The following is a 230,686-nucleotide window of genomic DNA, read 5'->3' on the forward strand; positions in this document are numbered from 1 at the left end:
GCAAGGGCAGTAATCAGTGCATCAACGTCAATGCCGTCTTTTGCAATTTGTTCCGCGATCGCTGCTAATTTAGCTTCTTGCGCTTCGCGTTCTGCGCGCTCTTCTTCTTCAGATTCTTTACGTTCTTGAACAACGATTGTTAATTTATCCAGAGCTTCTTCTAGCTGCTCCAGAGTCAATTCGCGAGCATAAGCACGTAGGCTGCGAATATTCAACAGAGTTTTCGTAACTTCCGACATTACCGTTTCCTATAAAATAGAATAATTAACAGTTCAATACTAAACCCAGTAATTTATTCTGGCAACATTGAAAGTGAAATAATATTGAAAATATTCAATATAAGCGAATTAAATGACATTGGTTATTATTGTGTGACGAATTCATCCATAAGTTAATTATGGTTTTATTGGCCGTTTGGTTAAATTGATGCACGTTTGGTGTGTCTTTATATATGTTGTTCGTGATATTTATTGCATAGTTATATGAAATGAGTATCAATGCCTGCCTCTTCAGTGTGACCTTGTGTCGGCGAATTAAAGTAACAGGATATGTTGCATTGACAATCTCGATAAGTACAATAGCTCGCACCTAATGCGAAGTACGACGTGGGCATCAGCTGATTGCAGTCAGCCGTAGCGTATTGTCCTACTTTCGATGTAGAGGCGCGGTATCGAATAGTATTCATGGTTGGGGTGATGCCAATGAACCATGAAGAAAGGCTATATCGCCGAAGTCAGTTTGCACATCAAAGCGGCTGGCTGGGGTTGTTCGCGAATAGCGCCAACACTGCCATAGTCTATATTTTGTTAAACTATGGAGCGCTACTGTAGGGTTGGGTGAAGTGTTCGCTTCCCTTTCGCTTAGTTCAACATAAATTGCGTACTGCGTTGCGTGGTTTGTCTGCAGTAGATCTCTAGCCATTTATTACTGGTTTTTGAAGATCATGAATTTAATTGATTTTGCTTCCTCTCCTTTGTCTATCTTGCCGCCGTTGGTGGCTCTTAGCCTAGCGATTATTACCCGCAAAGTATTGGTATCCTTGGGTGTCGGTATTTTACTTGGTGCATTACTTCTTGCCGATTACTCCGTGGGTGGCGCATTAAGCTACGTCGGTACCAAAGTGTCGAATGTCTTTATTGAAGACGGTGGCCTGAACACGTGGAACATGAGTATCGTTGGCTTCCTGTTGCTCTTGGGCATGATGACCGCGCTGCTGACGCTATCAGGCGGTACGCGTGCTTTTGCCGAATGGGCGCAAGTTCGCGTGAAGAGCAAACGTGGCTCGAAGCTGCTGGCTGCTTTCCTTGGCGTATTCATCTTTGTTGACGATTACTTTAATAGCCTCGCCGTGGGTTCGATTGCCCGTCCTGTGACGGATCGCTTCTATGTCTCCCGTGCGAAACTGGCTTACATTCTGGATTCAACGGCTGCGCCAATGTGCGTGGTGATGCCAGCGTCTAGCTGGGGTGCCTACATTATGACCATTATCGGTGGCATTTTGGTGTCACACGGTATTACGGATTACTCGCCACTGGGCGCGTACCTGCGTTTGGTTCCGATGAACTTCTACGCTATTTTCGCTTTGTTGATGGTGTTTGCGGTTGTGTGGTTCCAAATGGACATTGGTCCAATGCGTCAACATGAAATCAACGCGTCTCAAGGCCGTGGCTTTGATGGCGACAACGATTCAGAAGTGGCTCACGATCTCAATGAAGAGTTGGATATTCGCGAAAGCGAGCACGGCAAAGTGTCGGACTTGATCCTGCCGATCGTCTTGTTGATTGTCGCAACCATTGGCGCGATGCTCTACACCGGTGGTCAATCGCTGGCTGATGATGGCATTGCGTTTAACCTGCTGGGTGCATTTGAAAATACCGACGTGGGTACATCCCTGATTTACGGTGGTCTGGTTGGCTTGGCGGTGGCGCTTTATACCGTACTGAAACAACGCATTGCGATGACAGAAATTGCAAAAACATTGTGGGTTGGCGCAAAATCCATGTTTGGCGCGATTCTGATTCTGGTCTTTGCGTGGACGATCGGTGCCGTGATTGGTGACATGAAAACGGGCGCATACCTTTCGTCGTTGGTGCAGGGCAGTATTAACCCGCACTGGTTACCTGTCATCCTCTTTGCACTGTCAGGGATTATGGCGTTCTCAACCGGTACCTCTTGGGGCACCTTCGGCATCATGCTGCCAATCGCTGGTGACATGGCCGGTGCGACTGATATCGCGCTGATGTTACCCATGCTGAGTGCTGTACTGGCGGGTTCTGTATTCGGCGACCACTGTTCACCTATCTCAGACACAACGATCCTGTCTTCTACTGGTGCGCGTTGTTGCCACATTGATCACGTATCGACACAGCTGCCATACTCTTTGGCGGTTGCGGGTGTATCTGCGATTGGTTTCGTGGTCCTAGGTATGACGGATTCTCTGGCGCTGTCATTCGCAGCGGCTACGGCGGCCTTTATTGCGGTATGTTTTGCTTTCATCAGCTTGTCAAAAGCGAAGATGTCAAAGTGCGAAACTGCTTAACGCCTTGATTGATTGACAAAGCTCCGCTTCGGCGGGGCTTTTTTATTTCTGCAAATCGTACTTTTTGAGCAATCGATATAAGGTGGTACGGGAAATACCCAAATAACGGGCTGCCGCACTCATGTTATGTTTATGCTCGCCAATCACCTGCAACAAATAATCTGAATCGATGGTGTCAAAGGCGGGAAGCATTTGCCGATCCGCCAGCTCCAACCCGAGGTCGGCAATGGCTATATTTTTGTCGCCACACATAATGATGGCTCGCTGAATCACGTTGCGCAGCTCACGTACGTTACCGGGCCATGAGTGGCGACTGAGATAATCCAACACCGGTTTGGTTAAGTGTTTCCTTTTACCGTCACTTAACACGTTGAGAAAGTAGTGAGCATACCCCGGAATATCGGTTTTTCGTTCGCGAAGCGGGGGAATAAATAGCGGTAAAATATTGAGGCGATAATACAAATCTTCCCGAAATCCGCCCTGAATAATGTCTTGTTTTAAGTCGACGTGGCTGGCTGCAATAATTCGGCAGTTGACGCTGACGCTGCTGTCGGAGCCCAAACGCTGCATCTTTTTCGATTCGAGAAAGTGCAACAGATGAATTTGCAGGTCGGTGGGCATATCACCAATTTCGTCGAGAAACAGCGTCCCCTGATTCGAGCGCTGAATATAACCGATGTGATCGGCGATTGCGCCCGTGAAGGCGCCTTTTTGGTGGCCGAATAATTCCGAGGCAATCAGGCCGCTGGCAATCGAGCCACAGTTGACTTCAATAAAGGGGGATTCTCGTCGTGAGGAGAGCTGATGAATCAGTTTGGCGCATAGCCCTTTGCCGACCCCGGTTTCTCCTTGAATGAGCACTTCAGCGTCGCTGCTTGCGTATTTGACTATCTTGTGACGGACGTCGGCCATGCTGGAACTTTCGCCAATTAACTCCAGCGTGTGGAAGGCCGAGGTGTCAACAGAATCGGCTTGAGGGTTCACGAGGTATACCAAGGCAACAGAATGACTCTTTAACCGTAGCGGTTCACAAACCCGTTGGGGGAATTGAGTTGTCTTATTTTTAAGAATGTCATCCGGATGGCGCATTTTTATGTGAAATTCATCACTGTGCATGTTGGTTTTTTAGCGTTCGCCGCGGATATCAACACGATGTATGAGGGGAGATCAGCAGGCAAAACAGAGGTCGGATTGGCGCGCTGAGTCATGATTGTGAATGCCCGAATACACGGGCGTTGGGCCACGAAAACAAAAGGTGAAAAAAAATTAAATTAGCGGTTGCAAATTTTCGTCAGCTTCGTTAGTGTTGAAAGCAATCCAGTTAACCAACGAAAAGTTGTTAAGTATGCGTAATTTTGTCATGAACATTCATCATCACCATCATCCCTAAGTTGTCTTTCGGGAGATGTACGCATACCCGGGAGGCAGGACTCTCCCGGTGGTTACATGAAAAGTATTTTAAGATTTCAGACCCTCGGGAGACCAATCTCTCGAGGGTTTTTTACTATTTGGTTTTCATAAATCTGAAATAAATTCAATAATTTGCAAAGGAAGAATGTAATGCAGACACAACGCCTAAGAATCGCAGTTCAAAAGAAAGGTCGCCTGAGTAAAGAGTGTCAGGAGCTTTTGAAAAAATGTGGTGTGAAATTCAATATCATGGGTGAACGATTGGTGGTTCATTCACTAAATATGCCAATTGACCTGTTGCTGGTTCGTGATGATGACATTCCAGGTTTGATCATGGATGGCGTTGTTGATTTAGGCTTTGTCGGCGAGAACGTGTTGGAAGAAGCACGTCTTGACCGTGTGGCGCTGAACCAAGCCAGTGAGTTTGTGTCGCTGCGTCGTATGGACTTTGGCGGATGCCGTCTCTCCATCGCGATCGATAAAGAAGAACGTTACAACGGCCCTCAAGATTTGCGCGGTAAGCGCATCGCAACCACGTATCCCCAACTGCTAAAAGCCTACATGGACGAACAAGGCATTGATTTCACCACCTGTATGCTCACCGGTTCGGTAGAAGTGGCGCCGCGCGCGGGCTTGGCGGATGCGATTGCTGACTTAGTTTCTACCGGCGCAACGCTAGAGGCCAATGGCCTGAAAGAAGTTGAAGTGATTTATCAATCAAAAGCGGTTTTGATTCAGCGTGGCGGCGATTTTGCAGCGGATAAAGTGGCCCTGATTGGCAAACTACTGGCACGTATGCAAGGTGTCCAACAAGCAAAAGAATCTAAATACATCATGCTGCACGCACCAGTGGATAAATTGGCACAAGTGAAGTCACTACTGCCGGGCGCTGAAGACCCAACGGTTCTGCCGCTTTCTGCGGATAAAACCAAAGTGGCCGTGCACATGGTGAGCTCAGAAAACTTGTTCTGGGAAACCATGGAACAACTGAAAGCATTGGGCGCGAGTTCTATTCTTGTTCTACCGATCGAAAAGATTATGGAGTAATCGCCATGAGAACTGTTGTTTGGCAATCATTGAGTGAGACACAGCAGGACTCCATTCTGGAACGTCCAGCGATTGCAGAGGGTGCCAATATTACTGCGGCGGTCTCGGAAGTGATTGCGAAAGTCCGTGCTGAAGGCGATGCCGCGTTATTGGCATTAACGGCGAAGTTTGACCGCGTGACGCCAGAATCGATTCGTGTCACTCAAGACGAAATTGATGCGGCGTCTGCACGGTTGAGCGACGAGATGAAGCAAGCGCTAGAGCAGGCTTACACCAACATCGCAAAATTCCACAAAGCGCAGAAACCGCAGCCGATCAAAGTTGAAACGATGCCGGGTGTGGTGTGTGAGCAAGTCACGCGCGCGATCAATAAAGTGGGCCTTTATATTCCCGGTGGCAGTGCGCCACTGCCATCGACGGTGTTGATGTTGGGTGTTCCTGCGCAAATTGCGGGCTGTCGCCAAGTGGTGTTGTGCTCGCCGCCACCGATTGCTGATGAAATTCTGTATGTGGCGAAGCTGTGTAAGATTGATGAAGTGTATAACGTTGGCGGTGGTCAGGCGATTGCTGCGATGGCGTACGGCACGGAAACCGTGGCGAAAGTGGATAAAATTTTCGGCCCGGGTAACGCTTACGTCACCGAAGCTAAACGTCAGGTGAGCAACGACTTTCGTGGCGCTGCGATTGATATGCCAGCTGGCCCATCAGAAGTGCTGGTCATTGCTGACGACACTGCGGACCCAGATTTTATTGCCGCAGATTTGCTCAGCCAAGCAGAACACGGCCCGGATTCTCAAGTAGTGTTAGTGACACCATCGCCGGTGATTGCAGACCAAGTCACCGACGCAGTGCAAAAACAGCTGAAAGCGCTGTCACGCGCGGGGATCGCTGAAAAAGCGTTGGCGTCGAGCCTGATTATTATTTCGGAATCGTTAACGCAGGCTGTCGCGATTTCGAACTATTACGGCCCTGAGCACCTGATTGTGCAAACCAAAAATCCACGTGAATTAGTGCCACTGCTCGATAATGCAGGATCCATCTTTTTGGGCGACTGGTCGCCAGAATCGGTGGGGGATTACGCGTCCGGCACCAACCACGTGCTGCCGACGTATGGGTACACCCGTACCTATTCCAGCTTAGGATTAGCAGATTTTAGCAAGCGAATGACGGTGCAAGAGTTGAGCGCAGAAGGGCTGCAAACCTTGGCGCCAACCGTTGTGGCAATGGCGAACGCCGAAGGTCTGGATGCGCATAAACGTGCGGTGACCATTCGGGTTGAAAAGTTACAGAAGGCTTAATCATCATGGAAAAACTCGCACGTAAACAAGTTCAAGGACTGACGCCTTATCTGTCTGCCCGCCGTATCGGTGGCAGTGGTGATGTGTGGTTGAATGCCAATGAATCACCGTTTGATAATGAATACAAAACGGACTTTACTCGCCTAAATCGTTACAGCGATTGCCAGCCCAAAGCGCTGATTCAAGCGTATGCTAGCTATGCCGGTGTGCAACCGGAGCAAGTGTTGACTTCACGTGGTGCGGACGAAGGGATTGAACTCTTAATTCGCGCTTTCTGTGAGCCGAATGAAGATGCGATTCTGTTCTGCCCGCCGACGTATGGCATGTACGCCATCAGTGCGGAAACCTTTGGGGTCGAACGCAAAAAAGTGCCACTCACCCAAGATTGGCAATTGGATCTACCAAGCATCGAAGCCAATCTCGACAACGTGAAATTGGTGTTTGTGTGCAGTCCAAACAACCCGACCGGAAATCTGGTGAAACGCGAAGATATCATCGCGTTATTGGAGATGACCAAAGACCGCGCCATTGTGGTGATGGATGAAGCGTACATCGACTTCTGCCCAGAGGCGTCCACCGTTGACTTACTGGCCAAATATTCGAACTTGGCGATTTTGCGCACACTGTCGAAAGCGTTTGCGCTGGCAGGATTGCGCTGTGGTTTCACGCTGGCAAACGACGATCTCATCAACGTTTTGCTGAAAGTGATTGCCCCTTATCCCGTGCCGGTGCCGGTGGCAGACATTGCGGTACAAGCGTTGTCTGAAGCCGGTTTGGCGCGAGCGAAATTCCAAGTGTTGGATCTCAATGCCAACCGCGCCTATCTGCAAGTCGGTTTGCAGATGATTGAAGGTCTGCAAGTGTTTGAAGGTTGGGGCAACTACTTATTGGTGAAATTCCCAGATGGCGATGCGTTGTTCAAAGCGGCGTGGGAACACGGCATTATTTTGCGTAATTCACCGATTGAAAACTGCGTACGAGTTTCTGTGGGCAACCGCGAAGAGTGCGAGAAAACCGTCGCGTTTATTCGTAACTATTACCAGTAATTACTGTGATGACAGGCAGCGCGAGCCGCTGCCTTAAGAAAAGGACATTCCCGTGAGCAACCAACAGAAAATTCTTTTTATCGACCGTGATGGCACCTTAATTGTTGAGCCGCCCGTCGATTTTCAAGTTGACCGTTTAGACAAACTCAAACTTGAACCGTATGTGATTCCGAGTCTTTTGACGCTGCAGGATGCGGGCTACCGTTTGGTCATGGTGACCAATCAAGACGGTTTGGGGACCGACAGCTACCCACAAGAAGACTTCGATGCGCCCCACAACATGATGATGGAGATTTTCGAATCTCAGGGCGTGAAATTTGATGACGTGCTGATCTGCCCACACTTTGAAAAAGACAACTGTTCATGCCGCAAACCTAAATTGGGCATGGTGAAAGCGTATCTGCAAGGCGGCAAAGTCGATTTCAAACACTCCGTGGTGATTGGCGATCGCATGACCGATCTGCAACTGGCCGAAAATATGGCGATTCGCGGCATTCAATATCATCCGCAAACCATGGGCTGGCGCGAGATTGTGAAAGATCTGACCGTCAAAGCGCGCACAGCAGAAGTAGTTCGTAAAACCAAAGAGACCGATATTCTGGTCGCGGTGAATTTGGATGAAACTGGTGGCAATCAAATCGAGACAGGTTTGGGCTTCTTTGACCACATGCTGGATCAAATCGCAACCCATGGCGGTTTCCAACTCAAACTGAAAGTCGTGGGCGATTTGCACATCGACGACCACCACACGGTAGAAGATACCGCATTGGCGCTGGGTCAAGCTCTGAAAGAAGCACTGGGTGACAAACGCGGCATCGGTCGCTTTGGCTTCACCCTGCCAATGGATGAATGTTTGGCGCAATGCGCGCTGGACTTATCGGGTCGCCCGTATCTGAAGTTCGACGCAGATTTCAGCCGCCCGCAAGTTGGCGATCTGTCGACGGAAATGGTGTATCACTTCTTCCGCTCTTTAACCGACACGCTGGCATGTACGCTGCACCTGTCGTCAGCGGGCGAGAACGATCACCACATCATCGAAAGCTTGTTTAAAGCCTTTGGCCGCACGCTGCGCCAAGCCATTCAGGTGCAGGGCAATGAACTGCCGAGCAGTAAAGGGGTGCTGTAATGAACCAGAAAGTTGTCATTATTGATACCGGTTGTGCCAATGTCTCTTCAGTGAAGTTTGCCATTGAACGTTTGGGCTACGACGTGTCGATTTCGAAAGACCCAGAAGTGGTACTCGCGGCAGACAAACTGTTCCTTCCCGGCGTCGGTACGGCCAGCGAAGCGATGAAAAACCTTGAGCAGCGCAACCTGATTGAGCTGGTCAAGAAAGTTGAAAAACCGATGCTGGGGATTTGTCTTGGCATGCAGCTGATGGGCAAACTGTCGGAAGAAAAAGGCCAGAAAGCCGATGAGATTGTCGACTGTCTTGGTCTTGTCAGTGGCGAAGTACGTCTGATGCAAACCGGTGACTTGCCGCTGCCGCACATGGGGTGGAATACCGTGTCGGCCAACGCTGGCAATCCGCTGTTCAAAGGCATCGAAGAGGGAGAGTATTTTTACTTTGTTCACAGCTTTGCCATGCCGGTTGGCGATTACACCATTGCGCAATGTGAATACGGTCAGCCCTTCAGCGCTGCGATTCAAAACGGCAACTACTACGGTGTGCAGTTTCACCCAGAGCGCTCTTCAAAAGCGGGCTCTCAACTGATTCGAAACTTTTTGGAACTGTAAGGATTGGCACCTGGCGACCTTGTCGTCAGGCCGGCATAAGGATTTAGAATGATCATTCCCGCATTAGATTTAATTGAAGGTCAGGTCGTCCGCCTTTATCAAGGCGATTATGGCCAAGTGACCGAATACAAAGTAGACCCGGCAGCGCAGTTCAACCTGTATCACCAAGCGGGGGCGAACTGGCTGCACTTGGTGGATTTAACGGGTGCGAAAGACACCTCTGCGCGCCAGCTGGACTTAATTGCCAAGCTCTTGGCGAGTACGCCAGCCAATATTCAAATTGGCGGCGGTGTGCGCAGCGAACAAGATGTGATTGACCTGCTGGAAGCAGGTGCGCAACGGGTGGTTGTCGGCTCCACAGCGGTTAAGCAGCCGGAGCTGGTGAAAGGCTGGATGAGCAAATACGGCGCGGAGAAAATCGTGCTCGCACTCGACATCAACATCGATGACAGCGGTGTCCGCAGAGTCGCTATCTCCGGTTGGCAGGAAGATTCAGGCGTGACCATTGAAGCGCTGATTGAGGACTACCTGACCGTTGGGCTCAAACACGTTCTGTGTACCGATATTTCACGCGACGGCACGTTGGCCGGTTCCAACGTGGACTTGTATGTCGACTTGTGCAAGCAGTACCCACAAGTGCAATTCCAGTCATCCGGTGGCATTGGCAGCTTAGCGGATATCGAAGCGTTAAAAGACACTGGCGTGGCAGGCGTTATTGTTGGCCGCGCGTTGCTGGATGGCAAATTCACTGCTGAGGAGGCATTCGCATGTTGGCAAAACGCATAATTCCGTGTCTTGATGTCCGTGATGGACAGGTGGTGAAGGGCGTTCAGTTTCGTAACCACGAAATCATCGGTGACATCGTACCGCTGGCAAAACGTTACGCAGAAGAAGGTGCTGATGAGCTGGTGTTTTACGATATCACCGCATCAAGCGATGGCCGAGTGGTGGATAAGAGCTGGGTGGCTCGCGTTGCAGAAGTGATCGATATTCCGTTCTGCGTGGCGGGTGGTATTAAATCCGCGGATGACGCGGCGCGCATTCTGGAGTTTGGTGCTGACAAAGTCTCCATCAACTCTCCCGCGCTGGCCAATCCGCAGCTCATTACTGATTTAGCGGATAAATTTGGTGTTCAATGTATTGTCGTCGGCATCGATTCCTATTACGACAAAGAGACGGGCAAATATCAGGTTTACCAGTTTACCGGTGATGAAGCGCGCACCAAAGCCACTCAATGGGAAACCAAAGATTGGGTGCAAGAAGTGCAAAAGCGTGGTGCAGGTGAAATCGTGCTAAATATGATGAACCAAGATGGCGTGCGAAATGGCTACGACTTAGAGCAGCTCAATATGGTGCGTGCAGTCTGTAAAGTGCCGCTGATTGCTTCGGGCGGTGCAGGCGCGATGGAACACTTTGCGGATGCGTTCAAGTTGGCGAATGTCGACGGCGCGCTAGCGGCATCGGTATTTCACAAGCAAATCATCAATATCGGTGAACTCAAACACTATCTAAAACAACAACAGATCGAGGTAAGAGGATGAGCCAAGCAGTAATGACAGCGCTCTCAGACCGCATTAATTGGGACAAGGTCGATGGTCTGGTACCGGCGATCGTTCAAGATTTCTCATCCAGCCAAGTGTTGATGATGGGCTACATGAACCAAGATGCGCTGGCGAAAACGATAGCAACCAATCAAGTGACGTTTTTCTCGCGCACCAAACAGCGCCTTTGGACCAAAGGCGAGACATCGGGCAATGTGCTTGAACTGAAAAACATCGCGCTTGATTGCGACCAAGATACGTTGCTGGTCAAAGTGAATCCAATTGGCCCAACGTGCCACACGGGGACAACGACGTGCTGGGATGGTGACGCACAAGAGGAGTCGCAAATGGTGTGGCTTCATCAACTTGAGCAGCTACTGGCTGCCCGCAAGAGTGCCGACCCAGAATCCTCTTACACCGCTAGCCTTTATGCGCGTGGCACCAAACGCATTTCGCAGAAAGTGGGCGAAGAAGGCGTTGAAGTCGCGCTTGCGGCGACGTCGGGCGATAAGGCGGAGTTGATTTGCGAATCGGCGGATTTGATCTATCACCTGTTGGTTTTACTACAAGACCAAGGGTTATCGATGAGCGATGTGATTGATAAGCTCAAAGAACGTCACAAGTAAACACAAAAAAACGCCCCGAATTGGGGCGTTTTTTATGAGACGTCGGACATTAAATCTCAATGTGTTTCCATTCTCCGGGCTGTAGATCGCCCAAAACAATGTCACCCATTGAATAACGAATCAGACGCAGGGTCGGGAAGCCGATATTGGCCGTCATACGGCGTACTTGGCGGTTGCGCCCTTCGATAATGGTAATGGCGAGCCAGGTGGTCGGAATAGCGGCGCGAAAGCGCACCGGTGGATGACGTTCCCACACCTCGGGTTCCGGCATGATTTCAACGATGGCAGGTAATGTTGGGCCGTCTTTCAATTCCACCCCGTTTCTGAGCTTGTCGAGATCGGCTTCCTGAGGCGCGCCTTCCACTTGCACCCAATAGGTTTTGGGTGATTTGGACTGCGGCTGGGTCAGCTTGGCTTGCAGAATGCCATCGTTGGTCAACACCATCAGGCCTTCACTGTCGCGATCGAGGCGGCCGGCGGCATACACCTCTTTGACTGGAATGAAGTCGGCCAGCGTTTTACGTCCATCCCCGTCGGTAAACTGACTCAGCGTGTCGAAGGGCTTGTTAAAAATCACCACTTGACGTTCTTGAGGTGACACTCTCGGTTTGTCAGTCCGTGAACGCGACGCGGATGTAGGCTGAGTTGAGTGTGCAGAACTTGGGCGTTTTGCCCGTTTAAAATGAGGTTTGCCTGCTGGACGAGGAGAAGAGGATGCAGCTCGCGGTGAGCGGGATGACATGTTAAGTACCTTGCAAAAATGTGAATGAGTTGTGTTTGAAAGTTTTCTGGCGAACGATTTTGGGCTATCATTTGCGCGCCCGAAAACAGGATTAACGAACAAGATGATAGACTATTATCTTGCTTTTGTTTAATTATAACTACCTTCACTCACGGACTAAACCGAACACAATGAATGTCGTTCGACCTGAGACTTGAAAGAGTGGGATTATCGTGCGCAAGTTTGAGGATGTAATACTTACTTGAGTACGGACATTCACACAGTGCCGTTTCATCCAATGGTGCTGTTAGAACACATAGGGAAAGTTCATGCCTACAGAAAAACCTACAATTATCTACACTATTACTGACGAAGCACCGGCACTGGCTACGTATTCATTGCTGCCAATCATTCAGTCTTTCACGGCATCGTCAGGCATCAACGTTGACACGCGTGACATTTCACTAGCAGGCCGCATTCTGGCCAACTTCCCTGAGCATTTGAAAGAAGAACAACGCATTGGTGACGCACTGGCTGAACTGGGCGAATTGGCTCAGACGCCAGAAGCAAACATCATCAAACTGCCAAACATTTCTGCCTCGATTCCTCAGCTGAAAGCTGCGATCAAAGAGCTGCAAGAGAAAGGCTACGCGCTACCTAACTACCCTGAAGAACCAAGTACGTACGAAGAAGAAGCGATCAAAGCAACGTACGACAAAATTAAAGGTAGCGCCGTAAACCCCGTGCTGCGTGAAGGGAACTCTGACCGTCGCGCGCCAGCATCAGTGAAGAACTATGCGAAGAAAAACCCGCACTCAATGGGTGCATGGTCCAAAGACTCTCAATCACATGTTTCAAGCATGGAAGATAAAGACTTCTTTGGCAGCGAAAAATCGGTGACGCTGAGCGGTGCAACGCAAGTTTCAATTGAGTTTGTTGGCAACGATGGCTCAACCAAAGTGCTGAAGAAACCATTTGCCCTGCAAGACAAAGAAATCATCGATACCAGCGTGCTCAGCAAAAAAGCACTGGTTGAATTCTTTGAAAAAGAAATCGCGGATGCGAAAGCGCAGAACGTTCTGCTGTCGCTGCACATGAAAGCGACCATGATGAAAGTGTCTGATCCAGTGATTTTTGGTCACGCGGTGAAGGTGTACTACAAAGACGTGTTTGCGAAATACGGTAAAGTATTTGAAGAGCTGGGCGTTGACGTGAACAACGGCTTGGGCGATGTGTACGCGAAAATTCAGACTCTGCCAGAAGCGCAGCGCACTGAAATTGAAGCGGCGATTCAAGCGGTTTACAACACTCAACCACCACTGGCGATGGTTGATTCTGACCGTGGCATCACCAACCTGCATGTCCCAAGTGACATTATCGTTGATGCGTCTATGCCTGCGATGATTCGTTCTTCTGGTCAAATGTGGGGCCCAGACGGTAAACAGAAAGATACGAAAGCGATGATCCCAGATCGTTGTTATTCAGGTGTTTACCAAGCGGTGATCGAATTCTGTAAAGAGAACGGCGCGTTTGACCCAACCACCATGGGCAGCGTACCGAACGTGGGTCTGATGGCTCAGAAAGCGGAAGAGTACGGCTCACACGATAAAACGTTCATCCTTGATGCAGACGGCGCTGTGCGTGTTGTCGATGCTGAAGGCAATGTTCTGCTTGAGCAAGCTGTGGAAGCAGGCGACATCTTCCGTATGTGTCAGGTGAAAGATGCGCCAATCCAAGATTGGGTGAAATTGGCGGTGACTCGCGCTCGCGCATCTGGCGCGCCAGCGGTATTCTGGCTGGACGAAGCTCGCGCGCACGATGCAGAGCTGATCAAGAAAGTGAACCAGTACCTGCCTGAGCACGACACAGCTGGTTTGGACATCAAGATCCTGTCTCCGGTTGAAGCGACGAAGTTCTCACTGGTTCGTATCAAGCAAGGTCTGGACACGATCTCCGTAACGGGTAACGTACTGCGTGACTACCTGACTGACTTGTTCCCAATTCTGGAACTGGGTACGTCAGCGAAAATGCTGTCTATCGTGCCACTGATGAATGGTGGTGGTCTGTTTGAGACTGGCGCAGGCGGCTCGGCTCCAAAACACGTTCAACAAGTTCAGAAAGAAAACCACCTGCGTTGGGACTCACTGGGTGAATTCCTGGCTCTGGCTGCTTCTCTGGAGCACCTGAGCGTGGTGACTGGCAATGCGAAAGCACAGGTTCTGGCGGACGCATTGGACAAAGCAACGGGCAAATTCCTTGATACCAACAAGTCACCATCACGTAAAGTGGGTGAACTGGACAACCGTGGCAGTCACTTCTATCTCGCGATGTATTGGGCGGAAGCTCTGGCAGAGCAGACGGCAGATGCGGATCTGGCTGCGGAATTTGCCCCAATCGCACAACAGCTGAAAACCAACGAAGCGACAATCGTTGCTGAATTGAATAGCGCGCAAGGCGTTGCGGGTGATTTGGGTGGGTATTACCTGCCAGTCTTTGAGAAAGTGGCGCCACTGATGCGCCCGAGTACTACGCTAAACCACATCGTGGATCGCGCGTAAGTCTCGTTTCTCGTCGACTCGAGCGAGCAATAAAAACGGCCCTGAGATGGGCCGTTTTTTTATGTCAGTTTTTGCGCAAAGGAGAGGGCGCGGAAGCGCGTGTTTTCGGCGCTATTTCATCTTCATCATCTTCATTACCCTCATCGTCTCCATCTTAGTTTTCATCGGCGGATTGCGGCGCTGGGGTTGAATCGCAATACCCGATGACTTTATTAAGCCATTCGAGGGTCATCTCTTCGCGCATAATAGCGTTTTCCAGAATGATGAAGTCACCAAATCGATCGCTGTCGAGAGCCGGAACATCCGGGTATTGCTCCAAGGTTTTTTTCAACGCATTGAGGCGCTTGGTGTGTTGCATCTTTTGGCTTTCGAGCAATTTAACGCGGCTAGTCAAATCGATGTTATTGGAAAAATACATCCGGACGCGAAACACATCCTTCGCGGTTTTCCCCATCATTTCATCTTTGTGTAACCAGCGAATGAGCTGATCCCGACCTTCTTCAGTAATGGTGTAGGACTTTTTCTCTAAAATATCGCCGCTGATCTCAATATCAAACGTCACCAATTTTTCCTGATGCAGCTTCTTCAGCTCGGTATAAATCTGGCTGTGGTTGGCGTGCCAAAACTCCGCTAATTCGTAATTGAACTCTTTTGCGATGTCATATCCGGTCATCGAATGACGGTTTAATAACCCCAGAATGGCATATTTGAGTAGTCTCATTCGTACGTTCTCGTCGATCAATTTTCATCAAATCATATCAAAGCGCCCAAAATCGAACAATAAACCTGATTTCGAACAAAGAATGAGTCAATACAAACATGTCAATATTTACATGTTTTCGAATAAATATGAATTTGAAGAGAGATTGGAGGGGTGAATGAACATGTACCGAGGCGACAGGATTCAGGGGAAGGCGTTATGACCGAAGCCTATACTCAAAAACGTTGGGCTATTTTAGTGGCCTGCTGTTTTATTAATTTATGCGTTGGATCGATGTACGCATGGAGCGTGTTTTCAACGCCCATGGCGCAATACTTGGGGGCGCTCAATGGCATCACGTTAACCGGGACAGACTTAGCCATTGTGTTTATTGTGTGTAACTCTGTCGGCCCCATTACCATGATTTCTGGCGGCAAAATTAACGACACATTTGGCCCGAAACTGGTGATTTTCATCGGTGGGTTGTTGTTTGGCGGCGGCATGTTCCTATCGGGTTATGCCACACAACTCAATCATTTGGTGTGGAGTTATGGCATTGTCACCGGGTTAGGACTCGGCATGGTGTACGGGGCAACCATCAGCACCAGCATCAAATTCTTCCCTGATCATCGTGGTCTTGTGGGCGGTTTAACCACCGCGTTGTTTGGCGTCAGTTCCGTCATCATTCCACCCATTGCCGCGGTCATCATTTCTTCGTTCGGCGTCATTGCCGCATTCAAAATCATTGGTGCCGTATTTACGGTGATTGTCTGCGCCAGCGGGTTAGTGATCACCAAATGTCCCGATGGATTCAAACCGGCGGGTTGGGCGCCAAAACACACAGCGAGTGCCCCTGCGATTGTCAACAAAGATTGGAAAGAGATGCTGGCCTCGCCAACTTTCTACGTGCTGATCTGCTTATTGATGTCTGGCGCAGTTGCCGGATTGATGTGCATACCGCTGGCTTACCCCATGGCACAAAACATGATTGGGATGGATGTTGCAGCCGCGACTGGCGCGGTCTCGACCTTGGCGTTTTTCAACGTGTCTGGTCGCGTGCTGGCTGGCGTGTTGTCTGACCGCATTGGCCGACTCAATACCTTAGCGTTGACCTGTTTACTCTCCATCATTGGCCTGTATCTGCTGTACATCGCCGGCCAAGGTGATGTGACAGAGTTCTACATCGGATTATCGATCGTGGGAATCTGTTTTGGCTCTTTTATGGGCGTTTTCCCTGGCCTGACTGCCGATCAATTTGGGCCCAAAAACAACAGCGTGAACTTTGGGATTATGTTTACCGGGTTTGCTGTCGCAGGTTTCTGTGGCCCAACCATTATGCGTAGCGTCTTTAACGCCACCCGCAGCTTTGACCACGCCTTCTTAATTGGTATCGCATTTAGTGTTCTTGGTCTGATTCTATCTTTCGTGTTTCGCATGGTGAACCAAGCTTCAAATCAAAAGCTTACTGTGCAAGCGCATCCAAAAAATTTGTAACGGGCATATCGCTATGAAAAGAAAATTTCCACACCTCAGCAAACCCATCAAAATTGGTAACGTGTACTTTAGAAACCGCATGTTTGGTGCGCCAATGGGCGGCACCGACATCACTGCAGATTGCACCATTGGCCCGGCATCAACCAAGTTTTATGAAAACCGAGCCAAAGGTGGCGTGTCGAGTGTCACCGTGAGTGAATTGGTGGTTCACCCAGAGACCGAAGGCTCGCACATGTACCACCTAGATTTACAAACACCGGGATCGCTTGCCAGCTTTACATACACAGCGGATGCGATTCGTCGCCATGGCGCGATTGCCAGCGTGGAGCTGTCTCACTCCGGCCAATACGCAGGGACGTACCTCACCGACAAGAGCAAAAAAGAAGGCTTGTGCCAATGGGGGCCAAGTAACACCACACGTCCTGATGGTCGTGAAGTGCGAGAGCTGACACAAGCGCTGATTGACGACATCGTTGCGGCCTACGGCGAAAAAGCTGCGCTCGCCAAACGCGCAGGTTTTGAAATGGTGATGGTGCATGGTGGCCATGGTTGGTTGATCAACCAGTTCCTGTCGCCTTACTTTAACAAACGTACCGACAAATACGGCGGTAGCATCGAAAACCGCGTGCGTTTTGCACAAGAAGTGTTAGACAGCGTGCGTAAGGCGGTTGGTCCGGGTTTCCCTATTGAGTTTCGCTTAAGTGGTTCAGAGCTATTTGAGGGGGGCTACGACTTAGCGGAAGGGATCGAAATTGCCAAGCTGATTGAAAGTCGTATCGATTTGCTACACGTGTCTGCAGGCACGTATCAACGTGGCTTTGGCGTGACTCACCCATCCATGTTCTTGCCACACGGCAGCAACGTGTATCTGGCGGAAGCCATCAAACAACAGGTGTCTGTGCCTGTGGCAACAATTGGTGGTTTGAACGATCCAGCACAAATGGAAGAGATCATCGCTTCCGGCAAAGCGGATATCGTAGAAATGGCGCGAGCGCTGTTGGCGGACCCAGAATTGCCGAAGAAAGTGATCACTAACCAAGATGACCGCATTGTGCGCTGTCTGCGTTGTTTCACTTGCATGGCCGAGCGCGCGCAAACCGCGACGCGTCGTTGTACCGTGAACCCAATTATCGGTCGTGAGTTGGATGGATTGGAAATTGTTCCAGCGGCAACGAAGAAAAAAGTGCTGGTGGTTGGTGGTGGTCCTGCGGGTCTGCAAGCCGCGCTAACCGCTGCGAAACGCGGTCATGACGTTATTTTGTGTGAAAAGGGCGATGAAGTGGGCGGCATCTTGATTGGTGAACAGGCCATTTCTTTCAAATACGAGATGTACCAGCTGGGTGTCACGTTGGGCAAACTGTGTGAAGACGCTGGCGTCGACATTCGTTTGAACACTATGGTGGATAAAGCCTATGCTGATGCGATTCAACCCGATCACATTATTCTGGCGGTCGGCTCCGCACCGTTTATGCCACCGATCAGTGGATTGAAAGAGAACGCTGTGTTGATTAATGACTACCATCATCACGTCAACGACATCAGTCACGACGTGATCGTGCTCGGTGGTGGCTTGGCGGGGTGTGAAGCTGCAATTCACTTAGCGCGTGAACACAAAAACGTGACATTGATTGAAATGAACAGCGAGTTGTCACCTGATGCGAATATCCGTCATCGTCCGTTGTTGCTGGCTGAAATTGAAAAATCTGGCATTACTGTGTTGAAAAATCACAAAGCCGTTGAAGTGCGTGCTGATGGTGTGGTGTGTGAAAATGCGGATGGCGAAACCGTGCATATCGATGGGTCCAGCGTGATCTGCGCGCTAGGTCAGCGTTCTCGCCGTGCGAGTGTGGATGAATTGTGGGATTGCGCACCGCTGGTAGCGCAAGTGGGCGACTGCGTGAAAGTCTCGACCATTACTACCGCGATTTACCAAGGGCATCATGCTGCGTTAGATATTTAACGCACGATCGCCTCGCGTTTCATTCAAAAACAAAGAGCCAACACCCAATTGACGAAAAGTGACCACTTGACGAATGGGGGTTGGCTCATGTTACTCCGGTACAAATACCGTTTTTTATTTACAACAATTGGCAGCGATTATTTTGCTAATTGACCTTCAATCGGTACGACGCTGCTTGCGTGGTAGCCTTTCGGTCCTTGTTCAACCTCATACGACACTTGCTGACCCGCCTTCAACGTGCGGTAGCCATCCATTTTGATCGTTGAGTAGTGCGCAAAAATGTCTCCATCTTCACCTTCCGGACAAATAAACCCAAATCCTTTGGCGTTGTTGAACCATTTTACTGTACCTGTAGCCATGCTATACATCCCTCATGCATTTATTTACTGATGTTGTTGAAGAAAACCCTCACTATTTTCCATCTTGGCGTTTTCTCAATCGTGAATAGCCATTCAGCCGCTGCCAAATTTTTAGTCACTAATTGACCAATGTAGTCAATGATTGAACACAGTCAATAGGAAAAACGTATAAAGGTACGGAGTTTTATAAGTAAATCACTATTGTTGTCTCTCTAACTGACGTTCCCATCGTTTAATTGCAACTTCGTTAACTTTCGCGTTGCTATCGTCGCATTTTGATAAAGATGACATTTGCAAATAGCGATGCATATTGTGAATGGGTTTGCATAATGATGGCGGATTTTTAAACGTTCGCTTGTGTGATGAGCCTGGATAGCAATGTTTTATTTGCAGCGATACAATTGCTGCATTAGTCTCTTAGTAAGGGTTGTTTTTCACCTGAACTGACAGCATGTTAGGTTATGAAACCGTGCTGATAGAAGAGACTGAAATGTCTAATTTGTATGAGAAACAGTCTGAAACACGGCCGTCATGAGTAGAAACTTTGAATGGGTGACTCCAGGCTCAGATTTACTGGAGCGAGAAGAAACAGCAATTAAGCCACCGGCGATGTATAACGTGGTGTTAAACAACGATGATTACACACCGATGGACTTTGTTATCGAAATCCTGGAGCGTTTTTTCTCGATGGATATAGAACGAGCGACTCAAGTGATGCTGAAGGTGCATTACGAAGGGAAAGCAATTTGTGGCACATTTACTGCAGAGGTTGCAGAGACGAAAGTCGCACAGGTGACAATGTACTCAAGGGAAAATGAGCATCCACTTCTGTGTACCATGGAGCGAGCTTAATAACTTGCGACGACAATGTGGTTGTTCCTTAAGGAGGCCTTATGCTTAACAAAGAACTAGAGTCGAGTCTAAACGGCGCGTTCGCTCGAGCGCGAGACAAAAGACATGAATTTATGACCGTCGAGCACCTCCTACTTGCATTGCTGGAAAACGATGCAGCGAAGGAAGCATTACTGGCCTGTCAAGCAGACATCGACATACTCCGTCGTGAACTTGACACGTTTATCGATCAAACAACCCCCCTGATTCCTGAAAACGATGAAACACGTGAAACCCAACCAACGTTGAGTTTTCAGCGTGTGCTTCAGCGTGCGGTGTTCCATGTTCAGTCTTCTGGCCGCAGTGAAGTGACTGGTGCAAACGTGCTGGTGGCGATTTTCAGTGAGCAGGAATCTCACGCAGCATATTTGCTGAAGAAAAACGATATCAGTCGTTTGGATATCGTGAACTACATTTCACACGGCATCACCAAAGCATCGAGCTCTGGCGATGAATCGTCACCGGATTCATTCGGTACGGAGAGCGGTGAAGAGATCAGTGCTGACGAACGTTTGGAAAGCTTTGCGACTAACTTGAACAATTTGGCGAAACAAGGTCAGATTGACCCGCTGATTGGTCGTGATAAAGAGCTGGAACGAACCATTCAGGTGCTGTGTCGCCGCCGTAAAAATAACCCGCTGTTAGTGGGTGAGGCGGGGGTCGGTAAAACGGCCATCGCGGAAGGCCTTGCATGGCGAATCGTGGAAGGCCAAGTGCCGGAAGTGATTCAAGACAGCGTGATTTACTCGCTGGACATCGGTTCGCTGCTGGCAGGCACCAAGTACCGTGGTGATTTTGAAAAACGTTTCAAATCGATTTTGAAACAGCTTGAAAAAGAAAAAGACGCCATTCTGTTCATTGATGAAATCCACACCATCATTGGTGCGGGTGCCGCTTCTGGCGGGCAAGTCGATGCGGCGAACCTCATCAAACCGTTGCTGAGCAGTGGTAAGTTGCGCTGTATTGGGTCGACCACCTATCAGGAATACAGCAACATTTTTGAAAAAGAGCGTGCGCTATCTCGCCGCTTCCAAAAAATCGACATTGTGGAACCATCACTTGATGACACCACGAAGATTCTGATGGGGCTGAAACCGAAATACGAAGCGCACCATGATGTGCGTTACACCAAAGAAGCACTGCGTGCTGCGGTGGAATTATCGGCGAAATACATCAACGAACGTCATCTGCCTGATAAAGCGATTGACGTGATTGACGAAGCGGGCGCGCGAGTTCGCTTGCTGCCAGCGAGTCGCCGTAAGAAAACCGTTGGTGTGGCGGATATCGAAGCCATGGTGGCTAAAATGGCGCGTATTCCCGAAAAATCAGTCTCTTCTTCGGATAAAGATATTCTGAAAAATCTTGATCAGAAAATGAAGATGCTGGTGTTCGGACAAGACAATGCTATTGATGTGCTGTCTGAATCCATCAAACTGACTCGTGCAGGATTGGGCTCGGATAATCGTCCGGTGGGGTCATTCTTGTTTGCTGGTCCAACGGGTGTGGGTAAAACCGAAGTCACTGTGCAGCTGTCGAAACTGCTGGGCATCGAACTGCTGCGCTTTGACATGTCGGAATACGGTGAACGTCATTCGGTCAGCCGTTTGATTGGTGCGCCTCCGGGCTACGTAGGTTTCGACCAAGGCGGCCTGTTGACCGATGCGGTGATCAAGCATCCTCATTCGGTGGTATTGCTAGATGAGATTGAGAAAGCGCACCCGGATATCTTCAACTTGCTATTGCAGGTCATGGATAACGGCACGCTAACGGATAACAACGGTCGTAAAGCCGACTTCCGTAATGTCATTTTGGTGATGACCACCAACGCGGGTGTGGCGGAAACTGTGAAGAAATCCATTGGTATGATTCAGCAGGACCACAGCCATGATGCGATGGCGGAAATCAAGAAAGTGTTCACTCCTGAGTTCCGTAACCGCCTTGACCACATCATCTGGTTTAACGCGCTGGACGAACGTGTGATTCATCAGGTGGTCGACAAGTTCATCGTCGAGCTGCAGGTCCAGTTGGATGCGCGCGGCGTGTCTCTGGAAGTTTCGGAAGACGCTCGTCACTGGTTGGCGGTCAGAGGTTATGACCGTGACATGGGCGCCCGTCCAATGGGACGTGTGATTCAGGAACAACTGAAGAAACCGTTGGCGAATGAGCTGCTGTTTGGCTCACTGGTTGATGGGGGCACGGTGAAGGTGGATCTGAACGATGACCAACTGACCTTTGAGTACATGGGAACCAAAGAAGAAGTGGTTCACTGATGGTGCGAAAGCATTTCGCTTAGGTTCATTCATCATCCATAAAAAAGCGCACTCTTTGTAGTGCGCTTTTTCTTTGTCGTTCTGTCTCTTAGGCAACAAAAACGGAGCTTATAGCTCCGTTTTTGTTGCATTCGAAAATCAGTGATTAACGAGCACGGAAGACGATGCGGCCTTTAGTCAGGTCGTACGGAGTCATCTCAACAGTCACTTTGTCACCAGTAAGGATACGGATGTAGTTCTTACGCATTTTACCAGAGATGTGAGCTGTCACTGTGTGACCGTTTTCTAGCTCAACACGGAACATTGTGTTTGGAAGAGTATCAAGGACAGTACCTTGCATCTCAATTACGTCTTCTTTAGCCATTTAATCCTCTTTAGAAATAGGCAAAAATTAACGGTCGCATTCTGCCGTTAATCGATCAATAAGTAAAGTTGGGGCGTATTCTACCCTTGCCAACGCTGATTTACTAGCCTTTGATGAGGTTGGAAGCGCACTTTGTAGTTCATGGCAGGGCATTCATCGATTTGATATCCCAAATAAAGCCACTGTTTGTTCATCTGGCGACACAGTTCCAACTGAATGAGGACCCCCAAGGTCCCGATGGACAAGGTCAGATCAGGATCAAAGAAAGTATAGAACGCGCTGGCGCAATGGGGCATAAAGTCGGTAATGGCAACGGCAATTAACTTATCGTTCTGATAAATATGAAGATAACGGGTTTCTAACCACAGCGAATGGGCAAATTTATCAAACTCATCTTTACGAGGCGGGTACATACTGCCGTCGCGATGACGGGCTTTGATATAACGGGCGTAGAGTGCGAACCACTCGCTATCCATGGTCTCTTTGAGCTCCCAACGCACATCATCCCGCGTCTTATTCAGCAGGCGTTTTTGACTTTTTGAGGGCGTAAAGTCAGCCACGGAAACGCGGAGCGCTTCACATGCGCTGCACGTATCGCAATGGGGTTTATAGATGGTGTCGCCGCTACGACGAAACCCGTTCGCCAGTAAAATTTCATAGTTCTCGGGGGTTTGCATCTGAGTGTCGATGGCCACTGCCACGCGCTCCATGCGGTCTTTAAGGTAGCTGCACGGGTGGTTGTTGGTGAGACCAATACGAATCTGTTGCAGATCGGAACTCATAATTACTCCTCAGCAGATGTTTCAACGGGGCACGAGAGCCACTGGGGTTGAAAACAACGTTCTGTGACATGCTGTTCTTTTAAAGATAGCAACGATTGCATAAAGTTGTCGCGGGATAATTCCTTAGCGCCCAATGATTTAAGGTGTGGGTTCATCACTTGGCAGTCAATCAGTTTGCCCTGATGAGTGCTGAAATGGTGGCAAAAATACCACAGGGCGATTTTAGAGGCGTTGGTCGCGGTGCTAAACATCGATTCGCCACAAAATAACTGACCCACTTCAATGCCATACAGCCCACCCACCAAGGTGTCGTGTTGCCACACCTCCACGGAATGGCATTTGCCTTCGCGAGCCAATTGCCCGTAAGCCTGGCGCATCGGTTCATTTAACCATGTCTCTTGTGGGGAGCGCACCGCGGCGCACATTTCGATGACATCCGTCGTGGCATGATTAATACTGACGGTATATTGATGCTTGCGCTGAAATTTTTTCACACTTTTTGCCGGTATGAAGGTCTTAGGATCAAACACGGCTCTTGGCGACGGGCTCCACCATAAAATGGGTTCACCGGGGCCAAACCACGGGAAGATGCCCTGCTGGTAACCCTGGTAAATACGCGTTGGATTCAGGTCCCCGCCAAAGGCCAGTAAACCATTGGGTTCTTTGAGTGCGGAATAGGGCGACGGAAAATCAAAATGTTCCAACGCCAGTTCGGTGAGATATATCGCCATTGCGTGATCGGTTTCCTAGTCGCTCAACATTGTCCCAATAACAGTCATCCCTCAAAGGAGATAAACATGAAACGCTGGTTATGGATCTTATTGATTTTTCCTCTGTTTGCCAATGCTGCCTATCAGCGAAATCAAGCACGCCCGGTGAACGACGTGGTGTTTGGTCAAATTGAAACCGTTCGCTACATCTCTCAGCAAGACATGGTGCACTCCAAAGCAAACGGCTGGGAAACTTTACTTGGTGCCGTTGTCGGCGGCTTGATTGGCAACCAGTTTGGCGATGGTCATGGCAGAGAGGTGGCCACTGCCATTGGCGCGGTGGCTGGCGCAGGTGTGGCGCGTGCCAACGCCAATCAAAGTTATCAGGTCGAATATCGCTTGGTGGAAGTTCTGATTAAAACCGCCGACGGCAAGTTAATCGATGTGATTCAAGATGTCGATCGTCATATGTTATTTAGCCCAGGCGATCGCGTTCGTATTCTCTATTTTAATGATGGCGTCCGCGTTGATAAGGAATTATAACCCTTACAACATGCAATTTTGCTGGCTGCGTGGGCCTTGCAAGAATTTCATTTTAAACCGCAGATTAGCACTGGCGCTCCTTTGGGAATTTGGTTAGTCTGCGGTTACGAAGAATTTTCACTGCCCTAAATAAAAACAGGAATAGTGGCGGTGCAAGGAACACAACTTTAATGGAAAGCCTCACGTTACAACCCATTTCAAAAATTGACGGAGAAGTGAACCTTCCGGGTTCTAAAAGTGTATCAAACCGCGCTTTATTACTTGCGGCACTCGCCAAAGGTACGACTCGTCTGACCAATCTACTCGACAGTGACGATATTCGCCACATGTTGAATGCGCTGAGCAAGCTGGGCGTGGTGTATCGCCTGTCAGAAGATAAAACTGAATGTGAAGTGGAAGGACTGGGTAAGCCGTTTACCGTGTCTGAACTTCAAGAGCTGTTCCTCGGCAATGCAGGCACCGCGATGCGCCCACTGGCGGCGGCGCTCTGTTTAGGCGAAGGCGAGTTCATCTTAACCGGTGAACCACGTATGAAAGAGCGCCCGATTGGCCATTTGGTCGACGCGCTGCGTCAAGCTGGCGCGCAAATCGAATATCTCGAAAATGAAAACTATCCACCATTACGCATCACCGGGACTGGGCTTGAATCAGGCACCGTGACGATCGATGGGTCGATTTCTAGCCAATTCTTAACGGCATTTTTGATGTCGGCGCCACTGGCCAAAGGTAAAGTGACCATTCAAATTGATGGTGAATTGGTTTCCAAACCGTACATTGATATCACATTGCACATCATGGAACAGTTCGGCGTTCAGGTGATCAACAACGATTACCAAGAATTTGTGATTCCGGCGGGTCAGTCTTATGTATCGCCTGGCAACTTTCTGGTTGAAGGGGATGCCTCTTCGGCGTCTTATTTCCTCGCCGCAGCGGCCATCAAAGGCGGTCAGGTGAAAGTGACCGGTATTGGGAAAAACAGCATTCAAGGTGACATTCAGTTTGCAGAAGCACTGGAAAAAATGGGCGCGCACATTGAGTGGGGCGAAGATTACGTCATTGCTCGCCGCGGCGAACTCAATGCGGTTGATTTGGATTTCAACCACATTCCGGATGCGGCGATGACCATTGCCACGGCCGCGCTGTTTGCCAACGGCACCACCGCCATTCGCAATGTGTATAACTGGCGTGTGAAAGAGACGGATCGTTTGGCGGCGATGGCAACTGAGCTACGAAAAGTGGGGGCGACGGTAGAAGAGGGTGAGGATTACATCATCATCACGCCACCTCAAAAGTTGATTCACGCAGCGATTGATACGTATGACGATCACCGCATGGCCATGTGCTTCTCGCTCGTTGCGTTGAGCGATACCCCCGTGACCATCAATGATCCGAAGTGTACATCAAAAACGTTCCCAGATTACTTTGATAAGTTTGCACAACTGAGTCATTAAAGTGATTGAAATAAAAGCCTCATAAAGAGGCTTTTATTATTTTTGCAGCGTAAACTCTTTTGAAAGCTGATGGGCGAGATATTTGAACATATTGAACACCGCCGTGGTTTTTGGCGTTGGTAGCCCTTTTTCATCGAGAAAGTAGTTGCCTTTAAACACCAGGACGCCGTCTTTCTCTTCCACACTGTCTGCACGCATGCCGTCCATGTAGTTTTCATGCTCCTGAATCAGTTGGTTGGCGATCAGCAGTAAATCAAATTCGCTGATGCTTGTCTTATCGCTCATAGTAGATCTCCTCAGGGTTGAACTGCCCACAGTTTAGGACTGTGACACGCAAAAACCATGATCAAAAACAGATAAAGTCACATTCTTGTTGATGATCAAACTGTGATTTGTTCCATATTTCACTCGTTTGCAGTCGCGCCTTCCGCAATGTCACTTTAGTATGTGCGGGTTTTCGATGCACCAATACGCTTTCGTCCAATTGTCGAGCAAATAAATGGTTTTTTAAAAAAACAAGTTGATCTTCTCTTTGTTCGGCTCGATAGTAAAAAAAGAAGCAATATTTTAGAACGTCAATGCGACGACTGTTCGCATAGTGATTAAGGACATTTGAGTCAAATTATGGGTAAATCACTCGTTATAGTGGAGTCGCCAGCCAAGGCCAAAACAATCAACAAATATCTTGGCAAAGACTTTATTGTGAAGTCTAGTGTCGGTCACGTCCGCGATCTGCCTACTGCCGGTCAGAGCAGTACGACTACGAAAAAAGCAGCACCTACGTCAACTAAGAATTTAAGTGTGGAAGAAAAAGCGCGCTTAAAGAAAGAGAAAGACAAGGCTGCACTGATCAAAAAAATGGGTGTCGACCCTTATCACGGTTGGGAAGCGAATTATCAAATCCTACCGGGGAAAGAAAAGGTCGTTGCCGAACTACAGAAACTAGCGAAAGACGCAGACAGCGTTTATCTCGCAACCGACTTGGACCGCGAGGGAGAAGCCATCGCTTGGCACCTTCGTGAGATCATCGGCGGCGATGAAGAGCGATATAAACGTGTTGTGTTTAACGAAATTACCAAAAACGCGATCCAACAAGCTTTCCAACAACCTGGTGAGCTGAACATGGATGGCGTGAATGCTCAGCAAGCGCGTCGTTTCATGGACCGCGTGGTGGGCTTTATGGTGTCGCCACTGTTGTGGAAAAAAGTGGCTCGTGGTCTGTCGGCTGGCCGTGTTCAGTCGGTTGCCGTGAAACTGCTGGTGGAACGTGAGCGCGAAATCAAAGCGTTTGTGCCGGAAGAGTTCTGGGATATTCACGCAGACACCAAAACACCGAGCAAAGAAGATTTCCGCCTGCTGGTGGCACAGAAAGATGGCGTTGCATTCAAACCTTCGAATGAAGCAGAAGCAATGGCTGCCATGTCTGTGCTGCAAAAAGCGGCTTATGAAGTGTGCAAACGCGAAGATAAGCCAACCAGCAGCAAGCCTTCGGCACCATTTATTACCTCGACACTGCAACAAGCGGCAAGTACCCGCTTAGGTTACGGTGTGAAGAAAACCATGATGTTGGCGCAACGTCTGTACGAAGCCGGTTACATTACCTACATGCGTACCGACTCGACCAACCTCAGTTCTGAAGCCGTTGATGCGGTTCGTCAGTACATTACGAGCGAATTCGGTGAGGCTTACCTGCCAGGTAAACCAAACGTGTACGGCAGCAAAGAAGGGGCGCAAGAGGCGCACGAAGCGATTCGTCCATCTGATGTGGCGGTGAAAGCCGATGCCTTGGAAGGTATGGAAGCTGACGCGCACAAACTGTATGCCCTGATTTGGAATCAATTTGTGTCGTGTCAAATGACGCCTGCAAAATACGATTCAACCACGGTGAGCGTGAAAGCGGCGGAATACACCCTGAAAGCAAAAGGTCGTATCCTGAAGTTTGATGGTTGGACACGTGTTCAGCGCCCACTGGGTAAGAACGAAGATCAGATCCTGCCAGCAGTTGAAGTGGGTGAGACACTGTCACTTGAGAAGTTGGATCCAAAACAGCACTTTACCAAGCCGCCCGCACGTTACACGGAAGCAGCACTGGTCAAAGAACTGGAAAAACGCGGTATCGGTCGTCCGTCGACTTACGCGTCCATCATTTCCACCATTCAAGACCGCGGTTATGTGAAAGTGGATCAGCGTCGTTTCTACGCTGAAAAGATGGGCGAGATCGTGACAGACCGTCTTGATGACAGCTTCGAAGATCTCATGAACTACGACTTCACCGCGCGTATGGAACAGAAACTGGACCAAATTGCCGAAGGTGAAACCAGCTGGAAAGGCGTGCTGGATAACTTCTTTGAAGACTTCAGCCACAACCTTGAAACAGCTGAGCAAGATGAAGATCACGGCGGTATGAAACCGAATCATATCGTGATGACCAATATTTTGTGTCCGACGTGCTCACGCCCAATGGGAATTCGCACGGCTTCAACTGGTGTGTTCCTTGGCTGTTCAGGGTATGCGTTGCCACCGAAAGAGCGTTGTAAAACCACCATCAACTTGGGTGATGAAGATGGCATTATCAACGTGCTGGAAGAGGACGTTGAAACCGCAGCGCTGCGCGCGAAGAAACGTTGTCCAATCTGTGAAACGGCAATGGACGCGTATCTGATTGACGATAAGCGTAAACTGCACGTTTGCGGTAACAACCCGAACTGCGAAGGCTACATCGTTGAGCAAGGCGAGTTCAAAGTAAAAGGCTACGATGGTCCGGTTGTCGAGTGTGACAAATGTGGTTCAGACATGGTGCTGAAAAACGGTCGCTTCGGTAAATACATGGACTGTACTAGCGAAACCTGTAAGAACACACGTAAGATTCTTCGTAACGGCGAAGTTGCGCCACCAAAAGAAGATCCCGTGCATTTCCCTGAATTGCCGTGTGAAAACTCAGATGCGTACTTTGTACTGCGTGACGGTGCTTCGGGTTTGTTCCTTGCTGCGAGCAACTTCCCTAAATCGCGTGAAACTCGCGCGCCATTGGTGGAAGAGTTGGCGAAATACAAAGATCGCCTGCCAGAAAAATACCAATATTTGGCCGATGCGCCTGCGCAAGATCCTGATGGTCTGAAAGCGGTGGTTCGCTTTAGCCGTAAGAGTAAAGAGCACTACGTTCGTACGGAAACGGATGGCAAACCATCCGGTTGGACGGCGCTTTACAACGATGGTCACTGGGACATCACAGACAAACGCAAAAAAGCGAAGTAAACCTCGTTTTCGCATTAAAGGCAGCCGAAGGGCTGCCTTTTTTATCGCCTCAAAACCATGATCCAGCTCTCTCTCTGATCAAAACGCAACTTTTAAGTGATATTTCTCATTTTAATTTTTTGAGAAAGTACCAACAGCTGTCTTTCTGAATCATCAATAAGCATGAATGGCTGGGTATGAAACTAAGGATGCGTATTTATTCCATCAACCTTATGTTGGCGTTGTGTATCAGCGTAGTGGGAACGTGCGCCGCGCGTTATCTTTTGCATCAGGTTGAAAGTGAATGGCTCGGACAAGCGGCGGGCATGCTGGCTCGTTACGACAGCCAGAAAGCGCTTCAGCCCATTTTGCACCAAGTCATGTTGACGCGGCGCTTGTCAAACGAACCCACGTTGCACATGTGGATACAGAACAGTGCCGATATGTCGTTGCAGCACCGTGTCTCAGACATCTTGCGTCGCTACCGCACGACGATGGGCGAAACGCGCCTGCATTTGGTCCTGGATGTGAACGCCCCCATTGAGACCGCATCCGTCAGCGATGTGATCGACTTTCAGTACGCGGCCTTGGCACCCACGGTCAATGGACAGCGCCAATTTGATGAGACAACCTCGGTCTCTATTCTGCACCCCGATGATGGTCATGAACCTTGGTTACAAGTGCGTACGCTCATGATCGCCAATCAGCAAATCTTAGGGTTTGTCGAAACCGAGACGAATCTTCGTGATTTGCCTTTGCCGCCCGCTGAGTCACAGACACAAGGCGTGTTGACGTTGCTGCTGAATGCCGATGGACAACCGTTGCTGACGCCGCATGCAGATGACGCATCTTCACCAGCCTCATTGAAGATGTCACAGCCGAGTGAATTGGACTGGAATCAGGTCAACGTGATGATGCAGCGGCAGCGAGCAGGGCAGGAGCCGTTATCCATTTTGATGCATCATGATGACGCATCATCGTTGGTTGCACTCAATTACCTGCCTGAGCTGGATTGGTTCGAACTCAATATTCTGCAGGCGAAGCACATGCCCGTTCTTCAGCACTTGAATGCGTTTTATTGGTTGTTGATGGCCATTATTTGGGGCATGAGTTTCCTGTGGGCGTTCACCATGGATACGGTGTTTATACACCCCATTCGGCGAATTCATCGAAAAATGTTCGGCTTTGTCCAATCACAAGCTTCCAGCCAGTTACCGCTGGTTTCCTGCCAGTCGACGAGCGAAATTAGGCAAATCATGACCATGACGGAGCATTGTCATCGCATGGTGTTTGAAGCGAAGCAACAGGTGGAAACGCAGGTTGCGGAGCGGACGTTAGCCTTGAACCGATTGTCCACCGTGGATCCGCTTACACAACTGTTGAACCGACGAGGCATGGATACCGAATTGCGGGCGGAATTGGCTCGTTGTCGACGAGAGTGTCGCGTATTTGGCTTGTTGTGGGTGGAAGTTGGCCAGTTTCAATCCATCCAAAGTTCGCTCGGGCGCGAAGCCGCAGAGTCTGTTCTGCATCATGTGGTTAACATCATTCAACTCAATATTCGGGAATATGACGCCGCGTGCCGGTGGGGAGACAACGAGTTTCAAATTTTGGTGCGAAACGACAGTGCGCAAAGTTTGCAATCGCTCGCGGAACGGCTGTGCAAGCAGTGTGAGGTTCCGGTGCATATTCCCGCGATCAACACATCCCTCATTGTACCGCTATCGGTTGGTGGCACATTGGTTTCGAATGAAAACGACATCAATGACGTACTCGCTAAAGCTGACAGTGCACTCTATTTTGCCAAGCAAGATGCACGACAAAATATTCACATTTGGCGCTCGGAAAGTACAGGCGCCGCATAAAATGCAACATCAGCCATTTTTTGTCACATTCAGTTACTACTATGTTGATGGTTTTCTCAATTTTTTGAGCAAAAACCGTGAAGGAATTGTTGGGATTTATGTGCAACGAAATCCTTGTTTTGTGAGCGGGATTAGGAGTTGGAAAGGTAATGCGCAATTCCATTAGAGAATGCTGATTCTGAAATTGTATTCCTACACGGTTTGGATAAAGTAATAGCCAACTGGTTGCACTTTCGGTACGAACTTTGTGCTTGCTGCATGCATGCTGCAACCAGCGACTTAGGATAAGTATTGCCACTCCCCCCAACCCTCACTGTGGCGAATGAAATAACACATAATGGAGAACAATAATGACTGGTGTATTAGGAATGATTTTGGCTGGCGGCGAAGGCTCTAGACTGATGCCACTGACAGCATCCAGAACCAAGCCGGCTGTTCCTTTTGGCGGAAGCTATCGACTGATCGATTTCGCGCTGAATAACTTTGTGAATGCTGATCTAATGCGTATTTATGTGTTGACTCAGTTTAAATCCCAGTCCCTATATATCCACATGAAAAAAGGTTGGAATGTCTCTGGCATTCGTGACCGTTTCATTGATTCTATTCCTGCTCAAATGCGTGACGGTAAACGTTGGTATGAAGGCACCGCAGATGCCATCTACCAGAACCTGAGATTTATCGAGACGTCTGAATCGGACCAAGTGTGTATTTTTGGTTCGGATCATATCTACAAGATGGATATTCGTCAGATGCTTGATTATCACCGTCAGAAAGAGGCGCGTTTAACCGTATCTGTATTGCGTATGCCTTTGTCACAGGCATCTCAATTCGGCGTCATCGAAGTGGACGATGAAGGCCGTATGATCGGCTTTGAAGAGAAACCGAAGAACCCGAAATCGATTCCGGGCGACCCAGAATGGGCGTTGGTCTCGATGGGGAACTACATCTTTGAAACCGAGACCCTGTGTGATGAACTGCGCGCGGATGCGGCCAAAGAAGGTTCCAGCCACGATTTCGGTAAGGACATCATTCCAAAGATGTTCCCCGAAGGTGGCGTGTACGTTTATGACTTTTCGACCAACAAGATCAAGGGAGAGAAAGACTCTTGCTACTGGCGTGATGTCGGTACGATTGAATCGTACTGGTCCGCGCACATGGACTTGTTGGAAAAAGAGCCGCCATTTTCTTTGTATAACCGCAGTTGGCCGCTGCACACCTACTACCCACCATTGCCACCCGCGACATTTATCGATGTCGAAGACAAAAAAGTCACGGTGACAGATAGCCTGATCTCGGGTGGTAGCTACATTCAGGGCGCAAAAATTTATAAGTCTGTTCTCGGATACCGCAGTAACATTGCTGCTGGCACTTACATTAGTGAATCTGTTATCTTGGGTGATGTGAAAATTGGTGCAGGATGCACAATTAAACGCGCTATTATCGACAAGAATGTTGAAATCGCCGCGGGTACCATCATCGGCGAAGATCTAGAACTAGACAGACAACGATTCCATGTGTCCGACGAAGGCATCGTTGTCATAGCAAAAGGAACAAAAGTTGGATTCTAACATTGAACATCTTAATGTTTGGTTTGTCGTTTCAGAAGCTGAAGGACTAGTAAAAAGCGGGGGCTTGGCGGATGTCGCCAAGGCTCTGCCCAAAGCGCTAGTTGAACTTGGTCATCAGGTAGCCCTTGTGCTACCTGGTTATCGTTCCATTGCAGATAAAGATGCTGCTCCTGTGATTCTGGAAACGGAACTGACTCACTGGCCCCATATTCGTTATCAAGTTCGTCAGCGCGACTTAGATGGCGTTCCAGTCTATTTGATTGACTGTGATCCGTATTTTGATCGTCCCGAACTGTACGCAGAAAGTAACCAAGCGTACCCAGACAACGGTGAACGTTTTGGTTTCTTCTCGGCCGCTTGCCTTGATGTGTTGCCAAAATTAAACATCAAGCCGGACATCATTCATGCCAACGACTGGCACACGGGCTTAGTCCCATTTCTGCTCAAAACACGTTACCGCGAAGATCCTTACTTTGATGGTGTGAAGAGCGTGATCACTATCCATAATGCTATGTTCAAAGGGATTTTCTCGTACCACCAGTTGGATGTGATCCCAGAACTCAACTTGTCTGGGATGGAGTTTCTGCAGTATGGCCACGATCACATTAGCATGCTGCGCGCCGGTATCGCGTTCGCCGATAAAATCAACGCGGTGAGCCCGAACTATGCCTCGGAACTATTAACGCCATTGGGCTCTCATGGGTTGGTGGACGATTTTGTTCGACGAGCGCGCGATCTGCACGGCATCATCAATGGATGTGACTACACCGAGTGGAATCCGAAAACGGACCGTTACTTGCCGGCAACTTACTCTGACGATGCAGCGTCGCTCAAGCAGGGAAAGATGGCGAGCAAAACGGCCTTGCAAGACGAGTTACAACTGCCTAAACGCGATGTCCCGCTGTTTGGCATGGTGTGTCGCCTGACCCATCAAAAAGGCTTCCATTACATTCTGCCGATTTTAGAACACTTCTTGCGCAATGACGTGCAACTGGTGATCGTCGGCACTGGCGAGCCAGAAGTGGCAGCGAAACTGCACAAGATCGCTGCGGCGCATGCTGACAAGTTTGCTTTCGTTGAAGCATACAGCAATCGCTTTGCACACTTAGTCGAAGCGGGTTCTGATTTCTTCCTCATGCCTTCCGAGTTTGAAGCGTGTGGTTTGAATCAGATCTATAGCATGGCCTATGGCACGTTGCCGATTGTGCGTGAAGTGGGGGGATTAAAAGATACGGTGCTGGATTACGATAAGTATCCCAACGAAGCCACCGGATTCGGTTTCCAAGAACCATCCCCTGAAGCGCTGCTTATCACCATGCAACGCGCTTTGCTGTTTTATCTGCAACATCCCGATGAAATGGTAAAAGTGCAGCAGCGCGCGATGCAGAAAGATTTCAGTTGGAAAGAATCGGCCCTTGATTATATCAAGATGTATCGGCTGGCGATTTTTGACTAACGACACACAACAGAGCGCCTTGGCGCTCTGTTTTTTTAGCGACGTAAACGATCCACCAAACAGATTTTTACATCTCCTGTGCAATTGAGGAGGCGCTTTGTGGTAGTCTTTGCGCCGTTAACAACTCGCATCTTCAGTGGTGTTCATGACTCACAGTTTGCTGTTTCACAAAACGTTCTTGCATCCGACCAGCCCAGAATGGGTGGTGTTTGTGCATGGCGCCGGAGGGAGTTCCTCCATCTGGTTCAAGCAGATCAAAGCGTATCGTCAGCATTTTAATTTGCTGTTGATTGACCTGCGCGGGCACGGACGTTCGGGTGAGTTATTCAAAGATCTGATGGCCAATCGCTACACCTTCCAAACGGTCACTCTTGATGTATTGCGCGTGCTGGATCATCTTAAGATTCAATCGGCGCATTTTGTCGGCATGTCGCTGGGCACCATCATCGTGCGCAATGTGGCCGAAATGGCGGCGGGGCGCGTGCGTTCTATGGTTTTGGGTGGGGCAGTGACTCGGCTCAATGTGCGCTCTCAGATGCTGGTGAAACTCGGCCATCTGAGTAAACACATCATTCCTTATATGTGGCTCTACCGATTATTCGCTTACATTGTGATGCCACAGCGTAGCCAAAAAGAATCGCGACACCTGTTTATTCGTGAAGCGAAGAACCTGTGTCAGAAAGAGTTTAAACGCTGGTTCACACTCACGGCTGAAGTGAACCCGTTGATGCGCTATTTCAAAGACCGCGAGCTGGCAATCCCAACGTTGTATTTGATGGGGGAGCGGGACTACATGTTTATTCAACCGGTCAAAGAGATGGTCGCGGCGCATCGCCAAAGTGAACTACATGAAATTCCGAACTGCGGCCACGTGTGCAACGTGGAACAGCCAGAGCTTTTTAATCAGGTGTCGATTCAGTTTATTCAGCAACAAGCTCGCCCGTCTGCGCATTGACACGGCTTTGCCGCGAGTTTTTCATACCGCGTCGTCATTGCTCATTCCGCGGGATCGTCGATATGGCCACATTGCCAGCAGATAGCAAACTGGCCTTCGTTGACCTCTCCGCAGTACGTGCAGCGCCAAGGCTGCGTGTCTTGCGCACTAAGTGGGCGTTGATAATCCGCAATGATGGCTTGCGCTTTGGCATATTGGGCTTCATCCAGCAGCCAGATATATGGCTCGGTATCCTCACTCAGGGGCAATTCTCCCCGCAGACCAAATAATCCTTCACCCCGCACTTCACACTGAATGTGCGCCTGTTTGAGCAGTTCACACAACAGATGCGCGTCAGTGGGATTGTGAGCAATGTAAATCTTCATCTCAGGCTACGTCATTTGTTGAGTGGCGCGTGATGCGGTTCATCACACATTTCATGAGCAATGGAAACAGCCCGAGCAACGCAAATGAGAGCAAAACGGCTGGTGAAATGATGCCAGAGAGTGAGTCGATCTGCGCTAGTTGTGTGCCAGCATTGATGTAGACCGCCGTGCCCGGCAACATGCCCAACTGACTGACCCAATAGTAGCGCGTTAGCGCAATCGGGCTTAATCCCATCAGCAGGTTGATCAGGAAAAATGGAAACACCGGGATAAGGCGCAGGGAGAGTAAGTAAAAGGCGCCGTCTCGAGCCATGCCTTGATTGACGGCATGGAGTTTGTCGCCAAATCGAGTTTGTACCCACTCTTTTAACAGATAGCGACTGCTCAGAAACGCCAGTGTGGCACCGATGGTGCTGGCAAATGAGACCAGTAACAAGCTGAGCCAAAAGCCGAATAATGCTGCGCCAAGCAAGGTCACAACGGCTGCACCGGGAATGGAGAACGCGGTGATGAAGACGTAACTGAGAAAGTAGATCAGCGCGGCAGTGACCACATGCTGATCAATATAGTCGGCCAGTAGTGCCTGCTGGGCTTTGGCATTGTCGAGTGTCAGGTATTGGCCAAACGTGGTTGCCAGCGCGACGATCACGGCGATTAAGATGAGGCCTAAAATCAGCTTTTTACTCATTGAAGATTCCCACGAGATGATGGTAATAGGTATACGTAACCAGACAGGGAAAAGCGATCTTTTCTTTCAAAGAAAAAGCATCCGCGAACGGATGCTTTTAGTGAAGTTGCTCTCAAAAAGGTTTACGACAAACGTTGTAACAACTCGTCGCGGCGAGTTTGAGGGATAACCGACCAGTGTTTCCCCTCAATTGCGCCTTCCAATGCCCATAGTAGTTCTAAGCCGACATCTGAAGAATGTGATTGTCGAACGGCTTTGTATGCTTCTACGGCACCTTTCTCCTGCAGCGCTTCCACCGTTTCGATGCCAGCTTTTTTCAGCATCCGTTCGGTCGCAAGGCGCAGGTTAGGGAGATCTTTCAAACGATCGGGTTTCGCCTGGGCTTGAGTCTCTCGCTCAGATTTTGCCACAGTGAGTGCCGATTTAGCGTCATCGAGAATACGGCCCGTGTCTGACCAGCAGTCTTCCGGCAAAGCGAAATACTTGGTCACTACGGGAAATCCGCGTTTTTTATAAACATAAGGCTCGTAGCCTTGTTGCTTGAATTTTGCGGTTGAAGCGTCGTCGGCGCGAATGTGGAGTCTGTCATTGACCACCAATGCGAACATTGTGTCATCGACAAAAATCCCAAAGCCACCAAACATTGAACGAGATTTAACGCGTCCAAGTTGCTCAAAGAGCCGCATCGAATCTTTTAGTATTGGTTTATCCATGCTGTAAGTCTCGGTGTATTAATTAATACGCCACCAAAGTCAGGTCCGAGAAAGTAGCAAAAGAATGCAATGAGTGTGTCAGTTAGGAGTCAACTTCTTAATATATGCATTTTTGCCATCGGTAACCCCGCTACCTACCCGAAATTGGGTTTAGGCCGGAGGCTTTGCGTCCCACCTTTTCAGATGGTTTGCCCTGTGCGTGACATTTCCTTTAGAAAAGGATAATCAAAAGTTTGAATAAGCATCACATTTACTTGATGTAAATGTGATGTCATTCAAATATATGTCTCTAACTATTGCAACTGAATTCACACGTTTTTTGTATGAGTATGCAACATTAGATAGACAGATTTTCGGCAAAGTTATTGTTTTGTCAAGTCTTTTACGGTGTCGCGTTCAACAATCTCAGGGTGCATCTCGAATATACGGCGTTCGTGCTCTTTATCCTTGATGCGTTCCAGCAAAATTTCGAAGGCGTTTTTACCCACACGGCGTTTCGGCTGGTGGATGGTGGTCAGCGGTGGTGAGAAGTATTCAGCCAGTTCAATGTTGTCGTAACCAATCACCGACATGTCATCCGGAACGCGAATACCACGTTGTTGCAAGCGGCTGATTAGGCCCAGCGCCATGGTGTCATTGAAACAGAATACTGCGGTCGGACGTTTGTCCATCGCGATGATTTTATCCGCTGCCAGGACAGCGGTATCACATTCAAAGTTGCCTTCCAAAATCCAGTCTTCACGCACGGGCAGATTTGCTTCTGCCATGGCACGGCGGAAACCGGCAATGCGTTCCTGACATGCAGCTTTCACGAAGTGGCCGCTTAGGCAGGCGATATCCGTATGACCGCGATCGGTCAGGTATTTCGTCGCCAGGTAACCCCCTTCTTCGGAGTTATCAATGATTTTGTCGGCTTGTGAGGTTTCTGGGCCCCAGTCCATGATCACTTTTGGAATGTCTGAGTGACTTTCCAGCATTTCCAACAGTTCTTCGGTCAGGTCAGAACACATCACCAGAATACCGTCCACACGCTTTTCTGCCAGCATGCGGATATAGTCGCGTTGCTTTTCGTAGATGCCGCCGGTGTTACATAGAATCAAGGTGTAGCCCTGACGGTAGCAGTAGCTTTCCACGCCATCGATCACTTCTGAGAAGAAGAGGTTGGTCGATTGTGTTACGAGCATGCCGATAGTGCGAGTGGTGTTGCATTTTAAGCTGCGAGCGACCGCGCTTGGCGCGTAGTTCAGCTCTTTTACCGCTTCCATCACTTTTTCTTGTGTGGTTTCTGCAACAAAACGAGTCTTGTTGATTACGTGAGATACGGTTGTTGTTGATACGCCAGCAAGGCGTGCAACGTCTTTAATCGTAGCCATAGGTTAGTCCTGTCGATGACTGCTGAATGCGAAAAAACTTCGCGCGATCAAGTCCAGCAGCGATTAGGCGGTACACAAAGTGAAGCCTATAAGTAGTAAAAACACAAAAACCGCTTCTAAACAGCGGTTTGCATCTTCAATTCATATTTTTATCGTTTGCGGTCAAGATTCTAGACTGCTACGCGTGAACTCGCAATGAAATTCATCGGATGAGATCAAATGATCATCACAAAGTTCACTGTATATTCGTCAATTTGTGAGCACGATAGCGAACTATTCGTCGGCTAAATAAGCCAAGTCGAGTTCGAGGAATGCCACCAACAGTTCGGTCACCGCAGCATAGAAACCGAATTGATCCAGTGACTGGCAGCGCGTGGCAAATTGGGGCACCCACCGCATTAAATGGGTTTGAATGAATGCGGCTTGTTCGGCGAATGCGCGCTCCATATGCGCCTCTTTTTCCAGCTCATTGCTGCGAATGATGAGGTGGCCTAAAAAGTCGAGTTCAATCGCCAAATGGTCGGCAGGCTCATTCAATGTTTCATGCGTGGTGACGCCGTGTTTCTTCAGCAGTTCAGCCATCGCTTGCGCTGGCGTGTCGTTGAGTAATCCAGTTTGGCCGATGTACACCGAGGCGTAAGGCAGCGCGGAATCTTTGTCTGACTTTAAAAACAGATCGCAAAAGTCAGCGGCAAGTTCGAGGCGTGCATCTTCACGGTCCATCAATCGGTTGAGGGCATCCACCAAATGTGTGACGGCAGCGTGCAGCCCGGCGTTTTCGCCCAGCCCGCCGAGGAAGGCGCGAATTTGAGGGGAATGATATTGTTCAATTTCTTTGTCACTGAGCTCTTTACTAAATAAGCTCGATAGCCACCAATAAATTTCGGCACGCTTTTCGTTAAAGACTTTGATTTCCTGCATGGGTCGACTCCGAATACTCTCTTCCTCTAAGTCTAAACAATAATTGTGAATAGCAATAACGCAATGCGTGAAAAAATATGAACAAATAAGTCGGTAAATTAACGGTTTGTCAGGAGATTGCTTTGAATCAATAAACTCTGATGTTTTTGGTTGAGATGCTAGAATTATGACTGTTTATGAATAGAATGACGGGTATTCATAGTGGACATAAAGTGGTGTCAATGAGCTATCACATTTTAGTTGTTGAAGACGACCTCGTGACCCGCAGCAAACTGGCTGGATACTTTCAAAAAGAAGGGTATCAAGTGACAGAAGCTGAGAATGGGGTGGCGATGCGTCAGGCGCTCAGTGAGCATGACATCGACCTGGTGATGTTAGACATCAACTTGCCGGGTGAAGATGGATTGCTGCTGACGCGAGAACTTCGCAGTCAATCAGATATAGGAATTATTCTGGTCACTGGACGCACGGATAGCATTGATCGAATCATTGGCCTCGAAATGGGTGCCGATGATTATGTCACCAAACCTCTTGAACTGCGTGAACTGTTGGTTCGCGTAAAAAATTTGCTGTGGCGCATCGCAATCGCGGGTCGCACATTGCCAGAACCGGAACCGGACAACGATAAATTGGTGCGTTTCGGGGAGTGGACGTTTGATATTCAGCGCCGCTCATTAACGCGCAATGGCGAGCCGGTTCGACTCACCAAAGCTGAGTATGAGCTATTGGTTGCGTTGTCGGCGTATCCCAATCAGGTGCTCAGTCGCGAGCGCATTTTGAATATGATCAGTCATCGAGTGGATGCGCCGAATGATCGCACTATTGATGTGTTGATCCGTCGCATGCGTGCGAAGATGGAATTTGATCCGAAGAACCCACAGATCTTTGTGACAGTTCACGGTGAAGGTTATATGTTCGCTGGCGACTAATGCCTGCGAAAAGTCGCCACCGATGCGCGTAAAGATGTACATAAAAAAGACCAGCAATTGCTGGTCTTTTTTTGTCGCTTGGCAGCATGCCAAAGTTAGGGCAGTGTGGTTTCTGCGTTGTTGATTGGCGCGGTTTGTTCATGACCGGCAACCCAATCACGCAGCGATTGCCAGAGCATGCCCATGCTTTCGTACCAGTAATGTTCCGTCTGTTCTAAGTACAGCGCTTTTGGCGTGTACTTATCCCACGGCTGGCTAATGCTGGCCTGCGCCAAGTAGTTGGTTGGCGCTGGGATCGGCTGTAAACCGGCGGAATGGAATTCATTTAGTGCGCGCTGCATGTGACTTGCTGACGTCACGAGCACCAAACGACGTTGTTGCACAAATGCTGCCGCTTGACGCGCCTCTTCCCACGTATCTTTGGCTGTTTCCAGCAAGATGATATCGGATTTGGCAACGCCCAGCGCCAATGCGACACGCGCTAACATGCGAGCATGACTGAACTCACTGCCACCGGCGTAGCCTGAGAGAATCAGTTTGGAACCTGGATACATGCGCATGACACGAATGCCTTCGGCAAGGCGCATTAACGCGGCACGACTTAACTCTGACGTGGGGGGGATCTGGTCATCGACGACATGACCATTGCCCAGCACCATGACGTAATCAATTGTGCCGTCAACCGGCAAAAAGGCGGAATACTGACGTTCTAACGGCATCAGCAAACGACTTGAGACGGGTTGGAATGAAATAAGGAAGATGCCAAACAGGGAAAACAAAACAACAAGGCATCCGGTTTTGCGTTTGGCCGTGAACATGATCAGCATCAGGCCCACAAAACCAATAATCAACAACGCCGGAAGAGGCATCAGTAAAGAAGAAACAATTTTTTTCAGCTCAAACATAAACAAATAGTCCGAAAAAACAGCACTTGATAATAAAAAGGGCTAAAGCCTCTTTATTCCTGCCATTCCTATGACAGAATAGCAGCACGATTGATTATCATAACTCAAGCCACTGTGACAGAAGATCGCAATTTCGACGATATTGCCCACAAATTTGCAAAAAATATATACGGCTCTGACAAAGGCGAGATCCGCCAAGTCATTGTTTGGGAAGATTTACTGCAATTGCTATCGCATTTTGACAAAGCTAGCGCCCCTTTGCACGTATTAGATGCAGGCGGGGGGCTTGCGCAAATGTCACAAAAACTCGCCAAGCTAGGCCACCGGGTCACCTTGTGTGATCTGTCTTCTGAAATGCTGCAACTGGCAGAGAAGGATATTGCAAATCACGGACTGCTTGCGCAGTATCGCTTGGTTCATTCACCGGTTCAGTCCATTCAGGACCACCTATCCGACCCGGTGGATATTGTCATGTTCCACGCCGTGATGGAATGGTTAGCGGAGCCAAAACCCGCGCTGGAGAATTTGCTGACGCAAGTCCGACCGGGCGGCATGGTGTCGGTGATGTTCTATAACTATCACGGTCTGGTTTATAAGAATGCGGTTTGCGGTAACATTCCTCACGTTTTGGAAGGCATGCCTCACCGCAAACGTTTTAAACTTCAACCGCAGAAAGGCTTAATCCCGACGGACGTCTATCAATGGATAGAAGACGCCGGTTTTGAAATTTGCGGTAAGTCCGGTATTCGTTGTTTCAGTGATTACATCGGTAACATGAAAAACATGGGCGAATACCAATATGAAGATGTACTGGCTTTAGAACGCAAGTTCTGTCGCCAAGAGCCGTACCGCTCATTAGGTCGCTACATTCATGTATGGGCCAAGAAGAAACAAGAACAGGAATAACAATGAGTGAGTTAACTCAGAACGCTGCAGAGCAGCCAATCGATGAATTGGTCAGCTGGGTCAAGCAGCATGATTTCTCATTGAACCTGACGCCTGAGCGACTTGCGTTTCTTATCGCTATCGCAGTGCTGAGCAACGAACGGTTCGATGAAGAGCTAGGTGAAGGAGAGTTGCACGATGCGTTTATCATCGTGACTCGTATGTTTGAAGACACGGGTGACGCGTCTGCATTCCGTGCCAATAACGCGATTAATGAACTGGTGAAACAGCGCTTGATTAGCCGCTTTACCAGTGAAGTGACCGACGGCGCCAGCATTTACCGCATGTCGCCGTTGGCAGTCGGTATTACCGATTACTACGTGCGTCATCGCGAATTTTCTAAGCTCAAGCTTTCTATTCAGCTCTCGATGGTCGCCGATGAAATGGCTAAAGCCGTGGAATCGGCGCAGCAGGGCGGCACCCCAGGCCATTGGAAGAAAAACGTCTATGGCGTTTTGAAATATTCCGTGGGCGAGATCTTTGATCGCATCGACCTCAACCAGCGGGTGATGGATGAGCAGCAACAGTCGGTGAAACAACAGATCGCGGATCTGCTGAACAAAGACTGGCGCGATGCAATCCACAACTGTGAAGATTTGCTGTCTGAAACGTCATCGACCTTACGTGAGCTGCAAGATACCTTGCAAGCGGCAGGGGATGAGCTGCAAACACAGATCCTCGATATTCAAGAAATTGTGTATGGCGATGTCGAACTGGACTTCATCGAAGAGACGCTGTTTGCGTTGCAGATGAAGCTCGACCGCATTACCAGTTGGGGCCAACAGGCGATTGACCTGTGGATTGGCTACGACCGCCACGTGCACAAATTTATTCGTACCGCCATCGACATGGACCAGAACCGCGCGTTCAGTCAGCGCCTGCGTCAATCGGTGAACGATTACTTCGAGCAACCTTGGTACCTGACCTTTGCCGATGCAGAACGCCTGAGCGATTTGCGCGACGAAGCCTTGGTGCTGCGTGATGATGAAGTGACGGGCCATGTGCCAGCCGAAGTCGAGTACGAAGAGTTTCAACAGGTCAATGATGAGCTGGCCGAGCGCATTGGTGACATGCTTAAACAGCATAAAGAGCAAGGACAAGCGATTGACCTTGGCGTTGTGCTGCGTGATTACCTCGCCATCCACCCACGAACTCATCATTTCGATTTAGCCCGAATCGTTGTCGACCAGGCCGTACGTCTGGGTTACTCCGACTCAGATTACCGAGCCATTCAGCCAGATTGGCAAGCAATTAACGATTTTGGTGCAAAGGTACAAGCAAATGTCATCGACCGATATTAATGAATACATGCCAGAGAATCTGGCCAAAGCGATTGCCAACCCGCTTTTCCCGGCGCTCGATAGCCTGTTGCGTGCAGGCCGTCATATCTCCAGTGACGACATGGACAATCATGCATTTTTGTCTGATTTTGAGCCGGAATTGGCGCTGTTTTATCAACGTTACAACACCGAATTGGTGCGCGCGCCAGAAGGTTTTTTCTACCTGCGTCCGCGTTCAACCTCGCTCATCCACCGCAGTGTCTTATCAGAACTCGACATGCTGGTGGGCAAAGTGCTGTGTTTCCTTTACCTGAGCCCAGAACGTCTGGCGCATGAAGGTATCTTTACCAATCAGGAGTTGTACGACGAACTGCTGACCTTGTCGGACGAGAAAAAGCTGATGAAGCTGGTGACCAACCGAGCCAGTGGATCAGACCTCGACAAAGAGAAATTGTTTGAAAAAGTACGGACGTCCCTGCGTCGCCTGCGCCGTCTTGGCATGGTGATCAACATTGGTGAAACGGCCAAATTCCGCATTACGGAAGCGGTGTTCCGCTTTGGCGCCGATGTGCGTGTGGGTGATGACGTACGCGAAGCGCAATTGCGTTTGATCCGCGACGGTGAAGCCGTGGTGCACGCGCAAGAGCCAAGCCAACAAAGCCTGCTCGATAACGATGAAGAAGCAGAACAACATGATGATGACGAGCAAACAGAGTTGGAAGGTGAAGCATGATTGAACGAGGTAAATATCAATCGCTGACCATGATCAATTGGAACGGCTTCTTTGCGCGTACTTTTGACATTGATAATTTGGTGACCACCCTGTCTGGCGGGAACGGTGCCGGTAAATCGACCACGATGGCGGCGTTTATTACTGCGCTGATCCCAGACCAAACCTTACTGCATTTCCGTAACACCACTGAAGCGGGCAGTTCGCAATCGTCTCGCGACAAAGGTTTATACGGTAAATTGCAACCGGGTGCGTGTTACGCAGCACTTGATGTGGTCAACTCCCGTAAGCAGCGTTTGCTGTTTGTGGTGAAGTTGCAACAAGTCGCGGGTCGTGACAAAAAAGTCGACATCAAACCCTTTGTGATTCAAGGCTTGCCAAGCCACATCAAACCAACAGATGTATTGATTGAAAGCGTTTCGGACAAACATGCCCGTGTGCGTCAAATCAACGAAGTGAAAGATTCCGTGGCCACCATTGAAGGCGCGCATTTTAAAGCGTTCCCGTCGATTGTGGATTACCACAGCCAAATGTTTGAATTCGGTGTGATTCCGAAGAAACTGCGCAACAGCAGTGACCGTTCAAAATTCTACCGTCTGATCGAAGCGTCGCTGTACGGCGGTATCTCCAGTGCCATCACCCGTTCATTGCGTGACTACCTGCTGCCACAAAATGGCGGCGTGAAGAAAGCGTTCCAAGATATGGAATCAGCGCTGCGTGAAAACCGCATGACGCTTGAAGCGATCAAAACCACGCAGGCGGATCGGGATCTGTTTAAACATCTGATCACCGAATCGACCAACTACGTGGCGGCGGATTACATGCGTCACGCCAACGATCGCCGCAATAAAATGGATCAAACGCTGGCACTACGTAGCGAGTTGTTCAGCGCGCGCGAAACCTTGATTGAACAAAACAGTTTGCTCAATCGGGTTCATGAAGAGCTGGAAATGCTGGTCGAGACCGAATCGGTACTGGAACAAGATTATCAAGGCGCGTCGGATCACCTGCAATTGGTGCAAAATGCACTGCGTCAGCAGGAGAAAATTGCGCGTTACCAAGATGACTTGGAAGAGCTGAGTGTTCGTCTCGAAGAGCAGCTGATGGTCGTCGAGGAAGCGCAAGAGCGCGTGATGATGGTCGAAGAGCAGGCCACGGTCGCAGAAGATGAAGTCGACAGCCTGAAGACGCAGTTGGCCGATTATCAGCAAGCGTTGGATGTGCAACAAACCCGTGCGCTGCAATACCAACAGGCGCTGAATGCGCTTACAAAAGCGCAGCAACTGCTGGGCGACGACACCCTCAGTGCCGACAGCGCGCAAGCGTTGGTGGCGCAACTGAAAGATCAGCAAGACGAACGTACATCAGAACTGCTGGCACTCAAACACAAGCTGGATATGTCCTCTGCGGCGGCTGAGCAATTCGACAACGCCTTTGCGTTGGTAAAAAGCGTGCTGGGTGATGTTGCGCGCAGCGATGCTGCCAGCAAAGCGCAGCAACTGATTCGTCAAGCGCGCGATGCCGAACAAATCACGCAAAACGAACACCAATGGTACGCGCAGCAGCGCGATCTGGAACGTCGCATCGAGCAGCAACGCAACGTGCGCCAACTGGCTGACAGCTACCAGAAGCAGCATCAGGTCACCTTGGCTGATGAAATCACGCTGGAACAAGAGCGTGAACGCCACGAAGCGTTGATTGAAAGCTTGGAATTTAGCCAGGAAGAGCTGCGTGAGAAACGCAGTCAGCAGCGCCGCAGTGAGCAAGATTACCAAGCGCAGATTTCGCGTTTAGAAGCGATTGCGCCAGCGTGGATCAAAGCCAACGATGCACTGGAAACGTTGCGTGAGCAAAGTGGTGCCGAATTGGCAGACAGCCAATCGATCATGGCGCACATGCAGCAGGTGCTGGAAGAAGAAAAAGCACAGTCGATTGCGAAAGATAAATTGGCGGAACGCCGCGCAACACTGGAAAGCGAGATTGAGCGTCTGGCGTCTCCGGGCGGTTCGAACGATCCGCGCCTCAAAGGCTTGGCAGATACGCTGGGCGGTGTGCTGCTGTCGGAAATCTACGATGACATCACCATCGACGATGCGCCGTATTTCAGTGCGATGTACGGCCCGGCTCGTCATGCGATTGTCGTGTCGGATCTGTCTGGCATCAAAGAGAAGCTGGTTGAACTGGACGACTGTCCGGAAGACTTGTACCTGATCGAAGGCGACATCGATGCGTTCGACGACAGCTCCATCAATGCTGAAGAGCTGGAAGGGGCGGTGTGCGTTCAACTCAACGATCGCCAAATGCGTTACTCCCGTTTCCCGAAAATCCCACTGTTTGGTCGCGCGGCGCGTGAACAACGTTTGGAGCTGTTGCGTGAAGAGCGTGACGATGTGGTGGAAGCGCATGCGAAAGCGGCGTTTGATTCACAGAAACTGCAACGTCTGTATAGCAACTTCAACCAGTTTGTGGCGCAGCATCTGCAAGTCGCGTTTGATGCTGATCCAGAACAAGCGCTGATGCAAGCCCGTGACAAACGCAATCAACTGAGCCGCATGTTGGCGGAGCTGGATGGTCAAGAGCAGCAACAACGCAGCCAATTGCAATTGAGCAAACAGGCGATTGCCGCCTTAGCGAAGATTGCACCGAACATGTTGTTGCTGGAAGACGATTCGCTTCAAGCGCGCTTTGAAGAAATTGAAACCAAGATTGCCCAACTGTCAGAAGCCAAGTCGTTCGTCGCGGCGCACGGTAAAGCCATTGCGCAGTTGGAAAAAATCGCCTCCGCCTTGGATGCCGACCCAGAGCAGTTTGATGCACTGGCAGCGCAATACCAACAAGCGGATACCGCGCTGCAACAACTCAAGAAACAGATTTTTGCCTTGTCGGATTTGGTTGAGCGTCGTCATCACTTCGCCTATGCCGATTCTGTCGATCTGCTGAGCAAGAGCAGTGAACTGAGCGAACAGCTCAAAGCGAAACTGGTGCAGGCGGAAAACCTACGTAACCGCAGCCGTGAAGAGCTCAAACAAGCTCAGGCGCAGATGAACCAATACAATCAAGTGTTGGCGTCGCTGAAGAGTTCACACCTAGCGAAGCTGGAAACGGTTCAAGAGTTCAAGCAAGAGCTGCAAGACTTTGGTGTTCACGCCGATGAAGGCGCGCTGGAGCGTGCCCAACGCCGCCGTGATGAACTGCAAGAGCGTTTGCATGCTTCTCGTGGCCGGAAGAGCGAGTACGAGCGTACCATCACCTCGACAGAGCTGGAGATGAAAGCGCTGGCGAAACGCATGAAGAAAGTCGAGAAAGACTACAAAGATCTGCGTACATTCGTGGTGAATGCGAAAGCGGGTTGGTGCTCGGTGCTGCGTTTGGCGCGTGAAAACGATGTTGAACGTCGCCTGCACAAACGTGAACTGGCGTATTTGTCGGCCGATGAACTGCGTTCTATGTCGGACAAATCGTTGGGTGCATTGCGTCTTGCGGTGGCCAACAACGAAGACTTGCGTGATTCACTGCGTCAGTCGGAAGACAACGCACGCCCTGAGCGCAAAGTGTTGTTCTACATTGCGGTGTATCAGCACCTGCGTGAACGCATTCGTCAGGACATCATTCGTACCGACGATCCGGTTGAAGCGATTGAAGAGATGGAAGTGGAGCTGGCGCGTCTGACGGAAGAGCTGACACAACGTGAGAACCGTTTGGCAATCAGTTCTGATTCAGTGGCGAGCATCATTCGCAAAACTATTCAGCGCGAGCAAAACCGCATTCGCATGTTGAACCAAGGCTTGTCGAACATCGCCTTTGGTCAGGTGAAAGGCGTGCGTCTGAACGTGAAAGTGCGTGAAAGCCACGAAATTTTGCTGGCAGGGCTGTCGGAGCATCAAGCGCAGCACAAAGATCTGTTTGAAAGCGCGCGCTACACCTTCTCCGAAGCGATGGCGAAGCTGTTCCAACGCGTGAACCCGCATATCGATATGGGGCAGCGTTCACCGCAAGTCCTTGGTGAAGAGCTGCTGGACTACCGTAACTACCTGGAACTGAGCGTGGAAGTGAACCGTGGCTCAGACGGTTGGTTGCAAGCGGAATCGGGCGCGTTGTCAACGGGTGAAGCGATTGGTACGGGTCAGTCAATTCTGCTGATGGTGGTGCAGAGCTGGGAAGAAGAGTCTCGTCGTCTGCGCAGTAAAGACATCATGCCATGTCGTCTGCTGTTCCTTGATGAAGCGGCGCGTCTGGATGCGAAATCTATCGCCACGCTGTTTGAGCTGTGTGAACGTCTGGATATGCAGCTTTTGATCGCGGCACCAGAGAACATCAGCCCAGAAAAAGGCACCACTTATAAACTGGTGCGTAAAGTGTTCAAAGACCACGAACACGTGCACGTGGTGGGTCTGCGTGGCTTTGGCCAGACGGAGAAACCCAAAACCGATGAGCAGCTACTGGCGGAAGAATTAAGCTAACGTCGACGCGCTTGACCTTGAATAAGGTCATTTAAACCCATGATCAAACGCCTTCCTTGTGAAGGCGTTTTTTTATGCCGGTCATTGGCTGGTCACTGGTTGGTCGATGACATCGGGCGCCACACGCTGAGCACGGGCTCGCAATGGTGGTGCTTTGTGTTCGGACTGATGCTGTTGAATGTGGCTTATTTACGGTTGTGGAATGCAGCGTGGGTGAAGTTGGATATGGCAGGGCAGTTCTGGACAGGCGCTCGTGCGCTGACACGGCCATCAGGCATGTGATTCAAGGTAAAAAAAACGGGGCACTTGCGCGCCCCGTTGAAGTCTCAGAGACCAAGTTGAAGTTTCAGATACCAAATTGTTTGACCGCGTAGGCAACGCGCTCAGCGGGCGTTGGCGCAATCAATGGTGAACCTAAACTCTCAATGTGATGCAGACGGGGCAACAATCCGGCGCCGTTGGCAATTTGAATTGCCAAGCCGGGGCGCGCATTCAGCTCCAGCACCATCGGGCCTTCTTCTTTGTCCAGCACCATATCGGTACCGATGTAGCCGAGTCCGGTCATTTCCCACGCACTGGCCGCGAGCGTCAATAAGCGCTCCCATTGTGGCACTTGCAATGTATGAAGCTCTTTGCCGGTATCTGGATGATGGGTGACCGGGCGGTTAAACTGCACGGCACGGACCGCTTTGCCGGTGGCGATGTCGACGCCCACACCGACCGCACCTTGGTGCAGGTTGGCCTTACCGTCTGAAGCCGACGTGGAAAGACGCATCATCGCCATGACCGGGTAGCCTTTAAAAACGATGATCCGGACATCAGGCACACCTTCGTAACTGAAGCCGTCAAAGCAGTCGTCAAACTTGATCAAGTTTTCTACCACCGCCACGTCGTTTTTCCCACCAAGAGAGAACAAACCCGCCAGCGCATTACTGATGTGGCGCTCGACGTCCTCTTTACTGATGGTTGAACCGGACGGCTTGGTGTACACGCCATCTTTGTGAGACACGATGACCAAAATACCTTTACCGCCACTGCCGCGAGCTGGCTTAATCACAAAGCCAGGCCACTCTTTGACCATGTCGTGAATGCGTTTCACATCCCCTTGGTTGCTGATCACGCCAATCAGTTTGGGCACCGTACAACCAGCACGCTGCGCAATCAGTTTGGTTTTGAGCTTGTCATCCACCAACGGGTATTTGGAACGATCATTGTAGCGCCCAATGTAGCTGTGGTTACGCTTGTTCATTCCCATGATCCCCTTCCGACGTAACTTGAAAGGGGAGGTGTATTCAGAAAGAGAGAAAAACATAATTAATCTCCGTCTGCGAGGGGTTTAAAGCGGCGCAGCTCAGTAATTCGGTAACCAGTGTACGTTCCCAACAGCAAAATAGCCGCTAGAACAATCAACTGAAGTCCGATGAAGTTAAAGGTCAGGTGCTGCACATATGAGTTGGTCATCGCCAGATAAATCAGCACAGCAGTCAGCAGCGAACCGCCACCTTGCATGATGACTTCTTTCGCGCCTTCTTCTTCCCACAGAATCGACATCCGTTCGATGGTCCACGACAAGATGATCATCGGGAAGAACGTAATGGTCAGGCCTTCCGTCAAACCGACTTTAAATGCGACTACGGTAAAGACGGAAATAATCAGGATGACCGAAATGATGACCGCGGAGATCCGTGCGACCAACAGCAAGTTCAATTTGGAGAGGTAACTTCGAATGATGAGGCCGGTGCCGACAATCAACAGGAAGCCGACGATACCGGTGGTCAGTTGCGTTTGTACGAAAGCGACGGCAATCAGAACCGGCATGAACGTACCGGAAGTTTTCAATCCAATGATCACGCGCAGGAAGACCACAATCAACGCCCCGATTGGAATCAACATGATGGTTTTGAACATCGCCTGTTCTTCCAGCGGCAGGCTGTGAATCGACAGGTTCAGCAAGCCGTCAGACTGCACTTTGCTGTCTGTGGCCTGTTGCGGAGACACGTCTTGCGCAATCATGCTAAACAGCACTTGGCTGTTTTGACCGCCCATCACATCCAGCAATGAGATGTTCGATTCGTCCCACACCAAGAGATTCGGGTGAGTCGGTTGCGTGCCGGTTTCTGGGTTAAACAGCACCCATTTTTTGCCATTCCACACTTCGTTCATGTGTTGAATCGCTTGGCGACGGCGACCATCTTCCAACTGAATAACGCCAACCACTTTGTTCGGCACTTGCGCGTACGACAACAGTTTCTGCGCGGTATCCACCTTGCTCATTTTGTTCAGCAGTAGGGCTGCGTTTTGGCTTTCGCTGTCGTTTAGCGTTTTGATGAGTTCGCGAGTGAAGGTGACATGATCGGCAGACAGGCGCGTGGCTTGGTCAATCACGGCAATTGCCGCTGCTTCTTCTGGGCCATCAAACGTTGGCTTCACGATTTCGCCTGTAGGGGGCACCGGAATCGTTTTCGCTTGTGGGTCGACCAGAAATTGCGTCTTGTAATAGATGGTTTGAGGGCCGGTTGCTTGGCGAATCGACCACTCAGCGCGGCGGCCGGAATCGGTGCTGACATATGAAATGCCGTAACCGGGTGAAGATGCGTTCTCGCCAACCAGTGTGTAGCCGTCTTGCGTGTGCGGTGCGGCAAGTGACACTTTGGCTTCTTTGCCCTGAGCTACAAACTCAACGCGGGCTTCAATATCCCATACTTGACGGGTTTCGCCTGGGGTCCACGGCACACCGTAGCTCTGATGACGAATGACACTTAACGTAATGCCGACCGCAACCAACAAAAGTATGGAGAGATAAAACGGAACTCGTGACGTCATAAGTGAGTGACCTTATTTATTTTATTTTGGTTTCTGTCTGAATATATTTACGACTTACATCCACTACTGCGATATCGCGAATGAACTCGCGACCAAGAAGGATAGGATGGCTCATCTGAGAACGGTCGGCCAGTGTGAACTGTGTTTTTTCGTGGATATCACCCAGTTTGACCCACAGTTCAACCACTGCACGGCGTTCACTTTGGTCGCTGGTGGATTGGCGAATACGGACATAACGTAAGATAGGCGCTTCAATCCAACCACTGTCATCTTTGGCACCGGTTTCATCAGAAAGATGGAAACGAACCCAATTTTTGCCATTTCGCTCAAACTCTTCCACATCCACAGCATTCAGAGACGACGTGGCGGCGCCTGTATCGATGCGTGCGTCGAAGTTTTTCTTCAGCGTATCAATGGTGACTTTTTCAATTTCACCCAACACTACTTCGTGACGCGGTTTGGTTTGCACAGCCATGGCCTGAACTTCGGCCGGTGGGGTCTCAATCACCGGATGGGTTTGTTCGGCAACCGATTTGAGTTCTTTCACTTCGGACTTGAGGGAAACGACCTGACTTTCGAGGCTATCGATGTAGTCCATTTGATTGCTGATGTGCAGCTCGAGGTTGGTCATTTTGTTGGAAAGCGTGGATTCGGACTGTTGAATCGCGTCCAGCGTAGCTTGGTGGTACTCGTCGCCCTTTAATAATGTGCAGCCAGAAAGCATGGTAAGTGCAACGACGGGTGCTATTCGCTTAAACATTTGCGACCTTATTCTTGATTATCGGTTGATGTATTTATAGCAGAGGATGCATCGCGCATCCCGTGCTAGGTTAGTCTTATCCATGAATTGACGAGTTAAACTGTGTCAATTATGGTTTCTTCGCCACCAAAATCGCGCGACGTGGCGCTGGGTAGCCTTCGACCGTTTTACTTGGATCGTTCGGATCGATGTAATCCGGCAGCGAATTGTGTGTCATCCATTCCGTTGTGCGCTGTTCACCCAGCGACGTGACGTTCTCGTCCACGATGCGCACATCTTCAAAACCGACTTTTTCCAGCCACACTTTCAGTGCCGGTGCTGATGGGAAAAAGTATACGTTGCGCATCTGTGCGTAGCGGTCGAACGGAACCAACACAGCGTTTTCGTCCCCTTCAATGACCAAGGTTTCCAAAATCAGTTCACCGCCGGAAATCAGCTGGTTTTTCAATTGGATCAGGTGATCGAGTGGGGAACGACGGTGATACAGTACGCCCATACTGAAGACAGTGTCAAAGGCTTCCAATTCAGGCAACTGTTCAATGCCCAGTGGGAGCAAGTGAATGTGCTGATTGTTGCCCATTAATTTGCGCACCGCTTCGAACTGGATCAAAAATAGCTCAGAAGGGTCGATGCCAATCACTTGATGCGCGCCTTCACCCAGCATGCGCCACATGTGATAGCCATTACCACAACCCACATCCAATACGCTGCGGCCTTTCAAAGGCGAAATGTGCGGCAACAGACGATCCCATTTCCAATCTGAGCGCCATTCGGTATCAATGTGGATGCCATGCAGATGGTATGGGCCTTTGCGCCACGGGTGGAACATTTTCAGCAAGCTTTCTAGCTTCTTCTGTTCACCGATGGGCAACGGTGATTGATTGCAGACACTCACCGAGTCTTTCAGGTCAATTGTGTCTGGTGTGAAGTCGGGAATCTTCTTCAAAGCACGCAACCAGCGATCAATATCCCCGTGGCCTTTTTCTTCCCAATCAGCCAATTGCTGTGGCAATACTTTGAGCCAAGGCTGCAGACGCGTGTCTTGCGCCAGCAGTGAATAAACGTTACCAAAGTCAAACATGGTGAGTTCCTAAATAGCGACATCATGCCCTGACATGATCAACAAAAAGCAAACCAGTTCCGTCAGGGCGAGGAACGCTTGCGAATTGATTTATTTAATAGCGAACATGGAGCCGAAGTTAAAGCATTGGAACCACACTTCGTAGCTCGAAAAGCCCAGCTGTTCAAAGCGTGCTTTATGCGTTTCGACAGAATCCGGACGCATCACGTGTTCAATCGCACTGCGTTTTTGGCTGATTTCCAGCTCGCTGTAGCCGTTTGCGCGTTTGAAGTCGTGGTGTAGGTCAATCAACAGTTCGTGAGCCGCCTGATTTTCGAAGATGAATTTTTCCGACAGGATCAAAATGCCGCCCGGGCGCAAGCCTGCGTAGATTTTCTCTAGCAGCGTGTAGCGGTCTTCTGGCGACAAGAATTGCAAGGTGAAGTTGAGCACCACCACTGATGCGTTGGTGATATCAATGTTGCGAATATCCGCTTCAATCACCTCGACGGGGGTGTCAGAACGGTACGCGTTGACGTGCAGTTTGCAGCGTTCCACCATGGCGGCCGAATTGTCGACGCCAATGATCTTGCAGCCTTCCTGTTTGATGTTGCGACGCATGGAGAGCGTGGCTGCACCGAGTGAACAACCCAAGTCATACAGGTTGCTGTGAGGCTTGGCAAAGCGTTCGGCCAGCATGCCAATCGCCGAAATAATATTGGCGTAGCCGGGGACCGATCGCTGAATCATATCTGGAAAGACTTCAACCACACGTTCATCGAACGTAAAGTCTCCGATCTTATCGATAGGGGCTGAAAAGATAGTGTCTTTGTTGCTCATGGTAACCTCACGGCAGCTCGCGTCAGCCTGAAGATCGCTTCAGGCTCAAGAAAAGGCGCGTATTTTATGAAAAATTTTGCCTGCTGTCATTAAGCGGGCGGTGTTTCTCATTAGCAAATGTCCTGCCATGAATTCAAGTGCAAGTGACGGGTTAGAACATCGCCAGTTGGTTGTTGCCATCTTGCGCTGGAAACGGTGCCAAGTCAGGCAGCGTCAAGGCTGCCTGCAATGAATGATAAAGTGTCGCTGCAAGCTCTGGCGCAAAATGATTGTCCGGCGTGTGAATCATCACATAAGGTTGTTTTCCGTCGCGGATCCACTGTGGTAACTTATGCAACCACGGTGCAAAGAAGGGCAGGTTTGCGTCATGCTCCGGGTGGCCGATGAATCGGATCATCGGTTTGCTGGCGGTCGCGATGGCATGTACGGGCACTTTGGGCTTCTTCATTTGCGCATCGATGATGACTTCGTTAGATGGCGGGGCGGCAAAAACGGGGCGACTGTCCATGATAATGCGGTCAATTTGCTCTTCCATCAGCCATTGATTGAGCGCGCGTTCAGCGTCGCCTTTGGCAAAATACGCCATATGACGGACTTCGACGCCCAGTGGAAATTCACGCGGGAAATAACGGCGAAACTTTTTCAGCTGGTCAAGGTGCTCGGGGCCAAATGCTGCGGGCAATTGAATCGTCCACATTCCGACCCGGTCGTGCAGCGGTTCCATCAGTGTCATGAAGGTTTTCAGTTCATCCTGACACCCCAGCAGCAGGTGCTGATGCGTGATGCTTTTAGGCAGTTTAAAGGTAAAGCGGAACGCATCGTGGGTGGCCGCTTTCCAGTTCTGTACCGTGGCCGGCGATGGGGACGCATAAAACGTGGTGTTGCCTTCGACGGTATGAAAAACCTGCGCGTATTTCGCCAAACGTTCAGCCGCTTGCGTGCCGCTGCCATAAAAGCCGCTCTGCCAAGCAGGGTGCGACCACATCGTCAGTCCGAGTCGAAGAGGAAGGTCATTCATGGTAATGGCTCAAATTCCGTTGCGGTTGGGCTGGTATGGGGCAGGATACGACAGATTGCGTCTTGACCCAAGTGACCTCGCATTTCGTCGACACTTGGGTATATAATCAGCGCCAATTTTACAGGGCGTCGATGCTTTAATCGCTGATTTGGCGGATTATTGTACTAAAAAACAGCGGCGCTTGATAAAACACAACAAATTGTATTCTGGAAGGTCGATCTTGATCGCCTTTCAGCGTATAAATGGAACTTTGCGCTGTGGCTTCAACGAGGAATCCACAGCTTAGAATTTGATGATTAATTAGAGATTGGGAATTTCATTATGCGTAGCCATTATTGTGGTCACCTGAACAAGTCCCTCGCAGGACAAACTGTTGAGCTTTGCGGTTGGGTTAACCGCCGTCGTGATTTAGGCGGACTGATCTTCATTGATATGCGAGATCGTGAAGGCGTCGTTCAGGTGGTTGTTGATCCCGATATGGCAGACGTTTTTGAAGTGGCAAACCAGCTTCGTAATGAATTCTGTATCAAACTGACTGGCGAAGTACACGCTCGTCCTGACAGCCAAGTGAACAAAGACATGGCGACAGGCGAAATCGAAGTCTTGGCGAAAGGCCTACAGATCATTAACCGTTCTGACGTTCTGCCACTCGACTTCAACCAGAAGAACTCGGAAGAGCAACGTCTGAAATACCGTTACCTAGACCTGCGTCGTCCTGAAATGAGCGATCGCATTAAACTGCGCGCGAAAGCATCAAGCTTTGTTCGCCGTTTCCTAGATACCAACGGTTTCCTCGACATCGAAACCCCAGTTTTGACTAAAGCAACGCCAGAAGGTGCACGTGACTACTTGGTACCAAGCCGTGTTCACAAAGGTAAATTCTACGCGCTGCCACAATCTCCTCAGCTCTTTAAACAGTTGCTGATGATGTCAGGCTTTGACCGTTACTACCAAATCGTTAAATGTTTCCGCGACGAAGATTTGCGTGCTGACCGTCAACCAGAATTCACTCAGATCGATATCGAAACGTCATTCATGACGGCGGATCAAGTGCGTGCTGTGACTGAAAAAATGATTCGCGAAATGTGGCTTGAGCTGCTGAACGTGGATCTGGGCGATTTCCCTGTTATGCCATACAGCGAAGCGATGCGTCGTTTCGGTAGTGACAAACCAGACCTTCGTAACCCGATGGAACTGGTGGATGTGGCTGATCTGCTGAAAGAGGTCGATTTCAAAGTCTTCTCTGGCCCTGCGAACGATGAAAAAGGCCGTGTTGCGGCACTGCGCGTACCAGGTGGTGCGGCGCTGTCTCGTAAACAAATTGATGAATACACGGCGTTTGTTGCGATTTACGGCGCGAAAGGTCTGGCATGGTTGAAAGTGAACGACCTAGCTGCAGGCATGGAAGGTATTCAATCGCCAGTAGCGAAATTCCTGAACGAAACGATCGTGTCGGCTATCCTTGAGCGCACTGGCGCACAAACTGGCGACATCATCCTGTTCGGTGCCGACAAAGCCAACGTGGTTTCTGAAGCACTGGGCGCGCTGCGTCTGAAAGTGGGTAAAGAGCTGAACATCACCAACGAATCTACTTGGGCACCACTGTGGGTGGTTGATTTCCCAATGTTTGAATCGGATGACGAAGGCAATGTGGCTGCAATGCACCACCCATTCACGTCACCACTGAACATGTCACCGGAAGAGCTGAAAGCAAATCCAGAAGGTGCGCTATCAAACGCGTACGACATGGTTCTAAACGGCTACGAAGTCGGCGGCGGTTCGGTACGTATTCACGATGCAACCATGCAAGCGGCGGTATTCGACCTGCTGGGCATTGATGCGGCAGAGCAACAACTGAAATTCGGCTTCCTGTTGGATGCACTGAAATTCGGTACGCCACCACATGCGGGTCTGGCGTTCGGTTTGGACCGTTTGGTGATGCTGCTGTGTGGTACCGAAAACATCCGTGATGTGATCGCGTTCCCTAAAACAACCGCAGCGGCGTGTCTCCTGACTGATGCACCGAGCCTTGCAAACCCAGCTGCGCTGGATGAGCTGGCGATTGCCGTGACTGCGGCGAAAGAAAAAGCAGAATAAGCATTTGATAGGGTGGCTTAGCCACCCTTTTTTATTGATGATCGCGCAAATGTGAAGCGAGTGATGGCCGTGATGCGGCCTGTTTGCTTATCATTGCGCGAATTTTAGTTTTAGACAGGAAACAGCACTTTGGCTCAGATGTATTTTTATTACTCGGCAATGAACGCGGGTAAGTCGACCACACTGCTTCAATCATCGTTTAACTATCAAGAACGCGGCATGACGCCCGTGATCTTCACCGCGGCGATCGATGATCGTTTTGGCGTGGGTAAAGTGAGTTCTCGAATCGGCTTAGAAGCGGATGCACATCTCTTTACCTCGGACACCAATCTGTTTGATGCCATCAAGCAACTGCATCAAAACGAAAAACGTCATTGTGTGTTGGTGGATGAGTGTCAGTTTCTGACCAAAGAGCAAGTTTATCAACTGACCGAAGTGGTGGATAAACTCGATATTCCCGTACTCTGCTACGGTTTGCGCACTGACTTTTTGGGGGAGCTGTTTGAAGGCAGTAAATACCTGTTGTCGTGGGCAGATAAACTGATTGAGCTGAAAACCATTTGTCATTGTGGGCGCAAAGCCAACATGGTGATCCGCACGGATGAGCATGGCAATGCGATTTCCGAAGGTGACCAAGTGGCGATTGGTGGTAACGACAAATACGTGTCGGTGTGTCGTCAGCATTATAAAGAAGCGTTGGGGCGCTAAGCTGCCATTGTCTTTCTCGATAAAAAGGATGGGGTGACCCATCCTTTTTTGCGTTTGGTCCCCGAACCACTGAATCTCTGAACCAGTGAACCGATGGCGGGTGACTTGGTTTACGCAACCAGCGGTTTGAGTGCCTGATAGGCTTGCATCACCGCTTCCGGGATCGGCTGCTCAATTTGATAGCCTTTTTCGGGGTAGTGCTGAATGCGTTCGAAATCGCCAATCATGGCGTAGAGCACGAAATCGAGCGTCAAATCTTCAGTCAGGTAGTCAAAGAAGGTGCCGCCCATGGAAGTGACTTGTAACGAATCAATCGCGTCAGGCCATTGCTTCATGAAGGTCGCGTAAGCGCGGCGTTCCATGTACGGTTTTTGCACCAGAATGATTTTACGAGGGTGAATGCCTTTTTTCTGCAGCAGTTCATGCGTGAAGCGCACGTTCTCGCCGCTGTTGGTTGAACGCGGTTCGAGTAACAAAGCGTCAGAAGGCACGCCGCAATCTTTCGCCACTTGGGCAAAGGTGACGGCTTCGCTGTGTTTAAAAATGCCATCGGTAAAACGACCGTGGCCGCCGGAGAACACAATCAGCGGCGCCAAGCCTTTGTGATAGGCGGCGGCTGCGATTTCAGCGACTCGGGTATCGTTGCTGCCCGGGACGAAAATGACATCGGCAGCGGTCAGCTGATGTCCCATTTGCATGTATTGCCAAAGCGTTTCGAGATGCTGATATAGATGTTTACTCATCGCCATTGAAGGCCTCCAGAGTGTGTGAATAGTGAAACTGATATCCCGCCTGAACCAATTTGTCGCTGACAATGTGTTTATCGGCAATCTGGACCACTGGCGGCAGTGCCTCGTTGGAAGCGGCGGCTTGCAACGCGGCTTGATAAAATTCTGCTTTGCTCACGGTATTGGGCGTCGTGGCATTGACCACCTCCCGAGACAGGTGTTCAACGGCAAAGGTCACGGCGCCGACAGCGTCGGTCAGATGCAACATGTTCGCTGGTGCTAATGCACTGACTTGCTTTAACCGGGCGGCAAAGCGAGCCGGGTGACGGCTTGGGCCAATCAGGCCGCTACAGCGGACAATCGCATAATCTAGCCCTGAGTCTATGATGCTTTGCTCGGCTTGCAACATCACTTTTGCGTTGGCTGAGAAATCTGGCTCAGAGAGTGCCAGCGCAAGCGTTGCTTTTGCTTCATTCATCGGTTCTGCTCGGTCTGGATAGACGGTGGTTGAGCTGACCATCACCAACTTTTTGCACTGCGCGACTTTGGCTGCATTGGCCAGGTCTTGCCACTGCTTGGCGTATTCTGCCCCTTGTCCGCGTCGAAATCCCGGAGGGAAACTACCCACCACAGTATCGCAACCCAATGACGCGATTATGTCAGCTAAATGATCCGATTGACTGAGATCGCAAATAAACCCGTGGATGCCGTGTTGTGTCAGTTCGTCAACGCCTTGTTGAGATGTGCGGCTCGCACTGACCTGATACCCAAGCGATTGAAGATGTTTCGCCAGTGGCAAACCCAGCCAGCCAGCACCGATGATGGCGATATGCGTCATTGTGATTGTCCTTTAAACAGTTGGCGCAGCAGTTCACGAGTGCGCTGATGAATGGAATCTTGAGCGTATTGATGATGTTGAATGACATCGACGTTGGTGTACCAAGCCAGTTGCTCAAAAGCGACCGGCACACGCACCAGCCGACCGACCTCGATTTCCGCTTGTGCAAGGTGCGTTGGAAGCAGGCACCAACCAAAACCATGAATCGCTAAGTCCAGCAACAAATAGTAGTTGTCAGCGTACCACACATCGGGACTGTGCGGCTGATGAAAACTGCTGGCGGTGTAGTTGCGCGAACGAACCGCCAATTGCCGGTGCAGGCGCAGTGTGTCGATGTGCGGGGCGACGGATTGGGCGAGGGCGTGTTGACTCGAAACGTAGACATCAAACTTAATCGAACCGATGGATTCAAAATCGATCGTCTCAGGCAGCGCTAACTCACTGAAAATTAATCCGCACGTGGCACGGCCACTTTCAATCATTTCAATCACGTCTTTACTCGAAGCACTTAAGCATTCCAGCTCTATCAAGGGAAATTCGGTTTCGAGTGCAGTCAGCAGTGAGGTGAGCCCCGACAGTAAAATGCCTTCATCGAGCGCCAACGTCAGTTGCTGGCTGCCTTGCAAAGACAGCCCCGTGGCTTGTTGGATCAGACGCTTGTGCTGCTGCACCGTCGCTTGGGCGTAGGGCAGTAGCTTATGCCCGGCAGGGGTGAGTACCGGATAACGTCCTTGGCGTTCAAACAGTTGGCTGTTGCAATCGATCTCCAAATTCATCACATGTTGACTGATGGCCGATTGCACTTTGCCCAGTTTACGTGCAGCGCTGGAAAAAGAGCCACACGCTGCGGTGGCGATGAACGCTTCAAGCTGCTCAATACTAAACATATCGCTTTTACCGATGGTATCTAACTTATATCTATCGCAATACTAGATGAAAATGACGTCGTGTCCACAGTCGGAGCGACGAATCATGTCTAACCAAGAGCGTTTATTTCACGCCATCAGCTTTGAGTTGATGGCTTTACTATTTGTCGTGCCATTGGGCGCGTTGTTATCGGGGAAAAGTGGCGGCAGCATGGCCGCGATTGGGATCGGGTTGAGTCTTTTTACCGTGGTTTGGAACTACCTTTATAACGTGGGGTTTGACCGCCTGTTTGGGGCTGATCGCACGCAGCGCAAAGCAAAGATTCGAGTGTGGCATGCGGTGGGCTTTGAAGGTAGCTTGGTGTTTGTCACGGTGCCTGTGATTGCGTGGTTCTTGCAAGTGTCGTGGTCGACCGCGCTGCTGCTGGAAGCCGGATTCCTGACGTTTTTCTTCTTCTATACGATTGCGTTCAACTGGGGTTACGACAAACTTCAACCTTATCAACGTTGGGTGGTTGCCACCAAAATGCAGTAGACACAAAAAGAGCGCCGATTGGCGCTCTTTCAGTTCGTTCGTGAGGTAATGAGATAGTTAGGCGCTCAGCACGCGCAACAATCGATCGGCCTGTTCGGCCATGGCAATTCCTTCGTTGGTGAGGTAGCCACCATCGGGTTGAGTACAAAGCTGCTTCTCGAACAAGCGCTGAGCGGCACTTTGCGCCGCATCGGAGGCGTCGGTGTGAACTTTGATTCCTGTCGCGGCACTGCCGATATCAAACTGAAGTAACAGGTTCAGTTCGTCGAGATGCTGTTGAGAAAATTTCATCGTGAGCCCTTCTTAATGATTGAATTAGGTTCACCATAGTCGTGTCATTTCGATCGCGCAATCACTCCGAAACAGAAGTGTTATATCGAACTGTTATGATGCTTTTTTCGTCAGGTATTTCGTCAGTTTTGTAATCAGTCTGCTCAATGATATGAATCATCGTCATATCGAAATATGTGGCAATGGGTTTGGCAAAATGTGAATTAAATTGTCTTGTTTATCAGTGTAATAAATTGATTTCTATCAAAGTCAGTTTGAATGAATAAGAAACTGAGGTGCTATGAAAAAATTTAATTGGTCTCACGATAAAAACAAATTGAGTAAACATGCAAAATAGCCCTTGAATAAAAGAGGAAATCGGGCGATTATCCGCCACTCTTCTGAATGTATCAAAATGTAACAACTATGAACCTCAACCAATTCGACTCTTTATTGCCGCCGCAAATGGCTGAACGTGCTGCAGATACGGGGGTGGGCAAAGCGACTAAAGCGGCCTACAAATCGTTCCTTCTCGCTATCTCCGCAGGTATTCATATCGGTATTGCTTTTGTCTTCTATACAGTCGTGACCACAGGCGCGCAGGACATGCCTTACGGCGTGACCAAGCTGCTGGGCGGACTGGCTTTCAGTTTAGGCCTGATTCTGGTTGTGATCACCGGTGGTGAACTGTTTACCAGTAGCGTGTTAACGCTGGTGGCCAAAGCGAGTGGTAAAATCTCGTGGATGCAGTTGGTTAAGAACTGGATCGTGGTTTACTTCGGTAACATGGCGGGCTCCATTCTGCTGGTGATTATCATGCTGGCAACCAAACAATACATGGAAGATGGCGGTTTGCTGGGGCTGAACGCGATGGCGATTTCCCAACATAAACTGCATCACACCTTTATTCAGGCGTTTTCTTTGGGCCTGATGTGTAACATTCTGGTGTGCCTGGCAGTTTGGATGACGTTCAGTGCGCGTTCCCTGACCGACAAAGTGATGGTGATGATTCTGCCTGTGGCGATGTTTGTGTCGTCCGGCTTTGAACACTGTATTGCGAACATGTTCCAAGTGCCTATGGCAATTGGCATTAAATACTTTGCGCCGGAAGCGTTCTGGCAAATGACGGGTGCTGACATTGCACAGTATGCCGACCTCAACTTTATGACGTTCTTCGTCAACAACCTGATTCCGGTGACGCTGGGTAACATCGTCGGCGGTGGGGTGTTTGTCGGTATGTGGTACTGGCTGATCTACTTGAAAGACTGATGCGATAATCGCGAGTTGATGATCAAATGAATGAAAAACGCCACTTTGTGGCGTTTTTTGTTTTTTACGGTTATCCACATTTTCTGTGGATAACTTGTTTTAAAGCAGGTGCGTAACCTTAAATGGATGATTTATGTTGCAAAAGCTGCACAAGGATTGTGCGTGATCTGCACTGGGTTGGCGCGTGTTGTGGCAGCCGTTCCCCTTGCATTTTATTCACTGTTTTCATCGGTAAAGCGCACTTTTACTCGTCCTTCTTTGCTCAATGCAACGCGTAGCGTGAGATGCACGGATAAAGTGAGCGAAATATTCAGCATCACGAAAATGGCGATCATGATCAGTAATTGGTACTTGATCGCGATGAGGGGGGATGTGCCGCCTAAAATTTGACCAGTCATCATGCCGGGGAGGGTGACCAACCCGGTTGCGGCCATCGACGCCAGCAGCGGCGCACTGGCTTTGCGCAGCGCGCTGCGTACAAAACCGCGTGATGCATAAATCGGAGATGCGCCTAATGATAACGCGCCTTCGTATTCCGCGCGCCGCTCTTGATATGCGGTAAATAGATTTTGCAGCGCAACGATGTTGCCACTGAGACTGTTGCCCAGCAGCATGCCTGCCAGCGGAATCATGTATTGCGCGCTGTACCAAGGCGTGGGTTGTACCACCGCCACACACAGCAAAATAATCAGAGGAAACAACCCGACTGCCAGCCCGATGACAATCGGCCCGATGAGCATGGTCACGGGCAGTTTGGCTTTGGAGACAATTGAACTGGCGCCCACCCCAATCATGACCATCAACCACGCCAAATTGACCCACAGGCTATTGTGCTCGAACAGGTATTCCAGATAGATCCCCACCAGAAGTAGCTGTAATGCCATGCGTCCAATCGACCACAACATCTCTTTGCCGATATCCAGTTGGTGGTAGGCGTTCACCGCGAGCGGAATCGCGAGCAAGGTGCTAAATAGCGCCAATTGCCACCACGAAATATCGACCACACCGTTCATTTTGTTCTCCTCTGTTTTTCTGCTTAATTTAGCAGGAAATGAGGACGTTTATCAGAAAGTTTTTAAAACATCACTGAAACAAAATAATAACTAATTCAATAAAATTGAAGTCGAAAAGAGAATGGTTTTGATGATTTTACGTCGCTCTGGAATACGGAAAGTTAAAAAACATGATGTATTTCCCTGCGATAATAACAATATTATTTTTTCATATCTGTTCATATTCTTTAACACGATTTTTTAATTCAACACATCTCCGTTCAAACTCAAAAAACTATTGAATAACAAGGGTTGAACGCAGTAATTCGATTGAACCTTACTAATTTTATGGTTTAGCATTTTGCCCAATAAATAACGAACAGGTGATGACTCAATTTGTCAGTTGTTCAAAATACCTTCAATTTAAATGGGCAATTGTATGCGTGATGTTAATAAAATTGAGGGCGGTGAAAAACGCTCTCTGGAGTGGAAGTCATTCCTCTTCATCACTGTCGTTCTGTTTCCGATTTTGAGTGTCGCGTTTGTCGGCGGATATGGATTCATCGTTTGGATGCTTCAAATGTTCGTCTTCGGACCTCCGGGCGTGCACGGCTAATGGTCGTTCACTTTTCCCTCTGCTCAACGACATTTTAAGAGAACGAAACATGAAATCTTTAATCGTAAAAATGTGGCGTACCATGACGCGACCAGCAGTACACATCAGTTTGGGTGTACTGACCATGGGTGGTTTTATTGCTGGGGTGATTTTCTGGGGTGGGTTCAACACCGCGCTGGAAGCCACCAACACCGAAGAGTTTTGCATTAGCTGCCATACCATGCGCGACAACGTGTATGTTGAGCTGCAAGAAACCGTGCACTGGAAGAACCATTCCGGCGTGCGAGCCACTTGTCCGGATTGTCACGTACCGCACGACTGGACCTCTAAAATCGCCCGCAAGATGCAGGCTTCGAAAGAGGTGTTTGCTCAAGTCTTTGGTGATCTGGGTACGCCTGAGAAATTCGAAGAGCGCCGCATTGAGCTAGCTAAGCATGAATGGGATCGCTTCTCCGCCAACAAATCCCTCGAATGTAAAAACTGTCACAACTACGACTCGATGGACTTTGAACAAATGTCGCCAACCGCGCGCATTCAGATGAAGCAAGCGGCCGAGCGAGATCAAAGCTGTATCGATTGTCACAAAGGCATCGCGCACAACCTGCCGAAAAATATGGACAGCTCTGGTGGCCTGATTGGTGAACTGGAAGGCATGGCATCGAACACCGATTATGCTGGCGGCGAGACGCTGGTCAGCGTGCGTCATCTGCCACTGTATGAAGATGCGCAAGCCCAAGTTGAAGCGGGGCTGCTCAACCCAGCATCGCAAGTCAAAGTGTTGTCTGAGAAGGGCGACATGATGCAAGTCGAAATCTCGGGCTGGCGTAAAGCGAAAGGCTTTGGCCGCGTGATTCAGGAAGATTTCGGTATGAATATCGCGGTGGGTTCACTACTGAAAGACGCCGCGCAATCCGATGCGATTGTGACTGTGGGCGAGAAGAAAGTCGATGATCTGACCGGACTGCCTTGGGAAGAAGTGACCGCCAAAGTGTGGATGAAGAAAGAAGCGATGCTCAATGATGTGCAACCGGTGTGGGAAAAAGCGCGTGAAGCATACAAAACCAACTGTTCGGTATGTCACACCCAACCGGATGAAGCGCACTTCGATGCCAACACTTGGCCGGGCATGTTCGACGGCATGCTGGCATTCGTGAACTTTGATACCGACAGTGAAGCGCTGGTTTTGAAGTACTTGCAAAAACACTCTTCAGATTTTGCTGAAGGTCACCATTAATCTGCGTCTTACGGAGTCAACCCATGGCGATTACACGAAGAAGTTTTCTAAAAGGTGTGGCAACCACCAGTGCGGCGTCGATTATTGGCCCAAGCTTGCTGGCACCGATTTCTGCTCAGGCCGCTGAAACCACCGGTTCCTGGAAAGTGTCGGGTTCACACTGGGGCGCGTTTCGCGCCCAGATCTACGGCGGCAAGGTTCAGGCCATTCAAGCGCTGGAAACCGACAAACACCCGACCGAGATGCTCAACGGCATCAAAGGTATTATCTACAGCCCATCGCGCGTGCGTTACCCCATGGTGCGCCTTGATTGGCTGAAAAAGCATAAATACAGCGCTGAAACGCGCGGCAATAACCGTTTTATCCGTGTGACGTGGGATGAAGCGATTGACCTGTTCTACCGCGAATTGGAACGTGTACAGAAGCAATACGGCCCTTGGGCACTGCACGCAGGTCAAACCGGCTGGAACCAAACCGGCGCATTCCACAACTGTACGGCGATGATGCAGCGCGCGGTAGGCATGCACGGCAACTACATCACCAAAGTGGGTGACTACTCGACGGGTGCCGGCCAAACCATCATGCCGTATGTGTTGGGTTCGACCGAAGTGTACGCACAAGGCACCTCATGGACGGAAATCCTTGAGCATTCCGACAACATCATTTTGTGGGCGAACGACCCGGTGAAAAACCTGCAAGTGGGTTGGAACTGCGAAACGCACCAATCCTTTGGTTATCTCGATCAACTGAAAGAGAAAATCGCCAAGGGCGAAGTGAATGTGGTTTCTGTCGATCCGGTGAAGAATAAAACGCAGCGTTTCCTGCAAAACGATCACCTGTACATCAACCCACAGACTGATGTGGCGTTTATGTTGGCGGTCGCGCATGTGCTGTACACCGAAGATCTCTACGACAAGAAGTTCATCAACACTTACTGTCTGGGTTTTGATGACTTCATTCAATACGTGTTGGGGAACACCAAAGATAAGATTGAACGCACGCCAGAATGGGCGGCGAAGATTTGTGGCGTGACGCCAGATTCCATTCGCGATTTTGCTCGTATGTTAGTGAAAGGTCGCACGCAGTTGCTGTTCGGCTGGTGTATTCAGCGTCAGGAACATGGTGAACAGCCGTATTGGATGGGTGCAGTCTTGGCGGCAATGATCGGTCAGATCGGTCTGCCGGGCGGCGGCATTTCGTACGGTCACCATTACTCGGGCATCGGTGTGCCTTCGACCGGTTTTGCAGGCCCGGGCGGTTTCCCGCGCAACTTGGATCAAGGCGCCAAACCGAAATGGGACAACACCAATTTCAACGGTTACAGCCGCACGATTCCGGTCGCGCGCTGGATTGATGCGATTCTCGAACCGGGTAAGAAAATCAATCACAACGGTAACACCGTGACGCTACCTGGCTTCAAAATGATGGTGATTTCGGGCAACAACCCGTGGCATCACCACCAAGATCGCAACAAGATGAAACGTGCGTTCCAGAAGCTGGAAACCGTGGTCACGATTGATTTCAACTGGACGGCGACTTGTCGCTTCTCCGACATCGTACTGCCAGCCTGTACGCAGTGGGAGCGAAACGACATTGACTCGTATGGTTCGTATTCCGGCAAAGGTTTGATTGCGATGCACCGTTTGGTGGATCCGATGTTCCAGTCGCGTACCGACTTTGAAATCATGACGGAGCTGACACGTCGTTTCGGCCGCCATGAAGAATTTACACGTGGTATGGACGAAATGCAGTGGGTACGCTCGCTCTACAATGACTGTAAAAAAGCCAACGAAGGCAAGTTTGAGATGCCCGAATTCGATGAGTTCTGGGAACAGAGCGTGCTGGAATTTGGCGAAGGCAAACCGTGGGTTCGTCATGCCGATTTCCGTAAAGACCCAGAGATCAACGCCTTGGGTACGCCGTCTGGTTTTATCGAAATCACCTCTCGCAAGATTGGTCGCTACGGCTACGAACATTGTCAGGAACACCCGATGTGGTTTGAGAAAACTGAACGTTCACACGGTGGTCCGGGATCAGACAAATATCCGTTCTGGCTGCAATCTTGCCACCCGGATAAACGCCTGCACTCACAGATGTGCGAATCCGAAGCGTTCCGTGCCACTTATGCGGTACAAGGTCGTGAGCCGGTTTACATCAACCCGATGGATGCCAAAGCCAAAGGCATCAAAGCCGGTGACTTGGTGCGCGTGTTCAATGGTCGCGGTCAGCTACTGGCGGGCGCGGTATTGTCAGACAGCTACCCACGTGGCGTGATTCGCATTGAAGAGGGCGCGTGGTACGGTCCGCTGTCTGAGAAAGAGGGCGCGATTTGTACTTACGGTGACCCGAATACGTTGACACTTGATCTGGGTACCTCAGAGTTGGCGCAGGCCACCTCAGCCAATACTTGTATCGTGGACTTTGAGAAGTTCACTGGTAAGGTGCCGCCTGTGACCTCTTTCGGTGGCCCGATCGAAGTCGCCTAGTGTTGCCGTATTCTTGATGATAAAAGCCAGCTCAGTGAGCTGGCTTTTTCTTGTTCGGCACGTCAGTGTCGTACTTATGCAAGATAGCTAAGTACGCACCGTTGGCTTGAATGGTTTTCAGCCCGCGGTTGAACGCATCCAGATACGTTTGGGCGTTGGGGTTGTCTCGGGCCACCATGATGTACAACGGGCTCAAAGACACTGGTGGCTGAATATAGTTGAAATCCTCGGGGGGAATATTATTTTCGGCCATGGTCCAGCGCGCCACACGTTCATCTTCAATAAAAAGATCGACCCGTCCGGTGTGAACTTTGCGAATGCTGGAGAGAAGGTCGCTCGACGGCACCCGCTTAAACCATGGACTGGCCATAAAATCATCGTCATACGCGTAGTTTTCGACAATCCCGACGGTTTTGTCTTTCAAATCTTCAAAGTTGCCGAAATAGACCTGTTGGTCTTTGCGTGCGATCAAATGGATTTCTGTGTAGAGGTAAGGATCGGAAAAGCGCAATTGAGGCTCGCGTTGCGCTGAATACCATGCCGCGATGACAATCTGGTCGCGACCATGTTGAACCTCTTTTAATGCGCGTGACCAAGGCTTGATGTCGAGTTCTAACTGATAACCTTGGCTGGCATAAGCTTGTTGAGCAATTTCAACCGAAATGCCCGGATAATCAGATGTATCAATGATATACGGTGGCCACGCATCTTGCACCGCATGAATGATGGGGGCTGACCATGCAGACGATGAACATGAGAGTAGCGCGCTGAGCAGAAAACAAAATCGGGGTCGCAAAACACATTCCTAGCCTGAGAATATGACGCTGAGTGTAGTTCATTTGTTCAGTCCTCGACGAGTTTGCATCGTCGATTGTGACTAGAATCACCGCTGGCTTTTTCGCCAAACGAACCAACGTTTTTGTATTTCGTGACGTTGATAACTTATAGCGTGGACCAATCACACGATACTCAATCGGTAAAGACCATGAATTTTGAGGATGATATGACTCGACTCACACTCGATAATTTACGTGAGGTGGCGATTTTGCAGCCGCTGGATGTGGGCGTTCATCGGCATCGCAATGAGCTTCACTTTGAGTATATTGGCCTGCATAACACACCGCTGAGTGCTCGCTACCCGCTGTGCAAAACGGTGCTTGATGTGGAATCGGACGCCAAGATTTTAGGCGACGGATTCCAAATGCTGGCGCAAACGGCTGGCACAGTGAGTCAAGTCGAAGATGTTGGCCGCTGCCCAGACAACAACCTCAGCTACCGTATTTATGCCGCCGATGCGCCGAAACGCTTTTACAACTATTTGGTGATTGAACACGCCAACGGCTACCTGCTGTTTGGCTTTACCTCGTGTCAGCGTTTTGCTGGGTATTTTGAGATTGAACCGCACCAAGGACAGTACGGCGTGACGGCGTATCTTGATGGCGAAGGCAGTGAACCGCAATCCTGGGCATCGAATCGGTTGGAATCGGTCGTCATGTTGGAAGGCGAATCACTGCCGCAGCTTTACCGTGACTATGTGCGTGATATTCATGCGCATCATCCGCCGCGACCGAATTGTCAATCCGATGCGCCTGTCGGATGGTGTTCGTGGTATGCCTATTATGCGGATGTGAATGAGCAGCACATTCGAGACAACGTTGACGCCATGCAAGGCGAGTTGGACGCATTGGAATGGGTGCTGCTGGATGATGGCTATCAAGCGTTTATGGGCGATTGGCTCACGCCATCGACTAAATTCAGTGCCGGTGTGAAACAAGTGGTAGCGTCTATTCGCCAACGCGGGAAAAAGCCCGCGATCTGGATGGCGCCTTTTATTGCTGAACCGAATTCAACGGTTTTTCGCGATCATCCGGAATGGTTTGTGCGTCATGCCGATGGCACGCTGTTGAAGGCTGAAGACGTGACCTATGGCGGCTGGCGCTGCACACCTTGGTATATTCTCGATGGTTCCAACCCGCACGTACAAGAACACCTGACGCAGGTGGTGCGCACGATGCGAGAAGAGTGGGGCATTGAGCTGTTCAAGCTGGATGCCAACTACTGGGGAACGTTGAAAGGTAAGCGGTATCAGGCAGGCGTCACAGGCGTAGAAGCCTATCGTATGGGGATGCAGGCGATCATTGACGGCGCACAAACGGCGTGGATTTTGGGGTGTAACGCCCCCATGTGGCCGTCGCTGGGGCTGGTGGATGCGATGCGCGTCTCGGATGACGTTGAGCGTCATCCGCATCGGTTCCATCAAATCGCCCGCGAAACGTTTTACCGCAGTTGGCAGCATCGCCAGTTGTGGCAAATTGATCCCGATTGCTTAACGCTCACGTCTCTACCTAATCAGGCGACCGATCGGAATGCCTATGAGTTTCATCGGAACGTCATACTCTCCGCCGGCGGTCTGCTGTTGTCCGGTGACCCACTGCCAGAGCTCACCGCATTTGCCAAAACCAGCCTGCAAAAGCTGATTGCACGTCATACGCAGACGCAGGATACGGCCAAAGTGACGTCGCTCTCGCTCAATCGCACGTTCTTAAAACTCAATGAAGTGAACGATCTGCATTGCTTGTTTAACTTTGGCGGGGATGCGTATGAATTTACGCTGATTGCCAGTCAGCCTGTGCATTGGTATGACTTTTGGAGTGGCGAATCGCTGAGTGATGAGGCGACGCAAGTCCTGCTGGTGACGCTGCCAAGTGGACTACACAGCCGAGCCATTGTCACCGCATGCTGAATGCAAAGGGAGCGTGGCTCCCTTTTTCTTTGTTTAGAGAACATCAGGTTTAGAGAAAATCAGGTATAGAGAAAATTAAGGCGCGAGAAAATCCCCCAGCTTGGCTGGGGGCGGTTTCAGAGTTCAAATAACCAGTAATAGCCGTAGCCGACCACAATGGCGGGAATGGCGGTGTAAAGCGTGGCAAAAAGCGCAGCTTTGGGCGCGAGTGCGATAGCGGGAAAGAGTGCATCGCCGTCGTTGGAAATCGCATTCGACAACTGCGTCGACAGCGGCACACTGCCCGCCAGATACAAACTGGTGATCAGAATTTGAGGGCCGCAGCCAGGCAACATACCCACTAAAATGCCGACTGCTGGCATCCAAACACCCCAATGTTGCCACTCTTGGCTCACTTCCCAACCGGTGAAATGGTGGGCCAATTCAAACGCAAGAAATGCCAGAATGACCCAAGCACTGACGAAGTTGGTGTCTTGCGCGGCCTTTTGTAGGGGATGCGCTTGGCGGGTTTTGCAATCTTCACTCACGGCATCTTGGTAGGTGTCGAGTTCGCGTGTCAGCGCCCACAGCAGCATACTCACCACTGCCAGCAGTGCGCCCAGCCATTCGATGGTCAACTCAGGAAAACCCAGCTGCGCATTGATATCGATTTGGAACGATTGTGCAAAGGCGACCAGAGAAGCGGGCACAAGCAACCATTTCCAGAACGCGCCTTGCAGATTGAGCGCGGTTTGCGCCAGCGGCGTTTCGGGGGCATGCGAGAGCGACTCCGGCAGCTTTTCTTGCTTGGGTCGCATGAAATCATCCCGATGCAGCGCGTTGACAACCAACCCCGTGACGCAACCGGTCACAATGCCGACGCCGATAACGCCCAGCCCGGTTAAGGGCTGACTGGCGAGCAGCAGAAACGCCGCATCGCCCATGGTGGCAGTGAGCACTGCGACCAGTGACCCAAAGCCCACTTTGCCGCTGACAAACTGTGTGGTGACGACAATGGCGCCGCCACACCCGGGCAGAGCGCCGAGCAATGAAGCGATGAGCACTTGCACCTGACGTGATTGATGAAAGGCAACCACAAAGCGGTTGGTTCCATTCACCCAACGGGATACATAGTGATAAATGGCTAATGTCAGGGCCACATAAGTGGACACGGCCCAGAACGAATCAGATAAAGTCTGCACCGCGAGTTCGCGCGTGTTGTGGCTGAGTAACAGCATCATCAATGCAACGGGCAGCAACAAGCGTTTGTATCCCAAATGGAGCGGAATGAGCTGCTGGGAGAGTGCGGAGAAGTTAGGCATTTTGATTGAGAACATAATGGCCACCACGAGAATGCGAATAATTCTCATTATATGCAAATGCGTTTAATTCGCAATAGCGTAAGTTGCGTCCAATATCGACTTTTTTTGATTTAGCTCCATGCACAAATCATTCAGTTGCGTACAGTGACAGCCTTTGTGAGTGATGCCCTCAAAACGGGAAAAGAATAGGAAAGACAATGATTTTAGTAGTAGGTCATAAAAACCCGGACAGTGACAGTATTTGCAGTGCGTTGGTTGCCGCTGAATTATTAAAAGCTCGTGGTTTGGAAGCAAAAGCGATTCGCCAAGGTGAAATCAACCGCGAAACCCAACACATTCTAGCGGCGGCGGGTGTGGAACAGCCAGAGCTGCGCACCAGCGTGGCGGGTGAGCAAGTGTGGTTGGTGGATTACACCGATTTAGCGCAAGCACCGGATGACTTAAATGACGCTGAAATTCTGGGCATTGTCGATCACCACCGTTTGGGTGATGTGATGACGGTGAACCCATTGGAAGCGTGGATCTGGCCTGTTGGCTGTACCAGCACCATTTTGTTTAACCTGTTTAAGATGGAAAATGCCACCATCAGCCAGCCAATGGCGACCCTAATGATGTCGGCGATTTTGTCTGACACGGTCGGTTTTGCATCCCCAACATGCACCCAAAAAGATAAAGATGCCGTGGCGGCGTTGGCACCGCTGGCGGGTGTGACGGATCTGGATGGTTTCATTCGCGCGCTGCTGATTGCAAAAACTGACATCGCAGGCTTGAGTGCGGCTGAACTGGTCGAGAAAGACCTGAAAGCTTATCCGTTTAACGGCCGTGAGCTGGTTGTGGGTCAAGTTGAATTGGCAACACTGGATCAAGTTAGCGACATGATTGATGCGCTGGACGCAGATCTGCAACGTCGTTGCGACGCTGACCAACTGGCGCTCGCGGCGTTGATGCTGACCGACATCACCACGGCGCAAACTCGTCTATTGTTTAAAGGCGAGTGGGCTGAAAAACTGGAAAAACACTGTGTCGATGGTGTGCTGATGATGGAAAACACCCTCAGCCGTAAGAAACAAGGTTGGCCTTGGCTACAGGGCGAACTGGCTTAATTGTTCAATTCGGGTATCATGCCCACGTAAATTGACGGTTTGAACGCTCGCAGCCTGTTGCTGTGAGCGTTTTTATTTGGAGACCAACATGGCCAATGCATTGAGCGCGGAACAAATCGCGACCATTAATCAGTACGACCAAGAGCAGCGCTTTACGTACTGCATCAAAGAAATCGTTGCCAATCAACAGGTGTGGATTCTGAAAGATGAACACGGTTGTGTGATGCTTAACACCGAAGATGATGACTGCGTCCCCGTATGGCCAAACCGTGAGTTTGCCGAAGCGTGGGCAACCGGTGACTGGGCGGAGTGTGAAGCGGAAGCGATTTCACTCAACAAATGGCGCAGCCGCTGGACCAGTGGTCTGGAGCAAGACGATCTGTCGGTGGTGGTGTTTCCAAACGACAATGAAGAAGGCGTGGTGCTGTTCCCTGATGAGTTTGATTTTGAACTGAACAAGCAAAACGCTCGCCGTTAATTACGGCAGCCAGTCATACAAATCTGACGAATGTGATATCTGGACGGCCTGCGCAAGCACGCCGTCTTTTTTATAGCGTTGAATCAGTGTTCGAAGAATCGGGCGAACTTGCTGCTCGCTCATGCCGGGTTTGAGTGCCGGTTCATACAACAGTTTGAGTAGAATCACGTCGAGTGGCGACAGCAGAGAGTCCGGAGTTTTATCGTTAAAAATCGAGGGGTAAGCTTGCTCTGAATCGTTCGGCAGCCCCATCACTTGAGTGACTTCTTCCACCACGCACGCCAGCAATTTACCGTGGCTACGCGCTTGATCGGCGGGAATCACCACCGCCGCCGAAACAATCTCATGTGTGTCGTTGCGCGTCCGATAATTCCCTAAGCACACGGCGCCATAGATGTGCTTGGCCGCAGCAGCGCCCATTTCACGCTGCACATCATTTTTCCAATGGGATTGCTGAGTGAAGACCCAAATCAGATTGGCGTCCCGACGATGGGCGACTTGGGTGATGGAATGACCCGTCACCCAAGCCAAATGTTTGAGCTGCGCTAGGGCCAACGCTTCATGCAGATCGCGATCGGCCACTTCGTGTTCGAACCAGACTTTGATGGGTTGATGCCATTTCACCAGCGGTTTAGCGCCCGCAGCGTATTCGTTGCGCAGCGCGACCTGAACAAACGCCTGTTCAATGAATGCTGGGTCTTCCCACGTATTGGCACTCCAGGCCAGCGGCGAAAAGAGCAGGGCAGTCACAACCGGCCAAATACGCATTACTTAAAGCACGGCGCCTTGTTGAAGTGGCTTTCCACCATCCGTTGTGTGATGGGGTGCTGCGGCTCGGAAAGGACTTCAAGCGTGTCACCAAATTCCACCACTTCGCCTTCATGCATCACCATCACTTTGTCGGTAATGTGTTTGATGACCCCAATGTGTTGCGACACATAGATAAACGACACGCCCATCTCTTCTTGCAGTTCTAGAAACAGGTTGATGATTTGCGAGCGCATCGCCATGTCCAAACCATTGAGCGCTTCATCCGCGACGATGATGGACGGTTGCAGGATCAGTGCGCGCGCCAAGCAGACACGCTGCTTTTGGCCAGTTGCCAGCATTTGTGGGTAGAAATACGCATGCTCCGGCAGCAAGCCGACACGTAGCAGCGTATCTTTGACTCGCTTCATGCGCGCTTCGGGTGTCATGTTGGTGTTTCGCTTCAACGGACCTTCCAGAATTCGACCGATCTGAATGCGCGGATTCAGCGAGGTGTTGGGATCTTGGAAAATCATGCGAATCAATTTACAGCGCGTTGAGTAATCTTCGTGCTCTAACAGCTCGCCGTTCACGCGGATTTCGCCGCTGGACGGTTCCACCACGCCAGCCAACATGCGCGCCAGTGTCGATTTCCCGGAACCGTTCTGGCCGATAAAGCCGATGGTTTGCCCCGCATCCAACGTGAAGCTCACCGGTTTGACGGCGTGATGCACTCTCTTGCGGAAGATGCCGGAGCGGGTAACGAAGTCTTTGGATAAATTACTGACTTCTAACAGTGAATCACTCATGTTACGGCTCCATGTTCAACGGAAAGTGGCAAGCAAACTTGTGGTTTTTCACCCAGCGCGTGTGCGGCACTTCAACACATTGACGCTGTGCGTACGGGCAACGTGGGCCCAAACGGCAACCAATGGGTAAGTGTTGCAGCGGGGGAATGGAGCCGGGCAGCGATTGCAATTTCTCTTTGTGGGGAATCCAGTCGCTGAAGTCAGGCATGGCGCGTAGCAGTGCAACCGTATACGGGTGTTTGGGTTCGGCCATGATCTTTTGCGTGTCGGCTGATTCCACCGATTGACCGCAATACATCACGGTGATGCGGTTCGCCCACTGCGTGATGGTGGTCAAGTCGTGCCCGATCAGCAGAATCGAGGTATTGTTGACCTGATTCATGCGGCTCAGCAAACGTAAAATCTGCGACTGCGTGATGGGATCAAGGTCGTTGGTTGGTTCATCGGCAATCAAGAGTTTTGGCTTGGCCGCAATGGCCATCGCAATCATGATTTTTTGACACTCACCATCCGTCAGTTCGTACGGATAACTGCCCATCACACGGCGGTGATCTTTAATGCCGACTTTATGCAGCAGGGCGATGGCTTGACGTTTACGCCAAGTAAATCGCTCCCACCAACGGCCTTCAAAGGTACGAGATGGAATCGACTCGATGAGCTGTTTGCCCACCTCTTCTGACGGGTCAAGACAGGTGGATGGTTCTTGGAAAATCATGGCAATGTCGCGCGCAATCACGCGGCGGCGTTCCCGAGGCGTGAGTTGCAGCAAATCAATATTGCCAAGGCGCATGCGGTCGGCAGTGATGCGCCAGTTCTCTTTGCCCACGCCAACGATGGCTTTGGCCACCAAACTTTTACCCGAGCCGGATTCACCCACCAAGCCACGGATTTCCCCTTCGTTCATGGTCATGCTCATGCGGTCAACCGCTTTCACAAGACCTTGCGGTGTATCTATCTCAATCGTGAGGTGACGAATATCAAGTAACGGCATCATTCGACTCCTGCATTCAGTGCTTGACGGACGCCTTCGCCCACCAAGTTAATCATGACCACGGTGTACATAATCGCAATCCCCGGCAGTGTGACCGTCCAAGGGGCCAGATAAATCAGCTCGACGGAATCGCCCAGAATCGCGCCCCATTCGGTGCTTGGGGCTTGCGCGCCCAAACCCAAAAAGCCCAGCGCCGTGATGTCTAAAATCGCAATCGACAACGCCATGGTGATGTCTGCGGCAATCACGGGCAGCACGTTGGGCAAAATGGAGTGCCACAACAGATACGAATCATTGGCACCATCGAGGCGTGCGGCCATCACGTAATCTTTCTCTACTTCATTATGTACGGCAATGTAGAGCGAACGGATGAATCGCGGGATCAAGGCCAAGCAAATGGCGAGCAGAATATTGAATTCACCAAAGCCAAGGAAAGCGACGAAGATGATCGCCAGCAGCAGCGACGGAATCGACATCACGGTATCCAGCAGGTGGTTCAATGTGCTCGACAGCAAACCGCGCGTCATGCCTGCCAAAATGCCGATGCCACAGCCAATCACGGTGGCGATGAGGGTAATGATGACCGCCGCACCAAAGGTGAGACGCGAGCCATCAATCAAGCGCGACAAAATATCGCGGCCTAAATCATCGGTGCCGAGGAAGTATTCAACGGTGCCGGCAGGATCCCATGAGGGCGGGATCAGTAACTCGCCCGATTGCATGTGTGGATCGTGCGGCGTAATCCAGTACGACGTCAGGGTGACGATGACAATCAACACCAAGCACCACAGGCCAAACATCGCCAAATTGTTCGCTTTATAGCTGCGCCAGAAGCGCTCGAACTGAGTCGGGATATGCTCTTCCTGATACACGCTATTTGTTAGCATACCATTCCTTCCTTACCAGCGGGTTGATCATCGCGCCAATCAGATCTGAGAGAATATTTGCGGTCAGCACCAAAGCGCCGACGGCAATCACGCCAGCTTGAATCGAAACATAATCGCGGTTTGACAAGGCATCCAACAACCAGCGGCCGATGCCCGGCCAGTTAAAAATCGACTCGGTGATGATCGCCAGCGTGAGCATGCTCGATAGCTGAACGCCGAATTTTGGAATGATGGGGGGAATCGCGTTGCGCAGCACATGCTGAATCACGATTTGGTAGTAAGACAAACCTTTGATCCGCGCTGCGCGAATGTAGTTTTGGCTCATGATGTCGGCAACGGACGAGCGCATCAGTCGAATGACCTGTGTCGTCGGGGCCAGTGCCAGCACCAAACATGGCAGAATCATATGCTCAATTACGCTTTGCAGCGCGTAGTTGCGATAGGCACCTTTGGCCAAAAACGCATCGATTACCGCAAAGCCCGTCACGTGTTCGACTTGGTAAAGCAGGTCATAACGCCCTGCAACCGGCAGCATTTCATATTGCAGCGAGAACACCATGATGAGCATCAGGGCGACCCAAAACAGCGGCGCAGAATACCCAGACATCGATGTGAACGAGATGAGGGTGTCGAGCCATTTCCCTTGCTTCATGCCAGCAATCGTGCCGATAGGAATCCCCACCAACAGCGACAGAATGAAGGCGATTAAACAGAGTTCCAATGTGGCGGGAAACACCAATGCCAGTTCTTCTATAATCGGCACGCCACTTTTGTTGACGCCAAAGTTCAGTTGCAGCAATTCAGAGATGTACTCTGACCAACCCGACCAAAAATCGGCAATGGCCCACGGCGATTGGGGATCAAGCCGCAGCAAGCTGTAGCCAACCAGCGTCAGGATCAGCAAGGTAATGACAAAGAGGTTAAAGCGGCGGACTGTGTAGTTGAACATTATTCCGTAACCCTCTCAACATGATTGAATGGTTCGACGTTGAAAGGGCTGAGACGAAAGCCCGTGAGCGTTTTGTTGTACGCTTTAAACTGCATACCGTGAGCCAAAGGAATCACAGGAAACTCCTGATTCAGAATATTTTGCGCCTGTTTGTAGAGGTTGAGGCGATAGCGCGGTCGTTCCACTTCCAGCGCTAAATCGAGTAAGAAGTCAAAGTCGCTGTTGCACCACATGGCCACGTTCAGCCCGGCGCGATTGGCATCACACGACAGCAAGGGGCGCAGGAAGTTGTCAGGGTCGCCCGTGACGCCAGTCCAGCCCGTCAGGAACAGATCGACATACGAACGCTCAGAGAGCTCAGTACGGTCGAGACGATCTTCCGGGATTAAATGCAGCGTCACACCAATATCGGCCAAGTTGGATTGAATCAGTTCGGCGGTTTTGCGTGGGCTTGGATTGTAGGCGCGCGGCTCCAGCGGCACCGACATGGTCAGTTCTAGCCCAGACTCAACCCCGGCATCACGCAGCAGCGCAATGGCGTAATTGCGATCGTAACGGACTTGCACGTTGTCTTTTTGATAGGCCCACGACGTCGGAGGAAGAATGTTGTACGCCATGCTGCCCGTTCCGTAGTACACCGAATCAAGGATGTTTTGGCGGTTGATCGCAAAGTTCAGCGCTTTGCGCACACGCACGTCGTTCAAGGCCGGATGAGAGGTGTTGACCGCAATAAAGGCCACGTTCATGGCCGGTTTTGAATTCAACACGATGTTGGATTGCTTTTCGATGATTGGAATTTGGCTCGAAATTGGTGAACTCAACACGTCACACTCATTGCGTAGCAATTTGGCCAAGGTACCGGTGCCGCGTTGAGAAATATCAAACACCACCTGTTCCATTTTGGCCGGGCCATTCCAGTATCCGTTATGGCGACGCAGGCGCACTAAATCGTGAATCTGATATTCATCCAAATAAAACGGGCCAGTACCAACCGGGTGACTATCGATCAACGATTTTTCATCACGCAGGGCGAGTTGCTGTGCGTATTCAGCAGATAGGATGACGGCATGCGTGGTGGAAATATTGGATAAGAAACTGTTGTCGGCGCGACTGAGCGTAAATTTTACGGTGTGATCGTCTAGTGCAATTACATCAATCAACAGATTAGAGAAATCGATGCCCACAAACCAAGGGTAGGTGCCGTGGCCGACGTAATGATAAGGATTGGTGGTATCAATGATGCGGCGAAAGCTAAACACCACATCTTCGGCATTCAGCGTTCGTGTTGGGGTAAACCATTGCGTGGTTTGGAACTGAACACCCGGACGCAGTTTGAAAACGTATTCGGTGCCGCTACTGTTGACGGTCCATTCGGTGGCCAGGTTGGCGATCGGCAAATGGGTTTCAGGGTCGAGTTTAAGCAGCGTGTCGTAAATCTGTGGGCTAAGTGCTTCAGAAGTGATACCGCTATCAACGAGTTGCGGGTTGAATGTACTCGGGCTTCCCTGACCGCAGTAGACGAATCCGCTCTGGCGAATTTTGCTATGGTCGATTTTCTCTCCACAACCTGCAAGCAGGCTGAGGCCGCATAATCCCAGCGTGAGTCGTAATAAAGTTTTCATATTGAAAATGAGTGTGAGAAACGAGGCAAAATTCAGCGCATTTGTGCCTCAAAATCCCGCTAATTTACCATTCTTTGACGTTTGAAACCAAGTGAAAAGGTTGATCTGTCTAGCTAAATCGCCAAGGAAGCTGCGCTTACTCCGACAGATCGCTCAGCAAGTCATATTTTCTGACCATGCCTCGAAATTGATGATAGCTCAATCCCAGCAGCTGTGCGGCTTGCCTTTGATTAAACTTGGCGCATTTAAGCGCATGATTCAACAGCGCCTTATCTTGATCTTCCTGCCACTGTTTGTAGTCCATCGGTAAAGTGAATTGTGCCGAACGAGTTACGTTGGGCTCGGCGCTCGAATCAAGAGCATCTTGGGTTTGAGGGTGCATTGTTGATTCGGAAAGTGTGGGGCGACCAAAAGGGTCAAACACCAGCTGTTCAATGGGATCGTCGCTTGCGCCATGTTGGTACACCGCACGTTCAATGACATTTTTCAGCTCACGCACATTCCCCGGCCAAGGGTAGTCGAGTAGGGATTGAACCGCGTGGTCGGTGAATCCCACAAACATGGGCAGCGACAATTCGCGGCACATGCGAATGGCAAAGTACTCGGCCAGCAGCACAATGTCGTCGCGGCGTTCACGTAGCGGCGGTAAATGAATGACATCAAACGCCAAGCGATCGAGCAAATCGGCACGAAACTCACCGCGCTGCGCCAGTTGGGGGAGATCGGCATTAGTGGCACACACCAAGCGTACGTTGGCGCTTAGCACCTGCGATCCGCCCACGCGCTCGTATTGGCCATATTCGATCACCCGCAATAATTTTTCCTGCACGGCGAATGGCGCGGTCGCCAGCTCATCAAGAAACAGGGTGCCGCCTTCAGCACGTTCAAAACGCCCTTGATGGCGACCTTTTGATCCAGTAAATGCGCCAGACTCGTGACCAAAAAGTTCAGAATCAATCAACCCTTCGCTCAGTGTTGAGCAGTTCAGCGCCACCAGCGGTTGGTCCCAGCGCTTGGATAAATAGTGCAGCCGTTGGGCAATCAACTCTTTGCCGGTGCCCCGTTCACCCATCACCAGCACCGGACGCTCAATGGGCGCGAGGCGCGACACTTTATCCAAAACAGCCAGAAACGCAGGGGATTCACCAATCAAGTTATGCTGCATGCTTCATTCCTCGCATCGATTCGTCAGGTTGGTTGAGCAGGTTGGCGAAATTTACCAATAGTTAGCCAAATTTCTATCAGCATAGTGGAGCAGCCGATATGAATCAACTTAAGTGACTGAAAAATAAAGATTGAAAACTTGGCATGGATATTGGAGTGGAGATAGGAAACGCTATGAAGATAGATGGGAAAGATTAGCAAAAGAGGCGGCAAAGCTGCCGTGACCACTTATTACGATTTCTCGGAGTTAGGCCTTGGGCGTGACCCCACAAGATTAAGGAGCACTATCATGGGTATTTTTTCTCGTTTTGCCGACATTGTGAATTCCAACATCAGCGCGCTACTCGATAAAGCGGAAGATCCGGAAAAAATGATTCGTCTCATCATTCAGGAGATGGAAGACACGCTGGTGGAAGTCCGCACCAACTCCGCTAAAGCGATTGCCGATAAGAAAGAGTTGGCACGTAAAGTCGACAGTATCGATCAGCAAATTGAAGATTGGCAAGCCAAAGCTACGTTGGCACTCAACAAACAGCGCGAGGACTTGGCGCGCGCGGCGTTGATTGAGAAACAAAAATTGCAAAAGGTACTCAAAGGTTTGCATACTGAGCAAACATTGGTTGAGGAAACCATTGATAAGCTAACGGGCGAAATTGCCAAACTGGAAAGCAAGATCACGGAAACGCGCGCGAAGCAGCAAGCGTTGGCGATTCGCAGCCAAGCCGCAAGCAATCGCCGTGATGTGCAGCGCCATTTGCACACCAATCGTACCGACGAAGCGATGGCGAAGTTTGAACAGTATTCTCGCAAGGTGGATGAACTGGAAGCCGAAGCCGATCTGTACGCGCAGTCAGGCCAGGGCAAGTCACTTGAGCAAGAGTTTGCTGAGCTGCAAGCACAAGATGAAATTGAACACGAGTTGGCAAAGCTCAAAGAACAGATGAAACAAGACTAATCAACACCAGTTCACGAATTTAGGAGCGAGCTATGGCCTCATTTTTCATTGCAGGACCTTTGGTTGTTTTTTTGATATTTGTAGCGCCACTTTGGCTGCTGCTGCATTACCGCAACAAACGTAAAATGGAAAACGGCTTGTCACAGGATGATTTCGATGCGCTGCAAGCGCTGTCGCAAAAAGCCAAAGGGCTGGAAGCGCGCATCGACACGCTCGAACGCATTTTGGATGCGGAAGCACCGAGCTGGAGGCGACATTATGAGTAGTCGTGAACTGTATCGCGACCCGTTTAACGGCAAGTTGACGGGCGTGTGCGCGGGCATTGCCAACTATTTCGGTTTGGAAGTGTGGCTGGTGCGAATTTTGGTGATTACAGTTGCGTTGCTGGGCGGTTTCGCGCTGGTGATCATTGCGTATCTGGCGTTGTCATTGATGCTGGAAAAACAGCCTGAACAATATCGTGATTCGCTGCGCAGTCAGCAATCGCACACGTTAAAGAGTAAACCTTGGGAGCAAGGACAAACCGCACAAGCGCTGCTGCAAACGCTCGAACAAGACTTGAACCAAGTGGAAAACCGCGTGCGTCATATGGAAGCGTATGTGACATCGGAAGCGTTTAAAGTGAACCGTGAGTTCAGCAAACTATAAGTCATCGGCTCCATCTGAGCGGTATTGGATGCCGCTCTCATTTCCCTGAATTTTCTGTGTGTTTGACGTAGCGATAACTCGCTGATTCACCTATGTTTGATCTATCAATCATCATGGGTGATGAATATGCGTAAAACGATAACTTTCCTAATGGTTTCTTCTGCGTTCCTCCACGGATGCAGCAGAGAACTTCCGCCAGTTCCAGAACCGGAATCTCGTCCCGCCAAGTTAACCACCGTCTCGGTGGGCAATAATGAATTTACCCGTCAATTTCCCGCGACCAGTGAAGCGGGTGATCGCGCCGTGTTGGCGTTTCGTGTGCCCGGTCAGTTGCAGTCGATCGATGTGAATGCAGGACAGGCGGTGAAAAAAGGTGATGTTCTGGCGACCGTGAATCCTGACGAATACGCCTTGTTGGAGAAACAGGCCAAAGCGAATTTCGTTTTGGCGGATGTGCAGTACAAGCGTTATCAAAAACTGCGTCAGGATAAAGTGGTTTCCGAACAAGATTTCGATCAGGCGCAAGCCAATCACAATTCAGCCAGAGCAACGTGGGAACAGGCAAAAGCCAATCTCAGTTACACCCAACTGCTCGCGCCGTATGACGGCACCATTTCAATCATTCCTGCTGAAAACTTTGAATACGTCGCCGCCAAGCAAGGGGTCATGAATATTCAGACCAACCAAATTCTCAAAGTGATTTTCTTACTGCCGGATCGTCTGCTTAATCGCTTTGCCAGCGGCGATGGCAGCGACGTGCAAGCCAGCATGGTCTTCGATTCATTTCCTGACATGACTTTTCCGCTCCAGTTTCAGGAAATCGATACCGAAGCGGATCCACAAACCGGCTCTTATAAAGTCACCATGGTCATGGAACGACCGACCGATGTGGGCATTTTGCCCGGCATGGCGGGCAGCGTCAAAGCATCGGTCGCCAAAGGCAGTGCATCCACCGTACCCGTGACGGCGCTGTTTGAGCAAGACGGCCAACAATTTGTTTGGCGCGTCGACAGTGATGGCGTGGTCAGCCAAGTGCCCGTCGAACTGAATGAGCAACGTCAGGTTCTGAACGGGTTGAACGATGGCGACCAAATCGTGATTTCGGGTGTCAGCAGCATTGAAGCGGGCATCAAAGTCCGCGAATGGGTGAAGGAACGGGGGCTATAACATGATGCAGTGGCAAACCTATCTATTGACCTCGCTGGTGGTGCTCGCCGGTTGTGGTCATCCCGACTCAACGCCGCGTGATATGACGCCAAAAGTCAAAGTGGCCAATTTAGGTAACAGTAGCAAAGACAGTCTTTATTTCCCTGCGGTCGCCAATGCTGCCGAGCGTTCGCACCTGAGTTTTCGGGTCAATGGCGAAGTTCGCAAAATCAATGTGAAAGAGGGTGACCGAGTCAATGCGGGCGACGTGATTGCCGAGCTGGATCCGACCGATTACCGACTCGATGTGGATAACGCGCAAGCACGCTATTCGGTGATCGATAGCCAGTATCGCCGTTCCAGCCCTTTGGTGGAAAAAGGCTTATTGGCGAAATCGCAGTTCGATGAAATTGCTGCGCAACGTCAAATTGCCATGGCGGAGCTGGATCTGGCGAAGTTGCGGTTGTCGTTTACCCAACTCAAAGCGCCTGTCGATGGGATCATCTCACGGGTGAATGTTGACCAATTCGAAAATTTGCAAGTGGGCCAGCGCGTGGTCAATATTCACAGCCTCGACGACATCGAAGTACTGATTCAATTGCCGGATCGCTTCCATGCCACGCAACCTACCACACAGGAACTCTCCAAAGTGCAGGCGCTGGTCAGAGTCCCAAGCGGTAACGAGTATGACGCGCGGGTCAAAGAATTCACCACCGAGCCTGATCCGGCCACGGGGACGTTTACCGTGACACTCACGCTACCGATGCCGGAGAAAGAGTTGATTCTCGATGGCATGGCAGTGGAAGTGACCGCCAAACAGGGCGTGGAGCATTTGAACCCAACCAGCACTGCGGTGGTGCCGGTGGAAGCCATTTTTAATGGAGATGGGGATGCGCTCGATCGCACGCAAAAATTTGTCTGGGTGCTGAATGCCGACAACAGTGTATCGAAGCATTTAGTACGCTTGGGTAACGCCTCGAAAACACGGGTGCAGATTGTTGAAGGGATTACGGCCGAGGATTCGGTAGTGGTGGCGGGGCTTTCCCGATTACGTGACGGCATGACAGTGAGTGTGGTGAAGGAGATGGCCCATGAGTGAGCAAAACAATCAGCCGCAGACCGATGACGAGATTCAAGGGGTGGCTGCTTACTTCATTCGCAACCGAGTGATCAGTTGGATGGTGTCGCTGATTTTTCTGATTGGCGGCACGGCTGCATTTTTCAATCTTGGCAGACTCGAAGACCCGGCATTCACCATCAAAGATGCGATGGTGGTGACATCGTATCCGGGGGCGACGCCACAGCAGGTTGAAGAAGAGGTCACTTATCCGCTAGAAAAAGCGATTCAGCAACTGACCTATGTGGATGAGGTGAATTCGATCTCCAGTCGCGGGCTGTCGCAAATTACGGTGAGCATGAAAAACAAATATGGCCCAGACGATTTACCCCAGATCTGGGATGAGCTGCGCCGCAAGGTCAATGACCTCAATGGAACGTTTCCGCCAGGGGTTAATTCGCCGCAAGTCATTGATGATTTTGGCGATGTGTACGGTATTTTGTTGGCGGTGACCGGTGATGGTTACAGTTACAAGGAGCTGCTGGACTACGTCGATTACCTGCGACGCGAATTGGAGCTGATTGACGGGGTGAGCAAAGTTTCGGTGTCCGGTCAGCAGCAACAGCAGGTGTTCATCGAAATCTCCATGAAACGCATCAGTGCGCTCGGGATTTCGCCCCAAACTGTCTTTAATTTGCTGTCGACACAGAACGTGGTGTCGGATGCCGGGGCCATTCGCATTGGCAGCGAGTACATTCGCATTCACCCGACCGGGGAATTTGACGACGTAGATAAACTCGGTGACTTGATCCTCAACGAAGGCGGCTCAACGGGGCTGATTTATTTACGCGACGTGGCGGAAGTGAAGCGTGGCTACGTGGAAGTGCCGAGCAACATTGTCAACTTCAATGGCAAACTGGCACTCAACGTCGGGGTGTCGTTTGCTCAAGGAGTCAACGTGGTTGAAGTGGGCGAGCGGTTTGACCGCCGCTTGGCTGAGTTGAAATATCAACAACCTGTGGGCATCGACATTTCAGAAATCTACAGCCAACCGAAAGAAGTGGATAAATCCGTGAGCGGCTTTGTGGTCAGCTTAGGCCAAGCGGTCGCCATCGTGATTATCGTCTTGCTGTTTTTCATGGGGCTGCGTTCTGGCCTCTTGATTGGGTTGATCTTGCTGCTGACAGTGCTGGGCACGTTCATCTTCATGCAGTATTTCAAAATCGACTTGCAACGCATTTCGTTGGGGGCGTTGGTTATCGCTCTCGGGATGTTGGTGGACAACGCGATTGTGGTAGTCGAAGGGATTTTGATTGGCACGCAGAAAGGGCGAACGCGATTGCAAGCTGCGACTGACATTGTCACGCAAACTAAATGGCCACTGCTAGGCGCGACGGTCATTGCGGTCACCGCGTTTGCTCCGATTGGTTTGTCGGAAGATTCCACCGGTGAATATTGTGGCACGTTATTCACTGTGTTGCTGATTTCGCTGATGTTGAGCTGGTTTACCGCGATCTCCCTGACCCCATTTTTTGCCGATATCTTTTTCCGTGGTCAGAAAGTCCCGCCAAGCGATGAAGAAAACGACCCGTACCAAGGGATGATTTTTGTGCTGTACAAATCGTTTCTTGAGTTCTGCATGAAACGCGCGTGGATGACGATGATTGTGTTGGTTGCGGGCATGCTTGTCAGCTTGTACGGGTTTACTTTGGTGAAGCAGGCGTTCTTTCCATCGTCAACCACACCGATGTTTATGGTGGATGTATGGATGCCGGAAGGCACCGACATTCGTGCCACCAACGAGACGTTGCAGAAACTGGAACATTGGTTGGCCGAACAAGATGAAGCGGAAGCGGTCACCACCACGGCGGGCAAAGGTTTGCAGCGTTTCATGTTGACTTACTCGCCGGAAAAAAGTTACGCCGCTTACGGTGAAATCACCACACGTGCAGCCAGCTACGACAGCTTGGCACCGCTGATGCAGCGGTTTCGCGCTCACCTTGATGCCAATTATCCGGAAATTAACTACAAGCTGAAACAGATTGAATTGGGGCCAGGGGGCGGCGCGAAGATTGAAGCGCGTTTGGTTGGCTCGGATCCCACCATCCTTCGTGGCATTGCCGCACAAGTGATGGACATCATGTATGCCGATTCGGGAGCCTACAACATTCGTCATGATTGGCGTGAACGCACCAAAGTGTTGGAGCCGCAATTTAACGAAAGCCAAGCACGACGTTACGGCATCACAAAATCGGATGTGGATGAATTCTTGGCCATGTCGTTTTCGGGCAAAACCATTGGGGTATATCGTGACGGCACCACCTTAATGCCGATTGTGGCGCGGCTGCCAGAAGCAGAACGGGTGGATATTCGCAACATCGAAGGGATGAAAATTTGGAGCCCTGCGCTGAGTGAATACATTCCGCTGCAACAAGTGACACTCGGGTATGAGATGTTGTGGGAAGATCCGCTGGTGGTGCGTAAAAATCGCAAGCGCATTTTGACGGTCATGGCGGATCCGGATCTGCTGGGGGAAGAGACGGCAGCAACGTTGCAAAAACGCCTTCAACCCCAAATCGAAGCGATTCAACTGCCGCCGGGCTATTCGTTGGAGTGGGGCGGGGAATATGAATCGTCTCACGATGCGCAGGAATCGCTATTCCAGACCATGCCGATGGGCTACCTGTTCATGTTCCTTATCACGGTTTTCTTGTTCAACTCCGTGAAAGAACCGCTGATTGTTTGGTTAACGGTCCCGCTGGCGGTGATTGGGGTGACGACGGGGTTATTGGCACTCAACACGCCGTTTGGTTTCATGGCGCTGCTCGGGTTTCTGAGTTTGTCGGGCATGCTGCTGAAAAACGGCATTGTGCTGCTGGATCAAATAGAGATCGAAATGCATTCAGGCAAAGACCCGTATTTGGCGGTCGTTGATGCATCGCTCAGTCGTGTACGCCCTGTGTGTATGGCGGCTATTACCACCATTTTGGGGATGATTCCTTTGTTGCCGGATATTTTCTTTCGTCCGATGGCAGTCACCATCATGTTTGGTCTCGGTTTCGCGACAGTGTTGACCTTAATTGTGGTGCCGGTGTTGTATAGATTGTTCCACCATGTCAAAGTACCTGATTAAATGAACAGGTATTTCAAGCGGCCTCTTTGAAGGCCGTTTGTGTCAGTGGCGAAAGGACAACAATGACAACACACGATACAACTTGCGCGTGGGCGATGAACCATCCATTGGAACGTGAATATCACGATGCAGAATGGGGAAAGCCAGTACACGACGATCAAACGCTGTTTGAATTTCTGACTTTGGAAGGCGCGCAAGCCGGGCTGAGTTGGATCACCATTTTGCGTAAACGAGAAGGTTATCGACAGGCGTTTGAAAATTACGACATTGCCAAGTTAGCGCAATATGATGAATCGCATGTCGAAGCGATCATTGCGGGTTACGATGTGGTGAAACACCGTGGCAAAATCGCTTCGGTTTTTTCCAATGCGCGAGCCACGTTAGCACTGCAAGCGGAGTTCGGTTCGTTGGATGCTGCACTCTGGCAGTTTGTGAACGGGCAGCCGCAAGTGAACCACTGGACGGAGATGAGTCAAGTACCGGTGTCGACCGAAGCGTCCAAAGCCATGAGCAAATTTCTGAAAAAACGTGGCTTTAAATTTGTGGGCGAAACGATCTGTTATTCGTTTATGCAAGCGATGGGATTGGTGAACGATCACTTGGACAATTGTCCGAAGAAATAGTGTGAACGATCGGCATTGAGAATCGACATTGAAAAAGGGAGCATTGCTCCCTTTTTTGCCTTCATCGGCGCTTGTTATCTCTGCGCCTACTTCTGAACCAGCTTATGCCGTCGCTTCATGTTCGAGAATTACGGCGTTGTAACGCGCCAGACCCGCTTCTAGATCCGCAATCAAATCATTCACATCTTCCAGCCCAATGTGTAGGCGAATCAAGGTGCCTTCAAAGTTTGGATTAGCGATAGTACGTAAGCTGTTGAAGCTCTTGGGTTCGTTGGCCAGAATCAGGCTTTCGAAACCGCCCCATGAATAGCCCATGCTAAAGTGCTGCATGCCATCCAGGAGCGCCGTTGTCGCTTTGGGATAACTGCTTTTTAGCACAAATGAGAACAAGCCATTGCCGCCAGTGAAATCACGTTTGAAGATGTCGTGCCCCGGACAACTTGGCAGCGCGGGGTGGCGCACATGATCTACTTCTGGACGCTCTGCCAGCCACTGCGCCACTTTCAAACTGTTTTCAGCGTGCTGACGCAGGCGGACGTCTAGCGTGCGAATGCCACGCAGCCCCAAATAAGCGTCATCGGGTGAAACGCATTGGCCCATCAGGTAGCTCTGCTCACGCAGTTGGTCCCAGTATTTCTCACTGGCGACTGCGGTGCCCAACATCACATCCGAGTGACCCACGATGTATTTGGTTGCCGCTTGAATTGAAATGTCCACGCCATGCTCAAAGGGGGAGAAGTTCACGCCTGCACCCCACGTGTTATCGAGCATCACAATGATGTCGTGTTCGTGAGCGATGCGTGCCAGCGTCGGAACATCTTGCACTTCCATGGTGATCGAGCCGGGTGATTCGGTGAACAACACTTTGGTGTTCGGCTGGATCAAAGTACGAATCTCTTCGCCAATCATTGGATCGTAATAGGTGGTTTCAACGCCGAATTTCTTCAGAATTTTGTCACAAAAATCGCGGGTGGGTTCATAACAGGTATCCACCATCAATAGATGATCGCCGGATTCTACAAACGAAAGAATCGCGTTGCTGATGGCTGCTGTGCCGCAAGGGTAGAGCGCGCACCCTGCGCCGCCTTCGATGTCGACCATCGCGTCTTGAAAGGCAAAATGAGTCGTGGTGCCGCGACGTCCGTAGAATAGAGTTTTGTTGGCGCGGTTAATGGTCGCGTGGTTTTTCTCTGCGACGGTATTAAATACGACGGTTGAAGCCCGTTGTACGGGCGGGTTGACCACGCCGTTCGTCCATTTTTTATTGCGGCCGGCGGTGATGAGTTTGGTCTTTTTGCCTTCTGACATTTGCGATCCTTGTCTGGAATTACGAATGTCCTATTTAAAGCATGGAGCTGCATTTAAATGCAACCCCATGGCACAAAAAGATTAAAGAAGCGGGTTGAAAAGGTAGAACAGGCGTTCTAAGAAGCGATGTCCCAGCGAGCGCGTCTCCCACGTCTCGTGATCAATGGCGCGTGATTGCTCGATATAGTTTTGCTGTTGCCAGTAAAGTTGTTGTGTGAACTCTTCGTCATCCACGGCCAGCGTCACTTCAAAGTTGAGCCATAAACTGCGCATGTCGAGGTTGACCGTACCAACCAGACAGAATTGACGATCAATGACCACCGATTTGGTGTGCAGCAGGCCGCCATGAAATTCATAAATTTTCACGCCCGCTTCCAGCAGTTCGCCATAGAAGGCGCGCGACGCCCATTGCACCATAAATGAATCGTTTTTTTGCGGAATGATCAGTTCAACATTGATACCGCGTTGTGCGGTCATTTTTAGTGTGGCCAGCAAGTCGGCGCTCGGGACGAAATATGGCGTGGTGATGCGTACGGAGGCATTGGCCTGATTGATGGCAAGGGTCAGCACCTGAGAAATCAGATTCTCTGGCATGCCAGGGCCGGAAGGCACAACTTGCACGGGGTGCTTGGGCATGCGTGGATCCAAACGGCATTCCGGCACGTTTGGCATTTGCCGCTCACCAGTTTCAAATTCCCAATCCCAACAATGGATGGCGGATAACACGTTCACCGACGGGCCGGTAATGCGCACCATAATATCAATCCACTGACCAACACCGGAATCTTGTTTGAAGTATGCCGGGTCGACCAAGTTCATTGAGCCGGTGTAGGCAATGGTGTCGTCGATGACGATAATTTTGCGATGTTGGCGAAGGTCGAGACGACGCAGGAAAATACGCCACGGGCTCACTTCCAAGGCTTGAATCACCTGAATGCCCGCATCTTGCATCATGCTGTACCAGTGGCTACGAAAGAACCTCGGACTGCCTGCTGAATCGAGTAGCAGTTTGACGTCGACGCCACGCTTCGACGCCTGGATCAGCGCAGAAGCCACGGAATCGGCAAGGCCGCCCGGGTGCCAGATGTAAAACACCATGCGAATACTTTGCTGCGCCTGTTCTATGTCTTCAATAATGGAATGCAGAATTTCGTTGGGCGAGTTTTGCAGTGACAGCGTGTTGCCGCTTAGTGCGGGAATGCCCATGCGATGGTTACACAGTTCATCAATTTTATAGATGTGCGCGCCCACGCCTTCCAGTGTGTGGGCTTGGCAATCGTTCAGTGAACGGAACCATGTTCCAAACGGCTTAAACATTTCTTTGGCACGTTCAGCGCGCTTGCGGCCTAAATTGAGTTCGCCAATGAGGAAATAACAAATCACGCCGACAATGGGCAGGATGTAGATCACCATCAACCAAGCCAGTGAAACACTCACTGCGCGTCGTTTTAATACGACACGAAGCGTGACCCCTGCGACCAAGAACCAATATATCGCGATGCCCGCGAGCGTTAAGAAGTGATAAATCTTATCCATGCGTCAACTTTTGTGAAAAACGTCTTCTGGGATAGTAAAGCGAAAGCATAAGGGAAGAAAGGAAACGACCGAAAATAATATGAAACAAATGCCACAGATTAGTTGCTAATTGTGTATCAATGCAGAGAGAAGTAATGGCAGGGCGTTTAAAAAAGCAACAGATAATCTATAAAAGGGCAGATATAGACGAAAAATAGACTGTTTGGACTTCCAATTTTATTCTTAAACTGGTCTACTTGCTACACCTCTGCTGTGAGTCGGATTTTTTGTGGTTGTACATTTTATTTTACACCCGTATTTGGCCGCACGCAGTACAACAAATTAGATTGGTAGTAAGTAGCATGGCGAGTAGTTCACGCGGTCAATTCACTTCACGATTTGGCTTCATTATGGCAGCAGCGGGTTCCGCTGTAGGTCTTGGTAACGTTTGGGGATTCCCAACACAGGCAGCAAGTAACGGCGGCGCAGTCTTTTTGATTGTGTACCTTTTGATGGTGTTCCTGTTGGCATTTCCCATGCTGGTCGCGGAACTGACCATTGGTCGTTACGGTCAATCCAACCCAATTCGTTCGTTCAATGCGGCATGGCCAAAAGGCAAAGCGGGCGCAATTCTGCTCGGCGTGATTGGCATGATTGTCGTGTCGCTCATTCTCAGCTTTTACGCGATCGTGGCCGGCTGGTTGGTCGGCTCATTCTTTAACAGCGGTTTGGATCTGTTTGGCCTCGATAGCGCAGGTCACTGGCTGACCACTTTTGGCACGGAACGTAACCTTGTGCTGATGATTGCCTTTATGGCACTCACCATGTTCGTGGTGCGCAACGGTGTGGCGAACGGGATTGAGAAGTGGTCAACGCGTTTGATGCCTTTGCTGTTCGTACTGTTTGGTCTGCTGACGATTTATATCTTCACGCAGGACGGCGCATGGGAAGGTCTGAAAATGTATCTGGTTCCAGATATCTCTCACTTCACGCCAAAACTGGTGGTGAGCGCGATGGGCCAGGCTTTCTTCTCGCTGTCTCTGGGTGTGTGTGTGATGACCACGTACGGTTCTTACTTGAAGAAAGACACCAACTTGCCAAAAACAGCAGCGCAAGTGGCGCTGATTGATACCGGCGTTGCGTTCATTGCGGGTCTGATGGTGTTGCCAGCGATGTTTGTGGCGAAACACAACGGCGTGCAGATTTTCTCGGACACGGGTGAGCTGCTGAACTCTGACACCTTGGTGTTTACGGTTCTGCCGGCCATGTTTGATACCATGGGTGTGATGGGCGCGGTGATTGGCTTGGTGTTCTTCTTGCTGATGATCATTGCTGCGTTAACTTCATCTATCTCGATGCTGGAAGTGCCGGTGGCGTGTGCGACGGAAGAATTGAAGCAGAGCCGCACGACCGCGGTGCTCTGGATCGGCGGTCTAGTGACCATCGTGTCTGCGGTCATCGTGATGAACTTCTCAAGCCTGTTTGGCTTGGTGATTCAGTTCACCACCGTTTACTCACAACCAATCATTGCACTGTTGATTACGCTGCTGGTGGGTTGGATTTGGAACCGTAACCAGATTCTAAATGAGCTGAAACAGGGCTATCCAGAGATTGAAAACAGCTGGTTCTGGAAAGTTTGGCCAATCTACGTACGCCTTGTTTGTCCGGTACTGATGCTGTTGGTGTTCTTCGCGTAAACACGACAAGATTGAAATGAAAGCCACTTGGGGAAAACCAGTGGCTTTTTTGTTTTCTATTCCGAGCCTTGTTTTATAGACCGAACTTGGTTTTACACACCGAATGCGCGCCGATTCGAAGTGCTTGCGCTTCCTTTTATTAAATGATAGCTATTATCATTAAATGGTAATAAGGCTTTCATGAGACGTTAAGGAGTCTGACATGACACGAGAATTTCGGACCGAAAAAGACAGCATGGGCGAAGTGCGAGTTCCCCAAGATGCCCTGTATCAGGCGCAAACGCAGCGCGCGGTGGATAACTTTTCCATCAGTCGTTACACCATGCCGCAGCCGTTTGTTCAGGCGCTGGCGTACATTAAGCAAGCTGCGGCGGTGACCAATGCGCAGTTAGGACTGCTGGAAGGGGACATTGCAGGGGCGATCGATGAAGCGGCGCAAAGTATCATTGATGGTCAGTACCTCGACCAGTTTCCCATCGATGTGTTCCAAACGGGTTCTGGCACCAGCTCGAATATGAATGCCAATGAAGTGATTGCGACGCTGGCCTCTCAGCATTTGCACAGTACGGTGAGTCCAAACGATCACGTTAACATGGGGCAAAGCAGCAACGATGTGGTGCCCACCGCCATTCAGGTGAGCTGCACGCTGGAAGTGGAGCAGCGCTTATTGCCTGCACTGACACATCTCAGTACGCAACTGGCCGCAAAAAAACAGAGTTTAGCGAACGTGGTGAAAACCGGGCGCACACACTTGATGGATGCCATGCCGATGACCTTTGAGCAAGAGCTGGGGGGATGGCAGGCGCAGATTGACCATGCGAGACACAACATTATCCACGCTATGACCGCCGTGAAAGCGCTCGCGCAAGGTGGCACAGCCGTGGGGACGGGGATCAATGCTGATCCGCGTTTCGCTGCAGCATTTGCGGATAATTTATCGCAGGCCACGCGTCTATCGTTTGTGCCAAGTGAGAACTTCTTTTTTAACCTCAGCAGTCAGGATGCGATTGTCGCGTTGTCTGGCCAATTGAAAACCACGGCGGTGGCGATGATGAAAATCGCCAACGATCTGCGCTGGATGAATTCAGGCCCGCTGGCGGGTATCGGCGACATTGAATTGCCAGCATTACAACCGGGCAGCTCCATCATGCCGGGGAAAGTCAACCCGGTGATCCCGGAAGCGGCCGCGATGGCGTGCGCACAGGTCATCGGCAATGACACCACTATCACCGTGGCTGGGCAGGCGGGGAATTTCCAGCTCAACGTGATGTTACCTGTGATTGCGCATAACATTCTGGAGAGCATTGAGCTGCTCGCCAACAGCGCTATTGCGTTGGCGGATAAAGCGATCGCGGGATTCACCGTCCGTGAAGATCATATCAATATTGCGCTGGGCAAGAATCCGATTCTGGTCACTGCGCTCAATCCGGTGATTGGTTATCTCAAAGCGGCAGAAATTGCCAAACAAGCCTACAAAGAAGGTCGGCCAATTATCGATGTTGCAGCGGAGAAAACGTCGCTGACTCGCCAAGAGCTCGAACACTTGCTTGACCCGGCGACGCTCGCCAAAGGTGGCATTGTCGAGTAACCGCAGCGGTTCAAATGTGGCTCTGACGATGGGCAGCGAAAAGCGCCCCCCGAATCGAGCCACGTTTGACGCGACTGATCTTCACCGCTTTCACGCGAGCCATTTCACGCTATCAATGCGTTACGCTACAAAATGGTGAATTGACCAGCAACCGAAACGGTTTGAACACGCTTTCAGCGCCCAGCGGTGGATGCATGGCTGACCTTTCACGCCAATTGAGTATAATGAGCGTCCATTTTTGCGAGGTCGTATGTTCGATATACTCTTAACCCACCCTGATTTTCTGCTGATCAACAAGCACCCCAATGTGTCCGTCCATAAAGACGATGGTGACACGATGTTGCTGCAGGAAGTGGCGAAACAAAGCGGTGATGCGCAGCTGTATCTGGTGCACCGATTAGACAAAATGACGTCGGGCATTTTGCTGCTCGCGCGCAATGCCAAAGCCGCCAGCGAGTTGTCGAAAGGCTTTGCTGAGCGTCAGGTTGAAAAGTTCTATTTGGCGCTGGGCAGCAAAAAGCCGAAAAAGAAGCAGGGCCTGATTAGCGGCGATATGGAGCGCTCACGCCGTGCGTCGTGGAAGCTGTTGACCTCACAAACCAATCCGGCAGTCACGCAGTTTTTCTCTTTGGCTGCCGAGCCGGGCGAGCGTCTATTTCTGTGTAAACCGTACACGGGTAAAACACATCAGATCCGTGTGGCGCTTAAATCTGTCGGCTCCGGTATTGTCGGTGATCCGATCTACAATGCGGGAAATCAGGCCGACCGTGGCTATTTGCACGCATTTGCGCTGCGCTTTTCGTATGCAGGCGAGACGTACCAGTGGGTATGCGATCCACGCCATCAACCGGCGCTGGGCGAAAAATGGAACAGCGATATTGTCAGTCAGGGCATTGAATCCTGGCTAGAACCCTGGTCACTTAGTTGGCCCTCAGTGAAAAAGTAAACATAGCTATGCAAGCATCTGCTTTATCTCAATTCTTTTCTGAAATGACGGCACAACTGGCGCAAGCGCCGAATGAAGTGCGTCGCCTGTTTCATGGTCGCGGCCAACGCTGGGAAGGTTTAGAGCACCTGACATGTGATTGGTTACAAGGGCAACTGATTGTCAGCGTGTTTAAAGAGGTCGACGAAGCCTTTTTGGCCCAACTGACCGACGGTTTACAGCAATTGGCGGTTTCCCCGTTGTGGGCCGAGAAAAACGGCCAGTGCATCGTATTGCAACACCGCTATGCCGATGGTGCACCATCAGAAGTGCTGGTGGGCGAGCTCAACGCACGCCCAGTGGTGGAAGAGAACGGTTTGAAGTTCCAACTCGATATCGGCAGAAACCAGAACTTTGGTCTGTTTCTGGACATGCGTTTGGGACGTGACTGGGTGCGTGAACACGCGGCGCACAAAAATGTGCTGAACTTGTTTGCTTACACGTGCGGCTTTTCAGTGGCTGCGATTGCCGGTGGCGCAGACCACGTGGTGAACGTCGATATGGCCAAAGCCTCGTTGTCGAAAGGGCGTGAGAACCATCTTCTGAACGATCACAACGTCAATCAAGTGAGTTTTCTGGGACATGACATCTTTAAATCGTGGGGCAAAATCAAGAAAGCGGGCCCATACGATTTGATCATCATCGACCCACCATCGTTCCAAAAAGGCAGTTTTGCACTGACCAAAGATTACGCCAGAATTTTGCGTCGTTTGCCGGATTTGTTGGCGCCGCAAGGTGAGGTGTTGGCGTGTGTGAACTCACCCATGGTCACCAGTGAATTTTTGATTGATGGCATGAAAGCCGAAGCGCCAGCGCTGAACTTCCAATATCGTCTGGACAATCCGCCAGAATTTGCCGATATCGACAACGAATCAGCATTGAAAGCGTTGGTGTTCAGTTAAGCCATCGACGTTTCGAATTCATCGCTAGGATTGAAGACGTAAAAAAGCCACGTAGACACGTGGCTTTTTTGTCTGCTGAAGACAGATGCGAAAAACAGATGCTGAAGACAAATGTTTACGACAGATGAAGCTGCTCGATCAGTGTTGCCAGTCGCGAGCGATCCTCGCCTTGAACCGACATGAGCGGCAATGGCAGGCAAGGCGTGTCGACCAAATTTAACAGCTCAGCACCTGCCGCGATGCAGCGCAGGCTGCCATTGTGACGGCCAAACATCGCCCACAAATCCTGCAAACGGCGGGAGAGCTGCTGCGCCTGGGCATGATTTCCAGATTGCGCAGCGCGGGTCAGTTCCAGCGCGGTGTTAGGAAACAGTCCTGCTATCACGGAATACCACACATCGCAGCCCGCACTCAGGCCTGTTGCCGCAAAGGCATCGCCACTGACGCCGATGGATACATGGCTTGGAATCAGCGCGCGCAAACGTTCGACGCGTGCTTTGGCTTCTTGTGGGTCGTTGGGTACACCGGGAATCTTAATCGAGGCGATATTAGGCAGCTCGGCAATCTGACCATGCAGTTCATCACTGAAGTGAAAGTGAGTGGTTCCTGGATTGTCATAGACACACAGGGGAACCGAAATCGCTTCGGCCACGGCTTTAAAATGTGCGAGCACTTCCGCATCGCTCAGTTTCTGATAAGACATCGGTGCCAGTAACAGCCCGCTGGCGCCAGCTTTTTGCGCGTCGTCTGCAAGGTTCAATAGATCTTTGGTTCTCAGTGCGCCAATGCCGACGATGACTGGCGTGTTTCCCGCATGCTCAACAGCAATCTTGGCCACACGCGCGCGTTCTTCACGCGTCAGATAGGCATAACTGCCGGTTGACCCGAGGGCGCCAATTGAATCGACACCTGCGGTGGTCAGACGCTCAATCAGGCCGACGAACGCGGCCTCATCAATGCGCGTTTCATTCATGGGGGTGAGTGGGAACGCGCTCAATCCTGAGAACATAAAGGAACTCCTTGTCGTATGGTCATTGTTTATGAAGGCTGGCTTTCTGCCTGATGCAGCGTGTGATATCCCGAATAGATGCGGGTCAGCGTGGTAAACCAACAGGCCGCGCCAAACAGATACGCAATTAGGCTAAAGTGCTGCGGTAGCAAGCAAATGAGCACGAAGCAGCCGATGGTTTCACTCCCTTCGGTCAGCCCGCTCATGTAATACAGCGATTTATGTTGATAGACCGGATTTTGAATGCCGCGTTTGCTCGCCATGACCGCGAATGCAAGAAAGCTACTGCCAGTGCCGATGAACGAAAAAATGAGAAATGCACCAGCCACGGCGTTCGTTTCTGGGTTAGCAACCACAAAGCCGAACGGGATCAGCGAGTAAAACAGAAAATCGAGGCTGATGTCGAGAAAGCCGCCAGCGTCGGTTAAGCCTTGAATGCGCGCCAGCGCGCCATCGAGGCCATCACATAGGCGGTTGATCGCAATCAGCAGTAAGGCGAGTAGGTATTGCTCCAACGCCAGTGCTGGAAACGCCAGGCAGCCCATGGCAAACCCAAACAGCGTCACTTGGTTGGCGCTGACGCCAATGGCATCAAGCACGTCGGCCGATTTTGACAGCGGCCAGCGAATGACGGGAATCACGTAACGATCAAGCATGAGAAATCTCCGTAGGCCAGTGAATAATACGTCCGCCTGGTGGCGCGTCGTCTTCATCGTGGGTGACCATTAACGTGGGGACACCCGCCTGAGCCAGTTGGCTGAACACCCAGTCACGAAACTGGCTGCGCAGCGATTTATCGAGCTTATTGAAGGGTTCATCCAATAAGGCCAGTTTGGGGCGCGCAAGAAGCATGCGGATCAAACTGATGCGCGCCCGTTGCCCACCAGAAATTTGATCGGGAAACGAATCGGCCAGTTCAGTCAGCGTGATTTGCTTGAGCGCCGTCAGCGCCGCGGTTTTTCGCGCCGCACCTTTGACCGTGTTGGGAAGGGCAAACGCGAGGTTTTCCCACACGGTCAAATGTGGAAACAACAAGTCATCTTGAAACAGCATGCCGACATGGCGTTGATGCGCTGCGATGCTACTCAGTGCATTGCCTTCTAATCTCATCTCGCCGCTGTGAGTAAATTCCGCATGAAGATGCCCGGCGATGGCGCTGAGCAGCGTGGATTTCCCACACCCACTCGGCCCCATTAACGTGACGATTTCCCCAGCGTGGGTGGCTAGGTTAAATCCCGTCAATAATGAATCGCCGTTGGTTTTACGGATGGTGAGGTTTTCGAGGCAGAAGGTCATGCAAAATCACTTGTGGTTGAACGCTGCGGTGGCGTCGGATTTGAACTCGACTTATCACGACCGCAAGGGAGAAGAAAATAAACGGCAACAAGGCTTGCCAAAGGGCATAAATGGCCATCACGCGGCGGTCATACCCACTGGATAATGCAACCGCTTCGGTGGTGATGGTCGCAATGCGCCCGCCGCCCAGCATCAAGGTCGGCAGGTATTGCGCCAAACTGACGCTGATGCCAACCGCCCACGCATACAGTAAGCCCGGCAGTAACATCGGTACTTTGATCTGCCAGAACAACTGCCAAGGTGTTTTACCCAAGCTGAGGGCGACGCGAGTGTAATTTGGGTTGTAACTTTTCCACGGCCCATCCAGCGCCAAATAAACCAATGGGAAGGCAAAAAAGACATGCGACCAGATCACCCACAAGGTGTAATGTTCGGCTGCGATAAAGAGCGTTGCGATTTGCAACCCAAACAGCAGCGAGATTTGCGGCAGCAACATCGGCAAGACGATCACCCACGCAGGCAGTGCGAGGCGGGAGCGGGTGCGAAACTCGTGAGCAATCACGCCCAGAAGTAGCGCCAATGTGCCGCTGAGCAGTGCAATCCACAAACTCTGCGACAGTGTGGGCAGCATGTTCGGCCATTCGCTGAGCCAAAACCGGTCGCTGAATTGGCTTGGCCATAGGCTTGGAAACCGCCACCGCTGGGCAACACTCCACACCAGCATGAGCGGAAAGATGATCGCCGCGCAGCTCAGCACAAGCGTCATCACCGATTTCCCCGGCAGTGACAGGCCATGCCGGCCGCTGGAGAGCCAGCCTCGGAAAACGCGCAGAATGAGCGCTTCGATAAGCACGACCGACAGTAACATCAGACCCGCCAAACCCAATAAGACGACGGCACCGGCAGCAGCGCGGGGTAACTGGTTTAAATCTGGATCGCTAAACCATTGCCAGACCAGAACGGCAAAGGTCGGTGGTGTTGTCGGGCCGAGGATCAAACTGACGTCGACCACCGACACGGAATAGGCGATGACAGCAAACAAGGCAAAGCGCATTTTGCGTAGCCATTGAGGCAGCACGAGTTTCCACCAACTCTGCATTGGCGAATAGCCGAGTGACGCACCACTGGTGAGTAGGGTTTGCACATGGAGTTGCTGTAAAACGGGAATACTCATCAGCAGCAAAAATGGGGTTTCTTTCAATGCCAGAGCAAGTGTCAGGCCGAATGCATGGGGATCGTGCACCAGCCAGGCTGAATCTTGGGTTGAGACTTGATAATCAAATAGCGCAACAAATGCGCGCGCCATCATGCCGGTGGGCGCGAAGAGAAACGCAAACCCAATTGCAAACGCAACGTGCGGCAGCGCCAATAACCCTGACAAACAGTGCTCGACCCAATGCCAGCGTTGACGACTCCAGAGCGTCATTAACACCGCGAAGCTGAGCAGCAGGGCGCCATACGTGCTGAGCAGCGCGGACCCGGCTGAAAGTAGCAGCGATTGGCCAACGCCCGTCCAGCGCCACACGTCCGAAAATCCTGCAACCGAGAACTCGTGCAAACCCACCGCAGGAATGTAACCCAGTGATGAGAGCATCACGCCCATCATGCCCGGCAGGATGGGGGCAATGCCAATGAGCAGCAGGAAGCAATAACCGAAACGAATCATGGCAAGCTCAACGGGTTATTTGGCCGCGCCATAACGTGTTTGCCATGCCGCCTCGAGCGCGGCTTGCCAGCTCGGGTGCGGTTCGGCAATTGATTTGAACAGTTTGGTGTTCGCTGCAGAACCGGTTAAAACGTCGTTTCTCAGCACCGATGGATCGCCCCACACATTCATGTCGCCCTTGCGTGATTGCGCCTCAGGACTCATCAGGAAATTAATGGCAACCAGCGCGCCTTCTTTGGCGGTGGCGTTCCATGGAATCGCCAGGAAATGAATATTCGATAGCGCGCCTGCTTGCATCGCGTGACTACGCGTGGTTTTGGCCAGCTTGCCAGACGCCTGTGCAGAATAGACCGCGTTTGGGTTAAATGTCAGCGCCAAATCGATTTGGTCATCATCCAATAATTGAATCATTTCAGACGAGCCAGACGGAAACTGCTTTCCCGCGCGCCATGCGACTGCATGCAATTCGTCGAGGTAGTGCCACAACGGCGCTGTAATCAGCGCAAAGGATTGGGCGTCAACCGGTTTGGACAATGCCGCATCGTTGTTTGTGAGTTCAATTAGCAGCGCCTTTAAAAAGCTGGTGCCGTGAAACTCAGGTGGGCGAGGGTAGGTGATCCGATTGGGAAATGCTTTGGCGTAACTCAGCAGTTCAGCAAACGATTGTGGGGGATTGTTGAGCTTTTGATGATCATAAATAAACACCAATTGGCCGACACCCCACGGCGCTTCTAGCCCATCGGTGGGTTCTGAAAAGTCACTGTCGATGGGCAACGATGCGTTGATGTATTGCCAGTTGGGTAAAGTCTCGACAAACGGCCCGTATAGTAGGTCGTTGTTTTTCATCGATTTAAAGTTTTCACCGTTGATCCACATTAGATCGACGCTGCCACCGCTCTCTTTACCTGCGGCCTTTTCGGCAATCAGTCGCGTCACGGTTTCTGCGGTGTCGGTGATTTTGACTTGCTTGAGCTCGACACCGTATTGCGTTTTCAACTGTTCACCTGCCCAACGGATGTACTGATTGATCTCTTGGCTTCCTCCCCAAGCGTGAAAATAGACTGTTTGCCCACGGGCTTTGTCACTGATGTCTTGCCAAGATTGAGCAGATGCCGACAGAGAAAGTACGCAGGCGCTAAAAAGGGTAAGCAGCTTTTTCATAATTGTCCTTTGAGATCGCTGATATCGGTTCGTATAAGGCTAGAGACCGGAACAGGTAGCGGTTTCATTCATTATGTATGAAAAAAGCCAAAAGATCTGATTCATAAGGAAAATGATTGGCAGAAATACGCAAAAGGCAGCCGATGGGCTGCCTTTGAATAGAATCGATTACTTGGTGGGGATTAGTTTACCCAGTCACGCAACGTAAATGTGAGCGTGTGAACATCGTTTTTCAGCGTCAACGCGTCTTTGGTGAGCGTTACGTCGTTCCAATCCATCAAAGATTGAGATACCGCTTGTTCCGTATCCATCACGTCGCCAATACACATCTTCATGGTCATGCCCATTTTTTCAATGCGCAGGCGGTTGTCTTTCAGCTCTGCTTGACCAAAGAAGTTGTTGCAGCCAGCGTTACCGCTTGCCATCATTTTTTCACCAATCTCAAGGCGAGGTGCATCGTAGTGTTCATTTTTTACGATGTCTTGGCCATCAATTTGAGTCAACTGCCAGTTATGATGTTGCAGATCCGCTGCGGTAATTTGCACATCGTCACCATTGCTTGCACAAGCCGCTAACAGAACAGGCATAGCCATTGCGGCAAGTAATGATTTTGAACTAAGCTTCATAGGATTCACTCCAAATGTGGAAAACGCGGTCAGTATAGTCAATAAACCCAGCATCATGTCAGCATAAGGTCATAGTTTAATATGCAACATGATGTAAAAATAAATGGAATTGTTATTGATAACAGTGGCTTATATTTCATGGCGCGCGGAGAGTGATTCGCAGTCGTGCCCCAAGTCGGATGGAAGGACAATCGCGTATTCATGGAACAACTCGAGTTTTTTCAAGTCCCAAGCCCATGTGTTGGCATTTGCACGGTGGATGAAAAAGGTTACTGCCGTGGCTGTATGCGTAAGAGGGAAGAGCGCTTTCGCTGGTTAGAGATGACGCCGGCGGAGCAGTTGCATGTGATTAAGTTATGTCGCCAGCGCTATTACCGAAAACGCATGGCCGAGCGAAAAGGTGCTGAACCTGCTGCGGAACCAAGCAGCCCGCAACAAGAGCTGTTTTAACGCTTAGGCTAGGGCTCTGGATGCACTAGCCTAAACATCATTCATCGCGGCTTATGACTTTAAACCCCAGTTGTCATCGACCCAGCCGCCTGCGTGCTCATCAAAGTGCACACCGCTGAAATTCCGTTTCGCTTCTGATTGAGGTTTAGCTTTCTTGGTGTCCGAGAGCATCGTTCGAATGTAGTTCGCCATTGGGTCAATACAGTCCGATTGCTTTCGAGTAGCAACCTCTTTGATCATTTGAAGACGAAAACTAGGGCTAGCGCGTTTCATTGGGGACCTCCACTTTATTATGACGACTAGTTTAAAAAGTTAGATCTTGGTCACTAATTCGTCAATAGGAGGCTTGCCATATATTTTCTAATGCATTTTGGTGCTCAATTAAACAGCAATCCCAGCCATTGGCTGGGATGATGTATTAGATGGCGATGATTCGTTTGCCGCGATAAAAGGACAAAATTGCATGGCACACTGGTGTCAGTCGAGGGACTTTTTAAAGCGCATCGAAGCAAAAAACAGACCAAAGAGGGTGAAGACACCAAGCCACAGCGTGTCTTTCCACAGATCCATCAAATCAGCGCCGCGCAGCACAATCCCGCGAATCAAGCGCATGAAGTGCGTGGCTGGCAACACTTCGGCAATCCACTGCGCCACCACAGGCATGCCTTCATACGGAAACATAAAACCCGACAGCAGAATTGAAGGCAACAGAATAAACACCGTCATCTGCATCGCTTGCAGTTGGGTTGACGCAACGGTGGAGATCATCAAACCCAGCGTCAAACTGGCAGAAATAAACAACAAGGTGCCAAACAGAATCTGACTCAGTGAACCGTTAATCGGCACATCGAAAATGGCGTGCCCCAATCCGAGAATAATGAACACTTGAATCAGCCCGACAAAGATATAAGGCACGATTTTGGCGATCATCAACTCAATCGAATGCACTGGCGTGGTGATCAGCAGTTCAAGGTTTCCCCGTTCCCGTTCGCGAACGATGGCCGCGCTGGTAAACAAGATCATCGTCATGGTCAGAATCACGCCCAGCAAACCGGGCACAATATTGACGGCCGCTCGTCGGCTCGGGTTGTAGAACAGGGTGACTTCAAACGTTGGTGTCGCGGCGGGTTTGATGTCGAAATCGAAGTCTTGCAGCGGCATATTTTTTAGCCCCGAAATCGCGCTGGTGATCATGGTGTCGGAGCCGTCTACAATCCACTGACCCAATTCGCGCCCATCTTGCACACGTCGGGTGAGGTCTTTGGGCAGAATCAACGCCGCGCGCACCTCGCCTTTGGCAATGGCTTGTTCCGCCTCGGCGGGTGTGGTGTAAGCATGAGTCAAGTCAACCACTTGGCTGACTTTGATCGATTCTGTCAGCAAGCGGCCAAACGTCGACTGGCTTTGATCAACCACGGCAACCGGAATGTTGCGCACATCGGTGTTGATGGCAAACCCAAACAGAATGAGCTGAATGAGTGGAATCATCACCACCATGCCGAAGGTAATGCGGTCGCGGGACAGCTGACGAAACTCTTTCACCATCACCGCTTTGATACGATAGAGAGAATTCATTGGCGGCCTTTTCCTGTCACGGTCACGAACACATCTTCCAAACTGGGGCGTGCAATCGCCATTTCCGCATGCGCCAATTCGGGCACGGTTTGGCGCAGCCACGCAATCGGGTCTTGCACCTGACGATGGATCAACACACGCAGGCGAATGCCCAGTTGCGCGGCGGAGCGAACTTCCGGTTTGGTGAGTAACATTTCTTTGAGCTTGCGCAGATGAGGCGCTTTCACTTCTACCACCGTCACGCCCATCTGTTGCATCAGTTTTTCGGGTTCATCGTCGGCGCGAATCTCGCCCGCTTCCATGATCGCAAGTCGATGGCAGCGCTCGGCTTCGTCCATGTAATGCGTGGTGACCAAAATGGTGGTGCCTTGCGAAGAGAGATCGAACAACTGTTCCCAAAATTCGCGCCGATTTTCCGGATCGACTGCGGAGGTGGGTTCATCCAAAAACAGCAATTCAGGACGGTGCATGGTGGCTGCCGCTAAGCCTAAACGCTGCTTTTGGCCGCCGCTCATGCCGCCCACGCGTTGTTTACGGCGTTCATCTAGCCCGTAGGTTTTCAGTTGTTCGTTGGTTCTGGCGCTGAGTGCTTTGCGGTTCATGCCAAAAATCTGGCCGATGAATTGCAGGTTCTCCTGAACGCTCAGGTCGTCATAGAGCGAAAATTTTTGCGTCATGTAACCAATCTTCAGCCGCAATGCTTCCGATTGACGTGGAATGTCGAGCCCTAACACGTTGACGTGGCCTTCGGTGGGGCTCAACAACCCAGTGAGGACGCGAATGGTGGTGGATTTGCCACAGCCGTTTGGGCCAAGAAAACCGTAAATGCTGCCTTTGGGCACACGAAGATTAATGCCTTCAATGGCGGTGAAATCACCGAATTTTTTCATCACGTCTTGAGCGTGAATGGCAAGATCGCTCATACCCACTCCTACGGTAAATCCACTTGGGCTGGAATGCCTGATGGCAACGATTGAGCCGACACGGGTAAATCGACTTCCGCAAGGTACATCAGGCGCGCGCGTTCGTTTTCGGTGAGGGCGTAATAGGGCGTAAACGAGGGTTCATTCGCGACCCAGCGTACGCTGCCTTGAAAGTCTTCGGCAACGCCATCGACATGCACGGTCACGGTTTTGCCGGCGGTCCATTGTGCGCGAAAACGCTCTGGAACGTACACGCGCGCGTAAGGCACGCTGTCGGCTTGCACCACGGCCACGATGCTGCCGACGGAAACCCGTTCGCCCAAGTTATACGGCAAGTTGTCGAGAATGCCGTTGCGGGTGGCGACCACGGTCAGCTCACTCAACTTCTGTTGCTGCAACGTCACATTGGCTTCAGCTGCCGCAAGTTCAGCTTTGGCTTGTTCAATCTCTTCAACACGCGCACCTGCGGTGAGTTTGGCAAACTCCTCTTTGGCGGAATCGAGTTCAGCGCGTGCAGAATCACGCACCGAGACGGCGCTGTCTTTTTCCGACTGACTGATCAAGCGTTTGGAGACCAGTTCCGAGATGCGGCGAAAGTTCTTCTCTGCTTCGGTGAGTTGCGCTGTTGCTCGTGAGACGCGTGCTTGTGCCACAGCAATGTCTTCCGGGCGTTCACCATTGGTGAGTTTGGCCAGCGACGCGGCGGCTTTGGCTCGCTGCGCAATGGCTTGTGCGAGCATGGCTTGCTGCGTGGCGTCATCGAGTTGAACCAACACATCGCCTACTTGGACTTCGCTGCCTTCTTTGACGGGCAGTTGGCGAATGATTTCGTTACTGGTCGCTGAGAGCGTCACGCGGTCGCGTTCCAGCGTCCCCAACGCTTGATTGTCGTTGTCTGGGCTGCAACCGGAGAGCAGCAGAATGAAAAGCGACAGCGTTAAACCTCGTTTCATGATCTGCTCCTTAGAAAAATAGTTATGGGGCACAAAGTGCAAAGGGATTCGTTTCATCGTTACAACAAGTTTATGTTAGATAAGCCATTTGTCGCATTCATTATTGGCGAACTCTGTGAATTACCAAACCAGATTTATTCATCAAAAACGTGTTGTTGTGGAATAGCGAGACGTGGGAGCGAAGGATGAAGCGAAGAGAGGGAGCGGTTTCGGCGTAATAAAACGTGAAACGGCCCACCGAGTGAGCCGTTTGAACAGAGGATTAGCGCGTCAGGCTGAACACCAGCGCGGAGACGGCCAATACACCGACGAATAGCACAAAGTAAGTGCTCAACCGTTGCTTGTAGGGGTGCAGGGCTTTCACGCGGTACACCGCAATCATCGGCATGATAAACAGAATCATCGCAATCACGGGGCCAGAGAGCGCCTCCATCATGCCAAGAATGCTTGGGTTCATGACGGCTGCAAACCAGATGGCGACAAACATAAACGCGATGCCCGCTTTATCGGCGGTACGAGCGGATAAGCGTGTGTGCTTGGTGATTAGACCATTGAGGCTTTCACGCGCACCCAAGAAATGACCAAGGAATGAGGAGGTGATCGCCACAAACGCCACCAAAGGCCCCAAGGTGGCAATGAATGGATTGTGCGTCGCGTTCGCCAGATAAGACAACACCGATACGTTTTGCGCTTTGGCTTCAATCAACTGCTGTGGGGACAAGGCCAGCACGCATGAGAAGACAAACAGCAGCACGAATGCAATCAACATGATGCTGGTGCGTTTGAGAATCTGCTCTGATTTGCTTACTGCGTCTGTTTTGTAGTGACGACGTTGAATGTTGGCAAAACTGGAAATGGCCGCGGCATGGCTAAAGGAAAACACCACCACTGGCACCGCAAGCCACACGGTTTGTGTGAAATCACTCAGCGGTGGCAGTGCCAACGAGGGCATGGTCCAGTAAGGCACGAGGTAAAACGACAGCGCCGCAAGAATGGCCGCCAGTGGATACACCATCGCCGCAAACGCGCGTAGCATGATCTTTTCGCCGCCCAGCATAATGGCGATCAGGCTAAACACCAAAACGCCTGACAGCAGTTCGCGCGGTGGCGGACTCATCTGCGCTTGGTTGACTAGAAAACTATCCACGGTGTTGGTGAGTCCGACACCATAAATCAGCAAAATCGGAAAAATCGACAAGAAGTAGAGCAGGGAGATTAAACGACCCGCTTTGGCGCCAAAGTGTTCTTCTACAACGTCGGTAAAATCGGCATCGGCCCGCTCAGAAGAGAGAACGAAACGCGCCAGTCCGCGGTGTGCCAGAAAGGTCATAGGAAAAGCCAGCACGGCCATGAGCACCAACGGCCAAAAACCACCGAGACCAATGTTGATTGGAAGGAAAAGAATGCCGGCGCCTACTGCGGTTCCGAACAGGCTCAGTAGCCAGTGTGTGTCGTGTTTATTCCAGGAGGATGTCGTTTTAGAAACACTAAAATCCAAAACGTCTTGAGATTCTTTCACTGAATGGAAGTCCATATAAGAATAATAATGTTGAGAATCCTACTCCTTTTAGTTGATGTGATCATATTGTGATTCTGGTCATATCCACTGGTGCAAAGGCGATGTGCTAATGTTTGAAACTATGAATTTTTCATAAAACCAGTATATAGTTCTGGTTTTTGGGGTTTAAACTAGAATTTAAATCTAAAAATTAACTATTTTTCAGATTGTCTGAGATGTTAACGCGTTGTGTCGTGAGAAGTTGATTGTTCTGTCGCCACGCTTTTCTAACGTGCAGAAATAAAAGCAATTTTACCTATGGAGTTGTTGTGCAATTTGCCGCACAATCGTGGTCTGCCTCATTTACAATTATAACAATTCACCATGTTTGCTAACCTGCGCGCCGAAATCATTCTCGTCTTGACCACACTGCTTGCCGCAGCCGGGTGGGTATTCTCTAAACAAGCCATTCAGGGGCTGCCTCCATTTGGCTTTATCGGGTTACGATTCGTGACCGCGTCACTTATTCTTTTGCCGTTCTGCCTGCCAGCGCTGCGCAGGGCGTCACTGGGCGATATTCTGCGTTCAATGGGGGTCGGCGTTTTTCTCGGCGGTTCGATCTTCTGTTGGATTTACGCCATCGCCATCAGTGACACACTCGGCGAAGGGGCCTTCATCATGAGCTTGTCGATGCTGTTTGTGCCGCTGGTGGCTTGGCCACTGTTTGGCAATAAACCGAGCCGCGCGTTCTGGACATCCTTGCCTATCGCGATTGTGGGGCTATTTTTGTTGGCATGGAACGGTGAATGGCGTGTTGCCGCTAGTCAGTTGTGGTTTTTGCTTGCTGCAGTTGGTTTGGCGATGCATTTCAATTTCAACAGTCAATATTCAGCCAAGCTGCCACCGATGTTGCTGACCACGTTGCAGCTGTTTACCACAGGTTGCTTGGGGTTGCTGCTCTCTTACGCGGTTGAAGATTGGCCGCAGGTGGTGAGCGGCGAAACCTGGAAATGGTTTGGCCTGAGCGTGCTGCTGGCGACCAGTTTGCGTTATCTGATGCAAACCGTCGGACAAAAGCACGCGAACCCAACCAACGCCGCAATCTTGATGCTGCTTGAACCGGTGTGGACGATGTTGCTCAGCGTTTGGATTTACAGTGAATCCATGCCGCTGAACAAAATCGTGGGTTGTGTACTGCTGCTGAGCTCGCTGTTGCTGTATCGCATCAGCAACTTGCGACGCTAATGGCTGAAAGGTATTGCCCATAACGGTATGACGCCGCTGTCACATCCGATGGGCTTATGATCCCCACACTTGATGTTCAATTTCTTTGAGGAAGCGAATCTTCGCCCATTGTTCCTCGGCGGTCAGTTTGTTGCCCTCTTCAGTCGAGGCAAATCCACATTGCGGGCTGATGCACAGGTTCTCCAGCGGCACGTAGCGTGTGGCTTCGTGAATGCGAGCTTTGATCTGCTCGGCCTGTTCTAATTCAGGAAACTTCGAGGTGATTAAGCCAAGGACAATCTGGCTGTTGGTGTTTGACCAATGGCGCAGCGGGGCGAAATCGCCTGAACGTTCAGAGTCGTATTCCAAAAAGAAACCATCATAGTGCGTGGCGAACAGGGCTTCGGCGACCGGTTCATAGCCACCGGAAAATAGCCAAGAGGAGGCATGGTTTCCGCGGCAAATGTGCGTCGTTACAATCAGATCGTTTGGTTTATCGCGCAGGGCATCATTAATGATGCGCGTGCAGATCTGCGCTATCTCATCGGGATTGATGCCTTTTGCTTCTAGGCTCTTGCGCTTGTCGGCATCAATCAGAAATGCCCAGTTGGTGTCGTCGAACTGTAAGTAACGGCAGCCATGCGTGTAGAACGCTTGAATCGCGTCACGGTAGGTTTGTGCGAGGTCTTGATAAAACAATGCCAGATCAGCGTAGATGTCATGAATGCGTGACGACCCATCGTTGGCCAGAATCTCTTGGCGCAAAATCATGGTTGGGCTTGGAATTGTCGCTTTGGCCAAGTTGCCTTCATCGTCACCAACGGCTTTGAGCAGAAAGTCGAAATGTGCGAGAAAGGGATGCTCAGGATTGAACGCGATTCGTGAGGTCGCGCGAATGTTATAAGCGGGCGCGGCTTTGCCATGAAAGGTTTGGTTGTAACCAGCATCAGGCGTGTAGCCTTCAATCCCATGCAAGTTTTCTAGAAAATCGATGTGCCAGAAACCTCGGCGGAACTCGCCATCGGTGATCGCCTGAATGCCCGCCGCTTTTTGTTGTTCAACCAGGTCTAGAATTGCTCGATCTTCAATTTGGGTGAGTTGTGTGCGGTCGATCATCCCTTGAGCGAAATCACGGCGTGCCTGATGGAGAAAAGCCGGACGCAGATAACTGCCGACGGTGTCAGTGCGAAAAGGGGGACGTGAAGCCATGATGGTTACCTCTAGTGTGTCGTATCAATGAGACTAGATTAATGGATGGCTAGACGTCTTGTTAATCCGTTTTTGTTCATGCACACCATGAAATAAATTCACCTTGCAGCACGAAGGGGATGCATATTTGGAAAATGGTGTTGTGTTTCTAAAGAGATGAATGTCATGCCATTCAATGACGAAGTCTGAAATTGGCGGTGGAACTCGTTGGGGAAAATAAAAGAAATGTTGGTGAGGTATGTACCTTCATTTCGAGCTCTCATACACCCTTTGGGCTGCTGTCTGATATGACGGAATCAGAGCGATGTGAGGAGCCAGAGTGGCGTGAGTTCGAAATGAAGGAGGGTGATTTGAACTGGTAATGATGTGAGGTTTCGGTATTACCAGTTCTCGAGTGCCTAACGGCGTTTAACTATGATTTTTTCTCTGCTTTGGTGTCTTTCCAGTACTGGATGCGAACACGATGCAGCTGAGCACGTCTCATTTTTTTCATAGTAATCTCCTTTATAAGTAACGCTCTTTTTGAGCTTATTGTTTAAGGTTTACTGATTTGCCCCCGTTTCTTTTTTCTGGGAGCGGCTTACATGTTATGGAATATCCATAACGGCTTGAGTGAGTTTATTTTGACTCACCAAATTTTGTTTCGATGACGTTTGTCTTCATTCGGGTTTACGTTACCCATGTCGTATGACAGAAAAATGTCAATCAAGTTCCGTGCCTACTTGTCACCGAATATTCATATTCTTACACCAAAGTGCGTACAAAAAGCAAGAAGTTGTTTCATGGCGGGTAGTTACGCCTAACATGCTTGCTACCGATTGTTAACGTTCACTTCAGTGAAAGCGCGTTCTCGCGTCTATATCACCGTTCGCCGCGCAAAAAAGGGCACAGAATTGCCGCTTGCTGTTCACCAATACGGTGCAGTGACACGCGAGGTCACGACGACGAACGTTGACGTGTGATAATCGTTTTCGCGTTTATAGCTCGAACAAATCATCGAATTTACGTTGCTCTAGAATATCCTCGATACGTTTTCGAGTTTGATGTTCCGTGAGCGTTTTTTTATCTTCCGGAAGTATCACTTTATCTTCCGCTTTCTTTTTTTCTTTCTTCGGCATAAGTTAATTTCTGTCTTGTTGAATAAATCGATTCTAGACGGTTAAATTCTAAAGGACAGAAAACTCGCCTAATTTGTGACCTTTGTTCGACAAGTATTTTTCAATTCTGATCGCCAACAAAAATCAACATTCTATTTTTATGTCCGGTCTTTAGAGTTTTTCAGACACGACAAAGTTCCGCGACAATTGTTTAATTGAAGACTTTCAATTGAATTGAATGTTTTCAAAGTTCCACGAAATATTATTTTATCGAGATGACATTCAGATGAATCAATCACCAGATCGCTTGTTCGCTCTTCGAACCTAAAAAAGGCAAGACGACAAGTGGGCTTTGGAATGTACGATCGAATAAAACGGGGTTAGAACGGAATTATCGTTGGACAGGTAGAGCCGGGGAAGGTGTAAACGTGAATCGCGTTTGGGTAGATAGCGTGGCGACAGGCGCCACGCTACTGGCACTTATAGTGCTACTACGTTTGCCGCTTGAGGGCCTTTTTTGCCCTGTTCAACGTCAAAGCTTACACGCTGGCCTTCAGCCAGAGTTTTGAAACCTTCAGAAACGATAGAAGCGAAGTGTACGAATACATCATTGCCACCGTTGTCTTGAGTGATGAAACCGAAACCTTTAGTTTCGTTGAACCATTTTACAGAACCAGTCATTTTGTTAGACATAGATACCTCTATATATATTTTAAATTGTTACAAAGTTTATATGCGCTGATAACAAAAGCTATTAAATGGACTATCTATTGGAGCTGTCGCAGGAGCTATACGAAGGGTATCGAAAGATGACTGAGAGAACTTTAAATGTATCACTAATAGCTCAGTGGTAAGAGCTGAGCGCTACTATACAGGTTAAACGCATAATGAACAGCATTATTTTCAATCGTTAGGTAAATATTTGTTACTCGGATGTAAGGGTGGGCTTTAAAAGCAGATAAAACGCCGATAAAACCAGTGCAATCTCAAGGTTCAACAGATGCAACAGTGAAGCAAAAGGGCGCCAATGTTGTAGCGGCATCATTCTGCGTGCCCTTGCGATTCGAAACAAAAAGCGCCGTCTGGACGGCGCGGATGTTGGCATGTTGGGATGATGGGACGGTTAGTTAGGGCAGGTACATGCCTAGAGACACCATCATGTCGTCCAGCTCTTCTTGATGCTGAACCGAGGTCTCAAGCAATTCGTTCAGTTCGTGTTCGGGTAAGGACGATCCAAAAATCATAAAGCAGCGCCACTGATTTTCCGGTTTGCTGAGCTGGGCAATGAAGTGCTCAAAACTCAATTCTCCTTCTTCGTACACCAAATAATAGGTGATGAGTGTGGTGAGGCGAGGAAGGCAAGCTTGTTGTGCGAGTGAGGAAGCCGCCAGCAATGTGGTCAAGCGCTCTCTAAGTTCAAGACGAATTTCATTGAGTGAGTAATCGATGATATCAGCCATAGCTCTTCTCCAAGCGAGGGGGTTCTTTGAACGTAGCGCAAATTGACGCGCGCGGATACGTTTAACGAAGACTGGTGATTCATTACTTAATATACACCACATTTTGCAGCGCTTCTTTTGGGTTGGATACAGGCTGAAATCCCCGTGGTGTGATAAGCGGTTGAAACATCGCCCAAGGAATGGTCATCGAATCTTCTCCAATCGGCCTTGCTCGCTCCCGTGTGAGTTCGGGGGGCGGTTTGGGTTTAATGTTTAGGACGCTTGGCGCTCTTGCGCAATGGTTGCCAATCCTTGTTCAAAACGTGTCACGGTAAATTCGGGGAAACGGCGCTTAAACTTGTCGGAAATAAACACGTTGTCGACGTGATAGCGAGGTAGCAGCTCAGCCGCGTCGCGCACGGTTGGGTTGAATTTCCCCGCGATCCAGAGCAGCCAAGGCTTGAGGACACGATAGTTTGGTTTGACGCCAAAGGTTTTCGCTGCCAACTGGACGAATTCTTGATACGTCAGGCGTTCATCATCGCAAGGTAGATGCCACGTTTGACCATACGTATCGGGCGTGTTGCCCAGTAGAGCCATCGCTCGGCTGGCATCTGGCGTGTAGATCAGGCTGCGTTTGACATCATCGCGAATAAATAGCTTGGCGGCTTTGCCTGCCAAGAGGTTATCGATGACGGTGCTGTTGGTGATGCTTTGTGTTTTCCCCGGGCCATAAAACTCCGGCGCGCGACAAATCATGGCGTCAAGTTGGCCTTGCTGCATGGCATCAAGCAAGAGGGTGGTGATCTGCGCCCGCACTTTGCCTTTGGCACCATAAGGTTCAAACGGTGCATCTTCTCGTTGCGGGGTGGCCGTTTGTGGGTACATGTATGTGTTGTCGAAGTAGACCAACTTCGCGCCGTGTTCGATGCACGCATCAATGACGTTGCGCATCAGTACCGGCCATTGTTCCACCCACAACTGCGTATCCATGGGGAGGCCAGCGGTGAGATAGACAATTTCAGAGCCCGCTACTGCTTGCGAAGTTTGTGCGCGATCCAGCAGGTCGGCAGCCATCAGTTGGTCTGAATCATTGACTTTTTGTGGGTGGCGGCTGACCAAACGAATCTCGCTGGTAAAGTCGCGTTTCAGGCTCAGTGCTAACTCACGGCCAATCTGACCGTTGGCGCCTAAGATGGTTTGCATACAGGATGTCCTCAATTACGCTGGGTGTGATGCTTATCCTAAGGTTAAAGTGAAGTTGAAGGTCAAGCGGCAATGTTTAAATTCCCTTGTCCCTAAAGCAAGATTAGATAAATTCCGCAGCACAAGAAGCAGTATTTTGCTTACGAGTGCTTTATAGTCGAGTCATTGCCGACTACGAGAAAGGAGCACGGGATGTCCATCAAACATTGGCTGGTCAGTTTTACCCTGCTAGTGCTGAGCGGCTGCAGTACTCACGTTATTCCTTATACGCCAGAGCCTGGGGCATTGACGGAGTCGCCGGATGTGATCATTGAAGAGGTCATCATGGCGCAGCCAGTCAACCTTCGCCCAGAAACCATCGTCGTGACAAACGAGTACCTGATGCTGGATGACGGTGTAGTGCGCGAAACGATCACAACATCCCACTCGACGTTTTCCGGCAGTGTGGCCGTCGGGGGCGTTGCGATTCGCGCCAAAGAGAGAAGCTTAAACGTGCATCTCTATTTCAATGCATTGCAGACGCCGATGCTGTACCGCCAAAACGAGTGGTACATCGTGCAGCTCAACAATGATTCAGGGCAGGTTGTGAAACGCTTTTACGTGCGTGATCAACGCAAAGCCGAAGTGTTGATTGATGCGATTACGATGAAAATTCAGCGGGCGCACGCCCTTGCCGAGCAAGCCGCCGACGAGTCATAAGGACCGGCAATCAAGACCATGAGGCAGGCGCGGGACCTGCGCATGGCGTCATCATGCGGTGTGAGGGGAAGCGCTATTTAAACTCAAGCGATGAAAAGGTACCGAAGAACTTGAACAAGCTTTCCAGCTCTTCGAAGTTATCATCGTTGCGCGACTCACGCTGAATCAAAAACAGCAGCAATTCAACGAACAAGAAGCCAATGGTTCGACTGTGGAAGATCGAATCGACGTCACTCGGCAACACATATTGCGCGTCGCTGTAGATGGCGTACGGGTTAGAATAGGTGTTGGTCACCACCGTGACGTAGGCTTTTTTACTGTGAAAGTATTTGGTGATATCCAGCACCACTGGGTTGAATCGGTAATACGAGAACGCCAGTAACACGTCATTTTCTTTAATACCCAGCAACGCCTTGGGCAGCTCACCTTTATCCAACGGCAGCAACACCACTTCCGAGCGATTGTATTTCAAGAGGGTGGAGAAATGGATGGCCAGCGCTCGCGATGATGCGGGCCCGACCACGTAAATGGTGCGGCGTTTGTCGGCAATGCGTTTGGCGAGCGCTTCCAACTCATCAATTTTCAATTCTGCGGTAAATTGATCGATCAGCAGACTCACGTTACCAATATAGCGCGACGCTTCTTCTTTGGTATCGGTGCCTTGAACCATCGCGCGTGCTTTATTGGCTTCGATAGGGGCGACGAAGGTTTGGGCGATCTGATCTTGCGTCAGGGCGCTTTTAAATGCGGCGTAGCCGGTGTATCTCACGCACACTAGGTGTCGAATAGGCGTTGTTCTTGCTCAAGCAACTTATCCTGCTCGTTGAGATCTCGCGCCAGATCGTCTGGTGATTGATAGCCATAATATTTCCACAGCCCATCTTGGGGTAAATGGTATCGGCTGACCATCTCATTGAGCCATTCCTTTCGGGTGTCCATCAACATCTGTTTCAGTTGTTGTAATAGTGCGTGCATCGCATACCTCCTGACCTGTTTGTGAGAGGTGCATTGTATGGCGCCATGCAACGGTGCAGGAGTTACATTCGTCTGATGATCAATACTTTTCGCTTATGTTTTGCTAACATCCGCTTCATTGTGGGTTAATCAATACTTTTTGAGTGATGTATGAAGGGGAAGTTAGAGCGCGTTCCACAGCGGATTGGTGTGTCATGGCGTTATCGAAAACTCCGTGAAGCGAGTAAAAGCTACGGGTGGCATTGTCACCATGAGTATGAAATTGCCATTCATCGCAACTTCATCGGACGATGTTTTGTCGGCAACTACGCCAGTGACGTTGACCACAATCACATGGTGCTGATTGGCCCAGGATTGCCGCACACCATTTATGCCGACGCACTGATTGATGCTCATGATTTGTGTGAAACTCACGTCATTTGGTTTCAAAAATCATGGGTGGAGGGGTTGATCGCCCAATGCCCCGAGTTGTCAGCGCTGAACGAGTTATTGGCAAATGCCCAGCAAGGCTTACAGTTTTCGCCGCAAACCGGGGAGCAGGTTTGTACTTTATTGGCCGATGTCCTGGAACTGCCGCCCGCTCGACAATTGGCACGGCTGATTGAGACGTTGTGTTTGATGTTGGAAGATGAGGAAACGATTCGATTAATCAATCCCATGGTGACGCATTCAGGCAAAGCGCAGAGCCGAACAAACAGCAACATTGAGAAAATCGAAACCTATTTAATGGCGCACTTTGGCGAAAATATTTCACTCAATGATTTGGCTGAGCATCTGTTTTTAAGTGAAAGCAGCATACGACGTTTATTTACGGATCATTTCAATGAAAGTTTCACGCAGCGACTCAAGAAGATTCGTTTGAATGTGGCCTGTGACATGCTCGCTCATACCGATGTTCCGGTGAATGTGATTCGCGATAAGGTGGGGTATACAAACCAAGCCAATTTCAATCGCCAGTTTAAAGCGTATAAACGCGTCAGCCCCAGTGAATACCGGTCGGCCATGAAGCGCTATCGTTAGAGAAAAAAGAAAGGGTCGTGAGAAAGGCGATGGGTTGGGTGAGGTGGGCTGTGTCTATTTGAGGAGCCCAGAAACGGTGAAAGCCCGATGTTGGTAGCATCGGGCTTTCGAATTTCTAGATTCTCGGATGGTAAGGCCGATCGTCTTATATATGCAAAAGGTTGGATTTAATCCAACTAATTCCTTGGTAGGGAATTAGATACGGATGAAGTCCATGTGTTCAACTTTTGGCTTGAACGCGTGACGTTGAACGTCTTGTGGCTTAACCTTAACTTCAGCGCCATCGATCACAAGAACGATTGCTTCGTAGAATTCAGGTTTGTCCATCTGGTTCACGATGTCATCGTGGTTCAGAGTGATTGATACTGGCGCAGCTTCACCACCGTAAACGATAGCAGGGAAGTTGCCAGTGTTACGTAGGCGGCGGCTCGCACCTTTACCTAGCTCAGTACGTACTACTGCTTCAAATTTCATAGTATTTACTCTCAAATTAGTAAATTAGTCATGTCACAGCGACAATGCGACCTTGTCACCGTGGTAAAGTTTCGATGTCAACAAAGCGTTAGCATCAAAACGAGCGCGGATACTACCATTCAAATGCGCTTCCGGCAATAGAAAAACATGGGCAAACACGCTGTTGGGCGTGGATTTAACCAATGTTTGCTGCTTTCACCACCTCACTTTGTTTCAAGGCGGCTTTTGGGGGGCGACAATCACGCCGCGCCTTTTGCCTTAAACAATCACGAGGATATGAGGGGCAGGGCGTTACAAAGTCGGTTGTTTGAGCCTTAAAACGGCGGACAATCCGCCCAGTTTGCTGCGTGAAAGGGTGAGCGCGCCCTGATAGCTGTGCGCCATTTCACTCACAATGTTCAAGCCCAATCCGGTGCCGGGCTGTGTTTCGTCGAGGCGCACGCCGCGTTTGACTGCGTCATGAAGTTTGCTGTCGTCAATGCCGGGGCCATCGTCCTCGATACAGATCTCAACCCATTTTTTATCGACGACGCGGCTGTGCACGCGAATCAGCGAATGCGCCCATTTATAGCTGTTTTCCAACAGGTTCCCCGCCATCTCATCAAAGTCGGTGGTGTCGACGGCGACTTCGACGTCAGAGTCGAGTTCGTTGACTAACACAATCTCTCGTTCTGCGTAGACTTTATCGAATGCCATGGCAATCCGATCGACCCGCTCGCCGGGGCAAGTTTTCACCGCCAGAATATTCGCCGAACCGGCCATGCGGGCGCGGCCAAGGTGGTAATCAATCTGGTTTTGAATCTGCGTAATCGGCTGTAGCAAGGTGTCGCGTTGCTCTGGCGGCAAGGACGCCACCTCGTTCTTTAACACCGACAGCGGCGTTTTTAGCGCGTGTGAGAGGTTGCCTGCATGATTGCGAGCGCGTTCAAGCAGCTCCTGATAATGAAACAGCAGGGCGTTGAGATCGTTCACCAACGGCGAAATCTCTTTCGGATAGGTTTCATCCAGCCCCGATTGTTCCCCTTTACGCAGCGCCACCAGCTCTTTTTGCATTTTACCTAATGGCCACAACGACCAAGAGATCTGCGCCGAAATTAACACCAAAACACCGATAAACAGCATGCCCAAAATCACCCATAACTGGCTCACAACTTGGTTTAGGGTCGCCATAATGGGGGCTTCATCAACACCGATCACAATTGAAATCGGGTTGGAAAACTCGGGCAAGTACACCGTGCGCGTTAAAATGACCAGCGGTTCATCTTTTGCGCCCAGATAGGTAGTTTTCAAGCCATGGTCGTGCTTGGTCAGCGCTTTATCCCATAACGAGCGAGAGCGCAATTCTTGGCTGCCGACACTAGCGGTCCAATACAGGCCGCTGTAGGGTTGATAAAACCGTGGGTCAGACAAACGAATCGCCAGGCTCAAACTGCCGCGATTGTTGGCTTCGAGGTTGGCGGTGATTTCGTCCATCGACAGGCGTAACTGGGTTTTGACATCCGACACCAGATAGTCTTTCACCAAGCTGGGAATGATGTAACCGGCAGATAGGATCATCGCGCTCAGCCACAACGTGGCCGCTAACAATAAGCGGCTTTTGAGGCTGAGACGCTTGAACGGCGACGTTCTATTCGGCATGCAGTTGATACCCTAAACCGCGCACGGTTTTGATGATGTTCGGCGCGATCTTTTTGCGGATTCGGCCGATAAACACTTCGATGGTGTTGGAGTCGCGATCAAAATCTTGCTTGTAAATGTGCTCCACCAACTCAGTGCGAGAAATGACTTTTTCGGGGTTATGCATAAAGTAGGCGACCACCTTGTATTCCAACGCGGTGAGGTTGATGGCTTGTCCACGCCACATCACTTTGGAGCTGCGCGTGTCGAGGCTCAAATCGCCAATTTGCATCACCGGTGAGGCGTTGCCTGATGCTCGGCGCAGTTGCGCACGAATGCGCGCGATGAGTTCCACCATTTCAAACGGTTTGGTGAGGTAATCGTCGGCCCCTGCGTTTAACCCTTCCACTCGCTGGGTTAAGGTGTCGCGCGCGCTGAGAATGACCACAGGCGTGTTAATGTTCTCATCACGAATGCCTTTCAAGACGGTCAACCCATCAAGTTTGGGTAGGCCAAGGTCGAGGACAATCACATCCCATTCTTCAGACGTGGCGCGGTAAAGCGCATCAATGCCGTCTTGCGACAATTCGGGCACCCAGCCGGTCTGTTCAAGCGATGCAATGATTTGTTCACCCAGGCGAGCGTCGTCTTCCACTACCAATATTTTCATGATGTGTCTCTATTTTTTGATGACGTCGAGGACGTTACGTCCACGAATAGACATTAGCTCAAGGGTGGCGGCGTTGTATTCCACACGAATCACTTTATTGTCATAAACCAGTTTCAGTTCATAAACCCATTCATCATCGTCTTCATCCAGTTCTACCTTAATAACGCGTCCATTTAACTGTTGGTCGATGGCGGCATACAACTCGGAGAACGGGCGAATTTTGCCTTGGCGAACGGCTTCAAACACTTCGTCTTGGTCTTCGTCGATTTTGACGCGCGCCCCTTCTTTGTAGGCGTCTTGGATAAATTCATGCGATACATCGTCGCCCGCGAAAGCTGGCAGAGAAAGGCTGCTGCAAAGAGCAAGGCATGCGAACGCTTTCATGTGTCGATTCAACATATTAGCTACCTGTTCAGTCACATGCCGTCAGTATATAAAAATGAAAATGAATAGAAAGTGAATCAACCGTGTTGCGGCGATTAACTCAGTTCATCTGCGAAGATTTTGTCACGCATTTTCCAGAAGCGCCCCGATTTACGGGCAATCACAAATTGGGGCGGGCGAAAGCGGTGTTGATTGTTGACCACTTTGCTGGGCGACGCTTCCTCGAACGGGCGGTGCTTGTCGGCCAAATGCGGACGCACAAAGCGCTCTTTGAATGTGGCTTTTTGTTTGGCGGTCGTGAGCGACCAAAACTCATGCACCTGCGCGTTGTTGTCTCCGCGGTAGGTCACTTTGAGTTGGGGCTTGCCTTTGTCGTCTTTCAACACGGACAAATCCATTTCAAGGCACTCAAATACCAGCGCATCTTTCAGATTCAGCGCTTCTTTGAGTTTTTTGTCGGGGTCTACCAGCGTCGCATCGCATTCATGACAAATTCGCGCTGCGATGTCGTTGTCTGCTCCGCATTCGCCGCAGTATTTGGCGCGAAAGCGGTAACCACAGTGTTCGCGTTCGCCAGTCTCTTCATCAGTAAAGTAGCCCTGACAGCGGCGGCCGTAGTGTTCTATCAAAAAACCGTTACTGTCGAGCTTGCCCCAAAAGTTATTGTTAAAGCCACAAGCCGGGCAGGGAATGGTGATGATTTCACTGTCGGAATCGGGTTTGGGATCGCCAACTTCCGGCTGATATAAATCGTAGGTGTTGCCCGCATAATCAAGCACCAGACATTCGGTTTTCCCCGGCGAAAGGCGCAAACCCCGTCCGACGATTTGTTGATACAAGCTGACCGATTCGGTGGGGCGCAAAATGGCAATCAGATCCACGTGCGGCGCATCGAAACCGGTGGTCAGCACCGACACATTGACGAGAAATTTTAACTCCCGTTGCTTGAAGCGTTGAATGATCGCATCACGCTCGGGGGAGGGCGTATCGCCAATCACAATGTCGGATTCCGACTCTGGCAGCAAGCTGAGAATTTCCTGCGCGTGGCGCACGGTGGCGGCGAAGACCATCACGCCTTGTTTGTCGGCGGCGAGTTGAATGATTTGCGCGACAATTTGCGGTGTGGCGCGTTTTGACTGCTCGATCACCAAATCCATGTCGGATTCTTTGTAGCGACCGGTGTTGGCAGGTTTCAACTGCGAGAAATCATAGCTCAGTACGGGCGCGTCAATTAGCCGCGCTGGGGTAAGAAATCCTTCATCCAACAGATAACGAATCGGCAATTCAAAAATGCAGTCGCGGAAAAAGCGTGGCTCTTCGCTGCGTACCAAACCGCGCGTGTGGTACTGATAAATCCACCCCATGCCTAAACGATACGGCGTGGCGGTCAGGCCCAACACCTTCATGCCCGCATTGAGTTCCAGCAGGTGGGTGATAACTTTTTGATAGCTACTGCTTTTTTCGTCTGGCACGCGGTGGCATTCGTCGATCACCAACAGCGAAAACTGGTTTTTGAATGCGTCGAGGTTGCGTACCACCGATTGTACTGAGGCAAACACCACTTGTTGATCGGTCTCTTTGCGGCCGAGGCCTGCTGAGAAGATGGCGCCTTTGAGGCCATAGCCTTCGTACTTGGCGTGGTTTTGTTCCACCAACTCTTTCACGTGTGCTAGCACCAACACGCGACCTTTGGCTAAGCGCGCCAATTCGGCGATCACCAAACTTTTGCCAGCGCCGGTTGGTAGCACAATCACAGCGGGGGTTGCGTGTTGACGAAAGTAGTGGATCACTGCTTTCACGGAATCGGTTTGATAGGGGCGAAGTGTGTACATGCGGGCCAGCGATAATATCGGTGAAATAGTTCAACTATTTGGTGTCAGCCCGCTATAATACCCGACTTCAAGCAGATGAGGTATTCATGCGTTTAGATAAATTCTTGTGTGATGCGCTGGGCAGCACACGAAAAGAAGCCACTCAGATTCTAAAAAGTGGCGATGTAACCGTTGATGGTAAAGTTCAAAAAAGCGGTTCAGTCCAAGTGACGGAAGCATCCGTGGTGGCATGGCAAGAGCGCCAACTGTCTCTGACGGGGCCACGTTACATTATGTTGTATAAGCCGGAAGGGTTTGTTTGCTCGCATGAAGATGGCTTTAATCAAACAGCATTTGTTCTGCTCGATGAAGTGAATATGCGCGGCCTGCATTTTGCGGGTCGTTTGGATGTGGATACCACGGGCTTGGTGCTGATCACCGATGATGGCCAGTGGTCTCACCGGATTACGTCGCCGAAGCACAAGTGCGACAAAACGTACCGCGTGTGGTTGGCCGATGCGGTTCAAGCGGATTACGCTGAGAAATTGGCTCACGGGATTGAGCTGCGTAACGAGCGTGAATTGACGCTGCCTGCGCACATGGAATTGGTCAACGCTGACGAAAACGAAGTGTTGCTGACCATTCATGAAGGCAAGTACCATCAAGTGAAGCGCATGTTTGCGGCGCTCGGGAACAAAGTCGAAGCGCTGCACCGCGAGCGCGTGGGCGATATCGTGCTGGATGAATCCTTGGAACCGGGCGAATACCGTTACCTCACGGAAGCGGAAGTGGCGTCCATTTGGAAGTAACTGATGACTCTGTCAGGAAACAAAAGGTAAATTAGGAAATAGTTTGTTTCCTAATAAGAACTAGAAGTTTACGCGTATTTCCCTAATCTGTGACGCGTTTACTCAATGATCGAAGTGCGGCACCTTGTTGTCGCACTTCGTATTTTTATCAAAGTGGAGATTTATGACCTCGAATACTGCTTCCCCTCAGCATGATGCTTCGAAGCTCGGTTTTCTGTTGTTTGTGGTGCTTGGCGCGATTGGCGCGTTAACCCCATTGGCGATCGACATGTATCTACCCGCGATGCCGGCGATTGCTCGCGATCTCGGTGCCAGTGCCGGCGCGGTTCAAATTACGTTAACGGCCTATACGGCCGGGTTTGCTATCGGCCAACTTTTGCATGGCCCCCTTGCCGATAGTTACGGCCGTCGTCCGGTGATGCTGTGCGGCATTCTTCTGTTTGCCATCGCATCCATGGTGAGTGCGACCACCGATGGCATTGATGCGTTAACCATGATTCGTGCAGCGCAAGGGTTTGCTGGCGCGGCGGCGGCAGTGGTGATTCAGGCGGTGGTGCGTGATATGTTCGACCGCGAAGACTTTGCGCGTGCGATGTCGTTTGTGACGCTGGTGGTGACGTTAGCACCGCTGTTGGCGCCGATGATCGGCGGGCACTTAGCGGTTTGGTTTGGCTGGCGTTCAATTTTCTGGGCATTGGCGATTTTTTCTGCGGTGGTGATCGCGATGGTGTTCTGGAAAATTCCGGAGACGCTGTCGGCCGAAAATCGTCAGCCGCTGCATTTTAAAAGCACCATCAAAAACTACGTTCAACTGTGTCGCAATAGCGAAGCGATGGGGCTGATTTTCGCTGGTGCGTTTTCGTTCTCCGGTATGTTTGCCTTCTTAACAGCCGGTTCGTTTGTGTACATCGATATTTATGGCGTCACGCCGAATGAGTTTGGTTACTTGTTTGGCTTGAACATTGTCGCCATGATTGCGATGACCAGCCTCAATGGCCGCGTGGTGAAGAAAGTCGGTTCACATGCCATGCTGCGCTTTGGCTTGTTCGTACAGTTGCTGGCGGGGATTGGCTTGTTCGTCGGTTGGCTCATGGGCGTAGGATTGTGGGGCACGGTGCCGTTTGTGGTGCTGTTTGTCGGCTCCATTTCTACCATTGGTAGTAACTCCATGGGGCTATTATTAAGTGGTTACCCGCGCATGGCGGGAACGGCATCCTCTTTGGCTGGAACGTTGCGCTTTGGTACGGGGTCGCTGGTGGGTGCGCTGGTGGCAGCGATGCCCGGTGACGTGACGTGGCCAATGGTTTTCGTGATGGCCGGATGTTCGGTATTATCAGCAAGTTTTTATTGGATCTTAGGAAGAAAAGCGTAGTGGCAGATTACTACTTGGAAATTCAGAATGTCGTGAATACGGCATTGGCAGAGTTAGATGCTGAACATCGTTCAGGCAAGCTGGTGAATGCACCAGTGGCCAATAATCATTTTTTGGTGCATTGGGTAACCAAGGCGCTTAAAGGCCAACGTTTCCATCGTTGTGTGGTGGATGACCTCACGCGCTGGCAGAAAGCGGGGCGTTCTAAAGGCAATCAATCTGAATTGCTGTTTACCTTCAAACGTATTTCCGCATATTACGCGTCGTTTTTTAATGACGCGCGCGACAACACCATCACCGACAAGAAAATCGAGCAGTTCCTCGACACGATGGAGCAGGACGGTTGGGAAGTTTCGACCTCTGAGCCGCTGGTGAACTGTGGCAAAGTACAGATTTTCACGGATGGACAAAACTCACTGGCGCTGTGCGCTACGCAATGTGAGTCCTGTTTTGAAGGGGAACTGCTGACCAAACCCATGAGTTGGTTTGTCCGTGGTCATCATGCTGGGTTTGTTGAGAAAGCGGCAGCGGCCGGATTCATGCTGCACAAGCGCACCGATTATAAATCCAACGTGAAATATCACGGTGAATACCTTGTTTACCCGGGCAATATGGGGCTGCAGGTGGCGGAAATTCCGCTGTCATTCAAAGCGGACTGATGCTCAGCAAGCTGATGTTCGACACGGATTGACATGAACGGGGTCGATTGAAGGAACGCTTTGCGGCATTCCTCTAACATCAGATAAAAAGTAACATCGGACAAAAAGGCGCTGAGATTCAGCGCCTTTTTTGTTGTGCTTTTTTCACGATGGCTTTCACCATGCCGTTAAAAATAAACAGATGCGCGGGCATCATGGCAAACCAATACAACAAGCCCAGAAAACCTTGTGGATGCCACCACGCGGTGACGTTGAGCTCGCGTTTGCCGTTCACCTCTTTGATAGTAAATTCAAGGCGCCCCAGCCCCGGGCCTTTCATGCCAAAGAACAGCGACAAAAAGCGATTGGGTTCGCTGCGAATGACTTTCCATGAGTCGATAAAATCTCCTACCTGCAACTCTGGCCCCGGCGGACTGCGCCGCACTGGCTTGCCACCGCCGAAGAACAGATCGAGCCACTCGCGCGTGCGCCACAATACGTTGGCAAAGAAATATCCTTCTTCACGGCTACCGATGGTACGAATCACCGCCCATAATTGCTGCGCACTCACGTCGGTGGTGATGGTGGCTCCCGCTTGTTTGGGGTAGTAGCCAAAACCCGGTTGCCAACGGTTGAGGGCATTGGGATCAAAGCCCCACACTTCGGTGCGTACAAAGACCCCTTCCTGATCAATGGTGTGTTTGGCCGCGTCGTAATAACTGATCATCGGTTGCGGATAACGCTGCTGAATCTCTTCTGCATGGGCGACATAGTCGTGTGATAAGCCGTCGAGCAAGGCACGACCGATACTCGATGGCACTGAGGTAACCAATCCAAGCCAGTACGACGCCATGCGAGGCGTGAGGAGTGAGGTCGACCACAGGCGAAACGGCTTTTTCGCCAATTCGCAAATCACGCGAAATTGTTCGCGGTAGGTGAGGGTATCCGGGCCACCTGCTTCAAATAGCTGATGTGTGGTTGGCGTCTCTTTCGCCAGATTAAGAAGGTAATGATTGAGGTTTGCCAGCGCAATTGGGTTGGCTTTGGAATCCACCCATTTGGGCGCAATCAAAATCGGTAAGTTATAGACAAAATCGCGCATGATCTCGAACGCCGCCGAACCGGGGCCGATGATGACGCCGGCACGCAGCTCGGTCACAGGCACTTGACTTTGGCGCAAAATATCGCCGGTTTCACGCCGTGCTTGCAAGTGCTCGGAGTGGCCGGTGTGTGGTTGCAAGGCACTCAAATAGATGACGTGCTGAACCTTACTTTGATCGAGAGCGTGTTTAAAGTGATGCGCGAGTGAAAGTTCGTAATCGACAAAGTCATGGCCTTGTGCCATGCCATGGACCAAAAAAAACACCAAATCAAATTGTGGCACCAGCGCCAGCGTGGCTGCTTCATCGGCAAGATCCAATGGGGTGATGGTGAGCTGAGGATGGGGCGCAATACGCATGGTGAGATAGTCGGTGTGGCGTGACGCTGCAGTGACTTGGTACCCTTCTGCCAGTAGCAAGGGCAGCAGTTGAGAGCCAACATAGCCGGACGCACCCAGCACGAGAACTTTCTTCATTCGTCATCCTTTGAATGGAGTGGTGTGATTATGAGCATACGCGTATAATAGCTGCTCATTTTTCCCCTTGCTATCAAACTCTTGCCTTTGAGGTGTTCTGTTGTCTGTTATCTCTCAAGTTTTACATCACACTCGGGGTGATTTTTTCCGCCGTTTAGTGGCGATTGCGCTGCCCATCAGCCTGCAAAGCATCATGTTTTCGAGTCGTGGTCTGGTCGACGTATTAATGCTGGGCCAATTGGGAGAAGCAGAGATTGCCGCCGTGGGCGTGGCTGCGCGCGCGACGTTTGTCACCACCATTATGTTGGTGGGCGTGACCACCGGCGGCGCCTTATTGACGGCGCAGTATTGGGGCGCAGCGAACAAGCAAGGTGTGCGTGAAAGTACCGCACTGACTTGGTTGGTCTCGATGTTCTTTGCCCTGTTTACCGTGGCGCTGTTTTTAATCTTCCCCACTCAGATCATGGGGCTGACAACTGATTCGGCACGAGTCAACGAACTGGGCACGCAATACTTGGTGATCACGTCATTTAGTATGTTTGCGGTGGCGTGCGTCAGTAGTATGGCCGTTGGTTTGCGCGCAATGCACAAACCGGGCATCAGCACCTTCTTCAGCGGCATTGGGATTTTATCCAACGTCTTCCTGAACTGGATTTTGATTTTCGGGAAGTTCGGTTTTCCGGCAATGGGCATTCAGGGCGCGGCGATTGCAACGCTACTCAGTGGTTTGATTGAAGTCGCAACCTTGTATGGTTACCTCTACGGTAAACATCACTTGTTGGCCTTCCACCTTGGCGACATTCGCGCCGTGATAGTGTGGAAAACCATTGCTCGTTTTCTCAAGCTCTCGCTGCCGACCACCTTTAATTTCCTCGGCTGGGCCGGGGGCTTGTTCGCTTATCACGCCATCATGGGGCAAACCGGCGTGCAAGGACTAGCCGCGCTGTCGGTGATGACGCCCGTTGAATCTATTTCTCTGAGTTTGCTGATTGGCATGTCGAATGCGGCTGCGGTGCTGGTGGGAAACCAACTTGGCGCGAAGAATTTTGAGGCCGTTTATTATCAAGCGCTGGGGATCACCTTCCTCAGTTTGGGGGTGGGAATTGTGGTGGCAATGCTGCTGTTTGTTGTACAAATTCCGATCCTCAACTCGTTTAGTGCTCTAACGGTTGAAACCCGTGAGTTGGCTGAAGAATTCATCATGATCTTGAGTTTGGGCATTGTGCTGCGCTCAATTCCGATGACGATTATTGTGGGGGTACTGCGTGCGGGTGGGGATGTAAAATTCTGCCTCGGCCAAGACATGATCGCACAATGGGTGATCGGCATTCCTTTGGCGGCGTTTGCAGCAATTTATCTCCATGCGAAACCAGAATGGATCTATTTACTGTTTTTAACAGAAGAAGTGGTGAAATGGTTTGGGTCAATATGGCGCATGAAAAGCAAGAAGTGGATGCGCAATTTGATTGAAAACTAGACGTAAAACCATTTTGTAATGCATTTAAGTGCATATTTTGTGATCTGATATCCAAATTACTTCCTGTTGAAAGGGATTTAGTGTAGATTCTCAGTCCACTTTCCAATGACGACGAGCGATTTAATGTTACAGCTGATAGACCTGTCCAAAGGCTATGTGGATGGCGATGAATTCCACCCTGTATTGCAGGGAGCGCAGTTGACGTTAAATCAAGGCGATCAGTTGGCATTAATGGGCGAGAGCGGCTCGGGCAAGAGCACGCTACTCAACCTGATTGCCGGGCTGGATACCGCAGATTCTGGTGAGATTTGGTTTCCCGGGTTTGGCATGCATAATAATGCCGAACACAAGCGTACCGCCTTTCGTCGTAATAACATCGGTCACGTCTTTCAGCAGTTTAACTTGCTTCCCACACTGAACATTGCCGACAACATCCGATTCTGCCGTCAGCTCAAAGGCTTGCCGGAAGATCAGGGGTTGTGGCGTCAAATCCTGTCCGCGCTCGATCTCATGCCGTTGCTGGGACGTTATCCTGAAGAGGTGTCTGGTGGACAACAACAGCGTGCAGCCATTGCGCGCGCGCTGTATATGGAACCGACGCTCTTGCTTGCCGATGAACCGACCGGAAGTTTGGATGAGCGTAATGCAGAAGCGGTGATGCGTCTGTTAACCTCGTTGGCAAGGCAACTGGAGTGCACATTACTGTTGGTGACCCACAGTGAAAAAGTAGCGCAACACATGGAAGGTTGCATTCGTCTCCAGGGAGGACAACTTCATGTTATGGCCCGTAGTTAAAGCACTACTTGGGCATTACCGTCGCTACCCACTGCAGATCTTTCTTGTTTGGCTGGGCTTGACGCTCAGCGTTTCGTTATTGGTGGGTGTGACCGCTATTAACCAACATGCACGTCAAAGCTACGAGCATGGCGAAAAATTATTCTCCAATCCATTGCCTTATCGCGTTCGTACCAAACACGCGGCCAATAAAATTCCGCAAGGTTTCTACGTTCAATTACGCCGTGATGGCTTCATTCAATGTGCCCCGTTTGATAACTATCGTTTGACCACCAAATCCGGCGTGGACATGACCCTGATCGGCATCGATCCGGTGGCCATGTTGCCGCTTGGCAATGGCAAAACCCTGAGTGAAATGCACACACTGGCGTTGATGACGCCGCCGTATCCGATCATGGTCAGCAAAGATTTTGCCTCCATCCAAGGTTGGGCGAATGGTGACTTTATCAAGTTGGATGACGGCTCGAAACTCGGCCCCGTGTTGATTGACAGCAACAACCTGATCAACGGCACGCGCGTGATCGCCGACTTGTCGCTGGTGCGGATGTTGAAGAAAAGCGCAGGTCTATCGGTGATTGCGTGTAGCGACATGCCGCCAGAAAAACTAGAAGCGCTGAAAAATTCGCTGCCCAACGGCATGACATTGGTGCGCAGCACGCGCTCAGAGCTGGAATCACTCACTCGCGCGTTTCACATGAACCTGACTGCGATGGGCATGCTCTCCTTCTTGGTGGGGTTGTTTATTTTCTATCAAGCGATGTCACTTTCGTTGATTCAGCGTCAGCCGCTGGTGGGGATTTTGCGCCAAACTGGTGTGTCAGGTTGGCAATTAGCGAAAGCTTTGTCGATTGAGCTCTTTGGCCTCGTTGTTTTGAGCTGGGTGTGCGGGAACGTGTTTGGGCTGATTCTGGCCAATCAACTCATTCCATCCGTATCGGCGAGTTTGGCGAACCTGTATGAAGCGAACGTTGGGTTATCGATTCGTTGGGATTGGTCGTGGAGCAGTTACAGTCTATTCATGGCAATTTTCGGTGCATTTGCTTCGTGTGCTTGGCCGTTGATTCGCTTGTTGCGCTCACAGCCGGTGCGTTTGACGACGCGTCTTTCTCTGGTGCGTTTTGCTGGATCAGAGTTTACGTTGCAGGCTTTGGTGGCGTGCGGTTTGGGAATTGCTGCGTTCGCAGTCTACCAAGCGCCGAAAACCCAATCTTCGGGTTTTGCGATCATTGCCTTGATGCTGCTCAGTGCCGCGCTGGTCACGCCATTCTTGATCTGGAAAGTGTTCCTTAGTTTTTCCTACACGTTACGTTGGGTCAAAGTGCGTTGGTTCTTTGCTGATGCCGCGGCGAGTATGAGTTACCGCGGTGTGGCAACCATGGCATTCATGTTGGCGATGGCGGCGAATATTGGCGTCGAAACCATGGTCGGCAGTTTCCGCGACACCACCGAAAAATGGCTGACACAACGTTTGGCGGCGGATGTATATCTTTATCCAACCAACAGCTCGGCATCGCGCATGAGTGATTGGCTGATCAAGCAACCTGAAGTGCAAGATGTGTGGTGGCGCTGGGAAAAAGACTTCTCCACCGATAAAGGGGTATTGCAGGTGGTTAGTACCGGCGCTTCCGACGGTGAGCTGGATTCACTGACGGTGAAGTTGGGCGTGCCAAACTATTGGTATCATCTACACAATTCGCGGGGCGTGATGATCAGTGAATCGATGGCGATCAAACTGGGCATTCGCCCGGGCGATTACATCGATTTGTCGATGCCGTTGGGGCAGGGCTGGCTGGTTGTCGGCGTCTATTACGATTACGGCAACCCGTACAATCAGGTGCTGATGTCGCATCGCAACTGGCTGTACGCCTTTGCGGGCACAGGGAATGTCGCTTTGGCGGTCAAACTGCACGAAGGCATTCACGGCGAAGGACTGAAGAAACGTTTGGATACCGTCTTCCGCCTCGACTCGGAACGTATTTTTGATAACACCGGCATCCATCAACAGGCGATGCGCGTGTTTGATCGCACGTTTGCTATTGCCGGAACACTGGGTAACATCACGCTATTGATCGCTGTGTGCGGTATCTTCTTTGCTACCTTGGCGGGAGAAGTGTCTCGTCAGCGTCATATTTCGCTGCTGCGTTGTTTGGGCGTATCCGGCAAAGAGTTGGTGATCATCGGTGCGTTACAACTGTTTGTATTCGGCGCCATTGCGTTGCTGATTGCGATGCCGCTTGGGATCGCGTTAGCGAAACTGGTGGTTGACGTGGTCATTCGTCAGTCATTTGGATGGACCATGGAACTGCAACTGATCCAAGGCGCGTACGCGCGCACGGCCTTGTGGTCGATGTTGGCTTTGATTGTCGCAGGCGCACTGCCCGTGATTCGTTTGGTGAGGCAGTCAGCGATGAAGTCGTTAAGGGATGCGCTGTAATGAAGACGCTGAAGAAAAACATAAAGTTAGCGGCGGCAACGCTGGTGTGCTTGGGCATCATTGCATTGATCGGCTACCTGACGTACTTGCTGTTTTTTACTCAGAAACAGGAAAGTCACGGCGATGACCTTCATTCGACGCTCACTTCGCAGCGCCATCAGGTGTATGAACCGGTTTTACCGAATCATCCAGTGACGCTGCCTGGCGATTTTGCATTTCATCCCCAGTTTCAACATGAATGGTGGCATTTTTTCGCCAACGTGACGGACGAAAATGGCCAACATTACGGTGTGCAATGGAACTATTTCCGCATCGCCAATGACGACAGAAACACCATCGGTTGGCAAAGTCCTCAGCTTTATTTATCGCACACCGTGATTTCGACGCGTGACCACGTTTGGCGCGAACAGCGGATCGCGCGTGGTGGTATTGGCCAAGCGGGCATGAATAGCCAGCCGTTTCGTTTGTGGATCGATAACTGGAACTGGCGCTCGCTGGGCAATGGGCCGCTACCAGGGTTATTGAGTGTTAATACCGATTCCTTTGCACTGTTGCTGCAAATGACCGCGTCAGGTCCTTACGTGCTGCCGGGCGATAAAGGGTATCAAACCAAACACGATTTATTACCAGTGGCATCTTACAACATTCAAGCGCCTTTCATTCAAGTGCGTGGCAAACTCCAACTGAGTAAAAACACGCCGCCGGTGACGGTTGAAGGTACGGCGTGGGTGAGTAAAGAGTGGGGCAGTGGCCTGTTGGCTGAAGGGCAACAAGGTTGGGATTGGTTTGTGTTGGAACTTGATGACAGTACCACGTTGACCGTCAGCCGTTACCGCCATTCATTGCAACTGCCTTACGTGTTTGGCACGTTGTCGACCAAGGATGGCAAGGTGATTGCGCTGAAAGAGTCTGACATTCAGATCAAGCCTGTGCACTTAACGTCACTTGCGAATGGGAAATCGGTGCCGCTGCAATGGCATATTTCAATTCCAAGCCAGAACATCAACATCTCTACCAGCGTGCTCAATCAACATTTGTGGTTGCCGTTTGCACTGCCATATTGGGAAGGCCCGATTTACGCCGTGGGGTCACATCGCGCTAAAGGTTTCATGCAGTTAACCGGTTACTGAGCCATGTTTGCGAACGTGAGTCGCCATCAAACATGGGTTATATTTTATCGGGAACCACTCAGTGGTTCCCGTTTTGTTATGTACGCGTTCGAAAATGTAGCGTTTTATTTCCTATACTTATATTTCGATCTTTATTGACGGAATATACGTACCATTGGCTTTAATTGTTCGGTTTTTCCGATGCTAAGCTTCATTACAAGCGATTTTTCAACCAATCTGCGAGTGGCTACACTATTTGCCTATTCTTAAGTATCGTTTATTAACATAACAATAAGGACGATGAAATGACTGATATGATTCGTGACTTCTTTAAATTGGAGTCCGCCGGGGGAATTATCCTAGTGATTGCCGCAGTGGTCGCTATGACAATTGCCAACTCTCCTTTAAATGACGTTTACCAAGGCGTACTGCACAGTTACGTGATGGGTATGTCGGTATCTCACTGGATTAACGATGGCCTGATGGCGGTGTTCTTCCTGTTGATCGGCCTCGAAGTCAAACGTGAATTATTGGAAGGTGCATTAAAATCCCGTGAAACGGCGATTTTCCCAGCGATTGCTGCAGTGGGCGGTATGCTGGCACCGGCACTGATCTACGTTCTATTTAACGCAGGCGATCCAGAAGCGATCCAAGGTTGGGCAATCCCAGCGGCGACGGATATCGCATTCGCGCTTGGTATTATGGCATTGTTGGGTAAGCGTGTCCCTGTGAGCCTCAAAGTCTTCCTGCTGGCATTGGCCATCATTGATGACTTGGGTGTGGTTGTCATCATCGCGCTGTTCTACACCAGCGACCTGTCAACTATGGCGCTTGTGGTCGGATTTATCATGACAGCTGTGCTGTTTGTGATGAACGCAAAACACGTAACGAAGATCAGCTTATACACCGTTGTGGGTCTGATTCTGTGGGTAGCCGTACTGAAATCTGGCGTCCACGCAACACTTGCGGGTGTGGTTATCGGTTTCGCGATTCCACTGAAAGGCAAAGCCGGTGAGCATTCACCACTGAAACACATGGAACATGCGCTGCATCCGTACGTTGCATTCGCTATCCTGCCTCTGTTTGCCTTTGCAAACGCAGGTATCTCACTGGATGGTGTGTCGATGTCTGGTCTTGCGTCAACATTGCCTCTGGGCGTGGCGTTGGGTCTGTTGGTTGGTAAGCCTCTGGGTATCTTCAGCTTCAGTGTGGCTGCCGTGAAATTGGGTGTGGCTAAGTTGCCAGAAGGCATTAACTTCAAGCATATCTTTGCGGTGTCTATCCTGTGTGGTATTGGCTTTACGATGTCGATCTTTATCTCATCACTGGCATTTGGTAGTGCACATGCCGACTACGATACCTACGCACGTTTGGGTATTCTGATGGGCTCGACGACTGCCGCCATTCTTGGTTACGTCCTGCTGAGAATGTCTCTGCCAAAGACAGCCGCTCAGTAATTCGACCGGATGCATTGAATCAACAAAGGCCCCGATGTTCGGGGCCTTTTCTTTTTTAGAACCATTTTCTTATGTTGGAAAGACTACTTTTTCAAGGTCGAGAAAATCGTCCACTCTTCGACCACTTTCTCTTTCAGGCCAACCACGGTGGCTGTCACACGTCGGTTTACGGCGTGCGCAGAGTTGGTATCTCCGTCATCCAGCAGACGTGTTTCACCAAAACCGATGATGCGCACGCGTTTGGGCGAGATGCCATAAGAGAGTAGTTTCCTTTCCACCGCTTCAGCGCGTTTTTGTGAAAGTTCTTGATTGTATTCATTGGTCCCTACTTTACTGGTGTAACCCTGAATCTCAATGGAAGCACTCTGATAGGTTTTCAAAAATTCAGCCATGGCCTGAATTTGATCGGCAAACACGGGGTTTATCTCATACGAGTCATTGGCGAACAGGATGTGCAATTGACGCTTCGCCGAGTTTCGAATCACTTCGCCGCAGCCGTCGTTATCGATCTCTGCACCAGACGGTGTACCTGGGCAAATATCACGCGCATTGACGACACCATCGCTGTCATCATCTTGCAAATCAGCAATCTGATTCGCTTGCGGCGCCTCCATATAATCATACTCATCGTTGGCATACGCCGGAAAGGTCAACAGACTCGCCAGTATGGAGATTGAAAAGAGTTTAGTCGTCATATCAGTACTCCACTTTCTGTGTCCATTCTTCCGGAACATCCACCAACAGGGCATCGATCAACACACCGATGGCGTTCATCACGCGATATTTGGCGTATTGCTCGGCGTAGTTTGCGTCGAGATAGTCTTTACGAGCTTCAAACAGTTCGTTTTCGGTGTTGAGCAAATCCAGCAACGTACGTTGGCCGATTCGATACTGTTTCTCGTAGGCAATGACCGTCTGCGAGGCAGAATCGACATGGTCTGCAAGGAAGTTTTTCTGTTGCAGTGTTAAGTCGAGCGCACTCCAAGACAGACGCAAGCTCTCTTCGATTTCTCGGTAGGCGTTATCACGTAAATCTTTTGCTTTGTTGAGTTGGTATGCAGCACTTTCACTGCGGTCGCTATCGCTGCCACCGTTATACAGGTTGTATTTCAGACGCAGCATGGCCACCGTTTCACTGGCTCCACCTTCATAGCCGCCCGCATCGTCTCGCCATGTTTGACGGGCTTCAATAGAGAGCGTTGGGTAGTTCGTGCCTTTCGACTGCTTGTATTGAAAGCGTGCCGAGTCGACGTCTGCGGCTGCAATCTGAATGACAGGGTGGCTATCAAACGCTTCCACCAATGCATCAGACAAAGACAATGGGATTTTAGACACATCGGCGCGCGGATAGAGCAGGCCCAGCGGCTCTTGTCCCACTAAACGGCGGAACTGCGTGTGTGTGTCGAACAAGTTATTTTGCGCTGCAAGTAAGTTGCCTTGCGCTTTGGCGATCCGCGCTTCGACTTGCGTTAAGTCCGCCGTCGAGCCGACCCCCGAATCAACCCGTTTTTTGATGTCACGATAAATTCGTTTATGCACCGCCAGATTACTCTCTGACAGAGCCAAGACTTCCGTCGCTTTCACGGCATTGAGGTAGACTTTGGTGACTTCCAACGCCATGTTGGACGCATCATCAAGAAGTTGTAGACGAACGGATTCAGCTTCCGCTGCTGTGCGATCCATGTCGTTGAGCGTGGCGTTACCGTCCCACAAAAGTTGGTTGAGGATGATGCTGGCTTCCTTTCGAGTCAGATCCGTATCGTCTCGGCCCACCGTATAAGCAGGTCGAATGCCTTCGTAACCGATCCCGGCATCTAAATCGATCGTCGGTAAGTAGGCGCCACCAGAAGCATCGCTTTCTTTCACGCTACTGACGAACTGGTTGTAACTGGCTTTGATTTCAGGATTGTTTGCTAAAGCAAGCGCAACAGCCTGTTCTAACGTTTGGGCTGAAGCTTGAAGCGGCAAAAACAACAAACATCCTGAGAGAAGTGGAATGTTCCGTTTCACAGGGGTGCTCCTATGGTTTTTATGGGTCTGTTGCTTCTCGCGTTTCCGATCATCATGCGAAAGGTCAGCGTCGGAGCGTTCACAGGCAAACATAAGTTTACTGGAAGCTTAGTAGATAAATTATCAATATGAGATATTAGTTCAAAAAAGTACCAATGATTAATTCCCTTAGTTATTGACACCTTAGTGAATTTTTGAGTTTAAGCTCTACTTATTGAGTTGCGTGTCAATATTGGTCTCACTAACTTTAAATCATGAGAAATTGTGAACCGGGTGTTGGGTCAGTGGGGACGGACGCCTCATCACATGTATAAAGGACATACGCTCATGAGTACTCGAACCCTAACTCCATTTATGTTGGCTAACGTAACCTTAATCATTGATCGTCAGGGTCAGTTTCGGGAGCAAGCGGCTGGTGAACCTTTGAGACCGGGCGATGTCGTCGTGCAAGTGAGCGACGATCCATCACCGACCGTCACCGCAGAATTAGTCAATCCTGGCAATGCCGCGCCGACCAATTTGGATGGTGAAATTGCCCAGATCCTTCAACAAATTGAACTGGGTGTCGACCCAACACAGAACCCTGATTTGGCAACTGCTGCCGGGGGACAAAATGGGTCGAGTCCTACCGCATCGGGCACGGTGAACCGGACTGGCGATGAAGTGTTGGCGTCTACCAGTTTTGAAACCCAAGGATTAGAAAGCTTGGGTCTGTCATCAACCCAAAGTATTGCGCTGGTTGATCTGGTGAGTGATACCGTTACTGCCGTGATTGATACGCCACCAACATTTGACCCCAATGATCCCGACAATGACGCAGGACCGCGTTATAGCTTCAGTTACGATGAAAATCGCTCGGATAGCGACGTGATCGGGACGGTGCAAGCCACCGATGCAGAGGGGGAAAGCGTGACATACGCCATTACCACCAATGTGTTTGATTCCGACAATAATGCGCTGTTTGAGATTGATGCAGAGAGTGGTGAAATCAGTCTGACCGCTGCCGGTGTTGCTGCGTTTGCTAATGATTATGAAGAAACGCCTAACGTGCATGACATTATTGTCACCGCGACAGAAGTTGACGGATTAGGTGAGCAGAACACAACCAGTGTCCTTGTGGAACTGAGTGAACGAAATCTGGATGAGTTTGCGCCAGAGTTCGACCCGAACGATCCGGATAATCCAGATGGCCCACGTTACGTGTTCTCGTATGACGAAAACAGCAGTGATGCGTATGTGATTGGGACCGTTTCGGCGACCGACGGCGATGGCGAAGCGGTGACCTATTCGATCACCACCAACGTCTATAACGACGCCGATGAAGCGCTGTTTGAAATTGATACCAACAGCGGGGCGATCAGTTTAACGGCCGCAGGCGTAACGGCGTTCTCCAATGATTACGAGACCACGCCGAACATGCACGACCTCGTGGTGACTGCGACGGAAGTGGCGGGGTTGGGCGATCAAAAATCTACCGACATTTCTGTGCAGCTCAACGAACTGAACTTGGATGAGTTTGCCCCAGAATTTGACCCGAACGATCCGGACAACCCAGATGGCCCCCGTTACGTGTTCTCGTATGATGAAAACAGCAGTGATGCGGATGTGATTGGGACCGTTTCCGCGACCGACGGCGATGGCGAAGCGGTGACCTATTCGATCAGCACCAACGTCTATAACGACGCTGATGAAGCGCTGTTTGAAATTGATGTCAACAGCGGGGCAATCAGTTTAACGGCCGCTGGCGTGACGGCGTTCTCCAATGATTACGAGACCACGCCGAACATGCACGACCTCGTGGTGACCGCGACGGAAGTGGCGGGGTTGGGCGATCAGAAATCTACCGATATTCCCGTGCAGCTCAACGAGCTGAATTTGGACGAGTTTGCCCCAGAGTTCGACCCGAACGATCCGGACAACCCAGATGGTCCACGTTACGTCTTTTCGTATGATGAAAACAGCAGTGATGCGGATGTGATTGGGACCGTTTCGGCGACTGACGGCGATGGCGAAGCGGTGACCTATTCGATCACTACCAACGTGTATAACGATGCTGATGAAGCGCTGTTTGAAATTGATGCCAACAGCGGGGCGATCAGTTTAACGGCCGCAGGCGTAACGGCGTTCTCCAATGATTACGAGACTACGCCGAACATGCACGATCTCGTGGTGACCGCGACGGAAGTGGCAGGATTGGGCGAGCAAAAATCTACCGACATTCCCGTGCAGCTCAACGAGCTGAATTTGGACGAGTTTGCCCCAGAGTTTGACCCGAACGATCCGGACAACCCAGATGGTCCCCGTTACGTGTTCTCGTATGATGAAAACAGCAGCGATGCGGATGTGATTGGGACTGTTTCGGCGACCGACGGCGATGGCGAAGCGGTGACCTATTCGATCACCACCAACGTGTATAACGACGCTGATGAAGCACTGTTTGAAATTGATGCCAACAGTGGGGCAATTAGTTTAACGGCCGCGGGCGTGACGGCGTTCTCCAATGATTACGAGACCACGCCGAACATGCATGACCTCGTGGTGACCGCCACAGAAGTGGCGGGGTTGGGCGATCAAAAATCTACTGACATTCCTGTACAGCTCAACGAACTGAACTTGGATGAGTTTGCCCCAGAGTTCGACCCGAACGATCCGGATAATCCAGATGGCCCACGTTACGTGTTCTCGTATGATGAAAACAGCAGTGATGCGGATGTGATTGGGACCGTTTCGGCGACCGACGGCGATGGCGAAGCGGTAACCTATTCGATCACCACCAACGTCTATAACGATGCCAATGAAGCGCTGTTTGAAATTGATACCAACAGCGGGGCGATCAGTTTAACGGCCGCAGGCGTGACGGCGTTCTCCAATGACTTTGAGAGCACGCCGAACATGCATGACCTCGTGGTGACTGCGACGGAAGTGGCGGGGTTGGGCGATCAAAAATCTACCGACATTCCTGTGCAGCTCAACGAACTGAATTTGGATGAGTTTGCGCCAGAGTTCGACCCGAACGATCCGGACAATCCGGATGGTCCACGTTACGTCTTTTCGTATGATGAAAACAGCAGCGATGCGGATGTGATTGGGACCGTTTCGGCGACCGACGGCGATGGCGAAGCGGTGACCTATTCGATCACCACCAACGTGTATAACGATGCCAATGAAGCGCTGTTTGAAATTGATACCAACAGCGGGGCGATCAGTCTTACGGCCGCAGGCGTGACGGCGTTCTCCAATGATTACGAGACTACGCCGAACATGCATGACCTCGTGGTGACGGCCACGGAAGTGGCAGGATTGGGCGAACAAAAATCCACCGACATTCCTGTACAGCTCAACGAACTGAACTTGGATGAGTTTGCGCCAGAGTTCGACCCGAACGATCCGGACAATCCGGATGGTCCCCGTTACGTCTTTTCGTATGATGAAAACAGCAGCGATGCGGATGTGATTGGGACTGTTTCGGCGACCGACGGCGATGGCGAAGCGGTGACCTACTCGATCACCACCAACGTGTATAACGATGCTGATGAAGCGCTGTTTGAAATTGATACCAACAGCGGGGCAATTAGTTTAACGGCCGCGGGCGTGACGGCGTTCTCCAATGACTTTGAGACCACGCCGAACATGCACGACCTCGTGGTGACGGCCACGGAAGTGGCGGGGTTGGGGGATCAAAAATCCACCGACATTCCCGTGCAGCTCAATGAGCTGAACTTGGATGAGTTTGCGCCAGAGTTCGACCCGAACGATCCGGACAACCCAGATGGCCCCCGTTACGTTTTCTCGTATGATGAAAACAGCAGCGATGCGGATGTGATTGGGACCGTTTCGGCGACCGACGGCGATGGCGAAGCGGTGACCTATTCGATCACCACCAACGTGTATAACGATGCTGATGAAGCGCTGTTTGAAATTGATACCAACAGCGGGGCAATCAGTTTAACGGCCGCAGGCGTGACGGCGTTCTCCAATGATTACGAGACCACGCCGAACATGCATGACCTCGTGGTGACTGCGACGGAAGTGGCAGGATTGGGGGATCAAAAATCCACCGACATTCCTGTACAGCTCAACGAGTTGAATCTGGATGATAACGCGCCAATTTTTGATGATGCCTATGTATTTACGTATCAAGAAGACAGTGACGAGACACATGTGATTGGCACAGTGTCAGCAACGGATGCTGACGGTGAAAATGTATCTTACAGCATTAAAACTAATGTTTACGATAGCGAAAATAGAGCGCTGTTTCGGATTAATTCAACGACGGGCGCTATCTATCTGACCTTAGATGGCGTGAACGCTTTTACCAATGACTATGAACTAGAATCCAATATTCACAATCTGGTCGTAACCGCGACTGAAGTGGCTGGGTTGGGTGATGTGAAATCCACCGATGTGGATGTCGTGCTTAAAGAGCTGAACCTGAACGAGCCACCAGTTGCAGAAGACTTCACTGTATTGCTGGGAGAGAGTTCTGAAACAACGATTGTGTTTGATTCTGACGTGGAAGCGGACGACCACATTTCCGACGTCGATGATGACTTTACCGACACGCAATTGAGCATCGTGATTACCTCACTACCAGACAGTGGGACCTTGTTGTATACCGATGAAAACGGCGTGACTCGAGAATTAACGGCTGCAGATGTTTATGTGGCAAATCAAGTCGGCGACCCAGTGCTGTTCAATCCTGACAACATAACTTTCGTTCCAGAAGGCAATGAAGTTGTCATTGGTTCAACAGAAGATGGCGAATTGGTTAAGGTTGATGACGATTATCAATTTGTTCTTGATAACGGCAATGTTATCTATATCTCTGCATACAAAACGATAGGGAATGACGAACAAGTCTCGCAACAAGTGACGTTGATCGACACAGTGCAACAAGGGACCGGGCTGTCGGTGGCATCGGGTAACGGGATCAACACGCAAGATACGTTGCATGTCGATTTGAATGAAAACCCGTTGTATACCATTACGTTTGGTGTCGATGGTTTGAATACCAATCATGCGGCCACGGTAACCTATTATCTCGCCAATGGAGACATCTATACGGAGACCTATCTGGGCGATGGCGAATACACTTATTCGGCGCCGTCAAATAGCCCCGTCGTTGGGTTGGACTTCACCGCTTCGGATAACGACGGTTCATCCGGTTCAAACTATGTGGTGACGCATTTGTCGGGTACCGAAACCGTGGTGGATAGCACCAGCTTCACGTATCAAGCCGTTGACTCGGACGGTGAGTTCAGTAATGAAGCGACAGTGACACTTGAGGCTGACAGTTCGACGCCGTCATACCACGTGTTCTCTGCGCAAGATGGCGAACCTGTGCTGAATGCCACAGCGGGCAATGATGTGCTGATTGGTGATGCGCAAGCCAACGTTTTCACTTGGTTGGATGACGCATTGGATAACAGCATTGATGTGGTGAAAAACTTTGAGTTGGGCACAGACAAACTTGATTTGTCGGCCGTACTGGATGGGGGCACTTTCGAAGATTTACTCGACCAAATTGAAGTGGTGGTCGGTGATGAAGATGTCACCTTACAGGTGTCCTACGATTCGGGACAAACGCAGTCGATTGTGATCGATAACGGGGTCGAAATCTTTGACATCACGGGGGCGTTATCTGACGCTGCTGCGGATACATTACTGAGTCAAATAGTTAAAAACGAAACCGTTTAACGGATGCAAATCATCAAGCCCTTATTCATGCGATAAGGGCTTGCTATTGGTTGGATTTTATAACGTTCTGAATAATAGATAACTGTGATATTTCCTGTTGAGTTAGTTGTTATTTGGTGGAGAAAAATGATTGCGGATGAGACACGTTTTGTGTTAACTTCCGCAGCAATCTCGGACAGTGCTTCCGAGGGATACGCGTAGTGACCATTCAGGCTGATTGGGACATTACGTAGGGTAGGTATCAGTAAGTCCTTTTACTGATAGACGGGATACTCTTGCTGTGGGAACAGCATGTGAATGGGATACCCAACATTGAACTCACTTAACTTACACACATTAATCAGCTTTGTACTTCCTCTATGCCCTGTTCGTCAGGACAGCAGCATAACCGAACCTTGATTCCTGTTTTTTTGTGATTTGTCATCAAGCTGATGACCTGCAGTATTTCCGAATTTGTCTGAGGACTCAGTCGGAACGTTTTGCTATTTGTCATTTCTCAAAAACAACGAACAGCCGAGAAATGAACAGCGGTTTAACCATTCAAGGGGACGAAGATGAGTACAGCCTTTGAAGTCGATAACACTATCGCAACCATGTTTACCAACCAAGTACCAGTTCTAGAAGGTACTTATGACCTTACTCCAGATGAAGTTTTGATTGAACAAGCAGAGCACGAATCTGAAGTACGTTCATACCCACGCCGTATACCTATCGCCATCAAACAAGCGTTTGGCTGTTTGGTTGAAGACACGCGCGGTCAGATCTTCCTAGACTGTCTGGCGGGCGCAGGTACTTTGGCACTGGGTTACAACCACCCAGAAATCAACCAAGCTCTGAAAGATCAACTGGATTCAGGTCTGCCTTACCAAACGCTGGATATTGCAACCAAAGCAAAAACCAACTTTATCAAAGCAGTAAAAGCATTCCTGCCGGAAGAGCTGGGTAATAACTGTGTGATTCAGTTTTGTGGTCCATCCGGCGCTGACGCCGTAGAAGCCGCAATCAAACTGGCAAAACAAACCACCGGTCGCAATACCATGTTTGCGTTCCGCGGTGCATACCACGGTATGACCAACGGTACGATGGGGATGATGGGTAACCTGAATACCAAAGCACGTCGTACTGGCCTGATGTCTGACGTTCACTTTATGCCATTCCCATACAACCTACGTTGTCCGTTTGGCCTAGGTGGTGATGAAGGCGCGAAAGCCAGCATCCGTTACATCGAGCGTCTACTGAACGACGACGAAGCAGGCATCATGAAACCAGCGGCGATCATCGTTGAACCGGTACAAGGTGAAGGCGGTGTTATTCCTGCGCCAGCATTCTTCCTGCGCGAACTTCGCCGCATCTGTGACGAATACGGCATCCTGCTGATTTTTGATGAAATCCAGTGTGGTGTGGGTAAATCTGGCTACAACTTCGCTTTCGAAGAAGCGGGTATCGTACCGGACGTACTGTGTTTGTCGAAAGCGATCGGCGGCGGCATGCCAATGTCTCTTCTTGTGATCAACAAGCAGCATGACACATGGCGTCCAGGTGAACACACGGGTACATTCCGTGGTAACCAGCTGGCAATGGTCTCGGGTGCCAAAGCACTGGAAATCATTGAGCGCGATAACCTGGTTGAACAGGCAAACATCAAAGGCCAATACCTACGTATGGGTCTGGAAAAAATTCAAAGCCGCGTGAACTGCATTGCAGAAGTACGTGGTAAAGGTTTGATGCTGGGTCTGGAAATTCAAGATCCAAGTGGCGAACTGAACAAATTTGGTGAGCCAAAATCGGCACCTCAACTGACTCTGGGCATTCAGCGTGCAGCGCTGGAGCGTGGTTTGATGGTTGAAAAAGGTGGCCGCGAAGGTTCTGTGATTCGTTTCCTTCCACCGTTGATCATCTCTTTTGAGCAGATCGACTTTGCCCTGCGCACACTGGAAGAAGCGATTCTTGCCGCTGGTGGCGGTCAGAAAGATCCAGAACAAGCAAACCAAGAGTGGAAAAAACACTTCATTCATACCGGTCACATGGGCAGCCAAGAGTTCTCACAAGTGATGAACCACACCACTGCTGCAATGAAAGCCGTATTTGAAGAAGTGAACGCGCCGTATTCAGGCATCGACCCGAAAGCGCTAGAAGAAGCGATTTACGCGGTTGATCTGGATAACAAAAACGCATCGCTGAAAGACGTGATCTCTGACACTGCGGAACTGGTTGCGAAGAACTCAATCATCGTTCAGCACCCAGACTGCATTGCGCACCTGCACACACCACCCCTGATGCCTTCTGTTGTTGCGGAAGCGATCATCGCATCGCTGAACCAATCCATGGATTCATGGGATCAGTCGTCTGCGGCAACGTTTGTTGAGCAGAAAGTGATTGACTGGATGTGTGAGAAGTACGAACTGGGCGCGCAAGCGGACGGTATCTTCACCAGCGGTGGTACGCAGAGCAACCAAATGGGCCTGATGTTGGCTCGCGACTGGATTGCGAATAAACTGAGCGGCCACTCGATTCAGAAACTGGGTCTGCCAGAGTACGCGGACAAACTGCGTATTGTATGCTCGAAGAAATCTCACTTCACTGTTCAGAAGTCTGCTTCTTGGATGGGTCTTGGTGAGAAAGCCATCTTGGCGGTTGACGCGCTACCAAACGGTACAATGGATGTGACGAAGCTGAACGCTGTTGTTGAACAAGCGAAAGCGGAAGGTCTGATCCCATTTGCGATCGTTGGTACGGCAGGTACAACGGACCACGGTGCAATCGACGACTTGGTGACCATCGCTGATGTTGCAGAGAAGCACGAGATGTGGATGCACGTTGACAGTGCCTACGGCGGCGCGCTGATTCTGAGCAGTCATAAAGCTCGTCTGAGCGGCATCGAACGTGCGCAATCAGTGAGCGTGGACTTCCACAAGCTGTTCTTCCAAACCATCAGCTGTGGCGCATTGCTGCTGAAAGATAAAAGTAACTTCAAGTTCCTGCTGCACCATGCAGATTACTTGAACCGCGAACACGATACACTGCCAAACCTGGTAGACAAGTCGATCGCGACCACAAAACGCTTTGACGCTCTGAAAGTGTTTATGACCATGCAAAACGTGGGTCCTAAACAAATGGGCGCAATGTACGACCACTTGCTTGACCAAACTCAACAAGTGGCCGAATTGGTTCGTCAGCATAAAGCCTTCGAGCTTTTGGCTGAACCATCTTTGTCTACTGTGTTGTTCCGCGCAGTAAACAGCCAAGCGTCTGATATGGATGAATTGAATAAAGTCGTTCGTATGCAGGCATTGGTACGTGGTGTCGCTGTACTTGGCGAAACCATTGTGGATGGCAAAACTGCCTTGAAATTCACAATCTTGAACCCATGCTTGAAGATTTCGGACTTCGAATCTTTACTGGCTAAAATTGAAACTCTAGCGGAAGAGCTAGCGAAATAAAGGTAAACGGATACTATGTCAATTCTACAGATTGGGGCGGGCGGCGTTGGCTGGGTTGTCGCACATAAAGCGGCACAAAACAACGACGTGCTGGGTGATATTACCATTGCTTCTCGTTCAGTTGAGAAGTGTGAGAAGATCATTGAATCAATCAAGGGCAAACAAAACTTGAAAGATTCTACTAAGAAGCTAGAAGCGCGAGCAGTAAATGCTGACGATGTTGACGCACTAGTAACGTTAATCGAAGCGGTCCAGCCTGATCTGGTGATCAACGCTGGCCCGCCTTGGGTTAACGTACCAATCATGGAAGCCTGTTACCGTGCAAAAGTGTCCTATTTGGACACTTCTGTTGCGGTGGATCTATGCTCTGAAGGCCAGCAAGTGCCAGAAGCGTACGATCCTCAGTGGGCATTCCGCGAAAAATTCAAACAAGCAGGCATCACCGCAATTTTGGGCGCTGGTTTTGATCCCGGTGTGGTGAGTGTGTTTGCAGCGTATGCCGCAAAACACCTGTTTGATGAGATTGATTCCATCGACGTGATGGACATCAACGCGGGCGACCACGGCAAGAAATTCGCGACGAACTTCGATCCTGAAACCAACATGTTGGAAATTCAGGGCGACTCTTTCTTCTGGGAAGAGGGAGAATGGAAGCGCGTACCATGCCACTCTCGTATGATGGAATTTGATTTTCCTCAATGTGGTCCTTTCAAAGTGTACTCAATGGCACACGATGAAGTTCGCTCACTGAAGGAATTTATTCCTGCAAAACGTATTGAGTTCTGGATGGGCTTCGGTGACCGTTACCTGAACTACTTCAACTGCATGCGTGACATTGGTCTGCTCAGTCCGGATCCGATTGCACTTCAGGATGGTACCGTGGTTCAACCACTGCACGTTCTGAAAGCACTGTTACCGGATCCGACCTCTTTGGCTCCAGGATACAGCGGTTTAACCTGTATCGGTACTTGGGTTCAAGGCAAGAAAAATGGTGAACAGCGTAGTGTATTCATTTACAACAACGCTGATCACGAAGTCGCTTACAAAGATGTTGAGCATCAGGCGATTGCATACACCACGGGTGTACCAGCAATCACAGCTGCGCTGCAATTCTTCCGTGGCGAATGGGCTGACGCTGGCGTGTTTAACATGGAGCAGCTCAACCCAGACCCGTTCCTCGAAACCATGCCGTCGATCGGCTTGAGCTGGAACGTGCAGGAATTACAACCGAGCCAACCGGTGATCAACATTCTTGATTGATCGAAGCGACTAAAAGGCATAACACCTTTTGGTTCTGAAACAAACAGCCGTCATTCGTGATGGCTGTTTTTTCCATTTTAAAGATTCAGAAACTGTTGCGATTAATGCGCAGCATTTAGGAACCGACACGATGCAAAAAAACGAACTCAAAACCCCATATTTCATGATTGACGAAGGCAAGCTGATTGCGAACCTCGAAATTGCGAAACGCTTGAAAGACATTTCCGGTGTAAAACTGGTACTGGCACTGAAGTGCTTCTCGACTTGGGGTGTTTTTGACATCATCAAACCGTACCTGGACGGTACAACCAGCTCTGGCCCATTTGAAGTCAAACTCGGCCACGACACCTTCGGCGGCGAAACACACGCCTACAGCGTGGGTTACAGCGAAGACGACGTCAAAGAAGTTGCCGACATCTGTGACAAAATGATTTTCAACTCACAGTCTCAACTGAGTGCGTACCGTCACTTGGTAGAAGGCAAAGCGTCATTGGGCTTGCGCTTGAACCCGGGCGTTAGCTATGCGGGTCAAGACTTGGCGAACCCAGCGCGTCAGTTTTCGCGTTTGGGCGTACAAGCCGATCACATTGATCCTGCGGTCTTTGAAACCATCAATGGCGTCATGTTCCACATGAACTGTGAGAACAAAGATGTGGATGCGTTTATCAACTTGCTTGATTCCATTTCAGAGCGTTTTGGCGCGTACCTCAATACATTGGATTGGGTGAGCCTCGGCGGCGGTGTCTTCTTCACTTGGCCAGGTTACGATGTGGAGAAACTGGGTCTTGCTCTGAAAGCCTTTGCTGAAAAGCACGGCGTTCAGCTTTACCTAGAACCGGGTGAAGCGGTGATCACCAAAACGACTGACCTGGTCGTGACGGTGGTGGACATCGTTGAAAACGGCATGAAAACCGCCATTGTTGACTCAGCGACCGAAGCGCACCGTTTGGATACGCTGATCTATAAAGAGCCAGCATCAGTATTAGAAGCGAGCGAGAGTGGCGAGCACGAGTACGTGATTGGCTCTTGTTCGTGTTTGGCGGGCGACCAATTCTGCGTTGCGAAGTTTGATGAGCCGCTCAAGGTCGGTCAAAAACTGCATATTCTCGACAGCGCAGGTTACACCATGGTGAAACTGAACTGGTTCAACGGCCTGAAAATGCCATCGGTTTACTGTGAACGCACCAATGGTGACATTCAGAAACTGAACGAATTTGGTTACGATGATTTTAAACGCTCACTTTCGTTGTGGTCGGTTAAATAAAATCGTTCGCTGATGAAAAAATCCACCGCATGCGGTGGATTTTTTGTTTGGGCATCTAAAGCTTAAAGTGCAACAACTTCTCATCGAGCTGGCGTGACAGGTCGGCGAGCTTTTCACTCTCTTCGGCTAAGTAATTGGCGGCTTGTGACATTTCTAATGCGGCGTCGTTAATGCCACTGACGTTGCGATTCATCTCTTCTGCCACTGCGCTTTGTTCTTCTGCTGCGGTCGCAATTTGAGTCGCTTTATCGCTGACGTGCTGAATGTGATTCACTATCAACGACAAATCGCTGCCTGCATTTTCAGCGCGTTCTACGCTGCTGTAGGCCAAATCCTGACTGGTTTGCATCGCACTCGCGGTGGTGACCGCCAATTGTTGTAGGCGATTGATGGTGGTTTGAATTTCATCGGTCGAATGGTGAGTGCGGCTTGCCAAATTGCGCACTTCGTCTGCGACGACGGCAAAGCCACGGCCTTGCTCGCCAGCTCGCGCAGCTTCAATTGCCGCGTTTAAGGCCAATAGGTTCGTTTGTTCGGAAATGCCGCTGATGACCGCGGTCACTTCGCTGATCTGCATGACGCCTTCTTTCAGTTTATTGACCTGTTCGGCCGCAATTTCCAATTCATTAGACAGCGATTTGATGCTGTCGACACTGGAATGCACATCTTTGTCGCCAAGGCCCGCTTCGTTACTGGCATCAAGCGTATCACGTGCTGTTTCTTCGGCGTGTCCGGCGACATCGGCCACGGTGGCGCTCATTTCATTCATGGCGGTGGCGAGTTGGCTGAGCTGATCACGTTGGCTGACGACGGCTTGGCTGGTCTCTTCCGCGGATGAGGAAATGCGAATCGCCGCTTCAGCAACTTCATTGGCCGAGTTCACCGACTCCAACAATGCCCCGCGCATGGCGGCCACGCTTTCGTTGATGCGTGTGGCGACGATACCAATCTCATCTTTGCCTTGCACGGGAATGGTGGCGGTTAAATCGCCTTGAGCCACTTTTTTCATCGAATCTTTGATCAGTTCCAACGGGCGCACAATGGCGCGGCTGATGACCACGCCGAACGCTGCCATCACGATAATCGCCACGAAGGTCGCAATCGCCATGGTCCAAAACTGGCGTTCGACCGCGTGCTCAATATCATCCAACAACATGCCGGAACCGAGCACCCAGCCCCAAGGTGCAAATCCATGCACCGCGGAGAGTTTGTCGGCCTCTTTACCGGCCGTGGTTTGCCAAGGGTAGGTGAGCACGCCGTGTTGACCGCCTTTCGCCAAATCCACCATGGTGTACCAGAACCCATCTTCACCGCTGCGTTGTTCGCCCATCTGCTGGCCAACCAAGTCTTGGCGCAGCGGATGCACAAGCATTTTTCGCGTTTCATCCAGCACAAACAGATAGTTATTACCATCGAAACGAATGGCATTGATCAATGCCTTGGCTTGTTTTTGCGCGTCGTCTTTGGGTAGGGATTGTTCTAGAAAGCTCACTTGGGACAAGGTGCTATTGATGACCGCGTATAGCCGAGCTTCTCGTTCTGCGATCAAATTGTGTTTGAGGGCGGTGGCTGCAATGAATAGCAGACTGATAAACCCAATGATGCTGACCAACAGAATAATTGCCAGCTTATAGCTGACCTTGATGTTTTTGAGCTTCAACATGATGTTTTCTACCTAGCCAAAGTTGTATGTGCTTTCTCGTTACAGAGTGCTGTTTATTAGAATAATGTTGGAATCGAGATCCCGAATTAAGCGTGGTAGAAAAGTGCGAGAATTCAAACGAATCGGACGAGAGTGTTATCTGGTTCAAGAAAATTAGGTGTCACTGATGAAAAAGGGAGGCCAAAGGCCTCCCGTCGAAACGATACATTCGTGTGTGTTGTTAGGCTTCGAGGATGACTCGGGTGTCTTCACTCAACGCTTCTAGCTCTTTGGCGACATCTTCGATGTCAATTTCTGGTGGTAAGCGAATCGCCATGTTGGCGGTAAATAGGCTGGAGCTGACGCCACCACCACCCGCAATAAAAACGCGTTGGCAGTCCATATCCAAAATGCTGATGCCTTGGCCATCCAACACATGAGTGATGTCGTTGACAATGCCGTAACGGTCATTGGCATCGAGGCGTAATTGGTAAATCGTATCTTCTTTGAGTGGTCGCGTATCGCAGTCGACGATATTCACCATCAAATCAGGGTAGGATTGGAATGCGTGTTTAACAACGTTTGCTTTGGCAAGCGGCATTTCAACCTTAATCACGGCTGCCACTTGATCTTCAATGAAATTTACTTTGCTGATTAACCACTTACCATCGTTCTCATGCGTAATGGCAGCCAGTTGTTTAATCGTGGACGGCGTGGCAGTTCCCACAAAGTTTACAATAAATGTACAAGTCATAATGGCCTCCGAACTTCACTTGGTCACTCTATCTTTGAGTTTAGGTGTTATGCGTCGATAAGGATTGACGAAAGTCAATTTTTTGGACGACAACGATGGGCAACTTTCAATACTTCAATCCTCTGCACAAATTTGACCTTGAGAGACAAAGGGTTATGTCATGTCGGTTACCAGAAATTATGCAATGTTGAGATTGTTGTTAATAATTGTTTAAAAGCTGTGATCGATCTCATGGACAATGAATGGTAGTTACCAGTAACATTCGCGATGCAAGTTACCGGTAACATAAAAATATAAACCGGTTTGTTACGTGAAACTCTTAAGGACGATTCAATGAAAACAATGACAAGAACACTGATCGCTGCGGCGGTCACGGGTTTGGTATCTATGTCTGCCATGGCGGCAGATTTCAAACTCAAGATTCAGTCTTCTGATCCCTCTGGTGACCGCAACTTCCAAATTCAGCAAAGCTGGGTGGATCGCGTCGAGAAAATGTCAGGTGGCCGCATCGACATTGACTTGCTGCCTGTTGGCGCGGTGGTGAAACACACTGAAACCCTGAGCGCGATTAAGATGGGTATTCTGGACGGTCATGTCACTGCGACAGAGTTTTTCTCGGGTCAAGATCCTGCATTTGGCCTGTTGGGTAACATGGTTGGTGCATGGTCTGACACCACTCAATTACTTCAATACATGAACTACGGCGGTGGGAACGAACTTTTAACCGAACTTTACAAACCATACGGCGTACATTTTGTTGGCGCTTCAACCACTGGCGTTGAATCTTTGGTATCGAAAAAACCGCTGGATGGGGTCGCGGATCTGAAAGGTCTGAAACTACGTGCGCCAGAAGGTTTGGTTCAACAAGTCTTTGCTGCTGCGGGAGCTACGCCCGTGAACTTGCCGGGTTCTGAAGTGTTTACGGGGTTAAGCAAAGGCGTGATTGACGCAGCCGACTACACCGTTTTCTCCACCAACCAAAAAGCGGGCATGAACGACGTCGCGGTGCATCCAGTTCAACCAGGGTTCCACTCGCTGCCGCTGATCGACATCTCTATCAGCCAGAAAAAATGGGACAAGATGCCTGCGGATCTGCAGCAGATTCTTGAAACCTCGGTTCGTGATTTCTCATATGACATCACCACGCAATTGAAGATTGCGGACCAAGCGGCGGTGAAAGAAGCCAGCGCGAATCCGAAAATCACCATTCACAACTGGTCTGACGAAGAGCGTAAGAAATTCCGTGAAATTGCACGCAGCCAATGGAAAGTGTTTGCTGAACGCTCACCCAATGCGCAAAAAGTGTATGACTCAGTGACCACCTTCCTAGAACAAAACGATCTACTGTAATCACGGTTATTCCTTTCTTTCCGAGAGGGCGCTTTGCCCTCTCATTTTAAACAAGAGTTCGTTATGAGCGAGAATAAGCTTCCTGCTGCGTCTATCCATGACGGGCAGCCGAAAAATGCGCTGGATCGCTGGATTCTGCGTCTGGGCAACGCGCTAAGCTTGCTGTTTCTGTTTACGGTTGCGATTTCCTTTTACGAAGTGGTGATGCGTTATGTGTTCAATGCGCCGACCACTTGGGTTCATGAAACGGCCGCGTTTGTCGGCGGCACACTGTTTGTGTTTGGTGGCGTTTATGCCATGGCGGCCGACAAACACGTGCGTGTGGTGTTGATTTACGATCACGTTTCGCAGCGCACCAAACATTACCTCAACATCGTCCATCACATAGTTGGCCTCGCGTTTGCGGGCATGATGGCTTATGCCTCTTACGTGACGGTGGAAGCCGCATGGTTCGCCCCTTGGGGGGAGTTTCGTTTGGAAACCTCGGGGTCTGCATTTAACCCGCCTTATCCGGCGCTGCTGAAAGCGGTTATTTTCATCACTTTAGTGATTCTGGTCGTGCAGTTCGTGCTGCATCTGATTCAAGAGATTCAAGCCCTGAGGAATAAACACGATGTTTGATCTGTCTTCGATAGGTATTGAGTGGGGCAGCGTATTGATGCTGGCGATGATGATCGGCCTGCTGCTCACGGGGATGCAACTGGCGTTCGTGACCGGTTTTGTCGCAATTTTCTTCACGCTAGGTTGGTTTGGGGTGGATGCGATTCCTCTGGTGACCAGCCGCATGTACAGCTTTGCGTCGGACTATATCTTCCTCGCGATTCCGATGTTTGTGTTGATGGCGGCAATGCTCGATCACTCGGGTATTGCCCGTGATTTGTTCGATGCGATGAAATCAGTTGGCCGTAAAGTACGCGGCGGCGTTGCGGTCCAAACGCTGTTGGTGGCGGTGCTGCTTGCATCGATGTCGGGTGTGATCGGTGGCGAAACCGTGCTGCTGGGTATTCTGGCGTTGCCACAAATGCTGCGCTTGGGCTACGACCGTAAACTGGCGATTGGTACCACGTGTGCCGGTGGTGCGTTGGGCACCATGCTGCCGCCAAGCATTGTCCTCATTATCTACGGTATGACGGCGAGCGTATCGATTGGCGATCTGTTTAAAGCTGCATTCATTCCGGCCTTTATTTTGGCGGCGTGTTACATCGCGTATGTTCTGATTCGTTGTTATATGAATCCGGCACTGGCACCAAGTTTTGAAGACGAGTTGGAAGATGAGACTCAAAGACCGAATTACTTCAAAGCCTTGTTCTTCCCCTTACTTTCGGTGGCGGTGGTGCTGGGCAGTATCTATACCGGTGTGGCCTCGGTGACTGAAGCCTCTGCACTGGGCGTGGTGGGGATCATGATTAGCGCCATCATCCGCCGTGAAATGAGCTGGAATATGCTCAAAGAGAGTGCCATCGCGACCATGCGGACTTGTGGGATGATCATCTGGATTGGCATTGGTGCGAGCGCGCTGGTTGGGGTTTATAACCTGATGGGCGGTATCGATTTCGTTGAAGAAACCATTTTGGCCCTGTCTGGCGGTAGCGCCATGGCCACACTGCTTATCATGATGGTGATTTTGTTGGTGCTGGGGATGTTCCTCGACTGGGTTGGGGTTGCGTTGCTGACCATGCCAATCTTTGTGCCGATTATCAGTAACTTGGGCTTTGACCCGATTTGGTTTGGTGTGGTGTTCTGCTTGAACATGCAGGTGTCATTCTTGTCACCGCCATTCGGCCCTGCGGCGTTTTACCTCAAGTCTGTGGCACCGAAAGACATCAGCTTGGGCCTGATTTTCACCTCGCTGATTCCATTTATTTTCATGCAGATTTTCGTCCTAGCGCTGGTCATTGCGTTCCCGCAATTGGCGATGTGGTGGCAATAAACCAACCGATAACGAGTTTAGAGTGGCTCCATGATGTGGAGCCTTAGGGAAGATGTGTCCTATGAAACCGAAAAAAATATTAGTGATGGGGGTTTCTGGCTGCGGAAAGAGCTCGATTGGCAGCAAAATTGCCGATGCGCTGGGCCTGAAATTCTTTGATGGGGATGATTATCATCCACAAGATAATGTCGACAAAATGCGTCAGGGCATTCCACTGACCGACGATGACCGCTTGGGTTGGCTGCAAACGCTCAATCGTTTGTTCATCGAACAAGCGGGGGCAGTGATTGCCTGCTCCGCGTTGAAACCGGCGTACCGCGACATCTTGCGCGCCGACAACGACGACTTGGTGATTGTGTATTTGCAGGGCGATTACGAGACCATTTGGTCGCGTTTGCAGCAGCGTTCGGATCATTACTTCCAGGGTGAAGCGATGCTGAAAAGTCAGTTCGACACGCTGGTCGAACCCGACGCCAATGAAGCCATTTTTGTCGATATCTCTCAATCATTGGATGGGGTGTTAACGCAAGCGCTGCAAGCTTTGGAGGCGCAATCATGAGTTGTCAGATTGCGATGATTGGGCTGGGTGTGATGGGCAAAAGCTTGGCATTGAATTTGGTGGATCACGGTTTCTCGGTCGCGGGATATGATCTCAACCAAGCCAACCGACTGCGAACCTTACAAGAAGCCGCCTCGTTGAGCACCATTGCGGGTAAAGGCACGTTTGCCGCCGCTGACGATTTGACTCATCTGCTGCGCTTGCTGAACACGCCGCGTGTGATTGCGTTGTCGGTTCCCGCCGGCGATGTAGTGGATGAGGTGATTGCACAATTGCTCGACGCGGGTTTGTCACCGCAAGATATTGTTATCGATACTGGTAACAGCTTGTGGACCGACTCCGAGCGTCGCGAAAAAGAATACACGGGCCGTTTACGTTTCTTCAGCACTGCCGTCTCTGGGGGAGAACAAGGTGCGCGTCACGGCCCGTCTCTCATGGCCAGTGGGGATCCGGAAGCCTGGACATTCGTGCAACCGCTGTGGCAAGCGATTGCTGCAAAAGTGGATGCGTCGGGTCAGCCGATTGATTCCCATCAACAAGGTGAATCGTGCGCGGCGTATCTTGGCCCTGCGGGTGCGGGCCATTACGTGAAAATGGTGCACAACGGCATTGAATACGCGGATATGCAGCTGATTTGCGAAGCCTATCAATACTTGCGTGATGTGATGACGCTCTCCGCGCCCGAGATTGGTCAGGTGTTCGAACGTTGGAACCAAGGCGTGCTTAATAGTTATTTGATGGAAATCAGCGCCGATATTTTGCAGCAGCACGACCCTGAAACCGGCGCGGCGTTGGTGGAGATGATCCTCGACACCGCGGAACAAAAAGGAACCGGATTGTGGACGGCGGTCAACAGCCTGCAAAGTGGCAGTCCGGCCCCGAGTTTGGCGCAGGCGGTATTTGCGCGCTCACTCAGCGCAAACAAGGCGCGTCGCATGACGGCCAGTAGACAGTTGCCCGCGCAGACGTTGATTGCAGAGCCGTGCTTGGATTCGACATTGCGCGATTTGGAATCGGCTTTGTATTGCGCCAAGTTGGTGGTGTATGCGCAGGGCTTTGACCTGATGAAAACCACGTCGGATTCCGAAGGTTGGCAACTGAATTTCACTGACATTGCTCGCATTTGGCGTTCGGGCTGCATTATCCGTGCGGGCTTCTTACACCAAATTGCGCAGGCGTATCAGCATCAGCCGCTGTTGGATCATCTGCTGCTGGCGCCTGAATTTGTGTCTGAACTCTCGAAACGACTGTTAGGTTGGCGGCACATTGCTGCGCAATCGATGCAAAGCGGTGTGCCGATGCCATGCCTGACGTCGGCGCTGAGTTACTACGATGCGCTACGTTGCGAGGTGTTGCCTGCCAATCTGCTCCAAGCACAGCGTGATTATTTCGGCGCGCATACCTACGCACGAGTGGATCATCCAGCGGATAAGAAATTCCATGTATTATGGGAAAAATCACAGCGTCAGCAGGTTGCGCGTTAAGTCGTCAAGATGTGACGAAGCGACAATGTGACAGGAAGGCCGTGACGGAAGATCGCGATAAAAAGCAAAAAGTAAAAAAACAAAAAGCGCCGAAGGGCGCTTTTTTACGTTGAATCGTGCAATTGTTGAATCAATAAATCGAGTCGTGGCAGGCGGGTCAGAATGTCACTTTAAAGGTTGCTCCCACAAACTGGGTGTCGTACGTGGCGCCGGAGTCGAGCGCAAATTTCGCCGCGTCTTGATTGCCAAACCACGGGTGACTTTCAAATTGAAATTCGGCAGAACCGCCCCAAGCATTGCTCACCCAGCCATGAATGTGGCCCACAGGGTTTAAGAAAAACAGCGTGAAGCTCCCCATGCGTTCAGAGCCCCAAACTTCACCCCCGTTATCGACAATGTTCTGCTCGGCTTCAAACATCATTTCGCCCACCACCGCACCGAAAAATGGTGTAATAAACAGATCTTGCCAAGAGGGGACTTCGGCAAAGGCTTCTACACCGTATTCCCAAAACAGGCCAGACATCGCGGCGGAGTAAAGGAAAGATTCAAACTCGTTAAACCCAGCATGACGTGCCGCCGTGTAATAAACACCGCCAAAATACGGGTGCATGACGTAGTTGAGGTAATGTTCGTCGCGGTCCCAAGTTGGGCCGGAGGAGACGTTGTCTTTCCATTTCTTACCCAGACCACTGAGGTTGCGATCTTCTTCATCCCATTGCGTTACCGACTCGGGCAATAAGGTCATCAAGCCCACTGTCGCAATACTTAAACCCAAAATGGTGTACGTTTGATCTTTCAGGTAATCCCAGTCTTTGGTGTCAGAAATGGTCAAGTAACGCGGTAAGGCGGGTTCATCCAAATGAAGTTCTGGCTCGCCAGCAAGATTCACCGCAAGGGGAGAACGCGCACGGTATGCCAACGGAGAGGCATCACTGCAATTGATGCTCTGACAGTTTGCTGAGTAAGAGAGTTCGATGTGAGGGCTTATCCCGTATGGCGCGGCACTGGCGCAAGCGGGGAGCGATAACATCAGCGCAGTGATGCTTTTAATTGACACAGTAGCTCCAAGACGTTGTTTTATAATGATCAGAATCACAATTATCTAGTAAAGTCCTAAGGATGAAAATAAGCAAATCGCTTATTGACATAAAACTGATGGAGATAGCAGGCCAATCAACGATATAGTGGCTTGATAGTAGCCTCAAAGAAGGCCCGGAGATAAGGTCATAGTTATGCTGAAAATCGCAATGCTCAGTACTGGTGAGGAAGTACTACACGGTGATATTACCGATACCAACGCCGCTTGGTTGGCGCGAGAATTTTTCGAACATGGATTCTCGTTGACGAAACGCTCTACCGTGGGTGATGAACAATCAGCGCTGGTTGAAGAGCTGATGATGTTAAGTTTTAACAGCGATGTGGTGGTCGTCAATGGTGGTTTGGGGCCAACAACGGATGATTTGAGTGCTGCAGCGGCGGCTCAGGCAGCCGAGCAGCCATTGGTGCTGTTTCCCGAATGGCTGAAAGTGCTGGAGACGTTTTTTGCGCAGCGCAAGACGAAGATGCCAGAAAGCAACATCAAACAAGCGATGTTGCCCGAACAGGCGACGATTTTGGATAACCCGATCGGCACCGCGTGCGGTTTCAAAATGCAGATCAATGAGTGTTGGTTCTATTTCACGCCGGGCGTACCCAAAGAGTTCAAACGCATGGTCACGGAACAGATTCTGCCCGATTTACATGCGCTGTTTCCCAATCAGGCTGGATTAGAATGTAGCCGCATATACACGTTTGGGACCTCTGAATCGGGTATTTCGGACAAGTTGGATAAGTTGCAGCTGCCGAAAGGGTACGTGTTGGGCTATCGCTCATATCTGCCATTCATTGAAGTGAAGTTGTTTGGCCCGCGCAAGGATTTAGAGACACGGGTGAAACTGCTACAACTGATTTATTCTCACCTTGAGCAACATGTGGTCAGCGTTGATGAGCCAATGTTGGCGCATATTGGGCACTTGATGGCCGAGAAAGGGTTGTCGCTGTCGATTGCCGAGCAAGCGACCAAAGGTTGGCTGTCTAATTGGTTGTTGAGTAATGAACAGATTGAACGCCTGAGTGGGCACAGCTGGATTTTGAGCCATCGCACCGATGCGGGGCTGGGAGAGAAAGATCCTCTCGCGGCCGTGTTTGCGTTAGCGGGGGCGACCAAAGATAAATGCAGTACTGATTTGGCGATTGTCACCGGTGCGTTGAGTGATGAGACCTTCAGCGTGGCGTTATCTGCGCCACAAGGCGAGTGGGGGCAACTGCTCAAATTTAACCGTGCGTATAGCGCACAAGAGCAAAAAGAGCTAATTGGTACCGTGGCTGCGGATATGCTGCGCCGTTACCTTGCTGGGAAACCGGTGTTGGCCAAATACGGCTCGGTCTCTACGGTGAAAGAGCTCTATTTGCCCGCCAATGTATTGAACGGTTAATCGGCGTTGTTATCGCTGAATTGCATATAAATAAAAACTGCATACGGTAAAAGGTAATAAGCAAATGATTTCGTTGCTTATTACCAAACCTCTTTTCTGCCTTCTTTTCTATTCGTAAATTGTCTAAATGATAAGCGCCTGATTTCTGAAGTGGTCCCGATTTTGTCTTAAAAATGAGCCGACTTTAGGACTTTTTTATTTGTACACTGAAATCTCGTTTGAACCATTACGTCGGCAGGAGGCTGGTATGTTCCATCAATCAAGAATTTTGGTTTGGTATGAGGTGGCAAGTCAAAAAGTGGTTTTGGGAGAAGCACTTGGCAGCGTTCATCGTGACGTGGTGTCGTTGTGGCTGCATGCCCCTGTAGACAATAACAACATCAGTTATCCGGGATACCGCTTGGCGTTGTATGATGATGATGGCCGCGAGATCGCCAATAAGTCCGTCTCCATGGGGACGGCAGACCAAATCTTATTTGGCGGCGTTGCCGAATGAATTGATTGTGTTGACCCTGCGTGCAAAACAGAAAAGCCAGAGCAATGCTCTGGCTTTTGACGTCATGGCTGATCAAGCGCGTTTGGCTTTCACTCGGTAGTTGACGTTCGTCAGCTCCAGTGCCGTTTTCGCTTTACAGATACACGGTAATATTTCATCACGTTGTGTAAATGCCATGGCAAAACCAACATATTCGACTTCGCCAGAGGCGAGGGTACAGCGGCACGCGCCACAATGGCCATCTCGGCAGTTGTACTCAGGTTCTAATCCGGCCTGCTCCATGGTTTCCAGCAGCGTATTGGACGGGTTCGACTCAATGTTGACGACTTTGTTGATTTTGATCGTTGCCATTACAGTTCGAAACCTTCGAAGTCGTCTGCACGAACTTCGTTGTCGATTTGGCCGACAAGGTATGAACTGATTTCCGCTTCTTGTGGCGCAACCTGTACGTTGTCTGACGACAACCAAGCGTTGATCCATGGAATTGGGTTGGTCGTTGCGCTTGGGTACGCAGCATCAAGACCGACCGCTTGCATGCGGATATTGGTGATGTATTCCACGTACTGGCACAGAATGTCTTTGTTCAGGCCGATCATTGAGCCATCTTTGAACAGGTATTCTGCCCACTCTTTTTCCTGCTCAGCAGCTTGCTTAAACAGGTCAAAACACTCTTGTTTGCACTCTTCAGCGATTTGCAGGAACTCAAAATCATCCATGCCGTTGCGCAGCAGGTTGATCATGTGCTGGGTACCGGTCAGGTGCAGCGCTTCATCACGTGCAATCAGTTTGATGATTTTCGCGTTACCTTCCATCAGCTCACGTTCTGCGAACGCAAATGAACACGCAAAGCTCACGTAGAAACGGATCGCTTCCAGTGCGTTCACGGACATCAAGCACAGGTACAGTTTCTTTTTCAGGCCTTTCAGGCTGACATGAACAGTTTCACCATTCAGTTCATGTGTGCCTTCACCGAAGCGATGGTAATCGTTCGTCATCTGAATCAGGTCATCATAGAAGTGAGCGATATCTTTCGCACGCTTAATGATGTGTTCGTTTTCAACGATGTCGTCAAACACGATCGCTGGATCATTCACGATGTTACGAATGATGTGTGTGTACGAACGTGAGTGAATCGTTTCAGAGAACGACCATGTTTCAATCCAAGTTTCGACTTCTGGCAGAGACACCAATGGCAGCAGCGCCACGTTCGGGCTACGGCCTTGGATTGAATCCAGCAGCGTTTGGTATTTTAGGTTTGAGATGAAAATGTGCTTTTCATGCTCGGGTAGTTTCGCGTAATCGATGCGGTCGCTGGACACGTCCACTTCTTCCGGACGCCAGAAGAACGACAGCTGTTTTTCGATCAGCTTTTCGAAAATTTCGTATTTTTGTTGGTCATAACGTGCCACGTTGACGGGCTGACCAAGAAACATCGGTTCTTTAAGTTGGTTATTCTTTTTCTGAGTAAAAGTACTGTAAGCCATTGTGCCTTCATCCGTTTGGCCCTTCGCCTTAGCGAAGGGCATGCAAATCATTAAGGGAAAGTTCGAATCTGATTAGATCTTACAAGCGCCGCCTGCACAATCGTCATCGGCAGGTTGCACCGCATCTTTCTGATCGTCTTTCGCACCATCACGAGTGTTATGGTAGTACAGTGTTTTCACACCAAACTTGTACGCGGTCAGCAAGTCTTGAAGCAGTTTCTTCATTGGGACTTTGCCTGAATCGTATTGGCTTGGGTCATAGTTGGTATTGGCGGAAATAGCCTGATCGACAAATTTCTGCATGATACCCACTAAGTGTAGATAACCATCGTTAGACCCGATGTTCCACAGCAGTTCGTAGTTCTCTTTCAGACGAGTGAACTCAGGCACAACCTGCTTCAAAATACCGTCTTTAGACGCTTTGACTGATACGTAGCCGCGAGGTGGCTCAATACCGTTGGTCGCGTTAGAGATCTGAGAAGATGTCTCAGAAGGCATCAGCGCGGTCAGTGTTGAGTTACGCAAACCATGTTCCATGATCTCTTCGCGCAGTGCATTCCAATCGTAATGCAGTGGTTCGTCGCACAATAGATCAAGGTCTTTCTTATACGTATCAATTGGCAGAAGGCCTTTCGCGTAGTTGGTTTCATCAAACGCAGGGCACTTGCCTTGTTCTTTCGCCAGATTCACAGACGCTTTCAACAGGTAGTACTGCATCGCTTCAAATGTGCGGTGCGTCAGGCCGTTTGCGCTGCCATCGGAGTATTTCACGCCATGACGAGCGAGGTAGTATGCGTAGTTGATGACGCCCACACCCAGAGTACGACGGTTCATGGTTGATTTACGTGCTGCTGGTAGCGGGTAATCTTGGTAATCCAATAGCGCATCCAGAGCGCGAACAACCAGCTCGGCCAGCTCTTCGAAATCATCCAGTTTTTCGATGGCACCCAAGTTGAATGCAGACAGCGTACACAGCGCGATTTCGCCGCTGTCGTCTTCGACGTTCACCAGCGGTTTGGTTGGCAGTGCGATTTCCAGACACAGGTTCGACTGACGGACTGGCGCAACACTCGCATCAAACGGGCTGTGCGTATTACAGTGGTCAACGTTCTGAATGTAGATACGACCTGTCGACGCGCGTTCTTGCATCAGCAGGGAGAAGATCTCGACTGCTTTCACTGTGCGTTTCTTGATTGATGGATCGTTTTCGTATTTCACGTACAGACGTTCAAATTCGTCTTGGTCTTGGAAGAACGCGTCGTACAGTCCAGGAACATCTGAAGGTGAAAACAGTGTGATGTTGCCACCTTCAACCAAGCGTTTGTACATCAGCTTGTTCAGCTGAACACCGTAGTCCATGTGGCGAACACGGTTTTCTTCAACGCCGCGGTTGTTTTTCAGCACCAACAGCGATTCGGCTTCGCCGTGCCACAATGGGTAGAATACCGTGGCTGCACCGCCACGAACGCCGCCTTGTGAGCAACATTTAACGGCAGTCTGGAAGTACTTGTAGAATGGGATACAACCAGTGTGGAATGCTTCGCCACCACGGATTTCTGAACCCAGCGCACGAATACGACCCGCGTTAATACCGATACCCGCACGTTGTGACACGTAACGAACGATCGAGCTAGCGGTCGCGTTGATAGAATCTAGGCTGTCACCACATTCAATCAGTACACAAGAGCTGAACTGACGAGTCGGCGTACGTACGCCAGACATGATTGGCGTTGGCAGCGAGATCTTGAATGTGGACGTCGCATCGTAGAAACGCTTCACGTAATCTAGACGTGTCGCTTTCGGGTATTTTGCAAACAGGCACGCCGCAACCAGAATGTACAGGAACTGTGCACTCTCGTAGATTTGACCGGTGACACGGTTTTGTACGAAGTATTTACCTTCCAGCTGTTTCACAGCGGCGTAGGAGAAGTCCAGATCGCGGCGGTGGTCGATAAAGCCATTCAGCAGTTCAAACTCTTCGCGAGTGTAATCTTCTAGCAGGTGTTTGTCGTACTTGCCTTTTTCCACCATCGCTGACACGTGGTCGAGCAGCGTTGGCGGTTCATATTGACCATAAGCCTTTTTGCGCAGGTGGAACACCGCAAGGCGCGCAGCCAGGTATTGGTAATCAGGGGTCTCTTCGGAGATCAGATCCGCGGCAGACTTGATAATGGTTTCGTGAATATCTGACGTGGTAATGCCATCGTAGAACTGGATGTGAGCGCGAAGTTCTACTTGCGATACAGAGACGTTATCGAGGCCTTCTGCAGCCCATGTGATTACGCGGTGTATCTTGTCTAAATCGATGTTTTCTTTGCGGCCATCACGCTTGGTGACAGTAAGTTGTTGGTTCATTCTGCTTTATTTCCCTAACAAAACTGATAAAAGCCGTGTTTTAGTGTAATTCTTGTAAAGTGAATCCCGGCTTTGTGATCAAGCTCGCCCTACATATAGTGTCATAAACACTATATGTAGGGGTGCATCAGTGTTCGCATTACAAGATAGTGCTATTGAGGGGGTATTGCAAGTTACAGATCGGGGACAGTTTGTGGATAACTAGCAAATTGAAAAAAAACAGTTAGTAGCCACTCACCGATGATCAAAGAGCAGAATTGATTGTAGAAAATCGTCATTTCAAGATTGGTTTTTTCATAACCACGATCGAAAAAAAATATCTTGATCTTTAGGTAAAAACTCTAGTGTGTTCCGGATTGATTAAAGTGGAATCTAGAGCACAAAAAACACGCTAAAAATCGATCGTAGAGTGTGCTATTTGACCATCGACTTTTAGCGTATAACACCCCTTAAATCAGGCGTGTATGGATGATGTAGTTGACGTCAACGTTTGCGCCTAAACGGTACGTGTCGGTCAGCGGGTTATAGAGTAATCCGGTGATGCCTTGCTCTTGTAAAGGTGTTGCATCGATCATCTTGAGCAGCTCAGAAGGACGAATGAATTTCTCATGGTCGTGCGTACCTTCCGGTACAATCTTGAGCAGCTTTTCCGCGCCGACAATCGCGAACAAGTATGACTTAAAGTTGCGATTGAGTGTAGAGAAGAACACATGGCCACCGGGTTTGACCAACGCTGCGCATGATTGAATCACGGACAGTGGGTCGGGCACGTGCTCAAGCATTTCCATGCAAGTCACGACGTCATAAGTCTGTGGGTTCTCTTGCGCGTGATCTTCAATGGTACTTTGGATGTAAGTTAGCTTCGTGCCCGTTTCAAGAGCGTGTAGACGAGCAACTTCTAATGGCTCTTTGCCCATATCCAAACCCGTCACGTGGGCACCTTCGCGGGCCATACTCTCCGCAAGAATACCACCACCACAGCCCACATCGAGCACCGTTTTACCAAACAGCCCGTCGGCGCGTTCTAGCACATAGTTCAGACGCAGTGGGTTAATCTGATGAAGGGGTTTGAATTCGCCTTCAAGATCCCACCAACGTGAGGCCATCTCTTCAAATTTCTTGATTTCATTGGGGTCGACGTTTTGCGGTTTGCTCATGCTACTCGTTGCCTGTGTTATGCATCCATGAATAAGGGGGCATTATAGCGCCGTTGTCATTTCGCACCACTTGTTATCTTTGATTCCCAAATGGATGAACAAAAAATAACCGCTTATCAGTTGGATATGGTAGGAATGTGTAAATTCTCAGCAGTTGATTCACAACAAAGGTCACAACCTGATAAAAGGGGAGGGAAAGTGATGCCGAAGCTTAGGAACTTGTGTTATATTTTTTCACCTTATAAGTATCAATAATATTCAGGTCTTTCTGCATTCAATGTTTCATGCTGAGATTGGCATGCGCTGAATGTTGTCTGGATATACCGATCAAACTATAGAGGGATAATGGCTCTATGAGCGATCTAGCTAAAGAGATCACGCCCGTAAACATTGAAGATGAGCTTCGAGGTTCATACCTAGACTACGCGATGTCAGTTATCGTCGGTCGTGCTCTTCCAGATGTGCGTGATGGCCTAAAACCAGTTCACCGTCGCGTTTTGTTCGCGATGAATGTTCTGGGGAACGATTGGAACAAAGCATATAAAAAATCTGCCCGTGTGGTTGGTGACGTTATCGGTAAATATCACCCGCACGGTGATAGCGCGGTATACGATACAATTGTACGTATGGCGCAGCCGTTCTCACTTCGCTACATGTTGGTCGATGGCCAAGGTAACTTCGGCTCGATCGATGGTGACTCAGCGGCGGCAATGCGTTACACCGAAGTACGTATGGCAAAAATTGCCCATGAGTTGCTGGCAGACCTTGATAAAGAAACCGTGGATTACGTACCAAACTATGATGGTACTGAACAGATCCCAGCGGTTCTTCCGACCAAAATTCCTAACTTGCTGGTCAACGGTGCCTCTGGTATCGCAGTAGGTATGGCAACCAACATCCCACCGCATAACTTGACGGAAGTGATTGATGGTTGCTTGGCATTCATTGACAACGAAAGCATCACCATTGATGAGTTGATGGATTACATTCCGGGCCCGGATTTCCCAACGGCAGCATTGATCAGTGGCCGCAAAGGCATCGTTGATGCATACAAAACCGGCCGCGGCAAAATTTACATGCGCTCAAAAGCTGAAATTGAGGCGGATAAGCACGGTAAAGAAACCATCATCGTGACCGAAATTCCTTATCAGGTGAACAAAGCTCGCCTGATCGAGAAAATTGCGGAACTGGTGAAAGACAAGAAAGTAGAAGGCATCAGTGCACTGCGCGACGAGTCAGATAAAGACGGTATGCGTATTGTGATTGAATGTAAGCGTGACGCGGTTGGCGAAGTGGTTCTGAACAACCTCTACGCGAACACTCAGCTACAAACCACTTTCGGTATCAACATGGTCGCGCTGGACAATGGTCAGCCGAAACTGTTTAACCTGAAAGAGATGCTGAAATGTTTCGTCGATCACCGCCGTGAAGTGGTGACACGTCGTACCATTTTTGAACTGCGTAAAGCGCGTGAACGTGCACATATCCTTGAAGGTTTGGCACTGGCGCTGGCCAACATCGACGACATCATCGACTTGATCCGTAAAGCATCGACGCCTGCTGAAGCGAAAGCAGGTTTGGTTGCACGTGGTTGGGCTTTGGGTAACGTTGCGGCGATGCTTGAGCGCGCGGGTACCGATGCAGCACGTCCTGAGTGGCTTGAGCTGCAATACGGTATTCGTGACGGTCAGTACTTCCTGACTGAACAGCAAGCGCAAGCGATTCTGGATCTGCGTCTACACAAACTGACCGGTCTGGAACACGAGAAGATTCTTGACGAATACAAACAGCTTCTGGAAGAGATCGCTGAACTGATGCACATTCTGGCTAGCACAGAACGTCTGATGGAAGTGATCCGCGAAGAACTGCAAGCTGTGCGTGATGGTTACGGTGACGCGCGTCGCACTGAAATCACCGCAGCAAGCCATGACATTGATCTGGAAGAACTGATCGCGCGTGAAGACGTGGTGGTCACGTTGTCTCACGAAGGTTACGTGAAATACCAGTTACTGAGCGACTACGAAGCTCAGCGTCGTGGTGGTAAGGGTAAGAGTGCGACTCGCATGAAAGATGAAGACTACATTGAACGTCTTCTGGTTGCGAATACGCACGACAACATCCTGTGCTTCTCGACTCGCGGTAAGACCTACCGCATGAAAGTGTATCAATTGCCGCTGGCAAGCCGCACCGCGCGTGGTAAGCCAATCGTCAACTTGCTGCCGCTGGAAGATAACGAGCGCATTACTGCAATTCTGCCAGTGACAGAATTTAGCGATGATAAGTTCATCTTCATGGCAACGGGCGATGGTACAGTGAAGAAAACTTCGTTGGATCAGTTCTCAAACGTACGTTCGAACGGCCTTATCGCCGTGAACCTGCGTGACGACGATTCTCTGATTGGTGTCGATATCACCAACGGCGACAGCGAAATCATGCTGTTCTCGAAATCAGGTAAAGTGGTTCGCTTCAACGAAGATCAAGTTCGTGCCATGGGCCGTACTGCGTCAGGTGTTCGCGGTATGAAGCTGATGGAAGGCGACCAAGTGGTTTCACTGATCGTACCGAAGACTGATGGCGATATCCTGACTGTGACTGAAAATGGTTACGGTAAACGTACTGTTCTGGCGGAATACCCAGCGAAGAGCCGTGCAACACAGGGTGTGGTCTCGATTAAAGTCTCTGAGCGTAATGGCCGAGTTGTCGGTGCCGTTCAAGCGGACGAAGGCGACGAATTCATGATGATCACCAATGCGGGCACACTGGTACGTACTCGTGTGGCAGAGGTGAGTCAAGTGGGTCGTAACACCCAGGGTGTGACGCTCATTCGTACCTCTGAAGACGAACAAGTGGTTGGTCTGCAACGTATTGAAGAAATTGAAGAATCCGAACTTCTTGAAGGAGAAGAAGGTTCCGAGATGACGGAAAATGTTGATGCGGCGGAAGCGCCAGCAGCACCAGAAGCGCCAACAGAAGGTGATTCTGAAGCGTAACGCTTCACAAATTAAAAAGCCGGGCAAATTAGCCCGGCTTTTTTGTATCCTCAAGAAAGGCAATTAAATAGTTGAGTCACACACTGGGTTAATAAAACGGTTTTAATATAACTGGTGAACATTATTTAAAAATGCCGCTGTTAAAATTGACGATCATCAATTTTGTTCTTCGATCATACCGTTATGCCGTTTTAATTTGAGAATAAACGTTGGATGACGCTGGTCTCTCTTGGTGACAATTTCCCTTTAGGAATAGTAGGTTATCATCATTTCTTGACCTGTCGGTTTCCACGTTAGGTGCAGTAAATAACGGCAATCCAACGTCGATATATAATAAAACGATCGTTGAATTGTTGATCAAATATAAGTGAACGGATCGGCGAGTTTTATTTGCGTTCTTTTTAACTTTAGCGGAAATAATGTGACGATTATTCCAATATTTAAATTTACACAACACTGACAAAGAGAAAATGTTATTATTTCTTCAGTGCAAATAATAATCAGCAGGAAAAGGCAGTGGACTATTCAGTGATTACACAGTTGAAAAAAGACTTTTACGCGCAAATTAGCGCGCTGCAGTCGTGCACGCTGCCGCAGTCGAAACCAACGTTGTCGATTCTCACGCCAGAAGAGTTGAAAGAGCTAGAACAATTGTGGGTTGAATTGGCCGTATGGAAGAAAACCCAAAGTCACTAATGCTCTGAACACGCTGAATTTTTGCAAACCCAGTTTACTCGTAAAGAGGCTGGGTTTTTTGTTGCGCAAATTTCAAATTGTTATAATATAACATTTATAGTAGTTTTGTGATCTTTTCGTTGAAAAGTGGGGTATCAGACCCCATAGTAAAGTCACAAGTAAGGTATAAGAATGCATACAATAACCAGCATGCATCCAGTAATGAATCAGGTGAGTGCAGATATGGCGGAAGTAAGAGCCAGAGTTGATTTAAAAGTAGGTGCGAAAAGTAATATTGATGCAGAAATCCTGTCTTTCAGAGGATTGAAGACCGATAAAGAGCACGTTGCCGTCATTTTCAAGTCAGCAGATAAAACCCAAGAAGTTCCACTCGTGCGCATGCACTCTGAATGTCTCACTGGCGATGTATTCCATTCATCGCGTTGTGATTGTGGTGAGCAACTCGAAGAAACGATCGCGAAAATGGGCGAACATGGCGGGATCATTTTGTATCTGCGTCAAGAAGGTCGTGGTATCGGCCTTTACAATAAGATTGATGCTTACCGACTACAAAGTCAGGGCATGGATACGTATCAAGCCAACAATCATCTTGGTTTTAGCGATGATCTTCGTGATTTTGCTGAAGCCGCTCAGATGCTGAACGCACTGAACGTCAACAAAATTCGCTTAGTGACGAATAACCCGAAAAAAATTCGTGAACTGAAAGAGTATGGGATCGAGATCGTGGAAGTCGTCCACACTGCAGCACACATCAAGTCAGGTAACGAGAACTACTTGAAAGCTAAAGTGGCGCACGGTAAACATCAGCTCAAACTCTGAGCAATTTTCGCTAATCGTTGATAAAAGCCTCACTTCGGTGAGGTTTTTTTCGTTACAGCTTGCAAAAAAAATGTAAATTTGTATTATCGCGGCTAAAAGTGCAAATGATAATAATTAGCACTAGCAATGAATCATGCTCAACAAGGATGCTTAAATGAAAGTTAAGTCACTTTTAGTCCAATCTATCGCAGCATCTCTGGCACTGGCCAGCAGTGCTAGTTTTGCCGCTGTCACCCAGGATCAGGTGGTCGCTCATTACGCCGATATCGCGCACGCAGTCTTTTCTGACTCGCTCACCACGGCAAAGAATCTTGAGAAATCAATCGACTCGTTCCTTGCTGCACCTTCTGAAGCCAAACTTCAGCAAGTGAAACAAGCATGGATTACCGCACGCGTTCCTTACCAACAGTCTGAAGTTTTCCGTTTTGGTAACGCGGTCGTTGATGATTGGGAAGGCCAATTGAATGCATGGCCACTCGATGAAGGCCTGATTGATTATGTGTCCGACGATTACCAATATGAACTGGGTAATGAAGGCGCTAGCGCAAACATCGTCGGCAACGCGTCGATCACCATTGGTGCGACCACCATCGATGCTTCTAAAATTACACCGGAGCTGATTGCAAGCCTGAATGAGGTCGGTGGTTCTGAGGCTAACGTTGCGTCCGGATATCACGCCATTGAATTCCTGCTTTGGGGCCAAGATTTGCACGGCACTCAAGCGGGTGCGGGTGAACGCCCATACACCGACTATGCTCAAGGTGATGCTTGTACGCATGGCAATTGTGATCGCCGCGCTCAATACCTGAAAGCATCTGCACAACTGTTGGTGCAAGATCTTGAGTGGATGGAAAAGCAGTGGTCTGAAAAAGAGAAAGGCAATTACCGTGAAGCGCTGCTTACGGATTCATCAACGAATGGCTTGCGTAAAATGCTGTTTGGCATGGGGTCGCTGTCATTGGGTGAACTGGCTGGTGAGCGCATGAAAGTGGCTCTGGAAGCGAACTCCACTGAAGATGAGCACGATTGTTTCTCAGACAACACGCACAACTCTCACTTCTATGACGAGCAAGGCATCTACAACATCTACACCGGTACGTACACGCGTGCAGACGGCTCAACGCTAACAGGTGCTTCGATTTACGATTTGGTTGCACAGAAAGATGACGTGGCTGCGAAAGAAATCATGAAGCAATTCGATGCGGCGCGCGCTCAAGTGGGTGAGCTGGTGAATTCGGCAGAGAAAAACAATCAGCATTTCGACCAACTGATTGCGGCAGACAACAAAGCGGGTAACGCGCTGGTGAACAAAGCTATCATGGCTTTGGTGGCGCAGACGGCTTCAATTGAACGTGCTGCCAACGTGATTGGTATCGATAACCTGAACCCAGATACTGCGGATCACGAATTCTAAAAATCGATCGTAGGAGCCCGCGTCGCCGGGCTCTTTTTACCCAATCCTCAGCGTGTCAAAGAGCGTATTTTTGTCATGTATGGCGATTGGGTTTCTTGCTTTTTATTACACGAGAAGAATGGAATGAAGTTGTACTACTCCGCGCTCCTTCTTGGATTGATGTCGGCATCCGCGCTAGCGGGTGAACCCAAATCTGGCGGTGGTACGAGCACCACCAAATCAGGGCAGAATGCGTATTCAATGCCTGCCTCCAACTTACCACTGTCTAAGCGCCTCGATTTCAGTGTCGGCAACAGTTTCTTTCGCAATCCTTGGGTCGCAGCGCCGTCGTCAACGGAAGCCCGTGATGGCCTTGGCCCGCTGTTTAATACCAACGGGTGTCAAAACTGCCACATCAAAGATGGCCGGGGTCATCCCCCAGAAGAAAACGACACGCAAGCGGTCTCTATGCTGGTGCGCATGAGCATTCCCGCCACATCACCTGAAGACCATGCGCTATATGAAAAAGAGGGTGTGGTGCCTGAGCCTACGTATGGCGCTCAACTGCAAGATTTTGCCTTGCCGGGTAAAAAGCCGGAAGGGCAGATCCACATCACCTACGATGACGTGGTGGTGCACTTTGCCGATGGAACGCCGGTGATGCTTAGAAAACCGAATGTGTCTATTGTTGAATTAGCGTATGGTCCGCTGCATGCAGATACGCAGTTGTCTGCGCGTGTGGCGCCACCCATGATTGGTTTGGGATTGCTTGAAAGTATTCCGGAATCGACACTGCTTGAGTGGGCAGACGAACACGATCTCAACCGTGATGGGATTTCCGGCAAACTGAACCGCGTATGGGACGTTCAAGCTGAGAAAACCGTCATCGGTCGATTTGGCTGGAAAGCCGGTCAACCTTCGTTGATGCAACAAAATGCGGCGGCATTTAATGGTGACATTGGTTTAACCAGTCGGTTGTTTCCACACGAAAACTGTACAACGAAGCAAACACTGTGCGACAGTTTGCCCAACGGCGGTACGCCGGAAGTGAGCGATAATATTCTCGATTTCGTTGAGTTTTACTCGCAACATTTGGCGGTGCCGGTACGACGGAATCTTGATGATCCACAAGTCATGAAAGGTGAACAGTTGTTTCATGACAGCGGCTGTGTGGCATGCCACAAAACGCAGGTGGTGACGGCCAAACGCGCGCACCTTCCCGCGCTGTCAGAGCAGACGATCCATCCCTATACGGATCTACTGTTGCATGATATGGGCGAAGGGCTGAGCGATGGCCGACCAGAAGCATTGGCAAGTGCACAAGAGTGGCGAACGCCACCGCTGTGGGGCATCGGGTATACGCAGGAAGTCAACGGACATACCTATTATCTGCATGACGGACGTGCGCGAAATGTAATGGAAGCGGTGTTGTGGCATGGCGGTGAAGCGAAAGTGTCGCGTGATCGTGTGCTGCAATTTGATCAACAACAGCGTGAAGCGCTGATCGCATTTTTGAATTCTTTATAGGTGTGAGAATGACGTTTAAATCAATGACACCAGTGGCACTCGCGCTGGTTTTGTCTGCTTGTCAAAGCACAGGGATGCCAGATTCCAAAGCCGAGCAGACCCAACATGTCAGCCAGCCGGTGTACGTGCTGGAGTATCAATCCGCGGAACGCTTTAAAACAGAGGCGGACCAATTGGCTCAGGCGTTTGGCCGTTATTGTGAACAGGCCGATCTGGACACGGATACGTTGAAAACGCAGTGGCATCAAACCATGACGGCATGGATGGCACTGCAAGGGCAGGAGCGTGGCCCGGCAGCGGCACTGGAACAGAGCTGGAATGTGCAATTCTGGCCAGATAAAAAGAACACCACCGGTCGCAAGATGGCTGCGTTAGTGCATCAAGACCGCGCATGGAGTGCTGAGCAGATTGCGCAGCAGAGTGTGACCGTGCAAGGGTTGGGTGCGTTGGAATGGTTGCTGTACGATGCGACATCTCCGCTGACATCGGCACCTAAATCGGCGTTGGGGATTAGCCAAAACTTGGCCAATAAAGCCGATGTGATTGCGCAAGCGTGGCAGCAGAACCCTTGGAAAGCGATGGACGTCGCAACGTGGGAATCGGAATACATTGCGCTGCTATCGAATCAGTTGGAACATGCGATGTCGAAAATGACACGCCCACTGGCCAATGTTGGCAAACCGCGTCCCTATTTCTCGGAATCTTGGCGTTCGAAAACGTCTATGCTGAACCTGAAAGCAAACGTAGAAGCAATGCAGGCGCTTTATTTGGCAAGTCTGGATGGGCAACTTCGTGAGCGTAATCTGGTTGAACTGGCTGATCGCGTGAAAACTCAATACGCCAATCTGGTTGACACTTGGCCAGCGGAACCAAGCTTGTTTGATATGCTGCAAACCAAAGAAGGCTACCGCGACGCGTTGTCTCAGTACAACAAGTTGGATCAACTGAAATACCTGCTGCATGAAGAAGTGGCTGTGGCATTGGGTGTGGTGATCGGGTTTAACTCTAGCGATGGTGACTGATCAAACGCGTCGCTCGCTATTGAAAGCGGCATTGTTTGGCGCCTGTGCGCCGATGATGCCCTTTGGCTGCGCGAGCCAGCCTAACCAAACGCCTGCGCTGATTGGTTGCGCGATTAAAAATCGCAATCAGTTCAGTGCGGTCATTGCCAACAGCCAAGGTCAAGCCATTCACCAATTGCCGCTGCCTGGGCGCGGTCATGGTGTGGCGATTCACCCGACACTGACTCAAGCCGTGGCGTTTGGTCGCCGGCCGGGTGAGTTTCTGATGGTGTTTGATTATCAGACCCAAGCGATGATGCAACTGCGCCCAGCAGACGACAATCGTCACTATTATGGTCACGGTGTGTACTCAAACGATGGGCAATGGTTGTTTGCGACGAGGCACCAGCCGAGGCATCATTGGTGTGTATGATGTCGCGCATCACTACCAGAAAGTGGCGGAATTGACCGGTTTTGGTATTGGCCCACATGAAGTGATTGTGATGCCGGATGATACCTTGGTGATTGGTGTGGGCGGTGTTCATACCAACGGTCGTGAACCGCTTAACATTGCCACCATGAAACCAAGCCTGACTTATTTGTCTGCGGAAGGCGTGATTCTTGATCAGGTATCCTTGCCGGACCATCATCTCAGCATTCGTCATTTGGCGCATGATGGGAGTGAGACGGTGCTGTGTGGTCAGCAATATCGCGGTCAACCCGATGACTACCCATCGTTGGTCGCGATGCATACTCGAGGCGGTGACATGATTCCGCTGTTGGCGGAGCCGGAACAGTGGGCGCGGTTTAACCATTACATCGCGAGCATTGCTGCGACGGACAAATGGATTCTGGCAACGTCGCCTGTGGGCAACTGTTACGGCATTTGGTCAAAAGAGACGCGTGAATTGGTTGAGCTGTCGGCATTGCCAGATGCGTCCGGTGTCGTGGTTCATGGAGACCGTTTTCAGGTCAGCTCCGGTTCGGCCTTGGTCGTGACCAGTGAATATCCGCAACCAGCCCAACAAACGGTGACCAATGTGCAGTGGGACAACCACTGGTCGGCGATTCTCTGACGCAATTCGTGATCGCCTCAAGCGAAAGCACATTTCTGACACATTGATGAACTAACATATGCCCATTTCTTTTGCCATACTTGATGTATTGGCGAGTGATTTGGGCATTGTGATATGAAGCGTTGTTCATTTGTTGTTTTATTATTGATTTTCTTTAGTTTTCCTTCGGCTTCCTCACCTTACTTTGCCAATCTTGGCTGGGTCGACAGCCGCTCGTCGGTCACGCCTTTACTGCAATACCCGCAACAACTTGAACGCCTTTACCACGAAAACAACGACCAACTCATCTGGACGGATATGCTCACGATGCAGCATTTCGAGCAACAGCTGGATATGATTCGTCGCGCCAACATCAGCCCTTTGTTTGAACGCCAATACCACGCCTTGGTTCAGTATCGAGAAGCGGGCGAATGGTTTGAATATGACTTGCTCGCCACCGACACGTTATTGCTCTATCTCAGTTATGCCGAGCGAGCGCCGCAAGAGGGGATGACTTGGTTTTTTGAAGGCAATCTCAACCATTCGTTACCCTTGCCCAGTGAACAGGCGAGGCTGGCGCTGCATATCGCGGTGGGAATTCATGGCATCACAGATTTAATTGATGAGTATACACCGCAAGATGCGGCCTATCGTCAGTTGGTGAACGCCTATCGCTATTTGAGTCAGATTGAGCCGCAGATGCTGTCAGTGTACGTTCAGGCTCGCTTGAAGAGGCCGGGCGATAAGTTGGAAGACCGGCGCACGCTGATCCAGCGACTCTCTTTGGTCAACATTGATGTGGCTGGAATCAGTGACAATGTCACGTGGTATGACAACTCGCTGGTGGAACCGGTCAAACAGTTTCAAAAAATGCATGGCTTGAAGATAGATGGCATCATCGGCCCTGATACGCTGAAGTGGCTCAATATGAAAGTTCCTGAGCGTTTGGCTCTCTTGGCGTTAAACGCGGAGCGGATGCGGCTTTGGACCACTCAGGATGACACGGTGATTGTCGTTAATGTCCCAGGGTATAATCTCAAATATTGGTACTCGGGCAAGCCTGTGTTTGAATCCAAAGTCGTCGTTGGACGTGTTACTCGTCCAACACCCGTCATGTCGACCAAGTTGGATTCTTTGATTCTGAACCCGACGTGGAATGTACCGCACAAAATCATGGTGGAAGATATTCTGCCGATGACCAAGCGTGATGCTTCCTATTTAAGCCGTCATCACATCGACATCATCGAGAGCTGGAAATCAGACCAAACGCTTGATCCCGCGTTGATTGATTGGCAAAACGTCAATCCGAAAACCTTTCCTTACCGCATGCGGCAACAGGCTGGCAACCAAAATGCATTGGGGCTGTATAAATTCAACACGCCGAACAAACGGGCGATTTATTTACACGATACACCCAGTAAACATTTGTTTAATCACCCAACACGCGCATTCAGCTCCGGTTGTATTCGGGTGGAGCACGCCGATCAGTTTGCCACCACGTTGTTGGAGACGCAGGGCATCAATGACAGTGAATTGATTCCCAACCCTGACGCAGCCAATCGCGCCATTCCGCTGAAAAAGCGCATTCCCGTGCACATCATTTATCAAACGGTATGGTACGAAGGGGGGGAAGTGCACTATCGGGACGACATTTACCGCTTGGACCGAATCAAACCCAACCGTGGGTGATGCAGTTCAAAATTTACTAAAATATTACACAAGGAAAATTCCTTTACTGGTCAATTAGTAAGCTATTTGGCCGGTAAAATGTGACCGAATTAGCACAAATTATGCATTTGATCTTCGCGGAGGAGTCCGGTAGTTTGCCGGATTGTTAAGATCGAATTCCGTAGTTAAAGGTGCTGTTTTGAGTCTGTCACGTCGAGATTTTCTAAAGTTTGCTGGTTCTGGTTTGGTGGTCGCGACTTGTGTCCCGGGGATTGCCCATGCCTCGTATCCCGATAAACCTCGTGTTTTAGCCATGAACAACCTCCATACCGGTGAAACATTAGAAACCTGTTATTTTAATGGTCAGCGTTATGTACGTTCTGAATTACAACGTTTGAATCATATCTGTCGTGACTTTCGTCAGAATGAAGTCCATCAAATGGATAAAAAGCTGTTTGATCAGATTTCGCGCATTCAGGCGGTGTTGGGCACCGAAGCTGAAGTGCAGATCATTTCCGGTTACCGTTCACCGGCCACGAACGAAATGCTACGCGGGAAGTCATCTGGCGTGGCAAAGAAGAGCTTTCACATGTTAGGGCAGGCCATCGATTTCCGTTTGGATGGTGTGTCGCTCAAACAAATTCATGAAGCAGCGTTGAGCTTAAAAGCGGGCGGCGTGGGTTACTATCCCAAGAGTCAGTTTGTTCACATCGATACTGGCCCCGTTCGCCAGTGGCGTGGTGCCTAGCTTGTCAAATCAGAATGAGAGTGTCATAGTTCGAGCAAATTCGTTGTTCGAACAAGGTTTAGCATGTCTTTAAAATATCAAATTGTTCCCGTAACGCCGTTTGCGCAAAACTGCTCGATCGTCTGGTGTGATGAAACCATGGACGGTATCGTGGTGGATCCGGGCGGTGACGTGAAACAACTGAAAATGATGGTTGATGAGCTGGGTGTGAACGTGGTCAAACTGGTGCTCACACATGGTCACTTGGATCACGTCGGTGGCACAGAACCGCTGGCCGCGTTGCTTGGCGGCATTGATATCATTGGCCCCCATAAAGACGATAACTTCTGGTTGCAAGGTTTGGAAGGCCAGAGCCAGATGTTTGGGTTTCCGTTGACCGAGGCGTTTGAACCGACGGCGTGGCTAGACGAGGGCGATACCATCACGTTTGGTCATCAGACGCTGAATGTGTTGCACACACCAGGGCACACACCGGGTCACGTGGTACTGTTTAGCGACGAAGCGCGCTTAGCCTTTGTGGGTGACGTGCTGTTTAATGGTGCCATTGGTCGTACCGATTTCCCTCGGGGTGACTTCAATACCCTAATTACGTCGATTAAAACCAAACTATGGCCGTTGGGGAACGATGTGACGTTCATTCCGGGTCACGGCCCAACCTCGACCTTTGGTCGAGAGCGTGCAAGCAATCCGTTTGTTGCGGATGAAATGCCGCTTTACTGATTCAGTTCCGGCTCGGCCGCGGCAAGATAGCGCCGAGCCAATCCAACAAACTCCTCAGGACTGCGGTCGAGATCGCTGGCCGAAATAAACACATCATAATCATAATATTGGCGCTGATAACGCATTCGGTTGGCCAGCATGGCCATCAATCCTTTATACACTTTGCCTTGGTGGCGTTCGCAATAAGGCTCAGCGTCTAACACCATGTCTTCAAATGCGGATTCTTGATTTTTCTGCCGTGCGCCGAGATAAAGCAGCGCGCGTTGACTGAGCAGAATCTCGGTTGCGATGCGCGGGCAAATGCCATCGAGATAAGGCTCGTATTGCTTTAGCTTGATCCCAATCCAAGGCAAGGGCTGATACCAGCCTTCCTGCTCATAACTGCAAATGCCGATGCGGCTGATATTGTTCCATTTCACCACCCAACCGCCATGAAACAGATGTTGCTGAAAATGGGTCTGCGTGAGTGTGTAACCCACCCAGCTTTTGCGAATGAGCCAATAGCCCAAACCGCACAATGTTGTCATCGCCAAGAGGGAAATCAGCGCTTGCGGCCAGCTTGGTGACAGAATGACCAGAAACAGCGTGGCGACGATCGCGACAAAACCCACGACTTTGGCGTAAGGGGAGTTCAGGTCGAAGTGATGATTTGATAAATGAACAGTTTGCATACAGCTCGCTACAATGGTCTGAAATTTCTCTGTATTTATACCCAGTGGTGCGGCAAGTGATCACTTTACCTCATGGTTAAATTGTAGTCATCCATAACAGAAAAGCGTGTTTTTGCCCTCGATCTTGACCAACACCCTACAAAAGGCACTCGAATTTTGTTATAAAACGCGCTTCAAATTTTCACCACTGCGCCTTGTGCAGTGAAATGGAGACATACTCGATGAGACTTGCTCATAAGCGTAACGTGCAGGCTAAACTGCAAAAACGCATTAAAGCGATTGTAGCGAATCTGGCTCAAGCGCCTAAAACAGCAAAGCCTGTAACTGCGAAGCCTGTTGTTGAAAAGAAAGCGGCCGTGAAACCTGTCGCAGAAAAAGTTGCAGCAGCGACAAAAGTAGACGTAGCGTTAACTCCAAAGCAGCAACAGGTACTGGATATCGTTGTTGCGAATGCAGAAGGCATCAATCCTAAGTCGATTGGTCTGGCTGCTGGTCAAGAAGATGCAAAAGCTGCTTCTTGGGCCACCGGCGCTCTGAAAAAACTGCTGGATGAAAATCTTGTGGTGAAAGAGCAACTGGCAGGCAACAAAGTTATCTACAAAGCGAACTAAGTGTCCTTGCCGATAACGACAGTTTGTACGCAAAAAGCCTCGGTTTAGCCGAGGCTTTTTGTTGGGCGCGATTCGTCGTTCATCACAGTTTTGATCACTTTCTGTATCAAGTACGTGGCGAAAAACAACTACGTATTTCTATCCTATTCAATTCAACCTTCTCTTCATTAAATCTCAATTAATCAATCAATTATCATTGATTTTAGCGGATTAGCTACGTAGTTCTACCTACGACCTTGGTGGTATGCGCTGTTTTCGATGTTATCGGAATGCGTAATCACGCTCATTTCCTCTTGCGTTGAGTTCTTCCACAGTGACAACGAACCCATTGGCTCGCATGAGCTGAGGAACAATAACAAAAGGACGTGAATAATGAGTCTGATTCATCAATCTGTAAAACGTGTTGTCACCGGCCTCGCGGCGGTTGCGACATGCTTCGCTCTGTTTTCTGCCTCTGCAAACGCTGCGGAGAAAGTCTACCGTTTGAAACTGGCGGAAACGTGGGGGCCAAACTTTCCCATTTTCGGCGATGCAACAAAAAACATGGCTGAAATGGCGGAAAAAATGTCAAACGGCCGCCTGCAAATCCGCATTGATTCTGCCAACAAACACAAAGCGCCGCTGGGCGTGTTTGACATGGTGAAATCGGGTCAGTACGACATGGGCCATTCGGCCTCTTATTACTGGAAAGGCAAAGTTCCAAACACACTTTACTTCACTTCGATGCCTTTCGGGATGACGCCGCCAGAACAGTATGCATGGTTCTACTACGGTGGTGGTATGGAACTGATGGAGAAAGTGTATGAGCCGCACAATATGCTGTCTTTCCCCGGCGGGAACACAGACGTGCAGATGGGCGGCTGGTTCCAAAAAGAGATCAACACCGTCGACGACCTGAAAGGGCTGAAGATGCGTATTCCGGGGTTTGCGGGAGAAGTGCTAGCTGAAGTGGGCGCTAAACCGACCAACATCGCACCGGGTGAACTGTATACCTCGCTGGAACGTCGCACCATCGATGCGCTGGAATGGGTTGGCCCGTCACTTGACCTGCGCATGGGCTTCCACAAAATCGCACCGTATTACTACACCGGTTGGCATGAGCCAGCGACCGAGCTGCAATTTTTGGTGAACAAGCGTACTTGGGAGCGTTTGCCAGCGGACCTACAAGAGATTCTGCGTGTGGCAATGCGCACGGCAGCATACGACATGTACACCCAGTCGGTTCATGAAAGTGGCAAGAACTGGGCATCGATCACCACCGAATATCCGAACGTGAAAGTGAAAACTTTCCCACCGGCAGTGATTGATGCGCTCCGTGCTGCAAATGATCGTCTGCTAGCAGAACATGCAGCGGCAGACCCACAAGCCAAAGAGATTCAGGAATCTCAAGCGAGCTACATGAAACAGGTTCGTGCGTGGACGGATATTTCAACGCGCGCTTATCTCAATAGCGAGCAGTAAGACCGCTGGGAGCCAATCTCGCGCACAGATTAAAAACTATAACGACAAGCTCCGCGAACGCGTGCGTTACGCGGAGCACTTTTCCGTTTTCCAGGGAGTGAGGAATGAGAAGTCTCATTTATATCGAAAGGTTGATCAATCGTATCAGTGATTTCTGGGGTTGGGTCGCCAGTGTGCTGTTTATTTTGCTGGTGGCCAACGTGGTTTATGACGTCGTCATGCGTTATGTCTTCAACGATGTGTCGATTGCGTTTCAGGAGCTTGAATGGCACCTGTTTGCAGCGGTGTTTTTGTTGGGCATTCCATACACCATTAAAGCGGGCGGCCATGTGCGCGTCGACATCATTTATGAACGTCTGTCTTATAAAGCGCAAGCGATGGTCGATGTCGTCGGCACGTTGATTTTCCTCCTGCCGTTTTGTCTGCTCGTGATGTATTTCGGGATTGATTTCGCCAAAGAGAGTTTTGAACTGGGCGAGATGTCGGGCGATCCGGGCGGCTTGCCGCATCGCTGGCTGATCAAATCAGTGATTTCGTTGTCATTTTTCTTTATGGCGGTGAGTGGATTGGGGCTGTTGCTGCATTCCGTCAACAAAGTAGTGAATCCACGTCTGATGCATTCAGACCTCCATGATTCGAAGTAAAAGGATGACGCGATGATTGGTATTGTGATGTTTTTTGTGGCGTTGTTTGCGCTGCTATTAGGGTTTCCTGTCGCCTTTACGTTTGGCGGCATTGCGTTAATTTTTGGTGTGTGGGCGGAAGGGATCGAGATGTTTGCCTTCATGCCATATCGCATTCAATCCATTATGGAAAATACGGTCATGATGGCCGTGCCGCTGTTTGTGTTCATGGGCTTGGTGTTGCAAAAGACCAAACTGGCGGAACAACTACTCGAATCCATGGGGCGGTTGTTTGGCGGCGTGCGTGGCGGTATTGCGATTTCGACCGTCTTAGTGGGCGCGCTCTTAGCGGCGTCGACAGGCGTGGTTGGTGCTTCGGTGGTGGCGATGGGGCTGATTTCGCTGCCGGTGATGCTTAAATACAACTACGACAAAGGGTTAGCATGCGGCACCATTTGTGCCTCGGGCACCTTAGGACAAATTATTCCGCCGTCCATCGTGTTGATTTTGTTGGGGGATGTACTCGGCGTGCCCGTGGGCGACTTATTCCAAGCCGCCCTGTGGCCGGGATTAGTCTTGGTTGGCGCCTACATTCTCTACATTCTGATTTATGCCAAACTCAACCCGATGGCGGCGCAGCCGATTGAACGCGATGACAGTATGAGCCGCTCTCAAGAAGTGGTGCAGGCTTTGAAAGCGGTGATTCCACCCTTGGCGCTGATCATTGTGGTATTGGGTTCGATTTTTGCCGGTGTGGCGACGCCCACTGAATCGGCGGCGCTGGGCGGCGCGGGCGCGTTGCTGCTGGCAATCGCTTATCGTCAGTTCAGTTGGCGAATGGTGTACGATGCATCGAAAGAAACCGTGAAGGTCACGGCGATGGTGTTTGCGATTTTGCTGGGTGCGACGGCGTTTTCCATGGCGTTCACCTACACCGGGGGTGATTTGCTGGTGGAAGAGTGGATGCTCAGCATTCCGGGCGATAAATGGGGCTTTTTAATCGTCACCATGATTGTGATTCTGATCTTGGGCTTCTTCATCGATTTCGTCGAAATCTGTTTCATCATTGTGCCCATCATTGCGCCAGTCGCCAGTTTGTTGGACATCGACATGACGTGGTTTGCGATTTTGGTGGCGATGAACTTGCAAACGTCGTTCCTGACGCCGCCTTTTGGGTTTAGCTTGTTCTATCTCAAAGGGGTAGCGCCGAAATCGGTGACCACGATGGATGTGTATCGCGGCGTGATGCCATTCATCACCATTCAGATTCTGGTGCTGGCGTCACTCTTGGTATTCCCGAGTTTCTATGGAATGTGATCGAATTCGAGGTTGTCGACTTCGCATTTCTTAGTCTGCTGACAACTTGCTACAGTAAAACAGCTTACTGATGTTCAGTAAGCTGTTTTTTTATGGGGAAAGGAATGCCTCTTAAAGTCAAATTGATCCTGCTGACTTTGTTGCCGCTGCTGTTGGTGACGGCCAGTATCAGCTGGATATCCATCCATCAAGCCAAAAGCTTGGGGGAACGCGAAGTGGAAATTTTTCGCGCCAATCTGATCAAAGCTCGCGAAACGGCACTCAAAGACAGTGTGGATATGGCGTTGGATGCCATTGCACTCGTCTATAACGATCCCAACCTTTCCGATGATGAAGCGAAATCAAAAGTCAAAAAAGTCCTCACCAAGCTGCGTTACGGCTCTGACGGTTATTTCTTTGCTTATGATGCGAAAGGCATCAATTTGGTTCACCCCACACAACCTGAACTCATTGGCCGAGACTTGCTGAAACTGCAAGATCGCGAAGGTGATTATCTGATTGAAGCGTTACTGTTTCAGGCGCAATCCGGTGGTGGTTTCCATCAATATTTGTGGCAGAAACCCTCTTCTGGTGAAGTGGTGCCGAAACTCAGTTACGTGGAATGGTTAGACAAATGGGGCTGGATGGTTGGCACCGGCTTGTATATCGAAGATGTCAGTCAGGAAGTCGCGGCAATGCAGGCGACGATCAACAAAAACATCGACACGACCTTCTTTTCAGTGATGGTGATTCTGGCGGTGACCGTTGCGGTGATCATTGTCCTGACGCTGGCAATCAATCTGCATGAGCACCGCCTTGCGGATAAAAACCTCAAAGAATTAGCCCATAAAACGGTGATGTTTCAGGAAGATGAGAAGAAACATCTGGCGCGAGAGCTTCACGATGGCATCAATCAGTTATTGGTGTCGAGTAAATGTCATTTGGAGCTGTTAGGTCATAAGCTGAAAGACGACACGCTCTCGGGGCACGTGGATAAAGCGCAGCAGTCGCTGATCACGGCGATCAACGAGGTGCGACGAATTTCCCACAATTTGCGCCCCAGTGCGCTGGATGACATTGGTTTACAAGCGGCAATCGTCACGCTACTGGAGGATTTTCAGTCGCACTCCGGCATTTTGGCCGACACCCATTTTGATACACTGCCAAGCACGCGGCTGCAGTCTGATGTGGCGACGACGCTGTATCGGGTCGTACAAGAGTCGCTGAACAATATTGAGAAACACGCGCATGCCAAGCAAGTCAGTGTGATGATTCAGCAAATGGGCGGTCTGCTGCAATTGATGATTCGTGACGACGGTGTGGGCTTTTCAATCAAAGACGCACGTGTCAAACGCGGTATCGGGCTGCGCAATATGAGAGAGCGAGTCGAATTTTTAGGCGGTGAACTGGAGCTGATGAGCGAACCAGGATTTGGGACTGAAATCACCGTGCTGTTGAATCTGGATGGATTAGTGTATGGAAAAGCCAATTAGTGTGGTGATCGTCGACGATCACCGAGTGGTCCTGGAAGGGTTTATGGCCCGGTTGGAAATGGAGCCGGAAATCGAGGTCATTGCGACAGCCAGTAATGGTTTGGAAGCGATTGACGTGGTCAAGCAGCATCGTCCAGATGTCATTTTGATGGACGTCAGCATGCCCATTATGAATGGCATTGATGCGACGCGGTTGATCAAAGAAGAGGTACCCAATGCCAAAGTGTTGATGCTGACCATGCATGACAATCGGGAATACATCATGAAAGTCATGCAGGCGGGGCCGGTGGGGTACATGCTCAAGGAAATTTCAGCCGAAAACATGGTGCAGGCCATCAAAACGGTCAATTTAGGCTCAACCTATTTTTGCGAGTCCGTCACGCAAACGCTGTTTACGCAGGAGGTGATCCCTTCGGCGCAGAAACCAAACCCGCTCAGTCGCCGCGAAGAAGCCGTGCTGAAGCTGGTCGCACAAGGTCACAGCAGCAAGAAAATCGCCTCCCTGCTGAACATCAGTTATCGCACGGTGGAAACGCATCGCCAAAACATTAAACACAAGCTCGATATTCATTCGACTGCTGAGCTTGCGCACTATGCGAGCCAGCGAGGCTTGTTGGAATAAGCCGCTGATTGTGAATGCGCTGGTCGTGAGCCGAAACGAAAAAAGGTTGGGATAGCCCAACCTTTTCTATGTCCGCAAGGGAATGGTGTTGCTGCACTGTTTATTCAGGCTTGGTGATGCTGCCAATTTCCAGCATCGGTGCCACATCAATCTTCTCGGCATTCATCATGGCTGATAATCGCTGCACCGAAGAGAGGAGCAGTGACTGTTCCCAATCTTCCAACTGATGGAAACGTTCGACGAAATCTTCTTGCAGAGGCTGAGGTGCTTCAGCCAGCAACTTGCGGCCCGGCTCAGTCAGGTGCGCGTGCACTTTGCGTTTGTCAGTACTGCTGCGAATACGTTGGACGTAGCCGTTGCGCTCAAGGCGATCAAGAATCGTTGTTGCAGTCGCCTGACTCATGTTCGTGTGCTTTGAGAGCTCACGGATCGTCACTTCCCCCAAATCCTGAATTGAACGCATCAGAATTAATTGAGGCCCGGTTAATCCGGCGCTTTTGCTAAGCTTCTTAGAGTGTAGGTCAATGGCTCGGATGATCTGGCGAATTGCGACCAGTACTTCTTCATGTTTTTCCACAATGGTCATCCACAACGTAGAGGAGAATTTAGGCGCGACGATACATCACTTGAAGACGGATGAAAAGTGTTGACTTCATACTTTTTTATCGACGATTTGACGCTATTTTGTGGTGTGTCAAATGATGTGAAATGTTTTGTGTACGAATTAATTAGCTACTATATTTGTTTAATATATAAACGTTCGTTAGTGTTTTTAATAAAAATCAGGTCATAAATTCGCCTTGTAGTAGATCTTTACCGCTTGGTATGTAAAATGTAGGTCAACTTTGAGTGCGCTTGATAGTTATGAGTACGAAATATATTTACTGGTTTGAAAGTGAATTTATTTCGTTGTCATGGCTATAGAGTTCAATCTGGAATCAATAAAAGAGAGGACAAATGACGAAAGGTATCGATAAGTACAGTATCGACAGTACCGATTACACCGTCGGGCAGGACAATGTCCAAAAGTGGGGGTTTGACGTTCACAACCCTGTATTCGGTATCAGTGCGGGTTTGATTATGCTGTTTTTGCTCGCCACTTTGGTGGTCGATGCGGACACGGCGAAAACTGCGCTGGATGGCATTAAGTGGAAAATCATTGGCTCGTTTGACTGGCTGTTTATCTGGTCCGGTAACATTTTTGTGATTTTCTGTTTGGCGCTGGTGGTGTCACCCTACGGTAAGATTCGCTTAGGTGGTCAAGACGCAGTGGCTGATCACTCATTCATTTCATGGCTGTCGATGTTGTTTGCTGCTGGTATGGGTATCGGCTTGATGTTTTGGAGTGTGGCAGAACCGGTTGCTTACTTTACCGGTTGGTATGAAACGCCACTGGGCGTGGAAGCCAATTCACCAGAAGCGGCAAAATTGGCGCTGGGCGCGACCATGTTCCACTGGGGGCTTCACCCTTGGGCCATTTACGGCGTCGTGGCTTTGTCGTTGGCATTTTTCTGCTACAACAAAGGCTTGCCACTATCGATTCGTTCGATTTTCTATCCTATCCTAGGCGATCGCGCATGGGGTTGGGCGGGTCACATTGTGGATATTTTAGCCGTGCTGGCGACCTTGTTTGGCCTAGCGACATCGTTGGGCTTAGGGGCTCAGCAAGCGGCGAGTGGTATTCACCACGTCTTTGGTATTGATGCGGGCATTGGCCTTCAAGTGATCGTCATCATCGGCGTCACACTGTTGGCGACGTTTTCGGTTATTCGCGGCATTGATGGCGGGGTCAAAGTGATCTCCAACATCAACATGGTGGTGGCATTCTTGCTACTGATTCTGGTGGCGTTGATTGGTTATGCGGTCACGTTCGCGTCAATTCCAACCACACTGATGGCTTACATTGAAAATATCATTCCACTGAGTAACCCACATGGTCGTACCGACGAAGCGTGGTTCCAAGGTTGGACGGTATTCTACTGGGCTTGGTGGATTTCATGGTCGCCATTTGTGGGCATGTTCATTGCGCGTGTTTCGAAAGGTCGTACAGTGCGTGAATTCATTACCGCAGTGCTACTGGTCCCCACCGCTGTGACACTGATCTGGATGTCGGTCTTTGGTGGCTTGGCAGTGGATCAAGTGGTGAACCAAGTGGGTGAGCTGGGCACGAAAGGCCTAACGGATGTTTCGCTGGCGATGTTCCAAATGTTTGATGTGCTGCCTTACGGTACTATTTTGTCTGTGATTGCCGTGGTACTGGTTCTGGTGTTCTTTATTACCTCATCAGACTCGGGTTCATTGGTGATCGACAGCATTACCGCGGGGGGTAAGTTGGATGCGCCTGTTCTACAACGTATCTTCTGGGCATTGATGGAAGGTGCGATCGCGATTGCGCTCCTGTGGATCGGGGGAACAGAAGCGGTTCAAGCGCTGCAAGCTGGCGCCATTTCAACTGCGTTACCATTTACCATCGTGCTGCTGCTGATGTGTGTCAGCCTCATCTTAGGGATGCGAACCGAGCGGTTTGAACGTTAATCATCGAATGAATCAAAAGTCGGCTTAGGCCGGCTTTTTTTTGGTTTGTAAATTGACGTCTGTCAGCCTTTTGACGGGTTAAATATCTGTGAAAGCAAACACTTAATCGATTGTGAACGGATTTTTACTTAATGCGTGCAACGGCAATAAAATGTAGCTAATATCTGACACGAATTGTTCCGAATTCTTACAAGAAATTGCGATGAAACTGACATTAAAACAAAAACTCATCGGCGCAAGTCTGTCTGCAGTGGTCGTAATGGCTGGTGCATTGACGTGGTTGTCTGCCGATCAATTGAAAGAACAAACCAGTCGCGGTGTCCTAGACCGCGCTGTGGCCATCTCTGAAACAGCGTCCAAAGGGATTTCTGACTGGATTAGCATCCGTAAAGAAATTTCCTCTGCGTTCAATGATTACACGAACCAATCCGATGTTGTTCCGTTCCTCCAACAAGCACGTAAAGCGGGCGGATTTGACGACATCTTCTTTGGTACGCCAAAGGGGGAGATGTATCGTTCACACCCTGAACGTAATCGTGCGGACTACGATCCTCGCACGCGTCCTTGGTATAAAGATGCCAACAGCGCGGGCAAACAAATCATCACCACGGCTTACAAAGACGCGATCACCAATGCGTTGTTGGTGACTATTGCTGAACCAGTTCGTCAAAACGGCCAGTTTGCGGGCGTTGTGGGTGCAGATGTCTTGATCGACCAGTTGATCAACGACGTGTTGAGTATCGATGCGGGTGATAACGCGTACGCGATGCTGATTGACACGCAAGACGGCACGTTCCTGGCGCATCCCAACAAAGATCTGCTGCTGAAACCCGTGAACAGTTTTTCTAAATCGCTGACCATGGGCACGATTGAAAACGCCGCGGCCGCGCATCAACTGATCACGCTGACGCGTAAAGGCAATGACGAGTTTTTCTACTTCACGAAAGTACCGAACACCCCTTGGGTATTTGCAGTGCAGATGGACAAAGACACTGAGTTTGCATCGCACATGCAATTGTTGACCGGTCTGTTGGTGACAGCGGTCATCATCACCATCATTGTGGTGCTGATTGTTTCTTGGTTGGTGAGCTTCCTGTTCCGCGACTTGGGCCGCGTGTCGAAAGCACTGGCCGAGATTGCATCGGGCGAGGGTGATTTGACGCAACGTCTTGAACCACGCAGCGATGACGAAGTGGGCCAACTGGCGACCAACTTCAACACCTTTGTTGGTAACATGCACGCCATGGTGATGAAGCTGAGCCATGTCTCTCAATCGCTTTCGTCTCAGTCGCAAATGACCGCGGCGCACGCAGAAGAGCGTAGCGCACGGATTCGCATGCAGCAGGACGAAATCAACATGGTGGCGACCGCCATCAATGAAATGGCTGCGGCGACGCAAGAGATTGCAAACAACTCAGAGAACACCGCACAGAATTCGTCTGAAGCGGTCAGCGCCTGTGTTCATGGCGCGAAGCAGGTTTCTCAAACTCAAAACTCGATTCACTCCTTGGCACAAGAAGTTCAAGTTGCAACGGGTGTGATTCAAGAACTTGAAGTGCACGGCAATCAAATCAGCACCATCTTGTCGACCATTCAGGATATCGCAGAGCAGACCAACTTGTTGGCACTGAACGCGGCGATCGAAGCGGCGCGTGCGGGCGATCAAGGCCGTGGCTTTGCGGTGGTTGCAGATGAAGTTCGCGTGCTGAGCCAACGAACGCATGCCTCAACCAAAGAAATTCAAACCATGATTGAGACGCTGCAAGGCACAACGTCTAAAGCTGTCGGGATCATGAATGATAGCCGCATGCTAGCGGATACCAGTGTGGATGATTCAAACTCTGCAGCGGCAAGCCTGACGCAGATTCACAATGCCGTTGAAAACATCAGTGATATGGCGACTCAGATTGCATCGGCGGCTGAAGAACAAGCATCGGTCACTTCTGAGATCACGCGTAACACTGAAGGCATCCGTGATGTGTCAAACGATCTGGCTCAAGAAGCGCACGAAGCGGCTTCTCAAGCGGCTGAATTGTCTCAGCTCTCGTTTGAACTTGAACAAGAAATTCGTCGCTTCAAGCTGTAAGGTTGAAACGCGAATGAAGAAAAAGGAGCCCTTTGGCTCCTTTTTGTGTATTTGCACTTTGTCTATCGCATTGGGGGGGGGAAGGAGCGAACGGATGCGTTGTCGCATTTAGAGCCAAAAGTTGCGAATGAGCTGGTCAGGGGAATAGTGATGCGCGATTTGAGCTTGCAACAGTTCTGCGGTGGCAATGGCATCGGTCAACGCGTGGTGCGGCGTATAAGCGGGCAGCCCGTAGCGCATGCGTGATTGTCCCAGCCGTACCGATTCCGGTTTCTTGCCGCGCAGTCGGTTCCACAGCCCCGCCGTCAGGCGCTTTTGAATTAACGTCTCGATTTCCATCGTATCAATCACCGGAAATTCAATCCCTTCGCCGATACGGCGCTTGAGCGCTCGGTCAAGAAACTCACGTTCGATGCGGTGGTAATGGACCACCAATACACGCCCCGCCAAGTGTTCCAACACCTCTTCAAAAATGTCGCTCAGATCGGGGGCATCCATAATGTCATTGTGTGTAATCCCATGAATGACGATGGAATGTTCATCCAGCTTTTGACGTGGGCGCACGGTCCAGTGTTTGGCGCGATTGAGGTAAATGCGCTCCAAAGTGAAAGGGACCAAGCCAATCGTGATGATTTCGTCTTTGTCGACACTCAGGCCGGTTGTTTCAAAATCCATCGCCACGAATTCCACCTCGCTCAGTGGTGTGTTGCCATCGGGGAGGGTGGCTGCATAAAACCGTTGCAGACACGGGTGACTGACCACGTTCTGCTTGGCCCGGTATTTGTACGGCCAGTCGATGCTGGGCGCTTGAAAAAGTCTTTTCATGATCGCTGCCTATTTGAAACTGTTGCTTGCCTGATAGCGGTACTTCAGGAAGTTTTGCGCGTTACTGAGGATCTGAAACGCATCTTTCAAATTTCGACGTTCAAATTCCGACAAGTTTTCTGGCTCGATGTTGTTGTCTGGGTCAATGCCGTTTTCCACATCGATGGCTTGGTGACGAATACGTACCATGGAGATGAACTCCAAGGCATCCCGCAGATCTTGTCCACGGCCTTTGGGCAGTATTCCTGCGTCAATAATGTCATCTAGTCGTTCAAACGAGTTCTTCGCGCGCGAACCGACGGCGAGTGAATGTACACGAATCAAGTCGGCGAGCGGCGCGGTCCCACGGCGTTTGAGGTTGATGGAGTTGTTGTGGCGGCCATCTTTTTCCATCACGAAGTCTTTGAAAAAGCCCAGCGGCGGCGTGCGGTTGAGCGCGTTTCGAGCCAGACACGCCAAGAATCGATTGTTGCGACGGGCGCGGCGGACGATGAATCCGTTGAGTTGCTCTGCCCATTTCAAACGGCCATAGACGCCATCTAAATCAAAGAAGATGGAGGCGTTAAGCAGCGCTTTTGGATTAGGGTCATCAATCCAATCTGCAAAGCATGCTTCCCACTCTTGGCGGGTCATTCGCCACATTGGGTTGGTGGCCATGATGTCGCCGGTGCAGTAGCTATACCCGCATTGATCAAGGCCATCGCAAACGAACTTAGCTAACGCTGCGAAATAGTCGCCGTGTTCGCTTTCATCGTAGCTGTCATCGAGAATAATGGCGTTGTCTTGGTCGGTCACGATCAATTGCTCATCGCGCCCCATTGAGCCTAGCGCAAGGAAGCAGTAAGGAATCGGCGCAGTGCCTAAATGCTCCTCGGCGAGTTCAATAATGCGTTGCTTGAAGCTTCGACCAATCACCGACATTGCGGTGCCAACCATGTGGGAGTTCGCGTCTTCGTTGACCATGCGCACGAAGCTGTCTTTCACCTGCTTTGAAATTTGCGCCAAGTCGGCGATGGTGTTTTGTTGGAAAATGCTGCTCACCAGTAGCAGAGAGTTTTGCGATTCGTAACGTACGATGTCGGTTAAATCGATGATCCCAATTGGGGTCTGTTCTTTTAGTACCGGCAGGTGGTGAACGTTATAACGCAGCATGGTGAGCATGGCTTCGTACACATAGGCATTGTGATCGAGCGAGATCACTTCCGTGGTCATCACGGTGGTCACCGGCTCGTTGTGGTCGATGCCGGTTGCAATGACGCGGCGGCATAGGTCACGATCAGTCAAAATGCCCATCAGCGGGCGACTGTCATCTTCTTCGTCTTGCAAAATTTCCGGGTCGATGACCAAGACGGACGAGACGTTTTCTTCCGCCATTTTTACCGCTACTTCTTGGATCGTTGCCGTGTTATGCACATAGGGCGCATCGCCGGTAATCAAGCGTTTGACCTTTACCGTGGTGAGGTCGTTTTGCTCAGCAGTATTGGACACGGTTTGACGCAGGCGGGCGTTGTCTTGCACTTCAACATAATCGGCAAAGGCATCGTGCTCTTCATACAGCGATTGGAACATCGCTTCGGGAATGCAGTACACCAAGGTATCTTCAATGGCCGTCACTGGAAAGCGGACTTTGTTGTTGGTCAGCAGTCCCATTTGTCCAAACAACCCACCTTCGGTCAGGCGGTTATATAGCTCACCTTTGCGTCGGTAGACTTCCACCACACCGCTGCGCACCATGAACAAGTCTTCGATGTGATCACCAAAGCGAATGATGGGGGTGTCTTGACGGTAATAGGCGATTTCGACGCTATGGGCGATCGCTTCCAGCGTCTCCTCGGGGAGGTCGCTAAAAGGCGGGTATTGGGTGAGGAAGTTTTTTATTTCTAAAAGTTCGGCTTCCATCTTGGGCTCCTGTCGTTACGTCGTGCATGTTTCTCAAACAGACACAGCTTGGCGGTGTTGGAAACCATTAATTCTACACGAAATTTTGTCTTCCCGCAGAATTGCTCAAGATATCGCAGTCGCATAGCACGGTTTGGACTAAGATTGATCGAAGACGTTCGACACAAGGAGCCTGTGATGAGAAAACGTTGGGGAATCATGATGCTATTCGCTGTTGCATCAACCGTGTCTGCCCATCGCCTTAATGAACAATTGCCATTGCAATACGATTATCTGGATGCACACCTCAGTTCTGGGAGTGTCACGGGGTTGTATGCGAAGGGTGAAAGCGACAACGTGACGAGTGTGGGGCTTGGCGCCAGCTATAAATGGCAAGAGACCAATGGGTTGTTGGTTGGTGATTACAGCGCTCGGTTTTATCACCCGGATGACGATACCATTGAACGCTATCAATTGCGTTTTGGGGGCGGTTATCGCTGGTCATTGGCGAAGCAACTGGACTTGGTGACGCATGTGAAAGTTGGCGGGGTACGCATTCGAGTCGAACAGGGTGACAACGAAACTGATTTTGTATACAGCGCGGATATCGGTTTACGTTATGCCGTCACGCCCAAGTTTGAGATGAGCTTGACGGGGGAAGCCATTCGCAATCAGTGGCAGGATGAAAACATCGCGACGTTGCGCGCGGATTACGCCCTGTTTCGCCGTGTGGCCTTGGGCGGGTTTATTGCCTATCGTGATGGGGAAGGGCATTACATCAATGAAATGGCGCTGACGCTGCGTTTCAATTACTAAGTCACGCTGCAACACGCCGCAGAACCGATGATGCAAAAACAAAAAGCCGGCATTTGCCGGCTTTTACAGATGACCATCGCGGTGCTTATAAGACGGCTTTGATGCCTTCACACAGCGGTGCCATATTTGACTTCGTCATGCCTGCAACGCTGATACGGCCAGAGCCGACGATGTAAATCGCAAATTCATCTTTCAGGCGAGCCACTTGCTCTTTGCTCAGGCCAGAGAAAGAGAACATGCCGTTTTGACGTTCGATGAAGCTAAAGTCTGCGGTGACACCGATGTCTTTTAGCGTGGTCACGAACAGTTCACGCATCTCTTGAATGCGTTCACGCATTTCAGTGACTTCTGCTTCCCATTCTGCGCGCAGTGCGGCGTTGTTCAGAATGTGAGTGACCACCGCAGCACCGTGTGCAGGTGGGTTCGAGTAGATTGAACGGATGATTGCTTTCACTTGAGAGAATGCAGTCGTCGCCACGCCTTCAGATTCTGCAACGATGGTGAATGCACCAACGCGCTCGTTGTACAGACCGAAGTTTTTCGAGAATGAGCTCGCAACGAGAATTTCTTTGTTGTATTTCGCAAATGTACGCAGGCCAGCCGCGTCTTCTTCCACACCTTTTGCGAAGCCTTGGTACGCAAAGTCAAACATCGGCAGCAAGCCTTTGTCTGCCACCAACTTCGCCAGAACTTCCCACTCTTCTGCGGTTGGATCGATACCGGTTGGGTTATGGCAGCATCCGTGCAGGAGAACCACATCGCCTGCTGAGGCGTTTTCTAGATCTGCAACCATGGCTGCGAAGTCTTTGTCTTTCGCTGCTGCATTGTAGTAAGCGTATTGTACGGTTTCTAGACCCGCTGCGTTGAACACACCGTGGTGGTTTGCCCATGTCGGGTTACTGATCCACACCTTAACATCGCCGATTTGGCGTTTGATGAACTCGCCCGCAACACGCAGTGCACCGGTACCACCAGGCGCTTGAGCTGTTTTTGCCAGCTTTTGGGTCACGATGTCAGAGTCGGCACCAAAGAGCAGTTTTTGAACCGCTAGGCCGTATTCTGCAGTCCCTTCAATTGTGAGGTAAGATTTGGTCTTTTCTGACTCAAGCAGTGCTGCTTCTGCTTTTTTCACTGTCGCAAGAACTGGTGTTTCACCGGCTTCATTCTTGTAAATACCAACGCCTAGGTTGATTTTTTCTACACGAGGATCTTTTTTAAACTCTTCAGTGAGGCCAAGAATGGGGTCAGCCGGGGCCGCGACAACTTTTTCAAACATAATGCTCATCCATGTTAGTTAAGGAGGGGGGGAAATTTCATCGAAATTTATCGTATTTATACCTTTCTGAAATACCTGTGACAACTGCGCGTAACAGAAAAATTCAAAAAATTTTCATTTGGCGTTGAAGGTCAGAAAAAGCGATCGTTTTCGATGAAAAATCTGCGATAAAAAGCAGGGATTTTTAAATTTTATTGATGTGATGATGAAAAAGTGCGCAGCGTGCAAATGACGGAAATGCTCAGAAATACAGGTGTTGTGTCGAAAGATGCGTAAAGAAATTGTTATGCAATCGTTATCGTCGGCATTGGGCGGCCACTGTGCGTGATTTTTACACATTCATGGGCCAGAAACGGGCGCACTTTAGTGGATATAAGTGCCGCCCTGATTAAATTGTGCACTATCGCTTGAGGTTGAATTCAGATTCGTGTGCTTGCGTTTCAATGTCGCCATGTTTGGTGAACTGATCCGCTGCCCATTGATTGATGTGTTTGAGAATCGCGGCAATCGCGTGCTGTTTGGTCGCGGTTTGCCCGGGTTTGATGTCGAGTGGGGTTGGCGCTTTTTGTCCGGTGGTGTCTTCAGCAATGTGCAGCCAGTCGGGATGCCAATAGTAAGGTTGGCCGCTTGGGGCATTCCATTGATGAATCCCGTTTGTTTCGCCGCGATAATCCAATTTGTTCTCATCGATCGTTTTCATGCTCGCCTCTCTTCAGTGGCACGTACTCAGTCGTTTGAGCGCATCAAGGCGATGCGCTTTGCAATCGGAGTCATAATGTAGCAAACCGACATATGATATGTGTGACTTAAATCACATTAAGGCGGGAGGCTTTCATCGCAACGTGGCGGCTCATTCCGGAGTGACCATGATGGATGGTCATTCAGGTGTTGAATGTGCGGGCGATTCGTTCGGTTTGGGGCGCGATGTGGAGCAGGTATTGAGATGACATCAACTGTATCGCTTTTATCGTTGGGATCTGTTCTAGGCAGTTGAGAAGCGGCTGTGCTTCAATGGGTTAGGGTAGTTGCTAGCTTAGGAGCAAAGATGAAAAACAGATCGATTCGACCCGAAGTGAAGTTGATTGGCGTGGCAATTCTCAGTGCGCTGATCCTGATTTTCGCACACCTGATTTTAGCCAAGTCGTTTGCGGGATTGTTTTGGACCGAATACACCGCCGCGGCGATCCCATTTGTGATGTTGGCGATTTGCGTACTGAGCGTGCGCTACGCGGCCAAAATGGACATCGACTCATAGCCAAACGCAGATACAAAAAAGCCTCCGCATGCGGAGGCTTTTCTTTATTCAAACTAACTTCGATCTTGGTTAGAACCAAATTAGAAGTTTGCGCTACGTGGTGTACGTGGGAATGGAATCACGTCACGGACGTTGCCCATACCAGTCACGTAAGACACCAAACGCTCAAAGCCGAGACCAAAGCCTGCGTGCGGTACGGTGCCGTAACGACGCAGGTCGCGGTACCAGCTCATGTGCTCAGGATCGATGCCCATTTCAATCATACGTGCATCCAGAACGTCTAGACGCTCTTCACGTTGAGAGCCACCGATGATTTCACCGATGCCAGGGGCAAGTACGTCCATTGCTGCAACGGTTTTGCCGTCGTCGTTCAGACGCATGTAAAACGCTTTGATGTCTTTCGGGTAGTTCTTCACGATAACCGGCGCTTTGAAGTGCTCTTCAGCAAGGAAACGCTCGTGCTCAGAAGACATATCGATGCCCCATTCAACTGGGAATTCGAACTCACGACCAGAATCAAGCAGGATTTGGATCGCGTCGGTGTAGTCCACTTGTGCAAAATCAGAAGCAACGAATTGCTCCAGACGAGTGATCGCTTCTTTATCGATGCGTTGAGCGAAGAACTCAAGGTCATCACGACGCTCTTCCAGAACAGCTTTGAAGACGTACTTCAGCATGTCTTCTGCCAGTTTCGCCACGTCGTCTAGTTCAGCAAACGCCACTTCAGGCTCAACCATCCAGAATTCCGCAAGGTGGCGGCTGGTGTTTGAGTTTTCAGCACGGAACGTCGGACCGAAGGTGTAGACTTTGCTCAGTGCGCACGCGTAAGTTTCAGCGTTGAGCTGACCCGATACAGTCAAGAACGTTTCTTTACCAAAGAAGTCTTCGTTGTAGTCCACTTTGCCTGCGTCTGTGCGAGGGAGGTTTTCCATGTCTAGCGTTGATACGCGGAACATTTCGCCTGCACCTTCAGCGTCAGAAGCGGTGATCAGTGGCGCAGAGACCCAGAAGTAGCCTTGCTCGTGGTAGAAACGGTGAATCGCTTGTGACAGGCAGTTACGCACACGGGCCACAGCGCCGATCACGTTGGTACGTGGACGCAGGTGCGCCACTTCACGAAGGTATTCGATTGAGTGACGGGTTTTCGCCATTGGGTAAGTGTCTGCATCTTCGACCCAGCCAACCACTTTTACGTCGGTGGCTGCCAATTCGAATGCTTGACCGCTCGCTGGAGACTCAACAATCTTACCTGTTACTTCAACAGAGCAGCCAGTCGTTAGCTTTAGTACTTCGTTGTCGTAATTATTCAGATTATTTGGGACCACGGCCTGAATCGGGTCGAAACAAGAGCCGTCATAAATGGCAAGGAAAGAGATTCCAGCTTTGGAATCGCGACGCGAACGGATCCAGCCGCGAACAGTGACTTCACTGTCTACTGCCAGCTTACCGCTAAGTACGTCTTTTACAGGCGCGTAAGTCATGTTTGATATAGTCTCCATTGAGGTAAAAACTCCACCCACGGTTCTAAAATGTGCTTAATGTTTAAAAAATAAGCGAAACATTGGGTTGGATTGAATTCTACAGATTCAACGGGACATATTACCTGTCAATTCGCTGGCATCAACCATTAATGTGCTCTGAACGCTCATTTCTTATGCGAAAGCGTAAATTGATTGAGCAAAGATTCCAGGCGTTGCGACAACTGTTCGAGATCCAAGCTGATTTCACGTGTTTGTGTGGCCGATTGTGAGGTGTCATCGGCGTGACGGGTGATGACTTCGATCTTGCCCTGCACATCTTGGCTGACTCGCGTGGTGAGGCGCGTTTGCTCTTGAATACTGTGCGCGTGGGCCAGCACTTGTTGCATTTCCGACACCGCGTTGGTCATGGCCGCAGACAACTCTTCCACCTCGCCTGAACGTTGATGGGCTTGCGCGCACACCGTGTCGACCGACGAAAGCGATTGTTCACTGTCTTGCTGGAATTGAGCGATGATTTTTTCGATGTTGCCAGTGGCTTCGGCCGTACGCGAGGCGAGGTTGCGTACCTCATCTGCCACGACGGCGAATCCGCGTCCTTGTTCGCCCGCGCGGGCTTCTTCAATGGCGGCATTCAGTGCCAGCAGATTGGTCTGTTCAGCAATGCCTTTGATCACTTCCAAAATGGACGACACTTCACCCGTTTGATCATTGAGCTGGGAAATTTTATCTTTCACCGACTCAATGTCGCCAACCAAATGCTTGATGTCTTGACTGGCCACATGCGCTTGCTGTGCGCTTTGTTGTGCGACCGATGTGGTGTGATTGATGAGCGAAGATGCATCGACGGTGGCTTGTTCGACATCACTCTGTTTGGCTTGCATCTCTTCGATGTTGATCTGGACTTCGGCGGTTTCACGTTGCTGGTTATTGGCCGCTTGGTCAGTGACCTGCGCCACATCCGTGAGTCGGTTTGCCGAACTGGCGAGCGAATGAGACGTTTTCTGGACTTGTTCTAAGCTGTGAGACACCGTATCCATGAGCGAGTTGATGGCGGTGGCGAGTTGTCCCAATTCATCCTTCTTGCTGTGCTCAAGGCGTTGTGACAAGTTTTTGCTCTCGCTGACGCGGCTCATGAAGCTGGATGTACGCTGTAGCGGGCGGACGATGATGCGGCGAATCAGCATCATGGTGACCAAAAAGCCCACCAATGCGATGACGGCCATGATGCCGACACCAATGAGTGTGCGGTGGCTGATGAGTTTGTTGAGGTGGTTGAGATTGTATTCCAGACGAATCACACCGAGGACTTCACCTTCTGGCGCCATGTGGCAGGCGACACAGTTGGTACCGCGATAGCTTTCGCTCGATTTCATCGGCAGGGCAACCACAATGCCTTTGCCCCAGTTAGCCTCATAGGGCTCAAGGATGAATTCGCCGCCTAGCGCACGGCGATCAATCTCGTCGACTGGTTTTTGGTTTTCCTGTCCGGGGCCATACAACTTGCTGACAGCGTCAGCACGCAACACACGCACTTGTTCAATGCCATCTTGCGCTAGTGCCTTTTGGCGCAATGTTTCTTTTTGCGCCATGGTGCCGGTGAGCATCATCATATTGAGGCTGTCAAAATAGTTGCTCGCTTTATCGTGCAACTGTTCACTGAGGACGGAGTTGATCAGATCGCGCTGTTGCCAATATTGGTAGGCGGTTGAGCCAGCCAACACCATGGCGAAAACGGAAATTAGGGTCAACAAAAGCTTAGTTGTAATGGTTGAGCTCATGATTCGCTTATAGTTTTTAATGTAGGGTTGACGATGTGAATATAGCGTTAAAGTAAAGTAGTGCAAAAATGAAACTTAAGTTACTGTGACCACAAACAAAATATGGTTTTTAGAAATGTGACGCAGCAACATTGCGCTCAAAAATTTGACATCGGTGCCATATTTACGACGCTAATAAGAGCGCGATGCGTACTCGAAAGTGTGGAATTACTGATGGAGTGACTTGTCTCACAGAGCGAGATTCCGTAGTATTGCGTCTCTTTTGAAAGCCCGAGAACCAAGATGAAAACCGAGATTTACAAAGAGTTCATGTTTGAAGCAGCTCACCATTTACCACACGTGCCGGAAGGCCATAAATGTGGTCGCTTGCACGGACACTCTTTTTTGGTTCGCCTGTATGTTGCAGGTGACGTGGATCCTCATACGGGTTGGTTGGTCGACTTTGCTGAAATCAAGGCTGCGTTTAAGCCGATTTACGATCGTCTCGACCATTACTACCTGAATGACATTGACGGTTTGGAAAACCCAACCAGCGAAGTGCTGGCGAAATGGATTTGGCAACAGCTCAAGCCAAGCTTGCCGTTGCTGAGCAAAGTCGAAATTAAAGAAACCTGCACCGCAGGTTGTATCTACAGCGGCGACGCCTAAGCCCTGAGCAAATTGCGACGAAGCCAGTCTTTTAACGACTGGCTTTTTTTGTGTCTGCTTTTCTTATCCACTGGCATCAAGTGACTATCACGTGGCATTCAGTGACGGCAAAAGCGGGCTTCACGAATGAGGTGATGCCCTTAAAAGCAGGCATACGGGGAAAGAGTATAATCACATCCATGGCACAAGGTCTGAGAATTTTTTTCATCAATCCCATCGATTAATTCCGTTATACACGTAGGGGCTTTCGGCGCAGCATAAGCCCTGTCAAAACAACAACGACAACAAAAACAGATGTATTACGATTTAAGTGGAGATTTATGATGAACAACTCAGGCTACTTGGTTTTAAAAGATGGCACATCGCTTTACTACAAAGATTGGGGTGAAGGTCAACCGATTGTGTTTAGTCATGGCTGGCCGTTGAGCTCGGATGCATTTGAAGATCAAATGCTGTTTCTTGCACAACAGGGTTACCGCGTGATTGCGCATGACCGTCGTGGCCACGGCCGCTCGTCACAACCTTGGGAAGGTCACAATCTCGACCAATATGCAGATGACCTCGCTGAATTGATGGCGCATCTGGATATTAAAAATGCCATCCATGTGGGTCACTCCACTGGCGGCGGCGAAGTGGCGCGCTACATTGGACGTCATGGCACTGCACGTGTGGCCAAAGCGGTCTTAATTGGTGCGATTACCCCCATCATGCTGAAAACCGAATTCAATCCAAATGGTGTGCCACTTGAAGTGTTTGATGGCATTCGCCGCGGTGTCGAAGAAGACCGCTCACAGTTCTTCAGCGATCTGTCCGAAGCGTTTTTCGGTTACAACCGTCCGGGAGCTAAACCGTCGCAAGGTGTGAGAGACAGCTTCTGGCGTCAGGGCATGCAAGGGTCAATCAAAGCCTTGTATGACTGTGTGAAAGCATTTTCTGAAACGGATTTGCGTGAAGATTTGAAAGCGATGACTATTCCTACATTGGTGATTCATGGCGACGACGACCAAATCGTCCCGTTTGAAACCTGTGGTCAAGCGGCAGCTGCGCAGCTGCCTCATGCAGAGTTGAAAGTTTACCAAGGTGGCTCACACGGTATTTGTACCACCCATAAACACCAAATCAATCAAGACCTGTTGCGTTTCATCCAACAATAAGTCAATGAAGAAAGCCGCCCAATCGGGCGGCTTTTGCGTTTTATCGTTTATGTTGGCGTGTGGGGGGAATTATTCAAATGTATAAATTCCCGTCCACAGATCGCCGCCACTGGTTTCATCGGTGCCATCCAACTCAGTTGAGCGCGAGAGCACTTTCATTGAGAACTGAACGCCATCGGAATCGACGATACGGATATTATCAATGTAAGTTTGCCCATTGACGTTCAACGTGACAATTAACTCGCCCAACTCATCGTCAACGCTCCAGCTAAAGTTGAAGGATTCAGTGCCTTCACTGTAGGTGCCTGTTGCGCCATCCGCGTTGAAGGTATAGGACTCAACTTCGCCGTCATAAGTGGTGTTCATACTGCGTGGCAACTCTTCCATGAAGTCGCTGCTGAATGCGGCGTCAGAGCCTGTTGTTGCCAAGCAATCGTCCACGTACTGGGTGTATTCTGCATAGGTTGAGGTGGTGATTGGATCATCATTCTCATCGTAGTCAGAGTTACCCGTTGTGCACTCTTCAATGTCGGGATAGCCATCAATACTTGTGTATTGTGTGAGCCAGATTTCGCTGTCGTCCGGAGCAAACACGGCAAATTGGAGTTCATCGTTTTCTGGTTCATCCAGCAGTGCCAGGTATTGATCGATACCAGTGTCGGAATACCGAATTTCGATGAATCCCTCGTCATTGATCGACCAGGTTCGCGAACGTGCGACGCCATCTTTGTAGTACGTGGCGGCACCATCTGAAGCGAAGGTATAGAGTCGTGTTTCGCCATTGGACTTCACGCGATACAACTCAGCACCATCAAGGTCGGCTGTCGAAATACTTGGCAGCCCTTCGTGACACTGTTCATAGGCACTCAAGGTCGCAACAAAGTCGCTGTAGGTTTTCTCCAAACCCTCTTCAATCACGCAGCTTCCCACATCCACCAAGCTCACCGTGTCCGCCCAAATTTCAGTGATGGGTGTGGTGTCTTCGAGATAAGTCTCAAGGAATTTCAGTGACCAGTTGGTGTCGTTGTAATCGACCAGCGCCCAATACCAGCTCTCCTCGGTATTGCCTTCATACGTGATCTTGACGTAGTTGTTTTCGATGGTCCACAAGGCGGTGTACGACTCAACACTATCTTTGTAAACCGTCAGCGAACCATCGGCATTGAAGGTGTAATCACGCGTACTCCCGTCACCACGGATGCGATGGAAGTTCTGGCCGCTGACCATCTCAGTGGTGATTGGGCTCGCCCCGTAACAGCTTTCGATCGCGGCTTCAAATTCGGTCATTCCCACAGTGGTGGTACCGTCCGAATCGCCTTCGTTGCATTGTGTGAGTGGAATGTCGGCGGCGTTAACCAATGCTTCTTTCGCTGCTGCGCTGATCAGCACGATGTCTTCTTTCTCAAGCAAAACATCCGCTGTTTCGTGATTCCCGATGTAAACGGCGCCATCATACACGCTGACCAACATGTCCGCCGTTGGTTCATCGAAATCATCGCCAAACGCGGTGAGCGCAGCGCTCGGAACGCTAAACAGCAACAAGGATTCGGTGTTGACCGTTTCCAAAGACCAGGTGCCGGTCGCAACGAGTGTGGCAAAGCCTGAATCCCAATCGATGGTGTAGTATTGCGCGGTTTTGCTGCTGCTATCATCGACGAATTTCACCGCAATGTCCTCGCCGATACTCATGCCTTGGAACTCTCCGGTGGATACCGAGCTGGCCCCCAGCGTGTCAAATATCAACTCGCTCAGTGCTGTGATGTCATTGCGACTATCACTATTGAGGTTGTCATGCAAATACGGGGTCCAATCCCACAAGTAGTAAGTATCTTGTGTTGGCGTTAACCCCAGTTTGATCAGATAAGAATCGGCCGGGAAGGTGGCGCTCTCATCGGTATACTCATCCCAATCAAAGTCACTCTCTGCAATCACCTCATCGACCAGTGACGTAATACTGCCGCTGAGCGAATAACTCATGTCAGGATAATCGGTGGGATAAGCGACTAACAGATTGTTGGAAAAGTCGATGGTGTATTCACCACTTTGCGTCACCCAGCCTGACGATGTCAGCAACCAATCAGAGTTGCCAATATCGACGTCGACTTCGGTTTTGTTGGCTTTCACAACCGTCTGTGTGGTCATGGTCGCCATGGTGCCGCTGACATCGAGTTGCTCACTATAAACGCGCATCACGTCGTTGTCGTCTTCGTCTGCATACACGGCGTAGAGCGTTGTTTGCTCAGCCATGTAGGCAATGATCTGGCCAATATCACTGGCGCCAACGTCAGGATCCAAGGCGTCGCCGTCGATCACGTCAGGCACGCCATCACCGTCGTCATCGGTATCTGCTTCGTTACCAATGCCATCACCATCGGTATCGGTGGTTTCGCTGCTATCTAGTGGGAAGTCGTCTTCCGTATCGAGCACGCCATCGCCATCATCGTCGGTGTCAGCGTTGTTTCCGGTGCCATCGTCGTCGGTATCTAACCATTCAAGTGGGTTCGTTTGGAAATCATCGTCTTCGTTGAGGTAGCCATCGCCATCAATATCGGGGTCGGCGTTGTCACCAATACCATCACCATCAGTGTCTGTGGTTTCGTCCCCGTTGCGTGGGAAAGCATCGTCTGCATCGAGTACGCCATCGTCGTCATCATCGGTATCGGCATTGTCGCCCGTACCATCCTGATCGGTGTCGCGCCATTCCAGTGGATCGTCATCGAAATCGTCGTCGGCGTTTGGAAATCCATCACCGTCGGAGTCTTCGTCGAGATTACCGGCACTGTTGAGGTAAATGTTCTCCAACTCTTCTTCACTGCTTGACTCGACGGTGGTCTTAATCGTGGCTGATTTTTCTGCCGCGTTGTCGAGGACTTCATTGGTACCATCGGTGTCATTGGCGGCATCATTGAGTTCGCTGGGTGATTCTGGAATGGATTGCGATGACACCAAGTTACGCGCAGCGAAAGCCGCCGTTTTACTGCCGCTGTCGGTTCCATAATCAGACAGGACGTCGGCTTCGTTAATGCCAAGTTGATTGGCGATTTTGGTGGTTGCGGCGGCAATGTCGGCCGAGCCGCCGGATTTCACTTCAAGATGCACCAAGGTCGACAAGGGGGTGACTTGAGCGACACCGGCGGGGGCCGACATGGTAAAGCCTGTGACAATGGCGTTGCCCGTGTCTTCATCAATGGTTTCGTTGGCGATCGCCTGCACGACGACCGGATAAATCGAGGGATCTTCAATGCCGTCAACATCGAGTGTTGCGACCCCGCCTGCTTGGGAGGTCGCACTTGGCTCACCTTCATCCAGTTGGAAGTTTTCATTTAGGTCAAGCCAGACCAGAGCGCCGTTTAAGTAACCATCGATCGCTTTGACACTGTAACTGGTGGTGGATTCCTCTGAATCATCACTTCCACAACCGTACAGTGTGAGGCTACTGAACAGCCCCAATGCGATTACTGACGTTTTCATTCGCATAGACAATTCCTTAGTTCTGATGTGAATCGTTATTTTTGATATTTATTGGGTGAATATCACATCGAAAAATAATTTATGAACTGTATTTGTCAAATGACGAATCGTTGACGAATCAATGACGATGGTCGTTGAGTGTAAATAAAATGAACAGGATATATTCAGGTTATATGTCAATAAGGGGGAAGGGGAAAACGATAGGTGGGAGTAATCACGCCATAAAACAAGTGGCTACAGAGAAGAGACGTAAAATACAGAGATAATAATAATAATTGGGAACACTGTGACGCATCTCTCTTAATCATGTACTGAGTACCAAGCTTTTGAAATGATCATCGTGATCGGACAAAAGCGTTGGTACTCATACGTTAGGTGAGTTTTTATCAATCAATAACTCAACGAAAGAATGAATTATTCCTGAATAATATCCTCACCCCCTAAGCTCTGATAGACCGTTGCCATATTCACCAATTGGTTGTAACGGTTTTCCAATAACGAGGCTTTGGCGCTGCGTTCATTTTCCTGTGCATCGAGCAAGGTGGTGATCTCAATCGCGCCGTATTCATACTGACTTTGATAAATGCGGGCGGCCTCTGCTGCGGCGTCGTACTGTTTTTGCAGTTTCTCGGCCTGAAACGCGTAGTTTTCTTTGGCGGACAGCGCATTGTCGACATCTTGGAAAGCGGCATACAGTGTTTTGCGATAAGTGATGATGGCTGATTCATATTTCACTTGCGCAATGTCGCGATTGAGCTGCATTTCATTCCAATTCAGAAACGGCATGGTCAGGTCTGCGCCCAGTGAGCCAATGGGATCGCTCAGCAACTTACGCAGTTCGGTCGACGAGCCGCCCAACGCGCCCGTCAGCGTGAGCGATGGGAAGTAGTTGGTATCGCTGTAGTCTTTGGCGGCGAGTGTTGATTTCAGTTCGAACAAGGCTTGTTTGACATCGGGACGACGGCTCAAGACATCGGCAGGTACACCCGCTTCCACCGCAGGAACGGCGTAATCGGGTAGGGCAGGAATGCGTGATGCCAAGTCTTGCGGCGGCTGATCAAACAAAATCGCAAACGCGTTGACTGCTTCCGTGCGTTGTTGCAGGTAGTCGCGATGTGTTGCTTCAAGCCCGGCCAGTGTGCGCTGCGCTTCAAGCACGTTCAGGCGCGTGACCGACCCGTGACGATACTGACTTTCGGTCAGTGCGAGCGTCTCTTGGGCATCGTTGATGTCATTGTTGCTCAGTTCGACCCGTTGATTGAGATAACCAATCTGCCAATACAGCTGCGCAGTGGTTGCGACCAAACTTTGCGCTGTGGCTTCACGCTCTTGTTGTGTTGCTAGCGCTGTCCACATCGCCTCGTCTTTGGCGGCTGACAATTTGCCCCATAGATCCAACTCATAACTGACACTCAGACTGGCTTGATAACTCTTCGAACTGTCGCCACCATCGAGTGGCTTGGAGCGATCTGCTGACACGGTGCCAGAGACATCCGGATAAGTATCGCTGGTGGCTAAACCGGCTTCTAAGCGGGCTTGGCGCAGTGTGAGGGTGGCCAGCGCTAAATCACTGTTGGATGCGAGCACTTGGTCGATCCAGCCATCGAGTTGTGGATCGCCAAAGCTGGTCCACCAACGGCTTATGGCTTGTTCTTGAGGCTGTGACTGGCCGTTTTGCCATTGCGCTGGCACATCCAGCTGTTGCTCGGGGAGTTCGGAGCGCGCCACGCAGCCTGTTGCCAACAAGACGCACAAAGCGATGGTCGAATATTGATAGCGTTTCATGAAGGGTTACTCCCGTGCCAAGGCGTCAATTGGGTTCAGTTGCGCTGCATTTTTCGCAGGCAAATAACCAAACAAAACGCCGATCAGGGTGGAACACAAGAACGCAGACACAATGGATGTGGTTGAATAAATCATAGAAAAACTACTACCAAAGGTGGCAAACAGCGCACCAACTAAATAGGCGACCCCGATACCGATCGTCCCGCCACACAAACAAACCAAAACTGCTTCAATCAGGAACTGGCGCAAAATGTCGCTTTGTCTCGCACCCACCGCCATACGCACCCCAATTTCACGCGTCCGTTCTGTGACCGACACCAGCATGATGTTCATCACCCCAATACCGCCAACAATCAGGGAGATGACCGCAATGGCGGAGATAAGCAGCGTCATGGTCGCAGTGGTTTTCTGAATGTTTTGCTGAATGGTATCGGTGTTGATGGTAAAGAAATCCTGCGTGCCGTGGCGCATTTTCAGCAAGGAGATGATCGCCTGTTCAGCGGCATCGCTCGGCGTATGGTCATTCACGCGAACCGAAATACGATCCAGATAGTTCTGACCCATCATGCGCGCACTGACGGTGGTGTAGGGTACCCAGATGTTGAGCGAGTCGCTATTACCGAACGCACTTTCTTTGGCTTTCGTGACACCAATGATACGGACCGGCAAATTGCCTGCGAAAATCACTTCGCCAATCGGGTCTTGATTCGGGAACAAGGATTTCAGGGTGTTGTTGTCAATCACGGCTTCTTGCGCCATGGCTTGCACGCTCGATTGATCCCAGTATTGACCATCGCTTAGCTCATAGCCGCGCACGCGGAAAAAGTCTGGGCCAACCCCTTGCACCGTGGCGGTGACGGCTTGGTTACCGTATTTGATCGTCACGGACGTACTCAGCGTCGGCGTCACGCTGTCGACAAATGACAGATTGGATAGCGCATTTGCATCCGCCGCCGTTAAGGTGCGGACTCGCCCGGAGCGCCGGTCACCAAATCCGGTTCCGGGCATGATGTCGATGGTGTTGGTCCCCATGGAGGAGATACTGTCGAGAATGGATTTCTGTGAGCCGTTCCCGAGCGCCACCACCGACACCACGGAGGCGATACCGATGATGATGCCCAACATGGTTAAGAAGGTACGCAATCTGTGGTTTGACATGGCGAGCAGCGCCATTTTGAGCGCTTCCCAAAAATCATCCAGCAGTTTGCGGCTGCGAGAAAATGCCGTGTTGGCTTTGGGGTCTTTGACGGCGTCGAAGTTTGTCGCAGCTTGAGCTGGTTTGTTGACAGTGTCGCTGAGGATCTCACCATCCTTAATTTCGATGATGCGGTCGGCGTACTCGGCCACCTTCATATCGTGCGTCACGATGATGATGGTGTGACCCATTTGATGCAGCTCTTGCAGGAGCTGCATCATTTCTGAGCCGCTTTTGCTGTCGAGCGCGCCGGTGGGCTCATCAGCCAAAATGACATCGCCACCGTTGACCAATGCCCGTGCAACGGACACCCGTTGCTGTTGGCCGCCACTGAGTTGGTTCGGTTTGTGATCCAAGCGATCAGACAATCCCAAACGGCCGAGTAGGGACGTGGCGCGTTCTTGGCGCGATGTTTTGTCGTAACCAGCGTAAATGGCAGGAATTTCTACGTTGCCAAGGGCCGTCAAATCACCGAGCAGGTGATAGCGCTGAAAGATAAAGCCGAAGTATTCGCGGCGTAGGCGTGCCAGTTCGTCAGAATCGAGCGTCGACGTATCTTGGCCGTTGATCCAGTACTCGCCCGTGCTGGGCTGATCAAGACAACCCAGAATATTCATCAGGGTCGATTTACCGGAGCCGGATGCGCCGACGATCGCGACCATCTCACCGCGCTCAATCGTCAAGTTGACGTCTTTGAGTACGGTAAGCGTCTCGTCGCCTGCCGCAAAGTGGCGGTGAACGTGATTAATTTGAAGTAACGCTTGTGTCATCAGAAACGCATCCCCGGTGGGCCCATGCGACGATTCGATGAGGTGGCATTTTGACCCGGCATGCCCAAAATGATTTGATCGCCTTCATTCAAGCCAGACGTGATTTCGGCGTTGACCTTGTTATTAATGCCAACGGTCACATCACGCATCTCTTCCTTGCCATTGACTAGCACGGGTACTTGATAGCTCTGTTCACGCCCCGGTTGACGAATCAAGACTTGCGCAGGGACCAAGAGCGCGTCATCGGCTTTATCTAAAATCACAGAGACTTGCGCCGTCATGCCAATACGCAGCACGCGATCTGGGTTATCCACTTCAAACAGGCCGTGGTAGTAAATTGCTTCTGAATCACTCACGGATAGATCTTTATCATCCCCATCCATCAGGGTTGGGCCTGGTTCAATGGCGCGTAATGTGCCGTGATAACGCTTATTCGGTTTCCCCAAAATGGTGAAATAGACGGGCAGACCCGGCTTCACATTGACCACGTCGGCTTCTGAAATTTGCGCTTTGATGGTCATCTTGTCGAGCTGAGCCAGTTCGATGATGGTGGGGGTGGTTTGATTGGCGTTCACGGTTTGGCCTTCTTCGACGGCGCTGTAAACCACGGTGCCATTAAACGGCGCTTGAATGGTGGTGTAACCCAAATCCACTTTGGCGCTGTCCACGGTAATTTTGGCTTGCTCCAAATTGGCTTTCAGTTGTTCAAGCTCTGCTTTGTAAACTTCAAGTGATGCTTCCGCGGATTCATAGTCGGCTTTGGAGCTGGCTTTGTCTGCCAACATGCCTTTTTGACGATTGTATTCGGCTTGCGCTTGGCGAATTTGCGCCTGTTTGGCGCGGATTTGTGCGTTGATGCTATTGAGCGACGCATTGGCTTCTTTGAGTGAGTTTTGTTGGGTCAGGCTGTCAATTTGAGCCACCAAATCGCCTTGTTTGACTTCATCGCCCAGCGAAACGGCCAGTTTCTCAATTTGACCGGAGACCTGCGCACCCACAGCAACTAATTTGGACGCTTGCAGCATCCCGGTGGCCAGCACAGTATTTTCAATTTTGCCACGATAGACCGTTTCGGTCGCAAAACTCGGTGGCGTTTCCTTTGGATAGAAATAGTAGCCAGCTCCGGCTGCGAAAAGGCCAACTAATGCGATGGCAATGACTTTTTTCTTCATAAGACGTTTTGACATGAGACTAAAAACAAACCCATTTTTGCATGGTGATAATGATGACTATTTATAAGCGGATCGCGATTTGAAACAAGTCGTTAGTGAGTAAAACTAAGTAAAGATTCGTCAAGCAGGCACAAAAAAGCCCGATGACAGGGCATCGGGCTTGGTTTGTTCCGGTGGGGGATTAGCAGATCACTTTCACTGCCAGGCCGCCTGTAGACGTTTCGCGGTACTTCGCGTTCATGTCTTTACCGGTTTCCAGCATGGTCTCAATCACTTTATCCAGAGACACGCGCGGCGCAGAAGAGCGACGCAGTGCCATACGGGTCGAGTTGATTGCTTTCACTGCTGCAATACCGTTACGTTCGATACATGGCACCTGCACTTGACCGGCAACCGGGTCACACGTCAGGCCAAGGTTGTGTTCCATCGCGATTTCAGCCGCCATACACACTTGCTCAGGGCTACCACCCAGCAGTTCAGCCAGACCCGCAGCCGCCATTGAACAGGCAACGCCCACTTCACCCTGACAGCCCACTTCAGCGCCAGAGATGGATGCGTTTTGCTTGTACAGACCACCGATTGCGCCAGAAGCCGCAAAGTAACGGATGTAATCTTTTTCGGTCACGGTTTGGATGAACTTGTCGTAGTACGCTAAAACAGCAGGAATGATGCCACAAGCGCCGTTCGTTGGTGCTGTCACCACGCGGCCACCGGCAGCGTTTTCTTCGTTCACGGCAAAAGCGTACATGTTCACCCAGTCAACCACAGCCATTGGGTCGTTGGTGATTTTTTCAGACGTCAGCAGTTGTTGACGCAGTGCTGCCGCACGGCGAGGCACGCGCAGTGGCCCAGGCAGAATGCCTTCAGTGCTCATGCCGCGTTCCATACACTCACGCATGGTGCGCCAGATGTTGGCAAAATAAGTGCGTACTTCTTCATCCGAATGCAGCGCTTTTTCGTTTGCCATGACCAGTGTACTCATCGACAGGCCACTTTCTTTACACTGATGAACCAGTTCTTCAGCAGAGCTGAATGGGTAAGGCACTTGAACCGGAGATTCAATCGCTTTACCAAAGTTCTCTTCGTCAACAATGAAACCACCACCGATCGAGTAGTAAGTTTTCGAGTAAGCAACTTCATCGTCAATCCACGCGTGGATCTGCATGCCGTTTTCGTGCAGTGACAGATTCGATTTGTGGAAATTCATGCCGCCTTCGCGAGGGAAGGAGACCGTATGACAGTGCATGCCAACAGGAAGGCGTTCAGTTTCTTCAACGCGAGCCATGAAGCCCGGAATTGCATCGATATCCACTTTCTCTGGCGAGTTGCCTGCCAGGCCCATGATGATTGCGATATCAGTGTGGTGACCTTTCCCTGTCAGTGATAATGATCCATAAACGTCCACGGTGATTTTAGTGATGTCGCGCAATTTTCCCATTGCACGCAGGTCATCAATAAACTGCTTACCCGCTTTCATCGGTCCGACTGTATGTGAGCTCGAAGGACCGACACCGATTTTATAGATATCAAATACACTAATCATATTGATTACCTCAAAAGTAAGCCCCCCTTAGAAAAGGGAGGCTCTTTATTATCGTTATATTCTGTGCTTTAAACTCATGCGTGAGGCCGAGATTAAAGAGCGCCGTAGATTACAGAACTAATGGCAGCAAGACCACAAATAACTGTGAAAATTTGCACTGGTGTTGAAGTCTTGTACTTCGCCATCGCAGGCACTTTTTGCATTGCGAATACAGGCAGTAGGAACAAGATTGCAGCAATCATTGGTGCGCCCATGGTTTCAATCATGCCAAGGATACTTGGGTTAATAATCGCGACGATCCAAGTGGTGACGACGATGAATGCCAGAGAGACTTTCTCGATTTTGTTGACCGGCATTGCACTGCGAGATTTCACCAGACCAACCAGACCTTCGTGTGCACCCAAGAAGTGGCCAAAGTAACTTGATGTGATTGCCGCAAATGCCACGATTGGACCTAAGTAAGAGATCAGGGGTGATGCGTGGATGTTAGCCAAGTAAGACAGAACGCTGATGTTTTGCGCTTGTGCCATCGCTAGCTCTTCTGGCGACAGAGAAAGAACCACAGAGAAAACGAAGAACATCACAAAACCCATCAGCATCATCGCTGCGCCACCAGTGATCATGTCCGTTTTAACAACGGCATTTTCACCATGTTGCATGCGCTGTTCTTTGGTGAACTGGCTGATGATTGGGCTGTGGTTGAATGAGAACACGATGATTGGAATCGCAAGCCAAATGACTGCTGGCATAGCAGACCAATCAGGTGCCACTTGCATCATGGATGTGTTCCATTCTGGGATCAGGAAGACAGACAGCGCCAACAGGATGAATACCAGTGGGTAAACCATCGCAGAGGTTGCTTTCAGCATCAATTCCTTACCAAACACAACGCCCGCTGTCATGGCTGAAATCAGCGCAGCAGACAGTAGCCAGCGTGGAATGGATTCCATGCCGATTTGGTTAACCAAGAACGAATCCACCGTATTCGTGATACCAACACCGTAGATCAGCACGATAGGGTAAATCGCAAAAAAGTAAGCAAAGGTAATAAGGTTAGCGCCAGTTTTACCAAAGTGCTCTTCTACTGTGTCGGTGATGTCCGATTCAGGGTTTTTCGCAGACAAAACAAAACGGGCCAAGCTTTTGTGAGCGAACCACGTCATTGGAGCAGCGATAAGGGCTAAAATAACTAATGGCCAAAAACCGCCCGCACCTGCTTTGATAGGTAGGAACAGCACGCCTGCACCAACGGCGGTGCCGAATAGCGACAGAGACCATACGAAATCTTTATAGGTCCATTTACCAGCAGATTGTGTGGTAGACGAAACCGTAGTTGTTGTATTCATGTTGTTTTACTCATTTTGGGAACAGGAAATAAGTCGAGCGCAATTTTGCAGAATTTTCTCCTACGAAAAATAGATCTAAATCATGAATTATCTGCGCTTATTGAATGATATGTCAAAAACACATCGTGGATCACGAAAAAACTGTGCTACATGTAAAAAATGTTAACGGAATGGATTAGATAAAGTTATCCGAGTATGTCGAAGGATGAGAAAAACCCGAAGCAAACGATTGCGCAAGGGGTGTAAAATGTAGGCAACCTGTTAGTAAAAGGCTAATACCACTAGGTTGTTTGGGGTTACTGACCACCATTTATATGTTTTTGTAGGGATTGGATGATTTGTGCTGTCATACCCCATATAAAATGATGTTTATATGGGATGGCGAACACCCTGTGCGGGGTGTTTTTTATCTGAAAGGTATTACTGAACAGTTGTCGACGATCCAGTAGGAAGTCGGCCGGTACCTCGAATACTTCTTCCACTTCGTTCTTATCGATGCAGCTTCTATAATCTGGCGAAATGAATGCTAACACTGGCGTTACAGCGAATTTACTGACGGTGACCAGTTCAGGCAATTGCCCCAGAATCTGGATCTGATCTTCCGAAATCCCAATTTCTTCGCGCGCTTCGCGCATGGCGGTTTGATACAGCGTGCCGTCGCCTTCTTCATATTTCCCGCCGGGAAAACTGATTTGACCGGGGTGATGTTTCAAATGCGCGGCGCGTTTGGTCAGCACGACGTTTAACCCGGTCGGACGTTCCACAAAACCAATCAGAACGGATGCTTTTCGTAAGGAACGTGAGGCGAGGTGAGCGACGCGATGGAGCGATTCTGCGTGATAACCTACAGGCGTTTTCAACTGGAAACCCTGAATTAATTCGGCTTTGCTAATACGACGCAAAATGATTCTCTCCCTCGGTGATTTGAAAATCTAAACTTTATGAATCATGCTTTTATGAGCCTAGTTTAAGGATAGCTCAATAATATGAAAGGAATTATTTTTACTGAGTTTCTCGAGCTGGTTGAAGATAAATTTGGCTTAGCGGTATTAGACCAAGTTCTTGAACAAGCAAAAGATTCGGGTGTGTATACGTCGGTAGGCAGTTACGATCATCAAGCGTTAGTGAAACTCATTGTTGAGCTCAGTCAGGTGACGGGGATCGATGCCAATGAGCTGCAACGCGTGTTCGGCGCCAGTATTTTTCAGTCGCTGTATCGCACGGTACCTGCGTCGGCCAATCTGTCCCAGGTCAAAGGGTGCTTTGCGTTCATTCGCCACGTGGAGGACTACATACACGTGGAAGTGAAAAAGCTCTACCCCGATGCCAAACCACCTAAGTTTGAATTTATCGATGAATCATCCACCGCAGTGACGTTCGATTACCAGAGCGCACGGTGCATGTCCCATGTTTGCCTTGGGCTTTTGCAAGGCTGCGCGGATTACTTCGGTGAAAAAATCGATGTGGTGATGGAACCCCAAACCGACGACAACCGCTGTGTCAGGTTTACGGTCACGCAAATGGAATAGGTGAACGCATGAGTCCTGAGTCTCCGATGGAAAGGAAACTCAAACGGGAAATTGCTGCGCGAAAAGAAGCTGAGAAGTTGCTCGAACAGAAGAGTTATGAACTCTACCACGCCAACCAACAGTTGAACCTGGCTCTGAAGCAGTTGCAGAAACAGACATCGCAGGATTTGCATAAGTTTGAGTTTGAAGAGCACATCGACTCCACGCTGATTTATTTTGGGCGGGCGTTCTTGTCACGAACGTTAGATAGCGCGCTGTTGACGACGTTGCTTGAACGCTTGACGCAAAGCCCAGTGATTGAGCATGTGTTCCTGCAGTTGTCTCCCGATCAAGTCGATGGCTTAGTGGGCAATCAATTGGGCGTCTCGGAACTTGCGACCATTCAACCTTATGTGGAAGTGCCGCACTGGCAGCACGATCATTTGTGCCTGCCATTGATGGTCGAACGCCTTGCTGCGGGACATTTGGTGTTTGCCACTCATCCCGACAACATCGAGCGAGATTTCATTGTGAAGCAGTTGTCGCTGGTGGGCGAGTTGCTGTGCAGTGCATTGAGCCGCCAGTTGATCATGAAACGCCAAGATGAATCGCGTAAACGGGCGGAGGAGTCTGAAAAGGCGACCAAAGAGTTTGTCGCGATGATCAACCACGAGCTACGCACGCCTCTGAACGGATTGCTTGGCAGCGCCGAGCTGCTATCGGATACGTCGCTCGATCCAGAACAACTCAGCTATTTAACCAACCTTCAGCATTCGGGCGACATGCTGCGCGTGATCATCAACGATTTGCTGGATTTCAGCAAAATGAACGCTGGCATGATGCAACTCATCCTGACTCAGTTTCGCTGGCAAGATTTGGAACATACCCTCAACGGCATCTTTTCCCCCAAAGCGCGTGAGAAAAAGATCGAGTTTGTGGTCAACACGCGTGGTGAGTTTCCAACCTATTGGATTGGCGATGTTGAACGGATTAATCAGATTTTGGTCAATCTGGTCGGTAATGCGATCAAGTTTACCCATCGAGGCGCGGTGACGGTGGCAGCGCGCTGGGTGGATGAGCGACTGCTGCTGCGCATCAGCGATACCGGCATTGGCATTCCGCTGGCGGCTCATGACACCTTGTTTGACCCGTTTACCCAAGTTGATCGTTCATCAAGCCGTCAATACGAAGGCACGGGATTGGGGCTGGCCATTTGCAAAAATCTGGTAGAGCTGATGAACGGGAGCATCGATTTTTCCAGCGTCGAAGGGGAAGGTACCGAGTTTTTTGTCTCCATTCCACTGCAAGTCGGCACGCAAGATGCTCGCGTGCCGGTATACGAAGGCCGCCCATCGCGCTCGCAAAAGCCGCCGCTACCAGAGCGCGCCATTTTGGTGGTCGATGATATCCGCATGAATCAGTTGGTGATTAATCAGATGCTCAAAAAGGTGAATCTAACACCGGACAACTGCGAAAATGGCATTGAGGCAATCAAAGCGGTGGAAAGCAAACCGTATGACCTGATTTTTATGGATTGTCGTATGCCCGGGATGGATGGTTTTGATGCCACGGAAAGGTTGAGGGAAAGCGGCTTTGGGATGCCCATCATCGCGTTAACGGCGGCCACTACACTAGAAGAGCGCGCCCGTTGTATGGCGTGTGGCATGAATGACATCCTGACCAAGCCGTATACCGCGACCGAGCTGGATGCCATTCTCAATAAATGGTTAAGTTAATCGGCCAATACCGGAAGGATGCGGCTGAGTTTATCCAGCGTTTCCTGATATTCAGCTTCCCATTGGCTGTCGGCGACGAGACCACCGCCCGCCCATGCATATAACTGCTGCTTTTGCGCGACCAGCGTACGAATGGTGATGCTGGTGTCCATGCGGCCATGACGGCTGATGTAACCAATCGAACCGCAATAGGCGCTGCGGCGATGCGGTTCTAATTCCTCAATGATGGCCATGGCACGCACTTTAGGGGCGCCGGTGATGGAACCACCCGGAAAGCCTGCGCGCAGCAGGTCGGCGTAACTGTATTGTGCGTCCAGCTCGGCACGAATGGTACTCACCAAATGATGCACCGCCGGGAAGGTTTCGATGTCGAACAGCTTTGGCACATGCACAGAACCCGGTTTGGCCACGCGGCCAATGTCATTGCGTAGCAAATCGACAATCATCAGGTTTTCGGCCTGATCTTTTTCCGCCGCTGCCAGCGCTTTCGCATACTCAGCGTCGATGATGGGGTCATCGCTGCGTGGACGAGTGCCTTTGATTGGCTTGGTTTCGATTGCACGCTCGTGCGCCTGAAGAAAACGCTCTGGCGACACGCTTAAAATTGCGCCTTGTTCGGTACGAATGAAGGCCGAAAATGGCGCCAAGTTAAACTGTTCAAGCTTCAAATAGGCGTGCCATTCGCTGCCTTGGTAATGGGCTTGAAAACGCTGTGCTAGGTTGATTTGGTAACAGTCACCCGAGCGCAGATACTCTTGCACCTGAATGAATTTTTCTCGATAGCTATTCGGCGTCATGTTAGAGCGCCACGGTGACGTCAACGCAAAGGGATTGGCTTGGGTTGGCGTGGGCGCTTCAAGCAGCGCATCCGCACTCGCAATGTTTTGACCAATCACCCGCGCGGTTTGGGTGTGGTGGTCGACGACTACCGCCCATTCATACAAACCGATGGCCATATCCGGCACAGTCAGATCGTGCTCTGCCAGGGTGGGAATGCGCTCAACACGACGGCCCAAATCATAAGCAAAGTAACCTAATGCGCCGCCAATAAATGGCAGATCGTCGTCGTAGGGGAGTGCTGGCAAGTAATGCTGTTGCAGCGTTGCGATGAGATCGAACGGATCGTCTTGTGACAATGTCACGCCACTAGGTTCACGCACTTCGGTCTCTTCGCCAAATGTGGTCAGGGTGACGAGCGGGCGTGCGACCAAAATGTCGAAGCGACTGTCGATATGCGTCTCGGATGCAGAACGGAGTAACATCGCCCAAGGCTCATGTTCGACCTTAGAAAACAGCTGATTGGCAAGATCCGGTTGATAAGTGAGCGGCTTGGCTTGAATCGGGGATTTTTCGTTGTTATTCATTTGTGTAAATTGTGACAAAGAGACAGTTCACTGCGTAGCGTGTTGAGGAAAGCAAGAGTATCATAAAACTCCAACGAAAAGCTGCTACTTGATAGACGTGCTCATGTTCGGTCGAATTTCGCCTTCTGGCTCCGCGGACATGCCGCGCAATTCTCTCAAGCCTCAGCCCATGGAAGCATAATGATAACGAGGCATGCAATGACGGTAATACGCAAGCAGGATGTGATCAGCAGTGTCGCTGATGCACTTCAGTACATTTCTTACTACCACCCTCTGGACTTTGTCCAAGCCCTTGAAAAAGCCTACCACCGTGAAGAAAGTCAGGCCGCGAAAGACGCGATTGCCCAAATTCTGATTAACTCTCGTATGTCTGCAGAAGGCCATCGTCCTATCTGTCAGGATACCGGTATCGTGACCTGTTTCGTCAACATCGGTATGGGTGTTCAGTGGGACTCGACCGACATGACGGTTCAGCAGATGGTGGATGAAGGGGTTCGTCAGGCTTACACCAATCCGGATAACCCGTTGCGTGCATCGGTACTGATGGATCCTGCTGGCAAACGCATCAACACCAAAGACAACACACCAGCTGTGGTACACATCAACATGGTACCGGGCAACACCGTGGAAATTCAGATCGCAGCGAAAGGCGGCGGTAGTGAAAACAAAACCAAGATGGTGATGTTGAACCCGTCTGATGACATTGCTGAATGGGTGGAGAAAACGCTGCCAGCTATGGGCGCAGGTTGGTGTCCGCCGGGCATGTTGGGTATTGGTATCGGCGGTACGGCTGAGAAAGCGGCGGTACTGGCAAAAGAATCATTGATGGAACACATCGATATTCAAGAACTGATTGAACGCGGTCCACAAAACGCAGAAGAAGAGCTGCGTCTGGATATCTTCAACCGTGTGAACAAGCTGGGTATCGGCGCGCAAGGTCTGGGCGGCTTAACGACAGTCGTTGATGTGAAGATCAAAACCGCACCAACGCACGCGGCATCGAAGCCGGTGTGCTTGATTCCAAACTGTGCGGCAACGCGTCACGTGCACTTCACGCTCGACGGCACGGGTCCTGCGGATCTGCAGCCACCAAAACTGGAAGAGTGGCCACAAATTACGTGGGAAGCGGGCGCAAACACACGCCGCGTCAACCTAGATACGGTAACGGCTGAAGAAGCGCAACAATGGAAGACCGGCGAAACGTTGCTGCTGTCTGGTAAATTGCTGACGGGTCGCGATGCGGCGCACAAACGCATTCAAACCATGCTCGATAACGGTGAAGGTTTGCCAGAAGGCGTCGACTTCAAAGGTAAATTCATTTACTACGTGGGCCCCGTTGACGCGGTGGGTGACGAAGCGGTGGGTCCTGCTGGCCCAACGACCTCGACTCGTATGGATAAATTCACTGACATGATGCTTGATAAAACCGGCATCATGGGAATGATTGGTAAAGCAGAACGTGGCCCAGCAACGGTTGAATCCATCAAAAATCATAAAGCGGTTTACCTGATGGCTGTAGGCGGCGCAGCGTATCTCGTGTCGAAAGCGATCAAGAAAGCGCGCGTGGTTGCGTTTGAAGATCTGGGGATGGAAGCGATTTACGAATTTGAAGTTGAAGACATGCCTGTGACGGTTGCGGTCGATTCGCAAGGGGTCAACGCACACCAAGTGGGCCCAGATACGTGGAAAGTCAAAATTGCTGAAGCAGCAAAATAAGCGTTACAGCTCGGGTCTGTGATCCGAGTAATGCAACTCTTAGCAAATAAATGACAAAGGTGCAGCGTCCGCAGCACCTTTTTTCTATATACTCTTTCTCTATCATACTTAAGTCACTTATTAAAAACGTCAGGAGAGCAACATGCCTCGCTTTATTCGAATCCTGCAAATCGCGATTGCGGTTGTGGTGGGAGCTTTTCTTGGTTACGACCTGATTTTGCACGGGATCAGCATCTTTGATAATAACTACGTCACGATCACCTGTGTTCTGTTTGTCTTGCTGCAAATTTCGTTGTTTGTGATCTACAAGCTGATTGAAGAAGATTAGTCCGAATCAATCGCAACAAACGAATACTAAGCCTCTGATTTTATTCAGGGGCTTTTTTATTCATCTCGTATTAAGATTACAGCAGCTACCATGCTCGATATCAGTGATTGAATTCCAGTGGAGACCTTGAATGAAGCGAATTGGCCAAGAAGTATCGGACCTGATCCATCGCGGTTTAGATTCTCACGTGCGTTTGGCGGTGACGGGGCTATCTCGCGCCGGGAAAACGGCGTTTATCAGTTCTCTGGTTAATCAGCTTTTGCACACCTCAACGCACGACAACTTGCCGCTTCTGGCCGCCGCGCGTGACAAGCGCATCATTGGCGCCAAGCGAGTGCCGCAGACCAACTTAATGGTGCCGCGCTTTGGGTACGACGAAGCGATGGAACAGTTACACAGCCTGCCGCCGCAATGGCCGGTGCCGACCCGCGACGTCAGCGAAATCCGTTTGGCGATCAAGTATCAAAGTAAGCGCCGCACGCGCAAACTCATCAGCGCCACGTCGACGCTTTATCTCGACATCATCGACTATCCGGGCGAATGGCTATTGGACTTGCCGCTGCTTGAACTCGACTTCGCGACGTGGTCTGCGCAGCAGTTTAATGCGCTGCATGGCACGCGTGCTGAATTGGCGAAACCTTGGCTGGCGGCGCTGGAGACGCTCGATTTAGATCAGGAAGCGAACGAAAAGACGCTGGCGCAGATTGCTGAGCTGTACACCGATTACCTGCATCAGTGCAAAGATCAAGGGTTGCATTGGGTGCAACCTGGGCGTTTCGTGTTGCCCGGTGAGCTGGAAGGCGCGCCAGTGTTACAGTTCTTTCCGTGTCGCGACATCAGCAGTGACCGCAAAACAGTGAAGCACTCGATGCTTGCGCTGCTCAAACAGCGTTATGAAGAGTACCAAAACAAAGTGGTGAAGGCGTTTTACAAACATCATTTCGCCACCTTTGATCGTCAGATTGTGTTGGTGGATTGCTTGTCGCCGCTCAATGAAGGACATGAATCATTTATGGACATGCGCAGCGCCATTGAGCAGATCATGCAGAGTTTTCGCTACGGCCGCAGCGGCATGTTGAGCCGCATGTTTGCACCCAAAATCGATAAAGTCTTGTTTGCGGCGACCAAAGCCGACCACGTGACACCGGATCAGCACCCGAATATGGTGTCGCTGCTGCAACAGATGATTCATCCCGCGTGGCAACATGCCGCATATGAAAACATCGAGATGACCTGCATCAGCATGGCGTCGGTGCGCGCAACTCAATCGGGGTACATCGAGACGCCTCACGGAAAAGTCTCGGCGATTCAAGGGGTCACGTTGGGAGGGGACGCGCTCACCATTTATCCGGGTGACGTGCCGAAAAAACTGCCGAATCCGAACTATTGGCAACAGAGCCAGTTTGATTTCACGGCGTTTCGCCCGATGGACAACAGCAGCGATGAGCCTTGCAAACACATTCGTCTGGATAAAGCGTTAGACATTCTGATTGGAGACAAACTGAAATGAGCGAATTAAAAACGAAGCAAGTGTTCAGTCAGCCGCTGCAAGCAGATGAACCTCACGTCGAATTGAATGCGCAGCAACAGTTTGCTGCCACCGAGCGGTTTGTACCCACGGTGACGGAAGAGAGCGAAACTGCTGTGGAATCGCAGCTAGAACAAGTGATTCGCCCCAAACGGGGGCGCAAGTGGTTTGCCGTGACGCTGCTCAGTACATTTTCCGGCTTAGTGGCGTGGCAGGCCATCGATAATGTGGTGACGTCGATTCAAAGTGCCGATTGGCTCAGCTTGGGCTGGGCGGGCTTCATCTCCGTGTTGGCGGGGCTTGGCGTGAGCGCAATGGGGAAAGAGTTGTGGAAACTGCGCAAACTACGCCACCATTTCTCGGTGCAAGAACAGGCCGAGGCGCTGATCACCACCGATGCGGTGGGACATGGTCAGGCGTTCTGTGAACAGATTGCCAAAGCGAGCGGCATTCAAACCAAAAGCCCGGCCTATCAACGTTGGCAGAGCAGCCTCGACAGCAGTCACAGCGATGCTGAAGTGCTGGAGATGTACGACGCGATGGTATTGAGCGAACAAGACAAACAGGCGACCCAACTGGTGTCGCAACATGCCACCGAAGCGGCAGCGTTGGTGGCCATCAGCCCGTTGGCGATCGCCGATATGTTGCTGGTGGCGTGGCGCAATTTCAAAATGATTGACCAGCTCGCCGATTTGTATGGCGTCGAGCTGGGGTATTGGTCGCGTTTGAAATTGTTTAAAGCGGTGCTGGTGAACATGGCGGCGGCGGGTGCGAGTGAGCTGGCAATTGATGCCAGCATGGATCTGCTGTCGATGGATTTAGCTGGTAAAATTTCTGCGCGCGCAGGGCAGGGGTTGGGCGTGGGTATTTTGACTGCGCGGCTGGGCTTGAAAGCGATGTCGTTACTGCGCCCACTGCCGTGGCACAAAGAGCGCGCGGTTAAATTGAGCGCCATTCGCAAACAAATCGTGGCAAAAGTCACGGCGCTTACCGTCAAATAAGCGAAAGTGCGACCTGAAACAAGAGATTGCTTGACGCCCTAAAGGCCTTGATAGAAACTACTGTCAACTTTTCGTGACACTTTCTGATTAGGATACCATTCAGTGCGTCTTGAAGTCTCTTGTGAAGACAGGCTCGGGCTAACCCGAGAACTGCTCGATATTCTCGCTTCGAAAAACATCGATTTACGTGGAATTGAAATCGATGTGATCGGCATTATTTACCTCAACTGCCCTGACATTGATTTTGAAACCTTCAGCGAGCTGATGGCGGAAATTCGTCGTATTCCGGGTGTCAAAGATGTTCGTAAAATCCAGTTCATGCCCATTGAACGCCACAACACCGAACTGATTTCGCTACTCAACAATTTGCCGGATGCGGTGCTTGCTATCGATCTCAAAGGGTCGGTGGACATGGCGAACCACGCTGCGCTTTCATTGTTTAACAAAGAGTCGCAAGAGATGATCGGCGTTCATGCATCGACATTGCTGCCCGCATTTAACTTCGCCCGTTGGGTGGATGGCAGTAAAGCGCGCGTGCGTGAAGATGTGGTGCTGGACGGCTTGGATTACGTGATGGAACTGATGCCGGTCTACATTACCGGTGAGTCGAAAGAGTCAACGTTGGCGAGTTCGATGATGATCATTCGCCCGGCGTCAACGCATGTGGTGGCGAACGATCACTTGCCGCTGCACAACAACCTCGGTTTCGAACATTTTGTCGGCGTATCAAACCGCCACAAAGCGTTGATGAATCACGCAAAAAAACTTGCCATGCTCGATCAGCCGCTGTTGCTGGAAGGGGAAACTGGTACGGGCAAAGAAATGTTGGCGCGTGCGTGTCACAATCGCTCCAACCGCGCAGGCTTGCCATTTTTGGTGTTGAGCTGCGCGTCCATGCCGGATGATGTGGCAGAAACCGAACTGTTTGGCCACGCGCCCGGTTCGTTTAACCATCAGCAGGGCCACAAAGGTATCTTTGAGCAGGCCAATGGTGGCACCGTGTTCCTCGATGAAATCGGAGAAATGAGCCCCCACCTGCAAATCAAATTGTTGCGTTTCTTGCAAGACGGCACCTTCCGCCGTGTGGGAGAAGAGCACGAAGTGCACGTCGATGTGCGCGTGATTGCGTCAACACGTCACAATTTGGCGGAGCTGGCCGAATCCGGCAAATTCCGTGAAGACCTGTTTTATCGCCTGAACGTCCTGACGCTGCGCATTCCACCATTGCGTGAGCGCCCGAGCGACATTCAACCGCTGCTAGAACTGTTCATTGCCAAACATAGCAACAAATTGGGCATGATGAAGCCGAAGCTGGCTGACGATTTGCTCGATCAACTGGCGCAATACCAATGGCCGGGCAACATGCGTCAGTTGGACAACATGGTGCTGCGCGCGCTGACGGAAATGCCGGATGGTTTGCTGACGGTCGATTACTTCCATCTGCCACAGCTTGAAACGGTGGCAACGGGTACGGCTAACATCAATCTGGACGGCTCGCTCGACGACATCATGAAGGACTACGAAGCGCAGGTGCTGGATCGCCTGTATCAATCGTTCCCGTCGAGTCGTAAATTGGCGAAACGCCTCAATGTGTCGCACACGTCGGTGGCGAATAAACTGCGTGATTACGGGATTAAGAAACGCTAATGGATGGATACAACACCTCAGGTCATGTCTACAAAGTGGATGGTGAGATTATTTTGCGCACGGCGGATTTTGATGACGCTGCGCGCATCACGCACTATTTCATTACCAACCGTGACTACCTCCAACCTTGGGAGCCCAAGCGTGAAGAGGCGTTTTTCTCAGAGCTAGGCTGGCAGCAACGCCTGATTAAGCTGCGAGAATTGCACAAAATGGCGCTGGGGTTTTATCTGTTGATTATCGATGCCGAGAGCGATGACATGCTGGGCACGATATCGTTCAGTAACATTTCACGCTTTCCATTTTATGCGTGCAATGTGGGGTATTCGTTGGCTGAACACGCTCAGGGCAAACACATCATGACGCGCGCGCTGAAGATGGCGTGCGACTACATGTTCAATGAGCAAAAGATGCACCGGGTGATGGCGTCTTACATGCCGCACAACACACGCAGTGAAGCGGTCTTGCAGCGGCTCGGTTTTGTCATTGAAGGTCATGCCAAAGACTATCTGTTGATCGATGGTCAATGGCAGGATCACAACCTCACCGCTTTGGTGAACCCCAACTGGAATGAATAACATGCCGTCACGAATGCAGCAGCAGTTGAACTTAGTGCTGGAATTGGATCGTCTCAAAACGGTGTTGCGTCGTACACGCGTGAAAAGTGCCGATGGCCGATTGGAAAACAGTGCCGAACACAGCTGGCATGTGGCGATGATGGCGCTGTTGATGCAGGAACACGCCAACGCGCCCGTTGATATTCACCGCGTGATCAAGATGTTGTTGATGCACGACATGGTGGAGATTGATGCGGGCGACACCTTTGTTTACGATACCGCCGCGTCTGCACAACAAGCTGAAAAAGAACTCGCTGCCGCGCAGCGTCTGTTTGGTATGTTGCCTGCCGACCAAGGCGAAGAACTGTTTGGCTTGTGGCGTGAATTTGAAGCGGCACAATCGGCGGACGCCAAGTTTGCCAAAGCACTGGATCGCCTGATCCCGATGATGTTGAATTATCATAATCAGGGCCAGAGTTGGATCGAAAATGGCGTGTCTCGCCAACAAGCACTGACCGTGAACCGTCGCATTGACGAGGGTTCACATGCGCTGTGGGAATACGCACAGCAAATGATTGAACATGCCACCGAACAAGGTTGGCTTAAAGCCTGAAGGACATTTCATGTCGTATTTGCCTTTGGATCAGTACCAAAGAAAATGGATTTTTACTCATCAGTCTATGCCCGTTCCGGCGCAGGACCTCGAACAGATTAAACCCATGTCCCAGATGCGCGCCGCGCAGTTTTGGAAAGAAAACTTAAGCCCACAAAGTCCGGACGCAGAACGTTTTAGTTCGCAGGATTGGCCAAGCAAAGCCAGTAATTGGTGCGCGGAAGTGGATTGGATGAGCGAGTGGGAGAGTGATGACCCTGCGCTGCCCCAAGCTATTCTGGAGCACATGGATTGGCAAGATGACGTGACCGTGTATTTTTGCTATGAAAAATACAACGTGATTGAGACCAAATGGTCGGTCTTCAAACGTCATTGGAAAAACTTCCTGTTTTACGATGATGGCCCCATTCTGCTGGGGCGCCGCCGCCAACAAGCCTTGTGGTTTCATACCGATGGCACGGTCAAAATTGGCCAACACAACGATTAACAAAAAACCGGCTCGCGCCGGTTTTTTTATCGGGTTTAGAAGCGGTTGCAGGTTTTTGCAACCGCACGTTGTCACGATTATTCCTGCGTGATGACGACTTTTCTTTTTGTCGCAGAGAGCGTGCTGCCCATCGACGCGCTGATGATCAGCAAAATTGCTGCCCATTGCGACCAAGCAAGTGTTTCCCCCAGAATCACTAGGCCAGCCATAGCGGCAATCGCCGGTTCTAAACTCATCATCACGCTAAAATGCTGCGTCGATAAACGGCTCAGCGCCATCATCTCTAAGCTGTAAGGCAGGGCGCTCGACAGCACCGCGATGGTCAATGCCATGGGTAAAATCGACCACGTAAACAGCGGGCCAGTCGCTAAACTGGCGCCAATCGGAAAGTAAATCACGGCGGCAATGGACAAGCCAATCGCCACGGTTGCGCCGCCGGAACCCACCGAGCCCGCACGCTGACCAAACCAAATGTATCCCGCCCAGCACCCCCCGGCCGCCAGTGCCAGTGCCACACCAATCGGATCGAGCGCATCGACGCCAGACATGTCCGGCAGCAGCAACGCCAGCCCCGCCACAGCAAGGGCAATCCAAATGAAGTCGCGTTTTTGGCGGGACGACAGCAACGCAAGCATCAAGGGGCCGGTAAATTCGAGCGCGACGCCAATGCCCAATGGAATCCGTTCCAGTGCAAAGTAAAACGACATCTGCATGCCGCCCAAACTTAAACCGTACACCAACATGGCACGCCATTGCGGCACACTCAGGCGCAAACGCCAAGGCCGGAAAATCATCACCAGAATGAGCGCAGACAGCGCGATGCGCAGTGCAACCGTGCCGCCAACACCGACGACCGGGAAGAACTGTTTTGCAATCGACGCACCGGATTGAATGGTCACCATGGCGCACAACAGGCAACCAACAGCAAGCAACACCGGGGATTTGTTCAAAGACATAGACACCAAAAATAAATATGAAACAGGAGGCGCAGCGATTATGCCCCAAATTATGTGTGGTGAATAGAAGCCGCCGTTTCATTTATTTGACGGCCGCGAAAAGGGCGATATTTGCTAGCTGGAACGCACTTTTGAGCACTGCTTTTCAAAGTGCTGTTAATCATTGATCTAACGCCAAACTTTTGTTTTTTGCTGCCTGATAATGAATCCATTCGTTTGGAAAATCTGATTCAAGGCAGGGTGTTTTTTTCGCCGTGCTAAACCCTCAGGAAGAGAGCTTATGATTCGCCACTACCTCAAATACATTATCCCCATCATGGTGCCATTGTTGGTGTTAGCGTTGCCCCTCAGCGCGTTTCCGTTTGACGGGCTTACCATCATTCAGCAACGGGTGATTGCAATCTTCTTGCTGGCAGCCTTGCTGTGGGTGTTTGAGCCGATTCCGATTTATGCCACGTCGGTGGTGATCATTGTGCTTGAGTTATTGATGTTGTCGGACAAAGGCTTGGTGCTGTTTCGCTTGAATCAATCGGCGCCGGAATTTGGTGGCTTATTGCATTACAGCGACATCATGGCGACGTTCGCCAGCCCGATCATCATGCTGTTTTTGGGGGGATTCTTCTTAGCCATGGCGGCGACCAAATACCGCTTGGACGTCAACTTGGCGCGGGTGCTGCTCAAGCCGTTTGGTCAAAATCCTAAATACGTGATGCTCGGATTGATGCTGATCACCGGCGTGTTCTCGATGTTTATGTCGAATACGGCAACCACCGCCATGATGTTGTCAATCCTGACGCCGGTTATTGCAGTCTTTGGCCCTAAAGACCCAGGTCGCATTGCGTTTGCCTTATGTATTCCCGTGGCAGCCAACATTGGTGGGATTGGCACGCCAATCGGCACGCCGCCGAACGCCATTGCGCTGAAATATCTGGTGGGCGAAAACCTGATTACCTTTGGTCAATGGATGGCGTTTGGTGTGCCGTTTGTGATCATCTTGATGACGCTGGCGTGGTTCCTGATTGGCTTTATGTATAAAGCGGAGCAGACCCAAATTGAACTCAGCATCAAAGGCAAATTCCTGAAAACACCGAAAGCGCTCGTGGTGTACGCGACGTTTGCTGTCACCATCATCATGTGGCTGATGGGGTCGTTACACGGCATGAACTCGTATACGGTGGCGTTGATCCCGGTCGCAGTGTTCTCGGTGACCGGCATCATCAACAAAGAAGATTTGAAGAAAATTTCGTGGGATGTTCTGTGGCTGGTGTCCGGCGGGATCGCGCTCGGATTGGCGCTCGACAAAACAGGCCTTGCCGAATTGATGGTGAACAGCATTCCGTTTGATCAATTCTCGCCCTATGTGGTGCTGTTTGGGGCCGCGTTCTTGTGTTTGTTGATGGCCAACTTTATGTCACACACAGCGACTGCCAACTTGCTGATGCCAATCATGGCGGCACTCGGTGCATCGATGGCTTCATTGGTGCCGCTTGGCGGCGAAGTGACCTTGATCCTGGTTGTGACCTTTGCCGCATCATTGGGGATGTCACTGCCGATCAGTACGCCGCCTAACGCGCTGGCACACGCCACGGGTCATGTGCAGAGTAGCCAAATGGCACGCATTGGCGTGATCTTAGGGGTAGTCGGCGTGTTGCTGAGCTTTGTGATGGTGTGGCTGCTGCATGTGCTGGGCCACATTGGTTAACGATCGGTGGTGAACGCACCAGAGTGAAACGTCCGTGAAACACAGTCAGTGGTTAAGTGAATGAACACACAGATGCACGCATTGGTTTTGCGCTATTTCTCCAGCCCGGAACGCACGCTGCGCCTTGACAGTGGCGCAGTGGTGCTGGAACAAAACGGCTACAACGACCGCCTTTACTATGTGCGGTCGGGGGAGTTGACGGGCCATTATCAAGAGAAAGAGGGCAAGTCGATTCGCGTTTTTTCCGCGTCGCAAGGCGCGTTCATCGGGGTGCACAGTTTCTTTTCGGGCAACTGGTTGGCATCGTCAACGGTGGTGGCGCAAAGTGAGGTGGAACTTGGCTGGATCGATCGCCGCACGCCAGTGGTCGATGAAGCCGATTACGGCCCGCTCAGCACGCAATTCATGCCGGTGATGGTTGCTGAGCTGAATCGTCGTCAACGCCGTGCGATGCAGGAATCGGTCGCCAAAGAAAAAGCTTTGGAGCGCCTGCATACCGCCGAGCAGATGACGACTTTGGGTCAACTGGCTGCCGGGATTGCGCATGAATTGAATAACGCGATTGGCGTGGTGAGTAGCAAAACCGAACGCTTGGAAACCTTGTTTTTAGAGCTGTTGGAAGAAGTACACCCCGAAGCGAGCCAATTTTTTGATTTTGGCTTAATGCATGGGCAGAAAGTGTCATCCAGCGAAGCGCGCGAACGGGGCTTGCGTTTTGAGCAGCAATATCATTTGCCGCGCAATGTGGCGCGTGAATTGGCACGTGCGGTGCCAGAACAGGCGTTGTCATCCCATTGGTTGAAGAACCCGCACTTGGCGATTCGCTACTGGCAAATGGGGCGGGACTTGCACGACTTGCGTTTGGCTTCTAAACATACGGTAGGCATTGTGAAGTCGGTGAAGCAACTTGGCCGCACAGAAATCAATTTAGATGAAGACCTCGATCTGAACGATACGCTCAACCGAGCGTTGGCGCTGTTGCAAAGCGACTTACGCCGCGTGTCGGTGCGCATGCGTCCGGGGATTCTGTCGGTGATCAAAGGCTCGGTCACGGAGTGGGTTCAGGTGTGGGTGAACATCATCAAAAATGCCTGCGATGCCATGCAGACCACCGCTGATCCGGCCATCGATATTCATACCCGATACAGCAAACAGCGGCTCTTCATTACGGTCGCCAACAACGGCCCAGAAATTGACGAGGCAACTCGAAGAAAGATATTTCAACCCAGCTTTACCACCAAGAAAGACGGCTTGTCGTTTGGCTTGGGGCTGGGGCTCGCCATCGTGAAACGGATTGTCTCTAGTAACGGCGGCACGATTGTGGTGAAAAGCAATCACGACACCACCATTTTTAGGATCAAACTACCTGTCGAGGATGACTATGGAGAAGCTTAATATCATTTGCGTCGATGACCAGCGAGAAGTGCTGAGCGCGGTGTTACAAGATCTCGAACCGCTGGCAAACTGGCTGAACATTGAAGATTGTGAGTCGGCTTATGAAGTGCTCGATTTGATGGACGATCTCGATGCGCAGGGGGAACACATTGCGCTGATCATTTCTGACCACGTGATGCCGGGCAAAACGGGCGTTGATTTGCTCACGGAAGTCGCGCAAGACTCGCGTTTCAGAGGCACGAAAAAAGTATTGCTCACAGGGCAAGCGACGCACACCGACACGATCAATGCGATCAATACGGCTGGCATTGATCGCTATTTCGAAAAGCCTTGGCACGCCAAGACGCTGGTTGAGTGCGTGCGCAGCCTCGTGACCGAATATGTGTTTGAGCAAGGCATGGATTACACGGAATGGCATCACGAGCTGGACCAGAAAATCGTGCTGGCCCGTTTACGATGAGGCCCGCCGTTACATCACCTGACTGTAACGTTGGGAGATGATGTTTTTCACCTGACGCATGCGCTGTTCACATTTCGCCTGAAGGAATTGGTGCAGCGCGCGCGTCGCGTGATTGAGCAAGCGCTTGTCAGCGCAAACCAAGTAGACCGGACACGGTTCCGATTGCCAATCGGGCATCAGGGGCACCAGCCGACCATCAATGATGTCCTGACTCACATCCAACAAGGATTTGTACGCCACACCGCGACCATTGATCGCCCAGCGGCGCACCACATCGCCATCGTTCGCACTGCGTTTACTTTTCACCACCACCGTGTCTGTTTCCCCCTCTTTCCAAAACGTCCATCGGTTGTGATACGTGTCAGACAGCATAAAACAGAGGCAGTGATGCGCCAGTAAATCGCTGGGTTTGGCGATGGCAGGTTTGTTCGACACATAGTCGGGGCTGGCACAAACAATGCGCGTGTTGCACGTGCAAATGGGCAATGCGACAAAGTTGGAATCTGGCGGTGTGCCGTAGCGAATCGCCAAATCGATCGGGCGGTGATACAAGTTGGTGATGCCGTCGGAGAGATCCAAATTGATCGAAATGTTGGGGTACAGTTCGGCAAATTCATCCAGCCATGTCAGCAGTTGATTGCGGCCAAAATCGGACGGCGCGGAGAGGTTGAGCGTGCCGGAAATGTCTCCTTGCGCTTGCGCGATTTGATCGAGCCCTTCTTGAATGGTGCTGAGCGCAGTTTGGGTTTTTTGCAGCAGAATGTCGCCTTCATGGGTTAAGCGTAAGCTGCGCGTGGAGCGGACAAACAGCGCGAATCCCAACTGGGCTTCTAAACGTTTGATGGTGGCACTGATGGCTGCCGGCGTCACATCTAAACTGTGCGCGGCTTGAGAGAAACTGCCCTGACGAGCGGTTTCAACGAAAATATTGAGATCGTTTAACGCTTTCATATCGTGTCGCAAGTGGCGATAGCTGGGCGTATCACACCATAATTGATTGGCGATGAAAAGCGCCATTTCCGATGAGGGGATGAAAACGGCGCTTAGAGAATAGCGAGATTAAGCGAGGAACTTAAGCTGGCGCGGCTGCAAATATTCAATCCAGCCTTTGTCTTGGGTTAATGCCACGAAGTGCTGAAAATGCTCGGTTTGTTCGTGTTGAGCCAATGCCGCTTCAGAACACCAAATTTCCTGCATCACAAACAGACCAGGAATGGATTCATCTTGAAACAGTTCGTATTGGCAGCAGCCATCTTCATTGCGTGACGGTTCAAGCAGCGCGCGCAAGGCCTGCTCCAGATTTTCTTCTTGTCCGTGGTTGGCTTTGATTTCAGCCATCAAATGTATTGTTGCCATGTTAGCACTCCGTGATGATTTCAGTTTCTGGCCAGCGCGATTTTGGCAGCTTGGCATTAAAGTCGTCTTCTGCGCGGTAACCCAATGGCACCACCACCACGCTGGTCAAGCCTTTTTCACGCAGGCCAAATTCTTCATCCAGCACTTTAAAGTCGACCCCTTCGATAGGCACTGCGTCAATCCCCAAAGTGGACACGCCCAGCAGAACGGTTCCCACGTTCAGGTAAACTTGTTTTTCCATCCAGTGCTGTGCATCTTTCAGGTCAAAACGGTGCATGTTGACAAAGAACGAGCGGCCATTGTGCATGCCTTGTTTGGCGTCTGCGTTGGCAAAGCGGCCATCTTGGTCTTCCACTTCAAGAAGATTGAGCAAGTACTCTTCGTCGATGTTGGTTTTGGCACAGAACACCAACACGTGAGACGCATTCAAAATTTTGGCTTCGTTGAAGATGTAGCGATCGTGCGCAGATTTGGCGATACGTTGTTTGCCTTCTTCTGTGCTGGCAAGAATAAAGTGCCAAGGCTGTGAGTTGGTGCTGGATGGGCTAAAACGAATCAGCTCTTTAATCGCTTCAATGTGTTCATCGCTGATGCGCTTTGTGGCATCGAACGATTTCGTCGAATAACGAGATTTTGCGTGAGCAGTAATATTCATGGATTGTTCTCATTGGACAGTGATTGGCCCAAAAGATAACGTCTTGATGAATAGGGAAAAAGAGTGTTTAGCTTGAAGGACTTTCAAAAAATTTTTGAAAATCGAATCCGCGATGGACGTCAATCGTCGCCATCGCGGGGTTGTGTTAGGGTTTGTCGCTGGGTTCTTGGATCTGATACAGCTTCGATTGGTGCGCATCGCAGGTGGTGTCGCAATCGCACACTTTGTCGACACCAACGCTCGACAAGCCGCCGCAACTGCCTTGAATGGGTTTACGGCGCATCAATACGCCGATACTCATCAACACCACCAAGATGAGAAACAGACCAAAAGCGAGTAGGTAAGTCATCGATTGTCCTTAGCGGTGAATCTTTAGCACACGCTGTAATTTTTCTAAGGTACTCGGTTTGAGTTTAGTGACTGGCGCCGGTTTATGACAGCACGATCCCTGATGACCGCATCCTGAATGTCCTCCGCACGTCGATTTCGCTTTATTGATCGAAGGGCGCGCGTAACTCATGCTGGTCACGGGCGTGAGGCTGCGTTCCGTGAATTGGTCGAGGTCATTGAGGGCAGGGCTGGAAAACACAGCCATTTCTGACGCAAACAGATGGCGAAGCATCGATTCGCCAATGTTTCGCACCACCACCGCTTGCACGTGATGCTGTTGCAAGAGCGTGAGCAACGCGTTCTTTTTGCCACAAGACGTGTGGCGCTCATCGCGATCGAGCGTCGTCTCAATCAATTGTTTAGTCCCCGTTTCACTCTCAAACAGCAGAAACTGTGGGGCTTTAGAAAAATGGTTACTCAGACGTTGGTTTTGAACAGGCAGCGCGTACAGCATCTCTCAGCTCCTTAATGAATGAAGTGGTCTTTATCTTGCGCCAATAATTAGCATATGCCAATTATTATTTTTGCAAATTCATGTTGGCGCGCCAATTTTGTAATTGCAGCGTGACCGGATTCAACATGACCGCTGTATCCGCGCAAGAATTGGCAAAGTTGGTGATGAAGAGCAAAGATACAGTGACGTGAACTGTATTTGTTTTTGTGCCAGCGCTAGAGTGTTTTGTAAACGTTACCAAATAAACCGGCACTTCATGCTCAAACCAAATCGGACCGGTAATCAGACACAACAGGACCTTGAAGAATGAGAACTTTTGCTCAGGTTATCTCAGCGAGAGAGTGGGAAAATCAACACGTTACACACCATCATGTACTGAACGCCCATGCGCCATTGCATGCGTATCACAGCGAAGAGGCGGCGCGAACAAAGCAGCCATCTGCCAATCAGCGGGTGTTAAACGGCCTTTGGAAGTTTGCGTTGTACACCAATCCTGAAAGCGTTCCCTCAGCGGTGATTGAGACAAATTTCAACGATGTTGATTGGGCGAATATCGCCGTTCCGGGCAACTGGCAATGTCAGGGATTCGATAAACCGATATACACCAACATCAAATATCCGTTTGCAGATAACCCGCCGTATGTGCCGCAAGATAACCCAACCGGTATTTATCGCACCCAGTTTAGCCTGAATGAGCACAGCGAAGCATCGCGTTACGTTATCACGTTTGATGGGGTGAACTCAGCGTTTCATCTGTGGTGCAATGGCGAATGGGTAGGCTACTCACAAGACAGCCGTTTGCCCGCAGAATTTGATCTCTCCTCCTATGTGACGGAAGGGGATAACCAACTGACGGTGATGGTAATGCGTTGGTCAGATGGCTCGTATTTAGAAGATCAGGACATGTGGTGGCTGAGTGGCATTTTTCGCGACGTGACGCTCACCACCAAACCAAAGGTGTCAATTGCAGATGTCGAGATCAAGACTGAGTTGGACGCCTGTTTTCGTGACGCCTCATTCAACGTCACCACGTCGCTGAGTGAATGCACGTCGGCGTATCAAGTGGCCATTGAGCTATTTGATGCCCAAGGCCAGAGTGTGTTTGGCAAACGCCACGCGGCTACCGGACAACAGATCGTCGATGAAAAGGGCGCTTGGCAGGAACGCACCCAGCACCGAGTGCCGGTGGCGAATCCGCGTCAATGGAGCGCTGAAGATCCGTACCTCTACCGGCTGGTGGTGACGTTGCATGACAGCGCGGGTGATTGCGTGGATTGCGAAGGATACGACGTTGGGTTTCGTCAGGTCGATATCACCAACGGTGTCCTTCGCGTTAATGGTCAACCGCTGCTGATTCGGGGTGTGAACCGTCACGAACATCATCCGGAATTGGGCCATGTGATGACCCGTGACAGCATGATCCAAGACATCATTCTGATGAAGCAACATAACTTCAATGCAGTGCGCACCGCGCATTATCCCAACCACCCGATGTGGTATGAGTTGTGTGATGAATACGGGTTGTACGTGGTGGATGAAGCCAACATTGAAACCCATGGTCAGTTCCCGATGTGCCGTTTGGCCGATGATCTCACGTGGTTGAATGCCTTTTCGCGCCGCATGACCCGCATGGTCGAACGCGATAAAAACCACCCGTCGATCATCATTTGGTCGCTCGGCAATGAATCCGGAATTGGTGCCAATCATCACGCGCTGTACCAATGGACCAAACAACGCGATCCGTCGCGTCCGGTGCAATATGAGGGCGGTGGCTCCGACACCGCTGCGACGGACATCATTGCGCCGATGTATGCACGAGTGGACACCGATCAGCGACTGGCTTCTGATCCGGCGGTGACCCCCAAACTGGCGCTGAAAAAGTGGATTGGTATGCCGGGCGAGCAGCGCCCGCTGATTCTGTGCGAATACGCTCACGCCATGGGCAACAGTTTGGGTAATTTTCACCAGTATTGGGATGCTTTTCGCGAGTATCCGCGCTTGCAAGGTGGCTTTATCTGGGATTGGGTCGACCAAGGCTTAACCCGCACAGATGAGCACGGTCAGTCATACTGGGCGTACGGCGGTGATTTTGGCGACGAAATTAACGATCGCCAGTTTTGCATCAATGGATTGATTTTCCCTGACCGCAGCGTGCATCCAACCTTATATGAGGCCAAGCAAGCGCAGCAATTTCATCAGATTGAACTGGTCAGCACCGAGCCGCTCACCATTCGTGTGGCGAGTGAGAACCTGTTTACGACGCCCCAAGAGCGTTTGATATGGCACATTACGGAACAAGGCCATCCCATTGCTCACGGGGAGTGTGGCCTAGCGTTGGCGCCGCAAAGTCATGCGACGTTTGTACTGGCTGACACACTGCCGCCTGCCAACATCGGGCTGGATTATCACCTCAACGTGCGTGTCGAACTGGCGCACGATACCTTGTGGGCACCGCGCGGCCACGCGGTGTCGTGTCAGCAGTTTGAGCTGCCGGGTGT

General features: G+C 50.4%; 197 protein-coding genes, 3 pseudogenes, 2 riboswitches and 1 other annotated feature (2 of these 203 only partly in view). Of the genes and pseudogenes, 107 read left to right on the plus strand and 93 right to left on the minus strand.

All coding sequences use genetic code 11. From position 1 onward, the window contains the following. Positions 1-239, minus strand: the 5' portion of a protein-coding gene (locus tag VFA_RS05350; RefSeq protein WP_004725377.1) for an H-NS family histone-like protein. 166 nt of this gene lie to the left of the window's left edge; 239 of the gene's 405 nt are visible here — the first part of the coding sequence; the start codon lies at positions 237-239; the stop codon falls past the left edge of the window. A gap of 410 nt (positions 240-649) precedes the next feature. Continuing rightward, a riboswitch (Lysine riboswitch) is annotated at positions 650-832 on the plus strand. 111 nt (positions 833-943) lie between these two features. On the opposite strand from VFA_RS05350, the gene VFA_RS05355 reads away from it, so the two are divergent. Then, positions 944-2,539 (plus strand): Na+/H+ antiporter NhaC family protein, encoded by a 1,596-nt coding sequence (locus VFA_RS05355; RefSeq protein ID WP_038151011.1) that lies wholly within the window; start codon positions 944-946, stop codon positions 2,537-2,539. Positions 2,540-2,581: 42 nt separating this feature from the next. Here VFA_RS05355 and VFA_RS05360 read toward each other — a convergent pair whose 3' ends face one another. After that, positions 2,582-3,523, minus strand: coding sequence for a sigma-54 interaction domain-containing protein (locus VFA_RS05360; protein WP_004725381.1), 942 nt, complete (start codon positions 3,521-3,523; stop codon positions 2,582-2,584). A gap of 384 nt (positions 3,524-3,907) precedes the next feature. Next, positions 3,908-4,045, plus strand: a sequence feature (His leader region). Between the two features lie 54 nt (positions 4,046-4,099). On the opposite strand from VFA_RS05360, the gene hisG reads away from it, so the two are divergent. Genes hisG through hisIE form a run of 8 tightly spaced genes read left to right on the plus strand, consistent with a single transcriptional unit; the run spans position 4,100 to position 11,244 of the window. Then, positions 4,100-4,996 carry an ATP phosphoribosyltransferase gene (gene hisG, locus VFA_RS05365; protein WP_004725383.1) on the plus strand — a complete coding sequence of 299 codons (897 nt, stop codon included), beginning with the start codon at positions 4,100-4,102 and terminating at the stop codon, positions 4,994-4,996. Positions 4,997-5,001: 5 nt separating this feature from the next. Continuing rightward, positions 5,002-6,294: a histidinol dehydrogenase gene (hisD, locus tag VFA_RS05370; protein WP_004725385.1), complete on the plus strand. Its 1,293-nt coding sequence runs from the start codon at positions 5,002-5,004 to the stop codon at positions 6,292-6,294. A gap of 5 nt (positions 6,295-6,299) precedes the next feature. Next, complete coding sequence (gene hisC / locus VFA_RS05375; protein ID WP_004725387.1) at positions 6,300-7,340, plus strand: histidinol-phosphate transaminase; 1,041 nt, start codon at positions 6,300-6,302, stop codon at positions 7,338-7,340. Between the two features lie 52 nt (positions 7,341-7,392). Beyond that, the gene (gene hisB, locus VFA_RS05380; protein ID WP_004725388.1) at positions 7,393-8,466 is read left to right on the plus strand and encodes a bifunctional histidinol-phosphatase/imidazoleglycerol-phosphate dehydratase HisB; all 1,074 of its coding nucleotides are present in this window, start codon (positions 7,393-7,395) and stop codon (positions 8,464-8,466) included. After that, positions 8,466-9,077, plus strand: a complete 612-nt coding sequence (gene hisH / locus VFA_RS05385; protein WP_004725390.1) for an imidazole glycerol phosphate synthase subunit HisH — start codon at positions 8,466-8,468, stop codon at positions 9,075-9,077. Before hisB ends, hisH begins: the two co-directional genes overlap by 1 nt. Positions 9,078-9,125: 48 nt before the next feature. Continuing rightward, positions 9,126-9,863, plus strand: coding sequence for a 1-(5-phosphoribosyl)-5-[(5-phosphoribosylamino)methylideneamino]imidazole-4-carboxamide isomerase (gene hisA, locus VFA_RS05390; protein ID WP_004725392.1), 738 nt, complete (start codon positions 9,126-9,128; stop codon positions 9,861-9,863). Next, complete coding sequence (gene hisF, locus VFA_RS05395; protein ID WP_004725394.1) at positions 9,845-10,618, plus strand: imidazole glycerol phosphate synthase subunit HisF; 774 nt, start codon at positions 9,845-9,847, stop codon at positions 10,616-10,618. The genes hisA and hisF overlap by 19 nt, the downstream gene beginning before the upstream one ends. Next, entirely contained in the window at positions 10,615-11,244 is a 630-nt protein-coding gene (gene hisIE, locus VFA_RS05400) for a bifunctional phosphoribosyl-AMP cyclohydrolase/phosphoribosyl-ATP diphosphatase HisIE (RefSeq protein ID WP_004725396.1), read from the plus strand. Before hisF ends, hisIE begins: the two co-directional genes overlap by 4 nt. Positions 11,245-11,293: 49 nt before the next feature. On the opposite strand, the gene VFA_RS05405 is transcribed toward hisIE, so the two are convergent. Further along, the gene (locus tag VFA_RS05405) at positions 11,294-11,986 is read right to left on the minus strand and encodes a pseudouridine synthase (RefSeq protein WP_208760321.1); all 693 of its coding nucleotides are present in this window, start codon (positions 11,984-11,986) and stop codon (positions 11,294-11,296) included. Between the two features lie 308 nt (positions 11,987-12,294). Here VFA_RS05405 and VFA_RS05410 point away from each other — a divergent pair, with 308 nt between their 5' ends. Continuing rightward, the gene (locus tag VFA_RS05410; protein WP_004725399.1) at positions 12,295-14,523 is read left to right on the plus strand and encodes an NADP-dependent isocitrate dehydrogenase; all 2,229 of its coding nucleotides are present in this window, start codon (positions 12,295-12,297) and stop codon (positions 14,521-14,523) included. A 154-nt stretch (positions 14,524-14,677) separates the two neighbouring features. On the opposite strand, the gene VFA_RS05415 is transcribed toward VFA_RS05410, so the two are convergent. Then, entirely contained in the window at positions 14,678-15,244 is a 567-nt protein-coding gene (locus tag VFA_RS05415; RefSeq protein WP_004725401.1) for a PadR family transcriptional regulator, read from the minus strand. Positions 15,245-15,442: 198 nt separating this feature from the next. On the opposite strand from VFA_RS05415, the gene VFA_RS05420 reads away from it, so the two are divergent. Continuing rightward, positions 15,443-16,717: an L-lactate MFS transporter gene (locus tag VFA_RS05420; protein ID WP_081454427.1), complete on the plus strand. Its 1,275-nt coding sequence runs from the start codon at positions 15,443-15,445 to the stop codon at positions 16,715-16,717. A 13-nt stretch (positions 16,718-16,730) separates the two neighbouring features. Further along, complete coding sequence (locus VFA_RS05425) at positions 16,731-18,677, plus strand: FAD-dependent oxidoreductase (RefSeq protein WP_004725406.1); 1,947 nt, start codon at positions 16,731-16,733, stop codon at positions 18,675-18,677. Positions 18,678-18,814: 137 nt separating this feature from the next. Here VFA_RS05425 and cspD read toward each other — a convergent pair whose 3' ends face one another. Continuing rightward, on the minus strand, positions 18,815-19,036 hold the full coding sequence (gene cspD, locus VFA_RS05430) for a cold shock domain-containing protein CspD (protein WP_004725408.1): 222 nt from the start codon (positions 19,034-19,036) through the stop codon (positions 18,815-18,817). Between the two features lie 531 nt (positions 19,037-19,567). On the opposite strand from cspD, the gene clpS reads away from it, so the two are divergent. Together clpS and clpA are read left to right on the plus strand one after the other, a co-directional pair. Continuing rightward, positions 19,568-19,888 (plus strand): ATP-dependent Clp protease adapter ClpS, encoded by a 321-nt coding sequence (gene clpS, locus VFA_RS05435; protein ID WP_038151016.1) that lies wholly within the window; start codon positions 19,568-19,570, stop codon positions 19,886-19,888. Positions 19,889-19,929: 41 nt separating this feature from the next. Continuing rightward, entirely contained in the window at positions 19,930-22,197 is a 2,268-nt protein-coding gene (gene clpA / locus VFA_RS05440) for an ATP-dependent Clp protease ATP-binding subunit ClpA (protein ID WP_038151019.1), read from the plus strand. 145 nt (positions 22,198-22,342) lie between these two features. Here clpA and infA read toward each other — a convergent pair whose 3' ends face one another. The 3 genes from infA to aat form a co-directional block, all read right to left on the minus strand. Next, positions 22,343-22,561, minus strand: a complete 219-nt coding sequence (gene infA, locus VFA_RS05445) for a translation initiation factor IF-1 (protein ID WP_004725411.1) — start codon at positions 22,559-22,561, stop codon at positions 22,343-22,345. 80 nt (positions 22,562-22,641) lie between these two features. After that, positions 22,642-23,343, minus strand: a complete 702-nt coding sequence (locus VFA_RS05450; RefSeq protein WP_004725413.1) for an arginyltransferase — start codon at positions 23,341-23,343, stop codon at positions 22,642-22,644. 2 nt (positions 23,344-23,345) lie between these two features. After that, entirely contained in the window at positions 23,346-24,074 is a 729-nt protein-coding gene (gene aat / locus VFA_RS05455) for a leucyl/phenylalanyl-tRNA--protein transferase (protein WP_004725415.1), read from the minus strand. A gap of 66 nt (positions 24,075-24,140) precedes the next feature. Between aat and VFA_RS05460 the strand changes: the two genes are divergently transcribed. Together VFA_RS05460 and aroA are read left to right on the plus strand one after the other, a co-directional pair. Continuing rightward, positions 24,141-24,596, plus strand: a complete 456-nt coding sequence (locus VFA_RS05460) for an outer membrane lipoprotein (protein WP_004725417.1) — start codon at positions 24,141-24,143, stop codon at positions 24,594-24,596. Positions 24,597-24,766: 170 nt separating this feature from the next. Then, on the plus strand, positions 24,767-26,047 hold the full coding sequence (aroA, locus tag VFA_RS05465) for a 3-phosphoshikimate 1-carboxyvinyltransferase (RefSeq protein WP_004725419.1): 1,281 nt from the start codon (positions 24,767-24,769) through the stop codon (positions 26,045-26,047). Positions 26,048-26,083: 36 nt separating this feature from the next. On the opposite strand, the gene VFA_RS05470 is transcribed toward aroA, so the two are convergent. Continuing rightward, a complete protein-coding gene (locus VFA_RS05470) occupies positions 26,084-26,332 on the minus strand; it encodes a YciN family protein (RefSeq protein WP_004725420.1) in 249 nt (82 codons plus the stop codon). A 339-nt stretch (positions 26,333-26,671) separates the two neighbouring features. Between VFA_RS05470 and topA the strand changes: the two genes are divergently transcribed. From topA to VFA_RS05495, 5 genes are all read left to right on the plus strand, one after another. After that, positions 26,672-29,302 (plus strand): type I DNA topoisomerase, encoded by a 2,631-nt coding sequence (gene topA / locus VFA_RS05475; RefSeq protein WP_038151022.1) that lies wholly within the window; start codon positions 26,672-26,674, stop codon positions 29,300-29,302. 188 nt (positions 29,303-29,490) lie between these two features. Further along, the gene (locus tag VFA_RS05480) at positions 29,491-31,146 is read left to right on the plus strand and encodes a GGDEF domain-containing protein (protein ID WP_115333243.1); all 1,656 of its coding nucleotides are present in this window, start codon (positions 29,491-29,493) and stop codon (positions 31,144-31,146) included. Positions 31,147-31,496: 350 nt separating this feature from the next. Beyond that, positions 31,497-32,714, plus strand: coding sequence for a glucose-1-phosphate adenylyltransferase (gene glgC / locus VFA_RS05485; protein WP_038151024.1), 1,218 nt, complete (start codon positions 31,497-31,499; stop codon positions 32,712-32,714). Between the two features lies 1 nt (position 32,715). After that, a complete protein-coding gene (gene glgA / locus VFA_RS05490; protein ID WP_038151405.1) occupies positions 32,716-34,170 on the plus strand; it encodes a glycogen synthase GlgA in 1,455 nt (484 codons plus the stop codon). Between the two features lie 145 nt (positions 34,171-34,315). Then, entirely contained in the window at positions 34,316-35,125 is an 810-nt protein-coding gene (locus tag VFA_RS05495; RefSeq protein WP_004725429.1) for an alpha/beta fold hydrolase, read from the plus strand. A 41-nt stretch (positions 35,126-35,166) separates the two neighbouring features. Here VFA_RS05495 and VFA_RS05500 read toward each other — a convergent pair whose 3' ends face one another. The 5 genes from VFA_RS05500 to torD all read right to left on the minus strand — a co-directional run bounded on the left by VFA_RS05500 (position 35,167) and on the right by torD (position 39,185). Then, on the minus strand, positions 35,167-35,490 hold the full coding sequence (locus VFA_RS05500) for a putative signal transducing protein (RefSeq protein ID WP_004725431.1): 324 nt from the start codon (positions 35,488-35,490) through the stop codon (positions 35,167-35,169). A 1-nt stretch (position 35,491) separates the two neighbouring features. Then, on the minus strand, positions 35,492-36,178 hold the full coding sequence (locus VFA_RS05505) for a TVP38/TMEM64 family protein (RefSeq protein WP_004725434.1): 687 nt from the start codon (positions 36,176-36,178) through the stop codon (positions 35,492-35,494). A 122-nt stretch (positions 36,179-36,300) separates the two neighbouring features. Further along, entirely contained in the window at positions 36,301-36,891 is a 591-nt protein-coding gene (locus tag VFA_RS05510) for a TfoX/Sxy family DNA transformation protein (RefSeq protein WP_004725436.1), read from the minus strand. A gap of 117 nt (positions 36,892-37,008) precedes the next feature. Next, a riboswitch (cyclic di-GMP riboswitch) is annotated at positions 37,009-37,094 on the minus strand. Between the two features lie 159 nt (positions 37,095-37,253). Then, the gene (gene purR / locus VFA_RS05515) at positions 37,254-38,264 is read right to left on the minus strand and encodes an HTH-type transcriptional repressor PurR (protein ID WP_004725437.1); all 1,011 of its coding nucleotides are present in this window, start codon (positions 38,262-38,264) and stop codon (positions 37,254-37,256) included. Between the two features lie 273 nt (positions 38,265-38,537). Then, complete coding sequence (torD, locus tag VFA_RS05520) at positions 38,538-39,185, minus strand: molecular chaperone TorD (RefSeq protein WP_004725440.1); 648 nt, start codon at positions 39,183-39,185, stop codon at positions 38,538-38,540. A 221-nt stretch (positions 39,186-39,406) separates the two neighbouring features. Between torD and torR the strand changes: the two genes are divergently transcribed. After that, positions 39,407-40,114 carry a two-component system response regulator TorR gene (gene torR, locus VFA_RS05525; RefSeq protein ID WP_038151028.1) on the plus strand — a complete coding sequence of 236 codons (708 nt, stop codon included), beginning with the start codon at positions 39,407-39,409 and terminating at the stop codon, positions 40,112-40,114. Between the two features lie 95 nt (positions 40,115-40,209). Here the strand turns inward: torR and elyC are convergent, their stop codons facing one another. Continuing rightward, positions 40,210-41,019 (minus strand): envelope biogenesis factor ElyC, encoded by an 810-nt coding sequence (gene elyC, locus VFA_RS05530; RefSeq protein ID WP_004725445.1) that lies wholly within the window; start codon positions 41,017-41,019, stop codon positions 40,210-40,212. Between the two features lie 114 nt (positions 41,020-41,133). On the opposite strand from elyC, the gene cmoM reads away from it, so the two are divergent. Genes cmoM through VFA_RS05555 form a run of 5 tightly spaced genes read left to right on the plus strand, consistent with a single transcriptional unit; the run spans position 41,134 to position 48,716 of the window. Beyond that, complete coding sequence (cmoM, locus tag VFA_RS05535) at positions 41,134-41,925, plus strand: tRNA uridine 5-oxyacetic acid(34) methyltransferase CmoM (protein WP_004725447.1); 792 nt, start codon at positions 41,134-41,136, stop codon at positions 41,923-41,925. A gap of 2 nt (positions 41,926-41,927) precedes the next feature. Beyond that, positions 41,928-43,265 carry a chromosome partition protein MukF gene (mukF, locus tag VFA_RS05540; protein WP_004725449.1) on the plus strand — a complete coding sequence of 446 codons (1,338 nt, stop codon included), beginning with the start codon at positions 41,928-41,930 and terminating at the stop codon, positions 43,263-43,265. Then, positions 43,246-43,977 carry a chromosome partition protein MukE gene (mukE, locus tag VFA_RS05545; RefSeq protein WP_004725451.1) on the plus strand — a complete coding sequence of 244 codons (732 nt, stop codon included), beginning with the start codon at positions 43,246-43,248 and terminating at the stop codon, positions 43,975-43,977. The genes mukF and mukE overlap by 20 nt, the downstream gene beginning before the upstream one ends. Continuing rightward, positions 43,974-48,434, plus strand: coding sequence for a chromosome partition protein MukB (gene mukB, locus VFA_RS05550; protein WP_004725453.1), 4,461 nt, complete (start codon positions 43,974-43,976; stop codon positions 48,432-48,434). The genes mukE and mukB overlap by 4 nt, the downstream gene beginning before the upstream one ends. Before the next feature lie 39 nt (positions 48,435-48,473). Beyond that, positions 48,474-48,716, plus strand: a complete 243-nt coding sequence (locus VFA_RS05555) for a hypothetical protein (RefSeq protein ID WP_004725456.1) — start codon at positions 48,474-48,476, stop codon at positions 48,714-48,716. 64 nt (positions 48,717-48,780) lie between these two features. On the opposite strand, the gene VFA_RS05560 is transcribed toward VFA_RS05555, so the two are convergent. The 7 genes and pseudogenes from VFA_RS05560 to VFA_RS05585 all read right to left on the minus strand — a co-directional run bounded on the left by VFA_RS05560 (position 48,781) and on the right by VFA_RS05585 (position 54,935). Further along, a complete protein-coding gene (locus VFA_RS05560) occupies positions 48,781-49,746 on the minus strand; it encodes an alpha-L-glutamate ligase-like protein (RefSeq protein WP_041942528.1) in 966 nt (321 codons plus the stop codon). Positions 49,747-49,748: 2 nt separating this feature from the next. Next, the gene (locus VFA_RS05565) at positions 49,749-51,257 is read right to left on the minus strand and encodes an inactive transglutaminase family protein (RefSeq protein ID WP_014204911.1); all 1,509 of its coding nucleotides are present in this window, start codon (positions 51,255-51,257) and stop codon (positions 49,749-49,751) included. Positions 51,258-51,273: 16 nt separating this feature from the next. Beyond that, positions 51,274-51,729, minus strand: a pseudogene (locus VFA_RS24330) (ATP-dependent zinc protease family protein); the annotation flags it as partial. A gap of 71 nt (positions 51,730-51,800) precedes the next feature. Then, a pseudogene (locus VFA_RS24335) lies at positions 51,801-52,017 on the minus strand (ATP-dependent Zn protease); the annotation flags it as partial. Positions 52,018-52,126: 109 nt separating this feature from the next. Continuing rightward, positions 52,127-53,098, minus strand: a complete 972-nt coding sequence (cmoB, locus tag VFA_RS05575; RefSeq protein WP_004725464.1) for a tRNA 5-methoxyuridine(34)/uridine 5-oxyacetic acid(34) synthase CmoB — start codon at positions 53,096-53,098, stop codon at positions 52,127-52,129. A gap of 90 nt (positions 53,099-53,188) precedes the next feature. Then, on the minus strand, positions 53,189-53,917 hold the full coding sequence (gene cmoA / locus VFA_RS05580) for a carboxy-S-adenosyl-L-methionine synthase CmoA (RefSeq protein WP_004725467.1): 729 nt from the start codon (positions 53,915-53,917) through the stop codon (positions 53,189-53,191). 151 nt (positions 53,918-54,068) lie between these two features. Beyond that, positions 54,069-54,935: a DUF72 domain-containing protein gene (locus VFA_RS05585; RefSeq protein ID WP_038151035.1), complete on the minus strand. Its 867-nt coding sequence runs from the start codon at positions 54,933-54,935 to the stop codon at positions 54,069-54,071. A 321-nt stretch (positions 54,936-55,256) separates the two neighbouring features. On the opposite strand from VFA_RS05585, the gene aspS reads away from it, so the two are divergent. Beyond that, complete coding sequence (aspS, locus tag VFA_RS05590; RefSeq protein WP_004725471.1) at positions 55,257-57,032, plus strand: aspartate--tRNA ligase; 1,776 nt, start codon at positions 55,257-55,259, stop codon at positions 57,030-57,032. 129 nt (positions 57,033-57,161) lie between these two features. Beyond that, positions 57,162-57,740 (plus strand): thymidine kinase, encoded by a 579-nt coding sequence (locus VFA_RS05595; RefSeq protein WP_004725473.1) that lies wholly within the window; start codon positions 57,162-57,164, stop codon positions 57,738-57,740. 110 nt (positions 57,741-57,850) lie between these two features. On the opposite strand, the gene VFA_RS05600 is transcribed toward VFA_RS05595, so the two are convergent. From VFA_RS05600 to VFA_RS05610, 3 genes are read right to left on the minus strand one after another with little or no spacing between them, the layout of a single operon-like run. Then, positions 57,851-58,483 (minus strand): YdcF family protein, encoded by a 633-nt coding sequence (locus VFA_RS05600; protein WP_038151407.1) that lies wholly within the window; start codon positions 58,481-58,483, stop codon positions 57,851-57,853. After that, positions 58,476-59,306: an NAD(P)H-binding protein gene (locus VFA_RS05605; protein WP_004725478.1), complete on the minus strand. Its 831-nt coding sequence runs from the start codon at positions 59,304-59,306 to the stop codon at positions 58,476-58,478. Before VFA_RS05605 ends, VFA_RS05600 begins: the two co-directional genes overlap by 8 nt. Then, entirely contained in the window at positions 59,303-60,193 is an 891-nt protein-coding gene (locus tag VFA_RS05610; protein WP_004725479.1) for a LysR family transcriptional regulator, read from the minus strand. The genes VFA_RS05605 and VFA_RS05610 overlap by 4 nt, the downstream gene beginning before the upstream one ends. A gap of 85 nt (positions 60,194-60,278) precedes the next feature. On the opposite strand from VFA_RS05610, the gene VFA_RS05615 reads away from it, so the two are divergent. Beyond that, positions 60,279-60,707, plus strand: coding sequence for a PACE efflux transporter (locus VFA_RS05615; RefSeq protein WP_004725480.1), 429 nt, complete (start codon positions 60,279-60,281; stop codon positions 60,705-60,707). Positions 60,708-60,764: 57 nt separating this feature from the next. Here VFA_RS05615 and VFA_RS05620 read toward each other — a convergent pair whose 3' ends face one another. Next, positions 60,765-60,998, minus strand: a complete 234-nt coding sequence (locus VFA_RS05620) for a TIGR02647 family protein (RefSeq protein ID WP_004725482.1) — start codon at positions 60,996-60,998, stop codon at positions 60,765-60,767. A gap of 405 nt (positions 60,999-61,403) precedes the next feature. Between VFA_RS05620 and focA the strand changes: the two genes are divergently transcribed. Continuing rightward, a complete protein-coding gene (gene focA / locus VFA_RS05625) occupies positions 61,404-62,246 on the plus strand; it encodes a formate transporter FocA (protein ID WP_004725484.1) in 843 nt (280 codons plus the stop codon). A gap of 212 nt (positions 62,247-62,458) precedes the next feature. Here focA and VFA_RS05630 read toward each other — a convergent pair whose 3' ends face one another. Further along, positions 62,459-63,259, minus strand: coding sequence for an ABC transporter permease (locus VFA_RS05630; protein ID WP_004725486.1), 801 nt, complete (start codon positions 63,257-63,259; stop codon positions 62,459-62,461). A 418-nt stretch (positions 63,260-63,677) separates the two neighbouring features. Between VFA_RS05630 and torE the strand changes: the two genes are divergently transcribed. The 3 genes from torE to torA are packed head-to-tail and all read left to right on the plus strand — an operon-like array spanning position 63,678 to position 67,574. Then, complete coding sequence (gene torE / locus VFA_RS05635; RefSeq protein ID WP_004725488.1) at positions 63,678-63,854, plus strand: trimethylamine N-oxide reductase system protein TorE; 177 nt, start codon at positions 63,678-63,680, stop codon at positions 63,852-63,854. A 49-nt stretch (positions 63,855-63,903) separates the two neighbouring features. Then, complete coding sequence (gene torC, locus VFA_RS05640; protein WP_038151039.1) at positions 63,904-65,088, plus strand: pentaheme c-type cytochrome TorC; 1,185 nt, start codon at positions 63,904-63,906, stop codon at positions 65,086-65,088. Between the two features lie 23 nt (positions 65,089-65,111). Then, complete coding sequence (torA, locus tag VFA_RS05645; RefSeq protein ID WP_004725491.1) at positions 65,112-67,574, plus strand: trimethylamine-N-oxide reductase TorA; 2,463 nt, start codon at positions 65,112-65,114, stop codon at positions 67,572-67,574. A 31-nt stretch (positions 67,575-67,605) separates the two neighbouring features. Here the strand turns inward: torA and VFA_RS05650 are convergent, their stop codons facing one another. Then, positions 67,606-68,370 (minus strand): substrate-binding periplasmic protein, encoded by a 765-nt coding sequence (locus VFA_RS05650; protein WP_232281686.1) that lies wholly within the window; start codon positions 68,368-68,370, stop codon positions 67,606-67,608. Between the two features lie 207 nt (positions 68,371-68,577). Here VFA_RS05650 and VFA_RS05655 point away from each other — a divergent pair, with 207 nt between their 5' ends. After that, positions 68,578-70,317: a glycoside hydrolase family 36 protein gene (locus VFA_RS05655; protein WP_004725497.1), complete on the plus strand. Its 1,740-nt coding sequence runs from the start codon at positions 68,578-68,580 to the stop codon at positions 70,315-70,317. A 116-nt stretch (positions 70,318-70,433) separates the two neighbouring features. Here the strand turns inward: VFA_RS05655 and VFA_RS05660 are convergent, their stop codons facing one another. Further along, a complete protein-coding gene (locus VFA_RS05660; RefSeq protein WP_004725499.1) occupies positions 70,434-71,633 on the minus strand; it encodes a putative manganese transporter in 1,200 nt (399 codons plus the stop codon). 182 nt (positions 71,634-71,815) lie between these two features. Here VFA_RS05660 and VFA_RS05665 point away from each other — a divergent pair, with 182 nt between their 5' ends. Continuing rightward, positions 71,816-72,721: a manganese-dependent inorganic pyrophosphatase gene (locus VFA_RS05665; RefSeq protein ID WP_004725500.1), complete on the plus strand. Its 906-nt coding sequence runs from the start codon at positions 71,816-71,818 to the stop codon at positions 72,719-72,721. An 88-nt stretch (positions 72,722-72,809) separates the two neighbouring features. Next, on the plus strand, positions 72,810-73,199 hold the full coding sequence (locus VFA_RS05670) for a DUF2750 domain-containing protein (protein WP_004725503.1): 390 nt from the start codon (positions 72,810-72,812) through the stop codon (positions 73,197-73,199). Here VFA_RS05670 and VFA_RS05675 read toward each other — a convergent pair whose 3' ends face one another. The 7 genes from VFA_RS05675 to pspF all read right to left on the minus strand — a co-directional run bounded on the left by VFA_RS05675 (position 73,200) and on the right by pspF (position 80,369). Next, on the minus strand, positions 73,200-73,967 hold the full coding sequence (locus tag VFA_RS05675) for a DUF2927 domain-containing protein (protein WP_004725504.1): 768 nt from the start codon (positions 73,965-73,967) through the stop codon (positions 73,200-73,202). It abuts the gene before it with no gap. After that, positions 73,967-74,755, minus strand: a complete 789-nt coding sequence (locus tag VFA_RS05680) for a peptide ABC transporter ATP-binding protein (RefSeq protein ID WP_004725505.1) — start codon at positions 74,753-74,755, stop codon at positions 73,967-73,969. Before VFA_RS05680 ends, VFA_RS05675 begins: the two co-directional genes overlap by 1 nt. Position 74,756: 1 nt before the next feature. Further along, the gene (locus VFA_RS05685) at positions 74,757-75,746 is read right to left on the minus strand and encodes a peptide ABC transporter ATP-binding protein (RefSeq protein WP_038151042.1); all 990 of its coding nucleotides are present in this window, start codon (positions 75,744-75,746) and stop codon (positions 74,757-74,759) included. Next, positions 75,746-76,633, minus strand: coding sequence for an ABC transporter permease subunit (locus VFA_RS05690; protein ID WP_004725509.1), 888 nt, complete (start codon positions 76,631-76,633; stop codon positions 75,746-75,748). The genes VFA_RS05685 and VFA_RS05690 overlap by 1 nt, the downstream gene beginning before the upstream one ends. Further along, positions 76,620-77,582: an ABC transporter permease gene (locus tag VFA_RS05695; RefSeq protein ID WP_004725511.1), complete on the minus strand. Its 963-nt coding sequence runs from the start codon at positions 77,580-77,582 to the stop codon at positions 76,620-76,622. Before VFA_RS05695 ends, VFA_RS05690 begins: the two co-directional genes overlap by 14 nt. After that, positions 77,582-79,204, minus strand: a complete 1,623-nt coding sequence (gene sapA / locus VFA_RS05700) for an ABC transporter substrate-binding protein SapA (protein WP_004725513.1) — start codon at positions 79,202-79,204, stop codon at positions 77,582-77,584. Before sapA ends, VFA_RS05695 begins: the two co-directional genes overlap by 1 nt. A 136-nt stretch (positions 79,205-79,340) precedes the next feature. Next, entirely contained in the window at positions 79,341-80,369 is a 1,029-nt protein-coding gene (gene pspF / locus VFA_RS05705) for a phage shock protein operon transcriptional activator (protein WP_004725516.1), read from the minus strand. A 288-nt stretch (positions 80,370-80,657) separates the two neighbouring features. Between pspF and pspA the strand changes: the two genes are divergently transcribed. The 7 genes from pspA (at position 80,658) to VFA_RS05740 (ending at position 87,930) form a co-directional block, all read left to right on the plus strand. Continuing rightward, a complete protein-coding gene (gene pspA / locus VFA_RS05710; protein WP_004725518.1) occupies positions 80,658-81,323 on the plus strand; it encodes a phage shock protein PspA in 666 nt (221 codons plus the stop codon). A gap of 32 nt (positions 81,324-81,355) precedes the next feature. After that, the gene (pspB, locus tag VFA_RS05715; protein WP_004725520.1) at positions 81,356-81,589 is read left to right on the plus strand and encodes an envelope stress response membrane protein PspB; all 234 of its coding nucleotides are present in this window, start codon (positions 81,356-81,358) and stop codon (positions 81,587-81,589) included. Then, the gene (pspC, locus tag VFA_RS05720; RefSeq protein WP_004725522.1) at positions 81,582-81,971 is read left to right on the plus strand and encodes an envelope stress response membrane protein PspC; all 390 of its coding nucleotides are present in this window, start codon (positions 81,582-81,584) and stop codon (positions 81,969-81,971) included. Before pspB ends, pspC begins: the two co-directional genes overlap by 8 nt. Positions 81,972-82,097: 126 nt before the next feature. Then, a complete protein-coding gene (locus VFA_RS05725) occupies positions 82,098-83,138 on the plus strand; it encodes an efflux RND transporter periplasmic adaptor subunit (protein ID WP_038151046.1) in 1,041 nt (346 codons plus the stop codon). A 1-nt stretch (position 83,139) separates the two neighbouring features. Beyond that, complete coding sequence (locus VFA_RS05730; protein WP_004725525.1) at positions 83,140-84,216, plus strand: efflux RND transporter periplasmic adaptor subunit; 1,077 nt, start codon at positions 83,140-83,142, stop codon at positions 84,214-84,216. Beyond that, positions 84,209-87,307 (plus strand): efflux RND transporter permease subunit, encoded by a 3,099-nt coding sequence (locus VFA_RS05735; protein ID WP_004725527.1) that lies wholly within the window; start codon positions 84,209-84,211, stop codon positions 87,305-87,307. The genes VFA_RS05730 and VFA_RS05735 overlap by 8 nt, the downstream gene beginning before the upstream one ends. A gap of 62 nt (positions 87,308-87,369) precedes the next feature. After that, on the plus strand, positions 87,370-87,930 hold the full coding sequence (locus VFA_RS05740) for a DNA-3-methyladenine glycosylase I (protein ID WP_004725529.1): 561 nt from the start codon (positions 87,370-87,372) through the stop codon (positions 87,928-87,930). Positions 87,931-88,032: 102 nt separating this feature from the next. Here the strand turns inward: VFA_RS05740 and VFA_RS05745 are convergent, their stop codons facing one another. Both VFA_RS05745 and cls read right to left on the minus strand, forming a co-directional pair. Further along, the gene (locus tag VFA_RS05745; protein WP_004725531.1) at positions 88,033-89,238 is read right to left on the minus strand and encodes a cystathionine beta-lyase; all 1,206 of its coding nucleotides are present in this window, start codon (positions 89,236-89,238) and stop codon (positions 88,033-88,035) included. An 81-nt stretch (positions 89,239-89,319) separates the two neighbouring features. Beyond that, positions 89,320-90,774 (minus strand): cardiolipin synthase, encoded by a 1,455-nt coding sequence (cls, locus tag VFA_RS05750; protein ID WP_004725533.1) that lies wholly within the window; start codon positions 90,772-90,774, stop codon positions 89,320-89,322. Between the two features lie 341 nt (positions 90,775-91,115). Here cls and VFA_RS05755 point away from each other — a divergent pair, with 341 nt between their 5' ends. From VFA_RS05755 to VFA_RS05770, 4 genes are all read left to right on the plus strand, one after another. Then, positions 91,116-92,450: a sodium-dependent transporter gene (locus tag VFA_RS05755; protein ID WP_014204934.1), complete on the plus strand. Its 1,335-nt coding sequence runs from the start codon at positions 91,116-91,118 to the stop codon at positions 92,448-92,450. A gap of 202 nt (positions 92,451-92,652) precedes the next feature. After that, positions 92,653-94,038 carry a class II fumarate hydratase gene (locus tag VFA_RS05760; protein ID WP_004725536.1) on the plus strand — a complete coding sequence of 462 codons (1,386 nt, stop codon included), beginning with the start codon at positions 92,653-92,655 and terminating at the stop codon, positions 94,036-94,038. 250 nt (positions 94,039-94,288) lie between these two features. Next, complete coding sequence (locus tag VFA_RS05765; protein WP_014204936.1) at positions 94,289-94,984, plus strand: TIGR01621 family pseudouridine synthase; 696 nt, start codon at positions 94,289-94,291, stop codon at positions 94,982-94,984. Positions 94,985-94,992: 8 nt separating this feature from the next. After that, the gene (locus VFA_RS05770; RefSeq protein WP_004725541.1) at positions 94,993-95,925 is read left to right on the plus strand and encodes a class I SAM-dependent methyltransferase; all 933 of its coding nucleotides are present in this window, start codon (positions 94,993-94,995) and stop codon (positions 95,923-95,925) included. 115 nt (positions 95,926-96,040) lie between these two features. Here VFA_RS05770 and VFA_RS05775 read toward each other — a convergent pair whose 3' ends face one another. The 6 genes from VFA_RS05775 to VFA_RS05800 all read right to left on the minus strand — a co-directional run bounded on the left by VFA_RS05775 (position 96,041) and on the right by VFA_RS05800 (position 101,683). Continuing rightward, the gene (locus tag VFA_RS05775) at positions 96,041-96,934 is read right to left on the minus strand and encodes a dihydrodipicolinate synthase family protein (protein ID WP_004725544.1); all 894 of its coding nucleotides are present in this window, start codon (positions 96,932-96,934) and stop codon (positions 96,041-96,043) included. 29 nt (positions 96,935-96,963) lie between these two features. Beyond that, a complete protein-coding gene (locus VFA_RS05780; protein WP_004725545.1) occupies positions 96,964-97,590 on the minus strand; it encodes a CDP-alcohol phosphatidyltransferase family protein in 627 nt (208 codons plus the stop codon). Beyond that, the gene (locus VFA_RS05785; protein WP_004725547.1) at positions 97,583-98,230 is read right to left on the minus strand and encodes an ATP-binding cassette domain-containing protein; all 648 of its coding nucleotides are present in this window, start codon (positions 98,228-98,230) and stop codon (positions 97,583-97,585) included. The genes VFA_RS05780 and VFA_RS05785 overlap by 8 nt, the downstream gene beginning before the upstream one ends. Continuing rightward, positions 98,196-99,896: an ABC transporter permease gene (locus tag VFA_RS05790; RefSeq protein ID WP_004725549.1), complete on the minus strand. Its 1,701-nt coding sequence runs from the start codon at positions 99,894-99,896 to the stop codon at positions 98,196-98,198. The genes VFA_RS05785 and VFA_RS05790 overlap by 35 nt, the downstream gene beginning before the upstream one ends. Positions 99,897-99,911: 15 nt before the next feature. Further along, positions 99,912-101,057, minus strand: coding sequence for an ABC transporter substrate-binding protein (locus tag VFA_RS05795; protein WP_004725551.1), 1,146 nt, complete (start codon positions 101,055-101,057; stop codon positions 99,912-99,914). Positions 101,058-101,239: 182 nt separating this feature from the next. Beyond that, the gene (locus VFA_RS05800; protein WP_014204943.1) at positions 101,240-101,683 is read right to left on the minus strand and encodes an META domain-containing protein; all 444 of its coding nucleotides are present in this window, start codon (positions 101,681-101,683) and stop codon (positions 101,240-101,242) included. Positions 101,684-101,884: 201 nt separating this feature from the next. On the opposite strand from VFA_RS05800, the gene VFA_RS05805 reads away from it, so the two are divergent. Next, positions 101,885-102,133: a DUF1289 domain-containing protein gene (locus tag VFA_RS05805; protein ID WP_004725555.1), complete on the plus strand. Its 249-nt coding sequence runs from the start codon at positions 101,885-101,887 to the stop codon at positions 102,131-102,133. A 51-nt stretch (positions 102,134-102,184) separates the two neighbouring features. On the opposite strand, the gene VFA_RS05810 is transcribed toward VFA_RS05805, so the two are convergent. From VFA_RS05810 to VFA_RS05830, 5 genes are all read right to left on the minus strand, one after another. Next, positions 102,185-102,406, minus strand: a complete 222-nt coding sequence (locus VFA_RS05810; RefSeq protein ID WP_038151051.1) for a hypothetical protein — start codon at positions 102,404-102,406, stop codon at positions 102,185-102,187. Positions 102,407-102,610: 204 nt separating this feature from the next. Then, positions 102,611-103,708, minus strand: a complete 1,098-nt coding sequence (locus VFA_RS05815) for an ABC transporter permease (protein WP_004725559.1) — start codon at positions 103,706-103,708, stop codon at positions 102,611-102,613. Next, the gene (locus VFA_RS05820) at positions 103,705-104,631 is read right to left on the minus strand and encodes an ABC transporter ATP-binding protein (RefSeq protein ID WP_004725560.1); all 927 of its coding nucleotides are present in this window, start codon (positions 104,629-104,631) and stop codon (positions 103,705-103,707) included. Before VFA_RS05820 ends, VFA_RS05815 begins: the two co-directional genes overlap by 4 nt. 8 nt (positions 104,632-104,639) lie before the next feature. Then, positions 104,640-105,584, minus strand: a complete 945-nt coding sequence (locus VFA_RS05825) for an HlyD family secretion protein (protein ID WP_004725562.1) — start codon at positions 105,582-105,584, stop codon at positions 104,640-104,642. 262 nt (positions 105,585-105,846) lie between these two features. After that, positions 105,847-107,103, minus strand: a complete 1,257-nt coding sequence (locus tag VFA_RS05830) for an aromatic amino acid transport family protein (protein ID WP_038151409.1) — start codon at positions 107,101-107,103, stop codon at positions 105,847-105,849. A gap of 363 nt (positions 107,104-107,466) precedes the next feature. On the opposite strand from VFA_RS05830, the gene VFA_RS05835 reads away from it, so the two are divergent. Further along, positions 107,467-108,327 (plus strand): DMT family transporter, encoded by an 861-nt coding sequence (locus VFA_RS05835; RefSeq protein WP_004725566.1) that lies wholly within the window; start codon positions 107,467-107,469, stop codon positions 108,325-108,327. A gap of 54 nt (positions 108,328-108,381) precedes the next feature. Here the strand turns inward: VFA_RS05835 and VFA_RS05840 are convergent, their stop codons facing one another. From VFA_RS05840 to VFA_RS05855, 5 genes are all read right to left on the minus strand, one after another. Then, entirely contained in the window at positions 108,382-109,515 is a 1,134-nt protein-coding gene (locus tag VFA_RS05840) for a 5-methyltetrahydropteroyltriglutamate--homocysteine S-methyltransferase (RefSeq protein ID WP_004725568.1), read from the minus strand. A gap of 977 nt (positions 109,516-110,492) precedes the next feature. Then, positions 110,493-110,633 (minus strand): hypothetical protein, encoded by a 141-nt coding sequence (locus tag VFA_RS23885; protein WP_004725570.1) that lies wholly within the window; start codon positions 110,631-110,633, stop codon positions 110,493-110,495. Between the two features lie 459 nt (positions 110,634-111,092). Then, positions 111,093-111,305, minus strand: a complete 213-nt coding sequence (gene cspE / locus VFA_RS05845) for a transcription antiterminator/RNA stability regulator CspE (RefSeq protein ID WP_004725572.1) — start codon at positions 111,303-111,305, stop codon at positions 111,093-111,095. 434 nt (positions 111,306-111,739) lie between these two features. Further along, positions 111,740-112,072, minus strand: coding sequence for a hypothetical protein (locus VFA_RS05850; RefSeq protein WP_004725574.1), 333 nt, complete (start codon positions 112,070-112,072; stop codon positions 111,740-111,742). A gap of 252 nt (positions 112,073-112,324) precedes the next feature. Then, the gene (locus VFA_RS05855) at positions 112,325-113,257 is read right to left on the minus strand and encodes an NAD-dependent epimerase/dehydratase family protein (protein ID WP_004725576.1); all 933 of its coding nucleotides are present in this window, start codon (positions 113,255-113,257) and stop codon (positions 112,325-112,327) included. A gap of 192 nt (positions 113,258-113,449) precedes the next feature. On the opposite strand from VFA_RS05855, the gene VFA_RS05860 reads away from it, so the two are divergent. Next, complete coding sequence (locus VFA_RS05860; RefSeq protein ID WP_004725579.1) at positions 113,450-113,956, plus strand: hypothetical protein; 507 nt, start codon at positions 113,450-113,452, stop codon at positions 113,954-113,956. Between the two features lie 73 nt (positions 113,957-114,029). Here VFA_RS05860 and VFA_RS05865 read toward each other — a convergent pair whose 3' ends face one another. Next, positions 114,030-114,725: a MurR/RpiR family transcriptional regulator gene (locus VFA_RS05865; protein WP_004725582.1), complete on the minus strand. Its 696-nt coding sequence runs from the start codon at positions 114,723-114,725 to the stop codon at positions 114,030-114,032. Between the two features lie 5 nt (positions 114,726-114,730). Further along, complete coding sequence (locus VFA_RS05870) at positions 114,731-114,931, minus strand: hypothetical protein (RefSeq protein WP_004725585.1); 201 nt, start codon at positions 114,929-114,931, stop codon at positions 114,731-114,733. A 150-nt stretch (positions 114,932-115,081) separates the two neighbouring features. Between VFA_RS05870 and VFA_RS05875 the strand changes: the two genes are divergently transcribed. Next, positions 115,082-115,951 carry a helix-turn-helix transcriptional regulator gene (locus VFA_RS05875; protein WP_004725588.1) on the plus strand — a complete coding sequence of 290 codons (870 nt, stop codon included), beginning with the start codon at positions 115,082-115,084 and terminating at the stop codon, positions 115,949-115,951. Positions 115,952-116,146: 195 nt separating this feature from the next. Here VFA_RS05875 and rplY read toward each other — a convergent pair whose 3' ends face one another. The 5 genes from rplY to VFA_RS05900 form a co-directional block, all read right to left on the minus strand. Further along, a complete protein-coding gene (gene rplY, locus VFA_RS05880; RefSeq protein ID WP_004725590.1) occupies positions 116,147-116,425 on the minus strand; it encodes a 50S ribosomal protein L25 in 279 nt (92 codons plus the stop codon). 291 nt (positions 116,426-116,716) lie between these two features. Continuing rightward, positions 116,717-118,063, minus strand: a complete 1,347-nt coding sequence (locus tag VFA_RS05885; protein ID WP_004725594.1) for an ATP-binding protein — start codon at positions 118,061-118,063, stop codon at positions 116,717-116,719. After that, a complete protein-coding gene (locus tag VFA_RS05890) occupies positions 118,053-118,712 on the minus strand; it encodes a response regulator transcription factor (RefSeq protein WP_014204965.1) in 660 nt (219 codons plus the stop codon). The genes VFA_RS05885 and VFA_RS05890 overlap by 11 nt, the downstream gene beginning before the upstream one ends. A gap of 9 nt (positions 118,713-118,721) precedes the next feature. Next, positions 118,722-119,111 carry a PepSY domain-containing protein gene (locus tag VFA_RS05895; protein WP_004725598.1) on the minus strand — a complete coding sequence of 130 codons (390 nt, stop codon included), beginning with the start codon at positions 119,109-119,111 and terminating at the stop codon, positions 118,722-118,724. 80 nt (positions 119,112-119,191) lie between these two features. Beyond that, entirely contained in the window at positions 119,192-120,928 is a 1,737-nt protein-coding gene (locus VFA_RS05900) for a DEAD/DEAH box helicase (protein ID WP_004725600.1), read from the minus strand. An 86-nt stretch (positions 120,929-121,014) separates the two neighbouring features. Between VFA_RS05900 and rsuA the strand changes: the two genes are divergently transcribed. The 3 genes from rsuA to VFA_RS05915 all read left to right on the plus strand — a co-directional run bounded on the left by rsuA (position 121,015) and on the right by VFA_RS05915 (position 123,747). Next, complete coding sequence (rsuA, locus tag VFA_RS05905) at positions 121,015-121,716, plus strand: 16S rRNA pseudouridine(516) synthase RsuA (RefSeq protein WP_004725602.1); 702 nt, start codon at positions 121,015-121,017, stop codon at positions 121,714-121,716. 163 nt (positions 121,717-121,879) lie between these two features. Further along, positions 121,880-123,088, plus strand: coding sequence for a Bcr/CflA family multidrug efflux MFS transporter (locus VFA_RS05910; RefSeq protein ID WP_004725604.1), 1,209 nt, complete (start codon positions 121,880-121,882; stop codon positions 123,086-123,088). Further along, a complete protein-coding gene (locus tag VFA_RS05915) occupies positions 123,088-123,747 on the plus strand; it encodes a DUF2913 family protein (RefSeq protein WP_004725606.1) in 660 nt (219 codons plus the stop codon). The genes VFA_RS05910 and VFA_RS05915 overlap by 1 nt, the downstream gene beginning before the upstream one ends. 118 nt (positions 123,748-123,865) lie before the next feature. Here VFA_RS05915 and VFA_RS05920 read toward each other — a convergent pair whose 3' ends face one another. Beyond that, on the minus strand, positions 123,866-125,302 hold the full coding sequence (locus tag VFA_RS05920) for a DUF2867 domain-containing protein (protein WP_004725608.1): 1,437 nt from the start codon (positions 125,300-125,302) through the stop codon (positions 123,866-123,868). A gap of 100 nt (positions 125,303-125,402) precedes the next feature. On the opposite strand from VFA_RS05920, the gene VFA_RS05925 reads away from it, so the two are divergent. The 5 genes from VFA_RS05925 (at position 125,403) to nhaA (ending at position 132,574) form a co-directional block, all read left to right on the plus strand. Next, positions 125,403-126,779 carry an MATE family efflux transporter gene (locus VFA_RS05925; protein ID WP_038151056.1) on the plus strand — a complete coding sequence of 459 codons (1,377 nt, stop codon included), beginning with the start codon at positions 125,403-125,405 and terminating at the stop codon, positions 126,777-126,779. 123 nt (positions 126,780-126,902) lie between these two features. Continuing rightward, positions 126,903-127,574, plus strand: a complete 672-nt coding sequence (locus tag VFA_RS05930; RefSeq protein WP_004725612.1) for an ABC transporter ATP-binding protein — start codon at positions 126,903-126,905, stop codon at positions 127,572-127,574. Beyond that, on the plus strand, positions 127,555-130,008 hold the full coding sequence (locus tag VFA_RS05935) for an ABC transporter permease (protein WP_004725614.1): 2,454 nt from the start codon (positions 127,555-127,557) through the stop codon (positions 130,006-130,008). Before VFA_RS05930 ends, VFA_RS05935 begins: the two co-directional genes overlap by 20 nt. Further along, entirely contained in the window at positions 130,008-131,138 is a 1,131-nt protein-coding gene (locus tag VFA_RS05940; protein WP_004725616.1) for a lipocalin-like domain-containing protein, read from the plus strand. Before VFA_RS05935 ends, VFA_RS05940 begins: the two co-directional genes overlap by 1 nt. 284 nt (positions 131,139-131,422) lie before the next feature. Further along, entirely contained in the window at positions 131,423-132,574 is a 1,152-nt protein-coding gene (gene nhaA, locus VFA_RS05945; protein ID WP_004725618.1) for a Na+/H+ antiporter NhaA, read from the plus strand. An 83-nt stretch (positions 132,575-132,657) separates the two neighbouring features. On the opposite strand, the gene VFA_RS05950 is transcribed toward nhaA, so the two are convergent. Then, positions 132,658-133,269, minus strand: a complete 612-nt coding sequence (locus VFA_RS05950) for an OmpA family protein (RefSeq protein WP_038151059.1) — start codon at positions 133,267-133,269, stop codon at positions 132,658-132,660. A gap of 1 nt (position 133,270) precedes the next feature. Then, positions 133,271-134,548 carry a TolC family outer membrane protein gene (locus VFA_RS05955; protein WP_004725623.1) on the minus strand — a complete coding sequence of 426 codons (1,278 nt, stop codon included), beginning with the start codon at positions 134,546-134,548 and terminating at the stop codon, positions 133,271-133,273. 363 nt (positions 134,549-134,911) lie between these two features. Here VFA_RS05955 and VFA_RS23975 point away from each other — a divergent pair, with 363 nt between their 5' ends. The 4 genes from VFA_RS23975 (at position 134,912) to nspC (ending at position 146,245) form a co-directional block, all read left to right on the plus strand. Further along, positions 134,912-140,281: a cadherin repeat domain-containing protein gene (locus tag VFA_RS23975; protein WP_232281687.1), complete on the plus strand. Its 5,370-nt coding sequence runs from the start codon at positions 134,912-134,914 to the stop codon at positions 140,279-140,281. Between the two features lie 554 nt (positions 140,282-140,835). Beyond that, on the plus strand, positions 140,836-143,721 hold the full coding sequence (locus VFA_RS05965; RefSeq protein WP_004725626.1) for a pyridoxal phosphate-dependent class III aminotransferase: 2,886 nt from the start codon (positions 140,836-140,838) through the stop codon (positions 143,719-143,721). A 15-nt stretch (positions 143,722-143,736) separates the two neighbouring features. After that, the gene (locus VFA_RS05970) at positions 143,737-144,981 is read left to right on the plus strand and encodes a carboxynorspermidine synthase (protein ID WP_004725628.1); all 1,245 of its coding nucleotides are present in this window, start codon (positions 143,737-143,739) and stop codon (positions 144,979-144,981) included. 130 nt (positions 144,982-145,111) lie between these two features. Continuing rightward, the gene (gene nspC / locus VFA_RS05975) at positions 145,112-146,245 is read left to right on the plus strand and encodes a carboxynorspermidine decarboxylase (protein ID WP_038151416.1); all 1,134 of its coding nucleotides are present in this window, start codon (positions 145,112-145,114) and stop codon (positions 146,243-146,245) included. A 55-nt stretch (positions 146,246-146,300) separates the two neighbouring features. Here the strand turns inward: nspC and VFA_RS05980 are convergent, their stop codons facing one another. Beyond that, positions 146,301-147,908 (minus strand): methyl-accepting chemotaxis protein, encoded by a 1,608-nt coding sequence (locus tag VFA_RS05980; RefSeq protein ID WP_004725632.1) that lies wholly within the window; start codon positions 147,906-147,908, stop codon positions 146,301-146,303. Positions 147,909-148,128: 220 nt separating this feature from the next. After that, positions 148,129-148,641 (minus strand): glycine cleavage system transcriptional repressor, encoded by a 513-nt coding sequence (locus tag VFA_RS05985; protein WP_004725634.1) that lies wholly within the window; start codon positions 148,639-148,641, stop codon positions 148,129-148,131. Positions 148,642-148,974: 333 nt separating this feature from the next. On the opposite strand from VFA_RS05985, the gene VFA_RS05990 reads away from it, so the two are divergent. The 5 genes from VFA_RS05990 to gndA all read left to right on the plus strand — a co-directional run bounded on the left by VFA_RS05990 (position 148,975) and on the right by gndA (position 153,964). After that, a complete protein-coding gene (locus tag VFA_RS05990; protein WP_004725636.1) occupies positions 148,975-149,991 on the plus strand; it encodes a TRAP transporter substrate-binding protein in 1,017 nt (338 codons plus the stop codon). A 63-nt stretch (positions 149,992-150,054) separates the two neighbouring features. After that, a complete protein-coding gene (locus tag VFA_RS05995; protein ID WP_004725638.1) occupies positions 150,055-150,612 on the plus strand; it encodes a TRAP transporter small permease subunit in 558 nt (185 codons plus the stop codon). Then, the gene (locus tag VFA_RS06000; protein WP_004725640.1) at positions 150,605-151,921 is read left to right on the plus strand and encodes a TRAP transporter large permease; all 1,317 of its coding nucleotides are present in this window, start codon (positions 150,605-150,607) and stop codon (positions 151,919-151,921) included. Before VFA_RS05995 ends, VFA_RS06000 begins: the two co-directional genes overlap by 8 nt. A gap of 61 nt (positions 151,922-151,982) precedes the next feature. After that, the gene (locus tag VFA_RS06005) at positions 151,983-152,480 is read left to right on the plus strand and encodes a gluconokinase (protein WP_004725642.1); all 498 of its coding nucleotides are present in this window, start codon (positions 151,983-151,985) and stop codon (positions 152,478-152,480) included. Next, complete coding sequence (gene gndA / locus VFA_RS06010) at positions 152,477-153,964, plus strand: NADP-dependent phosphogluconate dehydrogenase (RefSeq protein ID WP_004725645.1); 1,488 nt, start codon at positions 152,477-152,479, stop codon at positions 153,962-153,964. Before VFA_RS06005 ends, gndA begins: the two co-directional genes overlap by 4 nt. A gap of 157 nt (positions 153,965-154,121) precedes the next feature. Here gndA and VFA_RS06015 read toward each other — a convergent pair whose 3' ends face one another. Further along, positions 154,122-155,060 carry a DUF3943 domain-containing protein gene (locus VFA_RS06015; protein ID WP_370447161.1) on the minus strand — a complete coding sequence of 313 codons (939 nt, stop codon included), beginning with the start codon at positions 155,058-155,060 and terminating at the stop codon, positions 154,122-154,124. A 136-nt stretch (positions 155,061-155,196) separates the two neighbouring features. Here VFA_RS06015 and VFA_RS06020 point away from each other — a divergent pair, with 136 nt between their 5' ends. Both VFA_RS06020 and VFA_RS06025 read left to right on the plus strand, forming a co-directional pair. Next, the gene (locus tag VFA_RS06020; protein ID WP_004725648.1) at positions 155,197-156,438 is read left to right on the plus strand and encodes a CinA family nicotinamide mononucleotide deamidase-related protein; all 1,242 of its coding nucleotides are present in this window, start codon (positions 155,197-155,199) and stop codon (positions 156,436-156,438) included. A 247-nt stretch (positions 156,439-156,685) separates the two neighbouring features. Beyond that, the gene (locus tag VFA_RS06025) at positions 156,686-156,934 is read left to right on the plus strand and encodes a hypothetical protein (protein ID WP_004725650.1); all 249 of its coding nucleotides are present in this window, start codon (positions 156,686-156,688) and stop codon (positions 156,932-156,934) included. Between the two features lie 72 nt (positions 156,935-157,006). On the opposite strand, the gene yfaE is transcribed toward VFA_RS06025, so the two are convergent. From yfaE to ubiG, 4 genes are all read right to left on the minus strand, one after another. Continuing rightward, a complete protein-coding gene (gene yfaE / locus VFA_RS06030) occupies positions 157,007-157,285 on the minus strand; it encodes a class I ribonucleotide reductase maintenance protein YfaE (protein ID WP_004725654.1) in 279 nt (92 codons plus the stop codon). After that, a complete protein-coding gene (gene nrdB, locus VFA_RS06035) occupies positions 157,285-158,418 on the minus strand; it encodes a class Ia ribonucleoside-diphosphate reductase subunit beta (RefSeq protein ID WP_004725656.1) in 1,134 nt (377 codons plus the stop codon). Before nrdB ends, yfaE begins: the two co-directional genes overlap by 1 nt. Before the next feature lie 72 nt (positions 158,419-158,490). Then, positions 158,491-160,773 carry a class 1a ribonucleoside-diphosphate reductase subunit alpha gene (gene nrdA, locus VFA_RS06040; protein ID WP_004725657.1) on the minus strand — a complete coding sequence of 761 codons (2,283 nt, stop codon included), beginning with the start codon at positions 160,771-160,773 and terminating at the stop codon, positions 158,491-158,493. 449 nt (positions 160,774-161,222) lie between these two features. Then, positions 161,223-161,930 carry a bifunctional 2-polyprenyl-6-hydroxyphenol methylase/3-demethylubiquinol 3-O-methyltransferase UbiG gene (gene ubiG / locus VFA_RS06045; protein ID WP_004725659.1) on the minus strand — a complete coding sequence of 236 codons (708 nt, stop codon included), beginning with the start codon at positions 161,928-161,930 and terminating at the stop codon, positions 161,223-161,225. A 353-nt stretch (positions 161,931-162,283) separates the two neighbouring features. On the opposite strand from ubiG, the gene gyrA reads away from it, so the two are divergent. The 10 genes and pseudogenes from gyrA to VFA_RS06095 all read left to right on the plus strand — a co-directional run bounded on the left by gyrA (position 162,284) and on the right by VFA_RS06095 (position 174,547). Next, the gene (gene gyrA / locus VFA_RS06050; RefSeq protein WP_004725661.1) at positions 162,284-164,920 is read left to right on the plus strand and encodes a DNA topoisomerase (ATP-hydrolyzing) subunit A; all 2,637 of its coding nucleotides are present in this window, start codon (positions 162,284-162,286) and stop codon (positions 164,918-164,920) included. 516 nt (positions 164,921-165,436) lie between these two features. Next, the gene (locus VFA_RS06055) at positions 165,437-165,616 is read left to right on the plus strand and encodes a hypothetical protein (protein WP_004725663.1); all 180 of its coding nucleotides are present in this window, start codon (positions 165,437-165,439) and stop codon (positions 165,614-165,616) included. Positions 165,617-165,787: 171 nt separating this feature from the next. Continuing rightward, positions 165,788-166,435 carry a GTP cyclohydrolase II gene (gene ribA, locus VFA_RS06060; protein ID WP_004725665.1) on the plus strand — a complete coding sequence of 216 codons (648 nt, stop codon included), beginning with the start codon at positions 165,788-165,790 and terminating at the stop codon, positions 166,433-166,435. Positions 166,436-166,589: 154 nt separating this feature from the next. After that, entirely contained in the window at positions 166,590-167,849 is a 1,260-nt protein-coding gene (locus tag VFA_RS06065; RefSeq protein ID WP_004725667.1) for an imelysin family protein, read from the plus strand. 123 nt (positions 167,850-167,972) lie between these two features. Next, positions 167,973-169,355, plus strand: coding sequence for a di-heme oxidoreductase family protein (locus VFA_RS06070; protein ID WP_004725669.1), 1,383 nt, complete (start codon positions 167,973-167,975; stop codon positions 169,353-169,355). An 8-nt stretch (positions 169,356-169,363) separates the two neighbouring features. Continuing rightward, a complete protein-coding gene (locus VFA_RS06075; RefSeq protein WP_004725671.1) occupies positions 169,364-170,377 on the plus strand; it encodes an imelysin family protein in 1,014 nt (337 codons plus the stop codon). Further along, positions 170,367-171,432 (plus strand): annotated as a pseudogene (locus VFA_RS06080) (DUF1513 domain-containing protein). The gene VFA_RS06075 and the pseudogene VFA_RS06080 overlap by 11 nt, the downstream one beginning before the upstream one ends. 114 nt (positions 171,433-171,546) lie before the next feature. Next, positions 171,547-173,100 (plus strand): L,D-transpeptidase family protein, encoded by a 1,554-nt coding sequence (locus tag VFA_RS06085; RefSeq protein WP_004725674.1) that lies wholly within the window; start codon positions 171,547-171,549, stop codon positions 173,098-173,100. Between the two features lie 178 nt (positions 173,101-173,278). Further along, positions 173,279-173,827, plus strand: a complete 549-nt coding sequence (locus VFA_RS06090; RefSeq protein ID WP_014204992.1) for a peptidoglycan L,D-endopeptidase MepK — start codon at positions 173,279-173,281, stop codon at positions 173,825-173,827. Between the two features lie 63 nt (positions 173,828-173,890). Further along, positions 173,891-174,547 (plus strand): MBL fold metallo-hydrolase, encoded by a 657-nt coding sequence (locus tag VFA_RS06095; RefSeq protein ID WP_004725676.1) that lies wholly within the window; start codon positions 173,891-173,893, stop codon positions 174,545-174,547. On the opposite strand, the gene VFA_RS06100 is transcribed toward VFA_RS06095, so the two are convergent. Then, positions 174,541-175,218 (minus strand): DUF2982 domain-containing protein, encoded by a 678-nt coding sequence (locus tag VFA_RS06100; protein ID WP_004725678.1) that lies wholly within the window; start codon positions 175,216-175,218, stop codon positions 174,541-174,543. The genes VFA_RS06095 and VFA_RS06100 overlap by 7 nt on opposite strands. 221 nt (positions 175,219-175,439) lie before the next feature. On the opposite strand from VFA_RS06100, the gene VFA_RS06105 reads away from it, so the two are divergent. The 6 genes from VFA_RS06105 (at position 175,440) to VFA_RS06130 (ending at position 181,324) form a co-directional block, all read left to right on the plus strand. Next, complete coding sequence (locus tag VFA_RS06105) at positions 175,440-175,829, plus strand: hypothetical protein (protein WP_004725680.1); 390 nt, start codon at positions 175,440-175,442, stop codon at positions 175,827-175,829. A gap of 372 nt (positions 175,830-176,201) precedes the next feature. Next, entirely contained in the window at positions 176,202-177,290 is a 1,089-nt protein-coding gene (locus VFA_RS06110) for a TRAP transporter substrate-binding protein (protein ID WP_004725682.1), read from the plus strand. A 104-nt stretch (positions 177,291-177,394) separates the two neighbouring features. Further along, on the plus strand, positions 177,395-177,934 hold the full coding sequence (locus VFA_RS06115) for a TRAP transporter small permease subunit (RefSeq protein ID WP_038151068.1): 540 nt from the start codon (positions 177,395-177,397) through the stop codon (positions 177,932-177,934). Between the two features lie 12 nt (positions 177,935-177,946). Beyond that, positions 177,947-179,230, plus strand: a complete 1,284-nt coding sequence (locus VFA_RS06120; RefSeq protein WP_004725685.1) for a TRAP transporter large permease — start codon at positions 177,947-177,949, stop codon at positions 179,228-179,230. Positions 179,231-179,334: 104 nt separating this feature from the next. Further along, positions 179,335-180,702 (plus strand): cache domain-containing protein, encoded by a 1,368-nt coding sequence (locus VFA_RS06125; protein WP_004725687.1) that lies wholly within the window; start codon positions 179,335-179,337, stop codon positions 180,700-180,702. Beyond that, positions 180,686-181,324, plus strand: coding sequence for a response regulator (locus VFA_RS06130; RefSeq protein ID WP_004725689.1), 639 nt, complete (start codon positions 180,686-180,688; stop codon positions 181,322-181,324). Before VFA_RS06125 ends, VFA_RS06130 begins: the two co-directional genes overlap by 17 nt. Before the next feature lie 100 nt (positions 181,325-181,424). Here the strand turns inward: VFA_RS06130 and VFA_RS06135 are convergent, their stop codons facing one another. After that, on the minus strand, positions 181,425-181,901 hold the full coding sequence (locus VFA_RS06135) for a MarR family winged helix-turn-helix transcriptional regulator (protein WP_014204998.1): 477 nt from the start codon (positions 181,899-181,901) through the stop codon (positions 181,425-181,427). Positions 181,902-182,281: 380 nt separating this feature from the next. On the opposite strand from VFA_RS06135, the gene VFA_RS06140 reads away from it, so the two are divergent. Together VFA_RS06140 and VFA_RS06145 are read left to right on the plus strand one after the other, a co-directional pair. Next, a complete protein-coding gene (locus VFA_RS06140) occupies positions 182,282-183,859 on the plus strand; it encodes a BCCT family transporter (protein ID WP_004725692.1) in 1,578 nt (525 codons plus the stop codon). A 202-nt stretch (positions 183,860-184,061) separates the two neighbouring features. After that, complete coding sequence (locus VFA_RS06145; protein ID WP_004725693.1) at positions 184,062-185,945, plus strand: methyl-accepting chemotaxis protein; 1,884 nt, start codon at positions 184,062-184,064, stop codon at positions 185,943-185,945. Between the two features lie 108 nt (positions 185,946-186,053). On the opposite strand, the gene VFA_RS06150 is transcribed toward VFA_RS06145, so the two are convergent. Beyond that, a complete protein-coding gene (locus tag VFA_RS06150; protein WP_014204999.1) occupies positions 186,054-186,770 on the minus strand; it encodes a 3'-5' exonuclease in 717 nt (238 codons plus the stop codon). Between the two features lie 9 nt (positions 186,771-186,779). Further along, positions 186,780-188,669 carry a DUF294 nucleotidyltransferase-like domain-containing protein gene (locus VFA_RS06155; protein ID WP_004725697.1) on the minus strand — a complete coding sequence of 630 codons (1,890 nt, stop codon included), beginning with the start codon at positions 188,667-188,669 and terminating at the stop codon, positions 186,780-186,782. 177 nt (positions 188,670-188,846) lie between these two features. Between VFA_RS06155 and VFA_RS06160 the strand changes: the two genes are divergently transcribed. Further along, positions 188,847-189,464, plus strand: a complete 618-nt coding sequence (locus VFA_RS06160) for a hypothetical protein (protein ID WP_004725699.1) — start codon at positions 188,847-188,849, stop codon at positions 189,462-189,464. 85 nt (positions 189,465-189,549) lie between these two features. Here VFA_RS06160 and VFA_RS06165 read toward each other — a convergent pair whose 3' ends face one another. Continuing rightward, positions 189,550-190,740, minus strand: coding sequence for an amino acid aminotransferase (locus tag VFA_RS06165; RefSeq protein ID WP_004725700.1), 1,191 nt, complete (start codon positions 190,738-190,740; stop codon positions 189,550-189,552). Positions 190,741-191,140: 400 nt separating this feature from the next. Next, entirely contained in the window at positions 191,141-191,440 is a 300-nt protein-coding gene (locus VFA_RS06170) for a hypothetical protein (protein ID WP_004725702.1), read from the minus strand. 345 nt (positions 191,441-191,785) lie between these two features. On the opposite strand from VFA_RS06170, the gene VFA_RS06175 reads away from it, so the two are divergent. Further along, entirely contained in the window at positions 191,786-191,995 is a 210-nt protein-coding gene (locus tag VFA_RS06175) for a hypothetical protein (RefSeq protein ID WP_004725704.1), read from the plus strand. An 80-nt stretch (positions 191,996-192,075) separates the two neighbouring features. On the opposite strand, the gene asnS is transcribed toward VFA_RS06175, so the two are convergent. Both asnS and VFA_RS06185 read right to left on the minus strand, forming a co-directional pair. After that, positions 192,076-193,476, minus strand: a complete 1,401-nt coding sequence (gene asnS, locus VFA_RS06180; RefSeq protein ID WP_004725706.1) for an asparagine--tRNA ligase — start codon at positions 193,474-193,476, stop codon at positions 192,076-192,078. A gap of 164 nt (positions 193,477-193,640) precedes the next feature. Continuing rightward, the gene (locus tag VFA_RS06185) at positions 193,641-195,254 is read right to left on the minus strand and encodes a methyl-accepting chemotaxis protein (RefSeq protein WP_038151074.1); all 1,614 of its coding nucleotides are present in this window, start codon (positions 195,252-195,254) and stop codon (positions 193,641-193,643) included. Positions 195,255-195,536: 282 nt separating this feature from the next. Here VFA_RS06185 and queD point away from each other — a divergent pair, with 282 nt between their 5' ends. After that, positions 195,537-195,902 (plus strand): 6-carboxytetrahydropterin synthase QueD, encoded by a 366-nt coding sequence (queD, locus tag VFA_RS06190; protein WP_004725710.1) that lies wholly within the window; start codon positions 195,537-195,539, stop codon positions 195,900-195,902. A gap of 320 nt (positions 195,903-196,222) precedes the next feature. After that, entirely contained in the window at positions 196,223-197,056 is an 834-nt protein-coding gene (locus tag VFA_RS06195) for an alpha/beta fold hydrolase (RefSeq protein ID WP_004725712.1), read from the plus strand. A gap of 69 nt (positions 197,057-197,125) precedes the next feature. On the opposite strand, the gene VFA_RS06200 is transcribed toward VFA_RS06195, so the two are convergent. From VFA_RS06200 to VFA_RS06230, 7 genes are all read right to left on the minus strand, one after another. Next, complete coding sequence (locus VFA_RS06200) at positions 197,126-200,527, minus strand: thrombospondin type 3 repeat-containing protein (protein WP_232281688.1); 3,402 nt, start codon at positions 200,525-200,527, stop codon at positions 197,126-197,128. A gap of 414 nt (positions 200,528-200,941) precedes the next feature. Next, positions 200,942-202,312, minus strand: a complete 1,371-nt coding sequence (locus tag VFA_RS06205) for an efflux transporter outer membrane subunit (RefSeq protein WP_004725716.1) — start codon at positions 202,310-202,312, stop codon at positions 200,942-200,944. Positions 202,313-202,318: 6 nt separating this feature from the next. After that, positions 202,319-204,277, minus strand: coding sequence for a MacB family efflux pump subunit (locus tag VFA_RS06210; protein WP_004725718.1), 1,959 nt, complete (start codon positions 204,275-204,277; stop codon positions 202,319-202,321). After that, entirely contained in the window at positions 204,277-205,464 is a 1,188-nt protein-coding gene (locus tag VFA_RS06215) for an efflux RND transporter periplasmic adaptor subunit (protein ID WP_038151080.1), read from the minus strand. The genes VFA_RS06210 and VFA_RS06215 overlap by 1 nt, the downstream gene beginning before the upstream one ends. Before the next feature lie 166 nt (positions 205,465-205,630). Further along, positions 205,631-206,992 carry an L-serine ammonia-lyase gene (locus VFA_RS06220; RefSeq protein ID WP_038151083.1) on the minus strand — a complete coding sequence of 454 codons (1,362 nt, stop codon included), beginning with the start codon at positions 206,990-206,992 and terminating at the stop codon, positions 205,631-205,633. Positions 206,993-207,084: 92 nt separating this feature from the next. Then, on the minus strand, positions 207,085-208,338 hold the full coding sequence (locus VFA_RS06225) for an aromatic amino acid transport family protein (protein ID WP_038151086.1): 1,254 nt from the start codon (positions 208,336-208,338) through the stop codon (positions 207,085-207,087). A gap of 296 nt (positions 208,339-208,634) precedes the next feature. Continuing rightward, positions 208,635-209,240 (minus strand): CoA pyrophosphatase, encoded by a 606-nt coding sequence (locus VFA_RS06230; protein ID WP_004725726.1) that lies wholly within the window; start codon positions 209,238-209,240, stop codon positions 208,635-208,637. Between the two features lie 84 nt (positions 209,241-209,324). Between VFA_RS06230 and VFA_RS06235 the strand changes: the two genes are divergently transcribed. Beyond that, a complete protein-coding gene (locus VFA_RS06235) occupies positions 209,325-209,867 on the plus strand; it encodes a heme NO-binding domain-containing protein (RefSeq protein ID WP_004725728.1) in 543 nt (180 codons plus the stop codon). Positions 209,868-209,875: 8 nt separating this feature from the next. Next, on the plus strand, positions 209,876-211,582 hold the full coding sequence (locus VFA_RS06240) for an ATP-binding protein (protein ID WP_004725730.1): 1,707 nt from the start codon (positions 209,876-209,878) through the stop codon (positions 211,580-211,582). Here VFA_RS06240 and pabB read toward each other — a convergent pair. Further along, positions 211,579-212,946, minus strand: coding sequence for an aminodeoxychorismate synthase component 1 (gene pabB / locus VFA_RS06245; RefSeq protein ID WP_004725732.1), 1,368 nt, complete (start codon positions 212,944-212,946; stop codon positions 211,579-211,581). The two genes, VFA_RS06240 and pabB, sit on opposite strands and share 4 nt — an antisense overlap. A 198-nt stretch (positions 212,947-213,144) precedes the next feature. Between pabB and VFA_RS06250 the strand changes: the two genes are divergently transcribed. The 8 genes from VFA_RS06250 to VFA_RS06285 all read left to right on the plus strand — a co-directional run bounded on the left by VFA_RS06250 (position 213,145) and on the right by VFA_RS06285 (position 220,820). Continuing rightward, positions 213,145-214,662 carry a fumarate hydratase gene (locus VFA_RS06250; RefSeq protein ID WP_004725734.1) on the plus strand — a complete coding sequence of 506 codons (1,518 nt, stop codon included), beginning with the start codon at positions 213,145-213,147 and terminating at the stop codon, positions 214,660-214,662. 142 nt (positions 214,663-214,804) lie between these two features. Further along, a complete protein-coding gene (locus VFA_RS06255; RefSeq protein WP_004725736.1) occupies positions 214,805-214,990 on the plus strand; it encodes a hypothetical protein in 186 nt (61 codons plus the stop codon). A 130-nt stretch (positions 214,991-215,120) separates the two neighbouring features. Beyond that, entirely contained in the window at positions 215,121-216,500 is a 1,380-nt protein-coding gene (locus VFA_RS06260; RefSeq protein ID WP_004725738.1) for a YcjX family GTP-binding protein, read from the plus strand. Then, a complete protein-coding gene (locus VFA_RS06265; RefSeq protein ID WP_004725741.1) occupies positions 216,497-217,519 on the plus strand; it encodes a YcjF family protein in 1,023 nt (340 codons plus the stop codon). The genes VFA_RS06260 and VFA_RS06265 overlap by 4 nt, the downstream gene beginning before the upstream one ends. A gap of 102 nt (positions 217,520-217,621) precedes the next feature. Continuing rightward, positions 217,622-219,166, plus strand: coding sequence for a transcriptional regulator TyrR (gene tyrR / locus VFA_RS06270; protein ID WP_004725743.1), 1,545 nt, complete (start codon positions 217,622-217,624; stop codon positions 219,164-219,166). Next, on the plus strand, positions 219,166-219,741 hold the full coding sequence (gene rimJ / locus VFA_RS06275; protein WP_004725745.1) for a ribosomal protein S5-alanine N-acetyltransferase: 576 nt from the start codon (positions 219,166-219,168) through the stop codon (positions 219,739-219,741). Before tyrR ends, rimJ begins: the two co-directional genes overlap by 1 nt. Before the next feature lies 1 nt (position 219,742). Beyond that, a complete protein-coding gene (locus VFA_RS06280; protein WP_004725748.1) occupies positions 219,743-220,333 on the plus strand; it encodes an HD domain-containing protein in 591 nt (196 codons plus the stop codon). A 10-nt stretch (positions 220,334-220,343) separates the two neighbouring features. Further along, on the plus strand, positions 220,344-220,820 hold the full coding sequence (locus VFA_RS06285; protein ID WP_004725751.1) for a DUF2947 domain-containing protein: 477 nt from the start codon (positions 220,344-220,346) through the stop codon (positions 220,818-220,820). A 77-nt stretch (positions 220,821-220,897) separates the two neighbouring features. Here the strand turns inward: VFA_RS06285 and VFA_RS06290 are convergent, their stop codons facing one another. Next, positions 220,898-221,776 (minus strand): EamA family transporter, encoded by an 879-nt coding sequence (locus VFA_RS06290; RefSeq protein ID WP_004725753.1) that lies wholly within the window; start codon positions 221,774-221,776, stop codon positions 220,898-220,900. Between the two features lie 283 nt (positions 221,777-222,059). Here VFA_RS06290 and VFA_RS06295 point away from each other — a divergent pair, with 283 nt between their 5' ends. The 3 genes from VFA_RS06295 to VFA_RS06305 all read left to right on the plus strand — a co-directional run bounded on the left by VFA_RS06295 (position 222,060) and on the right by VFA_RS06305 (position 225,333). Further along, complete coding sequence (locus VFA_RS06295; protein ID WP_172475424.1) at positions 222,060-223,478, plus strand: SLC13 family permease; 1,419 nt, start codon at positions 222,060-222,062, stop codon at positions 223,476-223,478. Positions 223,479-223,550: 72 nt separating this feature from the next. Beyond that, positions 223,551-224,873, plus strand: a complete 1,323-nt coding sequence (locus VFA_RS06300; RefSeq protein WP_370447160.1) for an ATP-binding protein — start codon at positions 223,551-223,553, stop codon at positions 224,871-224,873. Continuing rightward, on the plus strand, positions 224,860-225,333 hold the full coding sequence (locus tag VFA_RS06305; protein ID WP_014205019.1) for a response regulator: 474 nt from the start codon (positions 224,860-224,862) through the stop codon (positions 225,331-225,333). Before VFA_RS06300 ends, VFA_RS06305 begins: the two co-directional genes overlap by 14 nt. Before the next feature lie 9 nt (positions 225,334-225,342). Here the strand turns inward: VFA_RS06305 and VFA_RS06310 are convergent, their stop codons facing one another. The 5 genes from VFA_RS06310 to VFA_RS06330 all read right to left on the minus strand — a co-directional run bounded on the left by VFA_RS06310 (position 225,343) and on the right by VFA_RS06330 (position 228,188). Continuing rightward, positions 225,343-226,284 carry a LysR family transcriptional regulator gene (locus VFA_RS06310; protein WP_038151421.1) on the minus strand — a complete coding sequence of 314 codons (942 nt, stop codon included), beginning with the start codon at positions 226,282-226,284 and terminating at the stop codon, positions 225,343-225,345. A 108-nt stretch (positions 226,285-226,392) separates the two neighbouring features. After that, the gene (locus VFA_RS06315; protein WP_004725760.1) at positions 226,393-226,689 is read right to left on the minus strand and encodes a putative quinol monooxygenase; all 297 of its coding nucleotides are present in this window, start codon (positions 226,687-226,689) and stop codon (positions 226,393-226,395) included. A gap of 1 nt (position 226,690) precedes the next feature. Then, positions 226,691-227,344, minus strand: a complete 654-nt coding sequence (gene nfsB / locus VFA_RS06320; protein ID WP_004725762.1) for an oxygen-insensitive NAD(P)H nitroreductase — start codon at positions 227,342-227,344, stop codon at positions 226,691-226,693. 145 nt (positions 227,345-227,489) lie between these two features. Continuing rightward, positions 227,490-227,693, minus strand: a complete 204-nt coding sequence (gene nqrM / locus VFA_RS06325; protein WP_004725763.1) for a (Na+)-NQR maturation NqrM — start codon at positions 227,691-227,693, stop codon at positions 227,490-227,492. A 9-nt stretch (positions 227,694-227,702) separates the two neighbouring features. Then, on the minus strand, positions 227,703-228,188 hold the full coding sequence (locus VFA_RS06330; RefSeq protein ID WP_004725766.1) for a NifB/NifX family molybdenum-iron cluster-binding protein: 486 nt from the start codon (positions 228,186-228,188) through the stop codon (positions 227,703-227,705). 306 nt (positions 228,189-228,494) lie between these two features. On the opposite strand from VFA_RS06330, the gene VFA_RS06340 reads away from it, so the two are divergent. After that, a protein-coding gene (locus tag VFA_RS06340) for a beta-galactosidase (protein ID WP_004725767.1) crosses the window boundary here: on the plus strand, positions 228,495-230,686 show its 5' portion. 901 nt of this gene lie beyond the right edge of the window; 2,192 of the gene's 3,093 nt are visible here — the first part of the coding sequence; the start codon lies at positions 228,495-228,497; its stop codon lies off the right edge, out of view.

The organism is Vibrio furnissii CIP 102972 (assembly GCF_000176175.1).
GTDB lineage: Bacteria > Pseudomonadota > Gammaproteobacteria > Enterobacterales > Vibrionaceae > Vibrio > Vibrio furnissii.

What these genes read in the sequence shown, in the direction of transcription:
- pspA (WP_004725518.1), top strand. Translation starts at nt 80,658, where the DNA reads ATGGGTATTTTTTCTCGTTTTGCCGACATTGTGAATTCCAACATCAGC.
- VFA_RS05995 (WP_004725638.1), top strand. Translation starts at nt 150,055, where the DNA reads ATGAGCGAGAATAAGCTTCCTGCTGCGTCTATCCATGACGGGCAGCCG.
- sapA (WP_004725513.1), bottom strand. Translation starts at nt 79,204, where the DNA reads ATGAAAACTTTATTACGACTCACGCTGGGATTATGCGGCCTCAGCCTG.
- VFA_RS06235 (WP_004725728.1), top strand. Translation starts at nt 209,325, where the DNA reads ATGAAAGGAATTATTTTTACTGAGTTTCTCGAGCTGGTTGAAGATAAA.
- VFA_RS05875 (WP_004725588.1), top strand. Translation starts at nt 115,082, where the DNA reads ATGAAGGGGAAGTTAGAGCGCGTTCCACAGCGGATTGGTGTGTCATGG.
- VFA_RS05410 (WP_004725399.1), top strand. Translation starts at nt 12,295, where the DNA reads ATGCCTACAGAAAAACCTACAATTATCTACACTATTACTGACGAAGCA.
- VFA_RS05655 (WP_004725497.1), top strand. Translation starts at nt 68,578, where the DNA reads ATGACTCGACTCACACTCGATAATTTACGTGAGGTGGCGATTTTGCAG.
- VFA_RS05800 (WP_014204943.1), bottom strand. Translation starts at nt 101,683, where the DNA reads ATGAAGCTTAGTTCAAAATCATTACTTGCCGCAATGGCTATGCCTGTT.
- VFA_RS06165 (WP_004725700.1), bottom strand. Translation starts at nt 190,740, where the DNA reads ATGTTTGAAAAAGTTGTCGCGGCCCCGGCTGACCCCATTCTTGGCCTC.
- hisG (WP_004725383.1), top strand. Translation starts at nt 4,100, where the DNA reads ATGCAGACACAACGCCTAAGAATCGCAGTTCAAAAGAAAGGTCGCCTG.
- VFA_RS05890 (WP_014204965.1), bottom strand. Translation starts at nt 118,712, where the DNA reads ATGAAAATATTGGTAGTGGAAGACGACGCTCGCCTGGGTGAACAAATC.
- VFA_RS05895 (WP_004725598.1), bottom strand. Translation starts at nt 119,111, where the DNA reads ATGTTGAATCGACACATGAAAGCGTTCGCATGCCTTGCTCTTTGCAGC.
- VFA_RS05775 (WP_004725544.1), bottom strand. Translation starts at nt 96,934, where the DNA reads ATGTTCTCAGGATTGAGCGCGTTCCCACTCACCCCCATGAATGAAACG.
- pabB (WP_004725732.1), bottom strand. Translation starts at nt 212,946, where the DNA reads ATGAATAACAACGAAAAATCCCCGATTCAAGCCAAGCCGCTCACTTAT.
- VFA_RS05600 (WP_038151407.1), bottom strand. Translation starts at nt 58,483, where the DNA reads ATGAGTAAACATCTATATCAGCATCTCGAAACGCTTTGGCAATACATG.
- VFA_RS06285 (WP_004725751.1), top strand. Translation starts at nt 220,344, where the DNA reads ATGTCGTATTTGCCTTTGGATCAGTACCAAAGAAAATGGATTTTTACT.
- gyrA (WP_004725661.1), top strand. Translation starts at nt 162,284, where the DNA reads ATGAGCGATCTAGCTAAAGAGATCACGCCCGTAAACATTGAAGATGAG.
- VFA_RS06140 (WP_004725692.1), top strand. Translation starts at nt 182,282, where the DNA reads ATGACGAAAGGTATCGATAAGTACAGTATCGACAGTACCGATTACACC.
- VFA_RS05815 (WP_004725559.1), bottom strand. Translation starts at nt 103,708, where the DNA reads ATGAATTCTCTCTATCGTATCAAAGCGGTGATGGTGAAAGAGTTTCGT.
- hisF (WP_004725394.1), top strand. Translation starts at nt 9,845, where the DNA reads ATGTTGGCAAAACGCATAATTCCGTGTCTTGATGTCCGTGATGGACAG.
- VFA_RS05505 (WP_004725434.1), bottom strand. Translation starts at nt 36,178, where the DNA reads ATGAGTAAAAAGCTGATTTTAGGCCTCATCTTAATCGCCGTGATCGTC.
- VFA_RS05910 (WP_004725604.1), top strand. Translation starts at nt 121,880, where the DNA reads ATGACCTCGAATACTGCTTCCCCTCAGCATGATGCTTCGAAGCTCGGT.
- queD (WP_004725710.1), top strand. Translation starts at nt 195,537, where the DNA reads ATGAAAACCGAGATTTACAAAGAGTTCATGTTTGAAGCAGCTCACCAT.
- torA (WP_004725491.1), top strand. Translation starts at nt 65,112, where the DNA reads ATGGCGATTACACGAAGAAGTTTTCTAAAAGGTGTGGCAACCACCAGT.
- VFA_RS05855 (WP_004725576.1), bottom strand. Translation starts at nt 113,257, where the DNA reads ATGCAAACCATCTTAGGCGCCAACGGTCAGATTGGCCGTGAGTTAGCA.
- VFA_RS05470 (WP_004725420.1), bottom strand. Translation starts at nt 26,332, where the DNA reads ATGAGCGATAAGACAAGCATCAGCGAATTTGATTTACTGCTGATCGCC.
- cmoA (WP_004725467.1), bottom strand. Translation starts at nt 53,917, where the DNA reads ATGAGCAACAAAGACACTATCTTTTCAGCCCCTATCGATAAGATCGGA.
- VFA_RS05660 (WP_004725499.1), bottom strand. Translation starts at nt 71,633, where the DNA reads ATGTTCTCAATCAAAATGCCTAACTTCTCCGCACTCTCCCAGCAGCTC.
- VFA_RS05725 (WP_038151046.1), top strand. Translation starts at nt 82,098, where the DNA reads ATGCGTAAAACGATAACTTTCCTAATGGTTTCTTCTGCGTTCCTCCAC.
- mukB (WP_004725453.1), top strand. Translation starts at nt 43,974, where the DNA reads ATGATTGAACGAGGTAAATATCAATCGCTGACCATGATCAATTGGAAC.
- VFA_RS05940 (WP_004725616.1), top strand. Translation starts at nt 130,008, where the DNA reads ATGAAGACGCTGAAGAAAAACATAAAGTTAGCGGCGGCAACGCTGGTG.
- VFA_RS05605 (WP_004725478.1), bottom strand. Translation starts at nt 59,306, where the DNA reads ATGACGCATATCGCCATCATCGGTGCTGGCTGGCTGGGTTTGCCACTG.
- VFA_RS05980 (WP_004725632.1), bottom strand. Translation starts at nt 147,908, where the DNA reads ATGTTGAAGCTCAAAAACATCAAGGTCAGCTATAAGCTGGCAATTATT.
- rplY (WP_004725590.1), bottom strand. Translation starts at nt 116,425, where the DNA reads ATGAAATTTGAAGCAGTAGTACGTACTGAGCTAGGTAAAGGTGCGAGC.
- pspF (WP_004725516.1), bottom strand. Translation starts at nt 80,369, where the DNA reads ATGCAGCATAACTTGATTGGTGAATCCCCTGCGTTTCTGGCTGTTTTG.
- VFA_RS06150 (WP_014204999.1), bottom strand. Translation starts at nt 186,770, where the DNA reads ATGAAAAGACTTTTTCAAGCGCCCAGCATCGACTGGCCGTACAAATAC.
- VFA_RS05355 (WP_038151011.1), top strand. Translation starts at nt 944, where the DNA reads ATGAATTTAATTGATTTTGCTTCCTCTCCTTTGTCTATCTTGCCGCCG.
- VFA_RS05495 (WP_004725429.1), top strand. Translation starts at nt 34,316, where the DNA reads ATGACTCACAGTTTGCTGTTTCACAAAACGTTCTTGCATCCGACCAGC.
- VFA_RS05415 (WP_004725401.1), bottom strand. Translation starts at nt 15,244, where the DNA reads ATGAGACTACTCAAATATGCCATTCTGGGGTTATTAAACCGTCATTCG.
- aspS (WP_004725471.1), top strand. Translation starts at nt 55,257, where the DNA reads ATGCGTAGCCATTATTGTGGTCACCTGAACAAGTCCCTCGCAGGACAA.
- infA (WP_004725411.1), bottom strand. Translation starts at nt 22,561, where the DNA reads ATGGCTAAAGAAGACGTAATTGAGATGCAAGGTACTGTCCTTGATACT.
- VFA_RS05965 (WP_004725626.1), top strand. Translation starts at nt 140,836, where the DNA reads ATGAGTACAGCCTTTGAAGTCGATAACACTATCGCAACCATGTTTACC.
- VFA_RS06105 (WP_004725680.1), top strand. Translation starts at nt 175,440, where the DNA reads ATGAGACTTGCTCATAAGCGTAACGTGCAGGCTAAACTGCAAAAACGC.
- VFA_RS05665 (WP_004725500.1), top strand. Translation starts at nt 71,816, where the DNA reads ATGATTTTAGTAGTAGGTCATAAAAACCCGGACAGTGACAGTATTTGC.
- VFA_RS05900 (WP_004725600.1), bottom strand. Translation starts at nt 120,928, where the DNA reads ATGTACACACTTCGCCCCTATCAAACCGATTCCGTGAAAGCAGTGATC.
- VFA_RS06075 (WP_004725671.1), top strand. Translation starts at nt 169,364, where the DNA reads ATGACGTTTAAATCAATGACACCAGTGGCACTCGCGCTGGTTTTGTCT.
- VFA_RS06085 (WP_004725674.1), top strand. Translation starts at nt 171,547, where the DNA reads ATGAAGCGTTGTTCATTTGTTGTTTTATTATTGATTTTCTTTAGTTTT.
- VFA_RS06220 (WP_038151083.1), bottom strand. Translation starts at nt 206,992, where the DNA reads ATGATTAGTGTATTTGATATCTATAAAATCGGTGTCGGTCCTTCGAGC.
- VFA_RS06065 (WP_004725667.1), top strand. Translation starts at nt 166,590, where the DNA reads ATGAAAGTTAAGTCACTTTTAGTCCAATCTATCGCAGCATCTCTGGCA.
- VFA_RS05680 (WP_004725505.1), bottom strand. Translation starts at nt 74,755, where the DNA reads ATGAGTGATTCACTGTTAGAAGTCAGTAATTTATCCAAAGACTTCGTT.
- VFA_RS05500 (WP_004725431.1), bottom strand. Translation starts at nt 35,490, where the DNA reads ATGAAGATTTACATTGCTCACAATCCCACTGACGCGCATCTGTTGTGT.
- nqrM (WP_004725763.1), bottom strand. Translation starts at nt 227,693, where the DNA reads ATGACTTACCTACTCGCTTTTGGTCTGTTTCTCATCTTGGTGGTGTTG.
- VFA_RS05405 (WP_208760321.1), bottom strand. Translation starts at nt 11,986, where the DNA reads ATGTCATCCCGCTCACCGCGAGCTGCATCCTCTTCTCCTCGTCCAGCA.
- VFA_RS06240 (WP_004725730.1), top strand. Translation starts at nt 209,876, where the DNA reads ATGAGTCCTGAGTCTCCGATGGAAAGGAAACTCAAACGGGAAATTGCT.
- torR (WP_038151028.1), top strand. Translation starts at nt 39,407, where the DNA reads ATGAGCTATCACATTTTAGTTGTTGAAGACGACCTCGTGACCCGCAGC.
- nhaA (WP_004725618.1), top strand. Translation starts at nt 131,423, where the DNA reads ATGACTGATATGATTCGTGACTTCTTTAAATTGGAGTCCGCCGGGGGA.
- topA (WP_038151022.1), top strand. Translation starts at nt 26,672, where the DNA reads ATGGGTAAATCACTCGTTATAGTGGAGTCGCCAGCCAAGGCCAAAACA.
- VFA_RS05630 (WP_004725486.1), bottom strand. Translation starts at nt 63,259, where the DNA reads ATGAACGGTGTGGTCGATATTTCGTGGTGGCAATTGGCGCTATTTAGC.
- yfaE (WP_004725654.1), bottom strand. Translation starts at nt 157,285, where the DNA reads ATGGCAACGATCAAAATCAACAAAGTCGTCAACATTGAGTCGAACCCG.
- VFA_RS06260 (WP_004725738.1), top strand. Translation starts at nt 215,121, where the DNA reads ATGAAGCGAATTGGCCAAGAAGTATCGGACCTGATCCATCGCGGTTTA.
- VFA_RS06025 (WP_004725650.1), top strand. Translation starts at nt 156,686, where the DNA reads ATGTTCCATCAATCAAGAATTTTGGTTTGGTATGAGGTGGCAAGTCAA.
- VFA_RS05755 (WP_014204934.1), top strand. Translation starts at nt 91,116, where the DNA reads ATGGCGAGTAGTTCACGCGGTCAATTCACTTCACGATTTGGCTTCATT.
- VFA_RS06195 (WP_004725712.1), top strand. Translation starts at nt 196,223, where the DNA reads ATGATGAACAACTCAGGCTACTTGGTTTTAAAAGATGGCACATCGCTT.
- VFA_RS05555 (WP_004725456.1), top strand. Translation starts at nt 48,474, where the DNA reads ATGATCAAACGCCTTCCTTGTGAAGGCGTTTTTTTATGCCGGTCATTG.
- VFA_RS06250 (WP_004725734.1), top strand. Translation starts at nt 213,145, where the DNA reads ATGACGGTAATACGCAAGCAGGATGTGATCAGCAGTGTCGCTGATGCA.
- VFA_RS05805 (WP_004725555.1), top strand. Translation starts at nt 101,885, where the DNA reads ATGGAACAACTCGAGTTTTTTCAAGTCCCAAGCCCATGTGTTGGCATT.
- asnS (WP_004725706.1), bottom strand. Translation starts at nt 193,476, where the DNA reads ATGACTTACGCGCCTGTAAAAGACGTACTTAGCGGTAAGCTGGCAGTA.
- VFA_RS06155 (WP_004725697.1), bottom strand. Translation starts at nt 188,669, where the DNA reads ATGGAAGCCGAACTTTTAGAAATAAAAAACTTCCTCACCCAATACCCG.
- VFA_RS06070 (WP_004725669.1), top strand. Translation starts at nt 167,973, where the DNA reads ATGAAGTTGTACTACTCCGCGCTCCTTCTTGGATTGATGTCGGCATCC.
- VFA_RS06300 (WP_370447160.1), top strand. Translation starts at nt 223,551, where the DNA reads ATGCACGCATTGGTTTTGCGCTATTTCTCCAGCCCGGAACGCACGCTG.
- VFA_RS06265 (WP_004725741.1), top strand. Translation starts at nt 216,497, where the DNA reads ATGAGCGAATTAAAAACGAAGCAAGTGTTCAGTCAGCCGCTGCAAGCA.
- VFA_RS05950 (WP_038151059.1), bottom strand. Translation starts at nt 133,269, where the DNA reads ATGACGACTAAACTCTTTTCAATCTCCATACTGGCGAGTCTGTTGACC.
- VFA_RS05760 (WP_004725536.1), top strand. Translation starts at nt 92,653, where the DNA reads ATGACACGAGAATTTCGGACCGAAAAAGACAGCATGGGCGAAGTGCGA.
- gndA (WP_004725645.1), top strand. Translation starts at nt 152,477, where the DNA reads ATGAGTTGTCAGATTGCGATGATTGGGCTGGGTGTGATGGGCAAAAGC.
- VFA_RS05850 (WP_004725574.1), bottom strand. Translation starts at nt 112,072, where the DNA reads ATGGCTGATATCATCGATTACTCACTCAATGAAATTCGTCTTGAACTT.
- torC (WP_038151039.1), top strand. Translation starts at nt 63,904, where the DNA reads ATGAAATCTTTAATCGTAAAAATGTGGCGTACCATGACGCGACCAGCA.
- ribA (WP_004725665.1), top strand. Translation starts at nt 165,788, where the DNA reads ATGCATACAATAACCAGCATGCATCCAGTAATGAATCAGGTGAGTGCA.
- VFA_RS05985 (WP_004725634.1), bottom strand. Translation starts at nt 148,641, where the DNA reads ATGACTTGTACATTTATTGTAAACTTTGTGGGAACTGCCACGCCGTCC.
- VFA_RS06290 (WP_004725753.1), bottom strand. Translation starts at nt 221,776, where the DNA reads ATGTCTTTGAACAAATCCCCGGTGTTGCTTGCTGTTGGTTGCCTGTTG.
- nfsB (WP_004725762.1), bottom strand. Translation starts at nt 227,344, where the DNA reads ATGAATATTACTGCTCACGCAAAATCTCGTTATTCGACGAAATCGTTC.
- VFA_RS06095 (WP_004725676.1), top strand. Translation starts at nt 173,891, where the DNA reads ATGTCTTTAAAATATCAAATTGTTCCCGTAACGCCGTTTGCGCAAAAC.
- nspC (WP_038151416.1), top strand. Translation starts at nt 145,112, where the DNA reads ATGCAAAAAAACGAACTCAAAACCCCATATTTCATGATTGACGAAGGC.
- VFA_RS05770 (WP_004725541.1), top strand. Translation starts at nt 94,993, where the DNA reads ATGCAAGCATCTGCTTTATCTCAATTCTTTTCTGAAATGACGGCACAA.
- VFA_RS06310 (WP_038151421.1), bottom strand. Translation starts at nt 226,284, where the DNA reads ATGAAAGCGTTAAACGATCTCAATATTTTCGTTGAAACCGCTCGTCAG.
- VFA_RS05480 (WP_115333243.1), top strand. Translation starts at nt 29,491, where the DNA reads ATGCGTATTTATTCCATCAACCTTATGTTGGCGTTGTGTATCAGCGTA.
- VFA_RS05685 (WP_038151042.1), bottom strand. Translation starts at nt 75,746, where the DNA reads ATGCCGTTACTTGATATTCGTCACCTCACGATTGAGATAGATACACCG.
- nrdA (WP_004725657.1), bottom strand. Translation starts at nt 160,773, where the DNA reads ATGAACCAACAACTTACTGTCACCAAGCGTGATGGCCGCAAAGAAAAC.
- VFA_RS06215 (WP_038151080.1), bottom strand. Translation starts at nt 205,464, where the DNA reads ATGTCAAAACGTCTTATGAAGAAAAAAGTCATTGCCATCGCATTAGTT.
- aroA (WP_004725419.1), top strand. Translation starts at nt 24,767, where the DNA reads ATGGAAAGCCTCACGTTACAACCCATTTCAAAAATTGACGGAGAAGTG.
- VFA_RS05885 (WP_004725594.1), bottom strand. Translation starts at nt 118,063, where the DNA reads ATGCCGAATAGAACGTCGCCGTTCAAGCGTCTCAGCCTCAAAAGCCGC.
- VFA_RS05735 (WP_004725527.1), top strand. Translation starts at nt 84,209, where the DNA reads ATGAGTGAGCAAAACAATCAGCCGCAGACCGATGACGAGATTCAAGGG.
- VFA_RS05745 (WP_004725531.1), bottom strand. Translation starts at nt 89,238, where the DNA reads ATGTCAGAAGGCAAAAAGACCAAACTCATCACCGCCGGCCGCAATAAA.
- rsuA (WP_004725602.1), top strand. Translation starts at nt 121,015, where the DNA reads ATGCGTTTAGATAAATTCTTGTGTGATGCGCTGGGCAGCACACGAAAA.
- VFA_RS05785 (WP_004725547.1), bottom strand. Translation starts at nt 98,230, where the DNA reads ATGACCTTCTGCCTCGAAAACCTCACCATCCGTAAAACCAACGGCGAT.
- VFA_RS06225 (WP_038151086.1), bottom strand. Translation starts at nt 208,338, where the DNA reads ATGAATACAACAACTACGGTTTCGTCTACCACACAATCTGCTGGTAAA.
- VFA_RS06125 (WP_004725687.1), top strand. Translation starts at nt 179,335, where the DNA reads ATGCCTCTTAAAGTCAAATTGATCCTGCTGACTTTGTTGCCGCTGCTG.
- VFA_RS06100 (WP_004725678.1), bottom strand. Translation starts at nt 175,218, where the DNA reads ATGCAAACTGTTCATTTATCAAATCATCACTTCGACCTGAACTCCCCT.
- VFA_RS05840 (WP_004725568.1), bottom strand. Translation starts at nt 109,515, where the DNA reads ATGGCTTCACGTCCCCCTTTTCGCACTGACACCGTCGGCAGTTATCTG.
- VFA_RS05870 (WP_004725585.1), bottom strand. Translation starts at nt 114,931, where the DNA reads ATGCACGCACTATTACAACAACTGAAACAGATGTTGATGGACACCCGA.
- VFA_RS05730 (WP_004725525.1), top strand. Translation starts at nt 83,140, where the DNA reads ATGATGCAGTGGCAAACCTATCTATTGACCTCGCTGGTGGTGCTCGCC.
- VFA_RS06000 (WP_004725640.1), top strand. Translation starts at nt 150,605, where the DNA reads ATGTTTGATCTGTCTTCGATAGGTATTGAGTGGGGCAGCGTATTGATG.
- VFA_RS05690 (WP_004725509.1), bottom strand. Translation starts at nt 76,633, where the DNA reads ATGCTAACAAATAGCGTGTATCAGGAAGAGCATATCCCGACTCAGTTC.
- cmoB (WP_004725464.1), bottom strand. Translation starts at nt 53,098, where the DNA reads ATGTTTGACTTTGGTAACGTTTATTCACTGCTGGCGCAAGACACGCGT.
- aat (WP_004725415.1), bottom strand. Translation starts at nt 24,074, where the DNA reads ATGGCGATATATCTCACCGAACTGGCGTTGGAACATTTTGATTTTCCG.
- VFA_RS05450 (WP_004725413.1), bottom strand. Translation starts at nt 23,343, where the DNA reads ATGAGTTCCGATCTGCAACAGATTCGTATTGGTCTCACCAACAACCAC.
- purR (WP_004725437.1), bottom strand. Translation starts at nt 38,264, where the DNA reads ATGGCTACGATTAAAGACGTTGCACGCCTTGCTGGCGTATCAACAACA.
- VFA_RS05935 (WP_004725614.1), top strand. Translation starts at nt 127,555, where the DNA reads ATGTTATGGCCCGTAGTTAAAGCACTACTTGGGCATTACCGTCGCTAC.
- VFA_RS05920 (WP_004725608.1), bottom strand. Translation starts at nt 125,302, where the DNA reads ATGAAGAAAGTTCTCGTGCTGGGTGCGTCCGGCTATGTTGGCTCTCAA.
- mukF (WP_004725449.1), top strand. Translation starts at nt 41,928, where the DNA reads ATGAGTGAGTTAACTCAGAACGCTGCAGAGCAGCCAATCGATGAATTG.
- VFA_RS06185 (WP_038151074.1), bottom strand. Translation starts at nt 195,254, where the DNA reads ATGAGCTCAACCATTACAACTAAGCTTTTGTTGACCCTAATTTCCGTT.
- VFA_RS05860 (WP_004725579.1), top strand. Translation starts at nt 113,450, where the DNA reads ATGTCCATCAAACATTGGCTGGTCAGTTTTACCCTGCTAGTGCTGAGC.
- hisC (WP_004725387.1), top strand. Translation starts at nt 6,300, where the DNA reads ATGGAAAAACTCGCACGTAAACAAGTTCAAGGACTGACGCCTTATCTG.
- hisIE (WP_004725396.1), top strand. Translation starts at nt 10,615, where the DNA reads ATGAGCCAAGCAGTAATGACAGCGCTCTCAGACCGCATTAATTGGGAC.
- VFA_RS05765 (WP_014204936.1), top strand. Translation starts at nt 94,289, where the DNA reads ATGTTCGATATACTCTTAACCCACCCTGATTTTCTGCTGATCAACAAG.
- hisH (WP_004725390.1), top strand. Translation starts at nt 8,466, where the DNA reads ATGAACCAGAAAGTTGTCATTATTGATACCGGTTGTGCCAATGTCTCT.
- VFA_RS05560 (WP_041942528.1), bottom strand. Translation starts at nt 49,746, where the DNA reads ATGTTTTTCTCTCTTTCTGAATACACCTCCCCTTTCAAGTTACGTCGG.
- torD (WP_004725440.1), bottom strand. Translation starts at nt 39,185, where the DNA reads ATGCAGGAAATCAAAGTCTTTAACGAAAAGCGTGCCGAAATTTATTGG.
- VFA_RS05825 (WP_004725562.1), bottom strand. Translation starts at nt 105,584, where the DNA reads ATGAAACGAGGTTTAACGCTGTCGCTTTTCATTCTGCTGCTCTCCGGT.
- VFA_RS05990 (WP_004725636.1), top strand. Translation starts at nt 148,975, where the DNA reads ATGAAAACAATGACAAGAACACTGATCGCTGCGGCGGTCACGGGTTTG.
- clpA (WP_038151019.1), top strand. Translation starts at nt 19,930, where the DNA reads ATGCTTAACAAAGAACTAGAGTCGAGTCTAAACGGCGCGTTCGCTCGA.
- VFA_RS06145 (WP_004725693.1), top strand. Translation starts at nt 184,062, where the DNA reads ATGAAACTGACATTAAAACAAAAACTCATCGGCGCAAGTCTGTCTGCA.
- VFA_RS05820 (WP_004725560.1), bottom strand. Translation starts at nt 104,631, where the DNA reads ATGAGCGATCTTGCCATTCACGCTCAAGACGTGATGAAAAAATTCGGT.
- ubiG (WP_004725659.1), bottom strand. Translation starts at nt 161,930, where the DNA reads ATGAGCAAACCGCAAAACGTCGACCCCAATGAAATCAAGAAATTTGAA.
- nrdB (WP_004725656.1), bottom strand. Translation starts at nt 158,418, where the DNA reads ATGGCTTACAGTACTTTTACTCAGAAAAAGAATAACCAACTTAAAGAA.
- VFA_RS06175 (WP_004725704.1), top strand. Translation starts at nt 191,786, where the DNA reads ATGAAAAACAGATCGATTCGACCCGAAGTGAAGTTGATTGGCGTGGCA.
- VFA_RS05790 (WP_004725549.1), bottom strand. Translation starts at nt 99,896, where the DNA reads ATGATTCGTTTCGGTTATTGCTTCCTGCTGCTCATTGGCATTGCCCCC.
- VFA_RS05695 (WP_004725511.1), bottom strand. Translation starts at nt 77,582, where the DNA reads ATGTTCAACTACACAGTCCGCCGCTTTAACCTCTTTGTCATTACCTTG.
- cls (WP_004725533.1), bottom strand. Translation starts at nt 90,774, where the DNA reads ATGGATAAGATTTATCACTTCTTAACGCTCGCGGGCATCGCGATATAT.
- clpS (WP_038151016.1), top strand. Translation starts at nt 19,568, where the DNA reads ATGAGTAGAAACTTTGAATGGGTGACTCCAGGCTCAGATTTACTGGAG.
- VFA_RS23975 (WP_232281687.1), top strand. Translation starts at nt 134,912, where the DNA reads ATGAGTACTCGAACCCTAACTCCATTTATGTTGGCTAACGTAACCTTA.
- VFA_RS05510 (WP_004725436.1), bottom strand. Translation starts at nt 36,891, where the DNA reads ATGGATAAACCAATACTAAAAGATTCGATGCGGCTCTTTGAGCAACTT.
- pspC (WP_004725522.1), top strand. Translation starts at nt 81,582, where the DNA reads ATGAGTAGTCGTGAACTGTATCGCGACCCGTTTAACGGCAAGTTGACG.
- VFA_RS06115 (WP_038151068.1), top strand. Translation starts at nt 177,395, where the DNA reads ATGAGAAGTCTCATTTATATCGAAAGGTTGATCAATCGTATCAGTGAT.
- VFA_RS05420 (WP_081454427.1), top strand. Translation starts at nt 15,443, where the DNA reads ATGACCGAAGCCTATACTCAAAAACGTTGGGCTATTTTAGTGGCCTGC.
- VFA_RS05930 (WP_004725612.1), top strand. Translation starts at nt 126,903, where the DNA reads ATGTTACAGCTGATAGACCTGTCCAAAGGCTATGTGGATGGCGATGAA.
- cspE (WP_004725572.1), bottom strand. Translation starts at nt 111,305, where the DNA reads ATGTCTAACAAAATGACTGGTTCTGTAAAATGGTTCAACGAAACTAAA.
- VFA_RS05970 (WP_004725628.1), top strand. Translation starts at nt 143,737, where the DNA reads ATGTCAATTCTACAGATTGGGGCGGGCGGCGTTGGCTGGGTTGTCGCA.
- VFA_RS05835 (WP_004725566.1), top strand. Translation starts at nt 107,467, where the DNA reads ATGTTTGCTAACCTGCGCGCCGAAATCATTCTCGTCTTGACCACACTG.
- VFA_RS06315 (WP_004725760.1), bottom strand. Translation starts at nt 226,689, where the DNA reads ATGGCAACAATACATTTGATGGCTGAAATCAAAGCCAACCACGGACAA.
- VFA_RS06005 (WP_004725642.1), top strand. Translation starts at nt 151,983, where the DNA reads ATGAAACCGAAAAAAATATTAGTGATGGGGGTTTCTGGCTGCGGAAAG.
- VFA_RS06305 (WP_014205019.1), top strand. Translation starts at nt 224,860, where the DNA reads ATGGAGAAGCTTAATATCATTTGCGTCGATGACCAGCGAGAAGTGCTG.
- pspB (WP_004725520.1), top strand. Translation starts at nt 81,356, where the DNA reads ATGGCCTCATTTTTCATTGCAGGACCTTTGGTTGTTTTTTTGATATTT.
- VFA_RS06020 (WP_004725648.1), top strand. Translation starts at nt 155,197, where the DNA reads ATGCTGAAAATCGCAATGCTCAGTACTGGTGAGGAAGTACTACACGGT.
- VFA_RS05620 (WP_004725482.1), bottom strand. Translation starts at nt 60,998, where the DNA reads ATGAAATTTTCTCAACAGCATCTCGACGAACTGAACCTGTTACTTCAG.
- VFA_RS06110 (WP_004725682.1), top strand. Translation starts at nt 176,202, where the DNA reads ATGAGTCTGATTCATCAATCTGTAAAACGTGTTGTCACCGGCCTCGCG.
- VFA_RS05780 (WP_004725545.1), bottom strand. Translation starts at nt 97,590, where the DNA reads ATGCTTGATCGTTACGTGATTCCCGTCATTCGCTGGCCGCTGTCAAAA.
- VFA_RS06255 (WP_004725736.1), top strand. Translation starts at nt 214,805, where the DNA reads ATGCCTCGCTTTATTCGAATCCTGCAAATCGCGATTGCGGTTGTGGTG.
- VFA_RS06170 (WP_004725702.1), bottom strand. Translation starts at nt 191,440, where the DNA reads ATGAAAACGATCGATGAGAACAAATTGGATTATCGCGGCGAAACAAAC.
- VFA_RS06200 (WP_232281688.1), bottom strand. Translation starts at nt 200,527, where the DNA reads ATGAAAACGTCAGTAATCGCATTGGGGCTGTTCAGTAGCCTCACACTG.
- VFA_RS05615 (WP_004725480.1), top strand. Translation starts at nt 60,279, where the DNA reads ATGTCTAACCAAGAGCGTTTATTTCACGCCATCAGCTTTGAGTTGATG.
- torE (WP_004725488.1), top strand. Translation starts at nt 63,678, where the DNA reads ATGCGTGATGTTAATAAAATTGAGGGCGGTGAAAAACGCTCTCTGGAG.
- VFA_RS05585 (WP_038151035.1), bottom strand. Translation starts at nt 54,935, where the DNA reads ATGAATGACCTTCCTCTTCGACTCGGACTGACGATGTGGTCGCACCCT.
- VFA_RS05460 (WP_004725417.1), top strand. Translation starts at nt 24,141, where the DNA reads ATGAAACGCTGGTTATGGATCTTATTGATTTTTCCTCTGTTTGCCAAT.
- hisD (WP_004725385.1), top strand. Translation starts at nt 5,002, where the DNA reads ATGAGAACTGTTGTTTGGCAATCATTGAGTGAGACACAGCAGGACTCC.
- VFA_RS05675 (WP_004725504.1), bottom strand. Translation starts at nt 73,967, where the DNA reads ATGCGTATTTGGCCGGTTGTGACTGCCCTGCTCTTTTCGCCGCTGGCC.
- VFA_RS05670 (WP_004725503.1), top strand. Translation starts at nt 72,810, where the DNA reads ATGGCCAATGCATTGAGCGCGGAACAAATCGCGACCATTAATCAGTAC.
- VFA_RS06130 (WP_004725689.1), top strand. Translation starts at nt 180,686, where the DNA reads ATGGAAAAGCCAATTAGTGTGGTGATCGTCGACGATCACCGAGTGGTC.
- mukE (WP_004725451.1), top strand. Translation starts at nt 43,246, where the DNA reads ATGTCATCGACCGATATTAATGAATACATGCCAGAGAATCTGGCCAAA.
- VFA_RS06280 (WP_004725748.1), top strand. Translation starts at nt 219,743, where the DNA reads ATGCCGTCACGAATGCAGCAGCAGTTGAACTTAGTGCTGGAATTGGAT.
- VFA_RS05740 (WP_004725529.1), top strand. Translation starts at nt 87,370, where the DNA reads ATGACAACACACGATACAACTTGCGCGTGGGCGATGAACCATCCATTG.
- VFA_RS05425 (WP_004725406.1), top strand. Translation starts at nt 16,731, where the DNA reads ATGAAAAGAAAATTTCCACACCTCAGCAAACCCATCAAAATTGGTAAC.
- elyC (WP_004725445.1), bottom strand. Translation starts at nt 41,019, where the DNA reads ATGTTTGAGCTGAAAAAAATTGTTTCTTCTTTACTGATGCCTCTTCCG.
- cspD (WP_004725408.1), bottom strand. Translation starts at nt 19,036, where the DNA reads ATGGCTACAGGTACAGTAAAATGGTTCAACAACGCCAAAGGATTTGGG.
- focA (WP_004725484.1), top strand. Translation starts at nt 61,404, where the DNA reads ATGAACCTCAACCAATTCGACTCTTTATTGCCGCCGCAAATGGCTGAA.
- rimJ (WP_004725745.1), top strand. Translation starts at nt 219,166, where the DNA reads ATGGATGGATACAACACCTCAGGTCATGTCTACAAAGTGGATGGTGAG.
- VFA_RS06205 (WP_004725716.1), bottom strand. Translation starts at nt 202,312, where the DNA reads ATGAAACGCTATCAATATTCGACCATCGCTTTGTGCGTCTTGTTGGCA.
- VFA_RS23885 (WP_004725570.1), bottom strand. Translation starts at nt 110,633, where the DNA reads ATGCCGAAGAAAGAAAAAAAGAAAGCGGAAGATAAAGTGATACTTCCG.
- VFA_RS06120 (WP_004725685.1), top strand. Translation starts at nt 177,947, where the DNA reads ATGATTGGTATTGTGATGTTTTTTGTGGCGTTGTTTGCGCTGCTATTA.
- VFA_RS06210 (WP_004725718.1), bottom strand. Translation starts at nt 204,277, where the DNA reads ATGACACAAGCGTTACTTCAAATTAATCACGTTCACCGCCACTTTGCG.
- hisA (WP_004725392.1), top strand. Translation starts at nt 9,126, where the DNA reads ATGATCATTCCCGCATTAGATTTAATTGAAGGTCAGGTCGTCCGCCTT.
- VFA_RS05565 (WP_014204911.1), bottom strand. Translation starts at nt 51,257, where the DNA reads ATGACGTCACGAGTTCCGTTTTATCTCTCCATACTTTTGTTGGTTGCG.
- VFA_RS05610 (WP_004725479.1), bottom strand. Translation starts at nt 60,193, where the DNA reads ATGTTTAGTATTGAGCAGCTTGAAGCGTTCATCGCCACCGCAGCGTGT.
- glgC (WP_038151024.1), top strand. Translation starts at nt 31,497, where the DNA reads ATGACTGGTGTATTAGGAATGATTTTGGCTGGCGGCGAAGGCTCTAGA.
- VFA_RS05795 (WP_004725551.1), bottom strand. Translation starts at nt 101,057, where the DNA reads ATGAAAAAGCTGCTTACCCTTTTTAGCGCCTGCGTACTTTCTCTGTCG.
- VFA_RS05810 (WP_038151051.1), bottom strand. Translation starts at nt 102,406, where the DNA reads ATGAAACGCGCTAGCCCTAGTTTTCGTCTTCAAATGATCAAAGAGGTT.
- VFA_RS06160 (WP_004725699.1), top strand. Translation starts at nt 188,847, where the DNA reads ATGAGAAAACGTTGGGGAATCATGATGCTATTCGCTGTTGCATCAACC.
- VFA_RS06330 (WP_004725766.1), bottom strand. Translation starts at nt 228,188, where the DNA reads ATGCTGTACGCGCTGCCTGTTCAAAACCAACGTCTGAGTAACCATTTT.